This window comes from Luteimonas mephitis DSM 12574, from assembly GCF_000422305.1.
Lineage (GTDB): Bacteria > Pseudomonadota > Gammaproteobacteria > Xanthomonadales > Xanthomonadaceae > Luteimonas > Luteimonas mephitis.
Genome location: NZ_AULN01000013.1, coordinates 169452 through 397901 on the forward strand (window position 1 = coordinate 169452; position 228450 = coordinate 397901).

200 protein-coding genes, 2 tRNA genes, 6 pseudogenes and 1 riboswitch (2 of these 209 running past the window's edge) are annotated in these 228450 nt (G+C 70.3%); of the genes and pseudogenes, 102 read left to right on the forward strand and 106 right to left on the reverse strand.

From position 1 onward, the window contains the following. The 4 genes from H570_RS0103280 to H570_RS0103295 form a co-directional block, all read right to left on the reverse strand. Positions 1-59 carry the 5' portion of a M20 family metallopeptidase gene (locus H570_RS0103280; RefSeq protein WP_027079498.1) on the reverse strand. Its footprint begins 1273 nt before the window's first position, so 59 of the gene's 1332 nt are visible here — the first part of the coding sequence; the start codon lies at positions 57-59; its stop codon lies off the left edge, out of view. Between the two features lie 32 nt (positions 60-91). After that, entirely contained in the window at positions 92-487 is a 396-nt protein-coding gene (locus H570_RS0103285; protein WP_027079499.1) for an acyl-CoA thioesterase, read from the reverse strand. Between the two features lie 100 nt (positions 488-587). Then, complete coding sequence (locus tag H570_RS0103290) at positions 588-1607, reverse strand: ribonucleotide-diphosphate reductase subunit beta (RefSeq protein WP_027079500.1); 1020 nt, start codon at positions 1605-1607, stop codon at positions 588-590. A 162-nt stretch (positions 1608-1769) separates the two neighbouring features. Next, positions 1770-4106, reverse strand: a complete 2337-nt coding sequence (locus H570_RS0103295) for a ribonucleoside-diphosphate reductase subunit alpha (protein WP_425411545.1) — start codon at positions 4104-4106, stop codon at positions 1770-1772. A gap of 360 nt (positions 4107-4466) precedes the next feature. Beyond that, positions 4467-4754: riboswitch (cobalamin riboswitch) on the reverse strand. Between the two features lie 191 nt (positions 4755-4945). Between H570_RS0103295 and H570_RS0103300 the strand changes: the two genes are divergently transcribed. Then, positions 4946-6415, forward strand: a complete 1470-nt coding sequence (locus tag H570_RS0103300; RefSeq protein ID WP_027079502.1) for an RNB domain-containing ribonuclease — start codon at positions 4946-4948, stop codon at positions 6413-6415. A 113-nt stretch (positions 6416-6528) separates the two neighbouring features. Here H570_RS0103300 and zapE read toward each other — a convergent pair whose 3' ends face one another. The 4 genes from zapE to H570_RS0103320 all read right to left on the reverse strand — a co-directional run bounded on the left by zapE (position 6529) and on the right by H570_RS0103320 (position 9259). Then, on the reverse strand, positions 6529-7674 hold the full coding sequence (gene zapE, locus H570_RS0103305) for a cell division protein ZapE (RefSeq protein ID WP_051176064.1): 1146 nt from the start codon (positions 7672-7674) through the stop codon (positions 6529-6531). Positions 7675-7741: 67 nt separating this feature from the next. Further along, positions 7742-8407 (reverse strand): alpha/beta hydrolase, encoded by a 666-nt coding sequence (locus H570_RS0103310; RefSeq protein ID WP_027079504.1) that lies wholly within the window; start codon positions 8405-8407, stop codon positions 7742-7744. A gap of 199 nt (positions 8408-8606) precedes the next feature. Next, the gene (locus tag H570_RS0103315; RefSeq protein ID WP_027079505.1) at positions 8607-9125 is read right to left on the reverse strand and encodes a c-type cytochrome; all 519 of its coding nucleotides are present in this window, start codon (positions 9123-9125) and stop codon (positions 8607-8609) included. 57 nt (positions 9126-9182) lie between these two features. After that, positions 9183-9259 (reverse strand) — tRNA-Arg (locus H570_RS0103320). A gap of 57 nt (positions 9260-9316) precedes the next feature. On the opposite strand from H570_RS0103320, the gene ubiA reads away from it, so the two are divergent. Both ubiA and H570_RS0103330 read left to right on the forward strand, forming a co-directional pair. Continuing rightward, entirely contained in the window at positions 9317-10243 is a 927-nt protein-coding gene (gene ubiA, locus H570_RS0103325; RefSeq protein WP_027079506.1) for a 4-hydroxybenzoate octaprenyltransferase, read from the forward strand. Between the two features lie 137 nt (positions 10244-10380). After that, positions 10381-11799, forward strand: a complete 1419-nt coding sequence (locus H570_RS0103330; protein WP_027079507.1) for a short-chain fatty acid transporter — start codon at positions 10381-10383, stop codon at positions 11797-11799. A 58-nt stretch (positions 11800-11857) separates the two neighbouring features. Here H570_RS0103330 and H570_RS0103335 read toward each other — a convergent pair whose 3' ends face one another. From H570_RS0103335 to H570_RS0103345, 3 genes are all read right to left on the reverse strand, one after another. Then, positions 11858-13336: an aldehyde dehydrogenase family protein gene (locus H570_RS0103335; protein ID WP_027079508.1), complete on the reverse strand. Its 1479-nt coding sequence runs from the start codon at positions 13334-13336 to the stop codon at positions 11858-11860. A 160-nt stretch (positions 13337-13496) separates the two neighbouring features. Continuing rightward, complete coding sequence (locus H570_RS16195; protein WP_036135002.1) at positions 13497-13937, reverse strand: MarR family winged helix-turn-helix transcriptional regulator; 441 nt, start codon at positions 13935-13937, stop codon at positions 13497-13499. Between the two features lie 86 nt (positions 13938-14023). Continuing rightward, positions 14024-14770, reverse strand: a complete 747-nt coding sequence (locus H570_RS0103345) for a double zinc ribbon domain-containing protein (protein ID WP_425411539.1) — start codon at positions 14768-14770, stop codon at positions 14024-14026. 49 nt (positions 14771-14819) lie between these two features. On the opposite strand from H570_RS0103345, the gene bioB reads away from it, so the two are divergent. The 6 genes from bioB to bioC are packed head-to-tail and all read left to right on the forward strand — an operon-like array spanning position 14820 to position 20172. Then, positions 14820-15887: a biotin synthase BioB gene (bioB, locus tag H570_RS0103350; RefSeq protein ID WP_027079510.1), complete on the forward strand. Its 1068-nt coding sequence runs from the start codon at positions 14820-14822 to the stop codon at positions 15885-15887. Between the two features lie 42 nt (positions 15888-15929). Then, positions 15930-16286 carry a hypothetical protein gene (locus H570_RS0103355; RefSeq protein ID WP_027079511.1) on the forward strand — a complete coding sequence of 119 codons (357 nt, stop codon included), beginning with the start codon at positions 15930-15932 and terminating at the stop codon, positions 16284-16286. After that, the gene (gene bioF, locus H570_RS0103360) at positions 16279-17496 is read left to right on the forward strand and encodes an 8-amino-7-oxononanoate synthase (RefSeq protein WP_027079512.1); all 1218 of its coding nucleotides are present in this window, start codon (positions 16279-16281) and stop codon (positions 17494-17496) included. The genes H570_RS0103355 and bioF overlap by 8 nt, the downstream gene beginning before the upstream one ends. Then, positions 17493-18497 carry a multidrug resistance efflux transporter family protein gene (locus H570_RS0103365; protein ID WP_036135005.1) on the forward strand — a complete coding sequence of 335 codons (1005 nt, stop codon included), beginning with the start codon at positions 17493-17495 and terminating at the stop codon, positions 18495-18497. The genes bioF and H570_RS0103365 overlap by 4 nt, the downstream gene beginning before the upstream one ends. Before the next feature lie 11 nt (positions 18498-18508). Then, positions 18509-19291, forward strand: coding sequence for a pimeloyl-ACP methyl ester esterase BioH (bioH, locus tag H570_RS0103370; RefSeq protein WP_027079514.1), 783 nt, complete (start codon positions 18509-18511; stop codon positions 19289-19291). Further along, entirely contained in the window at positions 19288-20172 is an 885-nt protein-coding gene (gene bioC / locus H570_RS0103375; protein WP_027079515.1) for a malonyl-ACP O-methyltransferase BioC, read from the forward strand. The genes bioH and bioC overlap by 4 nt, the downstream gene beginning before the upstream one ends. Before the next feature lie 182 nt (positions 20173-20354). Here the strand turns inward: bioC and H570_RS18770 are convergent, their stop codons facing one another. Next, positions 20355-20837 (reverse strand): hypothetical protein, encoded by a 483-nt coding sequence (locus H570_RS18770; protein ID WP_169447727.1) that lies wholly within the window; start codon positions 20835-20837, stop codon positions 20355-20357. A gap of 302 nt (positions 20838-21139) precedes the next feature. Between H570_RS18770 and H570_RS18030 the strand changes: the two genes are divergently transcribed. Next, on the forward strand, positions 21140-21745 hold the full coding sequence (locus tag H570_RS18030; RefSeq protein ID WP_051176067.1) for a hypothetical protein: 606 nt from the start codon (positions 21140-21142) through the stop codon (positions 21743-21745). Between the two features lie 102 nt (positions 21746-21847). On the opposite strand, the gene H570_RS0103395 is transcribed toward H570_RS18030, so the two are convergent. Further along, positions 21848-22801, reverse strand: coding sequence for a pyridoxal-phosphate dependent enzyme (locus H570_RS0103395; RefSeq protein WP_027079518.1), 954 nt, complete (start codon positions 22799-22801; stop codon positions 21848-21850). Between the two features lie 117 nt (positions 22802-22918). On the opposite strand from H570_RS0103395, the gene H570_RS18035 reads away from it, so the two are divergent. Further along, the gene (locus H570_RS18035) at positions 22919-23578 is read left to right on the forward strand and encodes a flagellar biosynthesis protein FlhF (protein WP_051176069.1); all 660 of its coding nucleotides are present in this window, start codon (positions 22919-22921) and stop codon (positions 23576-23578) included. Between the two features lie 451 nt (positions 23579-24029). After that, entirely contained in the window at positions 24030-25931 is a 1902-nt protein-coding gene (gene mnmG, locus H570_RS0103405; protein WP_027079519.1) for a tRNA uridine-5-carboxymethylaminomethyl(34) synthesis enzyme MnmG, read from the forward strand. A gap of 201 nt (positions 25932-26132) precedes the next feature. Here the strand turns inward: mnmG and H570_RS0103410 are convergent, their stop codons facing one another. The 3 genes from H570_RS0103410 to H570_RS0103420 form a co-directional block, all read right to left on the reverse strand. Next, positions 26133-28520, reverse strand: a complete 2388-nt coding sequence (locus tag H570_RS0103410; protein WP_027079520.1) for a Tex family protein — start codon at positions 28518-28520, stop codon at positions 26133-26135. Positions 28521-28640: 120 nt separating this feature from the next. Next, positions 28641-29015, reverse strand: coding sequence for a putative signal transducing protein (locus H570_RS16210; RefSeq protein WP_051176071.1), 375 nt, complete (start codon positions 29013-29015; stop codon positions 28641-28643). Between the two features lie 90 nt (positions 29016-29105). Beyond that, complete coding sequence (locus H570_RS0103420; protein ID WP_027079521.1) at positions 29106-29582, reverse strand: XVIPCD domain-containing protein; 477 nt, start codon at positions 29580-29582, stop codon at positions 29106-29108. Positions 29583-29702: 120 nt separating this feature from the next. Between H570_RS0103420 and H570_RS16215 the strand changes: the two genes are divergently transcribed. Then, positions 29703-30023, forward strand: coding sequence for a hypothetical protein (locus H570_RS16215; RefSeq protein WP_051176074.1), 321 nt, complete (start codon positions 29703-29705; stop codon positions 30021-30023). Between the two features lie 104 nt (positions 30024-30127). Next, complete coding sequence (locus H570_RS16220) at positions 30128-31414, forward strand: sialidase family protein (RefSeq protein ID WP_051176075.1); 1287 nt, start codon at positions 30128-30130, stop codon at positions 31412-31414. 13 nt (positions 31415-31427) lie between these two features. On the opposite strand, the gene H570_RS0103435 is transcribed toward H570_RS16220, so the two are convergent. The 5 genes from H570_RS0103435 to glyQ all read right to left on the reverse strand — a co-directional run bounded on the left by H570_RS0103435 (position 31428) and on the right by glyQ (position 42018). Next, positions 31428-32135 (reverse strand): SIMPL domain-containing protein, encoded by a 708-nt coding sequence (locus H570_RS0103435; protein ID WP_027079522.1) that lies wholly within the window; start codon positions 32133-32135, stop codon positions 31428-31430. A gap of 196 nt (positions 32136-32331) precedes the next feature. Next, positions 32332-36600 (reverse strand): translocation/assembly module TamB domain-containing protein, encoded by a 4269-nt coding sequence (locus tag H570_RS0103440; RefSeq protein WP_051176078.1) that lies wholly within the window; start codon positions 36598-36600, stop codon positions 32332-32334. Positions 36601-36602: 2 nt separating this feature from the next. Further along, positions 36603-38399 carry an autotransporter assembly complex protein TamA gene (locus H570_RS0103445; protein ID WP_036135008.1) on the reverse strand — a complete coding sequence of 599 codons (1797 nt, stop codon included), beginning with the start codon at positions 38397-38399 and terminating at the stop codon, positions 36603-36605. 248 nt (positions 38400-38647) lie between these two features. Beyond that, the gene (gene glyS / locus H570_RS0103450) at positions 38648-40900 is read right to left on the reverse strand and encodes a glycine--tRNA ligase subunit beta (protein ID WP_027079525.1); all 2253 of its coding nucleotides are present in this window, start codon (positions 40898-40900) and stop codon (positions 38648-38650) included. A gap of 209 nt (positions 40901-41109) precedes the next feature. Continuing rightward, positions 41110-42018, reverse strand: coding sequence for a glycine--tRNA ligase subunit alpha (gene glyQ, locus H570_RS0103455; RefSeq protein WP_027079526.1), 909 nt, complete (start codon positions 42016-42018; stop codon positions 41110-41112). 104 nt (positions 42019-42122) lie between these two features. On the opposite strand from glyQ, the gene H570_RS0103460 reads away from it, so the two are divergent. Then, positions 42123-42863: a glutamine amidotransferase gene (locus H570_RS0103460; RefSeq protein ID WP_036135012.1), complete on the forward strand. Its 741-nt coding sequence runs from the start codon at positions 42123-42125 to the stop codon at positions 42861-42863. 214 nt (positions 42864-43077) lie between these two features. Then, positions 43078-43983: a hypothetical protein gene (locus tag H570_RS0103465; protein ID WP_156899816.1), complete on the forward strand. Its 906-nt coding sequence runs from the start codon at positions 43078-43080 to the stop codon at positions 43981-43983. Between the two features lie 178 nt (positions 43984-44161). Here H570_RS0103465 and H570_RS18040 read toward each other — a convergent pair whose 3' ends face one another. The 5 genes from H570_RS18040 to H570_RS16230 form a co-directional block, all read right to left on the reverse strand. Beyond that, positions 44162-44854 (reverse strand): RDD family protein, encoded by a 693-nt coding sequence (locus H570_RS18040; protein WP_051176081.1) that lies wholly within the window; start codon positions 44852-44854, stop codon positions 44162-44164. Continuing rightward, positions 44854-45621 (reverse strand): twin-arginine translocase subunit TatC, encoded by a 768-nt coding sequence (gene tatC, locus H570_RS0103475; protein WP_027079529.1) that lies wholly within the window; start codon positions 45619-45621, stop codon positions 44854-44856. The genes H570_RS18040 and tatC overlap by 1 nt, the downstream gene beginning before the upstream one ends. Continuing rightward, complete coding sequence (tatB, locus tag H570_RS0103480) at positions 45608-46063, reverse strand: Sec-independent protein translocase protein TatB (protein WP_027079530.1); 456 nt, start codon at positions 46061-46063, stop codon at positions 45608-45610. The genes tatC and tatB overlap by 14 nt, the downstream gene beginning before the upstream one ends. A gap of 21 nt (positions 46064-46084) precedes the next feature. After that, positions 46085-46312, reverse strand: coding sequence for a Sec-independent protein translocase subunit TatA (tatA, locus tag H570_RS0103485; RefSeq protein ID WP_027079531.1), 228 nt, complete (start codon positions 46310-46312; stop codon positions 46085-46087). An 82-nt stretch (positions 46313-46394) separates the two neighbouring features. Continuing rightward, positions 46395-47300 carry a lipid-binding SYLF domain-containing protein gene (locus H570_RS16230; protein WP_051176082.1) on the reverse strand — a complete coding sequence of 302 codons (906 nt, stop codon included), beginning with the start codon at positions 47298-47300 and terminating at the stop codon, positions 46395-46397. A gap of 202 nt (positions 47301-47502) precedes the next feature. Here H570_RS16230 and hemH point away from each other — a divergent pair, with 202 nt between their 5' ends. Both hemH and H570_RS0103500 read left to right on the forward strand, forming a co-directional pair. Then, positions 47503-48513 carry a ferrochelatase gene (hemH, locus tag H570_RS0103495; protein ID WP_084499782.1) on the forward strand — a complete coding sequence of 337 codons (1011 nt, stop codon included), beginning with the start codon at positions 47503-47505 and terminating at the stop codon, positions 48511-48513. Continuing rightward, positions 48504-49403 carry an alpha/beta fold hydrolase gene (locus tag H570_RS0103500; RefSeq protein ID WP_027079533.1) on the forward strand — a complete coding sequence of 300 codons (900 nt, stop codon included), beginning with the start codon at positions 48504-48506 and terminating at the stop codon, positions 49401-49403. Before hemH ends, H570_RS0103500 begins: the two co-directional genes overlap by 10 nt. 107 nt (positions 49404-49510) lie before the next feature. Here the strand turns inward: H570_RS0103500 and H570_RS0103505 are convergent, their stop codons facing one another. The 5 genes from H570_RS0103505 to ttcA form a co-directional block, all read right to left on the reverse strand. Beyond that, positions 49511-50011, reverse strand: coding sequence for a hypothetical protein (locus H570_RS0103505; RefSeq protein WP_027079534.1), 501 nt, complete (start codon positions 50009-50011; stop codon positions 49511-49513). Between the two features lie 60 nt (positions 50012-50071). Beyond that, complete coding sequence (locus tag H570_RS0103510) at positions 50072-50854, reverse strand: M48 family metallopeptidase (RefSeq protein ID WP_027079535.1); 783 nt, start codon at positions 50852-50854, stop codon at positions 50072-50074. Positions 50855-50988: 134 nt separating this feature from the next. Then, on the reverse strand, positions 50989-51333 hold the full coding sequence (locus tag H570_RS0103515) for a hypothetical protein (protein WP_027079536.1): 345 nt from the start codon (positions 51331-51333) through the stop codon (positions 50989-50991). 80 nt (positions 51334-51413) lie between these two features. Further along, positions 51414-52319: a recombination-associated protein RdgC gene (locus H570_RS0103520; RefSeq protein WP_027079537.1), complete on the reverse strand. Its 906-nt coding sequence runs from the start codon at positions 52317-52319 to the stop codon at positions 51414-51416. Between the two features lie 94 nt (positions 52320-52413). Next, positions 52414-53313, reverse strand: a complete 900-nt coding sequence (gene ttcA, locus H570_RS0103525) for a tRNA 2-thiocytidine(32) synthetase TtcA (protein ID WP_027079538.1) — start codon at positions 53311-53313, stop codon at positions 52414-52416. Between the two features lie 81 nt (positions 53314-53394). Between ttcA and H570_RS0103530 the strand changes: the two genes are divergently transcribed. Next, positions 53395-53601, forward strand: coding sequence for a YdcH family protein (locus H570_RS0103530; protein ID WP_027079539.1), 207 nt, complete (start codon positions 53395-53397; stop codon positions 53599-53601). A gap of 129 nt (positions 53602-53730) precedes the next feature. On the opposite strand, the gene plsB is transcribed toward H570_RS0103530, so the two are convergent. The 4 genes from plsB to H570_RS0103550 form a co-directional block, all read right to left on the reverse strand. Further along, on the reverse strand, positions 53731-56397 hold the full coding sequence (plsB, locus tag H570_RS16235; RefSeq protein WP_084499784.1) for a glycerol-3-phosphate 1-O-acyltransferase PlsB: 2667 nt from the start codon (positions 56395-56397) through the stop codon (positions 53731-53733). A 137-nt stretch (positions 56398-56534) separates the two neighbouring features. Next, positions 56535-57488 carry a hypothetical protein gene (locus tag H570_RS0103540; protein WP_027079540.1) on the reverse strand — a complete coding sequence of 318 codons (954 nt, stop codon included), beginning with the start codon at positions 57486-57488 and terminating at the stop codon, positions 56535-56537. Between the two features lie 237 nt (positions 57489-57725). Continuing rightward, complete coding sequence (locus H570_RS0103545) at positions 57726-58415, reverse strand: hypothetical protein (protein ID WP_027079541.1); 690 nt, start codon at positions 58413-58415, stop codon at positions 57726-57728. Between the two features lie 75 nt (positions 58416-58490). Then, complete coding sequence (locus H570_RS0103550; RefSeq protein ID WP_027079542.1) at positions 58491-58826, reverse strand: hypothetical protein; 336 nt, start codon at positions 58824-58826, stop codon at positions 58491-58493. A 245-nt stretch (positions 58827-59071) separates the two neighbouring features. Between H570_RS0103550 and sctU the strand changes: the two genes are divergently transcribed. After that, entirely contained in the window at positions 59072-60178 is a 1107-nt protein-coding gene (gene sctU / locus H570_RS16240; protein ID WP_051176083.1) for a type III secretion system export apparatus subunit SctU, read from the forward strand. Positions 60179-60196: 18 nt separating this feature from the next. Here sctU and sctT read toward each other — a convergent pair whose 3' ends face one another. From sctT to H570_RS16250, 7 genes and pseudogenes are all read right to left on the reverse strand, one after another. Next, on the reverse strand, positions 60197-60985 hold the full coding sequence (gene sctT, locus H570_RS16245; protein ID WP_051176084.1) for a type III secretion system export apparatus subunit SctT: 789 nt from the start codon (positions 60983-60985) through the stop codon (positions 60197-60199). Positions 60986-61003: 18 nt separating this feature from the next. Continuing rightward, complete coding sequence (gene sctS, locus H570_RS0103565) at positions 61004-61270, reverse strand: type III secretion system export apparatus subunit SctS (RefSeq protein ID WP_027079543.1); 267 nt, start codon at positions 61268-61270, stop codon at positions 61004-61006. Between the two features lie 10 nt (positions 61271-61280). Continuing rightward, a complete protein-coding gene (locus tag H570_RS19495) occupies positions 61281-61925 on the reverse strand; it encodes an EscR/YscR/HrcR family type III secretion system export apparatus protein (protein WP_417472298.1) in 645 nt (214 codons plus the stop codon). Between the two features lie 18 nt (positions 61926-61943). Next, positions 61944-62192: pseudogene (locus H570_RS19560) on the reverse strand (EscR/YscR/HrcR family type III secretion system export apparatus protein); the annotation flags it as partial. A gap of 122 nt (positions 62193-62314) precedes the next feature. After that, complete coding sequence (gene sctQ, locus H570_RS0103575) at positions 62315-63430, reverse strand: type III secretion system cytoplasmic ring protein SctQ (RefSeq protein WP_027079545.1); 1116 nt, start codon at positions 63428-63430, stop codon at positions 62315-62317. Continuing rightward, a complete protein-coding gene (locus H570_RS0103580; RefSeq protein ID WP_027079546.1) occupies positions 63423-64025 on the reverse strand; it encodes a response regulator transcription factor in 603 nt (200 codons plus the stop codon). The genes sctQ and H570_RS0103580 overlap by 8 nt, the downstream gene beginning before the upstream one ends. A 37-nt stretch (positions 64026-64062) precedes the next feature. Further along, complete coding sequence (locus H570_RS16250) at positions 64063-65193, reverse strand: sensor histidine kinase (RefSeq protein ID WP_051176085.1); 1131 nt, start codon at positions 65191-65193, stop codon at positions 64063-64065. A 114-nt stretch (positions 65194-65307) separates the two neighbouring features. Here H570_RS16250 and H570_RS16255 point away from each other — a divergent pair, with 114 nt between their 5' ends. From H570_RS16255 to H570_RS0103665, 16 genes are all read left to right on the forward strand, one after another. Next, a complete protein-coding gene (locus tag H570_RS16255) occupies positions 65308-65739 on the forward strand; it encodes a FliO/MopB family protein (RefSeq protein WP_036135016.1) in 432 nt (143 codons plus the stop codon). A gap of 312 nt (positions 65740-66051) precedes the next feature. Further along, positions 66052-68106 carry a type III secretion system export apparatus subunit SctV gene (gene sctV / locus H570_RS0103595; protein ID WP_211219069.1) on the forward strand — a complete coding sequence of 685 codons (2055 nt, stop codon included), beginning with the start codon at positions 66052-66054 and terminating at the stop codon, positions 68104-68106. Positions 68107-68149: 43 nt separating this feature from the next. Next, positions 68150-69469 (forward strand): FHA domain-containing protein, encoded by a 1320-nt coding sequence (locus H570_RS0103600; protein ID WP_027079548.1) that lies wholly within the window; start codon positions 68150-68152, stop codon positions 69467-69469. A gap of 81 nt (positions 69470-69550) precedes the next feature. Further along, positions 69551-69874, forward strand: a complete 324-nt coding sequence (locus H570_RS0103605) for a hypothetical protein (protein WP_211219070.1) — start codon at positions 69551-69553, stop codon at positions 69872-69874. 103 nt (positions 69875-69977) lie between these two features. Further along, positions 69978-70379, forward strand: a complete 402-nt coding sequence (locus H570_RS18045; protein WP_051176086.1) for a hypothetical protein — start codon at positions 69978-69980, stop codon at positions 70377-70379. 43 nt (positions 70380-70422) lie between these two features. Beyond that, positions 70423-71178 (forward strand): EscJ/YscJ/HrcJ family type III secretion inner membrane ring protein, encoded by a 756-nt coding sequence (locus H570_RS16265; RefSeq protein WP_169447728.1) that lies wholly within the window; start codon positions 70423-70425, stop codon positions 71176-71178. 13 nt (positions 71179-71191) lie between these two features. Beyond that, positions 71192-71839: a hypothetical protein gene (locus H570_RS0103620; protein ID WP_027079550.1), complete on the forward strand. Its 648-nt coding sequence runs from the start codon at positions 71192-71194 to the stop codon at positions 71837-71839. 15 nt (positions 71840-71854) lie between these two features. Then, positions 71855-72523 carry a FliH/SctL family protein gene (locus tag H570_RS0103625; RefSeq protein ID WP_084499701.1) on the forward strand — a complete coding sequence of 223 codons (669 nt, stop codon included), beginning with the start codon at positions 71855-71857 and terminating at the stop codon, positions 72521-72523. Beyond that, on the forward strand, positions 72520-73884 hold the full coding sequence (locus H570_RS0103630) for a FliI/YscN family ATPase (protein WP_245559529.1): 1365 nt from the start codon (positions 72520-72522) through the stop codon (positions 73882-73884). The genes H570_RS0103625 and H570_RS0103630 overlap by 4 nt, the downstream gene beginning before the upstream one ends. Continuing rightward, positions 73881-74372 carry a hypothetical protein gene (locus tag H570_RS0103635; RefSeq protein ID WP_027079553.1) on the forward strand — a complete coding sequence of 164 codons (492 nt, stop codon included), beginning with the start codon at positions 73881-73883 and terminating at the stop codon, positions 74370-74372. The genes H570_RS0103630 and H570_RS0103635 overlap by 4 nt, the downstream gene beginning before the upstream one ends. A 10-nt stretch (positions 74373-74382) precedes the next feature. Continuing rightward, positions 74383-75099, forward strand: coding sequence for a hypothetical protein (locus H570_RS0103640; protein ID WP_027079554.1), 717 nt, complete (start codon positions 74383-74385; stop codon positions 75097-75099). Positions 75100-75241: 142 nt separating this feature from the next. Continuing rightward, complete coding sequence (locus tag H570_RS18775) at positions 75242-75481, forward strand: hypothetical protein (protein WP_211219071.1); 240 nt, start codon at positions 75242-75244, stop codon at positions 75479-75481. Positions 75482-75484: 3 nt separating this feature from the next. Next, positions 75485-75769, forward strand: coding sequence for a hypothetical protein (locus H570_RS0103650; protein ID WP_027079555.1), 285 nt, complete (start codon positions 75485-75487; stop codon positions 75767-75769). 127 nt (positions 75770-75896) lie between these two features. Further along, positions 75897-76721, forward strand: coding sequence for a DUF6683 family protein (locus H570_RS0103655; protein ID WP_027079556.1), 825 nt, complete (start codon positions 75897-75899; stop codon positions 76719-76721). Between the two features lie 99 nt (positions 76722-76820). After that, positions 76821-77453, forward strand: a complete 633-nt coding sequence (locus tag H570_RS18780) for a hypothetical protein (protein ID WP_156899818.1) — start codon at positions 76821-76823, stop codon at positions 77451-77453. A gap of 56 nt (positions 77454-77509) precedes the next feature. Continuing rightward, on the forward strand, positions 77510-77860 hold the full coding sequence (locus H570_RS0103665) for a hypothetical protein (RefSeq protein ID WP_027079558.1): 351 nt from the start codon (positions 77510-77512) through the stop codon (positions 77858-77860). 723 nt (positions 77861-78583) lie between these two features. On the opposite strand, the gene H570_RS0103670 is transcribed toward H570_RS0103665, so the two are convergent. The 4 genes from H570_RS0103670 to H570_RS19500 all read right to left on the reverse strand — a co-directional run bounded on the left by H570_RS0103670 (position 78584) and on the right by H570_RS19500 (position 85170). Next, positions 78584-79819, reverse strand: coding sequence for a hypothetical protein (locus H570_RS0103670; RefSeq protein ID WP_211219072.1), 1236 nt, complete (start codon positions 79817-79819; stop codon positions 78584-78586). Positions 79820-80294: 475 nt separating this feature from the next. Continuing rightward, a complete protein-coding gene (locus tag H570_RS0103675) occupies positions 80295-81230 on the reverse strand; it encodes a 5'-nucleotidase, lipoprotein e(P4) family (protein ID WP_027079560.1) in 936 nt (311 codons plus the stop codon). Positions 81231-81336: 106 nt separating this feature from the next. Beyond that, complete coding sequence (locus tag H570_RS0103680; RefSeq protein WP_027079561.1) at positions 81337-83313, reverse strand: UvrD-helicase domain-containing protein; 1977 nt, start codon at positions 83311-83313, stop codon at positions 81337-81339. A 138-nt stretch (positions 83314-83451) separates the two neighbouring features. After that, the gene (locus tag H570_RS19500) at positions 83452-85170 is read right to left on the reverse strand and encodes a YadA-like family protein (protein WP_169447730.1); all 1719 of its coding nucleotides are present in this window, start codon (positions 85168-85170) and stop codon (positions 83452-83454) included. A 422-nt stretch (positions 85171-85592) separates the two neighbouring features. Here H570_RS19500 and H570_RS0103690 point away from each other — a divergent pair, with 422 nt between their 5' ends. After that, positions 85593-86228 (forward strand): thymidine kinase, encoded by a 636-nt coding sequence (locus tag H570_RS0103690; protein ID WP_027079562.1) that lies wholly within the window; start codon positions 85593-85595, stop codon positions 86226-86228. 209 nt (positions 86229-86437) lie between these two features. On the opposite strand, the gene H570_RS18050 is transcribed toward H570_RS0103690, so the two are convergent. From H570_RS18050 to mutM, 3 genes are all read right to left on the reverse strand, one after another. Next, on the reverse strand, positions 86438-89266 hold the full coding sequence (locus H570_RS18050; RefSeq protein ID WP_027079563.1) for a serine/threonine-protein kinase: 2829 nt from the start codon (positions 89264-89266) through the stop codon (positions 86438-86440). A 147-nt stretch (positions 89267-89413) separates the two neighbouring features. Further along, positions 89414-89977, reverse strand: coding sequence for an ECF-type sigma factor (locus tag H570_RS0103700; protein WP_027079564.1), 564 nt, complete (start codon positions 89975-89977; stop codon positions 89414-89416). 131 nt (positions 89978-90108) lie between these two features. Next, entirely contained in the window at positions 90109-90978 is an 870-nt protein-coding gene (mutM, locus tag H570_RS0103705; protein ID WP_027079565.1) for a bifunctional DNA-formamidopyrimidine glycosylase/DNA-(apurinic or apyrimidinic site) lyase, read from the reverse strand. Between the two features lie 348 nt (positions 90979-91326). Between mutM and H570_RS0103710 the strand changes: the two genes are divergently transcribed. From H570_RS0103710 to H570_RS0103730, 4 genes are all read left to right on the forward strand, one after another. Then, positions 91327-92535 carry a DesA family fatty acid desaturase gene (locus tag H570_RS0103710; RefSeq protein ID WP_027079566.1) on the forward strand — a complete coding sequence of 403 codons (1209 nt, stop codon included), beginning with the start codon at positions 91327-91329 and terminating at the stop codon, positions 92533-92535. A 259-nt stretch (positions 92536-92794) separates the two neighbouring features. After that, the gene (locus tag H570_RS0103715; protein ID WP_027079567.1) at positions 92795-93127 is read left to right on the forward strand and encodes an EF-hand domain-containing protein; all 333 of its coding nucleotides are present in this window, start codon (positions 92795-92797) and stop codon (positions 93125-93127) included. A 172-nt stretch (positions 93128-93299) separates the two neighbouring features. After that, positions 93300-93737, forward strand: a complete 438-nt coding sequence (locus tag H570_RS0103725) for a hypothetical protein (protein WP_027079569.1) — start codon at positions 93300-93302, stop codon at positions 93735-93737. Positions 93738-93911: 174 nt separating this feature from the next. Next, positions 93912-95981 carry a TonB-dependent copper receptor gene (locus tag H570_RS0103730; RefSeq protein WP_036135025.1) on the forward strand — a complete coding sequence of 690 codons (2070 nt, stop codon included), beginning with the start codon at positions 93912-93914 and terminating at the stop codon, positions 95979-95981. A gap of 52 nt (positions 95982-96033) precedes the next feature. Here H570_RS0103730 and H570_RS0103735 read toward each other — a convergent pair whose 3' ends face one another. From H570_RS0103735 to H570_RS0103750, 4 genes are all read right to left on the reverse strand, one after another. Then, on the reverse strand, positions 96034-98154 hold the full coding sequence (locus tag H570_RS0103735) for a prolyl oligopeptidase family serine peptidase (RefSeq protein ID WP_027079571.1): 2121 nt from the start codon (positions 98152-98154) through the stop codon (positions 96034-96036). Positions 98155-98265: 111 nt separating this feature from the next. Continuing rightward, positions 98266-100386, reverse strand: coding sequence for a M13 family metallopeptidase (locus H570_RS0103740; RefSeq protein ID WP_027079572.1), 2121 nt, complete (start codon positions 100384-100386; stop codon positions 98266-98268). A gap of 150 nt (positions 100387-100536) precedes the next feature. Then, complete coding sequence (locus tag H570_RS0103745; protein ID WP_051176088.1) at positions 100537-102201, reverse strand: MFS transporter; 1665 nt, start codon at positions 102199-102201, stop codon at positions 100537-100539. An 11-nt stretch (positions 102202-102212) separates the two neighbouring features. Next, positions 102213-103622: a DcaP family trimeric outer membrane transporter gene (locus tag H570_RS0103750; RefSeq protein WP_051176089.1), complete on the reverse strand. Its 1410-nt coding sequence runs from the start codon at positions 103620-103622 to the stop codon at positions 102213-102215. Positions 103623-103781: 159 nt separating this feature from the next. On the opposite strand from H570_RS0103750, the gene acs reads away from it, so the two are divergent. From acs to H570_RS0103775, 5 genes are all read left to right on the forward strand, one after another. Beyond that, entirely contained in the window at positions 103782-105737 is a 1956-nt protein-coding gene (acs, locus tag H570_RS0103755; RefSeq protein ID WP_027079575.1) for an acetate--CoA ligase, read from the forward strand. A 7-nt stretch (positions 105738-105744) separates the two neighbouring features. Next, on the forward strand, positions 105745-106416 hold the full coding sequence (locus H570_RS0103760) for a response regulator transcription factor (RefSeq protein WP_027079576.1): 672 nt from the start codon (positions 105745-105747) through the stop codon (positions 106414-106416). A 182-nt stretch (positions 106417-106598) separates the two neighbouring features. Continuing rightward, positions 106599-107507 (forward strand): right-handed parallel beta-helix repeat-containing protein, encoded by a 909-nt coding sequence (locus H570_RS0103765; RefSeq protein ID WP_027079577.1) that lies wholly within the window; start codon positions 106599-106601, stop codon positions 107505-107507. A gap of 547 nt (positions 107508-108054) precedes the next feature. Further along, positions 108055-108900 carry a right-handed parallel beta-helix repeat-containing protein gene (locus tag H570_RS0103770; protein WP_027079578.1) on the forward strand — a complete coding sequence of 282 codons (846 nt, stop codon included), beginning with the start codon at positions 108055-108057 and terminating at the stop codon, positions 108898-108900. A gap of 241 nt (positions 108901-109141) precedes the next feature. Next, entirely contained in the window at positions 109142-109984 is an 843-nt protein-coding gene (locus H570_RS0103775) for a right-handed parallel beta-helix repeat-containing protein (protein WP_027079579.1), read from the forward strand. A gap of 75 nt (positions 109985-110059) precedes the next feature. Here H570_RS0103775 and H570_RS16280 read toward each other — a convergent pair whose 3' ends face one another. The 4 genes from H570_RS16280 to H570_RS18055 form a co-directional block, all read right to left on the reverse strand. Continuing rightward, positions 110060-112186: a hypothetical protein gene (locus H570_RS16280; protein ID WP_156899820.1), complete on the reverse strand. Its 2127-nt coding sequence runs from the start codon at positions 112184-112186 to the stop codon at positions 110060-110062. Between the two features lie 202 nt (positions 112187-112388). Next, positions 112389-113072, reverse strand: a complete 684-nt coding sequence (locus tag H570_RS0103785; protein ID WP_027079580.1) for a right-handed parallel beta-helix repeat-containing protein — start codon at positions 113070-113072, stop codon at positions 112389-112391. A 63-nt stretch (positions 113073-113135) separates the two neighbouring features. Continuing rightward, positions 113136-113990 carry a right-handed parallel beta-helix repeat-containing protein gene (locus H570_RS0103790; protein ID WP_027079581.1) on the reverse strand — a complete coding sequence of 285 codons (855 nt, stop codon included), beginning with the start codon at positions 113988-113990 and terminating at the stop codon, positions 113136-113138. 473 nt (positions 113991-114463) lie between these two features. Further along, positions 114464-115519: a glycosyltransferase family 2 protein gene (locus H570_RS18055; RefSeq protein ID WP_084499709.1), complete on the reverse strand. Its 1056-nt coding sequence runs from the start codon at positions 115517-115519 to the stop codon at positions 114464-114466. Positions 115520-115975: 456 nt separating this feature from the next. On the opposite strand from H570_RS18055, the gene H570_RS0103805 reads away from it, so the two are divergent. The 6 genes from H570_RS0103805 to H570_RS0103830 are packed head-to-tail and all read left to right on the forward strand — an operon-like array spanning position 115976 to position 122723. Next, complete coding sequence (locus H570_RS0103805; RefSeq protein ID WP_027079582.1) at positions 115976-116461, forward strand: pyridoxamine 5'-phosphate oxidase family protein; 486 nt, start codon at positions 115976-115978, stop codon at positions 116459-116461. Positions 116462-116465: 4 nt separating this feature from the next. Continuing rightward, positions 116466-117467, forward strand: coding sequence for a ligase-associated DNA damage response exonuclease (locus tag H570_RS16290; protein WP_036135031.1), 1002 nt, complete (start codon positions 116466-116468; stop codon positions 117465-117467). Further along, positions 117467-119077, forward strand: coding sequence for an ATP-dependent DNA ligase (locus H570_RS0103815; RefSeq protein WP_027079583.1), 1611 nt, complete (start codon positions 117467-117469; stop codon positions 119075-119077). Before H570_RS16290 ends, H570_RS0103815 begins: the two co-directional genes overlap by 1 nt. Next, entirely contained in the window at positions 119074-121554 is a 2481-nt protein-coding gene (locus H570_RS16295; RefSeq protein WP_051176091.1) for a ligase-associated DNA damage response DEXH box helicase, read from the forward strand. The genes H570_RS0103815 and H570_RS16295 overlap by 4 nt, the downstream gene beginning before the upstream one ends. Beyond that, positions 121541-122185: a ligase-associated DNA damage response endonuclease PdeM gene (gene pdeM / locus H570_RS0103825; protein WP_027079584.1), complete on the forward strand. Its 645-nt coding sequence runs from the start codon at positions 121541-121543 to the stop codon at positions 122183-122185. The genes H570_RS16295 and pdeM overlap by 14 nt, the downstream gene beginning before the upstream one ends. 43 nt (positions 122186-122228) lie before the next feature. Continuing rightward, entirely contained in the window at positions 122229-122723 is a 495-nt protein-coding gene (locus H570_RS0103830) for a TspO/MBR family protein (RefSeq protein WP_036135033.1), read from the forward strand. Between the two features lie 18 nt (positions 122724-122741). On the opposite strand, the gene H570_RS0103835 is transcribed toward H570_RS0103830, so the two are convergent. The 11 genes from H570_RS0103835 to H570_RS0103885 all read right to left on the reverse strand — a co-directional run bounded on the left by H570_RS0103835 (position 122742) and on the right by H570_RS0103885 (position 135580). Next, positions 122742-124154 (reverse strand): cryptochrome/photolyase family protein, encoded by a 1413-nt coding sequence (locus H570_RS0103835; RefSeq protein WP_027079586.1) that lies wholly within the window; start codon positions 124152-124154, stop codon positions 122742-122744. A 161-nt stretch (positions 124155-124315) separates the two neighbouring features. After that, the gene (locus H570_RS0103840; protein ID WP_027079587.1) at positions 124316-127765 is read right to left on the reverse strand and encodes a hybrid sensor histidine kinase/response regulator; all 3450 of its coding nucleotides are present in this window, start codon (positions 127763-127765) and stop codon (positions 124316-124318) included. 494 nt (positions 127766-128259) lie between these two features. After that, the gene (rpmG, locus tag H570_RS0103845; RefSeq protein WP_027079588.1) at positions 128260-128424 is read right to left on the reverse strand and encodes a 50S ribosomal protein L33; all 165 of its coding nucleotides are present in this window, start codon (positions 128422-128424) and stop codon (positions 128260-128262) included. Positions 128425-128434: 10 nt separating this feature from the next. Continuing rightward, positions 128435-128671: a 50S ribosomal protein L28 gene (rpmB, locus tag H570_RS0103850; RefSeq protein ID WP_027079589.1), complete on the reverse strand. Its 237-nt coding sequence runs from the start codon at positions 128669-128671 to the stop codon at positions 128435-128437. Between the two features lie 407 nt (positions 128672-129078). Continuing rightward, positions 129079-130899 (reverse strand): DUF885 domain-containing protein, encoded by a 1821-nt coding sequence (locus tag H570_RS0103855; RefSeq protein ID WP_027079590.1) that lies wholly within the window; start codon positions 130897-130899, stop codon positions 129079-129081. A 99-nt stretch (positions 130900-130998) separates the two neighbouring features. Then, complete coding sequence (locus tag H570_RS0103860) at positions 130999-131346, reverse strand: lipid-A-disaccharide synthase N-terminal domain-containing protein (protein ID WP_027079591.1); 348 nt, start codon at positions 131344-131346, stop codon at positions 130999-131001. 156 nt (positions 131347-131502) lie between these two features. Next, the gene (locus tag H570_RS0103865; protein ID WP_027079592.1) at positions 131503-132243 is read right to left on the reverse strand and encodes a glycosyltransferase family 2 protein; all 741 of its coding nucleotides are present in this window, start codon (positions 132241-132243) and stop codon (positions 131503-131505) included. Positions 132244-132298: 55 nt separating this feature from the next. Continuing rightward, the gene (locus tag H570_RS0103870) at positions 132299-133207 is read right to left on the reverse strand and encodes a ParB/RepB/Spo0J family partition protein (RefSeq protein WP_027079593.1); all 909 of its coding nucleotides are present in this window, start codon (positions 133205-133207) and stop codon (positions 132299-132301) included. Next, positions 133204-134031 (reverse strand): ParA family protein, encoded by an 828-nt coding sequence (locus H570_RS16300; protein ID WP_051176092.1) that lies wholly within the window; start codon positions 134029-134031, stop codon positions 133204-133206. Before H570_RS16300 ends, H570_RS0103870 begins: the two co-directional genes overlap by 4 nt. A gap of 194 nt (positions 134032-134225) precedes the next feature. Then, positions 134226-134873, reverse strand: coding sequence for a 16S rRNA (guanine(527)-N(7))-methyltransferase RsmG (gene rsmG / locus H570_RS0103880; RefSeq protein WP_027079594.1), 648 nt, complete (start codon positions 134871-134873; stop codon positions 134226-134228). A gap of 107 nt (positions 134874-134980) precedes the next feature. Further along, on the reverse strand, positions 134981-135580 hold the full coding sequence (locus tag H570_RS0103885) for a 4'-phosphopantetheinyl transferase family protein (RefSeq protein WP_027079595.1): 600 nt from the start codon (positions 135578-135580) through the stop codon (positions 134981-134983). Between the two features lie 104 nt (positions 135581-135684). Here H570_RS0103885 and H570_RS0103890 point away from each other — a divergent pair, with 104 nt between their 5' ends. The 4 genes and pseudogenes from H570_RS0103890 to H570_RS19575 form a co-directional block, all read left to right on the forward strand. Further along, entirely contained in the window at positions 135685-137097 is a 1413-nt protein-coding gene (locus tag H570_RS0103890) for an AMP-binding protein (protein WP_036135037.1), read from the forward strand. 114 nt (positions 137098-137211) lie between these two features. After that, a pseudogene (locus H570_RS19565) lies at positions 137212-137338 on the forward strand (GlsB/YeaQ/YmgE family stress response membrane protein); the annotation flags it as partial. Next, positions 137311-137406 (forward strand): annotated as a pseudogene (locus H570_RS19570) (hypothetical protein); the annotation flags it as partial. The pseudogenes H570_RS19565 and H570_RS19570, both read left to right, overlap by 28 nt. Before the next feature lie 3 nt (positions 137407-137409). Beyond that, positions 137410-137481: pseudogene (locus H570_RS19575) on the forward strand (GlsB/YeaQ/YmgE family stress response membrane protein); the annotation flags it as partial. A 170-nt stretch (positions 137482-137651) separates the two neighbouring features. Here the strand turns inward: H570_RS19575 and H570_RS18785 are convergent. The 3 genes from H570_RS18785 to H570_RS0103905 form a co-directional block, all read right to left on the reverse strand. Continuing rightward, positions 137652-137942 carry a hypothetical protein gene (locus tag H570_RS18785; protein WP_156899822.1) on the reverse strand — a complete coding sequence of 97 codons (291 nt, stop codon included), beginning with the start codon at positions 137940-137942 and terminating at the stop codon, positions 137652-137654. 226 nt (positions 137943-138168) lie between these two features. Next, on the reverse strand, positions 138169-138942 hold the full coding sequence (gene xth, locus H570_RS0103900) for an exodeoxyribonuclease III (protein ID WP_027079598.1): 774 nt from the start codon (positions 138940-138942) through the stop codon (positions 138169-138171). 91 nt (positions 138943-139033) lie between these two features. Then, complete coding sequence (locus tag H570_RS0103905) at positions 139034-140452, reverse strand: coniferyl aldehyde dehydrogenase (protein ID WP_027079599.1); 1419 nt, start codon at positions 140450-140452, stop codon at positions 139034-139036. A 118-nt stretch (positions 140453-140570) separates the two neighbouring features. Here H570_RS0103905 and H570_RS0103910 point away from each other — a divergent pair, with 118 nt between their 5' ends. The 7 genes and pseudogenes from H570_RS0103910 (at position 140571) to H570_RS0103940 (ending at position 148433) form a co-directional block, all read left to right on the forward strand. Next, positions 140571-141116: a gamma carbonic anhydrase family protein gene (locus H570_RS0103910; protein ID WP_027079600.1), complete on the forward strand. Its 546-nt coding sequence runs from the start codon at positions 140571-140573 to the stop codon at positions 141114-141116. 225 nt (positions 141117-141341) lie between these two features. After that, positions 141342-142022: an RDD family protein gene (locus H570_RS0103915; RefSeq protein WP_027079601.1), complete on the forward strand. Its 681-nt coding sequence runs from the start codon at positions 141342-141344 to the stop codon at positions 142020-142022. 172 nt (positions 142023-142194) lie between these two features. Beyond that, positions 142195-143175 (forward strand): annotated as a pseudogene (locus H570_RS16305) (stage II sporulation protein M); the annotation flags it as partial. A 188-nt stretch (positions 143176-143363) separates the two neighbouring features. Then, positions 143364-144935 (forward strand): DUF4129 domain-containing protein, encoded by a 1572-nt coding sequence (locus H570_RS0103925; protein WP_027079602.1) that lies wholly within the window; start codon positions 143364-143366, stop codon positions 144933-144935. Next, entirely contained in the window at positions 144932-146116 is a 1185-nt protein-coding gene (locus H570_RS0103930; protein WP_027079603.1) for a DUF4350 domain-containing protein, read from the forward strand. Before H570_RS0103925 ends, H570_RS0103930 begins: the two co-directional genes overlap by 4 nt. Further along, the gene (locus H570_RS0103935) at positions 146113-147102 is read left to right on the forward strand and encodes an AAA family ATPase (protein WP_027079604.1); all 990 of its coding nucleotides are present in this window, start codon (positions 146113-146115) and stop codon (positions 147100-147102) included. Before H570_RS0103930 ends, H570_RS0103935 begins: the two co-directional genes overlap by 4 nt. Next, on the forward strand, positions 147099-148433 hold the full coding sequence (locus H570_RS0103940; protein ID WP_245559530.1) for a DUF58 domain-containing protein: 1335 nt from the start codon (positions 147099-147101) through the stop codon (positions 148431-148433). Before H570_RS0103935 ends, H570_RS0103940 begins: the two co-directional genes overlap by 4 nt. A gap of 101 nt (positions 148434-148534) precedes the next feature. Here the strand turns inward: H570_RS0103940 and aroE are convergent, their stop codons facing one another. Then, positions 148535-149380: a shikimate dehydrogenase gene (aroE, locus tag H570_RS0103945; protein ID WP_027079606.1), complete on the reverse strand. Its 846-nt coding sequence runs from the start codon at positions 149378-149380 to the stop codon at positions 148535-148537. A gap of 232 nt (positions 149381-149612) precedes the next feature. Between aroE and H570_RS0103950 the strand changes: the two genes are divergently transcribed. Then, entirely contained in the window at positions 149613-150512 is a 900-nt protein-coding gene (locus H570_RS0103950) for a TolB family protein (protein WP_027079607.1), read from the forward strand. A 202-nt stretch (positions 150513-150714) separates the two neighbouring features. Here the strand turns inward: H570_RS0103950 and hemB are convergent, their stop codons facing one another. The 4 genes from hemB to H570_RS0103970 form a co-directional block, all read right to left on the reverse strand. Beyond that, positions 150715-151707: a porphobilinogen synthase gene (gene hemB, locus H570_RS0103955; RefSeq protein ID WP_027079608.1), complete on the reverse strand. Its 993-nt coding sequence runs from the start codon at positions 151705-151707 to the stop codon at positions 150715-150717. 151 nt (positions 151708-151858) lie between these two features. Continuing rightward, complete coding sequence (locus H570_RS0103960; RefSeq protein ID WP_036135040.1) at positions 151859-152107, reverse strand: hypothetical protein; 249 nt, start codon at positions 152105-152107, stop codon at positions 151859-151861. 142 nt (positions 152108-152249) lie between these two features. Next, positions 152250-153248: a chorismate transformation FkbO/Hyg5 family protein gene (locus tag H570_RS0103965; RefSeq protein ID WP_036135042.1), complete on the reverse strand. Its 999-nt coding sequence runs from the start codon at positions 153246-153248 to the stop codon at positions 152250-152252. Between the two features lie 17 nt (positions 153249-153265). Further along, positions 153266-154639 (reverse strand): NAD(P)/FAD-dependent oxidoreductase, encoded by a 1374-nt coding sequence (locus H570_RS0103970; RefSeq protein ID WP_051176094.1) that lies wholly within the window; start codon positions 154637-154639, stop codon positions 153266-153268. A gap of 148 nt (positions 154640-154787) precedes the next feature. Between H570_RS0103970 and H570_RS0103975 the strand changes: the two genes are divergently transcribed. From H570_RS0103975 to H570_RS0104020, 10 genes are all read left to right on the forward strand, one after another. Beyond that, on the forward strand, positions 154788-155057 hold the full coding sequence (locus H570_RS0103975) for a phosphopantetheine-binding protein (RefSeq protein WP_027079612.1): 270 nt from the start codon (positions 154788-154790) through the stop codon (positions 155055-155057). A 124-nt stretch (positions 155058-155181) separates the two neighbouring features. After that, on the forward strand, positions 155182-155865 hold the full coding sequence (locus tag H570_RS0103980) for a COG4648 family protein (protein ID WP_036135196.1): 684 nt from the start codon (positions 155182-155184) through the stop codon (positions 155863-155865). A 154-nt stretch (positions 155866-156019) separates the two neighbouring features. Then, complete coding sequence (locus H570_RS0103985) at positions 156020-156790, forward strand: lysophospholipid acyltransferase family protein (protein ID WP_051176130.1); 771 nt, start codon at positions 156020-156022, stop codon at positions 156788-156790. Further along, positions 156787-157107, forward strand: a complete 321-nt coding sequence (locus H570_RS0103990; protein ID WP_027079764.1) for an ApeI family dehydratase — start codon at positions 156787-156789, stop codon at positions 157105-157107. The genes H570_RS0103985 and H570_RS0103990 overlap by 4 nt, the downstream gene beginning before the upstream one ends. Then, positions 157104-158126, forward strand: a complete 1023-nt coding sequence (locus tag H570_RS16310; RefSeq protein ID WP_051176095.1) for an LpxL/LpxP family acyltransferase — start codon at positions 157104-157106, stop codon at positions 158124-158126. The genes H570_RS0103990 and H570_RS16310 overlap by 4 nt, the downstream gene beginning before the upstream one ends. After that, positions 158014-158724, forward strand: a complete 711-nt coding sequence (locus H570_RS0104000) for a LolA-related protein (protein ID WP_342664537.1) — start codon at positions 158014-158016, stop codon at positions 158722-158724. Before H570_RS16310 ends, H570_RS0104000 begins: the two co-directional genes overlap by 113 nt. Positions 158725-158750: 26 nt before the next feature. Further along, a complete protein-coding gene (locus H570_RS0104005) occupies positions 158751-161177 on the forward strand; it encodes an MMPL family transporter (RefSeq protein WP_036135047.1) in 2427 nt (808 codons plus the stop codon). Then, on the forward strand, positions 161174-161596 hold the full coding sequence (locus tag H570_RS0104010; RefSeq protein ID WP_027079617.1) for a hotdog family protein: 423 nt from the start codon (positions 161174-161176) through the stop codon (positions 161594-161596). The genes H570_RS0104005 and H570_RS0104010 overlap by 4 nt, the downstream gene beginning before the upstream one ends. A 72-nt stretch (positions 161597-161668) precedes the next feature. Next, complete coding sequence (gene fabG, locus H570_RS0104015) at positions 161669-162409, forward strand: 3-oxoacyl-ACP reductase FabG (RefSeq protein ID WP_027079618.1); 741 nt, start codon at positions 161669-161671, stop codon at positions 162407-162409. 166 nt (positions 162410-162575) lie between these two features. Next, positions 162576-163064 (forward strand): hypothetical protein, encoded by a 489-nt coding sequence (locus H570_RS0104020; protein WP_027079619.1) that lies wholly within the window; start codon positions 162576-162578, stop codon positions 163062-163064. A 9-nt stretch (positions 163065-163073) separates the two neighbouring features. On the opposite strand, the gene H570_RS0104025 is transcribed toward H570_RS0104020, so the two are convergent. The 8 genes from H570_RS0104025 to H570_RS0104060 form a co-directional block, all read right to left on the reverse strand. Continuing rightward, positions 163074-164321, reverse strand: coding sequence for a cation:proton antiporter (locus H570_RS0104025; protein WP_027079620.1), 1248 nt, complete (start codon positions 164319-164321; stop codon positions 163074-163076). Between the two features lie 39 nt (positions 164322-164360). Then, a complete protein-coding gene (locus tag H570_RS0104030) occupies positions 164361-165980 on the reverse strand; it encodes an NAD(P)/FAD-dependent oxidoreductase (RefSeq protein WP_027079621.1) in 1620 nt (539 codons plus the stop codon). Then, positions 165977-166825, reverse strand: coding sequence for a glycosyltransferase family 2 protein (locus tag H570_RS0104035; RefSeq protein ID WP_051176096.1), 849 nt, complete (start codon positions 166823-166825; stop codon positions 165977-165979). Before H570_RS0104035 ends, H570_RS0104030 begins: the two co-directional genes overlap by 4 nt. After that, positions 166818-167597, reverse strand: coding sequence for a beta-ketoacyl synthase chain length factor (locus H570_RS0104040; RefSeq protein WP_027079623.1), 780 nt, complete (start codon positions 167595-167597; stop codon positions 166818-166820). Before H570_RS0104040 ends, H570_RS0104035 begins: the two co-directional genes overlap by 8 nt. Positions 167598-167600: 3 nt before the next feature. Then, positions 167601-168845: a beta-ketoacyl-[acyl-carrier-protein] synthase family protein gene (locus tag H570_RS0104045; protein ID WP_051176097.1), complete on the reverse strand. Its 1245-nt coding sequence runs from the start codon at positions 168843-168845 to the stop codon at positions 167601-167603. Between the two features lie 282 nt (positions 168846-169127). After that, entirely contained in the window at positions 169128-169778 is a 651-nt protein-coding gene (locus tag H570_RS0104050) for a hypothetical protein (protein ID WP_156899823.1), read from the reverse strand. 24 nt (positions 169779-169802) lie between these two features. Continuing rightward, complete coding sequence (gene pyrE / locus H570_RS0104055; protein ID WP_027079626.1) at positions 169803-170462, reverse strand: orotate phosphoribosyltransferase; 660 nt, start codon at positions 170460-170462, stop codon at positions 169803-169805. Positions 170463-170625: 163 nt separating this feature from the next. Further along, on the reverse strand, positions 170626-171117 hold the full coding sequence (locus H570_RS0104060) for a GNAT family N-acetyltransferase (protein WP_027079627.1): 492 nt from the start codon (positions 171115-171117) through the stop codon (positions 170626-170628). A gap of 176 nt (positions 171118-171293) precedes the next feature. Here H570_RS0104060 and H570_RS0104065 point away from each other — a divergent pair, with 176 nt between their 5' ends. The 3 genes from H570_RS0104065 (at position 171294) to H570_RS16315 (ending at position 173810) form a co-directional block, all read left to right on the forward strand. Further along, the gene (locus H570_RS0104065; protein WP_027079628.1) at positions 171294-172112 is read left to right on the forward strand and encodes an exodeoxyribonuclease III; all 819 of its coding nucleotides are present in this window, start codon (positions 171294-171296) and stop codon (positions 172110-172112) included. After that, on the forward strand, positions 172109-173422 hold the full coding sequence (locus H570_RS0104070; RefSeq protein ID WP_027079629.1) for an AmpG family muropeptide MFS transporter: 1314 nt from the start codon (positions 172109-172111) through the stop codon (positions 173420-173422). Before H570_RS0104065 ends, H570_RS0104070 begins: the two co-directional genes overlap by 4 nt. A 121-nt stretch (positions 173423-173543) precedes the next feature. Next, positions 173544-173810, forward strand: coding sequence for a hypothetical protein (locus H570_RS16315; RefSeq protein ID WP_051176098.1), 267 nt, complete (start codon positions 173544-173546; stop codon positions 173808-173810). A 117-nt stretch (positions 173811-173927) separates the two neighbouring features. Here the strand turns inward: H570_RS16315 and H570_RS0104080 are convergent, their stop codons facing one another. Together H570_RS0104080 and H570_RS0104085 are read right to left on the reverse strand one after the other, a co-directional pair. After that, the gene (locus tag H570_RS0104080) at positions 173928-175049 is read right to left on the reverse strand and encodes an anhydro-N-acetylmuramic acid kinase (protein WP_027079630.1); all 1122 of its coding nucleotides are present in this window, start codon (positions 175047-175049) and stop codon (positions 173928-173930) included. Positions 175050-175286: 237 nt separating this feature from the next. Then, positions 175287-176777 carry a M23 family metallopeptidase gene (locus H570_RS0104085; RefSeq protein WP_084499713.1) on the reverse strand — a complete coding sequence of 497 codons (1491 nt, stop codon included), beginning with the start codon at positions 176775-176777 and terminating at the stop codon, positions 175287-175289. A gap of 241 nt (positions 176778-177018) precedes the next feature. On the opposite strand from H570_RS0104085, the gene tyrS reads away from it, so the two are divergent. Continuing rightward, entirely contained in the window at positions 177019-178224 is a 1206-nt protein-coding gene (gene tyrS, locus H570_RS0104090; RefSeq protein ID WP_036135058.1) for a tyrosine--tRNA ligase, read from the forward strand. Positions 178225-178452: 228 nt separating this feature from the next. Then, positions 178453-178929, forward strand: coding sequence for an MgtC/SapB family protein (locus H570_RS0104095; protein WP_036135061.1), 477 nt, complete (start codon positions 178453-178455; stop codon positions 178927-178929). A gap of 2 nt (positions 178930-178931) precedes the next feature. On the opposite strand, the gene H570_RS0104100 is transcribed toward H570_RS0104095, so the two are convergent. The 5 genes from H570_RS0104100 to H570_RS0104120 form a co-directional block, all read right to left on the reverse strand. Continuing rightward, positions 178932-179408, reverse strand: a complete 477-nt coding sequence (locus H570_RS0104100) for an MAPEG family protein (protein ID WP_211219073.1) — start codon at positions 179406-179408, stop codon at positions 178932-178934. Between the two features lie 54 nt (positions 179409-179462). After that, on the reverse strand, positions 179463-181214 hold the full coding sequence (locus H570_RS18450; RefSeq protein ID WP_084499715.1) for a peptidoglycan-binding domain-containing protein: 1752 nt from the start codon (positions 181212-181214) through the stop codon (positions 179463-179465). Between the two features lie 51 nt (positions 181215-181265). Beyond that, complete coding sequence (locus H570_RS18065) at positions 181266-182441, reverse strand: XAC2610-related protein (protein ID WP_169447731.1); 1176 nt, start codon at positions 182439-182441, stop codon at positions 181266-181268. Positions 182442-182571: 130 nt separating this feature from the next. Then, complete coding sequence (locus H570_RS16330) at positions 182572-184335, reverse strand: M28 family metallopeptidase (RefSeq protein ID WP_051176100.1); 1764 nt, start codon at positions 184333-184335, stop codon at positions 182572-182574. A gap of 93 nt (positions 184336-184428) precedes the next feature. Further along, positions 184429-185130, reverse strand: coding sequence for a hypothetical protein (locus H570_RS0104120; protein ID WP_036135065.1), 702 nt, complete (start codon positions 185128-185130; stop codon positions 184429-184431). Between the two features lie 120 nt (positions 185131-185250). On the opposite strand from H570_RS0104120, the gene gpmI reads away from it, so the two are divergent. The 5 genes and pseudogenes from gpmI (at position 185251) to H570_RS16340 (ending at position 193081) form a co-directional block, all read left to right on the forward strand. Continuing rightward, the gene (gpmI, locus tag H570_RS0104125) at positions 185251-186801 is read left to right on the forward strand and encodes a 2,3-bisphosphoglycerate-independent phosphoglycerate mutase (RefSeq protein WP_027079636.1); all 1551 of its coding nucleotides are present in this window, start codon (positions 185251-185253) and stop codon (positions 186799-186801) included. Next, a complete protein-coding gene (locus tag H570_RS0104130; RefSeq protein WP_084499719.1) occupies positions 186801-188048 on the forward strand; it encodes a murein hydrolase activator EnvC family protein in 1248 nt (415 codons plus the stop codon). The genes gpmI and H570_RS0104130 overlap by 1 nt, the downstream gene beginning before the upstream one ends. A 166-nt stretch (positions 188049-188214) precedes the next feature. Next, positions 188215-189552, forward strand: a pseudogene (locus H570_RS16335) (S41 family peptidase); the annotation flags it as partial. Positions 189553-189938: 386 nt separating this feature from the next. Further along, a complete protein-coding gene (gene rsmB, locus H570_RS0104140) occupies positions 189939-191261 on the forward strand; it encodes a 16S rRNA (cytosine(967)-C(5))-methyltransferase RsmB (RefSeq protein ID WP_027079638.1) in 1323 nt (440 codons plus the stop codon). A 98-nt stretch (positions 191262-191359) separates the two neighbouring features. Further along, on the forward strand, positions 191360-193081 hold the full coding sequence (locus H570_RS16340; RefSeq protein WP_051176102.1) for an ArnT family glycosyltransferase: 1722 nt from the start codon (positions 191360-191362) through the stop codon (positions 193079-193081). A 170-nt stretch (positions 193082-193251) separates the two neighbouring features. Here the strand turns inward: H570_RS16340 and H570_RS0104150 are convergent, their stop codons facing one another. The 3 genes from H570_RS0104150 to H570_RS0104160 are packed head-to-tail and all read right to left on the reverse strand — an operon-like array spanning position 193252 to position 196906. Further along, a complete protein-coding gene (locus tag H570_RS0104150) occupies positions 193252-194124 on the reverse strand; it encodes a glycosyltransferase family 2 protein (RefSeq protein WP_027079639.1) in 873 nt (290 codons plus the stop codon). A gap of 45 nt (positions 194125-194169) precedes the next feature. Beyond that, positions 194170-196080, reverse strand: coding sequence for an asparagine synthase (glutamine-hydrolyzing) (gene asnB, locus H570_RS0104155; RefSeq protein WP_027079640.1), 1911 nt, complete (start codon positions 196078-196080; stop codon positions 194170-194172). Positions 196081-196090: 10 nt separating this feature from the next. Beyond that, entirely contained in the window at positions 196091-196906 is an 816-nt protein-coding gene (locus H570_RS0104160; protein WP_027079641.1) for a glycosyltransferase family 2 protein, read from the reverse strand. On the opposite strand from H570_RS0104160, the gene H570_RS0104165 reads away from it, so the two are divergent. Further along, on the forward strand, positions 196902-197966 hold the full coding sequence (locus H570_RS0104165) for a CDP-glycerol glycerophosphotransferase family protein (protein ID WP_027079642.1): 1065 nt from the start codon (positions 196902-196904) through the stop codon (positions 197964-197966). The genes H570_RS0104160 and H570_RS0104165 overlap by 5 nt on opposite strands. A 19-nt stretch (positions 197967-197985) precedes the next feature. Here the strand turns inward: H570_RS0104165 and H570_RS0104170 are convergent, their stop codons facing one another. The 3 genes from H570_RS0104170 to H570_RS0104180 all read right to left on the reverse strand — a co-directional run bounded on the left by H570_RS0104170 (position 197986) and on the right by H570_RS0104180 (position 200931). Beyond that, a complete protein-coding gene (locus tag H570_RS0104170; protein WP_051176103.1) occupies positions 197986-199434 on the reverse strand; it encodes a PH domain-containing protein in 1449 nt (482 codons plus the stop codon). A 61-nt stretch (positions 199435-199495) separates the two neighbouring features. Next, positions 199496-200014, reverse strand: a complete 519-nt coding sequence (locus H570_RS0104175) for a PH domain-containing protein (protein ID WP_027079644.1) — start codon at positions 200012-200014, stop codon at positions 199496-199498. Continuing rightward, positions 200011-200931 carry a lauroyl acyltransferase gene (locus H570_RS0104180; protein ID WP_036135069.1) on the reverse strand — a complete coding sequence of 307 codons (921 nt, stop codon included), beginning with the start codon at positions 200929-200931 and terminating at the stop codon, positions 200011-200013. Before H570_RS0104180 ends, H570_RS0104175 begins: the two co-directional genes overlap by 4 nt. Before the next feature lie 207 nt (positions 200932-201138). Here H570_RS0104180 and dtd point away from each other — a divergent pair, with 207 nt between their 5' ends. Then, on the forward strand, positions 201139-201579 hold the full coding sequence (gene dtd / locus H570_RS0104185) for a D-aminoacyl-tRNA deacylase (protein ID WP_027079646.1): 441 nt from the start codon (positions 201139-201141) through the stop codon (positions 201577-201579). 133 nt (positions 201580-201712) lie between these two features. Then, positions 201713-203587 (forward strand): RNA polymerase sigma factor RpoD, encoded by a 1875-nt coding sequence (rpoD, locus tag H570_RS0104190; RefSeq protein WP_027079647.1) that lies wholly within the window; start codon positions 201713-201715, stop codon positions 203585-203587. 169 nt (positions 203588-203756) lie between these two features. Here the strand turns inward: rpoD and H570_RS16345 are convergent, their stop codons facing one another. Beyond that, entirely contained in the window at positions 203757-203981 is a 225-nt protein-coding gene (locus H570_RS16345; protein WP_051176104.1) for a SnoaL-like domain-containing protein, read from the reverse strand. A 110-nt stretch (positions 203982-204091) separates the two neighbouring features. On the opposite strand from H570_RS16345, the gene H570_RS0104200 reads away from it, so the two are divergent. The 10 genes from H570_RS0104200 (at position 204092) to hemC (ending at position 214818) form a co-directional block, all read left to right on the forward strand. Continuing rightward, positions 204092-204164: transfer RNA gene (locus H570_RS0104200), tRNA-Ile, on the forward strand. A 66-nt stretch (positions 204165-204230) separates the two neighbouring features. Further along, positions 204231-204656, forward strand: a complete 426-nt coding sequence (locus tag H570_RS0104205) for a CopL family metal-binding regulatory protein (RefSeq protein WP_027079648.1) — start codon at positions 204231-204233, stop codon at positions 204654-204656. A gap of 134 nt (positions 204657-204790) precedes the next feature. Beyond that, entirely contained in the window at positions 204791-206635 is a 1845-nt protein-coding gene (locus H570_RS0104210) for a copper resistance system multicopper oxidase (protein WP_027079649.1), read from the forward strand. A 2-nt stretch (positions 206636-206637) separates the two neighbouring features. Then, positions 206638-207888 carry a copper resistance protein B gene (locus H570_RS0104215; RefSeq protein ID WP_036135072.1) on the forward strand — a complete coding sequence of 417 codons (1251 nt, stop codon included), beginning with the start codon at positions 206638-206640 and terminating at the stop codon, positions 207886-207888. A gap of 64 nt (positions 207889-207952) precedes the next feature. Then, positions 207953-208495: a DUF411 domain-containing protein gene (locus H570_RS16350; protein WP_027079651.1), complete on the forward strand. Its 543-nt coding sequence runs from the start codon at positions 207953-207955 to the stop codon at positions 208493-208495. Between the two features lie 149 nt (positions 208496-208644). Beyond that, on the forward strand, positions 208645-210174 hold the full coding sequence (locus tag H570_RS0104225) for an OpgD/OpgG family glucan biosynthesis protein (RefSeq protein WP_027079652.1): 1530 nt from the start codon (positions 208645-208647) through the stop codon (positions 210172-210174). Beyond that, positions 210171-212060 carry a glucans biosynthesis glucosyltransferase MdoH gene (gene mdoH / locus H570_RS0104230; RefSeq protein ID WP_027079653.1) on the forward strand — a complete coding sequence of 630 codons (1890 nt, stop codon included), beginning with the start codon at positions 210171-210173 and terminating at the stop codon, positions 212058-212060. Before H570_RS0104225 ends, mdoH begins: the two co-directional genes overlap by 4 nt. A 143-nt stretch (positions 212061-212203) precedes the next feature. Then, positions 212204-212869 carry an alpha/beta hydrolase gene (locus tag H570_RS0104235; protein ID WP_027079654.1) on the forward strand — a complete coding sequence of 222 codons (666 nt, stop codon included), beginning with the start codon at positions 212204-212206 and terminating at the stop codon, positions 212867-212869. A gap of 176 nt (positions 212870-213045) precedes the next feature. Then, complete coding sequence (locus H570_RS0104240) at positions 213046-213783, forward strand: LytR/AlgR family response regulator transcription factor (protein ID WP_027079655.1); 738 nt, start codon at positions 213046-213048, stop codon at positions 213781-213783. Between the two features lie 117 nt (positions 213784-213900). Further along, positions 213901-214818 (forward strand): hydroxymethylbilane synthase, encoded by a 918-nt coding sequence (gene hemC / locus H570_RS0104245; RefSeq protein WP_027079656.1) that lies wholly within the window; start codon positions 213901-213903, stop codon positions 214816-214818. A gap of 37 nt (positions 214819-214855) precedes the next feature. Here hemC and H570_RS0104250 read toward each other — a convergent pair whose 3' ends face one another. The 7 genes from H570_RS0104250 to H570_RS0104280 all read right to left on the reverse strand — a co-directional run bounded on the left by H570_RS0104250 (position 214856) and on the right by H570_RS0104280 (position 222571). Then, on the reverse strand, positions 214856-215632 hold the full coding sequence (locus tag H570_RS0104250) for a DUF481 domain-containing protein (RefSeq protein ID WP_027079657.1): 777 nt from the start codon (positions 215630-215632) through the stop codon (positions 214856-214858). Between the two features lie 86 nt (positions 215633-215718). Further along, entirely contained in the window at positions 215719-216402 is a 684-nt protein-coding gene (locus H570_RS0104255; RefSeq protein ID WP_027079658.1) for a DUF481 domain-containing protein, read from the reverse strand. 159 nt (positions 216403-216561) lie between these two features. Then, positions 216562-217512: a dimethyl sulfoxide reductase anchor subunit family protein gene (locus H570_RS0104260; protein ID WP_027079659.1), complete on the reverse strand. Its 951-nt coding sequence runs from the start codon at positions 217510-217512 to the stop codon at positions 216562-216564. Between the two features lie 97 nt (positions 217513-217609). After that, positions 217610-218386 (reverse strand): 4Fe-4S dicluster domain-containing protein, encoded by a 777-nt coding sequence (locus H570_RS0104265; RefSeq protein ID WP_027079660.1) that lies wholly within the window; start codon positions 218384-218386, stop codon positions 217610-217612. Beyond that, positions 218383-218610 (reverse strand): hypothetical protein, encoded by a 228-nt coding sequence (locus tag H570_RS0104270; protein ID WP_027079661.1) that lies wholly within the window; start codon positions 218608-218610, stop codon positions 218383-218385. Before H570_RS0104270 ends, H570_RS0104265 begins: the two co-directional genes overlap by 4 nt. Beyond that, a complete protein-coding gene (locus H570_RS0104275; RefSeq protein WP_084499727.1) occupies positions 218610-221816 on the reverse strand; it encodes a molybdopterin oxidoreductase family protein in 3207 nt (1068 codons plus the stop codon). Before H570_RS0104275 ends, H570_RS0104270 begins: the two co-directional genes overlap by 1 nt. A 77-nt stretch (positions 221817-221893) precedes the next feature. After that, complete coding sequence (locus H570_RS0104280) at positions 221894-222571, reverse strand: hypothetical protein (RefSeq protein WP_156899826.1); 678 nt, start codon at positions 222569-222571, stop codon at positions 221894-221896. A gap of 83 nt (positions 222572-222654) precedes the next feature. Here H570_RS0104280 and H570_RS0104285 point away from each other — a divergent pair, with 83 nt between their 5' ends. The 5 genes from H570_RS0104285 (at position 222655) to H570_RS0104305 (ending at position 228265) form a co-directional block, all read left to right on the forward strand. Then, positions 222655-223623 carry a helix-turn-helix transcriptional regulator gene (locus tag H570_RS0104285; RefSeq protein ID WP_027079664.1) on the forward strand — a complete coding sequence of 323 codons (969 nt, stop codon included), beginning with the start codon at positions 222655-222657 and terminating at the stop codon, positions 223621-223623. A 4-nt stretch (positions 223624-223627) separates the two neighbouring features. Next, a complete protein-coding gene (locus tag H570_RS0104290; protein ID WP_027079665.1) occupies positions 223628-224524 on the forward strand; it encodes a patatin-like phospholipase family protein in 897 nt (298 codons plus the stop codon). Positions 224525-224708: 184 nt separating this feature from the next. Further along, a complete protein-coding gene (locus H570_RS16355) occupies positions 224709-225044 on the forward strand; it encodes a hypothetical protein (protein WP_051176105.1) in 336 nt (111 codons plus the stop codon). A gap of 221 nt (positions 225045-225265) precedes the next feature. Then, positions 225266-227413, forward strand: coding sequence for a prolyl oligopeptidase family serine peptidase (locus H570_RS0104300; protein WP_027079666.1), 2148 nt, complete (start codon positions 225266-225268; stop codon positions 227411-227413). 318 nt (positions 227414-227731) lie between these two features. Beyond that, on the forward strand, positions 227732-228265 hold the full coding sequence (locus H570_RS0104305) for a DUF924 family protein (RefSeq protein WP_027079667.1): 534 nt from the start codon (positions 227732-227734) through the stop codon (positions 228263-228265). Positions 228266-228269: 4 nt separating this feature from the next. Here the strand turns inward: H570_RS0104305 and H570_RS0104310 are convergent, their stop codons facing one another. Continuing rightward, on the reverse strand, positions 228270-228450 hold the 3' portion of the coding sequence (locus H570_RS0104310) for a rhodanese-like domain-containing protein (RefSeq protein ID WP_027079668.1). The gene runs 146 nt beyond the window's last position; only the last 181 of its 327 coding nucleotides appear in the window; its start codon lies off the right edge, out of view — the gene reads right to left on this strand; its stop codon occupies positions 228270-228272.

A 228450-nucleotide genomic window follows, 5' to 3' on the forward strand; every position in this document is an offset into this window, starting at 1 on the left:
GACAGGGGGCCGGCGAGCAGGGCCAGCAGCAGGGGGCTGATGTGGTGGGCAAGGCGCATGACGGGATCCTTCGACGGGAATGGCGTCGATGCTACCCCGGGAGCGGCGGCAGCACGGTCGGTCGGCCGCGCGCATCGAGCGCGATCATCACGAAACGTCCGCGCGTGCACGGTTCGCGCTCGCCGCTGAGCAGGTCCTCGGCGACCAGTTCCACTTCCACCTGCATCGAACTGCGCCCGACCCCGACGACGCGCGCGATGGTCTCGACCAGCTGTCCCTGCCGGATCGGCAGCCGGAAATCGACCTGCTCCGAACGCGCCGTCACCACCGAGCGCCGCGCGTAGCGCGACGCGGCGATGAACGCGGCCTTGTCCATCCACGCCAGCGCCTGCCCGCCGAACAGCGTGCCGAGATGGTTGGTGTGGTCGGGGAAGACCATCTCGAGCAGGCGGGCTTCGGTGGGTGCGGTGGTCGCGTTGTCGGTCATGCAGCGCCTCCAGAAAGGCCCGCAGGAGCGCCCCATGGGCGCGATGGCGTGCACGGGAATGCATCGCGCCAATGGGGCGCTCCTGCGGGCTCGCGGATCATCAGAACGCGTGGTCGAAACCGACCTCGCCCTGCACGCCCACCTGGTACGCGGACACCCGGCGTTCGAAGAAATTGGCCAGTTCCTGCACGTCCTGCAGTTCCATGAACGGGAACGGGTTGCGCGCGTTGAAGTGCTTGGGCATGCCCAGCTGGGCCATGCGCTGGTCGGCGCAATACTCCAGGTACTGGCGCATGTCGCGGATCGACAGCCCGGCGACGCCGCCGCTCAGGGTGTCCTCGGCGAATCCGACTTCGCAGTCCACCGCCTCGGTCATCATCTCCACCACCTGCGCCTTGAAGGCGTCGTCGACCAGGTCGGGCTCCTCCTCGCGCGCGGTGCGGATCACCTCGAACGCGAACGCCATGTGGCAACTCTCGTCGCGGAACACCCAGTTGGTGCCGGACGCCAGCCCGTGCAGCAGGCCACGCGAGCGCAGGTAGTAGACGTAGGCGAAGGCACCGAAGAAGAACAGTCCCTCGATGCAGCCGGCAAAGCACACCAGGTTGAGCAGGAACTGGCGCCGCTGTTCGCGCGTCTCGATGCGTTTGAGGTCCTGCACGCTGTCGATCCACTTGAAGCAGAACTCGGCCTTGCGCCGGATCGACGGGATGTTCTCGGTGGCGGCGAACGCCCTGGCGCGCTCGTTGGGGTCCGGCAGGTAGGTGTCGAGCAGGGTCAGGTAGAACTGCACGTGCAGCGCTTCCTCGTACAGCTGCCGCGACAGGTACATCCGCGCCTCGGGCGCGTTGATGTGCTGGTAGAGGTTGAGCACCAGGTTGTTGGAAACGATCGAGTCGCCGGTGGCGAAGAACGCGATCAGGCGTTCGATCAGATGGCGCTCGGCCGGGCCGAGCCTGGTCTTCAGGTCGGTGGTGTCGAGCGAGAAGTCGACTTCCTCCACCGTCCAGGTGTTGCGGATGGCGTTGCGGTACATCTCGTAGAACTGCGGGTAGCGCATCGGGCGCAGGGTGAGTTCGAAGCCGGGGTCGAGCAGGAGCTGGCGGTTGTGGGTGGACATGGGTGGTTCTCGCTTTTGCTTCCTTCTCCCTCCGGGAGAAGGTGCCCGAAGGGCGGATGAGGGAAAGATGTTTCAGGTTGCAGCGTCGCGCCGGTTCTCGGGGCTCCCGCCCTCATCCGTCGCTGCGCGCCACCTTCTCCCGGAGGGAGAAGGAAAAGCGCGTCACTGGCACGCCTCGCAGCTTTCCGGATTTTCGAGCGAGCAGGCAATCGCCTCGGTCGGCGTGTATTCCGCTTTTGCGGCAGCACCCTCAGCACTGCCCACCGTCGCCTTCGCGATCCTCGTCGCCGGCCGCGAGCGCAGGTAGTAGGTGGTCTTGATGCCCTGCTTCCACGCATGCATGTACATCGACGACATCGCGCCGATGTTCGGGCTCTCCATGAACAGGTTGAGCGACGCCGACTGGTCGATGAACGCGCCGCGGCCGGCGGCCATGTCGATCAGCGAGCGCATCGGGATCTCCCACGCCGTGCGATAGATCGCGCGCAGCGGTGCGGGCAGCTGCGACAGGCCCTGCACCGAACCTTCCGCGTGCTTGATCGCGTCGCGCGTTTCCGGCGTCCACAGGCCGAGCTTCTTCAATTCATCGACGAGGTAGCGGTTGACCTGCAGGAAATCCCCGGACAGCGTCTCGCGCTTGAACAGGTTGGACACCTGCGGCTCGACGCATTCGTAGGAGCCGGCGATCGAGGCGATGGTCGCGGTCGGCGCGATCGCGATCAGCAGCGAGTTGCGCAGGCCGTTGGTCTTGATGCGTTCACGCAGGCCATCCCAGCGCTCGCGATCCTGCGGCACTAAGTCCCAGGCGTCGAACTGCAGCTCGCCGCTGGCCGCGCGCGTATCGGCGAATGCCGGGTGCCGGCCGCGTTCCTGCGCCAGTTCGCAGGAAGTCTCCAGCGCGAAGTAGTAGATGGTCTCGGCGATCCTGGCCGACAACGCGCGCGCGGCTTCTCCGTCGAACGGCAGCCGCAGCTTGAAGAACACGTCCTGCAGGCCCATCACGCCGAGCCCGATCGGGCGCCAGCGCAGGTTGCCGCGGCGCGCGGATTCGATCGGATAGAAGTTCAGGTCGATCACGCGGTCGAGCTGGCGCACAGCGAGGCGAACGGTTTCGGCGAGCTTGTCGAAATCGAACTCGTTGTCTTCGTCGAAATGGTGCGAGAGGTTGATCGAGCCGAGGTTGCACACCGCGGTCTCGTCGGCGGACGTGACCTCCAGGATCTCGGTGCACAGGTTTGACAGGTGGATAACGTTGCCGGCCCTGGCGGTCTGGTTGCTGGCGCGGTTGCACTTGTCCTTGAACGTCATCCAGCCGTTGCCGGTCTGCGCCAGCGTGCGCATCATCCGCAGGTACAGTTCGCGCGCCTTGATCGTCCTGACCGCCTTGCCCTGCGCCTCGGCCTGTTCGTAGGCGCGCTCGAAGGCGTCGCCGAACAGGTCGGTCAGCTCCGGCACCTTGCTCGGGTCGAACAGCGACCAGTCGGCATCGCTCTCGACGCGCCGCATGAACAGGTCGGGGATCCAGTTGGCGAGGTTGAGGTTGTGGGTGCGGCGTGCGTCATCGCCGGTGTTGTCGCGCAGTTCGAGGAATTCCTCGACATCCGCGTGCCACGGCTCCAGGTACACGCAGGCCGCGCCCTTGCGCTTGCCGCCCTGGTTGACCGCGGCCACCGAGGAATCCAGCGTCTTCAGCCACGGCACGATGCCGTTGGAATGGCCGTTGGTGGACCGGATCAGCGCGCCGCGCGAGCGCACCCGGGTGTAACTGACGCCGATGCCGCCGCTGAACTTCGACAGCTGGGCGATGTCGCCGTACTTCTGGTAGATCGACTCCAGCGAGTCCTGGGGTGAATCGAGCAGGAAGCACGACGACAGCTGCTCGTGGGTGGTGCCGGCGTTGAACAGCGTCGGCGAGCTTGGCAGGTAGTCGAGGCTGCCCATGCGCCGGTACAGCGCCAGCGCCTCGGGCACGTCCTCGCTCAGCGCGCAGGCGATGCGCAGGAAGAACTGCTGCGGTGTCTCGATCACCTTGCGCGTGTGCGGATGGCGCAGCAGATAGCGGTCGTACAGCGTGCGCAGGCCGAAGTAGTCGAAGCGCAGGTCGAGCGACACGTCGATGGCATCGTTGAGCTTGCGCGCATTGGCCTGCACGAAGCCGAGCAGGCGCTCGTTGATCAGGCCGACGTCAAACCCGCGCGCAACCGACTGCGAGAACGCGTGGATCTCCTGGCCGGAGACTTCCTTGGCGATGACGCCGGCGAGCAGGCGCGCGGCGAGACGGCTGTACTCGGGTTCCTCGGCGGTCAGCAGCGCGGCGGTGCGGATCGACAGCTCATCGAGTTCGCGCGTGCTCGCGCCGTCGTACAGGCCGGAGATGGTGCGCGTGGCCACCCGCATCGGGTCGACCGCGTGCAGCCCCTCCGCGCAGCGCTGCACCGCGCGCACGATCTTGTTGAGGTCGACCGGCTCGCTGCCGCCATTGCGCTTGCTGACGCGCATCGCGGTGGCGGTGGGGGGCGGGGTCAGCAGGAAGGACGCGTCCTCCTGTGTCGTATCCGCGGCGACCGTGGTGGCGACGGCGGTGTCGTTCTGGTTCATGGCATGGCTCCTCGCGATGGCGCACCGTCGCCTCTCCCGCGGAGGCGGCGAAGGAACGTGATCGCGCGGGGCGCACAAGCGCCACCACGCGACCGCGCCCGACCGTGTCGCTGCAACGCACGGGGCGTTGCAGCGGCGTGCGGCGTCTTCGCAGGGTGTGGGCGCGGTGTCGCAGCGACCGCGACCGTCGCGGAGGCGAGGCCGGGCTTGCGTCACCAGCCATCTCCCCCCGGAGATTCCGCGGCCGGCACCGCGCGGCGTGCATGCGCGCGGCTGTCGGCAGGTCTTCGGACTCGTGGACGCGGAATGGCGTCTGTAGGAGCGGCGGAAGCCGCGGGCTTTTCGATCCGGAAAAGCGTTCGCGGCTTCCGCCGCTCCTACAACAATCCATTCCATCTACTGGCCGTCGCTTCCCGGGATCGAATCCATCCCAGTGCTGTGTGACGGCGGTCGTTTCCACATACCGCTGCGGGGCAGTGCCGGATTCCAACCGGCTTCCCTTTTCATCCGATGGTGCGAGCCAACGGAACCGACGGGCACAACATAGTGTGGTCAGCGTGATCGGTCAACGCAAAATGATGTGGAGTCGGGAATCTGCTCGCCCGCCGCCCGATCGTTGCACGCGGGGCCGGGGACGACGGGTGCCAACGCCCCGCGAGGCCGCGCCGCCCGGGGACATGCGCTCCGCGCACGCCGACTAGAATCGGGGTCATGCCGGGAATGCCGAAGACGGAGCCACGATGACGACCACACGCCGCCTCCGCCTGCACGCGCGCAAGGACCCGGTGCTTGAGCGCGGCATGGCCGACATCCAGCGCGAACTCGGCCTGCCGGACGGGTTCCCGGCCGACGTCGAGCAGGCCGCCGCCACCGCGGCCGCCAACCCGCGGCTGCCCGGCGAGGACCGCAGCGACATCGCCTTCGTCACCATCGACCCGCCCGACGCGATGGACCTCGACCAGGCGATGTTCGTCGAGCGCCACGGCGACGGCTACCGGGTGCACTACGCGATTGCCGACGTGGCCGCGTTCGTCGGCGCCGGCGATCCGGTCGATCTGGAAGCCAATCGCCGCGGCGAGACGCTGTACGGCGCCGACGAGAAGATCCCGCTGCATCCCAAGGTCCTGTCCGAAGACGCTGCGTCGCTGCTGCCCGGCCAGCTGCGGCCGGCACTGCTGTGGACGATCGAGATCGATGCCGGCGGCGAGGGCATCGCGGTCGACGTGCGCCGCGCGCTGGTCAGGAGCCGCGCCAAGCTCGACTACGCCGGCGTGCAGGCCGATATCGACAGCGGCAAGGCCGACCCGATGTGGGCGGTACTGCGCGAGATCGGCGAGTTGCGCAAGCAGCGCGAGCAGCGTCGCGGCGGCGTCAGCCTGCCGCTGCCGGAACAGGAAGTGCGGGTCGAGCACGGCCGCTGGGCGCTCGAGTTCCGCGCCCGCCACCCGGTCGAGGACTGGAACGAACAGATCTCGCTGCTCACCGGCATGGGCGCCGCGCACCTGATGGTGCAGCACCGGGTCGGCCTGCTGCGCACGCTGCCCGAGGCGGACCCGCGCGCGATCGCGCGCCTGCACCGCACCGCGCGCGCGCTGGGCATCGACTGGCCGGCCTCTCGCGGCTATCCGGATTTCATCCGTTCGCTCGACCCCGCCAATCCGCGCCACGTGGCGATGATGACCGCCTGCACCACGGTGTTGCGCGGCGCCGGCTACGTCGCCTTCGACGGCGCCGTGCCCGAACACTCGCAGCACGCGGCGCTGGCCGCGCAGTACGCGCACGTGACCGCGCCGCTGCGACGGCTGGTGGACCGCTACGCCGGCGAGGTCTGCGTGGCCCTGTGCGCCGGCACGCCGGTGCCGCAATGGGTGCTCGATGCGCTGCCGGGGCTGCCGGCGACGATGCAGGAGTCCGCGCGCCGCGCCGGCCGCTACGAGAACGCGGTGCTCGACCTCGCCGAAGCGGCCGCGCTCGCGCCGCGCGTGGGCGAGGCCTTCGAAGGCACGATCGTCGAAGTCGAAAGCAAGGACCCGCGCAAGGGCGAAGTGATGCTGCGCGAGCCGGCGATCCTGGCGCGCGTCGAGGCCGCCAGCGAGTTGCCGTTGGGCGAACAGGTACAGGTGCGACTGGTCGAAGCCGATCCGGCCAGCCGCCGCATCCGCTTCGAGCTGTCAGAAGTGGCGGCGCCGGCGAAGCCGGCCGGTTTCTAGCCCGGACATTGGATGTGGGAGCGGCGGAAGCCGCGATAGCTCCACCGGAAAGGCATCGCGGCTCCCGCCGCTCCTACAACAGCAGGATCACGGGCGACAAATGCCGCTTCGCCTCAGTCACGGTGCTCGCGCCCCAGATATTCCTCGCTGCGCATCTCGATCAGGCGCGACGCGGTGCGCTCGAACGCGCCGACGAGGCGTTCGCCGGAATACAGCGCGGGCGGCGGGGCGTCCGCCGTGCAGACCAGGTTGACGTGGCGGTCGTAGAGCTCGTCGACCAGGGTCACGAAGCGGCGTGCGGCATCGTCGTCGTCCGCGCCCATCACTGGCACGTTGCCCAGCAGCACGGTGTGGAACTCGCGTGCGATCTCGATGTAGTCGCCGGCCGCGCGCGGGCCGTCGCACAGGGCGGCGAACTCGAACCAGGCCATGCCCTTGCAGCGTGCGCGGGTGTCGATCCTGCGGCCTTCGAGCTCGATGCTGCCGTCGCGGTGCGCGTCGTCGCCGCCGAGCGCGTGCCAGCGTGATTCCAGCCACGCCTCGGATCCGTCGTCCAGCGGCGCGCGGTAGACCGGCGAGCGGGTCAGTTCGCGCAGGCGGTAGTCGGTGTCGCTTTCCATGTGCACGACGTGGCAATGCTTTTCGATCAGCGCGATCGCGGGCTTGAAGCGCGCGCGCTGCAGGCCGTCCTTGTAGAGGTTGGCGGGCGCGGTGTTGGAACTGGTGACCAGCACCACGCCCTCGGCGAACAGGCGCTCGAGCAGGCGCCCGAGCAGCATCGCGTCGCCGATGTCGCTGACGAAGAACTCGTCCAGCACCAGCACCCGCAGCTGCGAACGCCATTCGCGCGCGATCACTGCCAGTGGGTCGCGCTGCCCGGCGTGCGCGCGCAGGCGCTCGTGCACGCTGCGCATGAAGCGATGGAAATGGGTGCGGCGCTTGCCGTTGCGGACATCGCCGCCGGGCTTGCTCTCCGGCAGCGGCAAACCGGCGTAGAACAGGTCGATCAGGAAGGTCTTGCCGCGGCCGACGCCGCCCCACAGGTACAGGCCCGCGACGGCATCCGCATCGTCCTTGCCGAACAGCCTGCCCAGCAGGCCCGCGCGCGCCGATGCCCGCTGCAGCGCGGCGTGGATGCGGTCGAGTTCACGCAGCACCTTGCGCTGTGCGGGGTCGTCGCTCCACTCGCCGCGGGCAACGCCGGCGGCGTAGCGCGACGACGGCGGGCTGCCGTCAGCCTTGATGTTGCTGTCGCTCATCGGAGCGACGTCCGCAGCGATGATCCGGGCGCGCGGCGGCGCCCGTTGGCCGGGTCGTGCGCAGGCGTCATGTCGCCGCGGGCAGGTAGGCTTTGACGCCGTTCTTGATCGCGCCGCGCAGGTCGATCAGCTTGCGGTGGAAGAAGTGGCTGGTGCCGGGCATGCGCACCAGTTCGGCCTGCGCCTTCGACTGCTCCAGCCAGTCGTAGACGGCCTGCGGATCGACGATCTCGTCGTTCTCGCCCTGGATCACCAGCCACGGCATGGTCGGCAGCTCGATGCTGTCGAACTCCCAGCGCCCCGCCGGCGGCGCGATGCTGATCAGCAGCCCGGGCTTGAGCGCCGCCGCCGCGCGCAGCGACACATAGGCGCCGAAGCTGAAGCCGGCCAGCCACAGCGCGTCGCCGGGCCGCTGTTCGCGGACCCAGGCGGCAACCGCGTGCAAGTCGTCGACCTCGCCCCGGCCCTCGTCGAACGTACCGGCCGAGTCGCCGGTGCCGCGGAAGTTGAAGCGCACGCTGGTCGCGCCGAGTTCGCGCAGCGCGCGCGCGGCCATCGTCACCACCTTGTTGTGCATGGTCCCGCCCTCGGTCGGCAGCGGATGGCAGACGATGGCGACCAGGGGCAGCGGCGCGGCCTCGTCCCCGGGCAGGTCGACGTGCAGCTCCAGCGCCCCCGCCGGACCGGCGAGGGTGACCGGGCCTGAAACGTCGGGGAAGGGAGGGTTGGCCATGCGCGGAATGATAGGCGCTGCGCCGCCGCGGCGCGCGGCGGTGGTCGCAGCCGGGGTGCGAGGGAGCGTGGAGTTCGGACCCTGATGCTTGGATTTCGTCGATGATCGGGACAGGATCGGCGAAATTGGCCTTTGGCCGGCGCCCGGATGCGATGACGCCGCCCGGAGGCGGCGTCATCGTGCTGCGTTGGGGCAGCGGTTACTTGAGGTTGCCCAGCATCCAGTCGACGGTGGCCTTGACCTGGTCGTCGCTCAGCGCGGGATTGCCGCCCTTGGGCGGCATGATTCCGCCGTCCGGGCCGGTATAGCCCTCGATCGCGTGCTTGTAGAGCGTCTCGGTGCCCTGCGTGATGCGTGCGGCCCAGTGCGCCTTGTCCATGGTCGGCGCGTTGCCGGCACCGGAGGTATGGCAGCCGGTGCACAGGTTGCCGAAGATCACCGAGCCGTCCATCGTGCCGTCGTAGGCGACCTGCGCGGCGGCGGCGGCACTGGCGGCGGCGGCCGCGGCAGCCTGCGAGGCCGCGCCGGTCGCGCCGGCATAGACGTCGCCGGCCGGCGCGATCCGCGCCTGCGTGGCACGCACGGCGGAAGGCGACACTTCCGGCGGGATGACGCCGTTGAGGTGATGGGCGAGCCAGAGCAGGGCCAGCGAGACCACCACCAGGAAGCCGATCACCATCGAGAAATGCTTGAGGAACTCGAGATCGTAGTTGCGCACGTTTCACCCTTGGCGGCCGCTATCGGAGGCCGTGCTTGTCGCACAAAGTATAGAGTCTGGCGCGCCTGGAGGGATTCGAACCCCCGACCAATGGCTTCGGAAGCCACTACTCTATCCGGCTGAGCTACAGGCGCCCGGTCGGCTATTGTCCACAATCGCGCCCTGCCGCGCGAGTCGCGTACGCTTTGGCCATGTCCTACGAACGTTTCCATCCGGCACCGGTGCCCCGCTGGCGCGAGCGGCTGGGCCAGTACTGGAAGCTGGTCCGCGGCGACCGACCGATCGGCTGGCTGCTGCTGCTGTGGCCCACCTGGTGGGGGCTGTGGGTGGCCGCGGAAGGCGTGCCGCCGTGGTGGACCCTGGTGGTGTTCTCGCTGGGGGTGTGGCTGACCCGCTCGGCCGGCTGCGTGATCAACGACTACGCCGACCGCTGGCTGGACCCGCAGGTCGAGCGCACGAAGGACCGCCCGCTGGCCACCGGTGCGCTGCGCGGGCGCGAGGCGCTGGTGCTGTTTGCGGTGCTGATGCTGGCGGCGTTCGCGCTGGTGCTGACGCTGAACCGGCTCACGATCCTGATGAGCTTCGTCGGCGTGGCGCTCGCCGCCAGCTATCCATACCTCAAGCGCTACACGTACCTGCCGCAGGTGTACCTGGGCATGGCGTTCGGCTGGGGGATCCCGATGGCCTTCGCCGCGGTGCAGGGCACGGTGCCGCCGGTGGCGTGGCTGCTGTACGGCGCCAACATCCTGTGGTCGACCGCCTACGACACCTGGTACGCGATGGTCGACCGCGACGACGACATCCGCATGGGCGCCAAGTCCACCGCGATCCTGTTCGGCGACGCGGACCTGGGGATCCAGGGCGTGCTGTACGCGCTGGTGTTCGCGGCGCTGGCGCTGGCCGGGCAGCAGGCGGGGCTGGGCGCCTGGTACTTCGGCGGACTCGGCGTGGCGGCGCTGCTGGTGGCGTGGGAGTTCGTGATCACCCGCGACCGCGACCGCGACGCCTGCTTTCGCGCGTTCCTGCACAACCACTGGGTGGGGCTGGCGGTGTTCGCCGGGATCGCGCTGGATTACTTCATGGCGACGGAGGCCGGTGCCCGGCTGTTGTCTTTGTAGGCGCGTTGCAGGAGCGGCGGGAGCCGCGATGCTTCACCGGTAAAGCCATCGCGGCTTCCGCCGCTCCTGCAAAAGTCGGGGGCCGGCTGGCCGCGGCGCGCGCGACAATGCGGCCTTCGCCACCGGGAGACGCCACCATGTCCGAACCGCAGGCCCAAGGCTGGCCCGTCCGCTTCGCGCTGCGCAGCGCGGCCTTCGCCGAGCGCTGGTTCCCCGATGCCTACGTGTTCGCGGTGGCCGGGGTGGTGCTGGTGGCGGCGTGCGCGATGGGCTTCGGCGCCAGCCCGGCCGAGACCGCCAACGCCTTCGGCGAAGGCTTCTGGAGCCTGATCCCCTTCACCATGCAGATGGCGTTCGTGGTGATCGGCGGCTACGTGGTGGCGACCGCGCCGGTGGTGGCGCGCTTCATCGACCTGCTGGCGCGGATGCCGAAGACCGGTCGCGGGGCGGTGGTGTACGTGGGCCTGGTGAGCATGCTGGCGTCGCTGCTGAGCTGGGGGTTTTCGCTGGTGTTCGGCGGCCTGCTGGTGCGCGCGCTGGCGCGGCGCGGCGACCTGCGGATGGATTACCGTGCTGCGGGCGCATCGGCCTACCTGGGCCTGGGTGCGGTGTGGGCGATGGGGCTGTCGTCCTCGGCCGCGCAGCTGCAGGCCAATCCGGCGAGCATGCCGCCGGGGCTGGTGGAGATCACCGGCGTGCTGCCGTTCTCGCAGACGATCTTCCTGTGGCAGTCGATCGCGCTGACCGCGATCCTGATCAGCGTGTCGCTGCTGGTGGCATGGATCACCGCGCCGGGCGGCGATGCGGCGCGCACCGCGCGCGAGTTCGTCGACGTGGACGAGGCAAAGGCGCCGTCGCTGCCGCCGCGCACGCGCCCGGGCGAGTGGCTCGAATACAGCCCGCTGCTGACCGTGCTGCTGTCGCTGCTGGCGTTCGGCTGGCTGTTCGGCGAGTTCGCGAGCAAGCCCGCCGTCACCGCGATCGCCAACCTCAATACCTACAACCTGCTGTTCCTGTCGCTGGGCCTGCTGCTGCACTGGCGCCCGCGCAGTTTCCTCGATGCGGTGTCGCGCGCGGTGCCGGCGACCACCGGGGTGCTGATCCAGTTCCCGCTGTACGGGGGCATCGCGCTGATCCTCACCCATGCCGCTGGCCGCGGCGGCGAGACGCTGGCGCACCGGCTGTCGGAAGTGTTCGTGCAGGTCGCCTCCACCGACACCTTCGCGCTGGTGATGGGCGCGTATTCGGCGGTGCTGGGCTTTTTCGTGCCCTCGGGCGGCGGCAAGTGGATCGTCGAGGCGCCATACGTGATGCAGGCGGCCAACGACCTGCAGTTCCACCTGGGCTGGGCGGTGCAGATCTACAACGCCGCCGAGGCGCTGCCCAACCTGATCAACCCGTTCTGGATGCTGCCGCTGCTGGGCGTGCTGGGCCTGCGCGCGCGCGACATCGTCGGCTTCACCTTCCTGCAGCTGCTGGTGCATATCCCGCTGGTGCTGGGCCTGTTATGGCTGCTGGGGTTGACGTTGCAGTACGTGCCGCCGGTGATGCCATGAGCATGGCGTGGAAGCGGCCTCGCCTCCGCGCGTTGCCGGCACGGGCCGGCGGTCGGTTTCAGTAGCCGAGCCTGACCGCCTTGACCTCGGTGAAGTGCTCCAGTCCGATGCGGCCGTTTTCCCGGCCATAGCCGGACTGCTTCACGCCGCCGAACGGCAGGGTCGCGCTGCCGCCACCGCCGTTGACGATGACCTGCCCGCTTTCCAGCAGGCCGACCAGCGCGTGCACCGTGCCGATGTCGCGGGCCCACAGCTTGGCCGAGAGACCGTAGCGCGAATCGTTGGCGAGCGCAGCGACGGCGGCCGGCGAGGCGTCGTCGTCGAACGGCGTCACCGTCAGCGCAGGCGCGAAGATCTCCTCCTGCGAAACCCGCATGTCCGCGGCCGCGTCGACCAGGATCGCCGGTTCGAAGAAGTAGCCGCTGCCCGGGCGCGCGTGGCCGCCGCGCAACAGGCGCGCCCCGGCGGCCACGCTGTGGCCGATGATGTCTTCGGCGCGCCGGCGTTGCGCGGCGGAGATCATCGGCCCCACCTGGCTGCCTTCCTCATAGCCCGGTCCGATGCGCAGGCCGTCCATCGCCGCCAGCATGCCCTGCAGCAGGGCCTCGTACGCGGAACGTTGCACGAACACCCGCGAGCCCGCCGCGCAGTACTGCCCGCACTTGAACGTGATCTCGCCGACGATCGCCCTGGCCGCCCGGTCCAGGTCGGCATCGGCGAACACCACCACCGGCGACTTGCCGCCCAGCTCCAGCACCACGCGCTTGAGGTTGCCGCGCGCGGAGGCGGCCATGATCGACTTGCCCACCGCGGTGGAGCCGGTGAAGCTGATGATGTCGACGCCTGCGTGGTCGGCCAGCGCCTGGCCGGCGCTGGCGCCCGCGCCGGTGACGATGTTCACGACGCCGTCCGGGATGCCGACCTGGCGGCACAGGTCGCCGATCAGCAGCGCCGACAGCGGCGCCAGTTCGGCCGGCTTGACCACGGCGGTGCAGCCGGTCGCCAATGCCGCGGCGAGTTTCTGCAGCACCATCAGGAAAGGCGCGTTCCAGGGCGTGATCAGGCCGGCGACGCCGATCGGCTCGCGCAGGAAATAGTCCATGCCCGGTTGCGTGGCCGGGCGCATGGGCACCTCGCCGGAGAGCTTGGTGGCCCAGCCCGCGCAGTCGCGCAGCGCACGCAGGCCCAGCGGCAGGTCGCCGTCGCGGACCGACGCGATGCAGTGGCCGGCATCGAGCGATTCCAGCAAGGCGAACGTCTCTCGCCGGGCCTCGATGGCATCGGCCAGCGCCTGCAGCAGGGCCGCGCGCTGCCAGGCCGGCATGCGCGGCCACGGGCCCTCGCGGAATGCGCGGCGCGCCGCGACCACGGCGAGGTCGATGTCGGCCCCGTCCCCGGCCGCGATGGCGGCGATCGGCTCGCCGGTCGCGGGATCGTCGACCGGCAGCGTCTTCCCGGATGCGCACGGTTGCCAGCGGCCGTCGATGAGGACCGCAGGCGGCCGATCCCGGAGCTGGCGGCGGAGGTGTTGGAGCATCGATGCGGCGTCGGTGCCGGCAGGATCCGTGTCGAGGGGTGTCGGGTTCGGCATGGGAGGAAGGTTCCTGGCGGGGTGGCTCGGCCCGGCGAGCCAAGATGACAATGTCAACTATTGTGGAATAAGTTGATATTGTCAACAAAGAGTCCGGGCGGCCCGGTCAATCCTGGTCGGCGGATTCCAGCGGCGAAAGCCGTCCGAGCAGCGCCTCCAGCTGCGAGCGTTCGTCGGGGCCGAGTCCGGCGACCAGTTCGCGCGCCGTGTCGGCGCGCAGCGACTCCGCGCGCGAATGGATGGCGGTGCCGGTTGCCGTCAGCGCCAGCGGCTGCGGACGCCGTCCGCCGCCGGCGGGGGGTGCAATGAAATCGCGCTCGCGCAGGACCTTGATGATGCGGGCGATCTGCGCCTTGTCGCGGCCGCTGGCGCGGACGATGTCGCTTTGCGTGCATCCCGGATGGCGGGCGACGAAACGCAGGGTGCGCGCTTCCATCGCCGCCAGGCCCACGCCGGCCTCGCGCAGCAGGCGCTGCATGCGGGCCGTGGTACGCCGTTCGATGGCGTTGATCAGGTTGAGGATCTCGATTCCGGGCTGGGCCGACATGTGCGTCCGTATTCCAGGCAGTCCCGGCGGATGGGAAGCGGTGTTGCCGGTGCGCCTATCGTACGTCCGCCTGCGATGGCGGCCGGTCACGGCACCCGCGCGCACACCCATGCATCGACCCGTGCCACGCCGGCGCGCCGCAACGCTTCGGCCGCCGCGTGCAGCGTGGCGCCGGTGGTCATGACGTCGTCGACCAGCGCGACGTGCGCGGGCAGCGGCGGGTCCCGTCGCGTGTCGAATGCGCGGCGCAGGTTGCGCCTGCGCCGCGTGGCGTCGAGTTCGGACTGCGGCGCGGTGGCGCGGATGCGTCGCAGCGCGTCGGGCAGCATCGGCAGGCGCAGGGCCCGGGCGAGCGGCTTCGCCAGCTCCAGCGCCTGATCGTAGCCACGCGAGCGCAGGCGGGCCTGGTGCAGCGGTACCGGGACCAGGGCCTGCGGACGCCCGGCATCGGTGAGGGCCTGCGCCATCAGCTGCGACAGCAGGCGCCCGGCCGCGAGGTCGTGGTGGAACTTGAAGCGCGGCAGCAGGCGGTCGAGCGGGGCGGCGTAGACGAAGGCGGCGTGGGTGGCCTGCACCGGTAGCGGTTTGCGCAGGCAGTCGCCGCAGGCCTGCGGCGCGTCGGCCGCGCCAGGCGTGGCGGGCAGCGGGATCGCGCAGCGGGCACAGGCGTGGCGGTTCCACGGCAGCGAGGCGAAGCAGGCGTCGCACAGGTCGCGCCCGGGCGGGGCGGCCTCGGCGCAGGCCAGGCAGCGCCCCGGCCACAGGCGGCCGAGCAGGCGTTGCCAGCGGCCGTCAACATCCGGGCGGGTCGTTTGGTTGACAGGCATCGACATGCTTTCCAGACTGCCAAGCTTGTCCCGCGCTGTCTGTCAGGAACCTGCCATGCCCACCGTCAGTGAACCCCGCGACCTCGCCGCGGCGACCGCCGAGCCGCGCCACGACTGGAGCCGCCGCGAGGTCGAGGCCCTGCTCGACCTGCCGTTCACCGAGCTGCTGTTCCGCGCCGCCAGCGTACACCGCGCGCATTTCGACCCGGCCGAGGTCCAGGTCAGCACCCTGCTGTCGGTGAAGACCGGCGGTTGTCCGGAGGACTGCGCGTACTGCCCGCAGGCGCAGCGCTACCACACCGGGGTCGAGGCGCAGAAGCTGATGAGCACCGACGATGTGCTGGCGAAGGCGAAACAGGCGAAGGACGCCGGTGCCTCGCGCTTCTGCATGGGCGCGGCGTGGCGCTCGCCCAAGGACCGCGACATCCCCAAGGTCGCCGAGATGATCCGCGAAGTGAAGGCGCTGGGGCTGGAAACCTGCGCCACGCTGGGCATGCTGACCGGCGAGCAGGCCAGCGCGCTCAAGGCCGCGGGCCTGGACTACTACAACCACAACATCGACACCGACCCCGAGTTCTACGGCGACATCATCCACACCCGCGAGATGCAGGACCGCTTCGACACGCTCGCACACGTGCGCGACGCGGGGCTGAAGACCTGCTGCGGCGGCATCGTCGGCATGGGCGAGTCGCGGCGCCAGCGCGCCGGCCTGCTGCAGGCGCTGGCCACGCTGCCGGCGCACCCGGACTCGGTGCCGATCAACCGCCTGGTGCAGGTGGAAGGCACGCCGCTGCACGGCACCGCGGAGCTGGATCCGTTCGAGTTCGTGCGCACGATCGCCGTCGCCCGCATCACCATGCCCAGGTCGATGGTGCGCCTCTCGGCCGGACGCGAGCAGATGAGCGACGAACTGCAGGCGCTGTGCTTCGCCGCCGGCGCCAACTCGATCTTTTACGGCGAGAAACTGCTGACCACCGGCAACCCGGATACCGAGCGCGACCTGGCCCTGTTCGAACGCCTGGGCCTGCGGCCGATGCAGGTGACCGTCGACGCCGGCGACCACGACCACGGCGGCACGGTGCACGCCGATATCGTCCAGTCCGCCTGTTCGTGCGCGGCCTAGCCCGCAACGAGAGGCCGGCAATCATGACCGGGAACGCCTGACATGCCATGGTACGGATGGGCCTACCTCGTGCTGCTGTGCCTGATCGGCGCCGGCGGATTCGTCGCCGGGCTGCGCAGCGGACACCCATTGCTGGCGCTCCTGCAGCTGGCAGCGGTCGCCGTGCTGGGCTGCGGCGTGGCGCTGTACTTCCGCGGCGAGGGCGCCGGCCTCGCCTACGGCGTTGCGCTGCTGTGCGCGCTCGGGGTGCTTGCGTGCAAGACGCTCGCCGACAGGCGGCTCGCCGAACGCGCGCGCATCACGCCGGCCGGTCGCCTGGGCATGGCACTGGGCCAGTTGATGTTGATGCCAGGCGCGGTGCTCGGCGCGCTGGCGTTCTGGGCGCAGCGCGGTGGCTGAGCGTCCCGAGCTGCACGCACGGATCGCGGCGCAGCGCGAGCAGCGTGCCGCGGCCGGGCGCACGCGCGTGCGACGCACGGTGACCCGGCGCGACGGCGTGCGCGTCGAGGTGGATGGCCGCTGGCTGCTGAACTTCTGCAGCAACGACTACCTCGGCCTGTCGCAGCAGTTCGCAGTGGTCAACGCGCTGCAGGACACCGCTGCCCGCGAGGGCGTCGGCAGCACCGCCTCGCACCTGGTCTGCGGCCACCACGCCGTGCACGACGAGCTGGAGCGCGAGCTGGCCCACTGGATCGGCGCGCCGCGCGCGCTGCTGCTGGGCAGCGGATTCCTCGCCAACCTGGCGGTGGTGCAGGCGCTGCTCGGCGATGACGACCTGTGCGTGCAGGACCGCCTCAACCACGCCAGCCTGGTCGATGCCGCGCGCCTGGCCGGCTGCCGCCTGCGCCGCTATCCGCACGCCGACGCCGACGGCGCGCTGCGCCAGCTGCGTGGCAATCCCGATGGCGCCGCGCTGCTCGCCACCGACGGCGTCTTCAGCATGGACGGCGACATCGCGCCGCTGCGCGAGCTGGCGCTGGCCGCGCAGGCGCAGCACGCGCTGCTGTACGTCGATGACGCGCACGGCGTTGGCGTGGTCGGTCCTGACGGCCGCGGCAGCGTGGCCGCCGCGCGCCTGTCCGGCGCCGCGCCGCTGCAGCTGGTGACGCTGGGCAAGGCGCTGGGCGGCTACGGCGCCGCGGTGCTGGGCGATGCCGACCTGATCGAACACCTCGCCGAAACCGCGCGCCCCTACGTCTACACCACCGCGCTGCCGCCGGCGCAGGCCGCCGCATCGCTCGCCGCGGTGAAGCTGGCGCGGCGCGAAGGCTGGCGCCGCGACAAGCTGCTGGCGCAGGTGGCGCAGTTCCGCCGCCTCGCCGCGCAGCGCGGCCTGGAACTGCTGCCATCGGACACGCCGATCCAGCCGCTGCTGTGCGTCAGCGACGCGCAGGCGCTGGCGATGGCGGCCGCGCTGGAGCAACAGGGGTTCTGGGTCGCCGCGATCCGCCCGCCGACGGTGCCGGAAGGCCGCGCGCGCCTGCGCGTCACGCTGTCGGCGCTGCACGCGCCGGAGGACATCGAGGCGCTGGTGGATGCGCTGGCCGTTGCGACGGAACGGGTCGCGGCCGCCGCCGACGTTGCGCAAGACGCGATTCCACAGCCATGAACGAGACCACCGCCGACACCCGCCGCGCGCTTGCCGCGGTCGTCATCGCGCTGGCCTCGGCGCTGTTCTTCACCCTGACCTACGTGCTCAACCGCGCCAGCGCCATCGATGGCGGGCACTGGGCGTGGACGGCATCGCTGCGCTACCTGATCACGCTGCCGCTGCTGCTGCCGCTGATGCCGTGGCAGGGCGGCGTGGCGCCGGCGTGGCGCGCGATCCGCGCGCATCCGTGGGTATGGCTGCGCTGCAGCGCGATCGGCTTCGTCGGCTTCTACGTGCTGCTTTGCTATGCGGCCGACAGCGGGCCGTCGTGGCTGGTCGCCGGCAGCTTCCAGTTCACCGTGATTGCCGGGATGCTGTGCGCGCCGCTGATCTATCGCGATGCGCGGCGCCGGATCCCGCGCGCGGCGCTGGCCATCGGCGCGGTGATCGTTGCCGGCGTGCTGCTGCTGCAGTTCGGCCACGCTGATGGCGCACTCGACCGTGCCGGCTGGATCGCACTGGCCTGCGTGCTTGGCGCGGCGGTGATGTATCCGCTCGGCAACCGCCTGCTGCTGCTGCACCTGGAGCGCACCGGCGAAGACCTCAACGCGACCCAGCGCGTGTTCGGCATGACCCTGGCCAGCCAGCCGCTGTGGATCGCGATTGCAGCCTTTGCCTGGCACGAGGCCGGCGTCCCGTCCGCGGGGCACGTCTGGCTGGCCGGCGGGGTTGCGCTGAGCGCCGGCGTGATCGCCACCATCCTCTTCTTCCAGGCCACCGGCATGGTCCGCGACAACCCGGCTGCGCTCGGCGCCGCCGAGGCGATGCAGGCGGCCGAGCTGCTGTTCGCCACGGTGCTGGGCGTGGTGTTCCTGCACGAAGCCTGGCCGCGCGGCATTGCCATCTGGGGCGCGGTGCTGGTGGTGCTGGGGATCGTCGCGTTCGCCGCGCTGGTGGCGCGCCGCAGCGCCGGCAGCCTGCCGCGCACGCGCGCGCTGCGGACGGATCGCGGGGCATGAAGGAGAACGACCTGTATATCGAGGAAACCGGCGAAGGCTCGCCGCTGGTGCTGCTGCACGGCTGGGCGATGCACGGTGGCGTGTTCGCACTGCTGGTCGAACGCCTGCGCGAACGCCACCGATTGTTCATCGTCGACCTGCCCGGCCACGGCCGCAGCCGCGACAGCGCCGTGCCGCTGGCGCCCGAAGCCTGCGCCGAAGCGATCGCCGCGCGGGTCCCGCGCGCGCCGTGGTGCGGCTGGTCGCTGGGCGGGCTGGTCGCGCTGCACGCGGCGGCGACGCGGCCCGACGCGGTGCGGGGCCTGGTGATGCTGTGCGCCAGCCCGCGCTTCGTGCGCGGCGACGGCACCGGCGATGATGGATGGAAGTACGGGATGTCGGCGGAGGTCTTCCGCGATTTCGCGACGGGTTTGCGCAGCGACTACCGCGCCACGCTCGACCGCTTCATCGCGCTGGAGGCGTTCGGCTCCGACGACGCGCGCGGCGAACTGCGTACCCTGCGCGCCGAAGTGTTCTCGCGCGGCGAGCCGGCCGCGCACGTGCTCGCCGACGGCCTGGAACTGCTGGAGACCGCCGACCTGCGCGACGAGCTGCCGAAGCTCGCGGTGCCCAGCCTGTGGATCGCCGGTCGCCGCGACCGCCTGGTCGACCCGCGCGCGATGCGCGCGGCCGCAGGCATGGCGCCGAATGCGAAGTTCGCGGTCGTCGAACACGGCGGGCACGCGCCGTTCCTCACCCATGCCGACGAAGTCGCCGCGCTGCTCGACGGTTTCATGCAGGGACTGCCGGCATGAGCAAGGTGTTCGATCCGCGCCAGGTGCGGCGTGCGTTCTCGCGCGCGTCGAGCAGCTACGACGCGGCCGCGGCGCTGCAGCATGAAGTCGAGTCGCGCCTGCTCGAGTCGCTCGACTACCTCGAGGACCGCGTGCCGGACACTATCCTCGACCTCGGCTGCGGCCCCGGTCACGCCGCCGCGGCGATGCGCAAGCGCTGGCCGCGGGCGCGCGTGGTCGCGATGGACATCGCGTTGCCGATGCTGCAGCAGGCGCGGCGGCGCAGCAGCTGGAACCCTTTGCACAAGCCCATCGACCGCATCAACGCCGACGCGCGCGCGCTGCCGCTGGCCGACGACAGCGTCGACGTGCTGTTCTGCAACCTGTGCATGCAGTGGGTCGATGACCTGCCGGCCGCGTTCGCCGGCTTCCGCCGCGTGCTCAAGCCCGGCGGCCTGCTGCTGGTCTCGACCTTCGGTCCCGACACCCTGCAGGAGCTGCGCGAGGCGTTCGCCGCCGCCGACAGCGCGCCGCACGTCAGCCCGTTCGCTTCGATCGCGCAGTTCGGCGATGCGCTGATGCACGCCGGCTTCCACGACCCGGTGCTCGACCGCGACGTGTTCGTGCACGGCCATGACGACCTGCCGGCGCTGATGCACGAGTTGCGCGCGATCGGCGCCACCAACGCGCTGGCGTCGCGCCGGCCCACGCTGACCGGCAAGGCGCGCTTTGCCGCCGCCGCGAGCGCATACGAACACGAGCGCCGCGACGGCCGCCTGCCCGTGACGTGGGAAGTGATCTACGCCCAGGCCTGGGGCCCGCAGCCGGGCGCGCCGATCCGCGAGGGCGGCTTCGACGTGACCTCGATCCCGGTGTCGAAGATCCCGATCCGGCGGCGATGAGGTCCGACGCGGTGGTTCCTGTTCTGCGTGCGATTCAGCGGCGGGATACTGAAAGCAACCAGAACAGGGGCCGACACTCAGCTTTGTCTGCGACAGGCCACGGGAAAATGCGTTGCCAGCAGGAGATGGCCGCCAAAGCGGCGGCCATCCCTGAAATATCCTGCGCGTTCACGGTTCACGGTTCACGGTTCACTGGTCGGGGGTGTACTGCGTTGGAACTCGTAATATGTCAAAACCCACCCGCCGCCTTGTCCATTGCTTACCCATGTGTAAGTCCATGTTTCGGTAATGCCGCCACCCGTATGCGCAATGGTGAGTGTCTCCCCATTGGTTCCGCTGGGTGGCAGCGGAACTGGCGGTTCGCCACCCACATTCGCTCGATCCGACGCGCTCCCCCGAACCGTCTTGATCGATACCAGGAACTCCCCCTTCAAATCAGAACTCTCGAACAAGCCCTGCTTTGAAGGTGCGTCGTGTGCCATCAGCCAATCAATGATTTGACGCCCCTCGCGCGAGGTCACGCCGTAGGTCGCTGTCGAAGTGGTGACAGTCTCTACATCGGATGTGCGGGCATGCGCCGAACCACTCCCTACAAGGCCCAGCGAGAGAGTGATGGCGATGATTGAGGGAATATTCTTCATGAAAACTCTTTGGTAGACAGTCAACTTCGCGATTCGACACAACACACTGGCTTGCAGAATGAAACCGAATGAATGTGCTTGCGAACGCTGAATCAACTTCCCCGCTTCTCTCCTCTCCTCCGCCGGCCTTGTACCTCGTACGCGGTGTACGGACCGTGATCTGCATTACGCGATATCAGCAAGAAGAAAATAGGCCAGGAACTAGCTGTTCGCCGACGATCCAATTGAAGTGCGAAGCCGTCTCCCCGCAAGGTCTCTGGTGCCAGTTGCTTCGATTCAGACACCACCGCCTACACTCGCCGCAACCGTCCTCATCGAAAGCCGCCATGTCCGTCCGGCTCCGCCTCGTCCCGCTCTTGCTTGCCGGCGCGCTGGCGGCTTCGCCCGCGCTCGCGCAGGACGAATACGTCGTCGACCTGTCGCAGATCGACCCGGCGGCGATCCTCGCCAGCGCTGGCGACGTGCTGATGCGCGCGCCGGACGCCGCGATCGACGATCTGTTCCAGGCCACGCATGCCGCTTCGCAGTCGCCGCGCGACGCAAAGATCCTGTGCACGCTGTTCGACCCGCACGCCGACCGCGGCTTCGAGGCGCTCGCCGCCACCGCCAACCGGCTCGGCGCCGACCGCCGCGAACGTTTCGCCATCGCCCTGGCCAACATCGCCGCCGCCGGCCTGCAGAACCCGCGGCAGCCTTACGACGCCATCGCGGCGAAGCAGACACTCAAGTCCGCCGGCGTGACCGCGATGCTGCTGCACGACGATTTCCTGCTCGGCATGACCGCCGAAGGCAACGACGCCGCCGCCCGCGACGCGCGCTGTCGCTCGTTCGGCTGGATGCTCGATGCGCTGCAGGCCGTTCCTGCCCAACAGCGTGTCGCGGCGACGCGACTGATGCTCAACGAAGGACTGGCGCAGCTGGGGCCGCGCTGAGCCGACGCACTCTGTTCTTGCAGGAGCGGCGGAAGCCGCGAGCGTCTTCCTCGCACGTCGCAGGTCGCGGTTTCCGCCGCTCCTGCAACGCGCGGGCCGGCCTCACCACGGCAGCGCGTCGAGGTCGACATTGCCGCCCGTGAGAACCACGCCCACGCGCTGGCCTGCGAAGCGTTCACGATGGCCCAGCACCATCGCCAGCGCGATCGCCGACGACGGCTCGACCAGCAGCTTCATGCGCTGCCACAGCAGCCGCATCGCCGCGATCGTGTCGCCATCGGTGACGGTGAGCACTTCGACGCCGTGTTCGCGCAGCAGCTCGAAATCCGGCGCGCCCAGGGTGCCGCGCAGGCCGTCGCAGATCGTGTCGGGAATGAAGTCGGTGACGCGTTCGCCGCGACGCAGCGATTCGAACGTGTCGGCCGCACCCGCGGGCTCGGCGCCGAACACGCGGCAACCGGGCGCCAGCGCGCGCGTGGCGATCGCGGTGCCCGAGGCCAGTCCGCCGCCGCCGACCGGGACCAAGATCGCGTCGAGCGTGCCGGTCGCATTGAGCAGTTCCATCGTTGCCGTGCCCTGGCCGGCGATCACGCGCGAATCGGTATAGGGATGCACCAGTTCGGCGCCGGTGTCGGCCTGGACTTGTGCGCACATGGCTTCGCGTGCGGCGATGGTCGGCGCGCAGCGGTGCAGGACCGCGCCGTAGCCTTCGATCGCGGCGAGCTTGGCCGCCACCGCGTTGTCCGGCACCACCACGTGGCAGGGGATGCCGCGCGTGCGCGCCGCCAGCGCCAGCGCGCCGCCGTGGTTGCCGGAAGAATGCGTGACCACGCCGCGCGCGGCGGTGGCCTCGTCCAGCGACCACACCGCGTTGCAGGCGCCGCGGAACTTGAATGCACCGGCGCGCTGCAGCGGTTCGGCCTTGAAGTGCAGCGTGCAGCCGGCGATGGCGTCCAGGCCGCGCGAATGCAGCACCGGCGTGACGTGCGCATGCGGCGCGATGCGCGCCGCTGCAGACAGGATGTCGTTGAAACCGGGCAGCGCGGCGTGATCCATGGGCACAGCGTACGATGGGCGAGGCTGTTCAGCTAACAGAACGCCGCTTGGCGAAAATTAAGCACGGATTCAAAGCCCGGGGCCGATGCTGGCCGCAGATAAACAGGGGAAGCCGCCATGTTCCGTCAAATTGCCATTCTCGCCGCCGCCGTCGCACTGGCCGGTTGCGCCACCGATTACAGCTATCGGGGCGGCGCCGGCGGGGATTACTACTACGGGCGGCCGACGGTCGATTACTACGATTACGGCTATGGCGCGCCCTATGGCAGTGCCTATGGCTATCCGGGCAGCTGGTATGGCGGCGTGGGCATCGGCTATGGCTACGGCTACGGTGGTTACGGTTATCCCTACAGCTACTACGGCGGCTACTACCCGCCGTACTGGTGGTACCGGCCGCATCGTCCGCACCGCCCCCACAAGCCGCCGCATGAGGATGTCCCGCCGCGCGTGACCGGCGGCCGCCTGCCGCCGAGCCGGGTGGTCGGCAGCCAGCCGCCACGCAGTCCGGCGCAGGTGATTCCGCGCAACGGCGAGCGGCCGATGCTGCCGCCGCGCCAGGAAGCGCCCTGGCGTGGCCGCGCCGACGCCGGCCCGCCGCCGATGTCGCGGCCGGCGCCGCGTGCGGAGCGCCCGCCGTCCAGCAGCCCTCAACCCGCGCCCAGCTATCGACCGGCTTCCACCCCGCCGCGTCCGGCCCCGCCGGTATCGCGTCCGTCCCGGCCAACTTCGACACCGAGTTTCCGGGAACGTGAACCCGATCGTAAACACGAGCGCTGATGCGCTTGCGTCCGGCGCAAACTGGACGCAAGCTAGGCGCGACTGACCGGTTGCGTCCTTTATTGACGTAATGCGGACTGACCAATGTCGACACCCGGCGGAGTAATCCGGATCCCCCCTGTTCCGCTCTCCGCCGGGCGTCGGCGCCTAGACAAGGCGCCACTGGCGCACCCTCCCCGGAAATGAAAAGGGGCCGAATGTCCCCCGACATTCGGCCCCGTTGCTACCCCGTCGTGCGCCTGGCCGGCCCTGTTCCGATTTCCAGCCTGCGCCCCCTCGCGCTTGCCACGTCGGGTGCAACGGGACAGTTTGCAGGAAGCGTGCCAACTGCTTCGGTGCGTCGCGATCGTCCGCCAGGGCCTAGAATGCCTCCCCTCCGTTTTGTGGCCGTGCGCACGGTTTCGCCGTCGCCTGCGGCATCGCTTCCTTTCCGCGCGGCGCCCGGCATCGCATGACCGATTCTTTCCATCGCTACGACGTCATCGTGATTGGCGGCGGCCACGCCGGCACCGAGGCCGCGCTCGCTTCCGCGCGCGCCGGTGCGCGCACGCTGCTGCTCACGCACAACATCGAGACCGTCGGCGCGATGAGCTGCAACCCGGCCATCGGCGGGATCGGCAAGGGCCACCTGGTGCGCGAGATCGATGCACTCGGCGGAGTGATGGCGAAAGCCGCCGACGCCGCCGGCATCCAGTGGCGCCGGCTCAACGCGTCTAAGGGGCCCGCGGTGCGCGCGACGCGCTGCCAGGCCGATCGCGGCCTGTATCGCACCTTCATCCGTCGCGCGGTGGAAGCGCAGCCGAACCTCACCATCTTCCAGTCCGCGGTCGACGACCTGCTGATCGAGTCCGACGGCAGCGGGCACGACCGCGTGCGCGGCGCGCTCACCAACACCGGCCTGCGCTTCGAGGCGCCGGCGGTGGTACTGACCGCCGGCACGTTCCTCGCCGGCAAGATCCATGTCGGCCAGACCCAGTACGCGGCCGGACGCATGGGCGATCCGCCGGCCACCACGCTCGCCGCGAAGCTGCGCGAGCGCCCGTTCGTGGTCGACCGCCTCAAGACCGGCACCCCGCCGCGCATCGACGGCCGCACGCTCGACTATTCGGTGATGGACGAACAGCCCGGCGACGACCCGCGCCCGGTGTTCTCGTTCATGGGTTCGCGCGCGGACCATCCGCGCCAGGTCTCCTGCTGGATCACCCATACCTCCGAACGCACCCACGAGATCATCCGCGGCGCGCTGGATCGCTCGCCGCTGTATTCCGGCCAGATCGAGGGCATCGGTCCGCGCTACTGCCCGTCGATCGAGGACAAGGTAGTGCGCTTCGCCGAGAAGGCCTCGCACCAGATCTTCGTCGAGCCCGAAGGGCTGGATGTCAGCGAGATCTATCCCAACGGGATTTCCACCTCGCTGCCGTTCGACGTGCAGCTGGCGCTGGTGCGGTCGATCCGCGGCTTCGAGTGCGCGCACATCACCCGCGCCGGCTACGCGATCGAGTACGACTTCTTCGACCCGCGCGGATTGAAGGCTTCGCTGGAAACCAAATCCGTGGCCGGGCTGTTCTTCGCCGGCCAGATCAACGGCACCACCGGCTACGAGGAGGCCGCGGCGCAGGGGCTGGTGGCCGGGCTCAACGCCGCGCGCTTCGTGCAGGAACGCGACGCCTGGTCGCCGCGTCGCGACCAGGCCTACATCGGCGTGCTGATCGACGACCTGATCACCCAGGGCACGATCGAGCCGTACCGCATGTTCACCTCGCGCGCCGAGTACCGGCTGCAGCTGCGCGAGGACAACGCCGACCTGCGCCTGACCGGCATCGGCCGCGAGCTGGGCCTGGTCGACGACGCGCGCTGGGACGCGTTTGCCCGCAAGCGCGATGCGGTGGCTGCCGAGACGCAGCGCCTTGGCGCGCTGTGGGCCTCGCCCAACAACGCCGCCGGCCGCGACGCGGTGGCCACGCTGGGCATCGAGCTCAGCCGCGAGAGCAGCGGGCTCGACCTGCTGCGCCGTCCGGAACTCGATTACGCAAGGCTGGTTTCGGTGCCGTCCTTCGCACCGGCAACAGGCGACCCGGCGGTGGCCGAGCAGGTCGAGATCGAGGCCAAGTATTCGGGCTACCTCGAGCGCCAGCGCGAGGAGATCGCGCGTGCGCAGCGCCACGAGGCCATGGCGATCCCCGGCGGGTTCGACTATGCGGCGGTGCGCGGGTTGTCGGCCGAGGTGCGGCAAAAGTTCGAACGCGTGCGGCCGCAGACCGTCGGCCAGGCCCAGCGCATTCCCGGCGTCACCCCGGCGGCGGTCTCGCTGCTGCTGGTGCACCTGTCGCGGGCGCACCGCGAGGTGGCGTAGGTCGGGGCTAAGTCCCGCGACACGTGGTGTCCGGAATCCGGCTGCACGAATGCAAACGCCGGTGCCGACTCCGGGCGTCGGGGGCGTAGCCCCGACCTGTGGTTCCGCGGGGAACGTTTGATTCGTTGCTGGAGCGCCGCATGGGCGCGATGGTTTTCCCTGTGGAGCATCGCGCGCATGGGGGGCTCCTGCAGAACGGCGTCAGTGTTTCAGGGCCTTGGCGAAGGCCGCGGCCAGCGCATTGTCAGGGGGCGGCGCCGCCGGTTTCGGCGGGCGTGCATCGCGGCGCACGCCGCGGTTGTCGGCGCTGCGTCCGCCTGCGTCGCGTCCGCGTGCATCACGCCCGCCCGCACCAGGCGCATTGGCATTGCGTCCGTCGCCCGGCCTGCCTTCGCCCGGCGCGTCGTCCAGCCGCCGCGTCAGCGCGATGCGCTTGCGCGCCACGTCGACCTCCAGCACCTTGACCTTGACGATGTCACCGGCCTTGACCACTTCGCGCGGGTCCTTGACGAAGCGGTCGGCGAGCGCCGAAATGTGCACCAGCCCGTCCTGGTGCACGCCGATGTCGACGAAGGCGCCGAACGCGGCGACGTTGCTCACCACGCCCTCCAGCACCATGCCGACGCGCAGGTCCTTGATGTCCTCGACGCCTTCGGCGAAACGCGCGGCCTTGAACTCGGGGCGCGGGTCGCGGCCGGGCTTCTCGAGCTCCTTCAGGATGTCGCGCACGGTCGGCACGCCGAAGCGTTCATCGGTGTAGCGCTCTGCCTTCAGCCCGCGCACGAACGCGCCGTCGCCGATGATCCGGGCAACGTCGCGGCCGCTTTCCGCCACGATCCGCTCGACCACCGGGTAGGCCTCCGGATGCACCGCGGAGGCGTCCAGCGGCTGGTCGCCGTCGGCGATGCGCAGGAAGCCGGCGCACTGTTCGAACGTCTTCTCGCCCAGCCGCGGCACCTTGAGCAGTTCGCTGCGGCGCTTGAACGGACCGTTGGCATCGCGGTGCACGACGATGTTCCCGGCCACCGTCGCCGACAGCCCCGACACGCGCGCCAGCAGCGCGGCCGACGCGGTGTTGACGTGCACGCCGACCGCGTTGACGCAGTCCTCCACGCGCGCGTCGAGTGCGCGCGCCAGCCGGTACTGGTCGACGTCGTGCTGGTACTGGCCGACGCCGATCGACTTGGGATCGATCTTCACCAGTTCGGCCAGCGGATCCTGCAGCCGGCGCGCGATCGACACCGCGCCGCGCAGCGAGACGTCGAGGTCGGGGAACTCGCTGGCCGCCAGCTCGGAGGCCGAGTACACCGACGCACCGGCCTCGCTGACCACGATCTTCTGCAGCCTGGATTCGGGATGGCGCGCGATCAGCTCGCCGGCGAGCCGGTCGGTTTCGCGGCTGGCGGTGCCGTTGCCGATCGCGACCAGCGCCACGTCGTGCGCCTTGCACAGCTTCGCCAGCGACTGCAGCGACTGGTCCCACTGCCTGCGCGGCTCGTGCGGGTAGATGGTGTCGGTGGCGACCAGCTTGCCGGTGGCATCGACCACCGCGACCTTCACCCCGGTGCGCAGGCCGGGGTCGAGTCCCAGCACCGCCTTTGGCCCGGCCGGCGCGGCCAGCAGCAGGTCCTTGAGGTTGTCGCCGAACACCGCGATCGCCTCGGCCTCGGCCTTCTCGCGCGCCTGGTTGAACAGGTCGAGCATCAGGTGCAGCTGCAGCTTCGCGCGCCAGGCCAGGCGGCAGGCGTTGCCGAGCCAGGCATCGGCGGCGTTGTTGTCGATGCGGATGCCGGCGTGCAGGGCAACGCGGCCCTCGGCGTAGGCATTGCCGGCCTCGACGTCGGCGCCGGGATCGAGTTCGAGCTGCAGGAACTCCTCGCGCCGGCCGCGGAACAGGGCGAGCAGGCGGTGCGACGGGATCTTCGCCAGCGGCTCGGCGTGGTCGAAGTAGTCGCGATACTTCGCGCCGGCCTCTTCCTTGCCGTCGGCGACGCGCGCGCGGATCACGCCGTTGGCCGACAGCCATTCACGCAACTCGCCGACCAGCGCGGCGTTCTCGCCCCAGCGTTCGATCAGGATCGCGCGCGCGCCTTCCAGCGCGGCCTTGGCATCGGCCACGCCGCGCTCGGCATCGACGAACGCCGCAGCAAACGTCTCCGGCACGCGGGACGGGTCGGCGAGCAGGCCGTCGGCCAGCGGTTCCAGCCCGGCCTCGCGCGCGATTTGCGCGCGCGTGCGGCGCCTGGGCTTGTAGGGCAGGTACAGGTCCTCGAGCCGCGACTTGCTGTCGGCCGCTTCGATGTCGGCGCGCAGCGCGTCGTCGAGCTTGCCCTGCTCGTCGATGCTGGCCAGGATCGCGGCGCGACGGTCCTCCAGTTCGCGCAGGTAGGCCAGCCGCGTTTCCAGGTTGCGCAGCTGGGTGTCGTCGAGGCCCTCGGTGACTTCCTTGCGGTAGCGCGCGATGAACGGCACCGTCGCGCCCTCGTCGAGCAGGCCCACGGCCGCTTCGACCTGTGCGGGCCGGGCGCCGATCTCGTCGGCGATGGTGGCGGCGATCTTGCGCGCGAGCGCGGGGGAAAGGGCCTGCATCGTGTCCGGGTTCCATGCGACATGCGTCGCGATGCCCGCATTGTCGCAACGCCGCGCCTGCGGCGACAGGTTGACAGCGCATCGACTTGCCGCTGCGCGATGCCCAGCGCGGAGCCAGCGTCAGAGCCGGCGCTGGGCGCGGTCGTCGCGTGCGCGCCGCCGCCACGGCAGCGGGATCGCGAACAGCATCAGCGCCAGCCACGCCAGTCGGCTGGACCAGCTTTCGCGGTCGGGCGCCTGCAGGGCGCGGGCTTCGTCGCTGTCGGCGTCGAGCGCGTACTCGCCGGCGTCGATGGCCTGCAACACCCGGCGCGCGCGCTCGGCGTCGCAGTCGGCCACGCGCAGCTTCACCCCGCCAACCGCCAGCCGCCACTCCCAGTTCGCCATCGCCAGGTGCTCGTCGCCCAGGTGCGCGTCGATGCCTTCCGACACCAGCCGTCCGCGCGCGAGGTGCGCCTCGATCGGATCGGTGTAGTGGGCGACGGTGGTGAACATCGTGCAGCGATGATGCGCCGCCACCGCCAATCGCGCCATGCCGGTCGAGGCGCGGAGCCGTCGGACCGGCCGTGCAGTGCGAACGCGGGATCAGGCCAGGTGCGGGCCGGCGACCCTGGCCTGCTGCGGCTGTTCGAGCGCCTGCGCCTGCTGCCGGGCCTGCCGCGCGTCGGTCTCCGCGACCCGCTGCGTGCTCTGCCGCAGCGACGTGGCCATCGCGCCGACGGTGTCGACGCTCACGCGCAGGTGGGACGGATCGTCGAGCCTGCCCTGCACGCCGAAGGTGCGGCTGGCGTCCGGACTCATCAGCACGTGGTCCACGCGCGACCCGCCCGCGGCATGGACCTCGGCGGCCAGCGAACCGGCCAGCTGCCGGCTGCGCAGGTCCGGCTGCCCGCCAACCTGTGCATCGTGGGTGAATACGCCGCGCTCGGCGCCCCGGTACAGCGGGAAGGCGGCGTGGTGCGGGTCGTCGATGAGCAACGAGGCGTGACCATCGCCGCGGGCGGGTGCCGCATGTACCGGTGGTTCGGGGCTGTGGCGCAGCGTGCGCAGGCGCTCCAGCACTTCGTGTCATCTGCCGGGTGCGGGCATCCAGGCTGGGCTGCACGACGTCTTCCATGGCGTGCCGCGTCACCGCTTCGTGCGCGACGTCGTGCCGACGTCAACTATGCGTTGCATGGGAACATGGCCGATCCGGTGATGGCGTGGTACGCCCGCCTCGGTGACTTCGAGGAGGCGTACTGGCTGTTGCAACACGGGGGTGATCCGACCGTGAAGACCACTCCGCCACCGGAATACACCGGCAGCGAGAACCTTGAAGGCTGGCCGATCCTGGAAGCGATCCATTACCTGCCGGTCCAGCCCAGGGGCGAGGAGTGGCAGCGCAAGTGCCAGGTCTGGCTGCGCGAGCATGGTATCGCGCGCCCGCCCATGCCGGAGTTCCTGCGCAAGGATCGCGCAACCTTCGGGCTGCCGACCGACGAGAAGGACATCCCGCTGCCATAGCTGGTTCGGCTGCTTTCGGAGTGTCGGTAACTTCCCGCCGCTGTCCGTTCGCATGGATGGCGCGGATGCGCCGCGCCCGTGCCGGCTGGAGTAGGCTTCGCACCATGAACAACGCCCTCGCCACGATCGTCGCATGCGCGTTGCTGGCCGGTTGCCAGCAGGTGCCGCGGCCTGAAACCACCACCGACGCCGCCGGCAACACCCTGACCCAGTGGCCGGTTCCTGCCGCTGCCGGGTCCGCGCAGCCGGACCTGTCGCTGGCACCCGACGGCCGGCTGCTGCTGAGCTGGATCAAGCCGTACGACAAGAGCCGGCACGCGCTGCAGTACACCACTTTCGATCGCCAGGGGCCGTGGCAGTGGACGCCGAAGACGATCGCGGTGGGCGCGTCGATGGTGGTCAACTGGGCCGATACGCCGCATGTGGCCGCCACCGCCGACGGCACGATCTGGGCGCACTGGCTGCAGAAGACGCGTGGCGAAGATGGCGGTGCGGCGTATGACGTCATCGTCACGCATTCGGTCGACGACGGCCTGACCTGGAGCGCGCCGGTGCGTGCGCACGACGACGGCAAGGCGGTCGAGCATGGCTTTGTCTCGTTCTGGCCCGCGGCCCGCGACCGGCTCGGGATGGCGTGGCTGGACGGACGCAATACCGGCGGCGCGCACGCGGCGCATGCCGCGCACGATGGTGGCAACGGCACGGCCGAAGGCGCGGGCATGATGTCGCTGCGCGCGGCGACCATCGACACCGCGTCGCGGATCGCCGATGCCGTGGAAGTCGATCCGTCGGTCTGCGACTGCTGCGGCACCGACGTGGCCGTGACCGCGCGCGGGCCGCTGCTGGTCTATCGCGACCGCACCGACAACGAGATCCGCGACATCCATGCCACGCGGCTGGAAGGCGACGCCTGGCGCGCGTCGCGTGTCGTGCATGCCGATGGCTGGAAGATCGCGGCCTGCCCGGTGAACGGCCCCGCGGTGGCCGCCGCCGGCGACAACGCAGTCGTGGCCTGGTACAGCGCCGCCGGCGATATGCCAAAGGTGCAGCTGGCTTACAGCGTCGACGCGGGTGACACGTTCGCCGCGCCGGTGCAGGTGGATGCGGGCGAAGCGGTGCAGGGCCGCGTGGACGTGGCGCTGGACGCGAAGCAGGCCTGGGTGGCGTGGCTGCGCGAAGACGCCGCTGGACAGTCGCTGTGGCTGGCCCGCTACGCGCCGGATCTGTCGCGCGAACTATCGCGCACGCAGGTCGCGAAATTGCAGGGGCGCGGGCGCGCCACCGGCTTCCCGAAGCTGGCCGTGCGCGACGGCGAGGCGTTCCTGGTCTGGACCGATGTGGCGGCCGGCGTGCCGCAGCTGCACGGGATGCGGATCGCACCGCCGCGCTGAGCGTGCGGTGGCGTCAGCGCAGCAGTTCGAACACCACGTTGACCGACTCGATGTATTCGACTTCGGGCTGCACGTAGCGGCCCGGGTCGATCCGCGAGCCGGTCACCTCGATGCGGTCGAGGGTGGTGGCGCCGTACTGGTTCTCGTAACGCGAATTGATGCTGCCGATGCTGTACACCGGGCCCAGCCGCGCGCCGAACGCCGTGGCCATCTCGCCTGCCTGGGCGCGCGCATCGGCGACCGCCTTCTTCCGGGCCTCTTCGCGCAGCGCGCCCTTGCGGCTGGATTCGAACGCGACGCTGCCAATGCCATGCGCGCCCGAGGCAAGCCCGTTGTCGAGGAACTCGTTGAGTCGATCGATGTCCTCCAGCAGCACGGTGACGCTGCGCGAGGCGACGAAGCCGTTGCTGGTGCGCTTGCCTTCGTCGTCGTAATCGACGTCTTCGGAGGCATCGAGGCTGGACGCGGCGATGTCGTCGTCGGCGACGCCGTAGGCGTGGAGGCCATCGAGCAGCCGGTTGACCGCGGCATCGACGGCCTGCTTGGCCGGCAACGGCCGTGGCGCGCGCTGCTCGAAGTCGAACTGTACGCGGGCGCTGTCCGGCTTCACGGAGACCTTGCCCTGGCCGGACGCGACGACGTGCGGGGCGTCCGGAAGCGGGGTGCCGGCGAAGGCGGTGGTGCAGCCCAGCAGCACGAGGGAAGCGAACAGGGTGCGCATGGAAGGACTCCGGGAATGGATTCGTCGCGGCGGCCGGATGGCTCCCAAGGGTTGCATGCATTGCCCGGCCATGTCACCTCAAGTGCGGCAGGGGAAGTGCCGGCCGGAAGGCGAAGATCCGTCGCTGCGCCCGGGATGTCGGTCGACCCGCGCGCCTGCGAATGCGCGCGGGCATCCGCAGCGCCCGGTCCGGCGGCTACTTCTCCTTGCGCCAGTTCACCGAGCCGCGGTTCTCCACGGAGCTGGATTCGACTTCGATGTCGAAGCCCTTGCGCAGCAGGTACTTGAGCGTGAGCACCTGGCCGGTGCCCAGCAGCGAGACGCCAAAGCCGACGTACAGCCGCGGCGAAAGCTGCTTGCCGACGCCCAGCACGCTGCCGCCGAGCGCGCGCGACTCCATCACCCCGGCGTCGTCGAGGCCGATCTTGCTGCCGATCTGCCCGGCCAGCAGGCTGCCGCCGGCATTGAGCGCGGTGGTGGCGGCGTTGAGCTGGTTGCTCTCGTCGCTCGACAGGTTGGCGGTGGAGCGGCCGAGCGCGAGGTAGGACAGCGCCTCGGAATCGTTGGTGGCCGGATCCGTCCACACCCTCGCCTGCGGTGAAGACGCGCGGCCGGTGACGTCGATGCCGGCGGTGATGTCCTGTGCTTCGATCCGGCGCTCGGCGCGGATGTCGAGGATCGGATCCGAGACGGGGCTGTTCGACCACACCAGGTGGCCGCGGGTGATCTGCAGCTTCTGCCCGTAGGCCGCGTACTTGCCGCCGACCTCGAGGTTGCCGGTCGCGGTCATCTCGCGCCCCGGCACCGCGCGCACGCGCATCTCGCCGCCGAGCGTGCCGTCGAGGCCGAAGCCCTTGAGCTTCACGTCCTCGCCCATGGCCAGGGCCAGGTCGAGGTCGAGCGGCGAGGCGCCGGTGCGTTCGGGGTCGACCGGATCGAGGACCACGACGTCGGACGAGGTGGACACGCCTTCGTCGAGGCGCTCCAGGTCGATCAGTGCGCTGGGCACGGTCACCTTGCCCGAGACGCTGAGCGGCTGGCGCGCGGCATAGCGCACGGTGATGTCGGGGCTGGCGATGGCGCGCAGGTCGCGGGTGTTGGACAGCAGCACCTCGTCGCCGTGCACGCGCAGCACCAGCGGCATGTCGTCGCCGCGCCAGCCCAGGCTGCCGTCCAGGCGCAGGATGCCGGCCCCGGTGACGCTGTCCGGCGGCGCGGAACGCACGCTGCCGGTGATGCGCGCGGTGCCGTCGGCCAGTGCGTCCAGGCGCACGTCGCCGCTGTCCAGCGCGATGCCCAGCGCCGGCAGTTCGGTGCTGAAGCCGGTGAGCCGGGCCTGCCCGCCCAGCGCCGGTTCGGCGCGCGTGCCGGCGAGGGTGACATGGCCGCTGAGCCTGCCGGCGGGCTCGACGATGTCCTGCGAGAACAGTTCCAGCCAGGTCAGCTCGTCGGTATCGACGTCGACTTCGCCGGAGAGCGGCGAGTTTGCGTCCCAGCCGGTGGCGACGCGCGCATTGATGCGGCCGTCGTCGTTGAGCGCGCTGGAGAGCATGGCGTTGATCCGCTGCGGGTTGAAGTCGGCGTCGAGGTTGAGGTTGCGGTAGCGGATGACGTCGTGGCGCGCGCGCTGGCTCATGCGCAGGCCGCCCTCGGTGGAGGACACGTTCACCCGGCCCTGCCAGGCGTTGCCGGCCGGGCGAAGCTGGCCGTCGAGCGCGATTTCGCCGCGCAGCACCCATGGCCGGCCTTCCTCGCGTTCGGGCAGGTAGGGCGTGGCCAGCGACAGCGGCAGCCCGTGGCCTTCGACGGCAAGACCGCGGCGCGGCCAGTCGGCGCTGGCGCACAGCGTGCCGCCGTCGCTGGCGGCGAAGCAGCTTTGCGACAGCGTCCAGTTGCGCCCTTGCTGCGCATAGCGCGCCGGCGACTGCAGGCGCCAGCTCGCGCCCTTTGCCGGCGCGAGCTGCAGCGAGGCCAGCATGCCCTGCCAGTTGGCGCCGGTCTTCCGTGCGCTGCCGGCCAGGTCCAGCGCGCCGATCGCGCCGCGTGCGCTGGCGTCGAGCTGCAGGTTCTCGACCGCGCCGGTCGCATCGATGCGCACGGCGTCGAGCGCGACGCCGGCATGGACGCCCTGCGCCGACAGCGCCAGCGCGCCGCTGCCGCGATGCCAGGGCAGGCGGCCCTTCGCGAGCAGCGACGCGGCGCCGTAGTCGCCGTACTTCAGGCCGGCGCCGGCGAGGTCGGCTTCAACATCGGGCGCGTTGCGCGGGCCGGCGAGGCGCAGGGTGCCGCGCAGCGTGCCGGCGGCATCGGGCAGCAGGTCGTCCAGGTGCAGCGGCGACAGCCGCGCGTCGATCGCGATCGCGTTGGCCACCCGGCCCTCGGCGTCGATGCGGCTGTTGCCCGCGCTCAGCGCGATTTCGCCCGAATAGACCGGCTGCACCGTGGAGCTGGCCAGCGCCTTGAACTCGGCGCGGGCGCGCCCCTTGAGCGCGCGGCCGCGCAGCTGGCCGCCGATGCGCGGGATGTCGACGGTGGCATCCACGCCGCCGTCCTCGCGCGCGCTGCCCTTGCTGGCGATGTCGGCATCGACCGCGCCGGTCCAGCCGTCGACGAAGAAGCCCGGATCGAAACCGTCGAGCGTCGCCCGTGCGTCCCAGTGCAGCCGCGGCGCGGTGCCGGCCTGGCCTTCGACGTCGATGCGGCCGCGGTCGAGCGCGAGATTCACGGTCCCGGAATACGTTTCGCCGCGCGCCGTGACGTCGGCCTTGCCGTCGAGCGCACGGCCGCGCAGGGTTCCGGTGAGCGAGGGCACCGACAGCGTGGCGTCGAAGCCGCCGGCATCGAGCGCGCGGCCCTGCGTAGCGATCTTGCCGTCGATGTCGCCATCCCAGCCGGCGGCGAAGTAGCCCGGATCGAAGCCGTCGAGGGTGGCGTCGAGCTTCCAGCTGGTCGCGGGGTTCCACGCGATCTCGCCGCGCGCGTCGAACGTCCCCGTCGGCGTTGTCGCACGCAGCGTCTTGAGCGTCATGCCGCCGTCGTGGCCGCGGCCATCGAGCGTCACCGCCGCGCGGTCGCCGTTGCGCGCGACGTCGGCCTTGCCCACCGCCGCCCACGCGGCGGTGGTGCCGGCCAGGCCGAGGTCGGCGTCGACCGCAATCAGCGGCGTGGCCCCGGTGCCGGCGACCGGATCGGCCGGCGCGCCGCCGAACCGCAGGCCGCGCGCGTTGACCGCGTAGCGGAACGTGGCCTGCGTGCCGTCGCTGAAATCGCCGCGCCCGCGCGCGGTGACGGTGCCATCGAAGATCTCCAGCTCCAGCGGTTCGAACGCCAGCACCTTGTTCTCCAGCATCAGCTTCGAGGGACGCACGGTGGCGCGCAGTTCGCCCTGTTCGAACCGGCCCTGCACGGTGGCGCTGCCGCCGATGCCGTCGGCGCGCAGCTGCAGCGACGTCGGCGTCGGGCTGGGCTCGCTGGCACCCGCGAGCAGCGCGGTGTCGAGCCGGTCGGCCTGCGCCCGCAGCTGCCAGACGGGCGTGTCCTTGCCGCGCAGCTGCAGCGTGGCGCGCACAGGGCCGGGCAGCGCGCCGCCGATGCCGACGTCCATGCGCTGCAGGTTGCCGCGCGCCACCAGGCCCACCCGCAATGGCGCGCGCTGGAGAGGCGACGCGCTGTTGCCCGTCACCGGGATCACCAAGGTGGCGGTGAGGTCGGTGCGGTAATCGTCGCGCGGCGCGTAGTCGCCATGCGCGGTGAAGCGGCCGCGGTCGCTGTCGACCACGACGTGTTCGAGGTGCAACTGCTGCTCGCGCGCGTCGAGGCCGCCGCGCACGCTGCGGATGTCGATCAGGTGTTCGCCTTCCTGCGAGATGCTCAAGCCGTCGATGCGGATCGCGTCGGCCTGCAGCCCCAGCGGCGGGGTGATGTCGGGCAGCACCTCGGGCCACGTCGGCAGTTCGAACGGCGAGTCGGTTTTCGGCAGGTCGAGCGTGGCGCCCTCGACGATCATCGTGTCCAGGCGCAGCAGCCTGCCGAGCAGTGGGCGGATGTCGGGGTCGATCACGATCCGGCGCGCGGTGAACGTCAGCGTGCCCGGCTTCGCGCATTGCCCATAGGGCACCGGCTCGCCGTCCTTTTGCGGGCAGGTCTTCTGCACGAAGCGCACGTCGTGCATCGTCAACGGTCCGCTGGCCGGTCCTTCGGCCCGGCTCCACGACAGGCTGGTGCCCGCGGGCAGCCTCGCCTTGACCTGCGCGAGCAGGAAGTCACGCCCGCCCAGCGTGGACAGCAGCCACCACGCCACAACCAGCACCAGCAGCGCCAGGCCCACGGCGGTGAACGCGCTGCGCCGCGCGAGCACCCTGGCACGCGCACGGCGGCGGGCACGCAGCTCGGCGATGCGCGCTTCGCGCTGCTCGGGGGTGAGGTCGGGGTCGATGCGGCGGCGGTGGCGGAAGCCCGGGGCCATGCTCAGAACTCCGCCCCGATGCTCAGGCCGATCGTGAACGGCGAGTCGGGATGGTCGAGGCCGTGTGCGATGTCGAAGCGCAGCGGCCCCACCGGCGATTTCCAGCGCACGCCGACGCCGACGCCGGTGTGCCAGTCGACGTCGGTGCCGTCGAACGCGCTGCCGCCGTCGACGAAGGTAGCAAAGCCCCAGCTGTCGTTGAAGTAATGCTCGAACTCGCCGCTGGCGGTGACCACGTTCTTGGCGCCGGTCGAGAACTTGCCGAGGCGCGGGCCGACCTCGCGCCATTCGTAGCCGCGGATGCTGCGGTCTCCGCCGGCGTAGAAGCGCAGGCTCGGCGGCATCGCGGTCAGCGCGTCGGTGAAGGTGTGGCCGATCTCGCCGCGCACGATCAGCCGGTTGCGTTCGCCCAGTCCCTTGAACCAGCTCGCGCGCGCATGCACCTGGAAGAAGTTCGCGTCCGAGCCCGCCCCTTCGAGGCCGCCGCGCAGCATCACCGAGCCGCCGATCCCGCGGCGCGGAAACAGCTTGTCGTCGACGTCGATGTACTCGGCCCGCAGCGCCGGAAACGCGAACGTCGCGAAGCGGTACTGGGTGGGTGTGTCCGGGTCGCCGTCGTCCTCGGCCACGTAGGCCCAGCGCTCACGCAGCACGTGCAGCGAGGCGACCAGGTTCAGGTTGCGGTTGTACTGGCCGCTGCGGCTGGCCACGAACTCGATCCGGCGCGAATCGATGTAATCGGTCTGTTCGTCGGCGAACTGCAGGCTGGCGGTGTACCAGCCGTCGAGCCAGGCGAACGCGGGGATCCGGTACTGCAGCGTGAGCGTCTTGCGCTTCTGCGCGTAATCCACCTGCGCCAGCGCCTTGTGCCCGCGCTGGTTGACGTAGCGCCGCTCCAGGCCGAAGCGCACGCCGGCGCCGCTCTCTGTGCCGTAGCTCACGCCGGCGGTGTAGACGTCGCGCTTGGCCGGCGTCAGCGCCACCTGCACCGGCACCTGCCCGTCGACCGCATCCTCGGGGCGCGGCTGGATGTCGATGCGGCTGAAGTAGTCCAGCGCGATCAGCGACTGGCGCAGCCGGTCCAGGCGGCCCTGGTGGTAGTACTCGCCTGCCTTCCAGTACACCAGCTTGTCCAGCAGCCGGTTGCTGACCACCGGTTTCGGCGACTGGGTGAAGGTGGTCACGCCCATGTCATAGCGCTCGCCGCTGGTCCACACCAGGTCGATGTCGGCCGCGTTCTGCGCGCGCGTCACCTCGACCCGGTGCGAGGCGAAGTCGGCGTCGAAGTAGCCGCGCTCGGCCAGGCGCCGGGTGATGCGGGTCTTGCTGGCCTCGTACAGCGCGTGGTTGAAGACCTCGCCGGTGTTGGGCCTGAACTTGCCCAGGTCCTGCTTCAGGTAGCGGTCGCGGCCGCCGGCGCCGAGGATCGCGATGTCGGCGTCGCGCACCCGCACCGGTTCACCGGGATCGATGGTGATCACCACGTCGGTAGCGCCGTTGCCGTTGCCATTGCCGCCATTGCTGCGGCTGCGTTCCACCGTGATCTGCGGCGAGTAGTAGCCGAACGGCTCCAGCGCCTCGCGCGCCTCGTCGTCGGCCTCGCGCACCAGGTAGCCCAGGCGCCTGCCGGCCACGTCCTTGCCGATCGCATCGACCAGCGACAGGGAGGTCCGCACGTTCTCGGTCATGGCCTCGTCGAGACCATGGATTTCGACCGAACGCACGGTCGCCGCGTCGACGGCGCCGCAGGCGAACAGGAGCAGGGCTGCGGCGGCGATGCGGGGGAGGGCCGGGGGCATGCGGGGAGAATAACCGGCATGCGTCAAAAGGCGATTAACGGGTAGATCACAAGACCAGGTGAATGTCATGTGCGAGCGGCTTCAGCCGCGAGCCGTTGTCCTGGCGCTTGCGGTGGCGAGGCGCTTGGGATGGCTTGGTGTTTGGAATGGCTTGGCATTTGTAGGAGCGGCGGAAGCCGCGATGCTTTGCCGGTAAAGCATCGCGGCTTCCGCCGCTCCTACAAGAGCAATGGCAACGCGGTCCAGGCTCAGCCCGACAGGTGCTCGATCGCGGCCACGCTGCCGAGGCGCTCGGACAGCCGCCGCAGCAGCGCGAGGCGGTTGTTGCGCAGCGCGATGTCGTCGGCGTTGACCATCACGCTGTCGAAGAAGGCGTCCACCTGCGGCCGCAGCCGCGCCAGGTGCGCGAGCGCGTCGACGTAGTCGCCATGGGCCAGCGCGTGGCCGGTCTCGGCATAGACCGCCTCGACGGCCTCGGCCAGTGCAGCCTCGGCCGGCTCCTTCAGCAGGGACGGATCGATCGTCGCAGGGATGCCGTCGCCGGCCTTCTTCAGGATGTTGTTGATGCGCTTGTTGGCCGCGGCCAGTGCCTCGGCCTCCGGCAGCTGCGCGAAGGTGCCGATGGCGTCGATGCGGCGGTCGAAGTCGTACAGCGAGGCCGGGCGCAGCTCGGCGACGGCGTTGAAGTGCTGCACCGGTACGCCCTTGTCGGCGTAGTAGCCGCGGAGGCGGTCGAGGATGAAGTCCTTCAAGTGCGGCACCTGATCCGTAACGCAGTTGACGACGCCAATTGTGAACTTCTCGTCGAACTGCTCTCCCAGAATCGACTCAAGTGCCGACATGAGTTCTTTCGATGAAATATCCAGACTTTCAAGAACTTCGACAGACCTTTCCAGTTCACTCGCAGAGGGAAGATCTGCGCTCAACACCTTGCTGTTGCATCTAATGGAGGCATCTGCGAGCAATCTATTCAAATCAAGATCGAACCCGCTTTCGATCACCGTCCGCGCCAGCCCCAGTGCATTGCGCCGCAGCGCGAACGGATCCTTGTTCCCGGTCGGCTTGAGCCCCGCGGCAAAACCGCCGGCCAGCGTGTCCAGCCGCTCCGCGATCGCCAGCACCTTGCCCAGCGGTGACAGGGCGATGTCGTCGGCCGAGTAGCGCGGCTGCCAGGCCTCGTCGAGGGCGTTGGCCAGCGCGTTGCGGTCCTCATGCGACAGGTCGTCGAGCGCGGGATCCTGCATCGCGTAGTAGCGGCCGGCGATGCCCTGCAGCTCGGGGAACTCGCCCACCATGCGCGACTGCAGGTCGGCTTTGGACAGCAGCGCCGCGCGCCTGGCCAGCGCGGGGTCGACGCCGACCTGCGGCGCGATGGCTTCGGCCAGTGCCGCCACGCGCGCGACCTTGTCGGCCACGGTGCCCAGTTTGGCCTGATAGGTGACGGTCTTGAGGCCGTCGTTCATCGACGCCAGCCCCTGCTTCATGTCCTCGACGAAGAAGAACTGCGCGTCGGCGAAGCGCGGGCGGATCACGCGCTCGTAGCCCTTGCGGATCTCGCTGTCGTCCTTCGGCGCGATGTTGGCCACGCCGATGAAATGCTCGGACAGCCGGCCGCCGTCGCCGAGCACCGGGAAGAACTTCTGGTTGGCTTCCATCGTCGCCACCAGCGCTTCTGGCGGCACCGCGAGGAACCCGGCCTCGAACGAGCACGCCACCGCCCTGGGCCATTCGACCAGGCAGTTCACTTCGGCGAGGTTGCCCGGCTCGATGCGGGCGCTGCCGCCGGCCTGTTCCGCCGCGGCCTCGACCTCGGCGACGATGCGCGCGCGGCGCTCGTCGGGATCGACCAGCACCTTCGCGCCGCGCAGTGCGTCGACGTAATCCTCCGGGCGCCCGATCCACACCGGCTTGTCGTGCATGAAGCGGTGGCCGCGGCTCATGCGGTCGGCGCGGATGCCGAACAGCTCGCCCTCGACCACGTCGTTGCCCAGCAGCAGTACCAGCCAGTGCAGCGGACGGGCGAAGGCGTGGTCGTGGTCGCCCCAGCGCATCGGCTTGGGGATCGGCATCGCCGCGACCGCCTCGCGCACGATTTCCGGCAGCAGTTCCCGCGTCGCCACGCCCGGCTTCACCGCGCGGTGCACGAAGCGCTCGCCCTTGGCGTCGCTGGTGCGCTCCAGCGCGGTCCACTCGACGCCGGCCTTGGCCGCGAAGCCCTGCAGCGCGCGGGTCGGCTGTCCGTCGGCGTCGAGCGCGATGTTGAGGTAGGGGCCGAGGACTTCCGACGCCTGCTCGGGCTGCTCGACGGCGACCGACGGCAGCAGCACCGCCAGCCGGCGCGGCGTATGCAGCGGCTTCGCGCCGCCGTGCTCCACGGCGATGCCGCGCTTGCCCAGCGCGTCGACCACGCCGTCGAACAGCGCCTGCGCCAGCCCGGGCAACGCCTTGACCGGCAGCTCTTCGGTGCCGAGTTCGATGAGCAGGGATGTGGTGTTGGACATCGAAAGCCTCTTGCCTTGAAGTCCTCCCCTTCAAGGGGGTGAGGACAAATGTTTGCGAGCCACTGGCTCGCATTTGTCCGAACGCCCGAGCGCTATGCGCGAGGGCCGGACGGATTCAGGCGGGGATGGGTTTCCGGCACGACGCGTCGCCGTCACGGAAACCCATCCCCACCCCAGCCCTCCCCTTGAAGGGGAGGGGGTTGTTGGTGTCACGCCGCCTGCGCGGCCTTCTTCAAACCCGGGAACCCGAGCTTCTCGCGCTGCGCCAGGTAGCTTTCGGCCACGGCCTGCGACAGGCGGCGCACGCGCAGGATGGTGCGCTGGCGCTCGGTGACGCTGATCGCGCGGCGCGCGTCGAGCAGGTTGAAGCTGTGCGACGCCTTCATCACCTGCTCGTAGGCGGGCAGCGGCAGGCCCTGTTCGACCAGGCGCAGCGCCTCCGTCTCGCAGGCGTCGAAGCGGTGGAACAGCTCGGCCACGTCGGCGTGCTCGAAGTTGTACGCGCTCTGCTCCACCTCGTTCTGGTGGTAGACGTCGCGATAGGTCACCGGCCGGCCGTCGGGGCCGAACGTCCAGACGATGTCGAACACGTCGTCGACGTTCTGCAGGTACATGCACAGCCGCTCGAGGCCGTAGGTGATCTCGCCCAGCACCGGCCGGCACTCCAGTCCGCCGGCCTGCTGGAAGTAGGTGAACTGGGTGACTTCCATCCCGTTCAACCACACTTCCCAGCCCAGGCCCCAGGCGCCGAGCGTCGGCGATTCCCAGTTGTCCTCGACCAGGCGCAGGTCGTGCACCAGCGGGTCGACCCCCAGCTCCTTGAGCGAGTCGAAGTACAGCTCGACGATGTTGTCGGGCGAGGGCTTCATCACCACCTGGTACTGGTAGTAGCGCTGCAGGCGGTTGGGGTTCTCGCCGTAGCGGCCGTCGGTGGGGCGGCGGCAGGGCTGCACGTACGCGGCGTTCCACGGCTCCGGGCCGAGCGAGCGCAGGAAGGTGGCCGGGTGGAAGGTGCCGGCGCCGACCTCGAGGTCGAGCGGCTGGATCAGCACGCAGCCGCGCTCGGCCCAGTAGGCGTTGAGCTTCTGGATCAGCTGCTGGAAGGTCGGTCCCTGCATCGCCACGGGTCGCAAGAGAAGGCCGGCCAGTATAGCGGGCGGGTTCCCCGGCACGTGCCCGGAGGCAGGCGACGGCGCCCGCGCGGACGGCGATAATCGCGGCCATGCATACGTCTGCCGACAAGCCTTTCCTGATCGTCGAAACCGGCCAGCCGGTGGCCTCGATGCGCCGCCACGGCGGTTTCCCGCACTGGATCCGCAGCGCCGCCGGGCTGGCGCGCGGCGAAACCGCGACGCTGGACGTCGAAGGTGGCGGCGCGCTGCCGTCGCATGCGGGGCTGGCCGGGGTGATCGTCACCGGCTCCGGGGCGATGGTCACCGAGCGCCGCGACTGGAGCGAGCGCAGCGCCGCATGGCTGGGCGATGCCGCGCGCGCCGGCGTGCCGGTGTTCGGCATCTGCTATGGCCACCAGTTGCTGGCGCACGCGCTGGGCGGTGAGGTGGGCGACAACCCGAACGGGCGCGAGATGGGCACGGTGGCGATCGACCTGCTGCCCGATGCGGCATCCGACCCGCTGTTCGCCGGGCTTCCGGCCAGCTTCCCGGCCCAGGCCACGCACCTGCAAAGCGTGCTGCGGGCGCCCGAGGGCGCCACCGTGCTGGCGTGTTCGGTGCACGATGCCTGCCACGCTTTCCGCTGGGGCGACACTGCCTGGGGCGTGCAGTTCCATCCGGAGTTCGGCACCGTGCACATGCGCGGTTACGTGCAGGCCCGCGCCGATGCGCTGGCCCGAGAAGGACGCTGTCCGAAGCGGCTGGCGAGCGAGGTGGCCGCCGCGCCGCATGCGCGCAGCGTGCTGCGGCGGTTCGTGCGCCATGCGCGCGGGGCCTTGCGGCAGCGCTGACCTCTCTCCGGTTGTCGTGTTGCCGCGGTCTTGCAGGAGCGGCTTCGGCCACTGAATTTTGCAGCGAATCCCCGACACCCCCTTTCAAAGGGCAGGGGCGACAAGCTTGCCGGCTTCCGTCCTTTGAAATCTCGTGGCTGAAGCCGCTCCCGCGATGCCGGTCGCGTACGATACCGGTCTGTTTTCCACACTTCGGCGCGAGGCGCCCAACGTCATGTCCACCCATGCAAGAAGCCCCGCTGCCGGCTGGTCCTGGCTGAAGCAGGCGGTCAACATCGGACGCAGCAATCCCGGGGCGGTATTCGGCGCGGTCGGCCTGCTGGCGCTGGTCGCGCTGGTACCGAGCGTCATCCAGTTTGGACTGCAGTCCGGGCTCGGGCTGGGGCCGACCGCGAGCCTGGGCGTCATGGCTGCCTGCACGCTGCTGATGGTGGTGGTGTATCCGCTGCTGATCGGCGGCCTGCTGCGGGTGATCGACGCCGCCGAACACGGCCGGCCGACCCGCGCCGCGGCGCTGTTCGAAACCTTCCAGGCCGGCCACGGCGCCGGCCGGCTGATCGGTTTCGGCGTGGTGATGTTCGTCGCCTATCTGGTGCTGTTCGTCGCCGTCGTGGCGCTGTTCGGGCAGGGCTTCTTCGACTGGTACATGGAGCTGCTCAGCGCCAGCACCCAGAACGACCCGGCGGCGCAGGCGAAGGTCATGCAGGACATCCCCGACGGCTTCGGCACGATGATGGCGCTGGGGACGCTGGCGGGATTGTTCTTCAGCGGCATCTACGCGATCGGCTTCGGCCAGGTGGCGCTGGCCGGCCGCACGGTCGGCAGCGCGCTGGCCGACGGTATCGCCGGCACGCTCAAGAACGTGCTGCCGATCGCGCTGTTGGCGGTGGCGGCGTTCGCCGGTTTCCTCGTGTTCGCGCTGGTGATGGTGCTGGTGATCGGCTTGCTGGCCACGATCGGCGGGCTGGTGCACCCGGTGCTGGCGGTGCTGCTGGCCGCACCGGTCTATTTCGGCGGGCTGCTGGTGATGTACGTGGTGATGTTCGGGGTCATGTACTTCATGTGGCGCGACGTGTGCGGCGAAGCGACGCCGCTGCCGCCGGGACAGGTCGAGCTCTGAGCAGGATGCGCGGCAACGCCGCGCGCGGTTCGTGTAGGAGCGGCTTCAGCCGCGAGCTCTTCGATGACGCTCGCGCTCCGTGGTGCAAGCGACCCTTCAATCCGCGAATTCGGATTCAGTGGCTCGCGGCTGAAGTCGCTCTTGCAGGGCAAGGCAGGGGTTTGCGCATGAGCGCGGTTCAGAGCCCCAGCGCGGCGTCGAGTCCCGCCTGCAGTGCGCGATGGGTGAAGCCGGTCAACGCAACCGTTGCGTAGACCAGCGCCAGCACTTGCAGGCCCAGCCACGCCCGCGCCCAGGCCGGCAGCGGCGTGCCGGCGGCGCAATCCTGGACCACGCGGGTGCCGGCGACCAGGTCGTGCAGCGCGCGGCCGTCCGGGCGCAGCAGCACCAGGGCGTGGCCGATGTTGAGGGTGAGCCACGACAGCGCGCCGGCGAAGTGGCGCAGCAGTGCGCGCGCGTACCGGATGCGCGTGCCGTCCACGCCGACCACGCGCAGGCCGAGCGCGCGCTGCCCGGGCGTTGCCTGCCGCGGCGCGGATTCGAACACCACGTGGTAGAGCGCGCCGAGCGCCGCAAAGCCCAGCAGCGGCGGCCACAGCAGCGCGAACAGTGCGTGCTGCAGGGCCTGCGTGGCCGCGCGCAGCGCGGGATCGGCGAGCCACTGCGTCGCCACCGTGGCCAGCGGCGTACCCGCCAGCACCGCATCGCCGAAGCCGTGGCCCGCGGTTTCGAGCAGGGCGCGATACTGGTCGCCCAGTTCGCCGACCGCGTGCCGCACGTGCGGCCAGGCCAGCAGCGCGACCGGCGCGCCGACCAGGACCGCATCCAGCGACCAGGCCGCGCAGCGGCGCCAGAACCCGGCTGCGACCATCAGCGCGTGCGGTCGTCCGCGGCGCCGTCGGCCGGGCCGGGCTTCGGCACCACCGCGTGCGCGGCGAGGATGCCGGCCTCGTAGAGCAGCATCATCGGGATCGCCAGCAGCAGCTGCGATACGACGTCCGGCGGGGTGATCACCGCGGCGACGATGAAGATGCCGACGATCGCGTAGCCGCGCCATTCCTTCAGCTGCGCCGGGGTCACCCAGCCCAGCAGCACCAGGATCACCAGCGCCACCGGCAGTTCGAAGCTGATCCCGAAGGCCAGGAAGATCACCAGCACGAACTCCAGGTACGCGTTGATGTCCGGGGTGATCGCGACGATGTCCGGCTTGAAGCGCAGCAGGAAGTTGAACACCATCGGCAGCACGAGGAAGTACGCGAACGCGCAGCCGGCGTAGAACAGCGTCACCGCCGATCCCAAAAGCGGCAACGCAAGCTTCTTCTCGCGCTTGTACAGCCCCGGTGCGATGAATGCCCAGGCCTGGTACAGCAGCCACGGCACGGCGGCGAACAGGGCGACGAAGCAGGTCAGCTTGATCGGGGCGAAGAAGGCGCCGGCCGGGTTCATCGCGATCATCTGCTGCCCGGCCGGCAGCCGCGAGACCAGCGGCGTGGCCAGCCACGTGTACAGCTGGCTGGTGAACGGCAGCAGCGCCACCAGCAGCACCAGCACGCCGACGATGCCGCGCAGCAGCCGCGAGCGCAGTTCGACCAGGTGGTCGAGCAGGCTGCCTTCGCCGCCGGCGTCAGGCGCGGTCATTGCGGGCCTCGCCGGTCGCGTCGTCGGAAGCGCTGTCCGGCTCCGGCGACGCGTCGCCGTGCGCATGGGCGGCTGCGCCGCGCCGGTCGGTGGGCGTCACTGCGGCTGGCGATTCGACGGCTTCAACGGCTTCGACGGTTTCCGCCGGCATCGCCCTGGTCGCGCCGCGCATGGCGTCGAACTCGCGCCGCGCTTCGGCGTCGGCCGCACGCACCGACGCGTCGATGTCGCGCACCTGGGTCTCGGTTTCGCGCAGGCTGCGCTTGAGTTCGTCGGCGGCCAGCTCGCGCTCCAGCTCGCTGCGCACCGAGTACCACTGCGCGCGCGCGCGCCGTACCCACAGGCCGGCGAAGCGCGCCGCCTTCGGCAGCCGTTCCGGGCCGAGCACCAGCAACGCAATGACGGCGATGACGAGGAGTTCGGAAAAGCCGATGTCGAACATGGCGGGCGCCGCGCTGCGGCGTCAGCGCTGGACGTGGTCGTCGTCGCGCTGCTTGTCCGTGGCGGTTTCGTCGGTGCGCGACTGGTTGCCGAGCTGCCCGGTGGGCTTGTCGTCGTCGCGCATGCCCTTCTTGAATTCCTTGACCGCGCTGCCAAGATCCTTGGCGCCGCTGGTCAGGCGCTTGGTGCCGAAAACGAGCAGCACGACCGCGAGCACGATCAGCCAGTGCCAGATGCTCAGACCGCCCATGGCTTGTCTCGCATGTACGTTGGAGGAGTGCGAAGGATAGCGCAGCGCGCCGCGAACGGCGGCGCCGCGCGTGCCGCCCGCATCAAGGCGTGGGCGGAAGCGGCTCGGTGGTCGCCGGGTTGCCCTCGACCGTTTCGAACGGCTGCGGCTGCGGTTCGCTCGGCAGCGGCTGGGTGGTGGTGGCCGCCGGCTGCGGCTGCGCGCTCGTCGCAGGTTGCGATGCGACCGGCTGCGATGCCGCGCCGGTGCCGCGCGCGGCGCGGGCCGCGGCGGTGGCTTCCTCGAGCTGGTCGCGGAAATCCACCACCGCCGTCGACGGCGCGTGCCTGGCGCGGCCTTCGAAGATCATCCGCGGCGTGGTGTCGAGCCCGTACACCGCCTCGTTGGCGGCGTCGTCGATCGACAGCACCGCGCCGTCGAGCGCGACCCCGGCGAACAGCCCGCGCGCGCGCGACCACGACCAGATCTCGGCCTTGAGCTGGCCGTCGGTGGCCAGCGCGGCGCTGCGCCCGACCGGGCCGGCGGCCACGCCGGCGTCGGCGCCGAGGGTGACCTTGCCGTTGACGATCGATTCGAGGCTGCGGTCGTTGCGGAACACCAGCACCACGTCGGCCGACTGCACGCCGGCCTGGAAGCCGATGCTGCCGCCGGTGAGCTTGACGAACACCGGGTTGGACCAGGTGCCGTCGGGATTCTTCACCGACATCAGGCCGTGGCCGCGGCGGCCGCCGAGCACCAGCCCGACCTTGAGCGTGTCGGGCACCACGACAATCGCGCGCGCTTCGTCGAGCAGCTTGTCCGGGATCGCCGATTCCGGGATCGCCTGGATGTCGGCCAGCACGCGCACCGCGTTGGCCGAGCGCGCGTCCTCCTGCGCCCCGGCGTGCGCCGCGGTGGCCATGCCCACGGCGAGCAGCGTCGCGATGGCGAGCGATGCCAGGCGCGGCGTGGCGGTGCGTTTCGACGAAAGCGGGTTCGACAGGGACATGGCGGGCTCCGGCGGAAATCATGGCGCGGCGCGCGGATCGCGCGACGCAGGCGCTTCAGGCTAGTGGCGGGGGGATGAATCCACTCTGAGGACCGTGCAGCCGCAGCGATGGTTCCGCGCGCGGCGTGCAGGCGCGGCGTCGATTTTCCCACCGGGCGGTGCCAACTGCCGGCCGGCCTGCCATCCTATGCAGATGCCAGCCATGCCAGCCCGCAGCGCCGACGACGGCGCCGATACACCCGCACCCGCATCCATGCAGGGCCTCCTCGTCGTGAATCTCGGCACGCCGCAAGCGCCGACGGCCGCCGCCGTGCGCCGCTACCTGGCCGAATTCCTCAGCGACCGGCGCGTGGTGCAGCTGCCGCGCCTGCTGTGGTGGCCGCTGCTGCACGGGCTGATCCTGCCGCTGCGCTCGCCGAAGGTGGCGAAGAAGTACGCAGAAGTCTGGATGGACGCCGGCTCGCCGCTGGCGGTGCATACGCAGCGTCTGGCGCTTGCGATCGGCGAACGCCTGCCGGCCGTGCGCGTCGCCCATGCGATGCGCTACGGCGGCCCGGAGATCGCCGCCGAAGTGCGCGCGCTGCAGGCGCAGGGTTGTGCGCGGGTGCTGGTGCTGCCGCTGTATCCGCAGTACTCGACCACCACCACCGCGTCGGTTGCCGACGCGCTCGCACGCGTCGAGAAGGAAGGGGCGGCGCCGGCGCTGCGCATGATCGACCAGTACGCCACCGACCCGGGCGTGATCGCCGCGCTTGCCGACAGCGTGCGCGCGCACTGGCAGGCGCACGGACGTGGCGAACGCCTGCTGCTCTCGTTCCACGGCATCCCGCAGCGGCTGGTCGACAACGGTGATCCGTATTCGGCGCAGTGCCACGCCACCGCCGCCGCGCTGGCGCAGGCGCTCGGGCTGGGCCACGGTGAGTGGCTGGTGACCTTCCAGTCCCGTTTCGGTCGCGAGCAGTGGCTGCAGCCGGCGACCGATGCCACCTTGCGCGCGCTGGCCGGCGCCGGCATCAAGCGCGTCGACGTGATGTGCCCCGGGTTTCCCGCCGACTGCCTGGAAACGCTGGAGGAAATCGCGCTGCAGAACGCGGAGATCTTCCGCGCCGCGGGCGGCGGCGGACTGTCCTACATCCCCTGCCTCAACGACGCGCCGGCGCATGCCGATGCGCTGGCGGCGCTGGTGCAGCGCGAGCTGGATGCATGGCGCTGACGCGCGGGTTCGAACTCGACATCCCGATCGGCCGCATCTCCGGCCTGCGCAGCGGGGAGCCCGGCGCGCCGCGGGTGCTGGCGCTGCATGGCTGGCTCGACAATGCCGCCAGCTTCGTGCCGCTGGCAGCGGAGTTCGAGCGAACAGGCTTGCATGGCATCGACCTGGTCGCGCCCGACCTGCCCGGCCACGGCCGCAGCGCGCACCTGCCGCCGGGCGCGGACTATTCGTTCGCCGGCGCCGTGCATTCGGTGCTCGACATCGCCGATGCGCTGGGCTGGGAGCGCTTTGCCCTGCTCGGACACTCGATGGGCGCCGGGATCGCCAGCCTGGTCGCGGCCGGCTGCCCGCACCGGGTCGAGCGGCTGCTGGCGATCGAGGCGCTGGGCGCGCTGCCCGAAGCGCCGGAGAACACCGCGCGCCGGCTGCGCGACGCAGTAGCCGCCACCCGCGCGCTGCCGGGCAAGCGGCTGCGCGTCTTCCCCGACATCGAGCCGGCGGTGCGCGCGCGGATGCACGCCAACGGCCTGGGCGAGGCGTCCGCGCGGCTGCTGGTCGAGCGTGGCATGCGCGCGGTGCAGGGCGATGGCGCAGCGGGCGGTTACGAGTGGAGCAGCGACCCGCGCCTGACCTTGCCGACGATGGTGCGGATGACCGAAGCGCAGGTGCGCAACCTGATTGCCGGGATCGAATGCCCGGCGCGCGTGATCTACGCCGATCCGCCGCAGCCCTACCTGCCCGAACCGCTGCGCAGCGAACATGCCGCGCTGCTTCCGCATGGCGAGCGGGTCATGCTGCCGGGCGGCCACCACCTGCACATGGAGGATCCGCGCGCGGTCGCGGCGGCGATCGGCGATTTCTTCCTGCGCCAGGCGCACCCGGACCCGTAGGCCGGGGCCACGCGCCCGGCGGTTGCTGGCGCATCGCGACGATTTGTCCCATGCATCGTGATGGCCGCGCCGGCGCGGGCCGGTGCAGTACAGGGAGGTGCGCGTCGTCAGTGCATGCCGCTGTGCAGCTGCACGTTCATGGTCACGCCGCCGCGACCATGGTCGTCGCTGAACGACAGCACGGCGGCACGGTTGTCCTTCTCGTAGTTCAGCAGCGCGCTGTCGCTCGCGTCGCGCATCGCCAGGGTCTGCTTCCAGCCGCGCTCGTCCATGCTGGCGCGGGCGTCGTCGAACAGGGTCGACACCTGTCCCGGCACCCGCAGGCTGACGACACGCAGTGCGCCGCGATCCATCAGGCTGTCGATGCGGTAGCCGGCGGGCAGGTAGATGTCGTCGGGGAAGTCGGCGGGCAGCGACAGCGTGCCGCCGTGCGCGATGCCCGGCCGGTCGTGGACGGGCACGCGCGACGCATCGTGCGCAGGCAGCTGGATCGGCGGATGTTCGCGCGCGGAATCGGCGAACGCTTCGCGCGACTGCCGGCAGCCTGACGCGGCGGCCAGTGACAGCAGGAGCATGGCCAGGATGGCGGCGGGCAGGTGGATCGACACGAGGTGGTTCGCTGTGGCCCGGTGACGGCCGGGGATACTGGTGAAACGCGATTGGCGTGGTCAGCAGGCCAGCAGGCGTCGCAGGCCGGCCTTGAGCCGACGGCCTTCGACGTGGAAATAACGGCGCTGCGCGCGCCAATCCGGGAATCGCGCTTCGACTTCGTGCCAGAACGCCGCCGAATGGTCGCGGTGGACCAGATGGCACAGCTCGTGCACCAGCACGTATTCGAACGCGGCCGGGCTGCCCAGCACCAGCGACAGGTCCAGCGACATCGCATCGTCCGGGGCCAGCGAGCCCCACTGCGACGACATCACCTTGAAGCGGATCCGCGACGGCGCGCGCGGCAGCGTCGGCAGGTAGCGCGGCAGCCAGCGGCCGAGGTCGGCGCGCGCCTGCGCTTCGTAGAAGTCGCGCAGCGCGCGCCGCAGCGCCGGCAGGCCGGCGCGCGCGGGCGCCTGCATGGCCAGCGCGTCACCGTCGAACTGCAGTCGCGTGAAACGCCCCGGATGCCAGCACAGCGGCAGCATCCGCCCGCGCAGCGGCAGTTGCGAGGTCGCGCCGGGCAGCAACGGTGCGATGCCGTCGTCGTCGTCGTGCAGCGCCAGCTGCTGCGCGAGCCAGTCGCGGTGTTCGCGCACGAAGCGTTCGCCGGACACCAGGCTGGCGCGCAACGGCAGGGTCAGGCGCGCGCCACGTTCGTCCACCGACAGCCGCAGCCGGCGCGCGCGCGGGTCGCGCACGCGCTGGATCTCGATGCAACGGCCGTCGTCGAGCGCGAACGCGAGCGTATCGCGCTCGACCGCACGCGGCTTCGGCGTCAGCAAACGGAACGGGGAGGTCATGCGTGCGGGGGAATGCGCGTAGGCGCCGGAACGAAATCGGTCACGCGTCAGGATGCGGCAAAACACCGCGGAAGAAAAGAAAAACGACGGCCCCGGGCAGGGCCGTCGCAATGGATCGAGCGTGCACCGGGCGCCTAGAGCGCGCGAGTGACCGGCATCATCACCGAACTGTGGAACGGAATATTGGACTTCAAGGTGCCGCTGCGGTACTGCCGGGGAAGCGGTTCGCCCGCCTGCGAATACCACTGCCGGTACAGGGACTGGCAGCGCGCGGACGCCACCAGCGGATCGGGACTGGCCGCAAGCGTGTCGTCCGAGCACTGGTCGATGAACTGCTTGCCCGCTTCGGTCAGCTTGTCCGGGAACTGCGTCGTGGCGCCGGCAGGCGTCGCCGGCTCCGCCGCGACCGCCAGCGCCGGAACCGCCAGCGCGGCGGCAATCGCCAGTGCGACTGCGAGTGCGGAAAGATCTCGTTTCATCGCGACAACCTCCTGTGCTGGCCCAGGGACTGGACGGTATCAGGGGATACGCACGGGCGCGCCGGAACGTCGCAAGCGCCTCACCCATCCGCCTTTGACAGCCTCAACGCGGGCTCCAGCAGTGCGAACAGGCGCTTGAGCTCGCCGGCCATCAGTGCGAAGCGCGCGTCGAGCTCGGCGCGGATGTCCTCGGTTTCGGTGCCTTCGAGCTGGTCGACGGCGCCGTCGAGGAACTTCAGCTTGCGGATGACGAGGTCCTCGCCGAGCACGAACGAAACGTGGTCGTCGAGCACCAGTGCCAGCTTCGTCACCTGCTTGCCCGATTCCAGGTGCTTGGCGATCTCGTCCGACTGCAGCTCCTGATTCTGGCACTTGACCACCGCGCCATGCTCGGCGGCGTCCTTGAGTTCGCATTCCTCGCCGAGGCTGAAACCGTCAGGCAACGGCTCGCCGGCGATCCAGCCGGTGAGCACCGCGCGTGGCGCGATCTCCGCGTTCAGTGGCAGGGCGGGGAAGCTGCCGAGCGCGTTGCGGATCTCCGACACGACGCCTTCGGCGCTCTTGCGCGAGGCGCTGTCGACGATGCACAGGCCGTGTTCGAGGTCGAGCATCGCGTCGGTGCGCGACGGCCGGACGAAGGCGCGCGGCAGCAGTTCGTGCACCAGGTCCTCCTTCAACCGCTTGCGCGCGCGGCCGCCGGGCTTGCGGCCTTCGCGCTGCTCCATCTCGGCCACCTTCTTCGCCAGCAGGTCGTTGACCACGGCCGCGGGGAGGAGCTTGTCCTCGCCGCCGACGGTGAGCCAGATCGCGTCGTCGATGCGGTGGCTCAGCGCCTCGGCGTCACGACCGAACGGCGAGACGAAGCCGCGCGACGACAGCTCCAGGCCGCCGACCGGCTTGAGCGGGAACTCGGCCAGGTGGGTGTCGAGGTCGGACAGGTCGAGGGTGGTGGGGAAGCGGAACAGGGTGAGGTTTCTGAAGAACATGGAGGGTCCGGGAAAGGGAGGCGGGAATCGGGTATCGAAAGAACAGTCCGCCATCCCGCCTGCGCGGAGATGGCGGCTGGAAGAACATCAGCGGTCAGGGTTCGTCGTGGTCTTGCGGCTCGCCCGCCAGCCAGGCTTGCGCGCCGGGCAGCGCGGCGCCGGCGCCGCGGCCGAGCGCGAGGAAATCGAACAGCTTCGGGTCGCTCAGCTGCGACGGCCGGATGTCGCCCAGCGCGCGCGCGATCTGGTCGACGCGGCCTGGCGATTCGCGTTCCCACTGCTCGAGCATGCGCGCGACCTGCTTGCGCTGCAGGTTCTCCTGCGAGCCGCACAGGTTGCACGGAATGATCGGGAAGGCCTTCGCCTTGGCGTAGGCGACGATGTCGTCCTCGCGCACGTAGGCCAGCGGGCGGATCACCACGTGCCTGCCGTCGTCGCTGAGCAGTTTCGGCGGCATGCCGCTGATCTTCGCGTGGAAGAACAGGTTGAGGAAGAACGTCGCGACCAGGTCGTCACGGTGGTGCCCGAGCGCGATCTTCGTGTAGCCGTTGTCTTCGGCGAACGTGTACAGCGCGCCGCGCCGCAGGCGCGAACACAGCGAGCACATCGTCTTGCCCTCGGGCACCACGCGCGTCACCACCGAATAGGTGTCCTGCTCGAGGATCCGGTACTCGACGCCGAGCGACTGCAGGTACTCCGGCAGCACGTGTTCCGGGAACCCGGGCTGCTTCTGGTCGAGGTTGACCGCGGTGATCGAGAACGACACGGGTGCCCTTTTCTGCAGCTGCAGCAGGATGTCGAGCAGGGTGTAGCTGTCCTTGCCGCCGGACAGGCAGACCATGACCTTGTCGCCATCGGTGATCATGCCGAAGTCGGCGATCGCGCGTCCCACCTGGTGTCGCAGGCGCCGGGCCAGCTTGTGCGGTTCGCGCTCGGCGTCGGGGCCGGCTGCCGCGCGGCGGACGGGTTCGGAGAGGGGCAGGATGGTGCTCATGGACCGACCATTCTAGCGGCCGCGCGCGGTGCCTGGCCCCGCGATGACTGCCGTGCCGGCGCGCGTGTAAGCTCGGCGGCGATGGAACCTGCCAACGACGCCGTCATCAGCCAGCAGCTGGTCGAGCTCAAGCTCGAACATCGCGACCTCGACTTCGCGATCGCCCGCCTGCAGGCCGACATCCAGGCCGACGAACTGGCGGTCAAGCGGATGAAGAAACGCAAGCTGCTGCTCAAGGACCAGATCGCGCGGCTCGAATCCGACCTGATCCCGGACGAGCCGGCGTAGCCTTTCCCTTCAATGGGGTGAGAACGATCCGCTTGCGCGGCGTCCATCGGCGCGCGAGGCCGATGGCTCGCAAGATCCGCGCTTCGCTAGCTTGAACGGGAAGGAGGAAAGGACGAAGCGGTCTTGCGGTCACGCCGTCGGCGGCGGAGCGGCCTCTTCCACCGCCTCTGCCCGCACCGCTTCGGGGCTCACCTTCTCGATGGTGTGGCGCAGCTCGCGCCCCAGGATCACCTTGGCGTCGCGTGCCCAGGTCACCAGGCGCTGGTCGAACACCAGCTTGCTGTTGCCGTCCAGCCACACCAGTTCCAGCTCGCGCAGTTTCTGGATGAAGCCGCGGAACAGCGTCTTGTCGAAGAACTCCGGCGCGGCCGGTGCGTACAGCAGGCTCAATCGCTGCGCGGCCAGCTGGCACAGGCTTTCCAGCTCGCCGGCGCCGAGCGTGCCGGGCCCGTTCTTGGCCAGCACCGAGATCGCGATGTAATAGCGCTCGAAGGCCTGCTGCAGCGGATGGCCGAGCGCGCGCAGGCGGAACACTTCGTCGGTCTGGCCGGCGTTGCGCGCGAGGATGCCGCCGTCGTCCTGGCTGACCTCTTCCAGCAGCCCCTCGCGGATGAACACCGCGATGGTCGCGTCGAGGCGTTCGGCAAAACTGTCCTGGTCCCAGGGCAGGAACAGCTCGCCCTGCAGGAACGGATACACGCTGCGGCCGATCTGCAGCAGGTTCGCGCGCGCCATGCGCCGGTTGTGCTGGAAGCAGCAGGCGATCCAGGATGACGCGGTGAACAGGTGCAGCACGTTGTTGCGGAAATAGCTCAGCAGCACCGCGGTTTCTTCATCGGCCACGCTGAGCACGTCGCCGAGCGGATGCGCGATGCGGCGCAGCACGCCGATCTCCTCGCCGTGGGCGATGATGTCCTCGGGCGAATGCGGGGTCACGGTGACCAGTTCGCTGTACGGCACGTCGTGCAGCAGCGTCTTCGACAGCGCGATCTGCGCGCGCAGGTCGCGCTCGCCCATCGCGTGCTTGGGCGTCGACAGCAGCGCGAGCGCCAGCAGGTTGATCGGATTGACGTCTGCGGCGCGGTTGATGTTGACCTGGATGCGCTGTGCCAGGCTGTCGACGGTCGACGACAGCCACGCGGGCTTGTCCTCTTCCGGCACCGGCTTGCCGTCCCACTCCGGCGCCTGTTCGGCGAGCACCGTGCCCAATGCGATCGGCTCGCCGTAGTTCACCACCACCTGGCCGTAGTTCTGCCGCAGCACCCTGGGGATGCCCCACAGCAGCGACCAGATCGATTCCTTTTCCTTGGGCTTGCCGGTCAGCTCGTCGAGGTAGCTGCTGCCTTCCATCAGCTTCTCGTAGCCGATGTAGACCGGCTGGAACAGCACCGGGCGCGACGGCTGGCGCAGGAACGCGCGCACCGTCATCGAGATCATCCCGCCCTTGGGCTGCAGCAGCCGACCGGTGCGCGAGCGTCCGCCCTCGATGAAGTACTCGATCGAGTAGCCGCCGGCGACCAGCTGCGCGACGTACTCGCTGAGCACCGCCGAGTACAGCATGCTGCCGCGGATCGAGCGGCGGATGAAGAATGCGCCGCCCTTGCGCAGCAGCGTGCCGATCACCGGCAGGTTGAGGTTGATGCCGGCGACGATGTGCGGCGGCACGATCCCGCGGTCGTACAGCAGGTACGACAGCAGCAGGTAGTCCATGTGGCTGCGGTGGCTGGGCACGTAGATGATCTCGTGCCCGGGCGCAACCGCCTTGAGGCGATCGAGGTGGTGCACCAGCACGCCGCGGTAGATGCGGTTCCAGACCGTGGTCAGCAGGAAGCTGGCCGAGCGCACCACCGGGTGCGAATAGTCGGCGGCGATCTCGTAGGCGAAGGCATGCGCCTTCTTCCAGGCCTCGGCGGGCGTGGACTTGTCGCGGCGCGCCTGGTCGGCGATCGCGTCCTTGACGGTTTCAGCCGACAGCACCTTGTCGATCAGCAGCCGGCGGGTGGACAGGTCCGGCCCGATCATCGCCTCGCGGATGCGGTTGAAGTGCGTGCGCAGCACGCGCGACAGCTTGCGCACCGTGCGCTCGGGCGGCAGCCCTTCGTCGATGCTGGCGCGCAAGTTCACTGGCGCGGCGAACCGCACCAGGGTGTTGCGGCCGTTGAGCAGGATCGCCAGCAGCCGGCGGAAGCGGCCGACCAGCGCCCAGTTTTCCGAGAACAGCACCGAGAACCAGCCGCTGGCGCGGTCCGGCGCCTGGCCGACGAAGATCGATACCGGCACCAGCTGCACGTCCAGCGCCGGATCCTTGCGATGCGCCTCGAGCAGCCGCGCCAGCGATTCGGAATGGGTCTTGGCCGGGGCCGGCTTGCCGGCCGAGGCCAGGTAGTTGAGCGTGCTGCCTGCGCTGCGCCGCGACAGCGCCACGTAGGCGCGTTTGCGGCCCAGCGGGTCGCCGGGCAGCGGCCGCAGCGGCGACGGCATGCCGTGCTCGCGGCAGGCGCGGTCGAGGATCAGCGCGTTCGACAGGCCGTAATCCTCGAGCACGTAGCACACCGGCCGCCGGTCGACGAACTGCTGCGGCGCCTGCGGCTCGATCCGCAGGGTGATCCACGGCCGCAGCAGGCGGCCGAGCACCTGCGCCCACAGCGGCCGGCGTTCGCGCAGCTGGACCACCGCCGGAGGCGGCTCATCGCCCAGCAGTGAAGGCTGCCGGCCCGGCGCGTCGTCGTCGATGTCGCCGGCGGGCTGCGCGGCCGCGAACGCGTCGTCGGCGCGGACCTCGTTGCCGGACGGCATCGGCCCGGCTGGGGCGTCGGTTGCCGGCGCGGGCGTGGCCTCCGGGCGCGCGGATTCGCCCTGCGGGGCGTCGTCGGCGCTGCCGGACGGCTTCGGGTCGGGGTCGAACAGGTTCGGCTGGGTGGGCATCGCCGGCATTATGCCGAAGGCGGTTGCCTTGCCGTCGCCGGGCGCGGCCTGGCCGGTGCAGGCGCGGCTGCCGGGGCCGCCGTGGCGCTGGCTGGCCGTTCCAGCGCCGCGCGGGCGTGGCGCAGTACGTCGCTCAGGTACCAGCGGCCGTCGTGGCGCTCGACCTGAACCACGGTGTCGATCGGCTCCCCGCCCAGCTGGTAGCGCATGCGCACCTTCGCGGTATCGCCGGTCTGCGACTGCAGGCTGGCGTCCAGCGCGGCGAGGCTGGCGTCCAGGTCCAGCCCATAGCTGGCCAGGGATTGCTTGACCGCCGCGGAAAACGGCGTCATCCGGCGCAGGCTGTCGTCCATGCCGAAGCGGGCGAAATCGGCCGCGGAGGCCAGCCCGGTCTGGCGCGCCGCAGCCACCAGGCGCGGCAGGGCGGCATGCGCGCGGCCGGGATCGGCCAGTGGCGCCGCCTGCGCCCAGCGACTCATCGCGGCGACGATCTGGGTGTAGTGGTCGCGCTCGGATTCGCTGAAATCGCCTTCGTTCTGGACGTACTGGACGCCGAACAGGCCCAGGGTCGCGGCGGTGGAGTCGATCTCGCGGTCGGCGTTCGCGAACTGGCGGTCGAAGACCTTGCGCCAGCGCGCTTCCGCATCCGGTTTTTCCAGCGCCGCCAGCATCCCGGGCAGGTGTTCGCCCAGCGGCAGTTCGTCCAGCGGCCAGCGGGTGCGGCCTTCGTGCCAGGCGGTCTCGAGCCGGGCATGGAGATCGGGCGGGACCGCATCGCGGGCGTAGGCGTCCAGCGCGTTGTCCCGGAGGTGGCGGGTGAGCAGGCGCACGGCCTGCGCCGGCTTGTCCGCGCCGGGCGCCGATGCGGCGGGCGCGGCGGGGGCTTCCGCCGCCGGGCGGCAGGCCGCCGCGAGGACGCAGAGGCAAGCCAGCAGCAGCGGGAGCCAGCAACGATGGCGCATGTGTCGGTCCCGGAGAGGGCAACCGGCATCTTGGCCGGGGGTCCCGGAGGCCGCAAGTTCAGCTTCCCCGGATGTGACCGGATGCGCGCTTGCGCGAATCGCAGCCGCGAGCTTCCAGTGCAGCTACGTAGGTCGGGGCTACGCCCCCGACGGCCCTGGCCGAAACACGCCGCTTCCGGCCGAACCACCGGCTGGCCGAATCAACCGAATCACCGGCCGTCGGGGCGTGGCCCCGGCCTACAGGTCGCGCACCACCCAGTGTGCGGGGGTGTCGGTCGCCTGCGCGTCGAGCGCGGCCTGGGCGACCTCGTCCGGCGAACGACCTGCCTTCCACGCCGCTGCGATCGCCGCCAGTCGCTCGCGGGTGGCACGGGTGTAGGCGCCCTCGAGTTCGTTTTGGGCGTCCGCGGCGAGCTTCTGCGGATACAGCGCGCGGGCATCGTCGCTGCGGTTGAGCAGGGCGATCATCCGCGACAGCGCGGTGCGGAACGTGGCGGCGCCCAGCGCGGTGCGCTGGGTGCGCTGCAGGTGCCAGACGGTGAGGTATTCCACCGGCCCCAGCAGCCGCTGCGGGGTGGCTCCGAAGAAGCGCCCGGAGAACGCGCTCGCGTCCAGCGGGCCGGTGCTGTCGGGCAGGCGCGCCGCGCCCCAGGAACTCAGCGCGCCGCCGGGCATGTCCATGCGCCGCAGCGCGGTGCCGAAGGTCTCGGCCAGCAGCCGCTGCGCGCGCGCGTCGTCGCTTTCCGCCACCACGCCCAACAGGCGCAGGAACAGCGGATAGCGGTCCTCGCCCAGCCGCCGCACCAGCCGCTTGAGCACGGTCAGGCGGTACTCGGGGTCGCTGTGCGCGGCCAGTGCGGACACCAGCCGGTCAGCGGCGGCGCGCAGCTCGGTCGGCGTGGGAACCGGATGGGAGTGGGCGTTCATGGCATCGCGCGGGGAATCGATGCGCGCCAGTCTAGGCGCGGCGCCCGGATCGGGCGAGCAGGTTCGCTGCGCGGGTCAGCCGATGGCCGAGAGGATGGCGTCGGCGGCGCTGTCGGCGGCGCTGGACAGTTCCATCGCGCCCAGCTGTGCTTCGAAGCCCTGGTCGCCGGCCAGCATGCGCAGCCCGTCGGGCACGCCATCCCAGGCGGCGGCGTTGAGCACGTCCTCGCCGGCGTCGGTGCCGGGCGTGCGGGCGTCGGGTGCGGTTCCGCGAAGCTGTTCGAGGCCCGTGGCCTGCCCCGCGCCGGTGCCCTGGTCGCGACCACGCAGTTCTTCCAGCGACACCTGTCCGTCGAGGCGGTCGAGGCCGACTCGGTTCAGGTGCGGATCGGAACTGCCGATGGTGCTCATGGGGAGGCGCTGGAACCTGCGGGGGCCGCATTGGCGGCGATGGCGGGAAGATAGCCCCGAAGCGCCTGTTCAGCCATCTGGGGGCAACCCTAGATGACAGTGTCATGACGGCCTGCGTTCAGCCGCAAACCCGGCCACGCCACGGGCGCGTGGCGCGCCGTCTCGGCGCCGACCGGGCGTCCGCGGGCGCCATGCTAGCCTGCCCTCGCACGCATCGCATCACACCGTTTGCAGCAGAGGCCGGCATGGCAGACAAGGACAAGGGCGCCGACAAGACCGAGAAGCCGACCCCGAAGAAGATCAAGGACGCGCGCAAGGAAGGCAACGTCGCCAAGAGCAAGGAGCTCACCAGCACGGTGCTGGTGCTCGGCTGGCTGGTCGGCGGCTGGCTGATGATGGGCTTCATGTACCGCAAGATGCGCGAGCTGTTCGATGCCAGCCTGGGCGCGGTGGGCCGGCCGTTCGACGTCAGCATGCAGGAAGTCGGCCGGATGGCGTTCGACACCCTGCTGTGGCTGTCGCTGCCGCTGCTCGCGCTGGCGCTGTTCCTCGGCGTGCTGGTGGAATTCCTGCAGGTCGGGCCGTTGGTCACGATCAAGAAGATCACCCCCAAGCTCGACAAGATGAACCCGGTCGAGGGCATCAAGAAGATGTTCTCGATGGACAACCTGGTCGAGCTGGTGAAGTCGGTCATCAAGAGCGCCGCGCTGATCTTCATCGGCGGCTTCGTGCTGTGGGGCATGCTGCCGGCGTTGCTGCGGCTGCCGTCGTCGCCGCCGGCGGCGATCGGTTCGGCCGTGTGGTACGCGCTGCTGCGCATCGGCATCTGGACGATCTTCGTGTTCTTCTTCGTCTCGGTCCTCGACGCTTGGTACCAGAAGTTCTCCTACACCAAGCAGCTGCGCATGAGCCGGCGCGACATCCGCCAGGAGGTCAAGGAGAACGAGGGCGACCCCTACATCAAGTCGCGCCGCCGGCAGTTGCACCAGGAGTGGTCGCAGCAGAACATGCTCAGTGCCGTCCGGGGATCGAACGTCGTCGTGACCAATCCAACCCACATCGCGATCGCGCTGCAGTACGAACACGGCGTCGACGACCTGCCGGTGGTGGTCGCCAAGGGCGAGGACGGCGTTGCCGCATTGATCAGGAAGACCGCCGAGGAAGCCGGCGTGCCGATCCTGCAGAACGTGCAGCTGGCGCGCGGCCTCAACGAGAAGGTCGAGCTGGACAACTACATCGGCAGCGAGTTCTTCGACGCCGTGGCCGAAGTCCTGCACTGGGCCGAGGGCATGCGCCGCGAGATCGGCGACGGGAGCGGAAGCGGAGGTGACGAGGGCGGGCCGCCCGCGTAGCCGCGCCGCAGCCCGCGGCTAGGGAGTGAACACCCGCTGCAGCACATCAAGGAACCCCCGGCTGTCGCCGAGGCGCTGGATGATGAACTCCATCAGCGAACCGAGCATCAGCAGGATGATCGCGGTGGCCAGCCAGGCCTTGATCGGCAGGGTCAGCGCGAACACGTTGAGCGACGGCGCGTAGCGGTTCACCAGGCCGAACGACAGGTCGATGATCAGCATGATCACCACCGCCGGTGCCGCCAGCAGCAGCGCGGCGGTCATCAGGTAGCTGAACTGTCCGACGAACAGGTGCATGCCGCTGATCTGGATCGCCGGGAAGAACGACATCACCGGCCACACCGAGTAGCTGGTCAGCAGCAGGTCGAGGAACACCAGGAACGCGCCGCTGGCCATGAACAGCCACGCTGCAAGCTGCGACAGGAACTGCCCGTGCAGGGACGTCTGGTGTCCCTGGATCGGGTCGAAGATCGACGCCATGCTCATGCCGATCTGGGTGTCGAGGATGTTGCCGGCCGCGCCGATCGCCCAGAACACGATGCCGAACACGAAGCCGATGGCGATGCCGATGAACAGCTCCTTGAGCACGATCGGCGCCATCACCGACATCTCCAGGCTGGTGTCCGGCAATCCCGCCAGCGCCACCGGCAGCGCCACGATCGCCAGGCTCACCAGAAAGCTGTTGCGCACCATCGCCGGCATGTTCTGCTGGGTCAGCAGCGGCAGCATGATGAAGGCCCCCGCGATGCGTGGCAGGGTCAGGCCCAGCGCGAGCAGCGGGTTGCCGAGGAATTGCTCGAACTGCATCGGCAGCGGCAGCCCGCGCTAGTGCCGGACCAGGCCGGGGAAGTCGACGAAGATCCGGTCGGCGAAGGTGTACAGCGTGCCGCCGATCAGCGCCGCGGTGATGAACAGCGTCACCACGATGGCAAGGAACTTCAGCGCGTAGGCGAACGTCTGCTCCTGCAGCTGGGTGGCCGCCTGCAGGAAGGCCACCAGCAGGCCCACCAGCGCCGCCGCGCCCACCGGCGGCCCGGACAGGATCAGGGTCAGCCACAGGGCCTGCTTGGTGAGTTCGATCACCTCGTTCATCGCGTCCTCCTCAGCTGCCGTAGGTCAGCACGAGGCCGTGCACCAGCTTGGCCCAGCCGTCGATCAGCACGAACAGCAGCAGCTTGAACGGCAGCGAGATGGTGGTGGGCGACAGCATCATCATGCCGAGCGCCAGCAGGATGTTGGCCACCACCATGTCGATGACCAGGAACGGCAGGAAGATCAGGAAGCCGATCTGGAACGCCGCGGTGAGCTCGCTGACGGTGAACGCAGGCACCACGACGAGGAAGTGGTCGGCGGTGATCTGGTCGCGCTGCGCCGGCGGCAGCAGCCGCTGCGCGCTGCGCAGGAAGAACGCGCGCTCGGCGTTGTTCGAGTGCTGCAGCAGGAACGCGCGCAGCGGCTCCTTGCCGGCGTTGGCCAGCCCGAGCATCCGCGCCACGCCCTTCTCGGGCAGCGGCTCGAGCGCGGCGGCTTCCCCGGCCGCGGCATTCTCGGCGGCGGTCGGGGTGGGCGGGGCCTCGTCGCGACCGTCGCGCACGTTGGCGAAGGACGGGCCGCGCTCGCCGGCACGTGCGGCCGCCGCCAGCGCCGCGGCCTCGCCGTCGGCCGCGGCGGGCGAGGTAGCCGGTGGCGGCGTGGTCGCCGCCGGCGTTGACGCGCGCGGTGCGGGCTTGGCGAGCAGCGAGGGCACCGGCGGCGGCTGGCCGTTCTTGCGCGCCTCGATCGCCGCCTGCGTGTCGAGGATCACCGGGTACATCACGTAGATCGACAGCACGATCGCCAGGCCGTTGATGACCACGTTCGGAGGCACCTGCTGCAGGCCCAGCGCGTTGCGCAGCAGGCTCAGCACCACCACGATCTTGGTGAATGACGTCACCATCACCGCCACGAACGGCGCCAGCGCGAGGCTGACGACGGTAAGCAGGACCAGTGCCGGGTCTAGGGTGTTGAAATCCATGCAAGCCCCTGTCTGTTGCGTTGTGTTGCCAGATTGCTAGTGCGCGCTGCCGACCCGCGCAGCGTACGCAGCCACGCATGCGAGCGGCTGCGTGCGGCGCACCCCGGTGCCGCCGCCGTGATTCATTCCCAGGCCAGCAGGCGCACGCCGAGGGTGTCGCCGACCGCCACAACCTCGCCGCGGCCGGTTTTGCGGCCGTTGGCGCGGATGGTGACGTTGGCGCCCTGCAACTGCGCCGGCAGCGCGAACACGTAGCCCGGCTGCAGCGCGGCCAGGTCGCCGATGCCGATCTCGACCCGGCCGATGTCGAAGGCCAGCTGCACCGGCAGGTTGCGCGCGATGGCATCTTCGCCACCGGTCTCGTTGTCCACGCCGTCGCCGGTGGCGCCGTTGGGGAATTCGTCGTTCATCGTGGAAGGCTCCAGGGGATAAAGTCGCGGTTGCGCGGCGGCGGCGATCCGCCAGCCGTCGGGTGCGGCCACCAGCGGCCACGCCAGTTGCGTCGTGCGCGCCTGCAGCGGCGGCAGGCTGCCGTTGCCGATCAGCACGACGTCGCCCGGCCGCAGGCCCTGCCAGTCGGCCAGCGGCAGACGCGGGCCGTCGAAGCCGACCAGGATCGGCACCGGCAGGTCGCGCAGCGCGTCGAGCCGCGGCAGCGGGTCGTCTTCGTAGACCGGTTCGGCGCGGGCCTGCAGGCGCGGCAACCAGTGCACCGGGAACCGGATCGCGCCGCCCAGTGGTTCCGCGTGCGCGTCCCGGTGCGGGTCGGTGGCGAATGCGAGCCACACCGCGTCGTCGTCGGCGCTGTCGCCGTCGGCCGCTTCCTGCGGCAGCAGCGAAGTGCCGAGCAGTTCGCTCAGGCGCATCAGCGCGCGTTCGTGGGCCAGGCTCCAGGCCAGCAGGCGCGCGCGGCCGTGATAGTCGCTCCAGTGCAGGCCGGTGGGTCCGGCCTGTCCCGCGTCGGTGGTGTCCAGCCGCAGCTGCAGCCGCGTGCCTTCGGCGTCGACGCAAAAGGTTTCGTCCGCCGCCGGTGCGACGCCCGGGGTGAAATGCAGCGCCGCGCCATCCCCCAGCGGCCAGTGCCGCGGCGCGGCGAACAGCCCGCGCAGCGCCTCGGCCTGCGCGGGCGCAACCTGCGGGATGCATTCGCGCAGGTCGCGGACGGGCGCGGCGCGCGGCGCGCGGGCCGCCGGCTTGCGCGCGCTTGTCTTGGGCTTGCTTGTTGCGCTGTCAGGCATGTCCCAGGGCTACCTTCATCAGTTCGGGCAGCGAGCGCACCCCGAGTTTGCTCATCATGTTGGCACGGTGCAGTTCGACGGTCTTGATGCTGATGCCGAGGATGTCGGCGATGATCTTGTTGGGCTTGCTGGCGATCACCAGGTCCAGCACCTGGCGCTCGCGCGGGCTCAGCCTGGCCAGCGATTCGCCCACCGCGCCGACCGCGCCGTGGTTGCGCGCGCTGGACAGCGCGGCACGGATCGCATCCACCAGCGCGTCCTCGCTGAAGGGTTTTTCGAGGAAGTTGGCCGCGCCCTTGCGCATCGCCTCCACCGCCAGCGGCACGTCGCCGTGCGCGGTGACGAACACCAGCGGCAGCACGATGCCGCGGCGATGCAGTTCGTCCTGCAGCTGCAGCCCGCTCATCTCCGGCATGCGCATGTCGGACACCAGGCACTCGGGCTCGGCGCCGTGGCGATCGCTGCCGTAAGCCTCGATGAACTCCGGCCCCGATGCGAACGGAATCGCCTCGAAGCCCGAGGTTTCCAGCAGCCACGCGGTGGAATCGCGGAACCCCGCGTTGTCGTCGACCAGGTACACCCGTGCCTCGCCCATGGATCAGCCTCCCCCGGACCGGTTGATGCCCATCACGTCAATGGGCCCTCTCCTCGTAATGCGGCAGGGTGAAGCCGAACACGCTGCCGCCGCCCTCGCGCGGTTCGAAGAAAAGCCGCCCCTTGTGGTACTCGATGATCGAACGGCAGATCGCCAGGCCGATCCCGAGTCCGTCGTTCTTGGTGGTGAAGAAGGGCGAGAACAGCTGGTCCTGCTCGGCCGAGCTGAGCCCGGTGCCGCGGTCGCAGACCCGGATCTCGACTTCGCCGTCGAGGTTCACCCGGCCTTCCACGCGCAGTTCGCGCTGGGCCACGGGAATGCCGCGCATGGCCTCGATCGCGTTCTTGACCAGGTTCAGCAGCACCTGCTCCACCATCACCCGGTCGGCGTACACCGGCGGCAGCGACGGGCTGAGCGCGGTGTCGATGCGCAGCTGCTGGCGCTCGGCCTCCAGCCGCAGCAGTTCGAGCACGGTCGCGGCCATCGCGTGTACGTCCTGGGCGTCGCGGCGCGGCTCGCGCGCGCGGACGAATTCGCGCACCCGCGAAATCACCGCCGCGGCGTGCTCGGCCTGGGTGCGCGCGGCCTGCAGCGCGCGCTCGACCTGCGCCGGCCCGCCGGCCTGGTCGACCAGGCGCAGCGAGCCGTTGAGGTAGTTGACGATCGCCGCCAGCGGCTGGTTGAGCTCGTGCGCCAGCGTCGCGGCCATCTCGCCCACCGACATCATCCGCGAGGTGAACAGCAGCTTCTCCTGCTGCGACTTGTGCGAGTCGAGCGCTTCGATGCGTTCGCTGATGTCGATCGCGGTCAGCAGCGCGAGCGCGCGGCCGTCGTGTTCGGCCTCGCCCCAGTGCAGCGCATACCAGCGGCCGCTGTGCGGTGCGCGCACCTCGGCCGGCTCGGCGTCGTCGAGCGCGCCGTCGCGCAGCAGCGCCAGCAGCCGGTCGCGCTGGCGGTGTTCGGGCAGCGCGGCGAATTCTTCGTCGAAGCGCCGGTTGGCCGCCACCAGCGCGCCGTCGTCGCGGGCGTAGGCCGCGCAGGCGAAGGGCACGGCTTCGAGCAGGGAGAGCGCACCGGGCGTGCCTGCGCCGGGTGCGGACGGGGCGGGCCCCGGCCGCCTGCCGGCTTCCGGCCCGGCCTTGGCCGCCTTGGCGCGCGCCGGACTCACGCGGCCCGCGCCGTCGTCATCGCCGCCGCGCGCGGGCCGCTGTTGCCCGGCGCGGCCCGGCTGCTACGGTAACCGGCGACCCGGCGGCACCTCCCGCCGCCTTTCCGGAATGCCATGACCTTCCATCGCCCGACACTCCTTTCCGCCTGCCTCGGCATCCTGCTGGCCTGCGCACCGCTGGCCGTCCTCGCCGCGCCGGACGCCGCGCAGCCCGCGGCGCCGGGCTCGATTGCCGGTGAAGTCCTGGGGATCCTGCTGCCGTTGGCCTTGGTCATCATTGCCCTGGTTGCCGTGCTGTACTTCGTCCGCCGCCGTTTTGGCCTCACCGGGCAGGACGCGCCGCTGACGATCCTGCAGATCCTGCCGGTGGGGTCCCGGGAGCGGATCGTGGTGGTGAAGTCCCGCTCCGGTCGTCTGTTCGCGGTCGGAGTGGGGGCTCAAACGGTGACATTGATCACGAATTTGGAACAATCGGACATTGAACCCGCCCCGATATCGCAGACCGCCGGCGAGCTCGACCCCCGTCATATAGCGTCCCCGCGTTAACTTGCCGTGAGCGCTGAATTACCGATTCATTACAAGGACTTGCATTCATCTGCCTGAATCCGGGAAGCCGGGATGACGCCGCTTTGAGCATCGCCATTACGCCTTGTGCAATTCCGGAAGGTATCGTAATTTGCCACAAAGTGACGCATGAGGTCAGGGGCAAATGCGGCAGGTCCGGATCATCTTTCATGAGCACCCCACGCCTGGCGGCAGGCCATACGGACTCGTCCGGTGTCCCGCCCGCGGCGTGGCACGGACATCGCCTCGCCTGCAGGCAAACGCGCTGCATGCGCCCACGAATGGTGGCGTGGCGTGCGCGCGCTGATCGGGTCGCTCCTCGCCGCGCCTGCCGGTAACGCACCGCGCCAGCGCGCCGGCTACAGCGACGTCGTGCTGGCGTTCGCCGCGGTCACCATCATCAGCGTGATGATCCTGCCGCTGCCGGTCATGGCGATCGACGCGCTGGTGGCGGTCAACATCTCGATCGGCTTCGGCCTGCTGCTGCTGGCGATCTACATCCCCACGCCGGTGGCGTTCTCCAGCTTCCCCAGCGTCCTGCTGCTGACCACGCTGTTCCGGCTCGCGCTGTCGATCGCGATCACCCGCTCGATCCTGCTCAACGCCGAGGGCGGCCACATCGTCGAGACCTTCGGCACGATGGTTGCCGGCGGCAACCTGGTGGTCGGCCTGGTGGTGTTCCTGATCATCACCGTGGTGCAGTTCATCGTCGTGGCCAAGGGCGCCGAGCGCGTCGCCGAGGTCGCCGCCCGCTTCACCCTCGACGCGATGCCCGGCAAGCAGCTGTCGATCGATTCCGACCTGCGCTCGGGCCTGATCGACAAGGACGAGGCGCGGCGCAAGCGCCGGCACCTTGAAGTGGAAAGCCAGCTGCACGGCTCGCTCGATGGCGCGATGAAGTTCGTCAAGGGCGACGCCATCGCCGGCATCGTCATCATCATCATCAACCTGCTCGGCGGCCTGGCGGTGGGCGTGCTGCAGCACGGCATGCCGCTGGGCGAGGCCACCCACACCTATTCCATCCTCACCATCGGCGACGGCCTGGTCTCGCAGATCCCGGCGATCCTGGCGACCATCGCCGCCGGCCTGGTGGTCACCCGCACCGCCGGCGAGGAAGACGACAAGCACTTGGGCGATGCGATCACCCGGCAGATCTCGGGGCAGCCGCGGGTGCTGCTGATCACCGGCCTGCTGGCGCTGCTGATGACCCTGGTGCCTGGCTTCCCGAAGATCGTGTTCGCCGTGCTCGGCGTCGCGATGCTGACGATGAGCGCGTGGCGTTACCGCCACCAGTTCGACGTGCTGCGGCGTGCATTCCGGGTGCAGGACCAGGAGATGGTCGAGTCGCGCAAGCCGGCCGATGCCGACGATTTGGCGCCGCCTGCACCGCTGCAATTGGAAATCGCGCCGTCTCTCGCGGCCCTGCTCGGCGACGAGGCCGAGACCCGCCGCCGCGTCGCCGGGCTTGCGCAGGGCATGCGCGAGGAATACGGCGTGCCGATCCCGGTGCCGCAGGTGCGCGTGACCAGCGCATTGGGCGAAGGCGAATACCGCCTCACCGCGCACGGCGCGCGCATCGCGTCCGGGCGCATGCGCGGCGACGCCCACTTCCGCCCCGCGCGCGCGGGCATGGAAGCGGCACCGAAGCTGCCCGGCTTCTTCCCCGCCCTCGACGGCGAATGGGCCGACGCGGCCAACGACGGCACGCCCAGGCCGATCGACGTGGTCAGCGACCACCTGCGCAGCTCGCTGAAGCGCCGCATGGGCGGTTTCATCGGTATCCAGGAAACCGCCAACCTGTTCGGCAAGATGCAGCGCGACTATCCAGACCTGGTCAAGGAGATGCTGCGCGTGGTCGCGCCGCAGCGCGTGGCCGACGTGCTGCGGCGGCTGGCCGAGGAAGGCGTGCCGGTGCGCAACCTGCGCGACGCGTTCGAGGCGATCACCGACGTCGGCGGCCGCGAGAAGGACGTGGTGCTGCTGACCGAGTACGTGCGGGTGGCATTGAAGCGCGAGATCGCCGACCGCTACGCCGACGCCGACCGCACCCTGCACGTGCTGCTGATCCATCCCGAGCTCGAGGACAAGCTGCGCCAGTCGGTGCGCGTGGCCGGCGGCGCCAGCCAGCTGGCGATCTCGCCGGAACTGGCCGCGCGGCTGGGCAACGAGGTGCGCGGCCAGCTCGCGCGCCAGCCCGAGGGCGTGCACCCGGTGCTGCTGTGCTCGCTCGACGTGCGCCGTCACCTGCGCAAGCTGATGGAAGTCGATTTCTTCGAACTGCCGGTGCTGTCGTACCAGGAACTCGCCCCGGACCTGCGCATCGTGCAGGCCGGCCAGATCAACGCATGACGCCGTAACAACGACTACGCAGAACTTCGCGAGGGGCCACGCCATGTCATCCAAGAAGCCCGAATCCACCGTCACCGCCGAAGTCGCCGCCGACGCGGACACCCCCGCACGGGCCAATGTCCTGCGGATCCTCTCGGGCCTGCATGCCGGCGCCAGCCGCGACCTCGCCGAACAGGAAATGATCCTGGTCGGCAGCGGCGACGACTGCGACATCGTCCTGGCCGACCAGGGCGTGGCGCGTCACCACGCGCTGATCAACCTGATCGGCGGCATGTCGTCGCTGCGCGCGCTGGATGCGCCGCTGCGCGTCGACGGCCAGCCGCTGCACCCGGGCGACCCGGTCGAACTGCGCGGCCTGCAGCGCATCCAGCTTGGTGGAGCGGCGATTGCCTTCGGCGAGGAAGACGACCCGGACTGGGCATCGCTGGCGCCCGACTTCGCCATCGACGACATCCGCACGCCGGCCACCGGCATGCGCAAGCTGCCGATCGTGGCGGCACTGGCCGTGCTGTCGCTGGCGTCGCTCGCGATCTTCGCCGCGGTGATGCCCAGGCACGAGGCGACGCCTGATCCGCGCAGCCAGCTCGGCGCGCTGATCACCGAATTCCAGATGCGCGACGGCCAGGTGGTCGAGGACGCCCACGGCCGGCCGGTGCTCAGGGGCACGGTCAAGAACGACAAGGAGCGCGAAAGCATCGAGGCGCGGGTCGCGCAGGCCGGCTTCGAGGCCGCGCTCGACCTGCGCTCGGCCGAGAAGATCGCCGCCGACGTCAGCGAAGTGCTGCGCTCGCAGAACATCAATGCCAAGACCCGCTACATGGGTAACGGCGTGGTCGAGGCCAGCGGCCGCTTCGAGGACATGGACGCCATGCGCGCCGCCGCCAGTTCGCGGGCGATGGACGACGTCCCGGGCGTGACCCGGGTGCTGGTCAAGAACTACGTCGAGCCCGACCAGGCCAAGCGCACCGCCAACGGGCCGACCGAGGGCGCCGTGAAGCCGGGTCCGACGCGGATCGTGTCGGTGGTGCGCGGCAAGACGCCGCACCTGGTCGCGGTCGACGGCACCGAGTATCCGGTCGGTGCCGAGGTGCCGGGCCGGGGCACGCTGGTCTCCATCGGCGAGTCGGCGCACGTGGTCACCGCCGACGGCGTGCTCCACAAGATCATCCCGCAGCCGGTGACGGCGGCGGAGATCGCGGCCGCGGCCGAGAAACAGGCCGCGGAGGACGCGACGGCCGCTGGCGTCCCGGCCGCGCAGCAGGATGCCGGCATGGAAGCCGCGGACGATACCGCCGACGTCGACCGCCGCGTCGCACGTGCGGCGGGCACCGGTTCAAGGAGCAGTACGCACGACAAGCAGTAGGCGTTTCACGCGACGTCATCGCGGCGTCGGGTTCCATCGACATCAAGGCGATCGATCGATCGCACCACAGGAGAGAAAGTCATGAACGACAATCCCATGAACCCGGTCACAAGCTTCATCGGTCGCGCAGGCGTCGGCAGCGCGTCGGTCGGGCGCGGCGGCGCATCGTCCACCGACGGTGGCAGCTGGTATGAAGCGATGTCCAAGGCCTGGGGCCAGACGCTCGACGGACAGGCCGCGAAGATCACCAACCTGTCGGACGTGATCGGATCCGGCGGCGATCAGCCCTCGAACATGGTCAAGCTGACCGCCGAGAGCCTGAAGATGCAGTTCATGTCCAACAACGCGGCGACCTCGCAGAACAGCGTCGGCCAGGCGCTCGAAACGCTGGGCAAGCGCCAGTAATGCCCGGCGTGCGTTGTCATTGCGTGCGTGGCGGCAGGCCGCCGCCGCGCGTGCATGCCGACACGCCGCCCCGCATCTCGCCAGGTCCACAGGAGACACGGAAATGATCGAAGCCATCCAGGTCGCGGCGGAAGCCGCGCAGGCCAATGCGGCCACATCGCCCGCGGCGCAACCGCAGGCGACCATGTTCGAAGTCAGCCAGTTCGCCGACGCCTACGCCAACGGCGGCACCGCCAGCAGCGCGCCGGCAACGGTCTCCGCGCCGGCGCCGCCCTCGGAGGGCATGCGTGCGCTCATGTCGACGTTCGAGAACCTCAACACCGGCGCCGACAAGATCAGCGCGATGTCGCACATGATCACCAGCAGCGGGGCAGATCCCACGCCCGGGCAGCTGTTGCAGGTGACGATGGAGGCGCACAAGTTCCTGTTCAAGGCGGAGCTGACGTCCAACGTCGCCAACCGCACCTCGGACGGCGTCCAGCAGTTGTTCAAGCAGCAGTCGTAAGGCGGGAGCAGGCATGAAGGCGTCGAACGCAATCAAGCGTCCCATGGTCGTGGCAACCCTGCTGGCGTGCCTCGCGCTGGCCGGCTGCAGCGGCACGGCGCTGTACAGCAACCTCGAGGAACAGCAGGCCAACCAGGTGATGGCGGAGTTGCTCGGCTCGGGTATCCAGGCCGACAAGTCGCTTTCGACCGACAAGAAGGGATGGGAGGTTCGGATCGCCAAGGGCGATATCCCGCGGGCCATGGCCATCCTGCATGCCAAGGGCCTGCCGCGCCGACAGTCGTTCACGATGGGCGACCTGTTCAAGAAGGACAGCTTCGCCACCTCGGCCACGCAGGAGAAGGCGCTGTACGTGTTCGGGCTGGAAGAGTCGATGCGGCAGAAGCTGCTCAAGATCGACGGCGTCGTCGACGCCGCGGTGTCGATCGCGCTGCCCGACCGCGACCCGCTGGGCGGCAACGAGGCGGACTCTTCGGCGTCGGTCTTCATCTACCAGGCGCCTGGCGCCGATCTGCGCGACCGCGAAACCGACCTGAAGGTTGGCGTGAAGGACAGCATCGAGGGCCTGGACGACGTCAACAAGGTCACGATCAAGTTCTTCACCGTCGGCACGCCGCTGGCCGGCAAGCAGGCCGCGCGCAGCCCGGCGGCGATGCCGGCGCTGTCGTCGATCAGCCCGCTGGTGATCGCGATCACCGTCGCGATCGCGGTGCTGCTGTCGCTGGCGATCGCCTTCGGCGGGCGCATCCGCGCGCGCCTGGCGCAGTCCAGGCAGCCGCCGCGCGTGTGGAACGGATGAGCCGGGCGGCGCGATGAGCCTGCTGGCGGTGATCGCCGAGATCCATCCCGACTGGTACCACCGGGCGGGCGCGGACGAGCACGAGTCCGCTTCGATTTCCCCCGAACTGCTGCAGCAGGCGCGCGACAGCGCGCTCGGCCGCAGGATGCTGGCGCGCTGGCTGATGCGCGAGGCCGGTGTCGGCGGCGAAGTGCTGGCGCCGCGCCCCGACGGCGCGATTGCCGCGGCGGTGCTGCGTTGGCCGCGTGCGCGCCTGGCGGCGCTGCTGCGCGACGTCGGCGTGCTGGCCTACGCGCCTGCGATTCGCGCCGAGGTCCGGCGCGAGCCGGTGCGCCAGTTGCGGCGCGCGCTCGGCAACAGCTACCTGCTGGCGCTGGACAAGCAGGTCTGGGACGGCGGGGTGCAGGCGTCGACCGCCGCGCAGCTGCGCGGGCGTCTTGGCGCCGCGCTGTCCGACGGCCGCGACGATGCCGCGCTGCATGCGCTGTTCGACCACCAGGGCCGCAGCGAACTGCACGCCTGGGCGGCGCCGCGCGACCCTGCGCTCGCCGAATGGATGGTGCTGCAATACCCGCGTGAATCGTCCGCCGAGGCGCACCTGCCGCAGCAGCAGCTGCAATTCCTGCACGACCACCACCTTGCCCGCGCGCGCGCGGCCTGACACCGGAACGAGGCCATGTCCGCAGAGCCAGCACGCACCGCTTCCAGGCCATCGGCCACGTCGGCCACGGTGTCGGTCTTCGAGCCGCGTCGCTTCGACCGCGCGCTGGCCGGCAATGTGGTGCCCGCGCGGCAGTGGCAGCGCATCGAGGAGCTCGACGCGCTGCTCGAGCAGGTCAACGCGCTGTACGTCGAGGCCGGCGCCGAAATCGAGCAGGCGCGCGAGAAGGGCTACGCGGACGGTTTCGCCGACGGCCTGGCGCGCGTGCAGCAGCAGATGACCGAACACCTCGCCGCGCTCAACGAGCGTCGCGCGCGGGTCCTGGCAGACGCCAGCAGCCGCGTCACCGAGCTGGCCTGCGCCATCGTCGCGCGCGTCGCCCCCGGCTTCGACGCCCGCGCCGTGGTGCCGCCGCTGGTGATGCAGGCGGTCGAGGCCGCGCAGGCCGAACAGTTCCTGATGATCCGCGTGCATCCGTCGGTGCGCGAGGAGGTCGCCGCCGGCCTCGGCGCGGTGCGGCAGGCGCATCCGGCGGTCGGGGTGATCGAGCTGGTCGAGGACATGAGCCTGGATCCGCTGAGCTGCGTGGTGGTGTCCGAGGCCGGTGAAGTGCGCGCCGGCGTCGCGCAGCAGATCGAGGCGATCCGCACCGCGCTTGCGGGCGTTGGCAGGCAGGACGGATGAACCTGCCGTTCACCACGCCGGCTGATGCGGTCCGGACCACGCCGGGGATGGATGATCCCCTGCTGGGTGCGCTGGCCAGGGTGCAGGCGATCGAGCGCGTCGGCCGCGTCGCCGAGGCCCATGGCACGCTGATCCGCGCCACCGGCCTGAAGGCGGCGATCGGCGAGCTGTGCGAACTACGCAACCCGCCAGGCGAGGGCGATCCGAAATTCCGCCTTGCGGCCGAGGTGGTCGGCGTGTCGAAGCAGATGACCCTGCTCACGCCGCTGGGCGCGCTCGACGGCGTGTCCGCCACCACCGCCGTGTACGCGACCGGGCGCCAGGCGGCGGTGCGTGCCGGCAACGGCCTGCTCGGCCGCATCCTCGATGCCCACGGCGAGCCGATCGACGGCAAGGGCCCGATCCGCGACACGGTCGAAGCGCCGATCTACGCCGCCTCGCCCAACCCGCTGACCCGCAGCCTGATCGAGCGTCCCTTCTCCACCGGCGTGCGCGCGATCGACGCCACGATGACCACCGGCGAAGGCCAGCGCGTTGGCATCTTCGCCGTCGCCGGCGGCGGCAAGAGCACGCTGCTGGGCATGCTCGCGCGTGGGGGCGACGCCGACGTCAACGTGATCGCGCTGGTCGGCGAGCGTGGCCGCGAGGTCAACGAGTTCATCCACGACAACCTCGGCGCCGAAGGCCTGGCCAAGTCGGTGATCGTGGTGGCCACCTCCGACCGCCCGGCGCTCGAGCGCAGCCGCGCGGCGTGGGTCGCCACCGCCATCGCCGAGCACTTCCGCGACAAGGGCAAGCGCGTGCTGCTGCTGCTCGATTCGGTGACGCGATTCGCGCGCGCACTGCGAGACGTGGGCCTGGCCGTCGGCGAACCGCCGGCGCGGCGCGGCTTCCCGCCTTCGGTGTTCAGCGCGCTGCCGCGGCTGTTCGAGCGCGCCGGCAACAACGACAAGGGCTCGATCACCGCCTTCTACACCGTGCTGGCCGAGGACGAGGATGGCGGCGACCCGATCGTCGAGGAAGTGCGCTCGATCCTCGACGGCCACATCGTGCTCTCGCGAAAACTGGCGGCGGCCTACCACTACCCGGCGATCGACGTGCTTACCAGCCTCAGCCGCGTGATGCCGCGCGTCACCGAGCCCGCGCACCAGCGCGCGGCGGGGCAGCTGCGCAAGTACCTGGCCAAGTACCAGGACATCGAACTGCTGCTGCAGCTGGGCGAGTACAAGCGCGGCACCGATCCGGATGCCGACATCGCGATCGAGAAGATCGGCCCGATGCGCCAGCTGCTGCAGCAGTCGGCCGGCGAACTGGTGCCGTTCGAACGTTCGGCAGACGCGGTGCGCAGGTTGTTCGGATGAAGCACTATCCCCTCCACACCCTGCTGCGCCTGCGCGAACACCGCACCGATGCGGCGCGGATGGTGGTGCTGGAGAAGCAGCGCGCAGTGCAGGCCTGCCGCGACGCCTGCACGCGGATCGGGCACGAGATAGAGCAACTGAACGACGAACGCAGTGGCCAGCGCGCGCGCCTGCTCGATGCGCCGCCACCCGGCGTGGACTGGTCCACCGTGCTGGCCCAGCGCGAAGCGCACATCGACTGGCTCGGCCTGCAGGTGGAGGCCGCGCGCCAGAGGCTGGTGCAGGCGCAAAAGGCTTTGCAGGCGGCCGAACACGAACTGGCACAGGCGCGCGACGCGTTCTTCCGTGCCAAGGCCCGCCAGGAAGCGCTCGAGAAGCGACGCGACCACTGGCGCGGCGAGCAGCGCGCACTCGAGGCCCGCCAGGAAGAAGACATCACCGCCGACATGCTGCTCGCGCGCCACCACGGCGCGCGGCCAACGCATTGAGAGGACGACCATGAGTATCGACCGCAGCGCGTCATCCACCCCGGCGACGACCCGGGACATCAGCCGCGACAAGCCTGACACCCGCCCCCGCGAGCCGGCGCCGCGCGACAAGGTCGACGACTTTCAGCGGCTCATGCAGGGCAAGCGCGAATCGCGCGACCCGCGCGGGCCCGGACAGCCCGGCGATGACGGCCAGCCGCTGCAGCAGGCCGGGCGGCGCGAAGGGCAGGAAGCGCCCCAATGGCAGCAGGACGAGGGAGCCATCGCGGGCAGGCAGGACGCCGCATCCGAACACTACGAGGACGATGCGCTGCGCCGCCAGCGCGACGATGCGGGCGGCCCCTCGCTGCAGCAGACCCTCGACCCGGCCGCGCTGTACCAGATGCAGATGGCGATGCGCGACGGCCTGCCGCAGGCCGCGGCGCCGCCGCCGCTGAACCCCAACGCGTTTGCGGACATGGTCGAGCGCCACCTCAAGCAGATGGCCGCCGACCGCGGTGCGGCCGACGGCGCCGGCGACGGGCGCGTGCTGCTGCGCATGGCCGACGCCACCCTGCCCGGCACCGACCTGCTGCTCAGCCGCACGCCGGAGGGCTGGATGCTGCGCGCCGACGTGCGCTCGCGCAGCAGCTTCGACGCGATCCGCGAGGCTGCGCCGGAACTGGCCCGCCGGTTCGCCGAACGCAACCTGGGCACGCTGAGCATCGATCCGCATTTCCATGGCTGAGCGCGCTCCCGGCTAGGGTCGACCCCAGATCGGGCACGTCCTAGCTTGGAGGCCTCCTGGCGCTCGCCGACACTGCGATTGCGTTCCGGGACGCCCGCTTCCGCCACATGGAGCCCGTATCCCGGCCAAACCAGAAGGGAGAATGACAATGTCTTTTGATCTTGGCGGAATTGCAAAACTGGCGGGACAGCTCATTGGCGGCGCGATCGGCGGCCCGTTGGGCTCGATGATCGGCGGCATGATCGGCGACATGCTCGGGCAGGCCATCAGCGGCCAGTCGGGCGACATCCTCGGTGATTCCGGGCTGGCAGAGGCCGCGCAGCAGCTGTTCCAGGGCAACTACGACGGTGCGCTGAACCTCGCGTTGAACGGCGGGGGCTGAGCCGTGAACCGCGGGTGGGTCGAAGACGTCGAGCGACTGCATCAGGAAGGCATCATCGACGGCGACGACCAGAACACGCTGATCCGCCACATGGAGGAGCATCGTCGTTCGCTGCAGGACGAGCTCAAGCTGATCGTGCCTGAATACAACGATCGCATTGCCCGGGATGGGCAGCCAAGCGCCGACGAGTGGCTCGCCGCCAAGGCGCGCGAACTCGGCGAACGCGATGGCGAAAGGACGCGGCGTGTCGTCGACACCCTGTCGGCGGTGAACACACCTGCGCCCTAGCGGCCCCGGAAGGGGCCGCCATGGGCTTGCACGAGGACATCACGCGTACTCCTGTATTGCTCTCCAGCATCCGTTTTCGCGAATCCAAGCCGCGGATGCTGCGGCAGCCCGGAATGATGTCATCGACATGAAAAAAGCGGCTTCAGCTGCCGTCCTGCTCCTCTCCATTGCGGGAGCTGCGCATGCCCAGGTCGATTACGTCGGCTCGTGGATCGGGGCAAATGATTTCAGAAGGCAGATCGAGCGATCGCAGGACAATCGCGACGTCGGCAAGCATCCGAAGCGGGAAGAAGCCGACGCGGTAGTTACGCCGGTGGCCGCGAGTGCGGAAGCCGAGTACCTCGACGCGATGCGCGAACTGCGGTACGAGCCGTCCGCAACGGTTACCAGGCATGTCAATGCAAGCATGGCGAGCGTGCTTGTCGGACGGCCGGCCGAGCAACCCTCCAGCACGACCCAGCTGCTGGAAGCCTGCTTCTTGCAGCATCCCGGTTTCCGGCGCCTGTTGGCCGCGCAGGTTGGCGGCACCAGGGACGTCGTGTTCGGGGCGCTGAATGCAGGCGTGTTGCAGCATCGCTTCCGGAAAAGGCTCGAAAGCCACGGGTATTCGGCGAACAACATTGCCGATGTCAGCAACGCTTTCCTGATCGATGCATGGGCCGTGGTGAACGGGCGGAAAGTCGATCAGGCAGTTGCGTTCAGAGGCTTGCGAGCAGAGCTTCGCCGTACGCTTTCAGGTGGACAGGCGCCGCCGCAACTTAGCGCTGAAACCCGCCAAGAAAACACCGAGGCGCTCGCCCTGCTGGCGATGCTGGTAGCGGCCGCCCGGCACAACGCGCGCGATCCGGAAAACCAGGCGAGCCTGAGGGCCGGGGTGGACGATATCGGCAGGCGCATGGGAATCGAGCTGCGCCAGGTAGCACTCACCGAGCACGGCTTTGTTGCGCGGTGATACCGGCACGGACAACAGCCGTCATGGCGACCTAGGGTCGGTCCTAGATGACTGGGAGCCTGGAAGCTCCTATGTTGCAGTCATCAGCAAGGATTGGACTTGGAAACCCACGAGGCATCCTGGGAATTGACCATGCAGAAGCCGCCGCGCCGCACTTCCACAGCAGCCAGCACCGCTACCTCGAACTGGGGATTGCGGGATCGCAGCGTGCTGGATGGCAGCGGTGAGGGTTCAGGCCAGCAAGCTTCCCCTGCTGCTGACGACACGCAAGCGCTGATCAACGACTTCGATGCTTCCTTGCAGGCAGATGCCGATCTCGACCAGGAAGGACGCGAGTTCCTGAGCCAGCAGTTCCGGACTGCGGTCCGGGAAGCGGCATCCAGCGGTGCAACCAGCAGGCCACTGGAGCGCTCCGACTGGCTGGAGACTCTCGAAGCACTGCGCGACATGGGTGTCGTGGACGAGGACGAGAGCAACACCCTGGTACGACAGCTCGACCAGGCGCTGCAGCCACTGCAAAGCCGCAACGTGCAAGTGGCGCTCGAGTTCAGCCGCCGCTGCAGCGAGCAGGACGAACAAGGCGCGCTGGAATGGCTGCGGGCCCAGACCGCCGAGGCGCCGAAGGCACAACAACCCTCGTCTCCTCCGTCGCCGCAGTTGAAGCACGCCGCTTCGGGCGACACGGTGACCCAGTCCCGCTCACGTCGTTTGCGTGGCCCGCCCGTCAGATAGCTCCGTCATTGCTGCACAAGAACGCGTCTCACCATTCTTATTTCGGAGATATCAAGATGAGCATCGAAGGTTTCCATTTCTCGTATGTGGGTGAAGTCAGGAACGAACAGACGAGCAAGACTGCCGCGGCAAAGGGCAGCTGGCTGGTGGCGCTTGCCACGATGCTGGGCAAGATGGCTGACAGGCTCGGCGACTCGATCGTCAAGCAGGCCGAGAAGATCGACCAGCAGATGAACAAGGAAGCCAAGGCCCGGAACGACGGCAAGTCCGTCGAGAACAGCAACCTGACCCAGTTGAACGCTGAAATGCAGGCCATGGCACAGCAGATGAAGATGTTGATGGACGCCATCAGCACCATCATCAAGACCATTGGCGAAGGCAACCAGAGCATCGCCCGCAAGCAGTAAGGCGCTTGCCACAAGGATGTCCCCGAAGGCCAGGCGCGCCAGCGCCTGGCCTTCGGCTTTCCAGGGATGCAACTTCGAGGTGCGCGGCGCGTGGCATCCCCCGCGACGGGTTGGGTTGGGGGACGGCTGTGCCGTGGTGCCCAGTCGCAGTGCGTTCGACATTGACGGATGAAGCGGGTCGGCGTGAGCCGTGGCTCATTCGTTGCCGGTCGCCGTCATACACGTACCCGGATCAGCAAAGGCGTTACGGCGGGCGATGACCGCTGGTGTGCCGGGGCCAGCCGTTCGGCAAGCCGGCGGAGGCGTCCTGTGCGGCTTCGGTGAAGGGAGGACGCCAGCCACGCCGCTGGCCGCCTGCAGTTTCTTCTACAAATCGATCGTTGCGGAGGTTGCCTGCGCGCTGGCTGTCATTTCCGCTGCTCCGTGGATCGACGTCGTCAGCATGGGTCCGGTTGCGCATGGAGCCCTGCCGCATGTTCGATCGGACAACTCTCTTTGGCCGGGCATGTTCTCTGGCGCCTGCAGGAGCCGTAGTCACCGCGCATTGCCTGGGCGCCATCCCTGGAAGCGCCACCATCGTTCCCGGCATGGGCTGGAGTGGCATCGGTCGAGGCAGGGCTGATCGAGCGACGCAGAGCTCTAGACACGCGTCGTGTCGTCGGCATGATCGTCGATCAGCCGTGGCGGGAGAACTGCGGCAGGCGCTGTATCGCGGCGGTGCCGTCAGCGGCGATGCCGCGACAGGCGGCGAGCCACCCACCAGGCGGCGGCGCCCGTTGCCAGCCCGAATGCGGAAAGCCAGCGGGTGTGGCTCTGGCCCACGAGATCATCGGCCATGTGGCCGGGGCCCATGAAAATGACAATGGCAGCGGCCAGGCAGCCGTAGGCGATGATCGCCAGCATCCAGAACAGCCACTGCATCGCACGTGCGATCTCGCGTTCGGATCCCGCCTCACCGGCATTCGTGTGCCCCAGCGCGCCCATGGCCCAGAGCAGGCGGGCCACGCCGCCCTTGGGCATGGATCCCAACCGGCTGCGCAGGCTGCGGCGCTGCGCGCCGTCGAGCGTGTGCCCGGCCGCGTTGAGCATGTTCTCGGCGCGCATTGCGGCGACCGCGTCGTTGGCGGGAAGGATGACGCCGCGCGCGTCCGCGGGCTGGTTGACCGGTGCCGTGGCCATCGTCAGTCCGGCCGCGGCCAGCGCGGCGGTGCTGCCGGAGGGCAGCGCGGGCGCGGCGGGCAAGGTCGGGGGAGTGGCGGTCGGGGGAGGAGGTGCGGTAGCCGGAGCGGTGGTTGCGGTGCGTCCAGCGGCCAGGGCGGCATCTGCCGGCCGGTTTGGCGCCAGCAGCGCGGCGTCCGAGGCTGCGCGCTGTTGCGCTGCCAGGGTGCTTGCCTGGGACAGCGTGGTGCCGGCTGTCATGCCGGCGGTGTTCGTGCTCGTCGCGGCGGTATTGGCAGCGGCATTGGCGAAGCCGGTGGCGGCACCTCCCTGGGCGGCGAAGGCACCCTGCGCACGACCGGCGGCATTGGCCGCGTTCATGCCCGATGGCATGGGGATTCCGTCGGCCCGCGCATGGGCCGAAGCTCCTGCGTTTGCGTGGGCCTGTGCGCTGGCAGCCTGGGAAGGATTGCCGGCGGTTGAATTCGCATTCGAGTGGGCGGGTGGTCCGGGAACGTGGCGATGCTCGGGCCGTCCATCGGAATCTCGCAGCACGCTCTGTACGCCGTTGGCCATCGAGAACAGGGTATTGCCGAGCTGGCGGGCGATGCCGGGGGCGACGTCCAACATGCCCGGCAAGCCGGGGCCGCCGGTACCCATCGAACCCGAGCCGCGAACGCCGCCCTGGTCGCCTTGATTGCCCTGGTTGCCTTGGTTGCCGCGGATCTCCCCGTTGCCGCGATTGCCTTCCTGCGCCGCGGGGTTGTTGCCACCGGTGCGTGGGCCATTGCCCTGCTGCACGCCGTCGTTGCCGTTTCCGTTGCCGTTGCCGTTGTTGCCGTGCGTCTTGCCCTTGTCGCCGTGGTTGCCCTTGTCGCCGTGCGTGCCGAGCGGTTCTGCAGGCTCACCCTTGCCCGAATTGCCGGGCGTGCCCGCGTGCACGAACGCCCCGTTGCCGCTCACTGGTCCGATCGTCATCGCAAGGCCCTCCAGGGGTCGGGCGCAGGCACCCGATTCCAGCGTATGGCAACGCTCCGGCGTCAATCACCTGTGGCCAACCCTAGGTTGACGACCGGTTTCATGGGAGACGCGTGCCGCCCGGCACGGAACGCGCATAAAAAAGGGGAAGGCACTGGGCCTTCCCCTGCAAATGTCCGGCTGGGCCGGAGGACTTTCGGTTGTGGCATGGCTCCGGCACCAAGGCCGGATGTGGACAGGCTAGCGTGACCAAAAACCTAATGCAACACCTGAAATAAATTCATTCAAGCCATTGATATCATTGGTCTGCGAAATCAAGGGCCTCGCGCTTGATCTGGCGACGCTCGGGCGTGGGCAGGGCCCAGTCGTTATTGAACAGGGCCGGCTCCCAGCCGCCGTAGGTCGGATTGGGCAGCATCCACCAGCGCTCGCCGAACCAGTCGCCGTATTCGTCGAGCAGCCCGGCGCGGTCCTGTGGGGTGTTGGCCACGACCTCGACGAAGTCGCCGAGCTGGTCGCCGAACTGCATCAGCACCCGATACTCGCGCCCGGCCAGGCGGCGGCGGCAGTTCTTCTCGCTGCCGCTCTGGTCGCAGCCCGGCACGACGGTGCCGAGGCCGAGGAAGACGTCGTCGCTGGCCACCGGCATCCCTACCGCCTCGAGGTTGGCGATGGTGGCGTCTTTCAGGTGCACGGCGCGGTTGGACAGATAGAGGATGGTCACGCCCTTTGCCGCGGCTGCCTTGGCGAACTCGACCACGCCCGGCACGGCCTTGGCCTTCTTCTCGGCCACCCACAGGTCCCAGGTCGGGTCGCTGTACTGGGCCTGGTCGCGGATCAGGCGCGCCTGGTAGGGCGAGTTGTCGAGCACGGTTTCGTCGACGTCCATGATCACCGCCGGTTTCAGGTGCGCGGTGTTGCCGGCGTTGTCGCGCTCGGTCGGTACAAGGGCGTCCCAGTGCCGTTCCTTCAATGCGAGGTCGAGCGTGTCGGCGGCAGCACGGTAGACGGTTTCGGCCGCGGCACGGTACTCGGCCGATGCCTGCACCCAGAGCACGGCGTTGAGATTGTCGTCGGCCAGCGTCGCGGCGTCCGCTGCCGGTTTTGCCTGCGCCGCGGCCGTGGCCTCCGGGATCGATGCGTCGCCCTGCGGCGCGGTGAACGAGGCGGGCTTGCAGGCCGCCAGCGACAGCGCGGCGGCAAGCAGCGAAACGGCGAACATCGAGTGGCGCATGGCGGTCCTGCGGGAGCGGGGAGGCCGCCGAGTCTAGCGAAGTCCGGCAACAGGCGATCGAGGGCTGGATCGCAGAGGTGCGCAGGGCATTGCGACGGACGCGCGCTCAGCCTTCCAGCATTGCCTTGATCGCCGCGAAGCCGACGCTGGCGCGTTCGGCCTTGCGCGCGGCGTCGGCGACCGGGTCGGCGCCATCACGCTGGAGTTCGGCGGCCGGGAGTTCGTCGAGGAAGCGGCTGGGCTGCAATCGCAGCTTCGAACCCCAGCGCTGCGCCTCGCGCGAATGCGACAGCCACAGCTGCTCCTTGGCGCGGGTGATACCGACGTAGAGCAGGCGGCGCTCCTCGTCCAGGCGGCCTTCGTCGAGGCTGGCCTCGTGCGGCAGGGTGCCGTCCTCGACGCCGACGATGAACACGTAGCGGAACTCGAGGCCCTTGGCGCCGTGCAGGCTCATCAGCCGCACCTGGTTGCCGGCGTCGTCCTTGTCGGCGCGGGTGAGCAGGGCGAGCGACGCGGCGAGTTCGCCCGCGCTGGTTCCCTTCGCGCCCTCGAACCAGTCGGCCAGCTCGTCGAGGTTGCCGCGGCGGATCGCGAACAGCTGCTCGGTCTTGCACTGCGCGCGCAGCGCGGCGAGCAGGCCGGAGCGTTCGTTCAACTTCCGCACCAGCTCGGCCGGCGGCAGGTGCGACGCATCGCCGCGCAGGCCACGGACGATGTCGGCGAATTCCGACAGCGCGTTCGCCGCGCGCGGCGGCAGCTGCTTGAGCAGGCTGATCGATTCGGCCGCGCGCGACAGCGGCAGGTGCGCGTGCTGCGCGAGCTCGGCCAGCTTCGCCAGCGAAGTCGCGCCGACGCCGCGCGCCGGCGACTGCACCGCGCGCAGGAACGCCGCGTCGTCCTCGGGATTGGCCAGCAGCCGCAGCCACGACAGCGCGTCCTTGACCTCGGCGCGTTCGAGGAACGCGGTGCCGCCGGACAGGTGGTAGGGCACGCGCAGCAGCTGCAGCGCCTTCTCCAGCGCGCGCGACTGGTGGTTGCCGCGGAAAAGGATGCAGAAGTCGCTCCACGGCGCGCCGCGGGCCTGGTTGATGAAGTGGATCTCGCCGGCGACGCGCTCGGCTTCGTGCGCGGAATCGCGGCACTCCCACACGCGGATGCGCTCGCCGTCGGCCTGCGCGCTCCACAGCGTCTTCGGATGCTCGTGCGGGTTGTTGGCGATCAGCGCGTTGGCCGCGCGCAGCACGCGGTTGCTGCAGCGGTAGTTCTGTTCGAGCTTGACCACCTTCAGCGCCGGGTAGTCCTGCGCCAGCTGCGACAGGTTCTCCGGGTTGGCGCCGCGCCAGGCGTAGATGCTCTGGTCGTCGTCGCCCACGCAGGTAAAGTTGCCCTTGGTCCCCGCCAGCGCCTTGAGCATCCGGTACTGGGCGTCGTTGGTGTCCTGGCACTCGTCGACCAGCAGGTAGCCGATGCGCTCGCGCCAGCCCAGCGCGACGTCTGCATCGTTCTCCAGCAGTTCCACCGGCAGCCGGATCAGGTCGTCGAAGTCCACGGCGTTGAACGCCGACAGCCGCGCCTGGTACTTCGCGTACAGCGCCGCAGCTTCGCGCTCGCGCGTCGATTGCGCGGCGTCCAGCGCCTGCTGCGGCGACAGCCCGGCGTTCTTCGCCCGCGAGATCAGCCCGTGCGCGGCCTGCACTGCGTCGGGCTTGGCGCCCGGCAGCAGGTCCTTGAGCTGGCTCGCGGTGTCGTCGGCGTCGAAGATCGAAAACCCGCGCCGCAGCCCGGCCCTGGCGTGTTCGATCTGCAGCAGCTTCAGCCCCAGCGCGTGGAAGGTGCAGATCGTCAGGCCGTCCGCGCCGTCGCCGCGGATCCGCTTGGCGACGCGTTCGCGCATTTCCTTCGCCGACTTGTTGGTGAAGGTGATCGCGGCGATGCGCTTGGCCGGATAGCGGCCGGTGGCAATCAGGTGCGCGATCTTCTCTACGATCACCCGGGTCTTGCCGCTGCCCGCGCCGGCGAGCACCAGCAGCGGGCCTTCGACGTGGGCGACCGCGGCGGATTGTTGGGGGTTGAGGCCGTGCATCGTGGAAGCGGTGGAGGCGGACGCGCATCTTACCCGGCGCCTGTTGCCGGGCCGGTGCCGCGAGGCGCGGTGCAGGCGCGGGAAGCGCGGAAGGCCGCCGCCGGACGGGCGGCGGCGGCCGTCATGCCGCTGCCGGCGCTACCAGCTGAAGCCGGCGCCGCCCATCAAGCTCGACTCGCCGCCGCCGAAGGACGCGCCGATCGAGACGCTGGCGCGATTGCCGATCGCGCGCTGGTAGCCCACCGCCAGCGCCGACTCGCCGTTCTGGCCGCCGACGCCCACGCCGATGCGGTTGGCCCCGGCCAGGCCGGCGGTGTTCATCGCCATGCCGGCGTAGGCGCCGCTCATCGCCGCGAGCTTGTCGATCCGGCGATCCTGTTCGCGGAAGCGCTGGTCGACGTCGTCGCGGAAAGTGTCGAGCTCGCTGTTGAATTTCGCGAACACGGCGTCGGTGTAGGTGTTGGCCGCGTCCAGCGTCCGCACCGCGACGGTATCGGTGTAGGTATTGGCCGAGGCGAGGGTGGCCGCGGCGCCGGCGTCGGCGTGTGCGTTGGCCGACGCGGCGGTGGCATCGAGCTGGCCCTTGTTGACCGCGTCGCCCGCGGCCACGCCGTCGGCCACGTTCGAGACCACGGTACCGCTGGCACCGCCGAGGGTGAGGCTGGCATTGCCGGCGTCGTCGTACTCCACCGCCAGCTCGCTGCCGGTGCCGGTGCCAGCAGGGCCTTCGGGTCCCTGCGGCCCGGAGGGACCTTCGGGGCCCTGCGGGCCATCCGGTCCCTGCGGGCCGGTCGGGCCTTCGGGTCCTTGCGGGCCATTCGGTCCCTGCGGCCCGGTGGGACCTTCGGGGCCTTGTGGACCCGCCGGTCCCTGCGGCCCGGCCGGAATCGCGTCGATGCTGTCCTGCAGTTCGCCCAGGCGGATGTCGACCGCGGCAAACGCAGCGCCCACGTCGCCATAGCTGGCGCCCTGGATGACGTAGCTGGGCGCGGTGAACACGCCACCGCTGAAGCCGGCGCCGCCGCCCAGCGCCGCGACGAAGTTGCCGAGCTGGCCTACGGTCGCCGCGTCGTGGTCGCCGATGCCGTCGGCGACGTTGACAAGCCGCCGCTGCAGGTCGCTGCCGTAGGTGCCGCCGTTGATCTCGTCCTCGTCCGTGGCCAGATGGCCGAAGGACACGGTGTCGGCTTCCGCGGCGACCGAGTCGCTGCCGAGGGCCACGGCGCGCTCGGCACCGGCCAGCACCCGGGTCTTGACGCCCAGCGCCACGCCTTCTTCGGCGTGGACCTGCGACGCGTTGCCGACGGCGACGGCGCGCGCTGCGGTGGCCTGGGTGAAACGGTAGGGATCGATATTGGTGGTCGAATCGCCGAGGAAACCACCCAGGGCCAGGCTGTTCTCGCCGGCAGCCTGGCTGAACACTCCGCTGGCGGTGCTGAACTGGCCCGTGGCGCTGCTGGCAACGCCCAGGGCGATCGCGCCCCACTCGCTGCTCTTCGCGTTTTCGCCCATGGCGAAGGACCAGTCGCCGGACGCATTTGCGCGGGTTCCGATCGCGATCGCGGCGCTGCCGGTGGCATGGGAGTCATAACCCAGAGCTACGCTTGCCCTGCCCGTGGCCTCCGCGTTCGTACCCAGTGCGGTGGCGACAAGGCCTGCGACCGTGCCCTTTCCGCAGGCGGTGGCCCTGTCGTCCTCGGTTCCGGTGTCGGCGCCACCGTTGTCCTGGGTGCCGGCGTCACTGTCGGCCACGATGCAGGTGATGCCGGCCATCGCCGGCAGGCTGGCGCCGGCGCCGCAGGCGAGCAGCAGCGACAGGGCGAGGGGGCGGATTCGGGGGATGCGCGGATCGTGCATGGTCATGCTCCTTGGCTTTGTGGTGGACAAGGAACACGACACGGCCGCCCTCCTTGCGCGTGATGCGCAACGACTCGGCAGGCGGCGGGGAGCCGAAGCTTTCTTGCAAAGATCGAGACGCGCGTGTGGTCGCGTCCGCGGGCCGGAGTCGGCGCGAAGCCGGCGGATCGGATGGACCGTCACCAGTGTTTGCGTCGAACCGGGCTGCCGTTCCTCCCCGAACCTGCCGATGCGTCGCTGCCCGCCAATATACGTTCGTCCGCATGCGCACTTTGGGTCGCGCGTCTCACATGCCGACGACAGCGGCTGCAACCGCGCGTGCCCGCGGTGCTCGCACCGACATCAAGGAGGTTCCCGGAAAGCGCACCCGGCGATGGCGCGCGAGAACGCTCGCCGATGGCGACAGCGCATAAACTGCGCCCATGGCCAAGCTCTACTTCTACTACTCGGCGATGAACGCCGGAAAGACCACCACGCTGCTGCAGAGCGCGCACAACTACCGCGAGCGCGGCATGCGGGTGGCGATCCTGACGCCGCGCCTGGACGACCGCGCCGGCAGCGGCAAGGTGGCCTCGCGCATCGGGCTGAGCGCCGACGCGGTCGGCTTCGACCCCGGCGACGACCTGCTGGCATGGGCGAATGCCGACATCGCCGCGCACGGTCGCATCGACTGCCTGCTGGTCGACGAGGCGCAGTTCCTGCGCAAGCCGCAGGTCTGGCAATTGAGCGAAGTGGTCGACCGGCTGCGCATCCCGGTGCTGTGCTACGGCCTGCGCACGGACTTCCGCGGCGAGCTGTTCGAGGGCAGCCAGTACCTGCTGGCCTGGGCCGACGAGATCAGCGAGATCAAGACCATCTGCCACAGCGGCAAGAAGGCGACAATGACCGTGCGCGTGGACGCCGACGGCTACGCGGTGCAGGACGGGCCGCAGGTCGAGATCGGCGGCAACGAGCGCTACATCTCCGTCAGCCGCGCAGAGTTCAAGAAGATCGTGCGCGGCGAGGGTCGGATCGAGCCGCTGCAGGAGCGGTTGCCGCTGGCGCCGCCGCGCGACTAGAAAGGTTTGAACTGCCTTGCGCTGATCGTCCGCTCCGGGCGGCCGGGGCTTTCACCAGGCGAATGCGTGGTCATCCACGGCGCTTGCATTCGAGACCTCGAAGTCGCCGGATCCCCGCCGCTGCGGGATGACGGCGTTCGCCCAGTTCTTCGCTGGCCGGCTTGATCCGTTTTCTCCTGCGCAGGCAATGGACATGCGCGCGCCGGAGGCTAGCGCGGGTCGTCGACGGCCGCCTCGCAGCCCGCGCGGATCGCATCGATCTCGCGCACCACGACGCCGCCCTCGGGCTGCGCCTGCTGCAGCGACAGGTGGAGTGCGGCAAGGTCCTGCAGCACGCGGCTGCGCTGCGGGCCGTGGCAGCTGCGTTCGGCCAGGTAGGCACGCGCGAGCCAGGCGATGCGGCGGCGCTCGATGTCCTTCACCGACAGGCTGGCCAGGCGTTCGAGTTCCCCCGTCGCGGCCTTGTCGCCGTCGCGCGCCTGCAGGCGCGCCAGCGACAGTTCGCTGCGCAACGCGTGCGGGTGCGAGGGGCCGTAGCCCTGGCCGGTCAGCGACACGGCCTGCTGCAGCTGGCGCTCGGCGGTCGCGCGGTCGCCGAGCCCGGCATTGGCCTCGCCAAGCAGGCGCAGGGTGTCGCCGATCAGCCCGGCGTGCTGGCCCGGCAGTGCCCGGCGCAGGCGCAGGGATTCCTGCAGTTGCAGCCGCGCTTCGGCGTCGCGGCCGACGCTGTGCAGGATCATCGCGCGATTGAACAGCTGGCTGGCGAGCAGCTGGGCGTGGCCGGGCTTGCGGCTGATGACGATGGCACGGTCGAGGTTGCGCAGCGCCGCGCCGGTGTCGCCGCGCTCCCAGTCGACGATGGCCAGGCTGTTGTAGTTGCGCGCGACTTCCTCGTGTTCCATCCCCAGCCGTGCCAGCAGCCACGCCTGCGCGCTGGCGAACTCGCTGGCCGCTTCGTTGTAGCGGCCCTCGTCGACGTGCAGCGCGGCGAGCTGGCGCCGGGCGTCGATGGTGGCGCGATGCTGCGGTCCCTGCAGGTCGAGCGACAGTGCGAGCGCGTTGCGGCATTCGGCCTCGGCGCCGCGGATGTCGCCCTGCGCGCGCTGCAGCGTGCACAGGCTGCCGAGGATGTCGATCGCGAGCGGGTGGCGGTCGCCGACCCCGGCGTGCAGCTGCGCCAATGCGCTGCGCAGGTCGGCCTGGGCCCCGGTGCTGTCGCCGGTCGCGGCGCGCAGGCGCGCCAGGTCGGCCAGGTTCTCGACCACGCCGGCTTCGTTGTGCAGCGGGTCGCGGCGCAGCGCCAGCGAGCGCTCGAACATCAGCCGCGCGGCGGTGTAGTCGCCGGCGTGGCGCTGGCAGCGGCCGAGCTGGGAATAGAACTCGGAGGCCTGCGCCGGCAGCTGGTGCTCCTCGCGCCGCGCCAGCGCCAGCCACGGCCGCATGCCGGCGATGCAGTCGGCGTACTGGGCGAGCATGCGCCGGGTGTGGCCCATGTCGGTGGCCGATTCCAGCCGCAGGCTCGGCGGCACGTCGTCGAGCGCATCGAGGATCGCCGCCTGCCGCCCGAGCAGCCTGAAGGCGTCTTCGTAGTCGCCCAGTCCCACGCGCAGCCGCGCGATCACGCCGAACAGCTCCGCGCGCGCCTCGGGCTGCCGCGCCAGTTCGCGGTCGCCGCGTTCGACGCCGGCGTCGAGCAGCTGGCGCACGTCCAGCGGCACGCCTTCGGGCGTGCTGCCGGCGTTCTCGAACAGGCCGACGACGAAGTCCTTCAGCGCCTGCGCACGCGCGCCTTCCTGCACGAACTGGCGCGATTGCCAGACCACGATGCCCAGCGCCGCGGCCAGCGTGATCGTCACCAGCGACGCGCTGACCAGCGCCCAGCGGTGGCGGCCGGCGTACTTGCGCAGCCGGTACGCCACGCTCTGCGGGCGCGCCAGCACCGGCTTGCCGTCGAGGTAGCGCTGCAGGTCCAGCGCCAGCGCCTCGACCGACGGATAGCGCTGCTCGGCGCGCTTGGCCAGCGCCTTGAGCACGATGTTGTCCAGGTCGCCCGCCACTTCCCGCGCGCGGCGGCGCGGCGTGGCCGGGCGGCCGGTCGTGCCGTCGTCAGTGCCGCGCAGCAGCGTCGACGACGGTTTGAGCGGATCCACGCCGAGGATCGCCTCCTCCCACTCCGCATCGGTCTGGCGCTTGAGCCGGTAAGGCTTCGCGCCGCTGAGCAGTTCGTACAGCACCACGCCCAGCGAGTACACGTCGGTCATCGTGGTGACCGGCTCGCCGCGGATCTGTTCCGGCGCCGCGTAGTGCAGGGTGAACGCGCGCAGCCCGGTGCGCGTGTTGTCCGGCGCCTGCTCGGCGGTGTCGAGCAGCTTGGCGATGCCGAAGTCGAGCAGGCGCACCTCGTCGAGCGGCGTGACCAGGATGTTGGACGGCTTCAGGTCGCGGTGCACGATCAGGTTGGCGTGGGCGTGGCTGACCGCTTCGCAGACCTGCATGAACAGGCGCAGGCAGGCGCGCACGTCCAGCGCGCGGGCCTTGCACCAGTCGGTGATCGGCTCGCCCTCGACGTAATCCAGCGCGAGGTAGGGCTGGTTGTCGGCGCTGATGCCGGCGTCGAGCAGGCGCGCGATGTGCGGGTGGCCGAGGCGGGCGAGGATCTGGCGCTCGCGGGTGAAGCGCAGGCGCAGGTTGGGGTCGGCCAGCCCCGGGCGCAGCAGTTTCAGCGCCACCCGGCGCTGGTACAGGCCGTCGGCGCGGCTGGCCAGCCAGACCTGGCCCATGCCGCCCTCGCCGAGCAGGCGCTCGAGCTTGTACGGGCCGATCAGCGCATCCGGGCGCGCGCCCGGCAGCGGCGCGATCAGCGGTTCGGACAGGAAGTCGTCGCCTTCGGCCTCCAGCGCCAGCAGTCCGGCCAGGTCGTCGGCCAGCTGCGGGTCCTCGGCGCGCAGCGAGGCCAGGCTGCGCTCGCGGGTCGCGGGGTCGAGTTCAAGCAGCGCGTCGAGGAGTGGCGACAGCCGCTGCCAGCGTTCGGCGTCCATCGGTCAGTCCGGCGGTGGGCGGCGCGCGGGCCGCCTGTCGTTCCGGGCCGGATGAGGCACCTGCTTCTGGTTGGGCCGTGGCACGGATGATTCCTCGCTGCGTTCGGAGTGCCGGGGGCGACGCGCGGGTCGCCGCACCGGCCGGCGTCAGGATTCCTTCAGCGACGCCAGCAGGAACAGCCGCGCCTTCTGCCAGTCGCGGCGGACGCTGCGCTCGGAGCGTTCGAGGAGCGCGGCGATCTCCAGCTCGGACAGGCCGGCGAAGTAGCGCAGCTCGACCACGCGCGCCAGGCGCTCGTCCACCGCCGCCAGCTGGGTCAGCGCGGTGTCCAGGCCGAGCATGTCCTCGTCCAGGCGCAGCCCGCCCTCGATGTCCTCGGGCAGGTCGGTGACGCGGTGCAGGTCGCCGCCGCGCTTCTGCGCCAGCCGCTGCCGCGCGTAGTCCACCACCACCGAGCGCATCGCCGATGCGGCGTAGGCGAAGAAGTGGGCGCGGTCGTCGAACTTGGCCTCGCGCCGGCCGATCAGCTTGAGGTAGGCCTCGTGCACCAAGGCGGTCGCGTCCAGGGTCTGGCCGTGCTGGCCGGCGAGCTGGCGACGCGCCATCGTGTGCAGCTCCTGGTAGAGCGTCGCGAGCACGCGGTCGAGCGCACCGCGGTCGCCGTCGCGCGCGGCGTCGAGCAAGGCGGTGATGTCGGCAGTCTGCGTCATCGATTTCCCCAAAAGGCGCGGCGCGACTATACCGCGCGCCCCCGCCGACCGCTTGCGTCCGCGCCGGCCGGGCCGATCGGCGCTACTGCCTGCAAGCGCCAGGCCGGGCGCGTGGACCGGAGTCGACGCGCCTAGCGCTGGCAGTGGCCGCACCAGACCGTGGCGCGCTGGCCGATCGCCGCCTGTTTCAGCGGCCGGCCGCAGTTCGGGCAGGGCGCGCCGCCGCGGCCATAGGCCGACAACTCCTGCTCGAAGTAGCCCGGCGCGCCGTCCGGGGCGATGAAGTCGCGCAGTGTGGTGCCGCCGCGGGCGATGGCATGGGCAAGGATGCGCTGCACCGCGCCGGCAAGCAGCCGGTAGCGCTCGCGCGAGACCCGGCCGGCGGCGCGCAGCGGCGAGATCCCGGCGGCGAACAGCGCTTCGGCGGCATAGATGTTGCCCACGCCGACCACCACGCGCTGGTCCATCAGGAAGGTCTTCACCGGTGCCTTGCGCCCGCGGCTGAGCGCGAACAGGTAGTCGCCGTTGAACATGGCCCGGCCTGATGTCGCGCCGTCCGGCCCGGGCCCATCGGCATCGGGCAGCGGTTCCGGGCCGAGGTCGCGCAGCAGCGGATGCACCTCGCCCCGCGGCTGCCACAGCAGGCAGCCGAAGCGGCGCGGATCGTTGAAGCGCAGGATCCGCCCCGGCCTGCGGCCCGCGGCGTCGAACGCGATGTCGACGTGGTCATGCGCGCGCGGCGGCGTGTCGGATGGCAGCACCCGCAGGCTGCCGGACATGCCCAGGTGCAGCAGCGCGCTGCCGGCATCGGTGTCGAACAGCAGGTACTTGGCGCGGCGACGCACCGCGGTGATGCGCTGGCCGGGCAGCAGGCCTGCCACCTCGGGCGGGATCGGCCAGCGCAGGTCCGGCCGGCGCAGCGTGACGGCGGTCACGCGCCGCCCTTCGACATGCGGCGCCAGGCCACGGCGCGTGGTTTCGACTTCGGGCAGCTCGGGCATGCGCGAAGTGTCGCAGACCGGCGTGGACCGCGGCGCCGGAAGGCCTGCGTGGCGGGCCGGACCAGCGCGAGGCCGGGCGCAGGATCGTCGACCGGGCGTCGCTGGTCCTGCCGGCTTCGCGCGCCCCTTGGCGGCAGCGGCACGGCCGGCCCCGCGCTGGCCACGGCGCGAAACCTGCCAGGCGCGCAGTGCCACCGTGTCCCGCGGCCGGCCCGCCATGAAAGTGAACGCGCAGGCGGGTGGCTTGCAAGCAGGTGAACGAGGCCAGCCATACGCGAACGCATGGATGGCAATGTGTTCCGGCAGCCCCCATCATGGCCGGGCACACACACCGAAGTCATTGCCACGATGCCCGCTTCAATCCTCGATTTCCTCGCCGGCGGCCTGCTCCAGTTCGGCTGGGGCGAAATGCTGTTGTACCTGCTGGTCGCCACCCAGCTCACCATCTTCGCGGTCACGCTGTACCTGCATCGCAGCCAGGCGCATCGCGGCGTCGATTTCCATCCGGCCATCGCGCATTTCTTCCGCTTCTGGACGTGGCTGACCACGTCGATGATCACCCGCGAATGGGTGGCGATCCATCGCAAGCACCACGCCAAGTGCGAGACCGAGGAAGACCCGCACAGCCCGATGCACAAGGGCATCAAGACGGTGTTCTGGCGCGGCGTCGAACTGTACCGCGAGGCGCGCGGCATGCGCGCGGACATCGAGCAGTACGGCAAGGGCGCGCCGGACGACTGGATCGAGCGCCACCTGTACACCCCGCACGCGACGATGGGCCCGACCGTGCTGCTGTTCATCAGCTTCGCGCTGTTCGGCTTCATGGGCGTGGCGGTGTGGGCGATCCAGATGGCGTGGATCCCGTTCTGGGCCGCGGGCGTGGTCAACGGCCTCGGCCACTGGTGGGGCTACCGCAACTTCGAGACTTCCGACACCGCGACCAACCTCACCCCGTGGGGCGTGTGGATCGGCGGCGAGGAGCTGCACAACAACCACCACGCGTTCCCGAGCTCGGCCAAGTTCGCGCTGCGCAAGTGGGAAGTCGACATCGGCTGGGGCGTGATCAAGGGCCTGGAGAAGCTGCGCTTGGCCCGGGTGCTGCGCGTGGCGCCGTCGCTGGACGTGCGGCCCAACATCAACGTGCCCGATGCCGACACCATGCGCGCGCTGCTGGCGCACCGCTTCCAGGCGATGACCGATTACCAGCGCAACGTGCTCAAGCCGGCGCTGCGCGAGGAGGCCCGGGCCGCCGGCGCCAAGCTGCGCTCGCTGCTGCCGCGGCAGCTGCGCAAGGGCATCGTCGACGACGGCCGCTGGCTCAAGCCCGACGCGCGCCAGCAGCTGCAGCAGTGGGTCGAGGCGCGTCCGCGCATCCGCACCCTGGTGGAACATCGTGCGCGGCTTGCCGCGGTGCTCGAGGCGCGCACCCACAACGCCGGCGAATCGCTGCGCAACCTGCAGGCCTGGTGCCAGGAAGCGGAGGCCAGCGGCATCCGCGCGCTGCAGGAGTACTCGGAGCGGCTGAAGGGTTATTCGCTGCAACCCGCGCGGGCGTAAGCCCCGCGCCGTGTGCGGCGCCTTGCGTGATCGACGATGGCGGGCCAATGGCCCGCCATTTTCATGCGCAGGACCCTCGTCGGAGCGGCGGAAGCCGCGAGCGCTTGCCCTCTCCCTTGCGAAGGCAGGGCGTTCCTCAGGTCGCGAGCCAGTGGCTTGCAAGCAGCCCTCCTCACGCCCCGCCTTCGCAGGGGAGGGAGCAAAGGCTCGCGGCTTCCGCCGCTCCTGCGGCGTGACGTACCCGGCCTACAATGTGCCGGTGAAACGACTCACCCTCCTTGTCTTGTCGTCGCTGGCGCCGCTCGCCGCGCACGGGCAGGTCAACGCCACCAGCGACTACCTGTCGCGCATGGACGGCGACGGAGACGGCCGCATCTCGCTGGCCGAATACCAGGACTGGATGAGCTACGCGTTCGACGCGATGGACCGCAACCGCGACGGGGTGCTCACGCCCGACGAACTGCCCGGCGGCAAGGGCAAGCCGGTGACGCGCGACGAATATCGGGCACGCATCGCCGCGACGTTCAACAAGCAGGACGTCAACCGCGACGGTAGCCTTGGCGCGCGCGAACTGGCCGCGCCGCCGCAGTAGGGGGCTCGCGGCGATCGTGCGCGGCGGCGTGATGGCGGCGCGCATCTGCGCAGGCGCAGGCCCGCGCGAACAGATGCCCGGTGGAACGCGATACCGGGTGATGCCGCGGAAGCGGCCCGGCTTGTGCCAGATCAAGAACGCCACCGCGACGGCGGCCTAGAATCCGCGCCAGATGCGCAATCCCCGCCTCCATGCCGCCATCGCCCGTGTCGCGCTCCTGGCCGCGCTGCTGCTGGCCGTGGTGCCCACGCTCGGGCGGCTCGCGCCGCGTGTGGCGGACGCGGGACTCGCGGCGCTGTGCACGGCTGAAGGCCTGCGTTATGTCGACGTCGCCGCGTTCACAGCCGCGACGCCCGTCGCCGGCCTGCACCACGCCGGTGCACTGGGCACGGCGCCGGAGCGTCCGCACGATCCCGGTGCACCGGACTGCGCCTACTGCCCGCTGCTGCTGTCGCTGCTCGCGGCCGGCTGCTGGCTGCTATGGCTGCGCGCGGCTTTGGCCGGCGCCGCGCCGGGATGGTGGCCGGCGGCGGCGTCGCACGGGTTCGTCCACCCCTGCGGCCTGGGTTCGCGCGGGCCGCCGCGCGCGGAAGCCTGCCTGCCCGCGTGAGGCCGTGCCCGCGCGCGCGACGATGCCAGCGAGCTGACTGAAACCCGCGCCGGACCGTCGCGTCCAGCCGGCGGCCGTGCGTCGCCCGCGTTCGACACGCCACCACGCCATCACGCCAACCGACCGCCGTGCGGCGCCGCCGCGCGCCCGTTGCCTATCTCGCCAGGAGTTTCCATGTCGATTCCATTTTCCGCGGCGCGTCGTACGCGCCCGGCCGCGGCCTTGGCCGTGCTGCTTGCCGTGCCCCTCGCGGCACCTGCCGCCGCGCCATCGGATGCGGACGCGGCCACCACCCTCGACCGCGTGGTCGTCACCGGTGTGCGTCCCCGTTCGGCGCTCACCTTCGAAACCGACCCGCGCCTGCCCCGCCAGCCGGTGCCGGCCAGCGACGGCGCCGACTACCTCAAGACCATTCCCGGCTTCACCGCGATCCGCAACGGCGGCAGCAACGGCGACCCGGTGCTGCGCGGCATGTTCGGCTCGCGCCTGAACCTGTTGAGCAACGATGGCAGCATGCCCGGCGCGTGCCCGGCGCGGATGGACAACCCGCTGTCGTACGTGTCGCCCGACACCTACGACCGCCTGGTCGTCACCAAGGGGCCGCAGACCGTGCTCTGGGGGCCGGGCGCGTCCGCCGGCACGGTGCGCTTCGAGCGCGACCGCGAGCGCTTCGACGCGCCCGGGCTGCAGCTGCGCGGCAGCCTGCTCGCCGGCTCGGCAGGGCGCAACGACCAGGTGTTCGACGCCACCGCCGGCAATCCGCTGGGCTACCTGCGCGCCAACGGCAACCGTTCCGAGGCCGACGACTATGCCGATGGCAGCGGCGCGCGCGTGCCGTCCGCGTGGCGCAAGTGGAATGCCGACGCCGCCGTCGGTTGGACGCCGGACGACGACACCGTGCTGGAGCTGGCCGCCGGCAGCGGCGACGGCCGCGCGCGCTACGCCGGCCGCGGCATGGACGGCGCGCAGTTCCGGCGCGACAGCGCCAGCGCGCACGTCACCCGCCGCAACGCGGGTGACGTCGACGTGCTGGAAGCGAGCCTGTACCGCAACCGCGCAGACCACGTGATGGACAACTACACCCTGCGCGACCCCAACCCCAACAGCCCGATGCCGATGCCGATGGCGTCCAACGTCGAGCGCACCACCATCGGCGGCCGCGTCGCGGCGACCTGGCGTGGCGGCATCGCGGACGTGACCGCGGGCGTCGACGCGCAGGACAGCCGCCATCGCACCCGCAGCGCGATGGGACGCGGCGCCTACCGGGACCGGCCGTGGTCGAGCGACGCACGGCTGGACAACGTCGGTGCCTTCGCCGAGCTCACGTGGAAGGCCGGCGAGCGGCAGCGCGTGGTCGCAGGTGCGCGCGTTGATCGCGCGCGCGCCGAAGACCAGCGTGTGACCACCGGCATGATGGGCATGGCCAATCCCACCGCAGGCCAGGTGCGCCACGAAACCCTGCCCGGCGGCTTCGTCCGCTACGAGCACGGTGCCGCAGGCGCGCCGCTGGGCTGGTACGCGGGGCTCGGCCACGCGCAGCGCATGCCGGACTACTGGGAGCTGTTCTCCGCAGACCGGGGACCGGCGGGGTCGGTCAACGCGTTCTCGTCGGTCGCGCCCGAGCGCACCACCCAGCTCGACGTCGGCCTGCAGTACCGCACGCGCCGCCTCGACGCATGGGTGTCGGCATACGCGGGGCGCCTCGACGACTACCTGCTGTTCCGCTACGACGCAGGCGGGATGATGGGGCCGATGTCGTCGGTGTCGAACGTCGACGCGCGCATCCACGGCGCCGAGGCCGGGGTCGAGTGGCGCCCGTCGCCGGCATGGACGGTCGGCGGCAGCCTGGCCTGGGCCTGGGGCGAGAACCGCGACAGCGGCCGTCCGCTGCCGCAGATGCCGCCGCTGGAAGGACGCTGGTCGCTGGCCTGGCGCGGCGAGCACTGGTCGTTCGGCAGCCTGCTGCGCGTGGCGGCGCGGCAGCAGCGCGTGTCGATCGGCGAGGGCAACGTTGTCGGCCGCGACCTTGGTCCCGCGCCCGGCTTCGCGGTGTTCTCCGTCAACGGCGGTTACCACTTCGGCCCGCGCGCGCAGCTCACGGCCGGGATCGACAACCTGTTCGACCGCGACTACGCCGAGCACCTCAACCTGTCGGGCAGCGCCGACTTCGGCTATCCGGCCGATCCGGTGCGCATCCACGAGCCGGGACGCACCGCGTGGCTGCGGCTGGACGTGTCTTACTGACACGGCCGGCGGCCACCACGACGCCGGCGCGGGGCCGGCGTCGCGTGGCCGGTCAATCCTCCAGCTGCGCGTCGAAGAACGCGAAGATGTCGGCGAACTCCAGCGCCGCCGCGTTGACGTTGGTGGCGAAATGGCCGAACTGGTCGTCGGTGCGGAACCACACCGGGGTCCGCGGCGCTGCCGCCAGCACCCGCGCGCCGAACTTGCCGCTGTTCCACGGCGCCACGCGCTGGTCCACCGCGCCGGTGACCAGCAGCAGCGGCGGATAGGCGGTGCCGTCGCGCACCCGCTGGTACGGGTCCATCGCCAGCAGCTGCTTCATGCCGGCTTCAGTGCGCGGATCGCCCATCTCGGCGATCTGGTTGGCGCCGTTCTTCGCCGCGAGCAGCCGCACCGGGTTGAAGATGCCCGACTGCACGACCATTGCGCCGAAGGCGTCCGGCTCGGTGGTGTACGCGCCGCCGGTGAGGATGCCGCCCATGCTGCCGCCGAAGCCGCCGGTGCGCGCCGGCGTGCTGTAGCCGCGCCTGGCCAGCTCCTTCGCGCAGGCGATGAAGTCCTCGACGCCGCGCTGCTTGTTCGGGCCGCTGCCGGCGATGCGCCAGGCGTCGCCGTTCTCGCCGCCGCCGCGCACGTGGCAATCGGCCAGCACGTTGCCCGCCTGCGTCCACTCCAGCAGCACCGGGAAGAAGAACGGCTGGCTGACCATGCCGTAGCCGCCGTAGCCATTGACGATCGCGCGCGCGCGCCCGTCCTTCGCCAGGTCGCGGCGATGCACCACGCTCAGGGGCACCCGGGTGCCATCGGCGCTGGTCGCCTCGATTTCCTCGCTGACCAGGTCCGGGAACGACATCGACGTGATCGTGCCCAGCCCGGTGTCGGCCAGCGTCCCGGCAGCCGGATCGAAGCGGTAGACCTTCGCCGGCGTGGTCCAGCCTTCGAGCGACAGCAGCGCGCCGGCCTGCAGCGGGTGCGTGCGCATCAGGTAGACGGCGCCGTCGAACGGCATCGCCACCGGCGTCCGTGCGCCGCTGGCGTAATCCAGGCGCTCGACGCGGTCGAGCCCGCCGTGCATGGACTTGAGGTAGAGCGCGTCGCTGGCGGCGGAGATTTCGGTCAGCACCGCGTCCGCGGGTTCGGGCACGACGACCTTCGCCGTGGCCGGGACGGCCTGCGGATCGCGCAGGTCCAGCGCCAGCACGCGCCGGCGGGAGGCGTCTTTCGCCGACAGCAGGTAGTACGTGTCGCCGTGAAGGCCTGCACCCTGCACGTTGTCCGCATCCGTCACCAGGCAGCGCCACGCGGCGTGCCCGGCCACGGCATCGGCCAGGCGTGCGACGCAGGCGCGGCCCGATGCGCGGGCGCCGCTGATGTCGAGCACCGCCCAGTCGCTGCCGGCTGACACGTGCACCGATGGAAAGTCGCTGGGCACGATGCGCAGCGCGTCGTCGGCGCCGGCACGCGCGACCAGGACGTCGGCCGATTGCGGTTGGCCGAGCAGGTGCAGGTAGGCCGCCATGCCCTGCAGCGGATCTTCGCCGTCGCCGGGATCGCGCATCCGCGTGTAGAAGAAACCGCTGGCGTCGGGCAGCCAGTTCGCCCTGAATTCGCTCCACACCGGCTTGCGGGTGTCGTCCAGGCGCTCGCCGCTGGCGACGTCGAACAGCGCGATCTCGCCGATCTCGTTGCCGCCGAAGCCGACGTTGACGGCGACCTTGCCGCCGTCCGGCGAGACGCTGAAGCCGCCGATGCTGGCGCCGCCCTCGACCGCATTGGGATCGTAGAGCGTGCGTTCGCCGCCGTCGCCGTGGCGCACCATCAGCACGTCTTCCGAGCCGGCCTGGGCACGCAGGAAGAACAGGCGGTCGCCGACCAGCTGGTGCCCGCGATGCGTGGTGCTTGCGCCGGCCGCCGCGGACAGCCGTTCGCGCCAGTGCGCAAGCGTGGGCAGCGCATCGAGCCTGGCCCGCGACGCCGCGCCCTGCGCTCCCAGCCAGGCGTTGAACTCGGCGTTGTCCTCGCCTTCCATCCAGCGATAGGGGTCGGGCAGGGACAGTCCGAAGTCGTGGTCGACGGTGTCGACCGTGCGTGCGGCCGGCGGGTCGCTGCCGGCGATGGCCGCGCCGCAGGCGGCCGCTAAGAAGACGCACAGGAATGGCTTCGCAAGCTGCATCGTCGTTCCTCCGGGGACGTGGGGTGCGCGGTGCTGCGGGAAGCGCACGCCGGAGGCAACGGAAGGGTGCGGGGACACCGGCCATCGGCCGGCGTCCCGCGCCCGCGCGGACTACCAGATCCTCACGCGATCCCCGGCGTCGAGGTAAAGCGCCTGGCCCTTTTCGACGTCGAAGGCGGCGTACCAGGGATCGATGTTGCGAACGGTGAGCGCGCGGTACGGCCCCGGGGCGTGCCCGTCGCCGATGACTCGCGCGCGCAGCGTGGGTTCGCGCATCTTCGTGCGCCAGGCCTGGCCGTAGGCGAGGAAGAAGCGCTGGTCGCCGGTCAGGCCGTCGATCACCGGCGCCTCCTTGCCACCCAGCGACGCGCGCCAGGCGCGGTAGGCGGCCTGCAGGCCGGAGACGTCGGCGATGTTCTCGCCCAGGGTCTGCTCGCCGTTGATGTGCAGGCCCGGCAGCGGTTCGTAGGCGTCGTACTGCTTCACCAGCCTGTCGGCGGCGGCCTTGAAATGCGCGCTGTCCTCCGGCGTCCACCAGTTGTGCAATTGGCCGTCGGCGCCGAACTCGGCGCCGGTGTTGTCGAAGCCGTGGCTGATCTCGTGCCCGATCACCGCGCCGATCGCGCCGTAGTTGGCGGCAGGGTCGGCTTTCGGGTCGAAGAACGGTGCCTCCAGGATCGCTGCGGGGAAGTTCATCGCGTTCTGCAGCGGCAGCTGGATCGCGTTCACCGTCTGCGGCGTCATCCACCATTCGCCCGGGTCGATGTCCTTGCCCAGCTTCGACAGCTGGTGGCGGTACTCGCGCTCCTCGGCGCGCAGCGCGTTGCCCAGCGGGTCGTCGCGGCGGATCTCCAGCGCCGAGTAGTCGCGCCAGGCGTCCGGGTAGCCCACGCTCACGCGCATGGTCGCGGCCTTGGCCTTGGCGATCTTCTTCGTTTCCGGGGTCATCCAGTCCAGCTGGTCGACGCCGTCGCGGAACGCTGCGAGGATGTTGTGCACCATCTGCTCGACCTGCGCCTTCGACGACGGCGGGAAATAGCGCTCGGCGTAGCGCTTGCCCACCGCGTCGCCCAGCGCCTTGCTGGTGGACGCCACCGCGCGCTTCCAGCGGTCCTGCTGCTGCGGCGTGCCCTGCAGGGTCTTGCCGTGGAAGCCGAAGTGCAGGTCGGCAAAGGCCTTGGGCAGCAGCGCCGCGCTGTGGTCGAGCGCGTGGAAGCGCAGGTAGTCCTTCCACACCGCCAGCGGCTCGCTGGCGACCAGCGCCGACAGCCCGCGGATCGCGTCGGGCTGCCAGGCGACGATCGTCTTCTCGCCGGACAGTCCGGCCGCGTCGAGGAAGGCCTTCCAGTCGATGCCCGGCGCCTTGTGCGCCAGCGACGCGACGTCCCACGGATTGTTGCCCTTGTGCACGTCCTGGCTGTCGACGACGCTGGCGTGGACCCTGGCGATCTTCATCTCCAGGTCGAAGATCGCCCTGGCCTTCGCTTCCGCATCGGCCGTGCCAGCCTGGCCGAGGACGGCGGCGATGTAGGCGCGGTAGGCCTTGCGGTTGTTCGCCATCGCCTCGGCGCCGGACAGGTAGTACTCGCGGTCGGGCATGCCCAGGCCGCCCTGCATCAGCGTGGCGACGTTGCGCGGCGGGCCTTCCAGCCCGCGCGCGACGAACACGCCCAACAGGTTGTCGGTATGGAAATGGGTGTAGTTGAGCGGGTCGGTGTCGGCGCGCACGCTGCCGCCGATGTACCGGGACAGCGCGGCGACCGAGTCGATGGCGCCCACCTCGTCCAGCACCGGCTGCAGCGGCGCCAGGCCGCGCTGCTCGATGCCCGCCTCGTCCATGTACGCGGCGTAGTAGTCGGCGATCCTGCGCGCGTCGCTGCCCGCGGCCGGGTCGGTCTTCTCCAGGCCCTGGATCAGCTCGGCGGTGCGCTTCTCGGCCAGTTCGAACACCGCGACGAACGCACCGGTGCTGGAACGGTCGTCGGGGATCTTGGTGTTCTTTTCCCACGTGCCGTTGGCGTAGGCGTTGAAGTCGTCGCCGGGCCGCACGGATTTGTCGATGCCGGCCAGGTCGATGCCGGAGACGGCCTCGGTCGCGCCGGCGTCGGGCGCGGCGGCCTGGTCGGCGTGCGCGGCGCCCGCGTCGGGCGTGGGCGCGCGCTGGCATCCGGCGAGCCCGCCGGCGAGGGCGACGGCGAGCGCCGCCAGGGCAAGGGGACGGGACGAACGCATGCGCAATCCTCGGGCAGGGGGAACGCGCCATCGTGCGCCCGCAACCGTTCGCCGCATGTGCAGGAAGTCATCGCTGCCGGCGTGCGCGTCACGCAAACGAAAGACGCCGGCCCTCGCGGGCCGGCGTCGTGGTTACCGGGTGGCGGTGGGCTACTGGGTGATGTCGCGATCCTTGGTTTCCGGCAGGAACAGCGTGCCGATCACCAGCGTCATCACCGCGATCACGATCGGGTACCACAGGCCCTGGTAGATGTTGCCCGAGGCCGCGACCAGCGCGAACGAGATCGTCGGCAGGAAGCCGCCGAACCAGCCGTTGCCGATGTGGTACGGCAGCGACATCGAGGTGTAGCGGATGCGCGTGGGGAACAGTTCCACCAGCCACGCCGCGATCGGGCCGTAGACCATCGTCACGTAGATCACCAGGATCGCCAGCAGCAGGACCACCATCGGCGTGTTGATCCGCGCCGGATCGGCCTTCTCCGGATAACCCGCCGCAGTCAGTGCCGCCTGCAGTTCGCCGTTGAAGCGTGCGCCGTCGGTCTTGAGCGCCTCGGCATCGTGGCCCTTGCCTTCGAACGCGGTGACCACGACGTCGCCGATCGCTACCGTCGCCACCGTGCCCGCCGGCGCATCGACGTTGGAGTATGGCGTGCCGCCCTTGGCCAGCGCGCTCTTGGCGATGTCGCACGAGGTGGTGAACTTGCTGGTGCCCACCGGGTTGAACTGGAACGTGCAGGTGCTCGGGTCGGCGGTCACCACCACCGGGCTGGTCTGCGCGGCCGCCTCGATCGCCGGGTTGGCGTAATGCGTGAGCGCCTTGAAGATCGGGAAGTAGGTCAGCGCCGCCAGCAGGCAGCCGGCCATGATGATCGGCTTGCGCCCGACCTTGTCCGACAGCCAGCCGAAGACGATGAAGAACGGCGTGCCGATGATCAGGCCGGCCGCGATCATCAGGTTGGCCGTCGATGCTTCCACCTTCAACGTCTGCGTCAGGAAGAACAGCGAGTAGAACTGGCCGGCGTACCACACCACCGCCTGGCCGGCGGTGGCGCCGAGCAGCGCCAGCAGCGCGATCCTGCCGTTCTTGCTGAAGAAGCTTTCGGTGATCGGCGCCTTCGAGGTCTTGCCTTCGGCCTTCATCTGCGCGAACACCGGCGACTCGCTCAGCTGCAGGCGGATCCACACCGAGATCGCCAGCAGCAGGAACGACACCAGGAACGGGATGCGCCAGCCCCAGGCCTCGAACTGCTCGCTGCCGAGGAAATAGCGGCAGCCCAGGATCACCAGCAGCGACAGGAACAGGCCCAGCGTCGCGGTGGTCTGGATGAAGCTGGTGTACAGGCCGCGCTTGCCCTGCGGCGCGTGCTCGGCGACGTAGGTGGCCGCGCCACCGTACTCGCCGCCCAGCGCCAGGCCCTGCAGCAGGCGCAGGGTGATCAGGATCACCGGCGCGGCGAACCCGATCGTGGTGTAGCTGGGCAGCACGCCGACGAGGAACGTCGACAGGCCCATGATCACGATGGTGATCAGGAAGGTGTACTTGCGTCCCACCAGGTCGCCGATGCGGCCGAACACCAGGGCGCCGAACGGGCGCACCGCGAAGCCGGCGGCGAACGCCAGCAGCGCGAAGATGAAGCCGCTGGTGGGATTCAGGCCGGTGAAGAACTGCTTGGCGATGATCGCGGCCAGCGATCCATACAGGTAGAAGTCGTACCACTCGAAGACAGTGCCGAGGCTGGAGGCGAAGATGACCTTCTTGTGACTCTTGGTGATCGGCCCGGGCATCGAGGCTGCGGTCGCGGTTGTGCTGGACATGGTGGCTCCCCTTAGAAGCTGTACTTGACGGTGGTCTGCAGGCGCTTGAGGTCACCCTCGCGGTCGTCTTCGAGCGAACGCTGGCCCCACATCAGTTCGGCGCCGACGTCGAGCTTGGGGATCGGCGAATAGATCAGGTTGGCGTGCAGCGACTGCGCGCGTTCGGTCACGCCGAAGCCGGTCAGCGACTTGTCGTTGTCGAAATGCGCCGCCGAATACATCAGGTTGCTGCGCAGCTTCGCGCTCCAGGCATGGCGCCAGGCGACGAAGCCGCCGTAGCCGTCGAGCGCGTGCAGTTCGCCGTTGGCGTCGAGCACGGTGTCGGTGCCCAGGCCGAAGGCCATGTAGCGGCCGATGCCGCTGCCGGCGTTGGCCATGTAGCGGATGTCGTCGCTGGCCCCGAGGTTGAACCTGCCCGACACGCTCACCGCGCCGCCGGTTTCGGTCTCCTCGCCGTACTTGAACTGGCGCAGCAGCGCGGCCACGGTGAAGTGGCCCCAGTCGCCCTTGGTGAGCCAGCGGCCGGTGAAGTCCGGTGCCACGCCGTCGCCGCTGTTGAAGCGCGAGGCGCCGAGGTAGGACGTGACCGTGGTCTGCGGGTTCTCGACCGAGAACGACCACGGGCCGCTGGTATAGCGCAGCTGCGCCTGGCGCACGAAGATCGTGCCGTCGGTGACGCCGACGAAATCCACCGCCTCGGGCAATGCCGCGGTGTCCTGGAAGTTCGACCAGGTCTGGCCGGCCAGCCAGTTGTTCCAGCTCACGTAGGCCTGGCGCAGCGTGATCGCGTAGGTGTTGGTCGAGGTCTCGTTGCCGGCGAATGAATTGTTGCCGCCGCCGAACATGTCGGCCTCGATGTAGGCCTTGAGCTTGTCGCCGCCGTCGGTGACGGTGTCGGCGCTGAACCAGAAGCGCGAGAACTGCGCGTGCACGTCGGTGTAGGGATCGCCGCCCTTGGCACTGTCGTCGCCGACCGGGATCGCGCTGGGCAGGTAGAACAGGCGGCCCGCGGAGCCGTCGGCGATGCGGCCGTCGCTGGTGTCGGTGGCCATCGCGTCGAGCTTGATGAAGCCGCCATACGTGAACGTGGTGCCGGGATTGGCGCTGGCATTGATCGCGGTGGCCTGGATCGGCTGCTTGCCGGCCGGCACCGCGGCGGGCGCCTGTGCCTGCGCGGTCTTCACCTCGCTGACCTGTGCCTGGGCATCGACCACTGCGGCCTGCGTCTGCTGTTGCTGTGCCACCAGCTGCTGGACCATCTGTTCGAGCTGCGCGACGCGCGCCTCGAGTTCCTTTTCCTTCGCCGTCTGCGCCAGCGCCACGCCGGGCAACAGCAGGGCGACGGTGACGGACAGCGCCAGCAATCGGCGATGCGTGATGGCGGCGGGGATGCGCCCGCCGGTGCTGCGGATTGCAGTCATGGATTCCCCTCCCAGGGCTTCGCGTTGGAGTGCGCCGGCAGGGTGCGCGACCGCCATCGGCGCGTCGATTCGCCATTGGTCGCCTAGACGAAGGTCTAACGCCGGCCCGCCCGCGATGGGGCACACTGGTGCGGTACCCGCGTCACCCTGGTGGAGGCCATGTCCGATATCCCCTCGATCTATCCCGTTCCCGACGCCTTCGCGGCCAGCGCCGCCATCCGCCACGACGACTACGAGCGCCTGTACGCCGAGTCGGTCCGCGATCCGGATGCCTTCTGGGGAAAAGTGGCCGAGCGCCTCGACTGGGACCGCAAGCCGACGAAGATCCGCGACGTCAGCTATGAGCTGAAGGACTTCCACATCCGCTGGTACGCCGATGGCGAGCTCAATGCCAGCGTCAATTGCCTCGACCGCCACCTGGCCACGCGCGGCGACAAGACCGCGCTGGCGTTCGAGCCCGACGACCCGAACGCGCCGGCGCAGAACGTGACTTACCGCGAACTGCACGCGCGCGTGTGCCGGCTCGGCAACGCGCTGCGCAACCTCGGCGTCGGCAAGGGCGACCGCGTCACCATCTACCTGCCGATGATCGTCGACGCCGCGGTGGCGATGCTGGCCTGCGCGCGCATCGGTGCGATCCACTCGGTGGTCTTCGGCGGCTTCTCGGCCAACTCGATCGCCGATCGCGTGCGTGACTGCCAGTCGAAGGTCGTCATCACCGCCGACGAGGGCCTGCGCGGCGGCAAGGCCGTGCCGCTCAAGGCGAACGTCGATGCCGCGTTGAAGATGCCGGGCACCCACACCGTCGAAACCGTGCTGGTGGTGCGCCACACCGGCGGCGCGGTCGACATGCAGATGCCGCGCGACCGCTGGTTCGACGCCGTCGTCGACAGCCAGCCCGACACCTGCGAGCCCGAGCGCATGAACGCGGAAGACCCGCTGTTCATCCTCTACACCTCCGGCAGTACCGGCAAGCCCAAGGGCGTGCTGCACACCACCGGTGGCTACCTCGTGTTCTGCGCCTACACCCACGAAGCGGTGTTCGACCTGAAGGAAGACGACGTCTACTGGTGCACCGCGGACGTGGGCTGGGTCACCGGCCACAGCTACATCGTCTACGGCCCGCTGGCCAACGGCGCCACCGCGGTGATGTTCGAAGGCGTGCCCAACCATCCGGACTTCTCGCGCTTCTGGCAGGCGATCGACAAGCACAAGGTGACGATCTTCTACACCGCGCCCACCGCGATCCGCGCGCTGATGCGCGAGGGGGACGGCCCGGTGAAGAAGACCTCGCGCGCCTCGCTGCGCCTGCTCGGCTCCGTCGGCGAGCCGATCAATCCCGAAGCCTGGCGCTGGTACTTCGACGTGGTCGGCGACGGCAAGCGCCCGATCGTCGACACCTGGTGGCAGACCGAGACCGGCGGCATCATGATCTCGCCGATCCCCGGCGCGATCGCCACCAAGCCCGGTTCGGCGACCAGGCCCTTCTTCGGCGTGCAGCCGGCGATCGTCGACGCCAACGGGCAAGTGCTCGAAGGCGAGGCCGAGGGCAACCTCGTGATGCTCGATTCGTGGCCGGGCCAGATGCGCACCGTCTACAACGACGACCAGCGCTTCATCGACACCTACTTCAAGACCTACCCCGGCATGTACTTCAGCGGCGACGGCTGCCGCCGCGACGCCGACGGCTATTACTGGATCACCGGCCGCGTCGACGACGTGATCAACGTCAGCGGCCACCGCATCGGCACCGCGGAAGTGGAAAGCGCGCTGGTGCTGCATCCAAAAGTGGCCGAGGCCGCGGTGGTCGGCTTCCCGCACGACATCAAGGGCCAGGGCATCTACGCCTACGTGACCCTGGTGGCCGGCGAGGAGGAAAGCGAGGAGTTGCGCAAGGAGCTGGTGAAGCAGGTGCGCAGCGAGATCGGCCCGACTGCCACGCCCGACTACATCCAGTGGGCGCCGGGCCTGCCGAAGACGCGCTCGGGCAAGATCATGCGCCGCATCCTGCGCAAGATCGCCGAGAACGCGCCGGACCAGCTCGGTGACACCAGCACCCTGGCCGACCCGTCGGTGGTCGATTCGCTGGTGAAGCAGCGCCGCGTGCCCGACTGACACACCGATGGCCTCGACCATCCTCGTCGCCGACGACCACCCGCTGTTCCGCGAAGCCCTGCGCGGCGCGGTGCAGCGCGTGCTGCCCGACGTACAGTTGCGCGAGGCCGAGGACGTCAATGAGCTGTATGCACTGGTCGACGCCGAGCCCGACGCCGACCTGCTGCTGCTCGACCTCAACATGCCCGGCGCACAGGGGTTTTCCGCGCTGGTGCACCTGCGCGCGCTGCACCCGCAACTGCCGATCGTGATGGTGTCCGCGCGCGAGGAACCGGCGGTGATGCGGCGCGCGCTCGACCACGGCGCGATGGGCTTCATCCCCAAGTCCGCCGACGCCGCCACGCTGGGCGAAGCGATCACCCGCGTCCTCGACGGCGACCGTTGGGCCCCCGCCGCCGCGCACGCCGCGCCCGCTGCTTCGGCCGACGAACATGACGCCGCCCAGCGCCTGCAGGGCCTCACCCCGCAGCAGTTCCGCGTGCTGCAGATGCTCGGCGAAGGCCTGCTCAACAAGCAGATCGGCTACGAACTCGGCGTGTCGGAGGCCACCATCAAGGCGCACATGACCGCGATCCTGCGCAAGCTCGGCGCCAGCAACCGCACCCAGGCGGTGCTGATCGCCGGCCGGCTGGCGCTGGAGCCGGGGGCGGTGAAGCCGCAGCCGGAAGAAGGCGAGTAGGAGCGGCGCGGCAATCAGTTTGCGGGGGACCGATTCCGCCCCCTTCCGACCATCCCCTTTGGCCCCTGGCGCCCTGATTCGACGGGCATGGATGATTTTTGGCCGGAACCGCGAGCATCCGGCGATTACCTGGCTGCAATGGGGCGATGACCTGCCATCCATGACCTGCCCGGAGAACTCCAATGACCGCTACCCGCCTTCTCGCCGCTCCGCTCCTGATCGCCTGTGTGCTGTTGATCCCCACCTATGCCAAGGCTGCGCAGAGCTACGACAACTGCACCAACTTCATCGATTCGGTCCCCGCCACGATCAGTTCCCAGGGTGTCTGGTGCCTGCGCAAGGATGTCTCCACCGGAGTCACCAGTGGCAATGCCATCAACATCCAGACCAACAACGTCACCATCGATTGCAATGATTTCAAGCTGGGCGGACTGTCGGCAGGCAGCGCGTCGCAGGCTTCCGGTATCCGGGCGGATGGCCGCCAGAACATCACGGTGCGCAACTGCAATGTTCGAGGCTTCTATTACGGCATTCTTCTGGTTGGTGGCGCCGGGCACCTGGTCGAGGGCAACCGCCTGGACAACAATCTGTCCATCGGCATCGCTGCATCGGACGCCAGCAACAGCATCGTCCGCGGCAATCGCGTGTACGACACCGGTGGTTCCCCCGATAACTCCACCCGCTCCGGGATCTACAGTTACGGTGGGGATGCGGTCGAGGTGGCCGACAACATCGTCGCTGGCGTGGCCGGTACCCCGGGGTACTACAACGCCGTGGTCGGGATCATCCGGGGCAACTATGTCAGCGGCTTGAACCGTACAAGCGCACAGATTACCGGCAACAGCATTTCCGGCCTGGCGCCTACGGGCACCGGCATGACGGCGCATGGCTTCACGAACACGAACTATGGCAACACAGCCGGCCGCATCCTGTTTGCCGGAAACAATCTCTACATGACGTCGACGGTTGCCAATTCAGTTGGAATCAAATGCACCTATGGCGGCGTGTCCATCCGCGACAACAACATCATCGGATTCCCTACCGGGTTCGACGGCACCTGCTGGGACGATGGCGGCAACGTCGTACACTGAATCAAGAACCAGGAACATCCCCGTGCAAGGCGGGCGACGACGCGCGTTGCGTGCTGGCACGCGCGGCGTGAGCTCCCGAATCCGCGACATTCCGGCATGTCGACGGATGCGTGCAATGTGCGAAATCTTCGCGGCCAACTGAAGCATTCGATCACCGGCGCAGGCCGCGGAGTTGCCTCAGCCCACCCGCATCCCTCGGGCCAGGATTGCCCCTGCGATCCCTTTGGCCATCCTTCCGAGGTGCGAGCTGCCCCTGGCACCATTTCCGATGCTGGTCGCCAGCCGGCAGATGCTGGAGCCGGGAGCGATCAAGCCGCAGCCTGAGGAAGGCGAACAGGAGCGGCCGGGCAATCGATCGTCCCTTGCGGACACGCGTTGGCGGACCCCGGCGTATGGATGCGGGAGACGCCAGTGCGGGCCACGTGCCCGGAGGCAATCGGTTTCCTGCGAGGCGGTGGCAGTCACCGGCCCCTTTCGGCGATATGACAGGAGGCCCAGGCCCTGTCGGCCGCGGCCTGCCTGCCACCATCCCGGGAAGACCATCGTCATGTCCAGTCTCTATCGCCTGCTTGCCGCAGCGCTCGTCCTAGGCAGCCTGTGCTTCGTGCCTGGCACCATCCGTGCCGCCGAGAGCTATGACAGCTGCACCGGCTTCATCGACTCGGTACCCGTCACCATCACCACGCAAGGTGTGTGGTGCTTTCGCAAGGACCTGAGCACCAACATCACCGACGGAAATGCCATTACCATTGCCACCAACAACGTCGCCATCGACTGCAACGACTTCAAGCTCGGCGGACTGGCGGCGGGCGACGGTTCCAAGGCCAGTGGAATCTACGCCAAAGATCGCAGGAACACCGTCGTGCGTCACTGCAACGTGCGTGGGTTCCATGTTGGCATCGATATCTTCAGTGGTGCAGGGCATTTGATCGAGGACAATCGTCTCGACAACAACTTGCTTGCCGGAATTCGCATATTGGGCGGCATCGGCAGCCTTGTGCAACGCAATCGGGTGTACGACACCGGCGGCGCTCCGGATGGCAGCCCCATCTACGGCATGAATGTTTCGGCGGATGTAATCGACAACGTAGTGGAAGGGGTGTTTGTAGTCGCGAAGAACGGCTATGTGTACGGCATTGTCCTGTATGCCCCTGGTGCCTTGGCACGCAACAACCATGTGAGCGGGTTGGTCGCCGCTGGTACCGGTAAGGCTGGCGGGATGTTCTCCGGTACCACGGGAATGACCCTCGACGGCAACCAGATCATCTCGACCGCAGCAATCACGGGGAGCGGCATCGCGGGCGCTTCCAGCGCCTGCCGAAACAATACCGTCTCCGGATTTTCGGTCGCGGCTTCCAATTGCCAGGACGGCGGCGGAAACGCGGGCATGTGATGCGCGGGATCATTGGCCCGCGGGATCCTGCGCGTGTCCAGTATTCGCAAGCATGGCGCTTGCGCGATTCCCACATCACCCCTCGAAGCATCGGAGAAGGCGTGCGCGTGCGCATTCGAACGGCGGGCGTGACGCCTTCGCCGACCGATGGCAGTCATCGGGTCCTTTCATCGATATGACGGAAAGCACAGGCAACCCTGGTCCTGGCTCGACTGCCACCACCCCCGAGGAGACCGCCCTCATGTTCGATTCCCACCGCCTGCTTGCCGCAGCGCTTGTCCTTGGCAGCCTGCTTCTCCTGCCGGGCATTGCCCACGCCGCACGGAGCTACGACAGTTGCACCGGCTTCGTCGACTCGGTGCCCGCCACCATCACCACACCGGGCGTATGGTGTCTGCGCAAGGACCTGGGCACCAGCGTGACCAGCGGCAACGCCGTCACCATTGCCGCGAACAATGTCACCCTCGATTGCAACGACTTCAAGCTGGGCGGGTTGGAGGCGGGCAAAAGATCCAGTACCCGTGGTATTCGTGCCGGCAATCGCCAGAACGTCGCCGTGCGTCACTGCAACGTGCGTGGTTTCCACGTTGGTATCGATATTTTTGGCGGAGCAGGGCACTTGGTCGAGGACAATCGACTCAACGGCAACCTGTATGTCGGCATTTCCGTGCACGGCGAGAACAGCCTCGTGCGGCGCAACCGGGTGTATGACACCGGCGGAGCCGTGGACAGCAGCTACTCCTACGGCATCCTCAGCAAGGCGAGTGTCATCGACAACACGGTGGATGGGGTTTTCGCAATGGCGGCGGATGCTTCTTCGCGCGGCATCGAGCTCTATGGCCGTGGCCGCATAGTCCGAAACAACCAGGTGCGCCGGCTGACCACGGCTGGTGCCGGCACTGCCGTCGGCATTAGTTCCGACAGCCCAACGATGGTCTGCGACGGCAACCAGGTGATCTCGAGCTATCCGATAAGCGGAACGGCCATCAACGGTTCCAGCGGCTTTTGCCGGAACAACACCGTGGCCGGGTTCTCCACCCTGATCACGAACTGCGACGACGCCGGCGGCAACGTGAACCTCTGAATCGAAGCGGGCCGGCTCTCATGCCCTCGTCCATCCCGGCTTGCCGGGAGAGTCACGGAAGCCCATGTTCCCCGCCTATCCTGCGTCGCGGATGGCCAGCTTCCCGGGCGTGTTGGCGCCGGTGTCGAGCATGAGGCCGAGCAGGTCCTGCCCGAGGCCGGCGGCGTGGAAATCGTTGGCCACCACCTGGAACACTTCGTCAGGCGTGCCCGCCAGGGCCAGGCTCTCGATGAGGTTGGTGCCGCCCATGTCCTGCGATTCCAGCGCTTCGAGGCGGTCGCTGCGGTAGCTGTCGGACTGCATGAAGTCGCGCGCGTTGCTGCGCAGTTGCATGAGGTCGGCCTCGGTGAATTCCAGCCTCGCGTGCTGGTCGCCGTCGAAGTTCGCCTGCCTCGCATTTGCGAGGTTGTCCGGGTCAATCCGGTAGCTGTCCTGCAGATACGACGCCGATGCCTGGTCGTAGTTGGCCAGCATCAGGCTGTACGCCAGGCTGCCCGGCACGCGTTGGCCGGAGGCGTCGGTGGACCAGCTCACCTGCGCGTGGTGGTCGTCGCCCATCCGCACGGAGTTGGTGTAGTCGGCGCTGCCGTCGGCCCAGGTGGTCTGGACCATGTTGAACTCGCTGCTGTTGATCTGCGTGCCCCAGCTGAAGCCGCCGAGTTCGACGCCGAAGCGCGCGTCGTGCTGGCCGTTGAGGATTTCGGTCGTCCCGGATTGCGGCACGCCCGGAGGCGACCACGACGGCACCTGGCCGGTGCTGATGAAAGCCTGGTAGGCGGCCTGGCCCTCGGCGGTGCGCAGATCGATGCGTGCCACCGACATTGAACGATCCTCGAGGCTCTTGTCGACGCTCACGCCCACCGACGCCATGCCGCGGTAGCCGAGGCCGGCGAACAGGTCGTTCTCGACGGTGTCGATGTCGCCGGCCACGACTTCGACGGTGTGTTCGTCGATGCGCTGCACGCCGAAGCCCTGGCCCTCGAGGTCACGCGACTCGCCGTTGAGGTGGAAGGCCTTGTAGTTGGCTTCGAACTGGCTGCCGGTGAGCGTCTGGCCGCGGATGAGCACGCCGGTGCCGATCGCCATCGCCATCGGGTCGAGCGGGTCGGGCGCGGCGGACAGGTCGCCGTCGGCGATGCGCGCGCCCTGTTCGGGCGTGACCACGGCTTCATAGGTGAGCCGCGTGCCGGCGAACTGGCTGTAACTTCCCGACACCGGGATCGGCAGGCCCTTGACCACGCTGCGCAGCAACGGCGAACCGTTGACCAGGTCCTGTGCGCCCTGCGGCAGCGCGCCGAGCTTGCCGGCCCATTCGTACATGCGGTTGAGCGGCGTCCGGCCCACCGCGACGGTGGCCGCGCCCTGGGCTTCGACCGACATCTCGAAGGTCTGGGTCTGGTTGAAGTCGATGCCGGTCTGCACGCCGGACATCTCGACTTCGCCGATGACGCGGATGTCGGCGCTTGCGCGCACCGGCGTGGGCAGCGTGGCTGCGCCGGCCACGGGCGTTTCGAAGCGCACCTGCTGGCCGGGATTGATCGCCAACGCGAAGACGCCGTCGGGCAGGGTGCCGAGGATGTCGTAGCCGGCCTGGATCTGTTCTGCAGTGGGGTTGGCCGGCAGCTCGACGCCAAGCACCGCCAGCGCGTCCGTCATCTGCCCCAGGTCGAGGCGCGCGGCATCGCGCGCCATGTCGCCGCCGGAGGCGAGATAGGCGGGTACGGTTTGCGGCGACGCTGCCGATTCATCGACGATGCGGCGCAGCTCCTGCACGTACGGATCATTGTTGTAGGCGCTGATCGCGTCGCGATGTTCCATTGCCGCGGTCGGGCCGTTGAGCCCGGCGTAATCCGACAGCTGCGGCGCCAGGCGGTCGAGTGCGGCCTGCGCCTGCGCGCCGCGGCGCTCGTTGAAGGCTTCAACGCGCGCGCCGTAGATCGAGCTGCGCGCGTCATCGGGCAGGCCGCGGGGCAGGTCGTTCGCGGTGGGCAGCGCGAGCGCGTGGATGGACTCGACGGCCTGGGCGGGGGTCGCGGCGTTGGCGAAGGTGACTGGTTCGGTTGCAGCGACGGTGGCCGCCGGCACCGGTTCCGCAGCCCCGGAGTCCGTCTGCGCCTGCTCGAAACTGCGGCGCACCGCCTGCTGGTCCTCCGGTGGGAGTGTCCGATAGGTTCGGTTGTCGATGCCGTAGATCTCGGACATGGCGGCGCCCTGGTTCGCGAATACGGACAAGGTAGCGACGGCGTGGTCGCCGTGGCATTCGGGTTGACCCTAGGTCGGCTGCGCGCGGGCATCGACGCAGGCAAGCGCGCACCGTTGCTCCGCTGTCAGCCTGCCGGGTGTTTCATGGCGAGGTGACTCGTTGCGATTACCCCCCCGCCGCCTTACCGATCTCACGCCGCGATCACGGCAGGGTCAGATTGTCGAGGCTGCGCGTGCAGTCGGCATAAGCGATGCTGAAATTGACCACGGTATTGCCGGTGCAGAAGGTGTTGGCGTTGCCCCCGTCAATCCCATCGCCCGCGGTCATCGCCGTGGCTGAAACATGGTTGTCGGCAACTCTGGCGCCGCTACTGTTTTCAGTAATCCCATACGCAGTGCCAGAGCCTGTCGCTACCAGTTCGTGCACCCGATTGCGCGTTACATAGCCACGGCCGCGTGCGTAAATTCCAATCACCATAGCATTCGCATAAGTTGAAAATACCCCGGCCACGGTGTTTTCGATCACGTCCGCATAGCCAACGATGCCCCAGCTGCGATAATCGTGAGGAGCACCACCGGTGTCGTAAACCCGGTTGCGCTGAACCCGATTGTTCTCGCCGGAAACGTTGATCCCCACGCGCAGGTTGTTGTCCAGGCGGTTGTCCTCGACCAGGTGGCCCGCGCCGCCATCGAGACTGATTCCGTAGTAGAACCCACGCACGATGCAGTGCCACACGGTGGCGTTCTGGCGGTTGTCTGCATAGATGCCATTGGCCAGCGAAGCATTCCCCGCTGCCAGCCCGCCGATCTTGAAATCATTGCAATCGATGGTTACGTTGTTGGCGTTGATGGTGATGGCGTGCAGGCTCCATCGCCTGCCAGCCATGGCGGCAACAGGGCAACAGAGGGGCGCGCCGGCATGCCGCCCTGCTCGACGCCCTGCACATGATCACGGCGCCGGCAGGTTGCCGAAGCTGTACTCACAGCTGTGATAAGCCGTCGTGAAGTTGACCACGGTGTTGCCGGTACAGAAGGTGTCGGCGCCGGCTCCGTCGATTCCCAGGCCCTTCGTCATCGTCGTCGCCGAAATCCGGTTGCCGGCAACAGTGAGGCCGGACCTTGTTACCACGATCCCAAACACAAAGCCCGAGCCTGTCAACGCCAGCCCCCGCACCTGGTTGCCACGGATCTCGCTGCCGGGAGCGGATGCGTAGATGCCCCAGACGGTATCTGTCGCAGTCGCGGTTGCAACTACCCCGGCCACGGTATTGTCGATGATGTCAGCAGCCGCCAGGATGCCGGTCATCGCACCAGATCCGCCATATCCGCTGGTGTCGTAGACCGCATTGCGGCGCACTCGATTGTTGTCGCCGGAAACACTGATTCCGGTGCGCAGGTTATTGTCCAGGCGGTTGTCTTCGACCAGGTGGCCCGCGCCGCCATTGAGACTGATCCCCCGGAGGAACCCGCGCACGTTGCAATGCCGCACGGTGACGTTCTGGCGGCTACTGGAGTAGATGCCATTGGCCTGCGAAGCATTTCCCGCGGCCAGCCCGCCGATCTTGAAATCGTTGCAGTCGATGGTGACGTTGTTGGCGCTGATGGTGATGGCATTGCCGCTGGTGTTGGCGGTACTGACATTCTTGCGCAGGCACCACACCCCGGCCGTGCTGATGGTGGCAGGCACCGAGTCGATGAAGCCGGTGCAGTTGTCGTAGCTTTGCGCGGCACGCGCGGTGCCGGGCAGGAGACAGAGACCGCCGAGGGCGCAGGCGGTGACGAGCAGGTAGCGGATGGTGTGCATGAGCGGTTTCCCCGATGGCGATGGCAGTCACGCCTCGGTCGGAATGACCGAGGTTTGCCGGTGCTATCGCCAGATCTCGCAAGATCCGGCCATGTGCCTTGCAGCGGAACGTGCGGGGAGGTCGGCGGAGATGGGTGGTCCGGCGATCACCGTGGCGAGATCGCGCTGGCGAGCCACGGACCGCGGTGCAGGCGCCGTCATCCGGATGCGCCTCGGCGGCAACACAACAGCAACACCGTGCCTGCCACCCTCACCCCGCCCGATGCCAGGCACATAATGACGGCGCCGGCAGGTTGCCGAGTCCTCAATGGCAGCCGGAACAAGCGGTTGTGAAGCTGATCACCGTATTGCCGGTGCAGCAAGGTGTGGGAGCCGGCTCCGGAAATGCCATGGTCTGTCGTCCCGGTCGTTGCCGAAACATGGTGGTCGGTGACCTTGGCACTCGCCTGCCTTGCGTAGAGCCCACCGTGGTTTCACGTCCGGCTCGGCTGCCTGCGGCGCGCCCTCAGCTTCCGGTGGAGATCCAGCAATCCGGTGGGCGCGAACGTCGCGAGCCAGAACAGCAGCGCCTCGGGCATCCCGTGTCGGGCCGGGGCGCCGAGCATGGCGCGTGCGGCGCGCAGGTTCCGGTGATGCAGCAGGTCGCGGCCGAAGGCGAGCTGGATGGTGCGGCGCTTGCGGCACACGCGCGCGGCGTCCATGCCGAGTTGTGCATGCAGGCGGTCGATGTTGTCGAGTTCACCACGCGCGCAGCGTTCGATCTGGCGGGTGATGCTGTTGGCGGCTGGGGTGTAATGGATCAGCGACGCGCTGTCGGCAGCGGCGGTCCAGCCCGCGGCCAGCAGGCGCAGCCAGAGGTTGTAGTCCTCGGCGCCGATCAGCGCGCGATCCTCTTCGAACCCGCCCACAGACGCGAAGGCCTCGCGGCGCACAACGGCGGCCGACGTGCGGACCCAGTTGAGCTGCCACAGGTCGTCGAAACCGGGCGTCGCAGGTGCGGGCCGGCCGTTCTTCGTGGGGCTGTCCAGAAGCAGTCCGGTTTCGGGCCCGGCTACAAGCCGGAGCTGGCGCGCCATCTTGTCTGCAAGCCAGGCGTCGTCGGCATCGAGGAATGCCAGCCAGCGCGACGATGCGAGGCGTGCAGCCGCGTTGCGCGCAGCGCCTGGCCCGCGATTGTCCTGTTCGACGAAGCGCACCGTAGGCGCGTGTCGCCGGGCGATGGCCTTGCTTGCAGCGGTGTCGGAGGAGCCATCGTCGACGACGATGATCTCGGCCGGCGGCACGCTCTGGGCCAGCGCGCTGAGCAGGGCGCGCTCAAGGGTGGTCGATGCGTTGAAGCACGGAACCAGCACGCTGTAGTCGTGTGTCGTTTCAGGGAGGGGATGCATTGGGGCGCTCTCGTTGGCACGCATGCAGGTGCGGTGTCTGGCCAGAGGTCTCCGCTGGTCAACGGATGAACGGGCGGGAAGCGGGCACGCGGCGCGAGCGCTCGTCGGGACGATGCACGGGAAGAGGGGCCGGCGGCGCATGCTGACGATGCCGCTTCGTCTGGGTAGTGCAGCGACGGGTGCGCGCGCGGCCCGTGTGCAGCCGGTCCGCGATCGTGCGGGGTTGCCGCGTTCAGTTCACGGATGAAGGGGTGGCAAGGTGGCGCTGCGCCGCCAGGACCGCCCGCAGCGACGCCGGCTGGATTGGCTTGGTCAGCACCCGGTAGCCGCGCGCGGGCGGCCTGCTCGAGGGCGTCGCTGCCATCGCCGGTGAGCAGGGCGCCATGGAGCCGCAGCCGGACGAACTCGAGCAGTCGCCGCCGTCAGGCAGCATGGATCCGCCGGCTGTACGAACGGCGCCGCGGTTCCGCATCGTCACGCCCGGCCGTGCGCGCGTGCACGACCGACACGGCGATCGTTGATGCAGCCACGCGGCCCTCACTTGCACGGTGCTACATCGGAGGCCCCCACAACGGCCTTGCAGGCCAGGAACGTGCCATGGGCGACCCCCGCGAACTTGAAGAAAAATTCTGGAAGGCGCTGGAAAGCGACCGCACCGTCATGCTGGGCCTGGACGGCCGGGAGCAGGGCCATTGCCGGCCGATGACCGCGCAGGCCGAGGACCGGCGCACGCCGATCTGGTTCTTCACCTCGCGCGACAACGCGCTGGTGCAGGCGCTGGCCGGCGGCAGCGGGCCGGCGATCGCGGGCTTCGCCTCCAAGGGCCACGATCTGTTCGCGAGCATCCGCGGCACGTTGCGCGAGGACACCGACCGCGCGGTCGTCGAGCGGCTGTGGAACCCGTTCGTTGCCGCCTGGTTCGAGGGCAAGGACGACCCGAAGCTGCGGCTGCTGCGCCTGGATGCCGCGGAGGCGGAGGTGTGGATCGACGCATCCAGCTTGCTGGCAGGCGTGAAGATGCTGCTCGGCATGGACCCGAAGGAGGACTACAAGGACAAGGTCGGCGACGTCGACCTGCGCTGACGCGATGCCGTCGCGCGCCGATGACCTGGTCATCGCCTCGCCGGAGGGCCTGTACTGCCCGGCGGGCGGCTTCCACATCGACCCGTCGCGCCCGGTGCCCGTGGCGGTCATCACCCACGGGCACGGCGACCACGCCCGCAGCGGAATGGGCACCTACCACGTGGCGCGGGAAGGCCTGCCGATCCTGCAGTGGCGGCTCGGCAAGCAGGATTACCGCGTCCATCCGGCCGGTGAACGATTCAGGATCGGCGGCGTGCAGGTGTCGTTGCATCCCGCGGGGCACGTGCTGGGTTCGACCCAGGTGCGGATCGAAGCCGGCGGCGAAACCTGGGTGGTGTCGGGCGACTACAAGCGCGACCCCGACCCGACCTGCCTGCCATTCGAAGTCGTGCACTGCGACGTGTTCGTCACCGAGTCGACGTTCGCGCTGCCGATCTACCGGTGGGCGCCGGCGAGCGACGTGGCGCGCGACATCGAGGCCTGGCGGGTGGAGTGCGAAGCACAGGGAGAGGCCGCGATCCTGTACTGCTACGCGCTGGGAAAGGCGCAGCGCGTGCTGGCCGAACTGGCGCCGATCAGCCCGCGCCCCGCACTGCTGCACGGCGCGATCGACGCCGGGGTCGCGGTATACCGCGATGCGGGCGTGGAAATGCTGCCCACGCAGCGGGTGAGCGAGCTTGCGCGCGATGCCGACGTGGCCGGCGCGCTGGTGCTGGCGCCGCCGTCGGCGGCAGGCAGTCCCTGGATCCGGCGCTTCCGCCGCGCGCAGCAGGGCTTTGCGTCGGGCTGGATGCGCATCCGCGGCAATCGGCGGCGCCGCAATCTCGATCGTGGCTTCGTGGTGTCCGACCACGCCGACTGGCCGTCGCTGCTGCGCACGGTCGAGCAGACCGGCGCGCGGCGCGTGGTGGCCATGCATGGCGACAGCGCCGCGCTGGTGCGGGTGCTGTGCAGCCGCGGCCTGGACGCGGCGACACTGGATGCCGGCTACGGCGAGGACGACTGATGCGCCGCTTTGCCGCGCTGTACGAACGGCTTGACCGCAGCACCGGGACCGGCGACAAGCGCCGTGCGCTGGTCGACTACTTCCGGCAGGCGCCGGCGGCCGATGCGGCCTGGGCGGCATGGCTGCTGTCGGGCGGCAAGGTCGGCGGCGCGCGCGCGCGCATTGCGTCCGGCGGCGAGCTGCGCGCATGGGCAGCGGCCGAATCCGGTTTGCCGGACTGGCTCGTGGAGGACTGCTACCACCAGGTGGGGGACCTGGCCGAAACCCTGGCCCTGCTGTTCGACGACCCGGCGCCTGCGCAACTCGCGCCGGACGCGGGACTCGCGCAGTGGATCGAAACGCGGCTGGCGCCGCTGGCCAATGCCGACGAGGCGCCGCGCCGCGCACTGGTGGTCGGGGCTTGGCGAAGCCTGCGCTTCGGCGAGCGGCTGGTCTTCAACAAGCTGCTGACCGGTGCGCTGCGCGTGGGCGTGTCGCAAGGCCTGGTGCAGCAGGCGTTGGCTGCGTTCTCCGGGGTGGAGATCGCCCTGCTCGCCCAGCGCATGCTCGGCACGTGGACGCCGGATGCCGCGTTCTTCGAAGCGCTCGTTTCGCCCGAACCACAGCCCGGCGACGGGCAGCTGCCGTATCCGTTCTTCCTCGCGTCTCCACTGGAAGCTTCGCCCGAATCGCTGGGCGACGTGCGCCAGTGGTGGCTGGAGTGGAAATGGGACGGCATTCGCCTGCAGGTGCTACGCCGGGCCGACGGCGTGGTGCTGTGGTCGCGCGGCGAGGAACGGATGGATGGGCGCTTCCCCGAGATCGAGGCCGCCGCCGCTGCGCTCCCGGCCGGCTGCGTGCTGGACGGGGAGCTGCTGGCCTGGCGACCCGGCGCCGCGGAGCCGCTGCCTTTCAGCGTCCTGCAGACCCGCATCCAGCGCCGCAGGCCCGGGCCGAAGACACTGGCCGACGCGCCGGTACGCGTGCTGGCCTATGACCTGCTGGAGGAGGACGGGCAGGACCTGCGCGCGCTGCCGCTGGCGCAGCGGCGTGCGCGCCTGGCGGCGCTGTTGGAAGGATGCGACACGGACCGGCTGGCGCTGTCGCCGCGCCTGGCCGCCGACGACTGGACCAGCGCGTCTTCGCTGCGCGACCAGGCGCGCGCGCTGGGCGTGGAGGGACTGATGCTCAAGGCTGCGCAGTCGCCCTACCGGCACGGGCGCAAGCGCGGCGACTGGTGGAAGTGGAAGGTCGATCCGCTCAACGTCGACGCGGTACTGCTTTACGCGCAGTCCGGCCACGGGCGTCGCAGCACGCTGTTCACCGACTACACGTTCGGGCTCTGGGACGGCGGCGCGCTGGTGCCGGTGGCGAAGGCGTATTCCGGCCTGGACGACGCCAGCATCCTGCGCCTGGACCGCTGGATCCGCGCGCACACCCGCGAGCGCTTCGGCCCGGTGCGCGCGGTCGAGCCGGTGCAGGTGTTCGAGCTGGGGTTCGAAGGCGTGAACCGCTCGGCCCGCCACAAGACGGGGGTCGCGGTCCGGTTCCCGCGCATCCTGCGCTGGCGAGAGGACAAGTCCGCGGCCGAGGCGGACGCGGTCGACCGCCTGCGGGCGCTGGCGCGGTGACGCCCGGTCCCCGCCCGCGCGCCGGGCCGCAGGCGCCGCTGCTGGCGTGGTTCGACCAGCGCGGGTGGCGCGCCGCCCCGTTCCAGCGCGAAGCCTGGCGGCGCTACCTGGCTGGCGACAGCGGCCTGCTGGTCACGCCGACCGGCAGCGGCAAGACCCTCGCGGCGCTGGGTGGACCTTTGCTCGAAGCGCTGCGGCTGGGCGACGCGCCGCCGCGCAAGCGGCGCGGCGTGCCGCTGCCGCCCCGCCTGCGCGTGCTGTGGATCACGCCGTTGCGCGCGCTGGCCGCCGATACGGTGCGCGCGATGTCCGAGCCGATCGCCGGTCTCGGCGTGCCGTGGACGGTGGCGATGCGCACCGCCGACGCCAGCGCCGGCGACCGGCGGCTGGCGCAGGCCGGCCATGCCGACGTGCTGGTGACGACGCCCGAATCGTTCGCGCTGTCGCTGTCCTACCCGGACTCGCCCACGCGGCTTGCCGGCGTGCGCGCGGTGGTGGTGGACGAGTGGCACGAACTGCTCGGCAACAAGCGCGGCGTGCTGCTGCAGCTGGGCCTGGCGCGGCTGCGCGCCATCGCCCCGGGCGCGCGCATCTGGGGCCTGTCGGCGACCCTGGGCAACCTGGCGCAGGCGCGCGACGTGCTGCTGCCGCACGCACCGTCGGCGCCGATCATCGCCGCGCCGCGCCGACGCCCCACGCTGGAGACATTGCTGCCCGCTGCGGGCGAGCGATTCCCGTGGGCCGGTCACCTCGGCCTGTCGCAGCTCGCGCGTGTGACCGCGGTACTGCAGCGTGCCCGCAGCAGCTTGTTGTTCACCAACACCCGCGCGCAGGCGGAGCTGTGGCACAAGGCCCTGCAGTCGGTGTGGCTGGATGCGCCGGAAACGCTGGCGCTGCACCACGGCTCGCTCGACGCCGGCCTGCGCGCGGCCGCCGAGGCGGGTTTGCGCGACGGCAGCGTGCGCTGCGTGGTCGCCACCTCCAGCCTGGACCTGGGCGTGGATTTCCCGGCCGTCGACCAGGTGCTGCAGGTCGGCAGCCCCAAAGGGGTGGCGCGCCTGCTGCAGCGCGCCGGCCGCGCGCGCCACCGCCCGGGCGAAACGGGGCACGTGGTGTGCGTGCCCACGCATGCGCTGGAGCTGGCCGAATACGCCGCTGCGCGCGTGGCCCTGGCGCACGACCGGATCGAAGACCGGCCGCCGCCGCGGCTGTCGCTGGACGTGCTGGCGCAGCACTGCGTGACCCTGGCGCTGGGCGGTGGATTCGAGCCGGAGGCGCTGCTGGCCGAGGTGCGCGACACCGATGCGTTCCGCGGCCTGGACGAAAGCGCCTGGCAGGCAGTGCTCGACTTCATCGTGCGCGGCGGCGGCGCGCTGGAGCATTACCCCGACTACCACCGCGTGGTGCGCGACGACGACGGCGTCTACCGCGTGCATGACCGCCGGGTGGCGTTCCGGCACAGGCTGTCGATCGGCACCATCGGCAGCGACGGCAGCGTGCAGGTGCGGTTCGCCAAGGGCGGGCACCTGGGCAGCGTCGAAGAGGCCTTCGTCGCCCGGCTCAAGCCGCGCGACCGTTTCCAGTTCGCCGGTCGCACGCTCGAGCTGATGCAGCTCAAGGACATGACCGCGTATGTGCGCCTGGCAACAGGCGGCGAAGGCCTCGTGCCGCGCTGGCAGGGCGGGCGGATGCCCCTGTCCACGGCGCTGGCGGCCGAGGTGGAGGCGATCCTGGCGAAGCCCGCGGGCAGTCCCGAGATGCGCGCGCTGGCTCCGCTGCTGGCCTTGCAGGCCGGGCTGTCCGCGCTGCCTGCCCCGGACCGCTTGCTGGCCGAGGCGCTGCGCACGCGCCAGGGCTGGCATCTGTTCCTGTATCCCTTCGCCGGACGCGCGGTGCACGAGGGCCTGGCTGCGCTGCTGGCATTGCGCTGGGCGCGCAGCGCGCCGAACAGCTTCACGTGGGCGGTCAACGACTACGGACTGGCGCTGACGGCGCAGGCCGAGACCTGGCCCGCGCCCGGACAGCTCGAACGGCTGCTTGCGCCGGAGCATCTGCTGGATGACCTCGAGGCCAGCCTCAACCTTGCCGAATTGGCGCGCCGCCAGTTCCGCGACGTGGCGCGCGTGGCCGGCCTGCTGCCGCCTTCGCTGCCCGGCCGGGCGGCGCGGTCGCTGCGCCAGCTGCAGGCCTCGAGTGGCCTGCTGTTCGACGTGCTGTCGCGCCACGATCCGGGCCATGTGCTGCTCGCCCAGGCCCGGCGCGAAGTGCTGGAGCAGCAGCTTGAGGTGCGCGCGCTCGACGCCACGCTGCGCGCGTGCGGCCAGCGCAGGATCGTGCTGCGTCGGCCGCGCGGGCTCACCCCGCTGTCGTTCCCGCTGTGGGCCGAGGCGCTGCGCGGGCAGCTGAGCACGGAGGACTGGCGCACGCGCGTGCAGCGTGCCGCCGTGCGACTGGAAGCGGACCATGGACGCGCTTGACGTTCACGTCGAAGGCGAGCGGCTGCGCCTGCTGGCGGGTCGCGCGCTGTTCTGGCCGGCGCGTTCGCGGCTGATGCTGGCGGACCTGCACCTGGGCAAGGGCGACATCCTGCGTGCCGCGGGCATTCCGGTGCCCAGCGGCGGCACCCGGGCCGACCTTGCGCGACTGGATGCGTTGTTGGCCGCCACCGGCGCCCGCGAGCTGTGGATCCTCGGCGACTTCCTGCACGGCCGGCGTGGCGCGCGCGTGGATGCGGCGTGGCGCGCATGGCGCCACGCGCACGCGGACTGCGCGGTGGCAGTCATCGCCGGCAACCACGACCGCGCGCTGGACGCCGCCGCGGCGGGCGTGGACGCGCTGGCCGACGCGACGGTCGACGGTCCGTTCGTCTTCCGCCACGCGCCGGCCGCCGGCGGGCCCGGACGATTCGTGGTATGCGGGCACGTGCACCCGGTGGTGCGCCTGCCCGGCCTGCCCGGGCGCCATCCCGCGTTCTGGCGACGATCCGGGGTGCTGGTGTTGCCGGCGTTCTCCGCTTTCACCGGTGGCCACCTCCTGCCACCGCGCGAATGCTGGGTCGCCTGCACCGGCGGCATGCTGGTCGACCACCGCCCCTCGACGTGCGCATGACGAGCAGCCGGATATGAAGTCAACACCTGTCCCGGAGAACGACATGGCCCCGATGCGACGTAACGACTGGCTGGCCCTGGGAGGCTGGCTGCTGCTGACCTTCGCCGCCGCCGCGCTCGGCAGCGCGGCTTCCATCCGCGCCGCCGACTTCTACGCCACCCTGGCGCAGCCGCACTGGGCACCGCCGGCGACGGTGTTCGGCCCGGTGTGGGGCGTGCTGTACCTGCTCATGGCGCTGGCCGCCTGGCTGGCGTGGCGCCACGGCGGCGGCTGGCGCGGCGCGCGTGCCGCACTCGGGCTGTTCGTGTTCCAACTGGTGGCGAACACGCTGTGGAGCTGGCTGTTCTTCGCCTGGCACCTGGGCGCGCTGGCCTTCATCGACATCATCCTGTTGTGGGCGCTGCTGGCGTGCACGCTCGTCGCGTTCTGGCGCATCCGCGCGCTGGCGGGCCTGCTGTTGCTGCCATACCTGGCCTGGGTGAGCTTTGCCGCCGCGCTGTGCTTCAGCGTCTGGCGGCTCAACCCGCAGGCGCTGTGATTCCTTGCCGCGCGGCCGTCAGTTGCCGCGCAGTGCCGAGAACGCCTCCAGCGCCGACGCGCGGCCGGAGGCCAGGTCGATCACCGGCGCCATCGGATAGTCGTGCACGCGCCCGGCCAGCCCTGCGGGCGCTTCCCACGGCGCGGCGCGGTACTTCGCCGGCAGGCCGGCCAGCTGCGGCAGCCAGCGCGCGATGTAGGCGCCGTCCGGATCGAACCTGCGCGCCTGCAGCACCGGGTTGAACACGCGGAAATAGGGCGCGGCGTCGACGCCGGTGCCCGCCACCCATTGCCAGCCCAGCGTGTTGTTGGCCAGGTCCGCGTCCACCAGCGTGTCCCAGAACCAGCGCGCACCGTGCTGCCAGTGGACGCGCAGGTGCTTGGACAGGAAACTGGCGGCGATCATGCGCACCCGGTTGTGCATCCAGCCGGTCGCCCAGAGCTGGCGCATGCCGGCGTCGACCAGCGGTACGCCGGTGCGGCCGCGTCGCCATGCTTCGAGCAGGCCCGGGTCGGCATCGGCCCATTCGAACCGGTCGAAGCGCGGGTTGAAGTTGGACTCCGGCGTGTCCGGGAAATGGTGCAACACGTGGTGGGCGAACTCGCGCCAGCCCAGCTCGCGGATGAAGGCCTCGCCGGCCGCGCCGGCCCCGGCGGCGCGCACCGCCTCCACGATGCGCCACGGGCTGATCTCGCCGAAGTGCAGATGCGGGGACAGGCGCGAGGTCATCGGGAGGTCGGGCCGGTCGCGGCCGTCGGCGTATCGCGCCAGCGCCGCGTCGACGAACGCGCGCAGCGCGCGCTCGGCACCCGCCTCGCCCGGCGTCCACTCGTTCCAGAACGGCGCGTCCCAGCGCGGGGCCGGCGCCAGCCCGAGCGCTTCCAGACTGGTTTCGCCCGGCAGCGCCGCGATGCCAGGCAGCCGCTCGGGCGCGGGGCGCGTGCGCGGCGGGTTCCAGTGCGCCAGTGCCGCCTTCCAGAACGGCGTGAACACGCGGAACGGATCGCCCGCCTGCGTTCCCAACTGCCACGGCTCGAACAGCAGGCTGCCGTTGAACGCGTCGGCACGCAGGCCGTCGGCACGCAGCGCGCGCCGCACTTCTGCGTCCCGCGCGGCGCGTGTCGGTTCGTGGCTGCGGTGCCAGAAGATGGCCGCCGCGCCCGCGTGTGCCGCGATCGCGCGCAGCGTCGGCAGGCTGCCGCCGCGGAACACGTGCAGCCGCGTCCCCCGTTTGCGCAGGTCAGCGTCCAGTGCGCGCAGCGCCCGCAGCCGCCACGCGTCGGATGCCGCGCCGGGTCGCCAGCGGCCGTCTTCCTGCGGCGCATGGATATAGACGGGCACCGGAGCCAAACCCGCCTGCAGCGCGGCGTGCAGCGCCGCGTGGTCGCGCAGGCGCAGGTCGTCGCTGAACCAGATGAGGGCGGTTGCCATGGAAAAGACGTCGGTGCGCACGCGGCGCGAGGCCCATCATCGTGGCGTCGCGCGCCGCGGCCGTCCAGCGGCGCAGCCGTCGTCCAGCTTCGCGCCGCAGTGTGGGCGCCGAAGTGCGCGAAACCGACGTGACGAGCGCGGTGCGTTGGTTCGATGCGTCCTCAGGCCCGCGTGGCCTGATTGCGTTGCGCCGCGAGGAACGCCCGCAGCGACGCCGGCTTGATCGGCTTGGTCAGCACCCGGTAGCCGCGTGCGCGGGCGGCCTGCTTGAGGGTGTCGCTGCCGTCGGCGGTGACCAGGGCGCCGGGCAGGTGCGGGTGGCCTTCGCGCAGTGCGTCGAGCGTGTCGAGGCCGTCGAGCCGGTCGTGCAGGTGGTAGTCGACCAGCAGCACGTCGGGCTTGTCGGCCATTTTCGCCAGCGCTTCGTCGACGGTGGCCGCGCGCAGCACCTCGACCTGCCAGCGGCCGAGCAGCGCGGCCATGCCGGCGAGGATGTCGGAGTCGTTGTCCACGCACAGCACGCGCATGCCCGACAGCGAATCGGGCAGGCCGCCGCGCGACTGTTCCAGCGCCGCCACCGGGCCGTGCGCGCGCGGCACGAAGATCGAGAACATGCTGCCGCGCCCGGGGGTGGAACGCACGTGCATCGGCTGGTCGAGGATGTGCGAGATGCGCTGGCAGATCGACAGCCCCAGGCCGAGGCCCTGCTCGCCCCAGTTGGTCGGCTGCTCGTAGCGCATGAACTCTTCGAAGATCTGCCCGAGGTGGTGGTCGGGGATGCCCGGCCCGGTATCCCACACCTGCAGTTCGACGCGGTCGCCGCGCGCGCGCGTGGCCAGCACGATGCGGCCCTCGCGGGTGTAGCGCAGCGCGTTGGCGAGGAAGTTCTGCAGCACGCGGCGCAGCAGGCGGCGGTCGCTGCGTACCGGCGTGGGCCGCAGGTGCAGGCGCAGGTCGATGCCGCGCGCGGCGGCCATCGGCGCGTACTGCGCGGCCAGCTCGCGCAGCAGTTCGCCGGCGTCGAAGTCGGTCGGTTCCGGCTGCAGCGCGCCGGCGTCCAGGCGCGAGACGTCGAGCAGGCCGTCGAGCAGTTCTTCCGCGGCACGCAGCGAGGTGTCGACGCGTTCGGCCAGGTGGCGCTGCTCGGCGGGTTCCTCGGCTTCCCGCAATGCGGAAGTGAACAGGCGCGCGGCGTTGAGCGGCTGCAGCACGTCGTGGCTCAGCGCGGCGAGGAAGCGGGTGCGCGACTGCTGCGCGTCGGTCGCTTCGCGGGTACGGGCGGCAACGCGCTGCTCCAGCGTTTCGTTGACCTCGCGCAGCGCGGACTCGACGCGCTTGTAGTCGGTGACGTCGCTGTAGCTGGTCACGTAACCGCCGCCGGGCAGCGGCTGGCCGCGCATCTCGATCACCTGGCCGGATGCGCGAACGCGCTCGAACACGTGCGGCGAGCCGGCGCGCATGTAGCCGATGCGCTTGTCGACCTGCGCCTGCACGTCGTCGTCGACCGCTTCGCTGCGGCCCAGTTCGCCGCGCTCGGCGTTGTAGCGGATCAGGTCGGCGGCCGGCCGGCCGACGTAGAGCATGCCGTCGGGGTATTCGAACATCTCCTGGTAGCGCCGGTTCCACGACACCAGGCGCATGTCGTGGTCGACCACGCTCACGCCCTGGCCGAGGTTCTCCAGCGTGCTCGACAGGATCTCGCGGTTGAAGCGCATCTCCTGCCCGGCTTCGTCGAGCACCGCGACCACTTCGGCCACGTCCATGCCCGAGCCCTTGAGCGCGCGCGTGAGCACCAGGCGCGCGCTTGACGAACCGATCGCGGCGGCGAGCATGCGTTCGGTGAACTGCACCCAGTGGCGATCGGCTGGTGCATGAGGTGCGAGCGCGTCGCCGCGCGCTTCGGCCTGCTCGGCGAATGCGCGCCGCGCCGGCTGTTCGCCGACGATGCGCGCGGCCAGCGCCAGCAGGTCGGCGACCTGCACGCCGCTGTGCGAAGCACCGGGCACCAGCGCAGGACGCGTTGCATAGGGATCGAGAAACGGCGCGTTGCGCAGGCGTTCGTCAAAGCCCGGTCGCCAGCGCGCCGACACCAGGAACAGCGCGCCGATGTTGAGCAGGAGCGACCAGAACGTGCCGTGGGTCAGCGAATCCCAGCCGACCAGCCCGAACAGCTGGCGCGGCCGCAACCAGCCGATGTTGAACGGGCCGTGGTCGATCCAGCCGCGGTCGAACCAGCCGGCATCGGTCAGCGCCGGCAGCAGCAGCGTGTACAGCCACGCCGCGAAGCCGAGCAGCAGGCCGGCCTCCACGCCCTGGCGGCTGGCACCGCGCCAGTACAGGCCGCCGATCAGCGCTGGCGCAAACTGCGCCACCGCCGCGAACGACATCAGGCCATATGCCGCCAGCGTGGTGTCGCTGCCGCTGACGCGGTAGTAGCCGTAGGCCATCGCGGCGAAGCACACGATCGCGATGCGGCGGATCCACAGCACGGTCGATGCGACGTTGCCGCCGTGGCGCTGCGCCCAGCCGCGCCGCAGCAGCGGCGGCATGACCAGGTCGTTGCTGACCATCGTCGCCAGCGCGACGCTGGCCACGATCACCATGCCGGTGGCCGCGGAGAAGCCGCCGATGTAGGCGGCCAGCGCCAGCCAGTCGCGGCCTTCCGCCAGCGGCAGCGCCAGCACGATGCTGTCCGGTGCAACGTCGGGGTCGCCGTTGAACAGCGCGACGCCGGCGCTGGCGATCGGCAGCACCATCAGCGAGATCACCGCGAGGTAGGTGCCGAACATCCAGCGCGCGCGGCGGATGTCGGCCACTTCCACGCACTCGACCACGGCGACGTGGAACTGCCGCGGCAGGCAGATGATGGCGGCAAAGGCGAGCAGGGTCTGGCCGATGAAGCCGACCGGACGGTGCTCGACCAGCAGCGAACGAGTGGCTTCGACCAGGTGCAGGTCGCGGCTGGAGAACCAGCTGATCGCGAAGATCCCGACCGCGACCAGCGCCACCAGCTTGACCATCGATTCGAGCGCGATCGCCAGCATCATGCCCGGCCGATGCTCGCTGGCGTCGACCTGGCGGGTGCCGTAGAGGATCGCGAACACCGCCATCAGCGCCGCCACGTACAGGGCCGGGTCGCCGAGCGCCGAATGCGACACCGCGCGCCCGCCGAGCACGCCCAGGCTCACCGCGACCGCCTTGTACTGCAGCGCCAGGTACGGCACCGCCGCGATCAGCGCGATCACCGACACCATCGCCGCCAGCCGCTGCGAGCGGCCGTAGCGCGCGGCGATGAAGTCGGCGATCGAGACCGTGCCCTGCGTCTGCGCGACCAGAGCCAGGCGCTCGAGGATGCGCCAGCCGAACAGCAGCATCAGCAGCGGGCCGAGGTAGATCGGGAAGTAGCCGATGCCGGTCCGCGCCGCGGTGCCGACCGCGCCGTAGAACGTCCACGACGAGCAGTACACCGCCAGCGACAGGCTGTAGACCAGCGGCCGTAGCCAGGTGTTGCCCTGCGAATACTGCGGGTGGCGGTCGCCCCACCACGCCACCACGAACAGCAGCGCGGCGTAGGCCACGGAAACCAGCAGCAGGATCCAGCCAGGCAGCATGCGGTGCCCTCGACGGCGACAGGGCGAGTGTAGCCGGGAGCCCGGCGTGCGCGATCGTGTCCGGCACTTTTGTAGGAGCGGCTTCAGCCGCGAGCTCTTGATCTTCGCAGCGCCTGGAGAGCTCGCCGCTGAGGCCGCTCCTACGAAAGACTGGAGCGGGCGCAGGCAAAAGAAAACGCGCCTTGCGGCGAGTGTTCTCCAAAGCTCAAAGGCGCTGGATTCCGACTGGAGTATTGGGGATGACGCATCGGCACAGGCGAACGTGCGACGTGTGGGCAAACAGAAATCCGCCATGGGGCGGGCTTCTTCGGAGCTCGGGTCGCTGGTCCCCGGCTAAAGCACTCGGGGATGACGATTCGCTGGCGCCATCGCTGCGCGTTGGCTGGTCGGCGAAAAGCAAAGGCCCGCCTTGCGGCGGGCCCTGGATCCCCGATTGAAGCGCTCGGGGATGACGATTTGCCGGCGCCAACGCTATCGCGTTGGCTGGAAGATCGTCACTTGATCTTGCCTTCCTTGTAGATCACGTGCTTTCGCACGACGGGGTCGTACTTCTTGACCTCCATCTTGCCGGGCGTGTTCTTCTTGTTCTTGTCGGTGGTGTAGAAGTGGCCGGTGTTGGCCGAGGAGATCAGACGGATCTTGTCGCGCTTGGTAGCCATGGTGTCCTCCTCAGACCTTTTCGCCGCGGGCGCGGAGGTCGGCCAGAACGACGTCGATGCCGTTCTTGTCGATGGTGCGCATGGCGGCTGCGGAAACGCGCAGTTTCACCCAACGGTTCTCACTGGCGACCCAGAAGCGGCGCTCGTGCAGGTTGGGGAGGAAACGACGACGGGTTTTGTTGTTGGCGTGCGAGACGTTGTTGCCGCTCATCACGCGCTTGCCGGTGACCTGACAAGTCCGGGACATGACGCACCTCGAAGTAAGTTGTTGTCGCCCATGGCCTGGGAGACGGCGGCCCCGGCGCACCCCGGATGGGAAGGCGCCACGCAAGACGGGTTGGATCCTCGCTGCCGGCGGCGGGCCGGAATCGCGCTTCCGGGCCCACCCGGTCACAGGCCTGGAAGGGCCGACCGGACGCAGTGAGCCGCGCATTATGCCGGCAGGCGGCGCCCCGGGCAAGGATTTGCGGGTGCCGGGCACCTCAATTCACTGCCCGGGGGAGCGGCGACAGCCCCGCGCTTTCCGCGCTGCCGGCCGGCGCCACCGCCTGCGCCGCGCCGGAGCGGGCCTGCCCAATCCCGTCCCGCAGCCGGCCCCGGGGCCGTGCCTCGGCGCCGCGCGCGAGCCGGCGAGCACGGCCCGTTCGCCGCGGGTCAGCGGCTGGCGCCCGCGGCGGCGGCGGGCACCCCGGACGCCACGATCCCGGCTTCGGCGATATACGCCCGCACCTGGCTTTCCAGCACCGGCAGCGGCACCGAGCCCTGCGCCAGCACCACGTCGTGGAACCGCTTCAGGTCGAAGCGCGGCCCGAGCGCCTGTTCGGCCTCCTTGCGCAGTCGCGAGATGGCCAGCTCGCCGAGCTTGTAGCTCAGCGCCTGCGCCGGCCACGAGATGTAGCGGTCGACCTCGGTGGTGACCTCGTGCTCGGACAGCGCGGTGCGGTCGCGCAGGTAGGCCAGCGCCTGGTCGCGGGTCCAGCCCTTGTGGTGCACGCCGGTGTCGATGACCAGCCGGCAGGCGCGCCACATGGCGTAGGTCAGGCGGCCGAAGTCCTCGTAGGGCGTCTGGTAGATGCCCATGTCCACGCCGAGGTCCTCGCTGTACAGGCCCCAGCCCTCGCCGTAGGCGGAGATGTAGTTCTTGCGCCGGAACGCCGGCTGCGCGTCCTGTTCGCGGGCCAGCGAGCCCTGCAGCGAGTGGCCGGGCGCCGATTCGTGCAGGGTCAGCGCCGGCAGGTTGTACAGCGGGCGCGAGGGCAGGTCGTAGGTGTTGACCCAGTAGGTGTCGGCGCCGCCGCGGCCTGCGGTCCAGAACGGCGCGATGTCGTCCGGCACCGGCACGATGGTGAAGCGCCCGCGCGGCAGGGTGCCGATGATCTTGCCGATCTCGCCATCCACGCGCTTGCTGATCCATGCGGCGCGGCGCAGCAGTTCTTCCGGCGTCCTGGCGTAGAACTGCGGATCGGTGCGCAGGAAGTGCAGGAACGCGGCGAACGTGTCCTTGCCGGCCGGCGCCTTGAAGCCGACCTCGCGGATGATCGCGTCCATCTCGGCCTGGATCCGGGCCACCTCGCGCAGGCCGACCTGGTGGATTTCCTCCGGCGTCAGGTCCAGCGTGGTGTATTCGCGGATCTGCTGCCGGTACCAGGCCTCGCCGCCGGGCATGGCCTCGGCGGCGAGCGTGTCGCGCGCGTTGGGCACGTATTCCTCGCGGAAGAACGTGAGCAGCTTGCCGAAGGCCGGGATCAGCCGTTCGCCGATCGCCTTGCGCGCGTCGGCGCGCAGCTGTTCCTGCTCCGCTTCCGGGATCGACGCAGGCATCTTCTCGAACGGCTTCCAGAACGCCGACTGTTCGGGGTCGTCGAGTTCGGCGACGTTGGCGATCGACACGTCACGCCCGGCCAGTACCGCCTTCGGCACGCTGAAGCCGCGCGCAAGGCCCGCGCGCATGTTTTCGACCTGCTGGTCGAAGTAGCGCGGCACGTCGGCCAGGCGGCCGATGTAGTTGCGGTAGGCGCGCGCGTCGCGCATCGGCCGGCGCGCCATGAACGCCAGGTTCGACCAGAACGAGCTGTCGGAATTGAACGGCATCTCGTAGTCGCGGAAGCGGACGCTGGCGGCGAGGTTTTCGACCTGTGGCCTGTAGACGGCAAAGTTGATCCGTTCGGCGGGCGACAGCGTGGCCGGGTCGACGCCCTGCAGCTTTTCCAGCACGCCGTCCCACATCGCCAGGCGGCGCTGCTGCGCGGCGGCGCCGACGTCGGGCAGGCGCGGCAGGTCGGCGCCGCCTTCATCGTCCTCGTCGCCGGCGATGCCGAACTCGCGCTCGCGCCAGGCCCATTCGGCTTCGTAGATGGCGCGGAACGCCGCGTCGGCGGCGGACGCTGCGGAGGAGGCAGGCGTGGTGGCGGTGTCCGCGGCGAGTGCGGACGCGGTGAGCGGCGCGGCCAGCGCGATTGCGAGCACGCAGGACAGTCGAATTTGGTTCAAGGCAGGAACCCCCGGGAAATATCTCCCCATCCTATCCGCGCCCCGGATTTCGTGCCCATGGCGAAAGTCCGTTGCGCGGCCGGCTCAGTGGCTGGCGCGGTCGCGGTTCCAGCCGCGGTGGCGGATGTCCAGGTACAGGCTGTAGGCCGCGGTGAAGGCGGGGAACAGGTTCTGCACCACGCCGACCGAGTCCTGCTTCTGCGAGAACACGAAATAGCTCAGCGTCATCACGCTGCCGACCAGGCTCATGTACCAGAACAGGCGCGGGATCACCGGCTTGCGGTGCCTGCGCGACGCGAGGAACTGCACCACCCAGCGGCCGCCGAACATCAGTGCGCCGGTCAGCCCGATCAGCTTCCATGGCGACATGTGCAGGCCGGTCCATGCGAGCCACTCGATCGGGCTGTTCATGAAATCGGTGGCGGGGATCATCGACGGTACTCCGGGGCGTGCCTTGGGGTGTCATCCCGGTTCCCGTGGAGGCAGGGTCGATCCGGGCGTGGAAAAGATCCCCTGCTGCGCCGGGGATGACAAGCCGGGTCCGGGACGAGGCCCGTGCCCCGCGCAGCCGCCGCGCGGCGCAGGCGCTCAGTCGGCTTCCTCGACGGCGGTGACCTTGCTGCGGCGGATCAGCCATGCCACGCCGCGCAGGTCGCCGATGCCCACCAGCGCGCGGTTGAGGTTGTTGTACTTCGATACGCCGGTGGTGCGGTGGCGATGGTTCACCGGCACGCTGGTGGTTTGCCAGCCGGCGCGCTGCATCAGCGCCGGCAGGTAGCGGTGCATGTGGTCGAAATACGGCAGGTCGAGGAAGGCGGCGCGTTCGAACAGTTTGATCCCGCAGCCGGTGTCGGGGGTGTCGTCGCGCAGCATCCGCGAGCGGATCGCGTTGGCCCACTTCGATGCCCAGCGCTTGCTGCCCGAGTCCTGGCGGTTGACGCGCCAGCCGGCGAACAGCTTGACCTCGGCCGGCGACAGCGCGCGCTGCGCGAGCAGCCCGGGAATGTCGGCCGGATCGTTCTGGCCGTCGCCGTCGAGGGTCGCGATCCACGCCCCGCGCGCGGCCTTCACGCCGTTGCGGATCGCGGTGCTCTGGCCGCTCTGAACGGCGTGGCGCAGCACCCGCAGCTCGGGCGTTGCGGCCCTCAGGCGCTGCAGCGCGTCGAAGGTGCCGTCGCGCGAATGATCGTCGACGTAGACGATTTCGAAGTCGCCGCCGTCATCCGCCGCGCGTCCGCGCAGCGCGGCCAGTATCTCGGCGACCAGCGGCGCGACGTTGTCCTGCTCGTTGAACACCGGGACGACGATGGACAGCTGCGGTGTGCTCATGGATGGTGGCGGACGGGAGCGATGGGAGCCGGACGGCGCGCGTGCAGGTTCGTGCTCAGGCCTTGGCGCGCAGCCGTTCGAGCACGCCGTCGAGCGTGTCCAGGTCGCTGTAGTGGATCACCAGCCGGCCCTTGCCGCCGCGACCGTGGACCACGCTGACCCGGGTGCCGAGCGATTCGGACAGCTCGGTTTCGAGCGAGGCGATGTCGGCCTGCGGGCGCGCCTTGCCGCCGCCGGCCTTCTTCGCGGCCACGGGCAGCTTGCCGGCCGCGAACTGCTGCGCGCGGTGCTCCACCTCGCGCACCGACCAGCCGTTCTCGGCCGCGTCCGAGGCCAGCTTGCTGGCCAGTTCCGGCGACAGCGTCAGCAGCGCGCGGGCGTGGCCCATCTCCAGTCGCCGCGCTTCGAGCAGCGCGCGGATCGCCGGCGGCAGCTCCAGCAGCCGCAGCAGGTTGGACACCGCCGCGCGCGAGCGCCCGACCGCGCCCGCGGCCTGCGCGTGGGTGAGGTCGAATTCGTCGATCAGCCGCTGCAGCGCCTGCGCTTCCTCCAGCGGGTTGAGGTCCTCGCGCTGGATGTTCTCGATCAGCGCCATCGCCACCACGGTGCGGTCGTCGGCGCGGCGCACCACCGCCGGGATCTCGGCCAGCCCGGCCAGGCGCGAGGCGCGCCAGCGGCGTTCGCCGGCGATGATCTCGAAGGTGCGGTCGGGCAGCTCGCGCACCACGATCGGCTGGATCACGCCCTGGGCGCGGATCGACTCGGCCAGTTCGTCGAGCTTGTCCTGGTCCCACTGCTTGCGCGGCTGGTACTTGCCCGGCGCGATCGCATCGACCGGCAGCGCGCGCAGGGTGTCGCCCGGGGTGGCTTCCAGCGCCGGGGCCTCGGCCGCGGCCTTGGGGCCCAGCAGGGCTTCCAGGCCCCGGCCGAGGCCGCGCTTCTTGGCGGGCGCCTTGGCGCTCATGCCGGGTTCTCCATCGGTGCGGGTTCCTGTTGCCTGCTGGTTTCGCGCTGGCCTTTCTCGCGTTCGCGCTGGCGCCGCAGCAGCTCGCCGGCCAGGCCCAGATAGGCGACCGAGCCGCGGCTGCCGCGGTCGTAGCCGACGATGCTCTGGCCGTGGCTGGGCGCCTCGGCCAGGCGCACGTTGCGCGGCACGATGGTGCGGAAGACCTTGTCGCCGAAATGGTTGGTGAGTTCGAGCGAGACCGCGTTGGCCAGGTTGTTGCGCACGTCGAACATGGTCCGCAGCACGCCCTCGATCTCCAGCCCCGGGTTGAGCCGCGCCTTGAGCGCGTCGATGGTCTGCAGCAGCGCGGTCAGCCCTTCGAGCGCGTAGTACTCGCACTGCATCGGCACCAGCACCGAGTCGGCGGCGGTCAGCGCGTTCAAGGTGAGCAGCGACAGCGCGGGCGGGCAGTCGATGATGATGAAGTCGTAGTCCGGGCGCAGCGGGTCGAGCGCGCGCTTGAGGCGCTGCTCGCGGCCCTCCTCGTCCATCAGCTCGATCTCGGCCGCGGTCAGGTCGGTGTTGCCCGGCATCAGGTCCAGCCCTTCGGGCGTGCGCACGATCGCGTCGCGCGCGTGCACTTCCTCCAGCAGCACGTCGCAGGTCGAGGCCTGCACTTCGCGCTTGTCCACGCCGCTGCCCATGGTGGCGTTGCCCTGCGCATCCAGGTCGACCAGCAGCACGCGCTTGGGCGTGCGCGACAGCGCCGCGGCAAGGTTCACCGCCGTCGTCGTCTTTCCGACGCCGCCTTTCTGGTTGGCGATGGCGATGATGCGGGCCATGGGGTCCGGAGCCTCGGTGCGTAGGGTGCGGACGCGGGCGCGGGCCAGCGATCCGGGCCGATGATTATGCATCACCCCAGCCGCCTGCCCCGGGGACGGGGCCATGGCTGGCGGCCGGCGCGTGGCCGTCCGCCCCCGGCCTGGCGGCGCACGGCACGCGCGGCGGTCGATGCCGGCGGCGCGCGCGGCTGTCTTCAGTGCGGTGCCCGGCCGACCACGACCAGGTGCCGCTCCGCGGCCAGCCCCGGCACGACCAGCGGATGCACGGCCTGCACCTGCCAGCCGGGCGGCAGCGCGGCGATCTCGTCGTCCGGCACCACGCCTTTCATGGCCAGCAGCCGTCCGCCCGGGCGCAGCAGGTGTGCGCCGGCGGCGAGCAGGTCGGCCAGGGCCGCCATCGCGCGCGCGGTGATGGCGTCGAACGCGCCCGGCTGCGCCAGCGCTTCGGCGCGCGATTCGGCCACCCGCACGTTGCCCAGCGCCAGCGTGCGCGCCGCCTCGCGCAGGAAGCGCGCCTTCTTGCCGTTGGACTCGACCAGGGTGACCTGCAGCGCCGGCACCGCGATCGCCAGCGGGATGCCCGGCAGGCCGGCGCCGCTGCCGAGGTCGGCCAGGTTGCCCAGGTCGCGCACGAAGGGTTGCATCGCCAGCGAATCGAGCAGGTGCAGCGACACCATCGCGCGCGGGTCGCGGATCGCGGTGAGGTTGTAGGTGCGGTTCCAGCGGTCGAGCAGGGCGAGGTAGGCCAGCAGCGGCACGGCCAGCGCGGCGTCGAGGCCGAGTGCGGCGAGGCCGGCGTCGAGTTCGGCGCGCAGGGCGGGATCGGAGGCAGCAGCATTCATCGGCACATTGTAGGAGCGGCCCACGGCCGCGAGCTCTTGCCGTTGCTCTCTTCCGCAGAGGCAGGCGAGGGCTCGACGAAGCAAGAGCTCGCGGCCATGGGCCGCTCCTACGGGGGCTGCGGGAGCGTTCGCCAGGCGAGGCTGGCCAGATAGCCCGGCATCGGCGTGAACGCGTGCAGCGTCCAGTCCGGTGGTGCGCCCAGTTCCGGATCGCAGGCCACCAGCGCCCAGTCGCCGCCGCGCAGGGCGAACTCGAGCCGGTGCAGGCCGAACGCCAGCCCACGGCCGTGCGCCTTGAGCACCGCTTCCTTGGCACACCACAGGCGCACGAACGCCGCTTCCTGCGCCGCAGCCGGCAGCGCCGCCAGCGCCTGGGTTTCGGCGCGGACGAAGAAGCGTTCGGCCAGCGCCAGCGCGCGCGGGCGCGGGCGCAGCAGTTCGAGGTCGGCGCCCACCTGCACGCCGTGGCCCAGCGCCACCAGCAGCCTTTCGCCGCTGTGGCTCCAGCTCACGTCGGCGTCGGCGGCCGGCGGATCGAATCTCGGGCGCCCATGCATGTCGCGCCGCAGCGGCAGCGCGTCGGCAGGCAGGCCCAGCGCTTCGACCAGCCATGGCCGCACCAGCGCCTCGGCCGGCGTGCCGTGGCGATACGGGCCCCAGGCGCAGCGCAGCGGACCGATGGCGCGCTCGTCGGACAGGCTGAACATGAATCGCGGCTTGGCGTCTGGCACGCCGCTCAGCGTAAGCTAATCGACGGGGATCTACGGATAGGGACACAGGGCGGCGATCGTCGCCCGGCCAGAACCACGCAATGTCGGCAGTCATCGAAAGCCAGCCAGGGCCGTCCGCGACGGCACCCGCTTCCGCACAGCCACTCGCCCGCGGCGAGGGCGCGCGCGCGGTCGCATTCGACGCGGCGGGCGCGGTTTCGCTCGATACCTTTTTCTCGCACGTGCGCGGCCTGGCGCGGCAGCTGCCCGAGGCGGGCCATGCGATCAACCTGTGCGAGGACCGCTACCGCTTCCTGGTCGCGTTCTGCGCGGTCGCGCTGCGTGGCCAGACCACGCTGCTGCCGCCGTCGCGCACGCGCGCCGCGATCGACGAGGTGCGCGCGCAGCACCCGCAAAGCTACTGCCTGGGCGATGGCGACCATTGCGGCTGCCCGCACGCCTCGCTCGCGCCGCTGCCGCACTACGTGCGCATGCCCGACGCGTTGCCGCAGTGCGACGGCGAGCGCCCGCGGATCGACGACGATGCGCTGGTCGCGATCGGCTTCACCTCCGGCAGCACCGGCGCGCCAAAGCCGAATGCCAAGACCTGGCGCAGCTTCCGGACCAGCACCGCGCAGAACCTGGCCGCGCTGTCGGGCCTGTGGCCCGACGACGCCATCGCGCAGGCCGTGGCCACGGTGCCGCCGCAGCACATGTACGGCATGGAGATGTCGGTGTTGTTGCCGCTGCTGGGCAACGTGGCCGTGCACAACGCGCGTCCGTTCTTCCCACAGGACGTCGTCGAAGCGCTGGCCCAGGCCCGCGCGCCGCGGCTGCTGGTGACCACGCCGGTGCACCTGCGCGCGCTGGTCGAGGCACGGGTGTCACTGCCGCCGATGGCCGCGATCGTCACCGCGACCGCGCCGCTGCCGCAGCCGCTGGCCGCCGCGGCCGAAGCGCGTTTCGGCTGCGAGGTGCGCGAGCTGTTCGGCTCCACCGAGACCTGCGTGATCGCGCGCCGCCGCACCGCGCTGGAGGACGCGTGGACGCCGCTGCCCGGCGTGCGCGTCGCACCGCAGCCCGATGGCACCCTCGTGTACGCCGCGCACCTGCCGCAGCCGGTGGTGCTGGCCGACCTGGTGGAACTTCTCGACAGCGGCCGCGAAGCCGCAGGCCGCTTCGTGCTGCGCGGCCGCCAGGGCGACCTGCTCGAGATCGCCGGCAAGCGCGCCTCGCTCGGCGACCTGACGCGGCGCTTGCTGGCCATCGCCGGGGTGCGCGATGGCGTGGTGTTCCAGCTCGACGACGCCGACGGCATCGGCGTGCATCGCATCGCCGCGCTGGTGGTCGCCCCGGCGCTGACCGAGTCCGACATCCTGCGGGCACTGCGCCGCAGCATCGATCCAGTGTTCCTGCCGCGCCGCCTGCGCTGCGTCGAGGCCCTGCCCCGCAACGAGACCGGCAAGCTGCCGCGCGCCGCGCTGCTGCGGTTGCTGCACGGCAACAACGGCTGACCCCTCCTCGCCCGACCTCCGCGACGCGGTCGTCACGCGGCCGCCGACAGACTCCATGCTGCCTCCTGCGAGGAGGCGTCGGGTCTCTCGCCAAAAAACTGAAGGAGTCGCAGCATGAGTTTCATCATCTGGTTGATCGTGGGTGGGATCATCGGCTGGCTTGCAAGCATGATCATGAAGACCGACGCGCAGCAGGGAGTGATCCTGAACATCGTGGTCGGCATCGTCGGTTCGTTCCTGGGCGGCTTCTTCATCGCGCCCCTGCTGGGCACGGGAACGGTCAACAGCGGTGATTTCAGCATCATGGGGCTGCTCGCCTCGCTGATCGGCGCAATCATCCTGCTGGCGATCGTCAATCTGTTCAGGCGTGGTCGCGTGCGCTGAGCATGCGTTCGCGCGTTAGCAAAGGCCCGGCGATGCCGGGCCTTTGTTTTTGGATCCGCCGCCGCCGTTGCTTCCTTGCTTTTAATGATCACGCCGGACTATCGATATCCGCCGACCCGGAGGGGGGCGCACAAGGATGTGCGCCGTTTTTCTACGAGGCAGGATGCCGATTAGAAAAATCCCCGCGTCGACGAATCGCCGGGTGAGCTCTGTACGAGGAAGCGTTTTTCTTTGCTTCGTTTCTTTTGACGCTTATCAAAAGAAATGAAGTCGCCGAAGGCGAAAGCTTCTGATTTTCGCCGTTTGCTTTCGCCGTTGGTTTCGATCTCAGAAACCGTAGAAGAAGCAAGGATCAAGGGCGTTTCGCCCGCTTCGCGGGCGAGTTCATTTCTTTGATAAGCGTCAAAGAAACGAACCAAAGAAAACGCTTTTCCCGTACACACCTCCCGCAGCAGCGTCACGTTGCGCGGGGATTTTTCTAATCGGCATCCTGCCTCATAGAAAAACGCCGCACGTCCTGTGCGGCGCCCTCCGGGTCTACGAATACTGGTGGCGCGGTGTGATCTTCAGAAGCAATATCACCGCAACCGCAACCGCAACCGCAACAACAACAACAACGTATGTCGTTGCTGGCGGGTTGTCGGCGGGTGCCTTCGATTCGCCGTGTGACGCGACGTGCCGGCTTGCTCACGCGCCCAGCGTGACCCACGCCGGCGCGTGGTCGCTCGGGCGTTCCCAGGTCCTCGGCTCGCGGTCGATGCCCGCTTCGATCGCGTGCGGGCGCAGGGCGTCAGACACCAGGGTCAGGTCGATGCGAAGGCCGAGGTCGCGGCGGAAGCCGGCCTGGCGATAGTCCCACCAGCTGAAGATGCCGGCCGCGTCGTGGTGCAGGCGGAAGCCGTCGTGCAGGCCCAGCGCCTGCAGCCGCTGCAGCGCGGCGCGCTCGTCGGTGGAGGTGAGGATGTGGGTGTCGTTCCAGACCGCCGGGTCGTGCACGTCGCGGTCGTCCGGGGCGATGTTGAAGTCGCCGAGGACCACCATCCGCGGGTGCGCCTTGATCTCTTCGGCCAGCCAGTCGTGCACGGCATCGAGCCAGCGCAGCTTGTAGGCGTACTTGTCGGTGCCGACGTCCTGGCCGTTGACCACGTACAGGTTGACCACGCGCACGCCGTCGACGGTGGCGGCGATCACCCGCTTCTGTTCGTCGTCGAAGCCGGGAATGCCGGCCTGCACGTCGTCGATCGCGCGGTCGCGCGCAAGGATCGCCACGCCGTTGTAGGTCTTCTGGCCGGAGAACACGCTGCGGTAGCCGAGGCCGGCGAGCGCAGCGTCGGGGAACTTGTCGTCGGACAGCTTGGTTTCCTGGATGCCGACCACATCGGGCTGCGCGTCGCGCAGCCACTGTTCGAGGTGCGGCAGGCGCACGTTGAGCGAGTTGACGTTCCAGCTGGCGATTTTCATGTGCGTGCCCTGTAGGAGCGCCCCATGGGCGCGATCAGCCTTCATCGGCAAAACGTCGCGCCCATGGGGCGCTCCTGCAGGATACGGGGTCTCATCCGGCGAGGAATTGCACCATGCGCTCGACGAATCCCCGATACGGCGGCTTGAGCAGGTCGCTCGCCGCCTTCCGCGGCTGCCACAGCACCGGCATCGCGTGGGTCATCGCGTCGAAGCCGGCGCGGCCGTGGTACTGGCCCATGCCGCTGGCGCCGACGCCGCCGAACGGCAGGTTGCCGGCGGCGAAATGCAGCAGGGTGTCGTTGACGGTGACGCCGCCGGCAAGCAGGCGGCCGAGGATCCTTTCCACCGTCGCGCGGTCGCGGCTGAAGGGATACAGCGCCAGCGGCCGGTCGCCGGCCTCGACCCAGTCGAGCGCTTCGTCGAGGTTCCGATAGCTGCGGATCGGCAGGATCGGGCCGAAGATCTCCTCGCGCATCACGCTGGCGTCGTCGCCCGGTTCCAGCACCAGTGTGGGCGCGATCATGCGTTCGGCTTCCGCGCGCACGGGGTCGAGCGCGATCAGCTCGATCACCTCCAGCCCGCGCGCGCGCGCGTCGTCGAGGTAGCCGCGCAGGCGTCGGTACTGGCCTTCGTTGATGATGCGGGTGAGGTCGTCGGCTTGCTTCAGGTCGCCGTAGCGCGAACGCGCCTGTTCGCGCAGCGCGGCGACCAGCGCGTCGCGGCTGGCATGGTCGACCAGCACGTAGTCGGGCGCGATGCAGGTCTGGCCGGCGTTGAGCCACTTGCCGGTCGCCAGCCGCGCGGCGGCCTGCGCGGGCGGGAAATCCGCGGCCACGATCGCCGGCGACTTGCCGCCCAGCTCCAGCGTCAGCGGGGTGAGGTTGGGCGCCGCGGCCGCCATCACCTTGCGGCCCACGGCGGTGGAACCGGTGAACACGAGGTGGTCGAACGGCAGCGCCGAGAACTGCGCGCCCAGCGTGGCGTCGCCGAGCGCGACCGCGACGCGATCGGCGGGGAACACCTGCGCCAGCAGGTCGCGCAGCCAGGCGCTGGTGCGCGGGGTGTGCTCGGACGGCTTGAGGTAGACGTGGTTGCCGGCGGCGATCGCGGTGGCCAGCGGGATCAGCGCCAGGTTGATCGGATAGTTCCACGGCGACATCACCCCGACCACGCCCAGCGGTTCGGGCCGCAGCTGCGCGCGCGCCGGCCACAGCCGCCAGCCGCTGCCGACCCGGCGCGGCTTCATCCAGCTGCGCAGCTTGCCGCGCAGGTGGTCGAGTTCGGCGGTCACCGGCATCGATTCGCCGAGCAGGGTTTCGTGCGCGGAGCGATGGCCGAAGTCGGCGCCGACCGCGTCGAGCATGGCGCCGCGGCCGGCCTTGAAGGCGTCGCGCAGGCGGGCCAGGTCGTCGAGGCGCTGGCGCGCATCGGGGCGGTTGTTCCGCCAGGCATCGCGCAGGCGGTCAAGAGTGGGGCGCAGTTCGGAAGCGGGGCTGTCGAGGGTGTCCATTGCAGGACTATACGTCGCCGCATGGGCATTTGTAGGAGCGCCCCGAGGGCGCGATCACTTCACCGGGAACTCCCCGTCGCGCCTGTGGGCGCTCCCGCCAGGCGGCTAGAATCCGGGCATGAACAGCCTCCGCCCCTATCGCGACGTCTTCCCCGGCCTCGGCGCGCGCGTCTACATCGACCCGGATGCCAGCGTCATCGGCGACGTGGTGCTCGGCGACGACGTGTCGGTGTGGCCGCAGGTGGTGATCCGCGGCGACGTCAACTTCGTCCGCATCGGCGCGCGGACCAACGTGCAGGACGGCACCGTGATCCACGTCAGCCACGATGGCCCGCACGCGAAGCTCGGGGGATTTGCCACCGTGATCGGGCAGGACGTGACGATCGGGCACAAGGCGATCCTGCACGCCTGCGAGGTCGAGGACGCGGTGCTCATCGGCATGGGCGCGATCGTGCTCGACGGCGCGCTGGTGAAAAAGCACGCCTTCGTCGGCGCCGGTGCGCTGGTGCCGCCCGGCCGCACCGTGGGCGAGGCCGAGCTGTGGGTCGGCAACCCGGCGCGCAAGCTGCGGATGCTCAGCGACGCCGAGATCGAGGGGCTGCACTACAGCGCGCAGCATTACGTGCGGCTGAAGGACGAGTACATCGCCGCAGGCGTGCCGTAGATCGAGCCGTTGCAGGAGCGGCCCATGGCCGCGAGATTTTGCAGACTCCCGGGCTGGATCAAAAGCTCGCGGCCATGGGCCGCTCCTGCAGAAGGCAGATCCTGGCGCGACGCGTTTGCGCCGACGTCATGAGTCGGTAGAGTAGCGACGGGGATCGGCTTCGGATGCGGACGGCATGGATGACCTGATGGCGGCGCGCGTGCGCGGCGGGGCGACCGCAGGCTGATGCTCGATACCTTCCGCGAAGTCCACACGCCCGAGGGCGTCGCGCTGCGGCTGCCCGCCGCCGGCCCGGTGCCGCGCGCGCTGGCGTGGCTGATCGACCTGGGCATCCGGATCGGCGTGCTGAGCGTGTCGAGCGCGCTGCTGGGCATCCTCGGCAAGGCCGGCATCGGCCTGTACATGGTCCTCGTGTTCGTGATGCTGTGGCTGTACCCGGTGGTGTTCGAGGCCATGTTCGACGGCCAGACGCCCGGCAAGCGGGCGATGGAGCTGCGCGTGGTCTCCGCCGACGGCGCGCCGGTCGGCTGGCTGGCATCCTTCATCCGCAACCTGCTGCGCACGGTCGATGCGCTGCCGGTCGGTTACGGCTTCGGCCTGGTGGCGAGCCTGTCCGATCCGTTCGGGCGCCGCCTGGGCGACATGGTGGCCGGCACCCTGGTGGTGCACGCGCCGCGCTTGCGCACGCCACCCGCGCCGCCGGTGGTGGGCGTGCAGGCGCCGCTGCATCCGCTGCGGCCGGAGGAGCAGGTGGCGGTCATTGCCTTCGCCGAACGCGCCGCGCAGCTCACGCCCGAACGGCAGGAGGAGCTGGCCGACATCGCCGAGCCGGCCACCGGCGCGCGCGGCGAAACCGGGGTGATGCGGCTGCTGGGCATTTCCAACTGGCTGCTGGGGCGGCGGTGATGGTGAAGCCGGGATTCGGGATTCGGGATCGGGGATTCGGAACGGCGCATACGCGGCGCGCCGTTGCCGCACCCGCACGCACGCACGCGGTCCCGGGCCTTTCGAGGGCAGGCAACGGACCCGGCCTCCCGCTTTTCCGAATCCCCGATCCCGAATCCCGAATCCCCGCCCCATGAAACAGGCGCACTTCGTCGCGCGCCACGAGCGCGAGTGGGATGCCTTCGCGCAGTGGCTCGACGCGCGCGCCGGCAGCCCGCGCAGCGCCCGCGCGGCGCGCGGCTGGCAGGGCCTGCGCGACGAGGACATGCCGGCGCGCTACCGGCGCCTGTGCCAGCAGCTCGCCCTCGCCCGGCGCCGCAACTACAGCCCGGTGGTGACGGCGCGCCTGCAGGAGCTGATGCAGCGCGGCCACAACGCGCTGTATCGTCCGGCGCCGCCGCGCTGGCGGCGGGCGCTGGAATTCCTGCTGGCCGATTTCCCGCGCCTGGTGCGCGCGCAGCGCGGCTGCCTGTGGGTATCGGCGCTGCTGTTCGCGGGGTCCACGGTGGCGATGTACTTCGCGGTGCGCTGGCGGCCGGAGCTGATCCACAGCCTGTTCGATCCGCAGCAACTGGCGCAGTTCGAGTCGATGTACGACCCGGCCGCGCCGGGCGCGAAGCTCGGCCGCGACAGCGGCAGCGACCTGGCGATGTTCGGCTACTACATTGCCAACAACATCGGCATCGGCTTCCGCACCTTCGCCAGCGGCCTGCTGGCGGGCGTGGGTTCGCTGCTGGTGCTGGTGTCCAACGGCGTGATCTTCGGCGCGGTCGCCGGGCACCTGCAGGGCATCGGCCACGGCGGGCCGTTCTGGCGCTTCGTGGTCGGGCATTCGGCGCCGGAACTGTCGGCGATCGTGGTCGCCGGCGCGGCCGGGCTGCGACTGGGACTCGACCTGCTCGCGCCGGGCCGGCGCAGCCGCCTCGATGCACTGGTCGAAGGCGGCAAGGTCGGCGGCAAGCTGTGCCTGGGGGTGTTCGCGATGCTGCTGTTCGCGGCGTTCGTGGAAGCCTTCTGGTCGTCGATCGGGTCGATCCCCGGACCGGTGAAGTTCGCCGTCGGCGGCATGCTGTGGGCGCTGGTGCTCGGTTGGCTCGCGTTCGCCGGGCGAGGCGAGCCCGCTCGCGCAGCACTGCTGCGCGGCTCGCCGAGCGACCGGCCATGGGTGAGGTCAGGGCGCTTGCGAGGCACTGCCTCGCGCCCTGACCGAACGCCTCGCGCGCTGCGCGAGGCCGGGCTGGCCGGGCCGGTGGCTCCGGAGCCGACGCAGTCGCGCCATGGACGGCAGCGGGGACGCACGCCATGAAGCTCGAATCGCTGCGCGTCGAACTGCGCCCGCGCTCGCCGTGGGAAGCGGTCGAACTGGGCACCGCGCTGGTGCGTCGCAATGCCGCGGCGATCTGGATCCCGTGGCTGCTGGTGGTTGTGCCGGTGTTCGTCGCGGTCAACCTCGGCGCGCTGGCCGCGGGCCGCATCTGGATCGCGTGGCTGGCGATGTGGTGGCTCAAGCCGCTGTTCGACCGCATCCCGCTGTTCGTGCTCTCGCGCGCGGTGTTCGGCGAAACGCCGACCACGCGGCAGACGCTGGCCGCGCAGCGCGGCTGGGGCTGGCGCGCGATGCGCGGCCACCTGCTGTGGCGCCGCATCAGCCTGACCCGCGCGCTGATGCTGCCGGTCGACCTGCTCGAAGGCGCCGACGGCGGCCGCCTGCGCGAGCGCCGCAGGGTGCTGGGCAGCGGCGTGGGCGGGCAGGCGATGCTGCTGACGCTGGTCTGCGTTCTGTTCGTGGTGGCGCTGTCGCTGTCGATGCTGTCGCTGGCGCTGCTGTTCGTGCCGTGGGAGTTCCTGTCCGAATCGGTGCGCGCGGCCTGGTCGCTGCTGACCGTGCAGCCGCCGCCGTGGGCGCAGTTCACGCTGCATGCGGTGGCGTGGATCGCGACCAGCGCGATCGAGCCGTTCTACGTCGGCGCCGGCTTTGGCCTGTACCTCAACCGGCGCACCCGGATCGAGGCCTGGGACGTGGAAATCGCGCTGCGCCGCATGCGCACGCGGCTGGCGACGACGGCGTCAGCGCTGCTGCTCGTCGCCGGCATGTCGTCGCTGCTCCCGCTGCCGTCGCAGGCCGCCGCGCCGCAGGCGCACGCCGCGCAGGACGAAGCCCCCGCGCGGCAGCGCCCGCGTGCGGAAGATGCGGCCGCGCGCAGCGGCGCGGAGGCGGCGCGCATCGGCGAGATATTCGGCGATGCGTACGTCGACGATCCCGGTTTCGACAAGGCGGTCGAGCAGGCCTATCGCGATCCGCTGCTGCGGCCCAAGCGCACGCAGTCGCACTGGCAGGCGCGCAAGCGCGAGCGCCAGGCGCCGCCGTCGATGCTGCCGTTCCCCGCGCTGGCGAAGGTCGTTGCCTTCATCGGCGAGTTCGGGCTGTGGCTGCTGCTGCTCGCGCTGCTCGCGGTGCTGGCCGCCACCGCGAAGCGCTGGCTGCCGTGGCTGCGCGGCGGCGTGCTGGTCCGGGAGCCACCCGCGCCGGTCGAAGTGGCCGACACCACGCTGCCCGACGTGCTGCCCGAGGACATCGCCGCGGCGGCGCGCCGGCTGTGGCGCGAAGGCCGGCCGCGGCGCGCGCTGGCCCTGCTGTACCGCGCCAGCGTCGAGGCGATGGCCGCGCGCGCGGCGGTGACGCTGGTGCCCGGCGCGACCGAGTCCGAATGCCTGCGCGCATCAAGGCGCATGCCCGAACCGCAGGACCGCGATGCGTTCGCGCGCGTTGTCCGCGTCTGGCAGTACGCGGCCTATGCGCAGCGGCTGCCGGACGAAGGCGAGTTCGACCGCCTGCTCGACACGCTCGCGCAGCGCTTCGGGTGGGCGCGATGAAGGTGTCCGGGCGCAACGTCGTGCTGGTGGTGCTGGGCCTGCTGGTCGCCGCCGCGGCAACGGCGTGGTGGACGTACAACTACGAGTACGTCGAGACCGAAGTCACCCTGCGGCCGCGCGGCGAGGCCAGCTACAACCCGCTGTACGCGCTCAAGCTCGCCCTGCAGGCCGACGGCGTGCAGGCGACGTCGCGCCAGCGCCTGCAGCTGGACGACGTGCCGCCCGGCGCGCAGGACACGGTGCTGGTGCTCAACGACCCGCGCACGCTGTCGGTCGAGGACGTGAACGACCTGCTGGACTGGGTGGAGGACGGCGGCCACCTCCTGGTGCGCACGCCGCCGCTGGAGCGAGGCGAGGCCACCCGCGCGGGCGAACTGTTCGAGGCGCTGCAGCTGCGGCCGGTGGCGTCCTTCGGCTGCATGCGCATCGCGCAGCCGCAGGGCGGCCGCGATCGCAGCGACAAAGGCAAGCACGACCACGACCGCGACGACGATGGCGAACCGGCGGAACACGCCGTTGCGTTCTGCGGCGGCACCCGTTTCCGCATGCTCGGCGTCGAACCGCTGCAGTCGTGGGGCGACCTCGACAACGGCTACGCCTACGCGCGCCTGGCGCACGGCGAGGGTACGGTGGACGTGGTGGCGGACTTCAACTTCCTCACCAACGCTTCGCTGGAACGTCCCGCGTCCAGCACGTTGGCGCGGCAACTGCTGCAGCCGGGCTGGAAGCGCGGCACCGTGCACCTGGTGTACGCGGCCAACATGCCGTCGCTGTGGCGACTGCTGCTCGAAACCGCGTGGATGGCGTGGCTGCCCGCGCTGCTGGCGCTGGCCGCGTGGCTGTGGCTGCGCACGCAGCGCTTCGGTCCGCGGCTGCCATCGCCGGAGCCGGCGCGGCGCGCGCTGCTCGAACACGTGCAGGCCAGCGGCGAGCACCTGTGGCGCTACGGTCGCGCGTCGGCGCTGTATGCCGCGGTGCGCGAGGTGTTCATGGCCCGCCTGCGCCGCCGCGACCCGCTGGCCGCCGCGCTCGACGGGCGTGCGCAGGCAGAGGCCATCGCGCTGCGCACCGGCGTCACGATCGCCGATGTCGAACACGCCCTGCAGACGCCGCGTCCCAACGACGGCGCCGACTTCCGCCACCGCATCGCAAGACTCCTCCAGTTGAGGCAACAGCTATGACCGATCCGCAAACGCTTCCCGCCCCGATCACCGGCGACGACCTCGCCGCCCGCGTCAGCGCGGTGCGCGACGAAGTGTCGAAGGCCTTCATCGGCCAGGCCGACGTGCTCGACCAGATCCTGGTCGCGCTGCTTGCCGGCGGCCACGTGCTGGTCGAGGGCGTTCCCGGCCTTGGCAAGACGCTGCTGGTGCGCGCGCTGGCCCGCGCGCTGGGCTGCGACTTCGCACGCGTGCAGTTCACCCCCGACCTGATGCCCAGCGACGTCAGCGGCCACGCCGTGTACGACCCGAAGACCGAGGGCTTCGTGGTCCGCCGCGGCCCGGTGTTCACCAACCTGCTGCTCGCCGACGAGATCAACCGCGCGCCGGCCAAGACCCAGTCGGCGCTGCTGGAAGTGATGCAGGAGCGGCAGGTCACGATCGAAGGCTCGAGCTTCGCGCTGGCGCCGCCGTTCATGGCGCTGGCCACGCAGAACCCGGTCGAGCAGGAGGGCACCTATCCGCTGCCCGAAGCGCAGCTCGACCGCTTTCTGCTGAAGGTGCTGATCGACTACCCATCGCAGGCCGACGAGGCGCGCATGGTCATCGCCGTCAGCCAGGGCCGCACCGCCGCCGACTTCGACCTGTCGCAGGTCGCGCAGGTGCTGTCGGCCGATGACATCGTGGCGATGCAGCTGGGCACCGCGCAGGTCACGCTCGACGACGCGGTGGTGCAGTACGCGGTGCGGATCGCCGCGGCCACGCGCAAGTGGCCGGGCATCGCGCTGGGCGCCGGCCCGCGCGGCAGCCTGGCGCTGGTGCGCGCCGCGCGCGCGCAGGCGGTGCTGATGGGCCGCGACTTCGTCACCCCCGACGACATCCGCGACATCGCCAAGCCGGCGCTGCGCCATCGCATCGCACTGGCGCCGGAGCTGCAGATCGAAGGCCAGGATCCCGACCAGGTGCTGCACGCGCTGCTGGCCAAGGTGGAGGCGCCGCGGCAGTGAGCGACGCCGTCGCCAGCCGCAGCGCGCTGCCGCGACCGGGCCCGGCGCTGGTCGCCGTGCTCGCGCTGTGGGGCGTGGTCGGCGTCGCGGCGAGCTTCGGCGTGCTGCCTGCCCGCGCATGGCAACTCGCGGGCGCGGCGATTGCCGTGGCCGCGCTGCTCGACCTGCTGCGCCTGCGCCGCCGTGCCACCCCGGAAGTCGTGCGCGAGCTGCCCGAGGCGCTGCCGGTGGGGATCGAACGCGAAGTCACGCTGCACCTCGAATCCGGCCCGCGCCGGCAGCGCCTGGACGTGTTCGACCTGCATCCGGGCGGCTGGGAATCGACCGGCCTGCCGCGCTCGCTGCGGCTGCCGCCCGGCACGGTGTCGAGCTTCGGCTACCGGCTGCGGCCCACGGCGCGCGGCGACTTCCGCTTCGAGGGCGTGCAGCTGCGCCTGCTGTCGCCGTGGCGGCTGTGGCGGCAGTCGCGCGTGGCGGGCTTGCCGCAAACGGTGCGCGTGTTCCCCAACTTCGCGCCGCTGGCGCGCTTCGCGCTGCTGTCGGCCGAGCAGGCCTCGCGGATGGTCGGCGCGCACCTCAAGCGCCGCCGCGGCGAGGGCACCGACTTCCACCAGATGCGCGAATACCGCATCGGCGACAGCCTGCGCCAGATCGACTGGAAGGCCACCGCGCGCGCGCGCAAGCTGATCTCGCGCGAATACCAGGACGAGAAGAACCAGCAGCTGATCGTGGTGCTCGACACCGGCCGCCGGATGCTCGCGCGCGACGGCGCGCTGGCGCATTTCGACCACGCGCTGGACGCATCGCTGGTGGTGTCGTATCTCGCATTGCGGCAGGGCGATGCGGTCGGCCTGTTCGCCACCGGCGGCGAGCAGCGCTGGGTCGCGCCGCAGCGCAGCCTGGGCGCGATCGACACCCTGCTGCGCGCCAGCTACGACCTGCAGCCGCAGCCGGTCGCGACCGATTACCTGGCCGCCGCCACCGGCCTGTCGCTGCGCCAGCGCCGTCGCGGCCTGCTGATGCTGGTGACCAACCTGCGCGACGAAGACAGTGAAGACCTGCTGGCGGCGGTGCGGATGCTGCAGCGCCGCCACCTGGTGGTGGTGGCTTCCCTGCGCGAACGCGCCATCGACGGAGCACTGGACGCCGATGTCGACGAGCTGCCGGATGCCCTGCGCGCCGCCGCCGCCGCGCGCTACCTCGCGCAGCGCGCCGCGGTGCACGACGCCCTGCGCCACCAGCGCGTGATGGTGCTGGACGTGACGTGCGAACAGTTGCCGGCGGCGCTGGTGGAAAAGTACCTGGCGATCAAGCGCGACGGGATGCTGTAACCGCAGTCGGTGCTCTTGCAGGAGCGGCCCATGGCCGCGAACTCTTGATTCGTCGCGCCAAGAAGAAGCTCGCGGCCATGGGCCGCTCCTACGGGAGCTGGCTAATCCCCGGTTACCAGCAGTACGTCGCGCTCGCGCAGCGCCGCGTAGGCCTCGTCGGTGTGCGGACGCACGCCGTGCCAGAGCTTGAACGCTTCCGCGGCCTGCTCGACCAGCATGCCGACGCCGTCGATGGCGTGGTGGGCGCCGGCGGCGCGGGCCCAGGCCAGGAACGGGATCGCGACTTCGCCATAGCTCAGGTCCACGCAGGCGGTGCGCGCGCCGACCAGCGAGGTGGGCAGGGTCGGCAGGCCGCCGCTGCGCGCGGCCGAGGTGGCGTTGACCACCAGGTCGAACTCGCCCAGCGCCGGGAGGTCTTCGAAGTAGCGCGAATGCACGCGTTTTGGCTGGCCCAGCGTGTCCACCAGCGCATCGGCGCGGTCGCTGCTGCGGTTGACGATGAACATCTCGCCGATGCCCGCATCGATCAGCGCCGGCGCGACGCCGCGTGCGGCGCCGCCGGCGCCCAGCAGCAGGGTGCGGCGCTGGCGCAGGTCCAGGCCGTGGCGGCCGGTGAGGTCGCGCACCAGGCCGATGCCGTCGGTGTTGTCGCCGAGCCAGCGGTCGCCCTCCCGGACCAGCGTGTTGACCGCGCCGGCGCGGCGCGCGCGGTCGCTGGCGTCCGCACACAGGGTCAATGCGAGTTCCTTCAATGGCAGGGTCACGCTGGCGCCGGTGCCGCCGCCCGCGACAAAAGCATCGAGCGCAGTGGCGAAAGTTTCCGGTGTCGCGTCGATCGCCTCGAAGTGGATCACGATCCCGGTCTGGTGGCCGAAGCGCGTGTGGATGCGCGGCGACAGCGAGTGCGTGATCGGGTGGCCGAAGACGGCATGGTGGGATTCGGTCATGACAGCCCCTGTGCGTCGAGGAAACGTGATCAAGAAGCGGGCGCGGCGGCGTGTTTCCCGTTCGCCGCAGCGGCCACGGGCAGTGTACTCCGCCGGCTTGTGGAGTCCTTGCGATGGTATGCAAAGTCCATGCGCATCGGCGCGGAGGGTGTGCGGGCCGCGCATCCGCCAACCGATCCCGCGCGGCCCGCTAGACTGCCGCCGATCCGGACGGAGCGCAGCGATGATGCAGATGGAAACGGACGTGGCGAGGGTGCTGGCGATGGCGATGTCCGCGGCCGTGTTGTCGGGCTGCGGCGCGGCGGGCGCGGCGCTGCAGGAGTTCGGCATCGAAGGCATGGGCGTGGTGTCGACGCCGCACGCCGAGGTGCGCGGCAGCGTCAGCCCCGACGGGCAGCGCATCGTCTGGGGCAGCACCGACCGCGCGGGCGGCGCCGGCGGCTGGGACCTGTGGCAGGCCACGCTGCGCGACGGGCGCTGGCAGAACCCGCGGCCGCTGCCGGTCAATTCGCCGGGCAACGACTTCGACCCGGCCTTCAGTGCCGATGGCCGCTGGCTGTACTTCTTCTCCAACCGCGCCGGCGGCTTCGGCGGTGACGACCTGTATCGCGCCGCGGTGCTCGCCGATGGCGGTTTCGGCGAGGTCGAAAACCTCGGCGCCGGCGTCAATGGCAAGGGCGACGAATGGGCGCCGAGCGCCGCTGGCACGCGGCTGCTGTTCGCCAGCGATTCGTTCGGCGGCGCCGGCCGGCATGACCTGTTCGTCGCGCGCTGGGATGGCAAGGCGTTCGTCGATCCGCAGCCGGTGCCCGGGATCAACACCGCGGCCGACGAGTTCGACGCCGCGTGGCTGGGAGACGGCAGGGCGATCGTGTTCGCACGCTCGGACGACGTCGCGCGCGCGCCGGTCCGGCTGATGCTCGCGCAGTGCGACGGCAGCGCGTACGCCGAAGCGCAGCCGCTGGCGCTGTCGTTCAATGCCGCCGACGGCAGCACGCTGGGCCCGGTGCTGGACCTGTCGAAGCCCACCGAGCTGCTGGTCAGCGGCTCGGCGAAGGCGCCGAAGGCGGGCAAGACGGACATCTACCGCATGCGCGCCCCGGCGGTGACCGGCAAGGACGGCTGCCTGTAGGAGCGCCCCACGGGCGCGATGCGTTTTGCCGGCAGGACATCGCGCCCATGGGGCGCTCCTGCAAGAGATGCTGCGCAACGTGCGCGCGTTCGAAAGGGACGCAACTGCCTTCCATGGCGCGACTGCAGCGGCTTCGGATAACCCGGCCCGGCCGTCCGTGGCCGGGCGTTCCGGAGCGCAGCGAACGCCTTGAGTGCGTCCGCTAAGCGCGCTCCTTCACCCAGCGCGCCGCGTCGAGCGCGAAGTACGTCAGCACGCCGTCGGCCCCGGCGCGCTTGAAGCCGAGCAGCGCCTCGAGCACGCACTTGCGCTCGTCGAGCCAGCCGTTGGCGAACGCGGCCTTGAGCATCGCGTACTCGCCGCTGACCTGGTAGGCGTAGGTCGGCACGCCGAACTCGTCCTTCACCCGCCGCACCACGTCCAGGTACGGCATGCCGGGCTTGACCATCACCATGTCGGCGCCTTCCTCGAGGTCCAGCGCGACCTCGCGCAGCGCCTCGTCGGAGTTGCCCGGGTCCATCTGGTAGGTGCGCTTGTCGGCCTTGCCCAGCGCCGACGCCGAGCCGACCGCGTCGCGGAACGGGCCGTAGAAGCTGCTGGCGTACTTGGCCGCGTAGGCGAGGATGCGGGTGTGGATGAAACCGTCCTGCTCAAGCGCGGCGCGGATCGCGCCGATGCGGCCGTCCATCATGTCGCTGGGCGCGACCACGTCGGCGCCGGCGCGTGCGTGCGACAGCGCCTGCTGCACCAGCGCATCGACGGTGGTGTCGTTGATGACGTAGCCGGCGTCGTCGACGATGCCGTCCTGCCCGTGCGAGGTGTAGGGGTCGAGCGCGACGTCGGTGATCACGCCAAGCTCCGGGAATCGCGACTTCAGCGCACGCACGGCGCGCTGGCACAGGCCATCGTCGTCCCACGCGGCGACGGCATCGAGCGACTTGGCTTCGGGCGCGGTGACCGGGAACAGCGCCAGCGCGGGGATGCGCAGCTCGCTTGCGGTCTCCGCGACCCTCAGCAGCTCGTCGATCGACAGGCGCTCGACGCCCGGCATCGATGGCACCGCGGCGCGACCGGCCGGTTCATGCACGAAGACCGGGTAGATCAGGTCGTCGGCGGTGAGGACGGACTCGCGCATCAGCCGGCGCGAGAAATCATCGCGGCGCATGCGCCGCGGACGGACGTAGGGATAGGTCATGCGGGCATTTTACCCCCGCCGTGACGCGGGGTCGCCGCGCGGTCCGTCGCGGCAGCGGCTGCAGCCGCGGGCTTTGTCACAGACTGCGGCAGATCCGGAGTTCGCGGCCGGAGCCGCTCCCGCGCGCTCCCGGTTCAGCAGGCCGGTGCTGTCAGAGCACTCCGCCGCCCAGCATCAGCCTTGCCACCGCGACCACGATCACCAGCCCGTTGAGCACCAGTCCGGTCTTGGCCCGGCCGCGGCTGCCGGGCGCCGTGAACAGCACGCCGATGGCGGCGATGATCGCGCCGACCGCGGCGAACGGGATCAGGAACCAGTTGCCCCACCCGAGCAGCGGAATGAGAGCGACGATCATCCAGATCATCGCGACGATGCCCCAGAGCAGGCTGATCAGTCCCATGGGTGGGTCCTCGTGGAAGGGGTGGGGGTTCAGGGTTCGGGATTGGGGATTGGGGATTCGGAAAGGCAGTCCCGCGACTCTCAAGGTAGGGCGGCTACCCGCTTTTTCCAATCCCGAATCCCGAATCCCGAATCCCGGCCCTTCACCCGTGCACCCCGTCGATCTCCACCGCCAGCTCGCGGCGGCAGATCGCGGCGTGCAGCAGCAAGCGCGGGACGCGGTCGCCGAGGCGGCGGTCGAGGGCTTCGGCGACCGCGGCCATGTCGCCGTGGTCGCGCACGTAGACCTTGAGTCGCGAGCCGGCGCCGAAATTCGCCGGCAGGTCCGACCGGCGCGCGCGCGCGGCATCGATCAGGGCGTCGAAGTTGTTGAAGGTTTCGTCGAGCTGGGCCAGCAGCTCGCCGACGTGCGCGGTGGCGTGTCCGACCACGCTGGCGGTGCCCGACAGCAGCAGCGGCATCGCGCTGCCCGGCGGCGGCAGCATCGCGCGGGCGAAGCTCGGCTGCTGCCGGCCGTACTGGCGCGGGTAGCGGTAGGCGCTGACCTGGCGCGGATTCTCCACCGGCGTGCCGGGCGCGCGCGCGGCCAGCCAGTACACCTGGACCACGCGGGCGTCGTCGCAGCGGCCGATCGCGGTGGCCGCGGGCAGGTCGAGGGCGTCGAAGTCGCCCAGCCCGCGTGCGCGGCCGACGCAGAATTCGCGGTAGCGTTCGGCGTCGCCCTCGCCGAGGGTGATCGCGTCGAGGTAGTTCCAGATGCGCAGCAGGTGCGGGGTGTCGCTGCCACGGACGAATCCGGTCATCCGTGCGTAGGCGTGCTCGGCGGCGGCAGTGATCGCGGACTCGCCGGCGGCCTCGAACCGCGCCTCGTCGACCTCGATCACGCCGAACAGCAGCTGCCCGTCGCTCGACCAGCGGATGTCGCCGTCGCGGCCGTGGACCACCGGCGCATTGCCGTGCCAGACCTCGAACGGCGCCACGCCGTGGGGCATCAGGGGCACGCGCAGGTAGCGCGGATCGTCCAGCTGCGGCGCATCGCCGAAGCCGAGCACGGCGAGGATGTCGTGCCCGGCCAGCAGTGGCGCCGGCGACGCGGCGTGCACGTATTCGACCTGCAGCCGCGGCGTCGGGTCGCCGGGCATGGATTGCAGCGGCCGGCTCACGAGTTGCCCGCCTGCAGGGTGTCGCCGTCGAAGCCGGCGCGCGCCTGCCGCCGGCGGTGCCACCAGTTGCGCAGCGCGCGCGGCGCCATGCCCAGCGCGGCGGCGGCGTACAGCACCCGGAACATGCGCAGGCGGCGGCGCACGCGCGGGCTGTCGAACACGTCGCCGGCCAGCATCGCCACCACCGCCTGTTCGATCTGCAGGTAGTTCTGCGGATTGGCGAACAGGTACTTCATCGTCGGCGAGGTGAAGCGGTAGATGAACCACTTGAACTCGTCGAGGCCGTCGACGAGCCGGCGCTCGGTGTCGCGCTGCAGCCTGGCCTCGCGCGCCGGTTCGCGCAGCGCGCCGTCGACCACCTCGGCGCCCTGCTCGGCGCCGTACATGCCCAGGTACACGCCGGAGGAGAACATCGGGTCGACGAAGTTCCAGGCGTCGCCCACCAGCAGCCAGCCCGGCCCCGCCATGCGCGTGCATTCGTAGGCGTAGTTGCCGGTGACGTGCACCGGCGCCACGCGCCGCGCGCCGCGCATGCGCCGGGCCACTTCGGGAATCGTGTCCAGGGTGCGCAGCAGGAAGCCCTCGCTGTCGCCCTTGCGGGTCTTGAGGTATTCCGGGTAGCACACCGCACCGACGCTCATGTCGCCGTCGGCCAGCGGGATCAGCCACGCCCAGCCGTGGTCGTGGCGGTAGATGCTGACGTTGCCGGCATCGCGGCCGGGGCGGCGCTCGACGCCGCGGTAGTGGCTGAACACCGCCGCCGACTGGTGGCGCGGGTTCTTGCGCTTGAGCTTGAGCTTGCCGCCGAGGAAGGCGTCGCGGCCGCTGGCGTCGACCAGGTAGCGCGGGCGGAACGCCAGCGCGTTGCCGTCGGCGCCGCGCGCGTGCACGAGCGCCGGGCGGCCGCCGGCATCGAATTCGACGCGCTCGACCGCCACCTGCTCGCGCGCGTCCACGCCGTTCTCGCGCGCGTGCTCGAACAACACCTGGTCGAACTGCTCGCGCTTGACGTGGTACGCATGCGGGAACTTGGCGTCCAGCGCCTTGGCGAAGTCGAAGGTGTTGTAGCCGCCCTCGTCGCGCGGGAAGTCGGCGCCGAGCTTGAGCATGCCGATCGCGTCGACCTTCTCCAGCGCGCCAAGCCGCTGCAGGATCGGCATGTTCATCGGCAGCAGCGATTCGCCGATGTGGAAGCGCGGGTGCCGGTCCTTCTCCAGCATCGTCACCCGCCAGCCCTTGCGCGCCAGCAGCGTGGCGATGGTGCTGCCGGCCGGGCCGCCGCCGATCACCAGCACGTCGGTATCCACCGGCACCGGCGGTGCCGCCGGGTTGTCGACGCCGGGTCCTGGCTGGGTGGGAATCGTGGTCATCCTGAATGCGTTGTTGTCGGGCGGGATGGCCGCTCATGATAACGGCTGGCCTCCGCGGCGGTTGCGCGCAGGGACGCGATGCTGGATCGTTGCAGCCCCTGAAGCTGCGGGATCCGCCCGCCGCAACGCCGAGTCGAACGGAAGCCTGATGTCCCCGCAAACCCAAGCCGAACGTGAACTTGCCGACCTGCTGGTCGAAAGCCTGAACCTGGAAGACGTCGAACCCGGGTCGATCGACCCCGAGGCGCCGCTGTTCAATTCCGGCCTGGGGCTGGATTCGATCGATGCGCTTGAACTGGCGCTGGCGATCAGCAAGCGCTACGGCTTCCAGCTGCGCTCGGACAACGACGAGAACCGCAACATCTTCGCCTCGCTGCGCGCGCTGTCGGCGCACGTCGAACAGAACAAGGCGGCTTGATCGCGCGCGCCGCCCGGCGACATCCCGCGGACACGCATCCCCGCCGCAACCGCGCGGCAACCGCGGCGCACGGGCACCGGGTTCGCCGCCACGCCTGCTTCCCCTTATCGGTGACCGCGCAGTGATCCTCGTCTTCCAGGCGCTGCTGGCGCTGGCCTACACCGTGCTGGCGCACCTTTCCAATGCGCTCGACCGCCCCGGGCTGGCCGCGATCGCGCTGGCGCTGCTGGCATTGATGCTGCTGCTGGCGCCGATGCTGCAGCGGCGCTGGTGGGCCTGGCTGGCGCTGCCGCTGCTGTGGCTGGAAGTGCTGGTGCTGTACTGCGACGGGCTGGTGCGCGCGCCGATGGTGCTGGTGCCGGTGGCGTTCGTGGCGCTGGTCGCGTGGTGGTTCGGGCGCAGCCTGCGCCACGGGCGCGTGGCGCTGATCACCCGCATCGTGGCGCGGATGGACGACGTCGCGCCGGAACGGATGGCGCCCGACCTGCTGCGCTACACCCGCGGCCTGACCGCGGCCTGGGCGTGGCTGCTGGCGGCGCTGGCGCTGGTGAACCTGGTGCTGGCGCTGGTCGCGGTACCCGACGGCCTGCTGGCCACGCTGGGCCTGCATTCGCCGCTGCCGGTCACGCGCACGCAGTGGTCGTGGTTCGCCAACATCTGCAACTACGGCATCGTCGGCGGCTTCTTCGTCATCGAATACCAGTTCCGCAAGCGCCGCTTTCCCGGCCGCTACGACAGCTTCCTGGGCTTCGTGCGCAAGCTGGCCGCGCTGGGGCCGGCGTTCTGGCGCGATTTCCTGAAGCCCTGACGACAGGGATCCGGCATCCGGAATGGCGGCGGCGCCGACGCTGTCGCGCTCTTTCCAATCCCCAATCCCCAATCCCGGATCCCCAATCCCGGATCTCCAATTCCGGCTCTTCGGTATCCTTCGCATCGTGCAACAGCAAGACGACATCATGGACATGCCATCGTCGCCGCCCCGGCGAATCGATCGTAACCTCGCCTGGACGGCGTTCAACGCGCTGCAGTTCGCCTTCACGCTGGCGTGGACGGCGGCCTGGATCGGCGTCGCGCTGGCGCTGCATGCGGTCCTGCGCGACCGCCACTGGCCGCTGCGCATGGCCTCGCGCTGCTGGGCGCCGGGGCTGTTGCGGGGCGCCGGCGCGCGCCTGCGGGTGAGCGGGCTGGAACGCGTGGACTGGTCGCGCAACCACGTCTTCGTCGCCAACCACCAGTCGACCATCGACATCTGCGCGCTGTTCCGCGCCATCCCGGTGCCGCTGCACTTCCTGCTCAAGCAGGAGATGACCCGGGTGCCGCTCGTGGGCCGGTACGCGAAGGCGATGGGCATGGTGTTCATCGATCGCAGCGATCGCCGCGCAGCGGTCGCGTTCCTGCGCCAGTCGACCGAACTGGTGCGCGCTGGCGGCAACCTGTGCATCTTCCCCGAGGGCACGCGCAGCCGCAGCGGCGCCGTGGCCGCGTTCAAGGGCGGCGCGTTCCAGGCCGCGATCGACGCGGGGGTGGGCGTGGTGCCGGTGGCGATCGAGGGCTCGGGCGCGGTGCTGTATCCGGAAGGCTTCTTCCACGTGCGCCCGGGCGTGATCCACGTGCGCTTCGGCGCGCCGCTGCCGACCCGTACCGCCGAAGGGCCGGTCGATCGCCAGGCGCTGGCCGACGACGCGCGCGCGGCGGTGCTGGCGATGCTGGATAGCGGTGCGGCCCGCGCATGAATCGCTTCACGATTGCCCACGACCACCCGGCGCTGGCCGGGCATTTCCCCGGCCGCCCGATCGTGCCGGGCGTGGTGGTCCTCGACCGCGTGCTCGATGCGGTCGAAGCCGCGCACGGCCCGCTGCCCGCGCTGCGGCTGCCGCAGGTGAAGTTCGTGCGGCCGCTGCTGCCCGGCGAGCCGGCGCAGGTGGTGATCGAAGCCGCGGCGCCCGTGGAAACCGGCGCGCCTGCATCGCGCTGGCGTTTCCGGGTCGAACGCGACGGCGAGCTGGTCGCCAGCGGCGAGATCGCGGCGGCAGGGGCATCGGCGGCATGAACGCCGGCGGGGACGGCGGCTGGAAGCAGCGGCGCGAGGGCGGCGGCTGGTTCGCGATCTGGCTGATCCGCGGCATCGGCCGGCACGGCGGGCGCGCGCTGGCGCGGCTGTTCCTGTATCCGATCACCGGCTACTTCCTGCTGCGCCGCAGCGCCGAGCGCCGCGACTCGCGCGCCAACCTGAGCCGCATCCTCGGCCGCCCGGCGACGCTGGGCGACGTCGCGCGCCACATCCATACCTTCGCCGCCACCATCCTCGACCGGGTGTTCCTGCTGGGCGGGCAGATCGAACGCTTCGACGTCACGGTGCACGGCGTCGACGTGCTGCACGCGCAGCTCGACCGCGGCCAGGGCGTGCTGCTGTTCGGCTCGCACCTGGGCAGCTTCGAGGTATTGCGGGTGATCGCGCGCAAGCGGCCGGATTACCGCATTCGCGTGGTGCTCGACAAGGCGCACAACCCGGCGATGACGCAGCTGCTCGACGCGCTCAGCCCGGAGATCGCCGCCGGCGTCATCGATGCCAGCCAGGACGGCCCGAGCCTGATGCTGGCGATCAAGCAGGCCGCCGAAGAAGGCGCGCTGATCGCACTGCTGGTCGACCGTACCCAGCCGGGCGCGGCCACCCAGACGGTGCAGTTCTTCGGCGCGCCGGCGCGGTTCCCGGTGGCGCCGTGGATGATCGCCGCAGTGCTCAAGCTGCCGCTGTCGCTGGCCTTCGGCCTGTATCGTGGCGGCAACCGCTACGACCTGGTGTTCGAGACGTTCGAGGACCGTGGCCTCGACCTGCCGCGGGGCCAGCGCGCCACGCGCATGGCCGCGCTCATCCAGCGTTATGCCGCCAGGCTGGAGCATTACGCGCGGCTGGCGCCCTACAACTGGTTCAACTTCTATGATTTCTGGAATCCCGATGAGCAACCGCAATCCACGCTGGAAGTGGCTGCCGAACCTGCTGCCGACCCTACTGTCGGCGCTGGCGCTGGGCGCCGCCACGATGGCCTCGGCGGCACCGCAGGCGGCTGACCCCGGCGCCGCGATCGACAGCGACTGGGTGCTGCGGATCCTCGCGCGCCCGGCGCCGATGCGCACCAACTTCGTCGAGATCCGCAGCTCGCGCCTGCTCAAGGAACCGCTGCGCCTGTCGGGCGAATACCAGCGCCCCGACGAGCACACGCTGGTGCGCCAGGTGCGCGTGCCGTACGTCGAAACCACCACGATCACCACCGATGCCGCCGGCGCCAGCCAGGCCACGGTGGCGCGTGAAGGCAAGTCGCCGCGCACCTTCGCGCTGTCGCGCGTGCCGGAACTGGCGCGGCTGCAGGCCAGCTTCGGCGCGCTGCTGGCGGGCAACCGGGCCGCACTCGCAAGCCATTACGACATCCACGCCGAGGGCACGCGGCGCAAGTGGGAGATGCGGCTGGTGCCGAAGGCCGCGCCGCTGTCGGACAAGCTGCGCGACATCACGCTGTACGGGCGCGGCATCGAGCTGCGCTGCATCGAGACGCGACCGGTCGAGGGCGACGTCCAGCGCACGCTGCTGGCCGGCGCGGCGCGCGTGGCGCACGAGACCACCAGCGCGGCAGCCGTGATGGCGCTGTGCCGCGGCGAGCCGACGCCGTAACCGCGCGCGCCGCACGGACGCCTGCCATGGACGCGCGCCTGCGATTCACGTTCGCACTGCTGTGGCTGGCGCTGCTGCTGCTGGCCGGCTGGTGGATCAGCGCGCACCTGCAGCTGACCGGCGACCTGCGCAAGTTCATGCCCGCGCCGGAAACCCCGGAGCAGAAGCTGCTGATCGACGAACTCGGCGAAGGGCCCGGATCACGCCTGCTGCTGGTGGCGCTGTCCGGCGCCGACGCGCCGACGCTCGCCGCGCAGTCGAAGGCGCTGCACGCCGCGCTTGCGGCCGACGACCAGTTCGCGCTGGTCGCCAACGGCGACGCCGACCTCGACGCGATCCCCGAGCGCCTGCGCCCGTACCGTTACCTGCTCTCGCCCACGCTCGACGCGCAGCCGCTCGATGCCGCCTACCTGGCCGGACAGCTCGACGAGCGCGTGCAGGACCTCGGCTCGCCCGCCGGCGCGCTGGTCGAGCCGCTGGTCGGCAGCGACCCGACCCTGGAAACGCTGAAGGTGGCCGAGGCGCTGCAGCCGGCGAACGCGCCGCAGCGGGTGCAGGGCGTGTGGTTCGACCGCGCCGGCAAGCGCGCGCTGCTGGTGGTGCAGACGCGCGCCGCCGGGTTCGACCCAACCGGCCAGCAGCGCGCGGTGGATGCGATCAACGCGGCGTATGCAAAGGCGCGCGGCAACGGCGCGGGCGCGATGGTGCTCAGCGGTCCCGGCGCGTTCTCGGTCGAGATCGGCGGCCGCACCGAGGCCGAGGCGCAGTGGATCGGCACCTTCGACACGATCGGCCTGGTCGTGCTGCTGATCGTCGCCTACCGCAGCTGGAAGATCCCGGTGCTCGGCGTGCTGCCGCTGGCCAGCGCCGGCCTCGCCGGGCTGGGCGCGGTGGCGCTGCTGTTCGACGGCGTGCACGGCATCACCGTCGCGTTCGGCTTCACCCTGATCGGCGTGGTGCAGGACTATCCGATCCATCTGTTCAGCCACCAGCGCCCGGGTGTCACGCCGCTGCAGAATGCGCGCGCGCTGTGGCCGACGCTGGCGACCGGCGTGGTTTCCACCTGCATCGCCTATTTCACCTTCCTGTTCTCCGGCGTCGACGGCCTGCAGCAGCTGGCGGTGTTCACGGTTGCGGGCCTGCTCGTCGCCGCGCTGTCGACGCGCCTGCTGCTGCCGCGACTGATCGACCCGACGCCGCGCGACTTCGCCGACTCGCGCCTGCTCGCGCGCATGTGGGCATGGACGCGGCACCTGCCGCGGCCGCGCTGGTCGCTGCTGGCGTTCGCGCTGGCGGCGCTTGCCGCCACCGCGCTGGCGCCCGGCGCGTTCTGGCAGAACGACCTGTCGAAGCTCACCCCGGTGCCGGCCGACGCGCTGGCACGCGACGCCGACCTGCGCGCCGAACTCGGCGCTCCCGATGTGCGCTATGTGCTGACGCTGCAGGGCCGCGACGACGAAGCGGTGCTGGAAGCGTCCGAACGCCTGCGCCCGGCGCTCGACCAGCTGGTGCGCGACGGCGCGCTGGCCGGCTACGACATGGCGGCGCGCTACCTGCCCAGCGCCGCGGTGCAACGCGCGCGCCAGCAGTCGCTGCCCGATGCCGCGACGCTGCGCGCCGCGCTCGACGCGGCGCTGGCCGACAGCCCGTTCCGCGCTGATGTGTTCGGCGAGTTCGTCGACGACGTGGCGAAGGCGAAGGCGCTGCCGCCGCTGTTGCCGGCCCAGCTGGCCGGCACGCCGCTGGAAACCGCCGTCGGCGGCCTGCTGCTGGGCGGCAGCGGCCACGCCACCGCGCTGGTGTCGCTGGCCGGGCTGGAGGATCCGGCCGAGGTCGCGCGCGTGGCGCGGCTTAACGGCGCCGCGCTGCTGGACATGAAAGCCGCGTCCGAATCGCTGGTGGTGGCCTATCGCGGCCGCGTGCTGGCCGCGCTTGCGGTGGCATCGCTGCTGCTCGCGCTGACGGTGTGGATCGCGATGCGGCTATCGGTGCTCGCGCAGCGACGCGTGGCGCATGCCACGGGTGCGCCGCTGCCGCCGCGAGCCGGCGTCTCCGGCGAAACCGCGCGCCGCACCGCGCGCGTGCTGCTGCCGATGGCGCTGACCACGCTGCTGATCCTCGCGGTGCTGCGCCTGTGCGGCGTCGAGCTGACCCTGTTCCACCTGGTCGCGCTGATCCTGGCCGCCGGGCTCGGCCTGGACTACGCGCTGTTCTTCGACCACGCCGGCGACGACTACGCCGACCAGCTGCGCACGCTGCACGCGCTGATCGTGTGCAGCCTGATGACGCTGCTGGTGTTCTTCCTGCTGGCCCTGTCGTCGATCCCGGTGTTGCGCGCGATCGGCAGCACGGTCGCGCTGGGCGTGTTCGGCAACTTCGTGCTGGCGCTGCTGATCTCGCGCCAGCCGGCGACGCCGAACGACCCCGACGCGGCCGGGGTGAGCGATCCATGATCAGCCGCGACGAGATCCTCGCCCTCATCCCGCACCAGGGCACCATGTGCCTGTGGGACGAAGTGGTCGAGTGGGATGCACGATCGATCCGCCTGCGTGCGGACAACCATCGCGATGGTGCCCATCCACTGCGCTCGGGCAACCGCCTGCGCGCGATCCATCTGTGCGAGTACGGTGCCCAGGCGATGGCCGTGCACGGCGGCCTGCGCGCGCGCGCGTCCGGCGGAACGGCGAAGCCCGGCCTGCTGGTCGCGCTGCGCGGCGTGCAGCTGCACGTCGCGCGCATCGACGACTTGCCCGGTGCCCTCGAATGCGAAGCAGAAGTGCTGGTCGAGGCCGAGTCCAGCCAGCAGTACGGCTTCCGCATCCACCATGCCGGCACGCTGCTGGCCGAGGGCCGCGCCGCGGTCATGCTGTAGGCCGGCGCGACGGCCCAGCCTGGGTCGTGGTGGTGATCGCATGCGACAGCGTTCCCCGCGATAATCGCGCGCATGGACAAACAACCGGACTCCCTGCGTCGCGCCCTGGTCACCGGCGGCAGCGGCGACCTCGGCGGCGCGATCTGCCGCCAGCTGGCCGCCGACGGCTTCCACGTCATCGTCCACGCCAACGGCAACCTCGCCCGCGCCGAAGCGGTGGTCGCGGGAATCATCGCCGCCGGCGGCAGTGCCGAGGCGGTCGCGTTCGATGTCGCCGATGGCGAAGCCGCGGGCGCGGCGATCGCGGGGCTGCTCGCAACCGGGCCGGTGCAGGTGGTGGTCAACAACGCCGGCATCCACGACGACGCGCCCATGGCGGGCATGTCCGAAGCGCAGTGGAAGCGGGTGATCGATGTCTCGCTGCACGGCTTCTTCCACGTCACCCAGCCGCTGCTGCTGCCGATGGCGCGCACGCGCTGGGGCCGCATCGTCAGCGTGTCGTCGGTCGCGGCGGTGCTCGGCAACCGAGGCCAGGCCAACTACGCCGCGGCCAAATCCGCGCTGCATGGCGCATCGAGGTCGCTGGCGCGCGAGATGGCGTCGCGCGGCATCACCGTCAACGTGGTCGCGCCGGGCGTGGTCGCCGGACGCATGGCCGAGGCGGCCTTCCCGCCCGAGGTGGTGAAGCAGGTGGTGCCGGCCGGGCGCGCGGGGACGCCCGACGAAATCGCCGCGGTGGTGCGCTTCCTGTGTTCGGATGCGGCGGGCTACGTCACCGGACAGGTCATCGGCGTGAACGGCGGGATGGCCTGAGCCGGAAGCCGCGACCGCCGGCCAGGTGGCAATCGTCGTTGCCGGGCCCGCGCGCGCCAAATCTGCGCGCCGCGGGTCGGCCCTGGACGCCTGGCTGCCTTCATGCGACGGACGGCTGCAATCGCGTAGCATCGGTCGCACCGAGAGGCCCCGAACGGAACCCGCCATGCGCAATGTCCTGACCCTGTTGCTGTGCCTCGCGCTGTCGGCCTGCGCCAGTTCCGCGCTGGTCACCGGCACGCCGCGCGCGCCGATCGACCCGTCACAGGTCCGGGTGTACTTCCAGGCGCCGCCGGGCGGTTTCGAGGAAATCGCCCTGCTGGAAAGCAACAGCGGCGCGTTCACCTACGGCGAGCAGAACAAGATGAATTCGGTGGTCGCCAAGCTGCGCAAGGAAGCGGCGAAGCTGGGCGCCAACGGCGTGCTGTTCCGTGGCACGGCCGACGGCTACGGCGGTGGCGGCATGAGCGTGGGTGCCGGCGGCGGCCGCGTCGGCGGCAGCAGTTTCAGCGGCGGCGGCGTCGGCATCAATATCAGCCCGCGGCAGAAGTACGCGCGCGGCATCGCAATCTACGTGCCCAACCCGGCCGCGGTGGACGAGACGCCGCCTCCGCCCGCGCCGGCATCGGCTCCCGAGCCGCAGCCGCAGCGCTGAGCCGCGACTTCAATCCGCTTCGGCGGTCGCGGCAGGCATCGGCGCTTTGCGTCCCGCGCACAGCGCCAGCATCGGCCCGACCATCACCGTGGTCAGGATCGCCATCACCAGCAGCATGGTGAACAGCTCCGGGCCGATCAGGCCCGCGTCGAGCCCGACCTTCATCACGATCAGTTCCATCAGCGCGCGCGCGTTCATCAGCGAACCCACCGCGAAACTGTCGCGCCAGCCGTAACCGGCCATGCGCGCGCCGGCCGCGCCGCCGATGACCTTGCCGGCCACCGCCGCGACCAGGATCAGCGCCATCGCGCCCAGGCCCGCGCCGACGAACGCATCGCCGGTGGTGCCCAGGCCGGCAAGGGCGAAGAAGATCGGCATCAGCACCACGATCGCCATGTACTCGACGCGTTCGATCAGCGACTTCAGCAAACGGTCGTCGCGCGGCAGGCAGGCGCCGAAGAGGAACGCCCCGAACACCGCGTGCAGGCCGAGCCATTCGGTCGTCGCGGCGCAGGCGAACGCGCCGATCAGGATCGTCGCCAGCACCATCAGCGACGGCTGGCCGTCGGGTGCATGGCGGCGCAGCAGCCAGCCGTACAGCGGTCTGAGCGCGCCGAACACCACCGCGCCCATCGCCACCAGGCCCAGCGTGGTCTTGAGGAAGCCCGCGTAACCGTCCCCGGAGCCGATCAGCGCGACCACCAGCGCCAGCATGATCCACGCCAGCACGTCTGCGATCGCAGCGCCGCCGAGCGAGAGCCGGCCCAGCGGCGTGTGGGTCATGCCGCGCTCCTTGAGGATGCGCGCGAGGATCGGGAACGCGGTGATCGACATTGCCGAAGCCATGAACAGTGCGAACGGCCAGAAGCCGACGCCCGCCGGCGCCAGCGGATGCAGCAGCGGCGACACCGCGATCCCCAGCGCCATCGGCACCAGCACGCTGGACACGCCGACCCAGCCGGCGGCCTTGAACTGCGCGCGCACGCCGTCGGGTGCGCGCAGTTCGGCGCCGACGATGAACATGAACAGCACCAGCCCGAGCATCGACAGCGACGACAGCCCCGAAAGCGATTCGGGCGCAAACACGACCGCGTGGAATTCCGGGAACCAGGCACCGAACACGATCGGCCCCAGCACCAGTCCCGCGGCCATTTCGCCGATCACCGGCGGCTGGCCCACGTAGCGCAGCAGCAGGCCGCAGCCGCGCGCGACCGCGAGGATGATGACCAGCTGCAGGAGCAGGGGGCTGTGGTGCACGGCGAATCTTTCCGTTGGTCCGCTGGAAAGCGGGTCAGGTCAGGCGGCGCTGGCGTACCACGGTGCGGACAGCGACGACGGCGCATCCGTGCCCGCGCACAGCGCGTCGAGCCCGTGGTCGCCGATGCCGGGATGTTCGGCGCGCGCGCGGGCGAGGATCTCGGTCGCCAGCCAGTCCATGCGCGCGACGTTGCCGGTGATGCGCGCGGCGAATGCGTCGTCGTCGAGCTGGTCGGCCAGCGCCCGGTTGAGTTCGTGGAACCAGTCGATGTGGTACTGGTCGAGCACCCGCGCGTCCAGCGGCAGCGGACGCCCCGCATTGCGCTCGCCCCATTCGCGCAGCAGCGCCTGCATCGCCGCGTTGAGCGCGCTTGCGCGCTCGAACTGCGCGCGCAGGCGGCCGAACATGGCGATGTCGACGATGCGGCCGGAGTAGAACATCGGCGCCAGCAGCGCCCAGTAGAACGTGTAGTCCCAGATGATCTTGACCGGCATCACCCGGGCGTCGCCGAACAGCGCGTACTGGTCCTGGAACAGGGTCATGGTGTTCTCGTAGAACGAGAAGTACAGCTGCTGGTAGATCTCCGCGTGCGAGGTCCAGCTGCGGCCGGCCCGTTCGCGCGCCACCAGGTCGCAGATGAAGGTGTTGGAGATGGCGATGAAGTCGCTGCCCGGCGAGTAGAACGGGTCGAGGAACAGGCCCGATTCGCCGGTCAGTGCCCAGCGGTTGCCGAACACCTGCCGGCAGCCGTGCGAGAAATGCCGCAGGAAGCGGAAATCGCACAGCGCGTGCCCCGGCTGTTCCAGCGACGCGGCCACGCGCGGCTGGTGCTCGCGCAGCCAGGCCATCGCCTTGTCGTGCGTGTTCATCATCTCCAGCGGATGCGCCCTGGCGTCGCACACGATGCCCAGCGAATGCGTGCCCGACGCCAGCGGGATCAGCCAGAACCAGTAGCCCGGCCCGCACATGTGGTTGGTCGAGCGCCAGCGGTCGGGCGGCGTGCAGCGGCCCAGCCACTGCGGGTCGTCGGACCAGTCGTTGGGATCGATCCGGCCCTCCACGCGCCACCACGCCGCGTTGGCATCGTGGTCGTTGTCCTGGGCCAGGCCGAGCTTGCGCTTGAGCAGGCCGGCGCGGCCGCTGGCATCGACCACCCAGCGCGAGGACAGCGTGGCCGCGGCGCTGCCTTGTTCGAACGTGACCTGGTGTGCGTCGTCGCCTTCGCCCAGCGCGATCCCGCGCACGGTGGCACCGTCGCGGAAGTCGATGCCCAGGCTGCGCGCGCGCTGGCCGAGGAAGTTCTCGAAGCGGCCGCGGTCGATCTGCCACGACGGCGTCGGCAGCAGCTTGCTCACCCCCAGCTCGGTGCAGCGCTCGATGTCCATCCGGCCTTCGGAGAAGAAGAACCGGAAGCCGAACTTGCGCACGTGCGCGCGGTCGAGGTGGTCGCGCAGGCCGAGCACGTGGGCGAAGTAGTGCGCGCCGATCTCCACCGTCGACTCGCCGACCTTGAACGCCGCCTCGCGCACCGGATGCGCGTTGCGCTCGAGCACGGCCACGCGCAGGCCGGGATCCTGCCGCCGCAGCTGGATTGCCAGCGTCAGCCCGGCGAGGCCGCCGCCGAGGATGGTGATGTCGATATCGGTGTGCGTGCTCATCCTGCGCGTTCCACTCCTGTGCTGGCCGGCAATGCGGCGAATTGCCCGTCGGGGTCGTCGATCACCGGCGGCCGCGCGCGGCAGCGGCGGTACTCGGCGACCACGTCGCCATGCGCCCACACCTGCCGGACCACGTGCGAGGTGATGTTCCACAGGTCGCGGAACAGGCGGAAATGGCTCTTGCGGAACTGCACCGGGCCGTCGGCGCTGGCGTAGCGGGTCTCGATCGGCACCGCGACCACGCGCGCGCCCGCCCGGCGCGCGGCGGAGATCAGCATCTGTGCCTCGAACACGAACCCTTCGCCCGGCACCTGGTCAAGCGCGTACACCGCGCGCGGGTACAGGCGCTGGCCGCTCTGGCTGTCGACCACGCGGAAGCCGCAGCCCCAGGCGATGCCCCAGTCGCCGAAGTCGTTGCCGATGCGCCGGTACACCGGCTGCGCGGCGCGCTTGCGCAGGCGCGCGCCGACGATCACGCAGCCGGGGTGGCGGTTGGCCGCATCGACCAGCCGCGGGATGTCCGCGCCGGCGTGCTGGCCGTCGCCGTCCATCGTCGCCACCGCCTGCGCGCCGATGCGCCGCGCCTGCGCGAACCCGCTGCGCAGCGCCGCGCCCTTGCCCAGGCGCCGCGGGTGGCGCAGGACGGTCGCGCCAAGGCCGGCGATGCAGTCGGCGGTGCCGTCGTCGGAGCCGTCATCGACGACGATGACGTGATCGCAGTGCGCGAGTGCGTCGCGCACGACGTCGTGGATCCGTAGTGCCTCGTTGAGCGCCGGGATGACCACGGCGACGTTGCCGCGATGCAGGCGCACGGCCGCCCTCGCGGCGGTCAGGGGCTCAGCCATGCGCGATTTCCACGCGCAGCATCCGGCCCGGGCCGGCGTCGAGCACGACGACGTCGCCGTCGCCGGCCAGCGCTTCGAACAACGGCAGCATCGGCGCCATCGCGTTGCCGGCGGCGTGGCGCGACAGCGCGCCGGTCGCCGGCGGCGGCGTGCCATCGACCAGGGTCGCGCGCAGGCGCAGGTTGCCAGGCGCGCGCGACAGCACCAGCGCCCCGCCCAGCAGGCCGCGGCTGTGCGATGTCGATTCCAGCGGTCCCACGGCGGCGCCGTCGTAACCCACCAGCAGGGCCGTTTCCGCGCCGTCGGCCAGCTGCGCCAGCGCTTCCACCAGGCCCTCTGCAAAGGTCGCGCCGAAGGCGCTGAGCGCGGTGCTGGCGTGCATGCAGCCGCTGCCGATGGTCCAGTAGCCGGCGGCGGCGTTGTGCACCGAGTTGTGGAACTTCGTTGGCGATACCGTCAGCGGATCGCTGGCGAGGGTGGCGCACATGTAATCGGTGATCGCCAGGTCGCCGTGGGTGGAGGCGAACACCGACGGCAGCGAGGCGGGATCGCGCCCGGCGGCGGTGCAGGCGGCCAGCGCGACCTCGAGCGCCACCGCGACCGTTTCCGGCGCGCGCCGGCGCTCGTTCGGCGCCAGCAGCCGTGGCGACGGCTTGCGCGGTGCGTCGGCCACCAGCGCGCCGCCGGCGACGAAATCGCGCGCCGCCTGCCAGGAAGGCAGGCCATCGGTCCAGAAGCCGATGCCTTCGATCGTGACCGTGCGACCCGGCATCCGTCAGGCCGTCCCGAACACGAGCGAGCAGTTGTTGCCGCCGAAGCCGAAGGAATTGTTCATCGCATAGCGCAGGCTGCCCGATCGTGCGTTGTCGAAATGTATCTGCGCCCCGCAGGCCGGGTCGCGCGCGTCGCTGTTGAGGGTGCCCGGCAGCAGGCCCTCCTCCAGCGCGATCAGCGCGAACACCGATTCGACGATCCCGGCCGCCCCCAGCGTGTGCCCGGTCCATCCCTTGGTCGAACCGGCGTGCAGCGTGTCCGGGAACAGCGCGGCCACCGCGCGCGCCTCGACCGCATCGTTGGCGGGGGTCGCGGTACCGTGGAGGTTCAGGTAGCCAACGTCGCCGGCCTCGATGCCGGCGCGCGCCAGCGCCGCCTGCATCGCCAGCCGCGCGCCGAGGCCCTCGGGATGCGGCGTGGACATGTGGTGGGCGTCGCTGGATTCGCCGTAGCCGCACAGGCGCAGCCCGGGCTGGCCGGGTTCGGCGCGCTCGATGATGGCGTAACCGCCGGCTTCGCCAAGCGACAGTCCGTCGCGCGCGGCGTCGAACGGCCGGCACGGCGCCGCCGAAACCAGCCCGAGCGAGTTGAAGCCGAACAGCACGCTGCCGCACAGCGTGTCGACGCCGCCCACCAGCGCCGCGTCGACGATGCCGGCATTGATCAGCCGCGCCGCCTGTGCGAACACCTTGGCGCTCGATGAACAGGCCGTGGCGACGGTGATGCAGGGGCCGCGCAGGCCGGTCAGCTGCTGGACGAAGTGGCCCAGCGAATGCGGCGTATGCACGATCGGCTCGTCGAGGCCGGGCGGGAACCGCCGGTCGCCATCGACGAGGCGCGCGTAGGCCTCCTCGGTGGCGCCGATGCTGGATGTCGATGTACCGAGCACCAGCGCCACGCGTTTGGCGCCGCGGTGCGCGCGCAGCGCGTCGACCCGCTCGGCCATCGCATCGTGCTGCAGCGCCAGCCATGCCAGCCGGTTGTTGCGGCAGTCCCAGCGCGCGAGCGTCGCCGGCAGCACCACGTCTTCGAGCCCGTCCACGCGGCCGATCCAGGTGTCGAGCCGCTGGTCGCCGGCCACGCCATCGCCGAAATCATTGCGGCGCAGGCCGCCGCGGCGTCCACGCAGGGCGCTGGCCTGGGCATCGCGCCCGCGGCCGAGCGCGGTGGTGGCGGTATGGGCCGTGATCGCCAACACCGGCGGAGTTGGCGACGGTTGCACTTGCGGCACGCGCGGGACGTCCATTCGGGAAAGCCCGGAAGTATAGCGAGCGGCCCGCGCGCGATTCGTGGAGGTTTGTCCGGGTGGGCAAGTGCGGTTCAAGGCGGCCGGGACGGCACTGCGGATTTTCACGGATGAACACGGACGACGCGGAGAGATCGAATGCCTCGACGCGCCCGGAGTCGAGCGGAATGCCCAGGCACCCGCCATCAGGCTTCCAGGCGCCATTCGCGTTCATTCGTGCAAACGATGGCAAGACGCCCTGTGCAGCGCGCACCGGCGGAACCGTGGTCCCGGTGGTCTGGATCAGCCCTGCGTCGCGGCGGTTTCCGGCGATTTCAGCGCGCGGTAACGGGCCAGCGCCTGCTCCAGGTCGCTGCCCAGCGACTGCCGGTCCTGCAACTGCTGCTCGAGGATGGCCTGCTGGCGCAGCAGGTCGCCGTGCTGGCGCAGGATGTTGCCGGTCAGGGCCTTGTTCACCGGTTTGGACTGCAGCTCCAGGTCGGCGGCCTGGCGCAGCAGGCTCAGCAGGCTCTGGCGCAGGTTGGCCAGGCCCAGGCGCGAGGTCTTGAGTGATTCCTCGACCAGGGTGATGCGCTCGCCGTAGGCGCGGCGCAGGTCGTCCTCGGTGGCGTAGGACTCCACCATCGCAAGATCCCTGCGCTTGGTGGCGGCCTCGGCTTCGGCATCGAGCGCGGCCTGCCTGTGGGCATCGGCCGCGGCGGCGCGCTCGTCGTCGGTGAGCGCGCGCTCGACCGAACGCACCGTGATGCCGGTGCGGGCGCTGATCTCGGTGCGCGCGGCGTCGGCGGCGTCGGGCGGCAGCGCGTCGCCGCAGACCTTGTGGCCACCCTCGTCCCAGCAATAGATCTTCTTGGCCGGCGCCTTGTCCTGCGCGGCCGCCGTGGCGGCAACCAGCATCAAGGCGCACGCCAGTCCAGTGATCGTTGTCTTCATCGTTCCGTCCCCCCGGCCGGTCGATCAGCCCGTGCGACTGCCGTGGCGCGCGCGGTAGGCGAGCAGGCGGTCGCGTTCGGCCGCCAGTGTCGCGCTTTCGCCGGCAAACGCCAACAGGTCCGACAGCGTGGCGATGGCGACCACCGGGATGCCCTGCGCCTGCGCGACGGCCTGCGCCGCCGAGCGGTCGTCGTCTTCGGCCACGCGCTCCTGGCGGTCGAGCGCGATCGCGATCGCCGCAGGCGTCCCGCCGCCTTCGGCGATGATCGCCAGCGCCTCGCGGATCGCGGTGCCGGCGGTGATCACGTCGTCGACCACCAGCACCCGGCGCCCGGCCAGCGGCGCACCGACCAGGCGGCCGCCCTCGCCGTGGTCCTTGGCCTCCTTGCGGTTGAATGCCAACGGCAGGTCGCGGCCGCGGCGCGCGTACTCGCAGGCCAGCGCCGTGGCCAGCGGGATGCCCTTGTAGGCGGGGCCGAACAGCAGGTCGAAGTCGACGCCCGCGGCGTCGATCGCGTCCGCGTAGCAGCCGGCCAGCGCGGCCAGCGCGGCGCCGGAGTCGAAATGCCCGGCGTTGAAGAAGTACGGGCTGCTGCGCCCGGACTTGAGCGTGAACTGCCCGAAGCGCAGCGCGTCGGCGTCGAGGGCGAGCTGGAGGAAGCGCTGGCGGTGGTCGGCGGGCATTCGGGCGGGCGTAGCGGGCGTGGCGACCGCACCATGATGCCAGCCGCCGCGCTGCTCTTGTAGGAGCGGCTTCAGCCGCGAGCGTTCGAAGCGTTGCTGGCGATTCGCGGAAGAGTTCGCGGCTGAAGCCCGTCCTGCGGTGGAACCGGGCGGCGCGCCCGCCTCACAGCCGCCGCACCATCAGGTGCTGCGGTCCGGCGCTGCCGCCCAGGCACAGCTCGCCGGTGTCGACGAAGCCGGCCTTGCGATAGGCGTTGATGGCCGCGACGTTGCGGCAGTCCACGTTCAGCGCCAGCAGGTGGCGGTCGGGATGGCGCGCCTGCAGGTCTTCGCAACAGGCCTGCACCGCGCGCGTGCCGAGGCCGCGACCCTGCCAGCCGGCGTCGAGGAAGAATGCGCGCAGGCCGATGCCCGCCTCGCCGATCGAGCGGCGCGCGACGATGGTGGGCGCGAAGTCCAGGCGGTAGAAGCCGACCGGCGTGGCGCCGACCACGATCGCCATCGCTTCGCTGTTCGGATCGCGCATGGCGTCGTCGAGGTTGAAGCCGGTGTCGCCGACGAAAGTTTGCTGTCCGGGCGCCACGCGCAGCGCGCGCAGCGCTTCGACGAGTTCCGGCTTGACCGGAGTGACGCGAAGGTCGGGCTTGGCGAACATGCCGGCATGGTAGCGGGTACAGGGCGACGGCCACCGGCCTGCGTGGATGGCTTGGGTTAACCTTGCGCGGCGACCGAATGCCGGACGTCGTTCCCGCCGAAGCAGGAAGACCAGCGGCGTTGCCCCTGCATTTTTCCAATCCCCAATCCCCAATCCCCAATCCCGGCTCTCCCCCCATGCGCATCATCAGTTTCAACGCCAACGGCCTGCGTTCCGCGGCCAGCAAGGGTTTCTTCGACTGGTTCGCCGCGCAGGATGCCGACGTGCTGTGCGTGCAGGAAACCAAGGCCCAGGAGCACCAGCTCGCCGGGGCGGACGGCCTGCATGCGGATTTCCTGCCCAGCGGCTACAACGCCTGGTTCCGCGACGCCAGCACCAAGAAGGGCTACAGCGGCGTGGCGATCTACGCCAAACGCGAACCCGACGAGGTGCGCACCGCGCTGGGGCGCGAGTCGTTCGACGAGGAAGGCCGCTACATCGAGGCGCGCTTCGGCAACCTCAGCGTGGTGTCGTTCTACATCCCGTCCGGCTCGTCGGGTGAATTGCGCCAGGGCTTCAAGTTCGAGGCGATGGAGTGGCTGAAGCCCATCCTCGACCAGTGGCTGGCCAGCGGCCGCGACTACGTGCTGTGCGGTGACTGGAACATCGTGCGCAGTGCGCTGGACATCCGCAACTGGAAGTCGAACCAGAAGAACTCCGGCTGCCTGCCGCCCGAGCGCGCCTGGCTCAACGCCATGATCGGCGAGGACGGCGGCAGCGACGGCACGCCGGGCCGCGCGGACGGCTGGGTCGACGCCTACCGCGCGCTGCATCCGGAAGGCCAGGACTACACCTGGTGGAGCAATCGCGGCGCCGCGCGCGTCAACAACGTCGGCTGGCGCATCGACTACCAGCTGGCCACGCCGTCGCTGCGTGACCGTTTGCGGGCCTGCTCGATCCTGCGCGAGCCGCGCTTCTCCGACCACGCGCCGTTCACGGTGGATTACGCCGGATGAGTGCCACCAGCAAAGGCGCGGTGTCGTACAAGGGCTGGTCCGGAATTCGTCGCGCATTCACCACGCCGTCGGCGTTCACGCTGCTGGTGCTCGGGTTTGGCTCCGGCTTGCCGTTCCTGCTGCTGGCGTCGATGACGCTGTCCACGCGGCTGCGCGACGTGGGCCTGGACTTGGGCAGCATCGGCCTGATCAGCCTGGCCAGCTTCTTCTACCTGCTCAAGTTCCTGTGGGCGCCGCTGATCGACCGCTACGCGTTCCCGCTGACCGCGTTCCTCGGCCGCCGCCGCTCCTGGCTGCTGGTGTCGCAGCTGCTGGTGGGCGCGAGCCTGGCGGCGCTGGCGATGACGCGGCCGGACCTGGGCGTCGGCGCGCTGGTGGCGTGGGTGCTGCTGGGTTCGTTCGCCGGCGCGACCCAGGACTCGGTGGTCGACGCCTATCGCATCGAGGTGGCCCCCGCTTCGGCGCAGGCGGCGCTGGCCGCGACCTACACCCTTGGCTACCGCTTCGGCCTGATCGTCGGCGGCGCCGGCGCGCTGTACATCGCCGAGTTCCAGGGCTGGCGGCCGTCGTACCTGTGGATGGCGGCGCTGATGCTGATCCCGGTGGCCGCCACCCTGCTGTGCAAGGAGCCGGAAGCGCGCGCGGCCACGGTCGAGCGCCGGATCGATTTCCTCGGCGCGTTCTGGCAGCCGTTCGCCAGCTACTTCCGCAACAACGGCGTCGTGCTGGGCCTGGCGCTGCTGGTGTTCGTGGGCCTGTTCAAGTTCCCCGACCAGGTGATCGGGGTGATGGCCGGGCCGTTCTACCTGGACTCCGGCTTCAGCAAGGCCGACATCGCCACCGTGTCCAAGCTGTTCGGCATCTGGATGGGCATTGGCGGCGCATTCCTCGGCGGCATCGCGGTCGCCGCCTTCGGGGTGCGGCGGATGCTGCTGGTGGCGGCGCTTGGCGTCGCCCTGTCGAACCTTGCCTACCTGCTGATGGCGCACAACCCGGGCGAGCTGTGGGCGTTCTACGCGGCGATCAGCGCCGACAACCTGTTCCTCGGTTTTGCCGGGGTGGTGCTGATCGCATTCATGTCGGCGCTCACCGATCGCAACTTCACCGCGACCCAGTTCGCGCTGCTGGTGTCGCTGGCCAACCTGCCGGGCAAGTTTGCCGGCGGCGTGTCCGGATATTTCGTGGAGGCGACCTCCTACGCCACCTTCTTCACCCTGAGCGCGTTCACCGTCGTGCCGACCCTGCTGCTGCTGGCGTGGCTGTGGCGCCGGCTCCGGGTCGACGATGCAGGGGGCGGCGACGCGGCCTGAGTGCCGCGTTCGCCCGGCCCGTCGGGCACGCCTTCGGGCGCTTGCCTGCAACGCCCTTGCGCGGTATCAAGGAGCCGCGCCGCCGGACGGCGCACCTGCGCAGGAAGCCATGGGACCACGCATGACCGAAATCGTCCTCCACGACGTCGACCAGGTGCTCGTCGATCGCATCAGGCGGGTCGCCGACGCGCGCGGCTGGACCATGCCGCGAACCTTGCTGCACCTGCTCGAACAGGGCCTGCATGTGTATGAGGGCGACGGCCGGGTGCATTTCGACAATTCCGAGAACGAGGTGCTGCAAGCCGCGCTCGCCGCGCTCGAGGGCATCCCCGACGACGCCGGTTTCGCGATGATCGGCAAGCTGCCCGGCGACGGATCCGGCGCGTAGCTCGCGGCTTGCGCCGTTGACGCCTGAGATCAGTCGCGCGATATCGATCCGTGCCCAGCGCCCCGTGGGCGCGATCCGGTTTCGTCGGGAATGCCTGATCGCGCCCATGGGGCGCTCCTACGGCGGGTAGATTCCGCCCAGCACACGCGGCCCCCGCGCTCCGCTCACCGAGGGCAGGTTGCCCGGCAGGCCGCGCAGCGCCTGCCGGGCCAACCAGGCGAATCCCATCGCCTCCACCGCATCGGGATCCAGGCCGTGCGCCGCGCTCGACTCCACCTCGCAACCGGGCAATGCGCCGGCCAGCGCGGCCATCAGCGCGCGGTTGTGCACGCCGCCGCCGCAGGCGACCAGGCGCGTGGTGTTCGGCTGGATGGCGCGCAGCGCGTCGGCGATGGTGCACACGGTCAGCGCCAGCAGCGTGGCTTGCACGTCCTGCGGCGTTTCGTCGCCGCGCAGCCGCGACTCGACCCAGCCCAGGTGGAACTGGTCGCGACCGGTGGACTTGGGCGGCGGCAGCGCGAACCACGGCTCCGCGCACAGGCGCGCGAGCAGCGCGTCATCGACCCGCCCCTGCGCGGCGAACGCGCCGTCGCGGTCGAAGGCCTCGCCGCGGTGGCGCAGGCACCAGGCATCCATCAGTCCGTTGGCCGGGCCGGTGTCGAAGCCGCGCACGTCGCCGGTGCGCGGTAGCAGGGTGAGGTTGGCGATGCCGCCGAGGTTGAGCACCGCGCGGTCCTCGCCGTCGTCGCGCAGCAGGGCGGCATGCAATGCGGGCAGCAGCGGCGCGCCGTGGCCGCCGGCAGCGACATCGCGGCGACGGAAATCGGCGACCGTACGGATGCCGGTGCGTTCGGCGATCGTGCTCGGGTCGCCCAGCTGCAGGGTGTACGGAGACTCGCCGTCGGGGCGGTGGCGCAGGGTCTGGCCGTGCGAGCCGATCGCGGCAACATCGGCGGCCGCGATGCCGCTGTCGGCCAGCGCCTGCAGCGCCGCATCGGCGAAGGCGCGGCCGATGCGCACGTCGAGTTCGGCGATCGCGTCGAGCGAAACCTGCGCCGACTGCTGGCCGAGCGCAACGAGCTGCGCGCGCAGCGCAGGCTGCCAGGGATAGGTGCGGCCGAAGACCAGGCGCGCCTTTGATGCGGGCGTGCCGGCGGGATCGTCGAAGTCCACCAGCGCGGCATCGATGCCGTCGGCGCTGGTGCCGGAGATCAGGCCAAGATAGAGGGAGGCAGGCATGGCTGCATTGTAGGAGCGCCCCATGGGCGCGATGGGTGTTCCCGGGTCGAATGGGCGGATCCGCTGCCCTGCGTGACGCGACAGCACGGCTCCGGTTTGCCCGATCGGCCAGCCCGAACTCGCGCAGCGCGTTCAGCCGAGGCGCGAAGCGATGCCTTGCAAGCGCCTTGCATCCACCCGTGGTCGTGCGCTCACGAGTGCGGCCAACGCCGATGACGTGTCGGCCAGGCGCGCCGCTTACCCTTTCTTGGAACCGGGCTTCGCCGCGCTCGCCACGCGCTTGTCCTTCGACGGCTCGCCCACGTCGGCGTAGATGATGTCTTCGACCTTGCGGATGCGCGCCAGCGCCGGGCCGGTCTGGGTGCGGAACTCGGCCAGCTGCGCGCCGCGCAGCGGCTCGGGCGGCGGCATCGTCACCGCCATCGGGTTGCGGTGCACGCCATTGATGCGGAATTCGTAGTGCAGGTGCGGGCCGGTGGCCAGGCCGGTGCTGCCGACGCGTCCGATCACCGTGCCCTGCGAAACGCTCTGGCCTGGCTTGATCTTGCCGAACGCCGACAGGTGCCCGTACAGCGTGGTGTAGCCGCGGCCGTGGTCGAGGATCACCGCGCGGCCGTAGCCGCCCTTCCAGCCGACGAAGGTCACGCGCGCGTTGCCTGCCGCCATGACCGGGGTGCCGGTGGGCGCGGCGAAGTCCACGCCCTGGTGCGCGCGGGTGCGGCCAAGGATCGGGTGCTTGCGCGCGCTGGTGAATTTCGAGCTGATGCGGGTGTACTGCACCGGCATGCGGATGAAGGCCTTCTTCAGCGGCCGGCCATCGGCGCTGAAGTACTCGTCCTTGCCGCCGCGTTCGAAGCGAAAGCCGCTGTGCATGTCGCCGTGGGCGGTGAACGTCGCGGCCAGGATCGGGCCGCTCTTGATCATCTCGCCCTCGCGCCAGGTCTGTTCGACTACGACGGAGAAGCGGTCGCTTGCGGCGACGTCGGAGTTGAAGTCGATGTCGTACTTGAAGATCTCGTCGGTGAGCGTGCGGATGTTGTTGCCCGACAGCCCCAGCTTGCGCGCCGAGTGGAACAGCGAGCGCCCGACCTTGCCGCTGATCACCGCGGTGCGGACCTCGACCGGGCGCTCGATCACCTTCTCGGTGACCTTGTCGCCGTCGACGTGCAGCTCGATCCTGTGGGTGTCGTCGCGGTCGTAGCGGAATGCGCGCAGCGCCGTCGGCTTGCCGGCTGCCACCGGCTGCAGCTCGAACGCCAGCTCGGTGCCGGGCCGGAGCCGGCGCAGGGTGTCCTTGGCGCCGGGCTGGGACAGGACGCGCTGCAGGTCGGATTGCGACAGCGCCATGCGTTCGAACACATGGCTGAGGGTTTCGCCCTTGGCGACGCTGACCAGCTGCCAGTTGGGGCCGGCGGCGACCGGCTGCTGCTTCGCGGCGCGCGGCAGCGGCGGCAGCAGCAGCGACAGGGTGGTGCTGGGCGTGAGGGAGGCGGACTGCTCCGCGCTCGACGACATCGCGTTGGAGAAGCCCGGGACCAGCGCCATGACCAGCGTGCCGAGCATCGCGAACAGGCTGGCGTGGGCCCAGTGGCGGCGGGTCCAGCGGCCGTTGAAGCCGGCCGGCAGTGCGGCGGCGAATTCCGTCCCGTTCAGGGCCGCGGCGCGGAGGTTCCGGATCCGGATCAGGCGCCCGCGACCGGGGTCCTGGGGGGAGGTGGGTTCGGTCATCAAAGGGCAATCCTGGCCCACGTGAAGGGCCCGTCAGGGCGTTACCATAGTCACGCGAAAAGTGTGCGTCAAACGTTTGAGCGGGCAGGGAATTCCCGAAAACGCCCCTTAACTGCGTGTTAACTTTGCTTTACAAACGCCATCACGGCGATTGTCACTTCCTGCCCGCCACCGTCACCCCGAGCCGCCCGTGCCCCACGCCACCGACCTGCCCCCCGCCCTCGCCGCACAGACGCCTGCGATGGAGATCATTGCCCGCGGCGCCGACGAGATCCTCAAGCGCGAGGAGCTCGAGGCGCGTCTCGGCGCGTCCATGAAGGCGGGGGGGCGCCCGCTGCGGATCAAGGCCGGTTTCGACCCGACCGCGCCCGACCTGCACATCGGCCACACCGTGCTGCTCAACAAGATGCGGCAGTTCCAGGACCTCGGCCACCAGGTGATCTTCCTGATCGGCGACTTCACCGGAATGATCGGCGACCCGACCGGCAAGAACGTGACGCGCAAGCCGCTCACGCGCGAGGACGTGCTGGCGAACGCGAAGACCTACGCCGACCAGGTGTTCAAGGTGCTCGATCGCGAACGCACCGAAGTGCGCTTCAACAGCGAGTGGTTCGGCAAGATGACCGCCGCCGACATGATCAGGCTGGCCGCGCAGCACACCGTCGCGCGGATGCTCGAGCGCGACGATTTCGCCAAGCGCCATGCGGCGCAGCAGCCGATCGCGATCCACGAGTTCCTGTATCCGCTGGTGCAGGGCTACGACTCGGTGGCGCTCGAGGCCGACGTCGAACTCGGCGGCACCGACCAGAAGTTCAACCTGCTGATGGGCCGCGGCCTGCAGGAAAGCCATGGCCAGCCGCCGCAGGTCGTGCTGACGATGCCGCTGCTCGAGGGCCTGGACGGCGTCAACAAGATGTCCAAGTCGCTGGGCAACTACATCGGCATCGACGAGCCGGCGATCGACATCGTCAACAAGACGATGAAGATCGGCGACGCGCTGATGTGGCGCTGGATCGAGCTGCTGAGCTTCGAAATCGGCATCGACGAGGCGAAGCGGCTGCAGGCCGACGTCGCCACCGGCGCGCTCAATCCGCGCGATGTGAAGCTGCGGCTGGCACGCGAACTGGCCACGCGCTTCCACGATGCCACGGCCGCCGAAACCGCGATCGCCGGCTGGCATGTCGCGGTGACCGGGCAGGGCGACGCCGCGCTGCTTCCGCTGCAGGACGTGGCGATCCCGGCCGAAGGCATCCGCATCGCCGCGCTGCTCACCGCCGCCGGAATCACGCCCAGCAACTCCGAGGCCAACCGCAAGCTGAAAGAGCGCGCGGTGAAGGTCGACGGCCACGTGGTCGAGGACGCCGGCAGCACCTTCGCGCCCGGCTTCGAGGGCGTGCTGCAGGTGGGCAAGCGCAACTTCGCGCGGGTGCGGCTGGTCGCGGCGTAGGTTTGGCGGGAGCGGCCGTGGCCGCGATGTCCTTGCGCGAATCGCGGCCATGGCCGTTTTCGCCGGGATGACCGTAAGCGGCAAGGGGCGGGCGTCATCCGGGGAGCGGCGAGGAACCGCCTGTCCGGACGCACGAGGCGTACCGTCTGCCGCACTCGGGCTGAAGGACGGATGTCTCCGTGGCCCCGGTCCACGCGCCGACGACACCTGTTGCCACAGACTGCGGCGATGATCGGGATCTTCGACGACGCGCCGGCGCAGCTGGCCACCCTCGCGACCACCGCCTACGCCATGCTGCTGGGCGGGGTGATCGGGTTCGAACGCGAACTCAAGGACCGGCCTGCCGGCTTTCGCACCCACATGCTGGTGGCAGGCGCCGCCGCGCTACTGGTGGGGCTGGGCGACCTGCTGGCCGTGCGCTACGCCGACGAGTCCTACCGCGCGATGGTGCGGGTCGATCCGCTGCGCCTGGTCGAGGCGGTGGTCGCCGCCGTCGGCTTCCTTGGCGCCGGCGCGATCTTCCGCCGCAGCGGCGGCAACGCCATCGCCGGTTTGACCACGGCCGCTTCGCTGCTGATGGTGGCGGCGATCGGCATCGCGGTGGGCCTGCATGCGCACCTGCTCGCGTTCGGCGCAACCGCGCTCACGCTGCTGGTGCTGCTGGTGCTGGCGCGGATCGAACGCCGCGCGCGCCGCGACGGCTGAACTCAGGCGGCCATTCGCAGTGCCGCCGATCCCATCAGCCAAAGCACGCAGGCAAATCCGCCCACCCAGCTCAGGCTGCGCAGCATGTGCACGTTGGTGATGTAGAAGACGCCGTGCAACACCCGGAACGCGACGAAGGCGAGCGCGAGCGTCCTCACCAGCCCCGGTTCGACGCCGGCCGCCTGTGCCATGAGCACGCCGGCGGCGAACGGCGCGAACGCCTCGAAGGCGTTGAGGTGTGCGGCATTGGCACGGTGCAGCCGCGCATCGTCCTGCTTTGCCAGCCAGCGGCGCGGGTCGCTGTTGTCGTAGCGCGGGCCGCGCTTGGCGAAGACGACCCAGAGGTAGGGGAGCAGCGCGGCGGCCAGGATGCACCAGTAGGCGACGGACATGGCGGAACCTTCGTTTCGGGGAAGATGCCCGAAGCTTGGCCCGGCTTCGCCGCGCGGTAAAGCGCCTTGCGCCAGGATTTCTTGCAAGAGCGGCTTCAGCAGCGAGCTTCTGCTTCTTTCGCGACACGTGGGAAAGTGCGGTCAAGCGCGCCTGGCGCCCGCACTGCGCGCCTGGATTTCCTGTTCCTGCAGGTTTTGCTCCGGCGCCTGCTCGATCGACCGGTTCTTGTCCAGCGCCATGAGCTTGCGAAACGACGCATCGACCTCGGTGGCCGACGCCAGGTTGGTCGGCATGTGCGCGCGCCGGTGGGCGGGATCGCCGAGCGCGCCCTGCACCACGAACACGTTCCGGCCCGCCTGCACCTCGCCGCTGCGGATGCTGAGCAGCACTTGGTCCACGCGATCGAGTCCGCTGCGGGCGGCCAGTTCGACCAGGCTGGCCTTCATGCAGGCGCTGCGTTCATCCGGTGTCCGGCCCAGTTGCCGGTCGATTGCGTCCACGCCGGAGGCGCAGTCCTGGTAGAGCGCGTGGCGGGGGTGGGCGGGGTGAGACGGATCCATGCCGCGCGCATCGCCAGTCCCCGGCGCGACGCGATGTCTCGCCGCCGGCCCGGCACCGTGGGCGGCATCGTCGCGTTGCCGACCCGAGTCGTCAGTCCGCTGCCGCATTGCCGGCGCCGCTTGCGCGCGCGGGGCCTGTTCAAGCTGGTACTCGCTGCGCGTATAGGGTGGCGGCATCGGCGGCCAGCTTTCGGCGCGGTCGAACTCGGTGGTGGGGGCGAAGCCGCGTGCGGTGGCAAGTTCGTTCAGTCGCTGCCGAGTAGCTGAATCCATTACACCAGTTTCTTCAATGCGTGACTCACGCTGGAACTGGCGGACGGCGTTTTCGAGTTGTTGATCGTAGACACGATCAGTATTCCAGCTTCTCTGTGCATGCGGGATATAGCCAAGTTTCTCCAGTTGCAGACGCGTTTCGAAGATCGGTTCACCTTTCTCGCCGGGATCAAGCGAATTGTCGCCCAGTGCGCCGTACAGGTCCGTCATGGTTCGGCGCTTGAAATCCGGATCTGCCTGCAGGGTGTCGGCCCTGAGTTGGGCGAACAGGCTTGCTTCGACCCGTCCCGTGGGCGACTCGATACCCCGGCTGCGCTCGTAACGTTGCACCGCCTGTTCCGTTCCCGGGCCGAAATCGCCGTCCACAGTGATGGGCCTGTTCCTGCCGTCCTGCATGCCAAGCGCAGCGAGGTACTGCTGCATCTCGAACACGTCCTGGCTGGCATCGCCCCTGGCGAGCAGCATGGCGGGCGCCGGTCCGGCCTGCGCGGGTAGGGGGTCGATGCCGTCGCGCTGGATCCTCCGGACCAGGGCCGGAACTTCGGTTTCCCAGTGCCGTGCCAAGGCGGCGATCGGAGCCACCGTCCTGGTGTCGCGAGGATTGATGATTGAACGGGCGCCCTCGTAGTCGGCTTGTCGCGCGTTGATGTGGCGCTCCAACGACTGCCCGGGTACGAAACTGCCGTCGCGCATCCCGATGACGAGGATCCGCGTGGCGATCTCCGGCTCCGCGGCACGCTGCGGCGTGACGACCAGGGTACTGTCAAGCCCCAGCCTGGCGTCCATGTCGCGATAGTTCTCATAGTGCGTGATGTGTGCGTAGCCGCGCCCGTAATACGCCTCGCCTCCGTGGTAGGCCAGACGCACGGCCTGCTTCCTGCCCCAATCTTCTTCCGGCGACTGGAAGTTCTTCGACTCGTGCTGCGCGGTCGCCAGCACATAGGCGATCTGGCGGGTGTCGGTGATGTTGTTGTCCAGGCAGGCCTGGACGATCAGGTCAATGGAGTGTTCCCGGGTAATGCCGAACCCGGTCGTGTGCTTGCCGTAACCATCGCTCATGGAAATTCCCTTTCGTTGAACCGGCGCGTCCTCCGCCGGGTGACCATGCTGCTAGTCGCAAGTGCTGTAGTCGTTGTGCGAAATCTCGACCGGAATCGTTCCGCGGATCGCGACGACCTTCTCACCGCGCAGGCACGGCCCGCTGCGGTACCACAGGTCCAACTGGTTGAGGCGGATCCTGGACAGGGTGAAGCCCCGGGTGGCCTCGGTCAGGGCGGGTATTTCCACGAATGCCTTCCGGGCCGGATCGAACAGGAAATAGGTGTACGAAGGATCGCCGTAGCTGCCGTAGGGATCGGTCCACAGCATCAGGTCCTCGTCGCCGTCGCTGTTGAGGTCGTAGATGATGAAGGTGGGCAGCATGCTGCCGAAGCCCCCGGACATGTCGCCGCGGTAGGCGGTGACGTCGAAACCGCGGATCTGATCGGCCGCATCAAGGAAGAAGAGCTGCGGCGGCGCCAGCACCTGTTCGCCCCAGGGCGCAGTGATTGCGAGCGTCTTGACTTGGCAATAGAGCTTTGTCTGTCCCTTGCAGTTTTCGACCTGGGTGCGGATGCTGATGTCGCCAACCTGCAGCTCCAGCTTTCCATCCGAATCCGGCAGTCCGAAATCGCCGAATGTCGGGATCTCCCGCTCTCCTGTGTCGTCGGACTTGCGCGGGTTCAGCCAATCATGGATGCGCTTGGCGACGAAGCGAGGGTCTTTCAGTTGCCGCCACCGGATGATCGTCGCGGCGGTCAGGCATTGCTTGGTGTCCAGACGCTGGGCGGGTGTAGGGTCTGCAGGCATCTTGCAGCCGTCGTCGCCATAGATCTGGCGAATCCAGCGAAGCTCGATCTCACGCAGGGCGTTCTGGTCCCGGCCCGACAGCGTGGCGAGCTTCTCGCGGTAGATGCGATTGAGTTCACCATCCTGGTAGGCGAACTCCTCGTCGATGCATTCCTCCTGCTCCCCCAGGCTTCCGGCTGCGGAATCCATGCATGCCTGGTACGACGGCCGGAGCGACTCGTGGTTGTATCGCAGCAGTTCTTCGCCGGTGGGCGGGACCGCTTTGCGTACGGGATCCTGTGCCGTCGATGCCGTTGACGCGACGACGAGCAGCAGCGCGACGAACGCGGGCGCGACCCGGAACCGTGTCGCCGCTTGCCACCGATAGTGTGTCGCGTGCGATGCGCGCCCGGATTCCGAATCAATCGGTGTGCTACGAAGCGTGCTGTCCATTGCCATGCATCCGTCCGTTCCTGACGAAGGCTGATCGTAGCAGGCCGCAATGCGACACCGAGTCCGACGATGTGATGCGCGGCACGGAAACGGCGCCAAAATGGCGCCGTTTCCGCAGGAATCCATCGCGCCGGTTTCAGTCCCCGGCCGCTTGCGTTTCCTGTTTCCCGCCGACGTGCGATTGGTCATTATTGCCCGCCATCATCTTGTCGCGCGCGGCGCGGAACGCGTTGCCTTCGTACCAGTTCGGCCACTGGTCGCCGTCGACCAGCACGCGGCCGACGCCGTAGAGGGCCTGCAGGTCCTCGACCACGCCGTCGAGCTTCCAGCTGTCGGAGTACTCGTCGCCGGGCTTGTGGTAGCGGTTGGCGTTGTAATCCTTCGCCGCCGCCTCGCCCGCGGCGCGGCCGCCTTCGACCAGGTCCTCGCCGCTCTCGGTGTACAGCGCCGGCACGCCGGCCTTGGCGAAGTTGAAATGGTCGGATCGGAAGTAGAAGCCGCTTTCCGGCGTGCTCTCCTCTTCCAGCGTGCGGCCCTGCCGGTCGGTCTGCGCCTTGAGCAGGTCTTCCAGCTCCGAGTTGCCCTTGCCCACCACCACCAGGTCGCGCGACTTGCCGTACACGCCCATCGCGTCGATGTTGATCACGCCGACGGTCTTGTCCAGCGGGAACGCCGGGTGCGCGACGTAGTACTGCGAGCCGAGCAGGCCGGATTCCTCCAGCGTGACCGCGACGAACACCAGCGAGCGCTTCGGCGCCGGGGTGGTCCGCGCGAACTTCTGCGCGACCTCGATGATCCCGGCCACGCCGGTCGCGTTGTCGACCGCGCCGTTGTAGATGTTGTCGCCTTCCTCGCCGTCATGCTTGCCCAGGTGGTCCCAGTGCGCCATGTAGACCACCGCCTCGTCGGGCCGCTCGGTGCCGGGCAGCACGCCGATCACGTTGCGCGACGACTTTTCGGAGATCGTGCTCTTGAGGTCGAACGACACCGTCGCCTTCATCGGCACCGCCTTGAAGCCGCGCTTGTTGGCGGCCTTGTACATCTCGTCGAGGTCGAGGCCGGCGTCGGCGAACAGCGCCTTGGCCGCTTCACCGGTGATCCAGCCCTGCGCCGGCAGGCGCGGCGCCGGGTCGTCGGCCGCGCGCAGGTCGTACTGCGCACCGGACCACGAGCCGCGCACCACGTCCCAGCCGTAGGATGCGCCGGCGGTGTCGTGGATGATCAGCGCCGCCTTCGCGCCCTTGCGCGCGGCTTCCTCGAACTTGTAGACCCAGCGCCCGTAGTAGGTCATGCGCTTGCCTTCGAACAGGCTGGCGTCATTGGCGTGGAAGCCCGGGTCGTTGACCAGGATCACCACCGTCTTGCCCTTGACGTCGACGCCGGCGTAATCGTTCCAGCCCTGCTCCGGCGCGTCCACGCCGTAGCCGACGAACACCAGCGGGCTGTCCTGCACCTTGACTTCCTTCTCGCCGGAGCGGGTGCCGATCACCATGTCGTCGCCGAACTCCAGCGTCTCGGCCTTGCCGCCGACGTCGAACTTGAGCGCGGTCGATTCGTCGGCGGTGGTCTCGGTCATCGGCACGTCCTGGAACCAGGCGCCGTGGTTCCCGGGCTGCAGGCCGATGCGCTCGAACTGCGCCTTGATGTACTCGACCGACTTTTCGCCGCCCGGCGTGCCGGGGCCGCGCCCCTCGAACTCGTCCGAGGCCAGGGTCTTGACCAGTTCGGCGAAGTCGCCGGCGTTGATGTCGTCGCTGAAGGTGTGCGCCGCGGCCTGCGCGTCGGCCGCCGGCGCGGTGGCCGGTGCGGGCGTCGAGGCGTCGGTCGCGGCCGGCTCGCGGTTGCATGCGACCAGCGCGGTGCCGGCGAGCAGGCAGAACAGGAGGTGTCGGGCTTGCATCCGTGTGATCCTGTGGAGGGGAAACCGCGGATTCTAGGCGCAAGCGGCCGATGCTGCCGGATCCGCCCAGCGCGCGCCTGCGCGGCCGTGGGCTCAGTCGCGCGGCGCGCTCGGGGTGTCGAACGCGACCGGCGTGGCGCCGGAGACCTTGCCGATGCGCGCGCTGCTGTGCACGTACAGGGTGACCTCGCGTTCGAATACCAGGTCGCCGTCGACCACCGCGTTGGGACCGATCACGATCCGCGGCTTGCGGTTGCCGCCGAACTTGATCGGCATCCAGTTGCTGGTCGGCTTGGTGACCTTGATCCCGCCGTGGACGTGCGAATCGATGCCGACGGTGATGTCGCCGTTGACCGTCGCGATGCCGCCGCCCAGTTCGGTGGCGACGATGCCGATCGCGCCGTTGACGGTTTCGATGCCCTTGCCGACGTTGCCGCCGCGGTCGACGAAGATGCCGCCGTTGACGGTCTGGATGCCGCCGCTGATGCGCGCCTGCTTGCCGACGCGGATGCTGCCGTTGACCGTTCCGAGATCCTCCGCCTCGATGTTGTCGCCGGCCTTCACGCTGCCGTTCACGGTCTGCGCGTCCTTGGCGTGCGAGCCGTCCTCCAGGCGGATGCTGCCGTTGACGGTTTCGAGATCGCCGTAGACCTGGCCGGATTCGGCGGTGATGCTGCCGTTCACCTTGTCGATGTCGACGCCCTGCGCGACCGCGTCCCCTGACGCGAGCGCGGTGCCGGTGGCCAGCAACAGCGACAGGGCGAGGGCGAGGGGAAGGCGGGTTGTGGCGGGCATGGCGGACTCCGGTGCGCGACAGGGCGGGATGGGACGACTTGCGGGCATTCTGCCGACAGGGCTTAGCCTGCGCGTGCTTCGCTACAATCGCATCTGTCCTTAGTCACTGGCCCTCCCGACGTGCCCGAAGCCTCCAGCGCCCCCCGTCCCAAGCCGGTCGTCCTGCTGATCCTCGATGGCTGGGGACACCGCGACGATCCTGCCGACAACGCGCTGGCGCAGGCGCAACTGCCCAACTGGCGTCGCCTGTGGAGCGGCAGCCCGCACACGCTGGTCCATACCGAGGGCCGCCACGTCGGCCTGCCGGACGGGCAGATGGGCAACTCCGAAGTCGGCCACATGAACCTCGGCGCCGGCCGCATCGTCTACCAGGACCTGACCCGCATCGACGCGGCGATCGAGGACGGCAGCTTCTTCGACAACGCCGGACTGCGTGGCGCCTGCGACGCGGTGAAGGCCGATGGCGGCACCCTGCACGTGATGGGCCTGCTCTCGCCCGGCGGCGTGCACAGCCATGAATCGCAGGTCTTCGCGATGCTGGAGCTGGCACGGCGCGCCGGCGTGCCCAAGGTCGCGGTGCACGCCTTCCTCGACGGTCGCGACACCCCGCCGCGCTCGGCCGCCGCGAGCCTGGCCGCGCTGCAGGCATGCTGCGACAAGCTTGGCAACGCGCGCATCGCGACCGTCAGCGGCCGCTACTACGCAATGGACCGCGACAAGCGCTGGGAGCGCGTGCGGCTGGCCTGGGACGCGATCGTCGAGGCGAAGTCGGAACATCGCGCGGCCAGCGCGGCCGCGGCGCTCGAAGCGGCGTATGCGCGCGGCGAGAACGACGAGTTCGTGCTGCCCACCGTGATCGACGGCGCCGCGCCGATCGCCGATGGCGACGCGGTGGTGTTCATGAACTTCCGCGCCGACCGCGCGCGCGAGCTGAGCGCGGCGTTCGTGTCACCCGGCTTCGATGGCTTCGACGCGCGCCGGCCGGAGCTTGCGCGCTATGTCTGCCTGACCGAGTACGACGCAAAGCTGCCGGCGACGGTGGCCTTCCCGCCCGATGACCTGCGCGACACCCTGGGCGAACTGGCGGCGCACAGCGGCCTGAAGCAGCTGCGCATCGCCGAGACCGAAAAATACGCGCACGTCACCTTCTTCTTCAGCGGCGGTCGCGAGGACCTGTTCGACGGCGAGGAGCGCATCCTGGTGCCCAGCCCCAAGGTTGCCACCTACGACCTGCAGCCGGAGATGAGCTGCCCGGAGCTGACCGCGAAGCTGGTCGAGGCGATCGGTTCGGGGCGCTTCGACCTGATCGTGTGCAACATCGCCAATCCCGACATGGTCGGCCACAGCGGCGACCTGCAGGCCGCGATCCAGGCCGCGCAGGCGGTCGACCTCGCGCTGGGCGCGATCGAGGCCGCGGTGCGCGACGCACGCGGCGCGCTGGTGGTCACCGCCGACCATGGCAACCTGGAAATGATGCGCGACCCGGTCACCGGCCAGCCGCATACCGCGCACACGGTAGGTCCGGTGCCGTTGGTGTACGTCGGCGAACGCGGCGACGTGGCGTTGCGCGCAGGTGGCTCGCTGCGCGACGTCGCCCCGACCGTGCTCGACCTGCTTGGCCTGCCGAAGCCGGATGCGATGACCGGCCGCAGCCTGTTCGCGCCCGGCTGATGCGCGTCGCGCGCCGCCCCGGGTGGCTGACGGCGGCCGTGCTCGCCAGCGTGCTGGCGGGGGTGGTCGTGCCGGCGCAGGCGCAGAGCAGCCGCGAAACGCAGCGCAAGCTCGAGAAGGTCAACAAGGAGCTCAAGGCGGTTGCCGCCGAACGCCGCCAGATCGAAGGCAAGCGCGGCGATGCCAGTCGCCAGCTGCGCCAGGTCGACGAGAAGGTCGGGGCCTCGACCCGCAGCCTGCGCGAGACCGAGGCCGAACTCGCGCGGCAGCAGGCGGCGCTGGCGGAACTGCGCGGCAAGCGCGATGTCCTGCAGGTGTCGCTGGCCGCGCAGCGCAGCGAACTGGGCCAGCTGCTGCGGGCCGCCTACGCCATCGGCGACGACGCCCCGCTCAAGCTGATGCTGTCGCAGGACCAGGTCGCCGAGGCCGGCCGCGCGCTGGCCTACCACCGCTACCTGCAGCGCGATCGCACCGAACGCATCGGCGCGCTGACCGTCGAGCTGGCCGAGCTGGAGCGCGTCGAACACGAGATCACCCGGCGCCAGGCCGCGCTGGATGCGGCCAAGGCCACGCAGCGGGCGCAGTTGGCCGAACTCGAACGCGACCGCCGCGAACGCAGCGCCACCGTCGCCCAGCTCGACAAGCGCTACCAGGACCGGCGCGACCGCGAAAAGGCCCTGGGTCGCGATGCCAAGTCGCTGCAAACCCTGCTGGAGCGGCTGCGCGTCGCCGCGGCCAAGGCTGCCGCGCAGCGCCGCGCCGCCGAGGCGGCAGCGGCTGCACGCGCGAAGGAAGACGGCGGAGCGAAGCCGGGGCACAAGGCGCCGCCACCGCCGATCGAAGTAGCCACGACCGCACCGATCAAGGTCGGCGGACTCGGCTGGCCGGTGTCCGGCACCCTGGTGGCCGGCTATGGCGCGGCCATGCCCGACGGCCACAAGAGTTCGGGCGTGCTGATCGGCGCGCCCGCCGGCACCACCGTCAAGGCGGTCGCCGACGGCACCGTGGTGTTTTCCGAATGGATGACCGGCTATGGCCTGATCCTGATCATCGACCACGGCAACGGCTACATGAGCCTGTATGCCTACAACGATGCGCTGCTCAAGGACGCCGGTGCGCAGGTCAGGCGCGGCGACCCGGTCGCGAGCGTCGGCAACTCCGGCGGCCAGGGCCGGCCCGCGCTGTACTTCGAGCTGCGCCGCAACGGCGACCCGGTCAACCCGAACAGCTGGCTGCAGAAACGCTAGGCAAGGCCGGCGCAGTACAGGATCGTCGTTCCGGTTGCAGCGGGAATCCCGGGCTGTTCAGGCCTTCCTTAACGGAACGTCCGCCGCACCCCGCATAATCGCAGAACCCGCGCCCGGCCTGGTGGTCCAACGCGCGTCCACGCCACGATCTTCCGCGGAGCCCTGCATGCGTCGTTCCCTTTCGATCCTCGCCATTGCCCTGTTGCTGGCCCGGCCCGCATTCGCACAGGAGCGGCCGGCGGATGCATCGGGCGGGGAACCTTCCGCGGACGCCGTCGCTCCCGGCGACGATGCCGAAGCGGCCGAGAGCGCGGCCAGCGCGGTGCCGCTCGACGAGATCAGGCGCTACGTGCTGGTTTACAACGCGATCAAGGAAGCCTACGTCGAACCCGTCGACGACAAGGAGCTGATGGGGTCGGCGATCCGCGGCCTGCTGCTCGACCTCGACCCGCACAGCGCCTACCTCGACAAGGACGACGCCGAAGCCTTCGACGAAGACACCAATGGCGCCTACGACGGCATCGGCGTGGAGGTGCAGCAGTTGCCCGACGGCAAGGTCAAGGTGATCGCGCCAATAGACGACACGCCGGCCGCGCGCGCCGGGATCAAGGCCGGCGACACCATCATCGCCGTCGACGGCAAGACCCTGACCCCGGCCAGCGCCGCCGGCCAGGGGCCGCTGCGCGGCGAACCGGGCAGCACGCTCAGGCTCACCATCGTGCGCGAGGGCGAAGCCAAACCGCTGCAGATCAGCGTCACCCGCGGCACCATCAAGGTCGCCAGCGTGCGCGGACGGATGCTGGAACCGGGCTACGCCTACATCCGCATCAGCGCATTCCAGGCCGATACCGCCGCCGACTTCGAGTCGACGCTCAAGCGCCTGCAAGCCGGCAGCGGCGACCGGCTGTGCGGGCTGGTGCTGGACCTGCGCAGCAACCCCGGCGGGCTGTTGACCACGGCGGTGCAGATCGCGGACGACCTGCTCGACAAGGGCGGCATCGTCAGCACCCGCGGACGCACCCCGATCAGCGACGCGAAGTTCTCCGCCACTCCCGGCGACCTGATGCACGGCGCGCCGGTCGTGGTGCTGGTCGACGCGGGTTCGGCCAGCGCCTCGGAAGTGCTCGCCGGCGCGTTGCACGACAACAAGCGTGCGCGCGTGGTCGGCAGCCGCACCTTCGGCAAGGGCTCGGTGCAGACCCTGCTGCCGCTGGACAACGGCGACTCGGTGAAGCTCACCACCGCGCGCTACTACACGCCCAGCGGCAAGTCGATCCAGGCGCGCGGCATCGAGCCGGACGTGGTGCTCAGGCCCGAAGGCAAGGACGGCGCCGCCACGCGCGCCGACTATGCCGAAGCGCTGCTGCCCGGCCACCTGCACGGCGACGAGGAAGTCGCCGGCAGCAACGCCGGCGACGTGCTCGACGGCGACGCGCCGATCGCGGCGGCACTGGCCGAACTCAAGAAGCCGACGGCCGCCGCCGGTGCCGGAGCAGCTGCGCGCGATTGATCCGGCGCGCATCGCGGCTGCAGCCCCCGATTGCCGTTCCCGGACAGGCGCCTTGAAACTGGGCCGTCAGCCGTCAGCCGTCAGCTTTTGCTTCTCCTGAACCCTGAATCCCCACGCCCGTCGGCAGACCCGGAGGGCGCCGCACAGGATGTGCGCCGCCCTCCGGGTCTGCCGACGACACGGGCGGTTTCGATCCCGTGAAGCAGGGCCGGAACGCCTTTTCGTAGGAGCGGCTTCAGCCGCGAGCCTTTCGCAAGCCGCCGCCGTCTGCCTGCCCCGGGGAGCTCGCGGCTGAAGCCGCTCCTGCACGAAAGAGACGCCGCAGCAACAAACAGGCGCCGCGGGACCACAAGACCCGCCGACTGGCGGAGAATGCGCGGATGAATGACGACAAGGGCGCGCGACCGCGCGCGATCGCAGCGCAGGTGCTCGATGCGGTGCTGCATCGCGGGCGTTCGCTGAAAGCCGAACTGGCGCAGGCGCTGCCGGCGCTGGCCGACGTGCGCGACCGCGCGCTGGTGGAGGCGATCTGCTTCGCCGCGCTGCGCCAGCAGGCGCGGGCGGACGCGGCGCTGCGGGCGTGGGTGCCGCGGCCCCTGGGCAAGCGCGATGGCGAACTGCGCGCGCTGCTGCACGCCGGCTTCGCCCAGCTCGATCCGCTCGGGCTGCCGCCGCATGCGGCGGTGGACGCGACGGTGGGCGCCGCGCGCGTGCTCGGCCGCGCGCACCAGCGCGGGATGGTCAATGCACTGCTGCGGCGCGCGCAGCGCGAGGGATTGCCCGCCGCACCGGCCGACGCCGCGTGGCCGGCGTGGCTGCGCGAACGCCTGCGCGCGGATTGGCCTGACGATTACGACGCGATCGTCGCGGCCAGCGCGGCACCGGCGCCGATGTGGCTGCGGGTCAATCGCCTGCATGGCAGCCGCGACGACTACGCGGCGCGGCTGCGCGAAGCCGGGATCGCGGCGACGGCCGACGATGCGCTGGCCGATGCGCTGCGGCTCGACGAACCGGTTGCGGTCGCCGCGCTGCCCGGGTTCGACCGCGGCGATGTTTCGGTGCAGGACGGCTCCGCGCAGGCGGTGGCCGACGCGCTGGCACCGGATGCACCGGCTTCGGGGCGGCGCGTGCTCGATGCCTGTGCGGCACCAGGCGGCAAGGCCGCGCACCTGCTCGAACGCGACCCGTCGCTGCAGCTGACCGCGCTCGACGTCGATCCCAAACGCCTCGAACGCGTGCGCGACACCCTGGCGCGCCTCGGCGTCGGCGCAGGCGCCACGCTGCGCGCGGCCGATGCGGCGGCGCTTGCCGCGGATGCGCCGGGGGCGTGGTGGGACGGCGTGCCGTTCGATGCGGTGCTGCTCGACGCACCGTGTTCGGCCACCGGCATCGTGCGCCGCCAGCCGGACGTGCTGCTGCACCGTCGCGCCGCCGATCTTGGCGCGCTGTCCGCGCTGCAGGCGCGCCTGCTCGACGCCGCGTGGCGGGTCCTCGCGCCCGGCGGCACGCTGCTCTACGCGACCTGCTCGGTCCTGCGCGCCGAGAACGCCGCGCAGGTCGACGCCTTCCTCGCGCGCACCGCGGACGCCGTGGCCGAACCGCTGGACGACCGCTTCGGCCGCGTGTCTGGCGCCGGCCGACAGCGCCTGCCGGGCGAGCGTGGCATGGACGGCTTCTTCTACGCGCGCCTGCGCAAGCGCTGAGCGCCGAGCGTCGCCTGCCGACCGCTGAGCGCGGATCGCCGAGCGCCACCGCCGCCGGCGACGGAAATCCGACACCGCGCGTGCTTATCATCCGCGCCATGCTGAAAACTTCACAGTCGCGTGAACTCTGGCTGCTGGCTTGCGTGGCGCTGCTGGTGATCGGCACCGGCATCGGCCTGCGCGCGCCGTGGCCGGCCGACGAGCCGCGCTTCGTGCTGGTCGCCCAGCAGATGTGGACGTCGGGCGACTGGTGGTTCCCGCATCGCGGCCAGGAGCTGTATTCGGACAAGCCGCCGCTGTTCTTCTGGCTGCTCGGCGCCAGCTACGCGCTGGTGCGCGACTGGACCGTGGCCTTCCTGCTGCCGTCGCTGCTGGCCGCGCTGGGCACGCTGTGGCTGACGTACGACCTTGGCAAGCGGCTGTGGGGGCACCGGGCAGGCTTGTGGGCCGCCGCGGCGGTGCTGTGCGCGTTCCAGTTCGTCTACCAGGCCAAGCGCGCGCAGATTGATCCGACGGTAGTGTTCTTCATCACCCTCGGGTTCTACGGCCTCGGCCGGCACCTGCTGCTCGGGCCGCACTGGCGCTGGTTCTGGGCCGGGTGTTTCGCCGCGGGACTGGGGGTGATCAGCAAGGGCGTGGGCTTCCTGGCGCTGCTCGCGCTGCTGCCCTACGCGTGGATGCGCTGGCGCGGCTGGTCGGGCTTGAGCACGCCGGCCCCGCGCGGCGCCGGGCGCTGGCTGCTGGGCGCGGCTGCGTTCCTGGCCGCGATCGGGCTGTGGCTGGGACCGATGCTGTGGATGGCGCTGGCGGGCGGCGACCCGGCGCATCGCGCCTACGTCGACGACCTGCTGTTCCGCCAGACCGCCACCCGCTACGCCGAGCCGTGGCACCACAGCCAGCCGCCCTGGTACTTCGTCCGGGTGGTGGCGGTGTCGTGGCTGCCGTTCTCGCTGCTGCTGCCGTGGCTGTTCAAGCCGTGGCGCGAGGCGTGGCGGGCGCGCGACGCGCGGGTGTGGTGGCCGTTGGCGACCTGCGTGCTGGTGGTGCTGTTCTTCAGCCTGAGCAGCGGCAAGCGCGACATGTACATCCTGCCGGCGCTGCCAATGCTGGCGCTGGCGGCCGCGCCGTTTTTGCCGGAGATGCTCGAGCGCCGCGGCGTGCGCCGTGCGCTGTTCGCGCTGTCGCTGGGCCTGGGGCTGGGCTTGCTGGCTGCCGGCGCGGCGGCGCTCGTGGCGGAGCCGGGATTCGAACTGAAGCTGGAAGCCGGGCGCGGCATGGGCGGCGGCCAGGACGGCCTGTGGTGGGCGCTGGCGGCGATGGGCAGCGCGATCACCGCCGCCGCGCTGTGGCTGCAGCCGCGGCGCGCGGTGGCGCTGACCGCAATCATGATCGCGGTGCTGTGGTGCGGCTGGGGGCTGGCTATCGCGCCGCAGCTCGATGGCGAAAGTTCGTCGCGCGACCTGATGCGCGAGGTGCGCGCACTGGTCGGGCCGGACGTCGAAGTCGGGCTGGTGGCGTGGCGCGAACAGAACCTGCTGCAGGCGCGCGGGCCGACGGTGGAGTTCGGCTTCAGGCGCACGCCGGTGCAGCAGTGGAACGCGGCCGTGGCCTGGGCATCGCAGGCACCGCAGGCGCGGCGGCTGTTCGTGCGCGAGGTGCCGGAGCTGGCCGACTGCCTGCGGCGCGCGCGCGCGCAGCCGGTGGGCACCGCCAACCGGCGGACCTGGCGGCTGGTGTCTACGCCGGACATCCCGGGCGACTGTCGCGTGCTGCCCGAAACCGCGGGCGTCGCCGGCGAGCCGGATCCCGACGACGCCTGATCAGCAGGCATTTCGCGTCCGCCGTGATTCCGCGCGCTGCGGCCGGCCTCCGCCTTTGCCAGCCGCGCCGCGCCACGCCACGAACGCGCGCTGGACGCCCGTCGCGTCCAGCGAGCACCTGAATGGATGCCGTGATCCCCGCCCGCGCGGCAACGACGGGCGCGGACAGCCTATGCGGCTCTTTCCCGGTTCCGGTGGGCCGGTCGCAGGTCGGGCAGCGGATGCGCGGCGAACTCCGCCAGGTGCCGGTCAAGCCCGGCCGCGCTGCGGACCCGGTCGCTGGCGACGGTCTCGGCCAGCAGTCGTTCGTTCGGGCTCTCGCCCGCTTCGTGGCGTTCGCGGTGGTAGAGGTGCGTGGCCAGTCCGGCAAAGCGCAGCGACCGCCGCTGCAGGCCGGCGTGGAAGGCGCGCAGCGCCAGGTCGCTGTCCTCGCGGCCCCAGCCCTCGAAGCGCTCGTCGAAACCGTTGATCGCCACCAGGTCGGCGCGCCACCAGCCCTGGTTGCAGGTCTTGATCGCGCGGCGGCTCTGGCTGCGCGAAGCGCGCAGCGACAGCGCTGCCAGCGGTGGAACGCGAAGCGTGTGGCGCCGGCGTGCCAGCCCGCGGTCGAAGAAGCCCAGCGCCTGCTTGTCGCCTTCCAGCAGCCGCTGGCAGCCGCAGGGGTCGGTGAGCACCCGCATTCCCTGCACGAAGCTGCCCGGCATCGCCGCGCGCTGGTGGTCGGCGACGAACATCGGATGGGCCAGCATGTCGCCGTCGAGCAGCAGCACGTAGTCGCCGCTGGTCGCGGCGATCGCCCGGTTGCGCGCCAGGGCCACGCGAAAGCCGCGGTCCTCGATCCAGCTGTGGCGCAGGGGCACGGGGTAGTCGCGGGCGGCTTCATGGATCACGGCGCGCGTTTCCGCGCCCGAGCCGTCGTCGGCCACGATCACTTCGTGCGGCAGGACATGCTGGCGCGCCAGCGCAGCCAGCGCCAGTCGCAGCGCGCGGGGCCAGTTGTAGGTGGTGATGACGACGCTGCAGCGGTCGGGGTGCGGGGACATCTGGGGGAGGAATGTGGCCAGCCCGGCAAAAATAACGCGCTGGCGTCACGTGTCCAGTGTCTGTCGCCAGGCCTGGAACATCAGCACACCCCACAGATGGGTATGCCACTTGCGCTGGCCGGCCTGGAATTCGCGCCACAGCGCGCGAACGGGTGCCGGATCGAAATGCCCCTCCTCGTGCAGCCGGCGTTCATCGAGCTGGGCTTCGGCCCAGTCGCGCAGCGGGCCGCGCAGCCAGTCGCCCACCGGGGCACCGAAGCCCGACTTCGGCCGGTGCACCAGCGCCTCGGGCAGGTAGCGGCCGAGCAGGCGCTTGGGCAGGTGTTTGAGGGTGCCGCCCTGCCATTTCATGGCCAGCGGCAGCGACCAGGCGAACTCGGCAACCCGCCAGTCCAGCAGCGGCGCGCGCGCCTCCAGCGACGCCGCCATGCTCGCGCGGTCGACCTTGGCGAGGATGTCCTCGGGCAGGTAGCAGGCAAAGTCCAGCGCCATCAGCGCGTCGGCCGCGGTGCCGTTGCGCGGCAGCGCCGAGGGGCTGTCGTAGGCGGTGGACAGCCGATGCGCGCCGATGACGACGGCCTCGGGATCGCGCCAGCGCTGCACGCGCTGGCGGGCGGCGCCCTGCAGGCCATCGGCGGCAAGCGCGGCACGCAGCGCGGCCAGCCCGCCCAGCCGCGCGGCCTCGCCGCGATCATGGCCGAGCGTCCTGCGCAGCGGTGCGGGCACGCGCGCCATGTTCCGGTGGTTGCGCAGCGCGCGCGCGTAGCGGCCGTAGCCGAAGAACAGTTCGTCGCCGCCGTCCCCCGACAGCGCCACGGTGACGTGGCGGCGGGTCATCCGGCACAGCAGGGCCATCGGCAGCTGCGAGGAATCGGCGAAGGGCTCGTCGAACACCCGCGGCATCGCCGGCACGAGGTCGAGCGCGGCGTGGCCGTCCACGTGCAGCTCGGTGTGCTCGGTGCCCAGGTGGCGGGCGACCGCGGCGGCGTGGGCGCTTTCGTCGTGCACGGCGTTGTCGAAGCCGATCGAGAAGCTGCGCACCGGCCGCGGCGACTGCGCCTGCATCAGCGCGGTGACCAGCGAGGAATCGGTGCCGCCCGAGAGGAAGGCGCCCAGCGGCACGTCGGCTTCCATGCGCAGCGCGGTGGCATCGCGCAGCAGCGCGTCGAGCGCGTCGAGTGCGGCGGCCTCGTCGCCGTCGAATCCGCGCGCGATCATTGCCTCCTGCCGCTCGCGCGCGTTCCACCAGGCCTGCTGGTCGCGCGCCGGATCATGGCCCGCCGCGCCGCCGGCCAGACGCCGCGCGTCGACGCGCAGCAACCTGCCGGCGGCGAGCTTGTGCACGCCGCGCAGGATCGCGTGCGGCGCCGGGATGTAGTCGAAGCGCAGCAGCAGGGCCAGCGCGTCCGGGTCGACCGCGGCCGACAGCGCCGGGTGCGCGCGCAGCGCCGCCAGCTCGCTGCCGAATACGAAGCTGCCGTCGCCGCTCCAGCCGTAGTACAGCGGCTTCTTGCCGACGCGGTCGCGCGCCAGCCACAGCGCACGCGCGCGTGTGTCCCAGGCGGCGAAGGCGAACATGCCGTTGGCGCGGGACAGCGCTTCATCCACGCCCCACTGCGCGATCGCCGCCACCAGCACCTCGGTGTCGGAGTGGCCGCGGAAGCCGTGGCCGAGCGCCGCCAGTTCGGCGCGCAGCGCGGCGTGGTTGTAGATCTCGCCGTTGTAGGCCAGCTGCCAGCGGCCGTCGGCCGAGGCCATGGGTTGGTGGCCGAGCGGGCTCAGGTCCAGGATCGACAGGCGCCGGTGTGACAGCACCAGCCCGGCGTCGGCGTCGACCCAGGTGCCGGCGTCGTCGGGTCCGCGGTGGGCGATGGCGGCGCCCATCGCGGTGCCCAGCGCATGGAGGACGCTGGCGTCGTCGGGGTGGGGCGCCCAGGCGCCTGCAATTCCGCACATGCCGGCGGCTTCAGTCGTTCGAAGCGGCGGGCGGTGCCGGCGTCGCCAGCGGCTGCCCGTTCTGCAGCAGCCAAAGCATGATGGTTTTCTGGCGCACGTAGTTGGCGCGCACGTAGGCGTAGACCAGGCCGTGCCAGCCATCGCGGAAACCGCCGCGCAGCAGGTAGCCGCGCCAGAAGCGCCACGCCGGCGACACCACCAGCTTGCCCAGCGACGCGCGCTTGCCGCGGGCGAAATCGTGCTCGGCCATCATCCGCGCATAGCGCTGGGTCTTGGCCAGCTGCTGTTCGAACGAGCGATAGGGGAAGTGGACGAGGTCGCCGGCCAGCGTGCGCACGGGGCCGTCGACGCTGGCCGCTTCGTGGACTTCGCGGCTGCCGCGCCAGCCGCCGCGGCGGCGGTCGAACAGCCGCAGCACGCGATCGGGGTAGGCGTTGCCGTGGCGCAGGAAGCGGCCGAAGTAGTGGTCCAGGCGGGCGAAGCGATAGCCCGCGGCATCGTCGAAGCCGGCCCGGCGGGCGGCCTCGATCGACCCGCGCAGCGTATCGCCGACGCGCTCGTCTGCGTCCACGCACAGCACCCAGTCGTGGCGCGCCTGTTCGACCGCGAACGCCTTCTGGCTGCGGAAGCCGTCGAAGCGGCGCTGCAGCACGCGCGCACCCGCCGCGCGGGCGATGTCGGCGGTGCCGTCGGTGGAAAACGAATCGACCACCACGATCTCGTCGCAGAACGACAGCGACGCCAGGCAGTCGCCGATCCGGTCGGCCTCGTTGAACGCGATAATGCAGGCCGAGATCGCGGGCCTGGGGCGAGAGGATGCGTTGATGGCGGATTACCTGTTGTTCGCGACCGAGCGCTACGCGCTGCCCATCCTGCAGCCGCTGGCCGATGCGCTGCAAGACGCCGGCCACGCGGTGCACGCCTGGCTGGTCGACGGCGCCGCGGGCGCGTCGCTGCCAGCGCCGGTGCGCAGGATCGATACCGCGCGCGCGGCCGTGGCGCTGCGCCCGCGCGCGGTGTTCAGCGCGGCCAACTGGGTGCCGTCGTTCGTCGCCGGGGCCAAGGTGCAGCTGTTCCACGGCTTCAACGTCGAGAAGCGCGAGGACGCGCGCGGCCACTTCCGCGTGCGCGGGCTGTTCGACCTGTACTGCACCCAGGGGCCGGCGACGACCGCCCCGTTCCAGGCCCTGGCCGACCGGGCGGGGCACTTCAAGGTGGTCGAGACCGGCTGGCCGAAGCTCGATCCGCTGTTCGCGCCGGACGATCCGCTGGCCGAGCGGCTGCGCGCGGCGGCCGGCGGGCGCGGCGTGGTGATGTTCGCCTCCACCTTCACCGAGCGCCTCAGCGCCGCCCCGCACCTGTACGACGCAATTGCCGCGCAGGTCGCCGCGGGCGAACGCTACTGGCTGCTGACCCTGCATCCCAAGTGCGCGCCGGAATGGGTCGCGCGCTACCGCGCGCTGGCCGGCGACAACGCGTGCTTCGTCGAAACCGAACAGCTGGTCAGCGCCGAGCGCGCCGCCGACGTGCTGCTGGCCGACACGACATCGGTCGTCAGCGAGTTCGTGGTCCAGCGCAAGCCGGTGGTCACGTTCCGCAACCGCGCGCCGAAGCCGCACATGCTCGATTTCGACGACCCGGCGGCGCTGCCGGCCATGCTGGCGCGCGGCTTCGCGCCGACGCAGGACCTGCTCGCCGCCTTGGCCGCGTATGCCGAGCGCATCCATCCGTATCGCGACGGCCAGTCCTCGCAGCGGGTGATTGCCGCCACCGACGCCCTGCTCGCGGGGACGCTCGGGCCGCTGCGCCGACGCCCGGCCGGCGCGTGGTTGCGAAGCCTGCAGATTCGCCGGGAACTGGGTTACTGGGGCCCGGCGGCGCGCTGAAGCCGGGATCCGGCGCCGGCTACCAGCGCAGCGGCCGCCGCGCGACTTCGCGGCCCAGCCGCGCGCGCAGTGCCTGCGCCTGCGCCAGCGGCAGGTAGCGCAGGCGCAGCGGGCCGGACGCCGCGCCCGCGGTGTCCAGCCACAGCGTCGCCATGCCCAGGGACCGGTCGAGCGGCGACTGCCGCAGTTCCAGCGCCTGCAGCTTGTCGAGTTCGGCGAAGCGCCAGCGCCGCGACCACCAGCCGCTGCGCGCGGCGACCAGCCGGTCGTCGATCGCGTAGCCGGCGCGGCGCGCGTGCTGGCGGGCGACGAACACCGCCCACGGCAGCCACGCCAGCGCGGCCAGCCCCCACGCGCCGAGGCGCCAGCACAGCGCCGCGGCCAGCACCAGCGCGACCACCGCGCCCGGCAGCGACAGCCGCCACCACGCGCGCGGATGCAGCGGCTGCCAGCGTTCCGGCGGCCAGGCCGCGCCGGGCAGCAGGTTGCGGACCAGCGCGTCGCACGCGGCGGCGGTGGCGATCGGTGCCAGTTCGCGCAGGCCGCGACGCTGGTTGCCGTTCTCGGCCACGGCCGAATCGATGTCCAGCGTGCGGCGGCCGAACCAGCGGTGCAGCACGCTCTCGCGCAGCGTCCACGACTGGATCCGCCGCCGCGGCGCGCTGGTGCGCAGGCGGGTCAGCAGCCCGCGTTCGACGGTCAGGCGGCGGCCGTGTTCCTCCAGCCGGAAGCCCCAGTACTGCAGCAGCGCCAGCGCCACCGAGAACACCCGCAGCAGCACCGCGAAACCGAGCAACGCCGCGAGGATCGCGAGCGCGTATTGGCCGTAGCTGAAGTGGAGGTTGCCGAAGAACGCTTCCAGGCCGTGGCTCCAGCGGTCGGACACGTCGTCGGGCAGCTGCGGGTTGAGCTGCGAGAACGCCACCGCCGCGCCGCCGACGACGATCATGCCGCGATTGGAAATCAGGCCCAGGCGCAGCACCTCCGCCGGCGGCAGCGCGAGCAGCACCCGGCCTTCGGCCTTGTCGTCGGGCGCGGTGGCTTCGGCGACGGCCGGCGCGGGCGCCGCGGCCCCGCGTCGGCGCACCAGCGCCTCCAGCGCGATCGCATCATCGAGCTGCAGCACCCGCATCTGCGCCTCGGGCTTGTCGCCGCCGGCCGACTCCAGCCGCACCTCGGCCACGCCGAACAGCCGGTGTAGCAGCGACTGGTGGATGGCGACGTTGTGGATGCGCGAGAACGGCACCTGGCGCCGGCTGCGCTCGAGCAGGCCGCTGTCGATGACCACGCTGTCGGCGGTGATGCGGTAGCGGAACGTCAGGTAGCGCCACAGCGCCACCACCACGAACCCGCCTACCGCGATCAGCGACCACAGCTGGTTGCGGTCGCCGCGGCCGAGGAACACCAGCACCAGCAGCGGCACGACGAACTGCTTGAGCTGCTGCAGCAGCACGAACAGCCACGACATCGGGTGCAGCCGTCGCACCTCGCCGCTTGGTCCGCCCGCCGGCGCCCGCGGCGGACCGGGCTCAGTCGCCGGCGTCGTCATCGTCGTCGGTCTGGCGTGCGAGGTGGTCGCGCAGGCGTTCGGCGTCGGCGGCGTCGAGCCCGGACACCGACACCTCGCTGTGGCGCGTGCCGGCGGTGTGGATGACCAGCGTCGCCAGCCGGAAGTGCCGCTCCAGCGGCCCGCGGCGGATGTCCAGGTGCTGCACGCGCGAGCCGGGTACGCGTGTGTCGGAGAACCACAGGCGCCCGCGGCGCAGGCCGAAGCCGTCGCCGTCGAGCAGCCAGCGCGTGTGGCGGTAGCGGCGCCAGCCCAGCCACGCGCCGAACGCCGCTGCCGGCAGGACGCATGCCGGCAGCAGCCACGACAGCCAGGACGGCCGCGCGCTGAGGCAGAGCACCACCACGGCCACCGTCGCCGCGAGCGCGAAGCCGAGCGCAGTGGTGCCGACGAACAGCGTTCGCGCGCGCGCCGGCAGGGCCTGCCAGTCGTCCGGCGCCGGCGCCGGCGTGGCGTCCGCGGTCGGATTCGGTTCGCTCATCGCCGCCGCTCCAGGTCGCGATACGGATTGGCCTGCCCGCTGCCGGGCGGGCGCAGCGTGTAGCGCTTGTACGTCCACTGGTACTGCGCCGGGTCGCGGCGCGCGATCCGCTCGACCGCGGCGTTGAGCGCGGCGGCGGCCTCGGCCGGGTCCGGGCTGGCGATCGCCGCCGGTGCCGGCTCGAAGTGCAGCGCGAATTCCGGGCCCGAGCCGATGCGTTCGCAGTAGCCGAACAGCACCGTCGCGCCACTGCGTTCGGCCAGCCGGCCGAGCAGCGTCATGGTCAGCGCCTGCACGCCGAAGAACGGCGCGAACTCGCCGTCGCCGGCCTTGGGCTGCTGGTCGGGCAGGATGCCGGTGACGCCGCCGGCCTTGAGCAGCTTGAACAACTGGCGGACGCCTGCGCCCTCGGCGCGCACCTGGGTGACGCGGTCGCCGGTGTCGGCGCGCACGCGGCGCAGGAACGCCTCGCCCACGGCCGACTCGGGCGCGCGGTACAGGATCGCCAGCGGCGTGCGCGCGGCCAGCCACTGGTTGAGCAGTTCCCAGTTGCCGTAGTGCGGCGCCGCGACGATCACCCCGCGGCCGGAGGTGATCGCCGCGTCGAGCAGTTCCACCCCATCATGCGTGCGCAGCAACGCCAGGTTGTGCGCATGCGGCCGGGTCCAGAACCGCAGCGTCTCCAGGGCCTGGCGCGCGGTGGTGCGCAGCACGTCGCGCTGCAGCTCGGCGCGTTGCGGTGGCGGCAGGTCCGGACAGGCGAGCTCGAGGTTGCGCGCGGCAACCACGCTTTCGCGCGCGCCCGAGCGCAGCCAGCCCCAGGCCAGCGCGTCGCCCAGCCTGCGCAACCACGGCCACGGCAGGCGGCCGAGCGCGGCGGCGAGGGCGTACAGCAGCCAGGCAGCGAATCGGGTCATGCGGGGAGTGTAGCGGGGCGCAAACGGTGCTCCGGGTACGGGGAGGAGGCCAAGACCGCCCAAGCGCCCATCGCCGCCTTCGCGGGAATGACCCGCAAACGCTACGCTGCTCCCCAATCCCCAATCCCCAATCCCCAATCCCCAATCCCCAATCCCCAATCCCCAATCCCCAATCCCCAATCCCCAATCCCCATTCCGCCCCTGCCCATGCTCGCCCTCATCCAGCGCGTCACCTCCGCCAGCGTCACCGTCGACGGCACCACGGTCGGCGCCATCGGGCCCGGGCTGCTGGCGCTGGTCGGCATCGAACCCGGCGACGATGAACCACAGGTGGCACGGATGACCACGCGCCTGCTCGGCTACCGCGTCTTCGCCGACGATCAGGGACGCATGAACCGCTCGCTGGCCGACAGCGGCGGCGGTTTGCTGCTGGTCAGCCAGTTCACGCTGGCTGCCGACACCCGCTCCGGCATGCGGCCCGGGTTCAGTACCGCCGCCGACCCGGGCGAGGCTGAACGGATCTTCGGCCGGCTGCTTGAAAGCTGCAGGAAAAATCACCCGCCAGGGGTGGAAACCGGGCGTTTCGGTGCCCATATGGTGGTCAGCCTGGTCAATGATGGCCCGGTCACCTTCCTGCTCAAGGCGTAGGCCGTCCCGGACCCGATCCGCGGCGGACCCGGCCCCCGGCAGGGTCATTCCCGGCAGTCCGCGTCGCCAGGCCCCCTGGCCACCCGGTATAATGCAGGGTTCTCTTCACTGAATTTCTCCGGTGGCGCCCCACATGGCCAACGAACGTCAGGCCCCGCAGTCCGACATCAAGCAGCTGATCAGCAAGGGCCTGGAACAGGGCTACCTGACCTATGCCGAAGTCAACGACCACCTCCCCGACGACCTCGTCGATCCGGAGCAGATCGAAGACATCATCGGCATGATCAACGGCATGGGCATCGAGGTGCACGAAGTTGCGCCGGATGCCGACACGCTGCTGCTCGGCGACAACAACACCGGCAACCGCGAGGTCGACGATACCGCGGCCGAAGAAGCGGCGGCCACGCTGACCGCGCTCGACGCCGAGGGCGGTCGCACCACCGACCCGGTGCGCATGTACATGCGCGAGATGGGCACGGTCGAACTGCTGACCCGCGAAGGCGAGATCGCGATCGCCAAGCGCATCGAGGAAGGCCTCAACCAGATGCTGCTGTCGCTGGCCAGCTTCCCGTGGTCGGTGCAGCTGCTGCTGGAGGACTGGGAGCTGCACAAGGCCGGCAAGAAGCGCCTGGCCGAGATCGTGGTCGGCTTCAACGACGGCCTCGATGAAGAGCCCGAGCCGCCTGCGCCTGCGCCCGTGGCCAACGGCAAGGACAAGGACGACGACAGCGACGGCGACGAGGACAGCGACGAGGACGAGACCGAGGCCGAGGCCGAGGAAGCCGGTCCGACCGGTCCGGATCCGGTCGAGGTCGCGCGCCGCATGGACGAGTTGGCCGCGCTGTACGCCAAGTTCCAGAAGGTCTACGCCAAGAGCGGCGCCAGCGCCAAGCAGGCCGCCAAGCTGCGCGAGGAAATGGCCAACCTGTTCGTCAGCTTCAAGCTGCCGCTGCCGCTGGTGGACGTGCTGGTGCGCAAGCTGCGCGAAGTGCTGGGCGAGATCAAGGACCACGAGCGCCGCATCCTCGAACTGGCCACGCGCAAGGCCAAGATGCCGCGCAAGGATTTCATCCGCTCGTGGGAAGGCAACCAGACCAACCTCGAGTGGGTCGACGACGTGCTCAAGCGCAAGCAGAAGTGGTCGAGCGGCCTGCGCGAGGTGAAGGACCAGATCATCGCCCACCAGGAAGCCACCATCGCCATCGAGAAAATGATGCGCGTGGACCTGGTCGACATCAAGGACATCAGCCGCACGATGGCCTACGGCGAAGCCAAGGCGCGCAAGGCCAAGAAGGAAATGGTCGAAGCCAACCTGCGCCTGGTGATCTCGATCGCGAAGAAGTACACCAACCGCGGCCTGCAGTTCCTCGACCTGATCCAGGAAGGCAACATCGGCCTGATGAAGGCAGTGGACAAGTTCGAGCACCGCCGCGGCTTCAAGTTCTCGACCTACGCGACGTGGTGGATCCGCCAGGCGATCACCCGCTCGATCGCCGACCAGGCGCGCACCATCCGCATCCCGGTGCACATGATCGAGACGATCAACAAGTTGAACCGCATCTCCCGCCAGATGCTCCAGCAGTTCGGCCGCGAAGCGACGCCGGAAGAGCTGGCGAAAGAGATGGACATGCCCGAGGACAAGATCCGCAAGGTCATGAAGATCGCCAAGGAACCGATCTCGATGGAGACCCCGATCGGCGACGACGAGGACTCGCACCTGGGCGACTTCATCGAGGACACCAACGTGATGTCCCCGATCGACACCACCACCGACATCAACCTGTCGGAAACCGTGCGCGACGTGCTCGCCGGCCTGACCCCGCGCGAGGCCAAGGTGCTGCGCATGCGCTTCGGCATCGACATGAACACCGACCACACGCTGGAAGAAGTGGGCAAGCAGTTCGACGTCACCCGCGAGCGCATCCGCCAGATCGAAGCCAAGGCGCTGCGCAAGCTGCGCCATCCGAGCCGGTCGGAGCAGCTGCGCAGCTTCCTCGACATCGAGTGACGCGGTTGTTTGTCGCTGCAATGGAAAACCCCGCACTCGCGGGGTTTTTCTTGTGCCGTTCCACTTTTGCAGGAGCGCCCCATGGCCGCGCGCTCTTCCATTCCACGCAACCTTGATTGCCCCACGAAAGAGCTCGCGGCCATGGGCCGCTCCTACGGGACCATGGAAATCAGGTGCTGTAGAAGAACTGCTCGTGCACGATCCTGCCGTCCCACACCCTGCAGGCGCTGATCTCCTGCATCGGCACGCGGCCCGTCGACCTGCAGGCCGCATCGAGGCTCGAGGCAATGCTGAGCCAGTCGCCGGCAACGACTCGATCGCTCATCGTGCCCCCAGGGATGGCCTCGATGTCCTCGGCCCGCTTGCGCGCCTTTTCGCGGATCGCGTCCAGCACCTTGACGTTGCCCGGTGCGCCACCGCGCTGCCGACAGCCCGCTGCCGGTCGGACCGGGGAACAAGCCGCATGACTGCAGCCATGGCGCTCCTCTAAACTGCGCGCCGTACGGGCCTATAGCTCAATGGTTAGAGCGCGGGACTCATAATCCCTCGGTTCCAGGTTCGAGTCCTGGTGGGCCCAGAACCTCATCACCACCCTGGACACCGCGGCGACGAATTCCGGGTGCAGGCAAGGTAAAGTTGCGGCATGGCTGTCTGGTCGATCGTGTTGCGGTTGCTGCTCGCTGCGGGGCTGATCCTGAACGGGTCGGGTTACGCGGTGGCGGCCGTGCACATGCAGGTGGGGCACATGGCGTTGGCCGACGCCGGCGGGCATGCCGATGCCGGCGTGGACGCATCGCGCGTTGAACACCATCCGACCACGATGCCAGCACCCGAAACCGGCTGCGAGGAAATGGGCAGCCATACGACGAGGATGGCATCCGGAGACTCGCCTCCGGGTTGCTGCCAGTCCGACGCCTGCGGCTGCCTGTGCGTCAATCCGGCCTGCGTGGCGATGCCCGCGCTTGCGATCATGGCGACAATTCCGGGCGGCACCGACATGCCGCAGGCCATGGACCTCGGCCGGCCGGCGCCGGCCTTGCAGGGCGTGATCCGGCCTCCCATCGGCTGATGGCCCCGGGCGCGCATCGCGCCCTTCCCGCCTGTCCGTTGCCTGCCGCGATTGCGCGGCGGCATCCCCGCACGGTCCTGCGCGATGCAGCCTTCCGGCTGGCGCCAGGCCCCGACGCTTCCATGGAGTGCTCCATGTCATCCGATTTTTCCGGCGCCGGATCCGGCGCCTTGTCCCGGCCTTCCCGGCGTCGTTTCGTGCAGGGCCTTGCCGCAGGCGGCGTCGTCGCTGGCCTGGGCCTTTGGCCGAAGGCCTCCTGGTCGGCGGCCGCGCCCGGCCGGCCCGTGGTGCTCACCGGCACCCGGTTCGACCTTGCCATCGGCGAGACCCCGGTCAACTTCACCGGCCGCGTGCGTCCGGCGGTCACCGTCAACGGTTCGCTGCCTGCGCCGATCCTGCGCTGGCGCGAGGGCGACACCGTGACCCTGCGCGTGGCCAACCATTTGCCGCATGGCTCGATCCACGGCCATGACACGTCCATCCACTGGCACGGCATCCTGCTGCCGGCCAGCATGGACGGCGTGCCGGGCCTGAGCTTCGACGGCATTGCGCGCGGCGATGCCTACCAGTACCGCTTCCACGTTGGCCAGGGCGGCACCTACTGGTACCACAGCCATTCCGGATTCCAGGAACAGGCGGGACTGTACGGCGCGATCATCATCGATCCGCTTGCACCCGAACCGTTCTCGTACCAGCGCGATTACGTGGTGCTGCTGTCGGACTGGACCGACCTCGACCCGGCCGCGCTGTTCTCGCGGCTCAAGAAGATGTCGGACTACGACAACACCTACAAGCGCACCGTCGGCGACTTCCTGCGCGATGCCAGGACGAAGGGGCTGGCCGCGACGGTCGACGACCGCAGGCTGTGGGGCGAGATGCGGATGACGCCGACCGACCTGTCCGACGTCAACGCCAACACCTACACCTACCTGATGAACGGCACCACGGCGTCGGGCAACTGGACCGGCCTGTTCCGCCACGGCGAGAAAGTGCGGCTGCGCTTCATCAACGGTTCCGCGATGACCCACTTCGACGTGCGCATCCCCGGCCTGAAGATGACGGTGGTGGCCGCCGACGGCCAGTACGTGCACCCGGTCAGCGTCGACGAATTCCGGATCGCGACCGCGGAAACCTTCGACGTGATCGTCGAGCCCAGCGGCCAGGACGTGTTCACCATCTTCGCCCGGGACATGGGACGCACCGGTTACGTCAGCGGCAGCCTCGCGGTGCGCGAAGGCCTGCGCGCACCGGTGCCGGAACTCGGTCCGCGCCCCTTGCTGACCATGGACGACATGGGCCATGGCGGCATGAACCACGGCGGGATGGATCATTCCGGTGGGCACGGCGCAGCGACAACCACGCACGATGCGGGCGCGGGCATGGATCATCCCGGGCACGACATGGCCGCGATGGCCGGCGGCTCGATGGCCGGCATGGATCACGGCGGCGGCGCGATGCAGGCCCACCCGGCCAGCGAAGCCGGCAACCCGCTGATCGACATGCAGACCATGGCGCCGCTGCCGAAGCTGGACGACCCGGGCATCGGCCTGCGCGACAACGGACGCAGGGTGCTGATGTATGCCGACCTGAAAAGCACGTTCGCCGATCCCGATGGCCGCGACCCGGGCCGCGAAGTCGAACTGCACCTGACCGGGCACATGGAGAAGTTCGCCTGGTCGTTCAACGGCCGGAAGTTTTCGGACGCCGAGCCGCTTCGCCTGACCTACGGCGAGCGGATGCGCATCGTGCTGGTCAACGACACGATGATGACGCACCCGATCCACCTGCACGGCATGTGGAGCGACCTGGAGGACGAGCACGGGAACTTCCACGTGCGCAAGCACACCATCGACATGCCGCCGGGCAGCAGGCGCAGCTATCGGGTCCGTGCCGATGCGCTGGGCCGCTGGGCCTACCACTGCCATCTCCTCTACCACATGGAAGCAGGAATGATGCGCGAAGTGCGGGTGGAGGGATGAGCATGCATGCTTCCACCGCCAGGGCGTCTGCTGCGCGCCTGCACGGCGGGCTGCTGGCCACTGCAACCGCGCTGGCCCTGCTGCCGTGCGCGGCGCTGGCGCAGCAGCACGATCACGCCGGCGCGCACGCGGCGGAGACCGCGACGCATTCGCATGCCCGCGAACCGGCCGCTGCGGCGCTACCGGCCAGCGCGCGTGCGGAGCAGGCAGCCGGACAGGTGTCCACACCCGAAGCGGCCGCGCAGATGGACCATGCGGCGATGGGCCGCCGCGTGCCGGCCACGCCGGTGGATCACTCCGGCATGGACCACGCGGCCCACGCACCCGCAGATGCGGAAGCGGTGTCGGCAAACGATGGCGCGGCGGAGGATCACGCCGCAATGGATCACGCCACGATGGATCACGCCGCAATGGGCCACGCCGCGCCTTCGGCGCCGGCCGTGCCCGCGCAACCGCAATCGACGGAGCATCCAGGGATGGACCACGCCGGCATGGATCACTCGGGCATGGACCACGGTGCGCGTGCGGCCGCGCCCACCGCACCGATCGAGCCGATCCCGACGCCGACCGATGCGGATCGTGCGGCGGCGTTCCCGCCCGTGCAGGGGCATCGCATGCACGACAACGGCATCCACAGCTACGTGCTGCTCGACCAGCTCGAAGCCTGGGATGCCGACCCGGGCACGGGTTTTGGATGGGCCGGCCAGTCGTGGATCGGCACCGATCTCGATCGCGTCTGGCTGCGCAGCGAGGGCGAGCGTGTCGATGGGCACACCGAAGCTGCCAGCGTGGAAGTGCTGTATGGCCGCAGCGTCGCCCGCTGGTGGGACGTGGTCGCGGGCATCCGCCACGACGTCCAGCCCGGGGGTTCGCAGGACTTCGCCGCGATCGGGCTGATCGGGTTGGCGCCGTACAAGTTCGAGGTTGCGGCAACCGCCTACATTGGGCAGTCGGGGCAGACGGCGGCCACGGTCGAAGTGGAGTACGAGACCTTGCTGACCAACCGCCTGATCCTGCAGTCGACGCTCGAAGCAACCGTTCACGGCCGGGACGATGCGCGTCGCGGCATCGGCTCGGGGCTTGGCACGGTCGAGGCCGGCCTGCGCCTGCGCTACGAGTTCACCCGCAGGTTCGCGCCGTACATCGGGGTCGTCCACGAACGCGCCTTCGGCGGCACTGCGGACCTGCGCCGTGGCGACGGCGAGCGCGTCGACGACACGCGGGTCGTGGCCGGCCTGCGGCTCTGGTTCTGACGGCGGGCTTCTTCCCCATCCATTGGCCGCCGCAACCGAAGGCGGCATGAGGAGTTTCCAGATGATTCAACGATCAATCGCACTGCTGGCCGTGATTCTCGTCGCCGGCACCATGGCCGCCTGCGCGCGCACGCCCGAAGCCGCGCCGACCATTCCAGGTAACACGGCATCTGCAGCGGCGGATGCCGTGGCGGCCGTCGCGCCGGATGTTGCCGCGACCGGATCGCTGCCCGTGGTGGTCGTCCACAAGAGCGAGAGCTGCGGGTGCTGCGGCCTGTGGGTCGAGCACATGCAGCAGGCCGGATTCCCGGTGCAGGTGCGCAACCTCGACAACGTCAATCCGGTCAAGGAGCGCGTCGGCGTGCCGTTCGGCAAGGGTTCGTGCCACACGGCGGAGGTCGGCGGGTACTTCGTCGAAGGGCATGTGCCGGCGGCGGACATCAAGCGCCTGCTGCTCGAACAGCCTGCGGCCAGGGGACTGGTGGTGCCGGGCATGCCGGCCGGATCGCCGGGCATGGAGATGCCCGACGGGCGCGTGCAGCCCTACGTCGTGGAGCTGGTCCGCGAAGACGGCGGCACCGAACCGTTCGCGCACCACGGGCAGTAGCTCGCATGCAGGTCGCGCGCCGTCCTCTTCGGACAAGGATGGCGGTCACGAAAAAGTGCCGCTGCGTCGCGCTGGCACGCGCGTTTACCTCCCGCTGATCCGCGCTTTCGTATAGTGCGCGCCCGCGCATTCGCGCATGAGGGCATCGGGTGCAACGTCGCGAAGTCATCCTTGCAGGACTGTCGCTCCCCCTGCTGTCGCTGGGCGGGACGCTGGAAACGTTTGCAGCACGTCGCGCACCGGTCGCCGCCGTGGCCGGGAGATTCGATGCCGGCACCGTCGCCGGACTTGCCCGCGCGCTTGCCGCACGCACCTACCGCGCGCCGGACAACGCACTGCCGCCGGCGCTGGCGAAGATCGGCTACGACCAGTACCGCGACTTCCGCTATCGCGCCGCGCGCGCGCTGTGGCGCGATGACGGGTTGCCGTTCCAGGCGCAGTTCTTCCATCGCGGTTTCCTGTTCAAGGACCGCGTTGACGTCTACACCGTGCACGACGGCCAGGCGACGCCGTTCGCGTTCTCCACCGACCTGTTCGACTACGCGCCACAGTCGGTGCCGGAGATCGGCGACGTCGGTTTCGCCGGCTTCCGCCTGCACGCGCCAATCAACCGTCCCGATCATTACGACGAACTGTGCAGCTTCCTGGGCGCCAGCTACTTTCGCGCGGTGGCCAGGGGCCTGAACTACGGCCTGTCGGCGCGCGGGCTGGCGCTGGGCACCGGCGAGCCGGCGGCGGAGGAATTCCCGCGCTTCACCACCTTCTGGCTGGAGCGCCCTGCGCCGGGCGCGCAGTCGATCGTGGTGCACGCGCTGCTCGACAGCCCGAGCGCGGCGGGCGCGTTCCGCTTCGCGATCGATCCGGGCGACGACACCGTGTTCGACGTCGACATGCGGCTGTATCCGCGCGTCGACCTCGTCCATGCCGGCATCGCGCCGCTGACCAGCATGTTCGAGTTCGATCCCAGCGATCGCATCGGTATCGACGACTACCGCCCCGCGGTACACGACTCCGATGGCCTGGCGATGCTCAACGGGCAGGGTGAACAGGCCTGGCGGCAGCTGCAGAATCCTGCGTCGCTGCAGCACAGCGGCTTCCAGGACATCGATCCGCGCGGTTTCGGGCTGATGCAGCGCAAGCGACGTTACGAAGACTTCCAGGACGCCGAGGCGCACTACGAGAAACGTCCGAGCGCGTGGGTCGAGCCGGTCGGCGACTGGGGCGAGGGCGAGGTACACCTCGTTGAAATCCCGACCGCCGACGAATACCACGACAACATCGTCGCGTTCTGGCGGCCGAAGCAGCCGATCGCCGCCGGCAAGGAGCATCGCTGGCGCTACCGCCTGCACTGGTGCGGCGAACACGCGTGGAAGCCGGAGCTGGCCACCGTGGCCGCGACCCGCATCGGCGCCGCGCACGACGGCGCGCGGCTGGTGGTGGTCGACCTTGCCGGCGGGCGTTTGTCGCAACTGGCCGATGGCGCGAAGCCGCGCGTCGACGTGGCCGCGTCGCAAGGCAAGCTGCGCAATCCGGTCGCGTACCGCAACGCCGATACCGGCACCTGGCGCATGAGCTTCGAACTCGAGCCGGGCAGCGCAGGCGTGAGCGAACTGCGCGCGCGCCTGGTCGACGCGCAGGGGCCGCTGTCGGAAACCTGGCTGTACCGGTGGATGGCGTGAGCGCCATCGAAGCGACGGGAAGCGTCGCACCGGCGCTGCCACCCGACGCACCGCTGGAGATGCCGGTGCAGTCGCTGCGCGAGGGCCGGCTGCGCGGGCGCCGCTTCCCGACCACGCCCGGCGGGATGGTCTGGCGCCGCGCCGCGGTGATCGGGGCCGCGGTGCTGCTCACGTTCGTGGCGACCTACCAGATCTGGTGGCTGCTGCGCGGCGACGGCACCGACGTGCTGGAGACGGCGCTGCTGGTGCTGTTCGTGTTCCTGTTCGCGTGGATCGTGCAGGCGTTCGTCGGCGCGCTCGCGGGCTTCGTGCTGATCGTCTCGAAGCGGCGCGCGCGACTGGGGCTGTCGGCGAGCAAGCCGATGCCCGCGCTGTCCTCGCGTACCGCGCTGCTGATGCCCACCTACAACGAAGACCCCGAGCGGCTGATGGCGGGGCTGCAGGCGATCCACGAATCGCTGGCCGCGACCGGGCAGCTGCAGCACTTCGACTTCTTCGTGCTCAGCGACACGCGCAAGCCGGACATCCAGCGCGCCGAGCGGATCGCACTGGACGCGCTGTGCCAGCGGCTGGGCGCCGATGCGCGGGTGTTCTACCGCCTGCGCGACGACAACCACGAGCGCAAGGCCGGCAACATCTCCGACTGGGTGCGTCGCTGGGGCGGCGCGTACCCGCGTTTCCTGATCCTCGATGCCGACAGCCTGATGACCGGCGACACCATCGTGCGCCTGGCCGGCGCGATGGAAGCCAACGACGACGTTGCCCTGATCCAGACCCTGCCGGTGATCGTCAACGGCAGCACCCTGTTCGCGCGCATGCAGCAGTTCGCCGGGCGCGTGTACGGCCCGGTGATCGCCTATGGCGTGGCGTGGTGGCACGGCGCCGAGAGCAACTACTGGGGCCACAACGCGATGATCCGCACGCGCGCGTTCGCCGACTGCGCGGGCCTGCCGGAGCTGCGCGGGGTGAAGCCGTTTGCCGGCACCGTGCTCAGCCACGATTTCGTCGAGGCCGCGCTGCTGCGCCGTGGCGGCTGGGCGCTGCACATGGTGCCCAGCCTGGGCGGCAGCTTTGAAGAAGGCCCGCCGTCGCTGACCGACATGCTGGTGCGCGACCGCCGCTGGTGCCAGGGCAACCTGCAGCACGGCGCGGTGCTCACGGGCAAGGGCCTGCACTGGGTCAGCCGCTGGCACATGCTGATCGGCATCGGCCATTACTTCACCGCGCCGATGTGGGCGATGCTGATGCTGATTGGCCTGGCGATCCCGCTGCACCACGCCGGGCTGTCGTGGGACACCGTCGCGCTGACCGATTTCTCGCCGGCGACGTACTGGCGCGAACGCGACCCGGACCGCTTCCTGTGGATATTCGTGTTCACCATGGGGATGCTGCTGGCGCCGAAGTTCATGGGCTTTGTCGCCACCATCAGCGACCGCGACATGCGCCGCGGCTGCGGTGGCGCGTGGCGTGCATTCGTGGGCATGGGGCTGGAAACCCTGCTGGCCGCGCTGATGGCGCCGGTGACGATGTACGTGCAGTCGCGCGGCGTCGCCGAGGTGCTGGCAGGCAAGGATTCGGGCTGGGAGTCGCAGCGTCGCGACGACGGCAGCCTGCCGTTCTCCAGCCTGCTGCGCAGCTACGGCGGGTTGACGTTCCTCGGCGTGCTGGCGGCGGTGATGGCATGGAGCATCTCGCCGGCCCTGGCGGCGTGGATGTCGCCGGTGATCCTCGGCCTGGTGCTGTCGATCCCGATCGTGATGCTGACCTCGGCGCGCGCGCCGGGGCAGTGGCTGCGCCGGCGCAGGATCTTCTGCACGCCCGAAGAGCTCTCGCCGCCAAACGTGCTGGTGCGTGCCAGCGAGCTGCGCGCGAAACAGGTTGCGTAGGAGCGCCCCATGGACGCGATGGCTTTGCCGGCAGGGCTTCATCGCGCCCATGGGGCGCTCCTGCAGGCATCGGCTGCCGGGCCGCGAATCCGCCATCCACCGGCGTGGGCATAATGTCCGCGCCTCCCACGCACGGACCCAACATGCTTGACACCATCGAACGCGAAACCGGACCGGCCCCGCGCCACAGCGTGGTATGGCTGCACGGCCTGGGCGCGGACGGCAGCGACTTCGTGCCGATCCTGCCGGAACTGGTGCGCCCGGCGTGGCCGCCGATCCGCTTCGTGTTCCCGCACGCGCCGGTGCGGCCGGTGACGATCAACAACGGCGTGCCGATGCGCGCCTGGTACGACATCCGCGAGGCGGACCTGGCCAATCGCGCCGACGAGGCCGGCGTGGCGGCGTCGGTGGAGCAGGTGGAGGCGCTGATCGCGCGCGAGGTCGAACGCGGCGTGCCGGCGTCGCGGATCTTCCTCGCCGGCTTCTCGCAGGGCGGGGCGATCACGCTCGCCGCCGGCCTGCGCCGCAGCGAACCGCTGGCCGGGCTGATTGCGCTGTCGACCTACATCCCCGCCGCGCACAAGGCCGCGGCGGTGCTGGCCGACGGCGCCAACGCGCAGCCGGTGTTCATGGGCCACGGCACCCAGGACCCGGTGGTGCCGCTGCGCGCCGGCGAGCAGGGCGCTGCGCTGCTGCGCGAGCTGGGATTCAGCGTCGACTGGCACGCCTACCCGATGCCGCATTCGGTGTGCCTGGAGGAAATCCGCGACCTCGGCGACTGGCTGTCGCGCCGGCTGGCGAGTGCATGATCTTGTAGGAGCGGCTTCAGCCGCGAGCTTTTGATGAACACCGACGCAAAAGCTCGCGGCTGAAGCCGCTCCTACAGCGGCCCGGGGCGGGGATTATCCCCGCATGGCCCCGCCGCGGCGCGACCGTTACTATCGGGGCGAACCTGCCCCACTGCCGCCCCGAGGACGCCACGGCCATGAAGGTGGTCATCGCCGACGACGAACCGCTGGCCCGCGAGCGACTGCGCATGCTGCTGGCCGACCACCCCGATCTTGAACTGGTCGCGGAGGCCGGCGATGGCCGCGAAGCGCTGCATGCCTGCGCCGAACACGATGCCGACCTGGTGCTGCTGGACATCGCCATGCCCGGCATCGACGGGCTGGAGGCCGCGCGCCACCTGGCCGCGTTCGAGCCGCGCCCGGCGGTAGTGTTCTGCACGGCCTATGACGAACACGCGCTGTCGGCGTTCGAGGCCGCGGCGGTCGACTACCTGGTCAAGCCGGTGCGCGCCGAACGCCTGCACGCGGCGCTGGAACGCGCGCGCACGTTCATCGTCGGCCGCGACCACAGCGCCGCCGTTGGTCGCGACGGCAAGGGTCGCCAGCGCACGCATCTGTGCGCACGCCTGCGTGGCAGCCTGCGCCTGATCCCGATCGAGGACATCCACTACCTGCAGGCCGAGGAGAAGTACGTGGTCGTGCACCACGCCCGCGGCGAGGACCTGATCGAGGAATCGCTGAGGTCGCTGGAGGAGGAGTTCGGCGAACGCTTCCTGCGCATCCACCGCAACTGCCTGATCGCGCGCCACGAACTGGTGGAGCTGCGGCGCGAATCCGACGGCCGCGTGCACGCGATCCTGCGCCACGGCAGCCAGCCGCTCGAAGTCAGCCGTCGCTGCGTGGCCGGGCTCAAGGATGTGGTGAAGCAGCTGTAGGTCGCGGCGACGCCCCCGACGACCCTTGGTCTCCTGCATTCCCGGGCGCCGGGCACCTGACGGATGGTTCCGGCATGCGGCTGCCCACGGGCCGGGCGCCAGCGGCGATAATGGCGCATGGCCACGATCCGCATCGCCACCCGCAAGAGCCCGCTCGCCCTCTGGCAGAGCGAGCACGCCGCCGACCTGCTGCGCGCGGCGCATCCGGGGCTGGCCGTGGAGCTGGTGCCGATGACCACCCGCGGCGACGAGGTGCTCGACCGCTCGCTGGCGGCGATCGGCGGCAAGGGCCTGTTCCTCAAGGAACTGGAGCTGGCGATGCTGCGCGGCGACGCAGACTGCGCGGTGCATTCGCTCAAGGACGTGCCGATGGAACTCGAAGGGCCGTTCGCGCTGTCGGCGATCCTTGCGCGCGCCGACCACGCCGACGCCTTCGTCAGCAACCGCCACGACAACCTCGATGCCTTGCCCGAAGGCGCGCGCGTCGGTACTTCGTCGCTGCGCCGCCAGGCGCAGCTGCGCGCGCGGCGCCCGGACCTGCAGCTGCTCGACCTGCGCGGCAACGTCAACACCCGCCTGGCGAAGCTCGATGCCGGCGATTACGACGCCATCGTGCTCGCCTGCGCCGGCCTGCAGCGGCTCGGCTTCGGCACGCGCATCCGCGCGCGGCTCGATGCGCCCGACTGGCTGCCGGCGCCGGCACAGGGCGCGATCGCGATCGAATGCCGCGACGACGACGCGAAGACCCGCGCGCTGTGCGCGGTGCTCGACGATGCGCCCACGCGCACCTGCGTCGAGGCCGAGCGCGCCATGAACCGGGCGCTGCACGGCAGTTGCCACGTGCCGGTGGCCGCGCTGGCGCGGCTGGACGGCGCGCAGCTCCTGCTGCAGGGGCTGGTCGGCTGCGCGGATGACGGCCGCGCCGTGCGCGCGCAGCACGCGGGCGATGCGACCCGGGCCGAAGCGATCGGCGCCACCGTTGCGCGCGCTCTGCTGGATGCGGGCGCGGGGGCATTCCTGCCGCCGCGCGAGTGACCCGCGGCCGTCGCGGCTTCGCGGCGCCGCGAAGCCGTTACTGGATCTTGTAGACCAGGTTGATCGTGGTGAGGGTGTCGGTCTTCTTCATCCCCGGCTCGACGTCGCTGTTGCGACGCGCCTGCAGCCCGGCCTTCAGCGCGAATCTTTCGTTCATCGCCACCGCGATGCCGAGGTCGTTCTGCATGAAGGTGTTGTCGCTGCCCGTCTCCACCAGCAAGGTGTCGTAAAGCACGGTATTGCCGGTCAGCTGGTGCTTGAACTCGAGCTGGCCGCGGCCGACCACGCCATCTTCGACCAGCCCGGTTTCGGAATCGCGCGCGCGGCGGAAGCCGGGGCCGATCTCTGTGCTCAGGCGGGTGCCTTCGCTGTCGATGAACTTGTGGCCGTACCCGAGCGATGCAACCGCCTGGTAGTCGTACGGCGAGAAGTCGTCGTTCTCGTAGCGCGCCGCGCCGACGATGTAGTTGCGCGGATCGAACTTGTGCGCGCTCGATGCGCCGAGCTCGTAGCGGTTGGCGCTCAGCTCGTAGCGCTTTTCGTCCACGCCGTCGCCGTCGAAATCACCGGTCACCTCGCCCTTGGAGCGCAGCGCCGAAGCGTGGAAGTCGTGCTTCCAGCGCGCGTCCTCCTTGCCCAGGGCGAGCTTGGCATTGACGCTTTCCGAGCGCGCATTGCCGCGTGCCAGCGCCAGGCCGAGTTCGCCGGTGCCGGTCCAGGCGCCGGCATCGGTGTCGGCGGCAGGGGCGTCCTGCGCATGGATCGTGAATGGCGCGGCGGCCAGCAGCAGGGACAGGATGGACTTGCGAAGCATTGCGGCTCCTTGTGTCGGGAGGTGGGAGCGCTGCAGGCGCGCGGCCCACGCGTGGTGGCCGGCGGCGTGCAGCGTGGCAGTTGCACTCAGAACGCGTAGTGCAGGTTCAGCGATCCATGGGCGTCGGTGCTGCCACGGCCGCCGTCGCCGGCGCTGTCGTGGTTGACCTCCAGGCGCGACTGCAGCGTCCAGCGCGGCTGCAGCATGATGTCGACGCCGAGCGTCTGCCGCACGAAGGTGTTGTGGCGGCCGGTTTCCACCCGGATCTGCTGGTTGAGCTCGGCCCACTGGCCGAAGCGCTGCGACACGCGCAGCCCGCCGGTGGCGATCATGCCGATCGAAGCGGTGCCGTAGTCGGCGTAGGGCTGCAGGCGGTAGCCGGTGCCCAGCTCGAGTTGCACCTGGGTGCCGGGGCGGCGGATCGCTTCCATCCCGAACGTGGTGTCGACCTTCACGTGGCTGGCTTCGGCGTCGACCCATTCGCGCTGCGTGGCCGGCGCGTGCAGCGCGGCGTAGCGCCGGGTCGCCAGCGGCGACGTCCGCACCGGGCGCAGGCGCGGCACCGTGCCGGGTACCCTGGGCTTCCATAGCGTGGTGTAGGGCGTGGCCGCCAGCCATTCGGCGTCCGGACAGACCAGTCGGTAGCACGGCGCGCGCAGCGAGACGTGCCCCGCCGCAACGGCAAGCACCGCCGGCTCGCCCGGCGATTCGGGCAAGGGCTGCTGGAACACGGGCAGGCCGGCAAGCGCCAGCCACCAGACCGCGGGCATGGCAAGGCTCGATGGAAGCGATTACATGGGATTATGCCGGCCCCACGATGACAATCCAGCGCCTGAAGCGTGAACGCGGCCACGCATTCAGGAAGTCGACGGGTTCCCCGGCCCACGACGCCGGCTTCGGCGTATCCGCAGGCACTGCCTGCTAGATGCTCAGTAGTACAGCGTGACCACGTGCCGGGCCTGGGCGAAGAACAGCCAGCGTTCGACGAACGCGCCGGCCAGCATCAGCGCGGCTGCGGCCGCCAGCGCAAGGGCCGGGCTGCCGGCTGCCAGAAGCAGGTAGCCCAGCAACGGCCCACCGACGACCAGCGCGCTGGCTCCGATGCGCAGCCAGCGCGCATGGGTGCGCGCGACCTGGAACGCCATCTCGCGGGTGACGTAGTTGGCTTCCGTATGCGGGCGCTCGAATACCGTGGCCTCGCGCCCGGGCAGGCCGATCGCCGTGGCGCGGCTGCCGGGCAGCCCGTCGCGGTCGGTCTCGTACCAGTACAGCCACTTCAGTGCGACCAGCAGGCAGGCGACCACTGCCAAGGTCAGCAGCATCGTCTCGGGGCCTTGGTCGCCGAGCATCAGCAGCATCAACGCAAACAGTAGCGCCAGGCCCGTCAGCAGTGCGAACAGCAGGTACACCGGCACAACCAGCGGATGGCGCCATGCCGGGATCGGCTTGAGCGAGGCGTAGATCATCGCGGTGCAGGCCACGGTGGCCAGTGCGAACAGCGCCAGCATGATGCCCGCGATCGCCAGCAACGGCGTGGCGGTCGGACCGGGCATGCCTCGCCACAGCAGGGCGCCGACGAGCAAGGCGGGAAGCACGGTTGCAATGGCCATCACGGCTTCACGCGACAGCCACGACGTGCGCCACTGCGAGAACGCGCGCCAGGATCGGAGCGGCTTGCCGAGGTGGCCGAGCGAGAGCAGCAGGCCGGCCGTCGACAGCACCAACCCCAACGCCAGCGCGGCGAGTTGCACGCCGGTCAGCGCGGGCAGGACCTGGCCCCGCAAGTTGAGCAGCGCGACCGACACGCCCAGCCAGACCAGCAGCCCGTAGCCGGCGCCGGACAGAGTGGTGAACAAGATGACGGACAGGGCAGGGTGCATGGTGGTCGGTCGAGTTTCCGGCTTCAGGTGGACGTGCAGGTTGCAGCGCGTGTTCGATGTCCCACGTTTGCCGGGGCAGCCGTCAAAGCTGCGCAACCTAACGCTTCAGCAAGCGCCCCAGCCAATGTAACGGCGATGCCGCGGTTGTGACCGTGCCTTGCGCCACGCTTTCATCGGCACCGGTGCCATGGCGCCGCGGCCGCGGCGGCAGGTAGCGGTTGACCGGGTTGTAGCCCAGCTCCGGCATCAGCGCCACGCCGCCGCGTTCGGCGACCAGCTTCGAGACCTTCGATTCCGGGTCGCCAAGATCGCCGAAGTGGCGCGCCTTGGTCGGGCAGGCCTGCACGCAGGCCGGCTGGCGTTCGCTTTCGTCGAGGTTTTCGTTGTAGATGCGGTCCACGCACAGCGTGCATTTCTTCATCACGCCTTCGACCGGCGAATATTCGCGCGCGCCGTACGGGCAAGCCCATGAACACAGCTTGCAGCCGATGCACTTGTCCTCGTCGACCAGCACGATGCCGTCCTCGGCGCGTTTGTAGCTGGCGCCGGTGGGGCACACGGTCACGCAGGCCGGCGTCTCGCAGTGCAGGCACGAGCGCGGGAAGTGCAGCGTCATCGCCGGCTGCGCGGCCTCGGCGGCGATGCTGCCCTGCGACGCGCAGGCAGGCGTGGGCGCGATCTCGTAGCTGTGCACGCGGTTGAACCACACCCCGGACGGATCCTTGCCGTAGGGGTTCTCGTCGGTCAGCGGCCCGGCGATGCCGCCGGCGTTCCACTCCTTGCAGCTGGTCGCGCAGGCGTGGCAGCCGACGCAGGTGTCCAGGTCAATCACCAGGCCGAGCTTGACCTTCGACGGCGTCGGCAGCGCGGTCATGGCAGTTCCCGGTGGCGCAGCTTGCCCGAGCCGTAGCCGACCAGCAGCAGCGAGAACAGGAAACCCAATGCCGCCCGCCAGCGTGGCGACGGCGGCGGCACCATGCTGTCCATGCCCATCTGCGGGAACGCGGACGGGTCGATGAAGGCCCAGGTGCTGATGGCCAGGCCGCAGATGCCGGCCAGCAGGCAGGCCCAGCGGATGATTCGCGAGATCGCCCGCATCACCCGCGCCTCCTTGCGCGCAGTGCGGCGCCGTAGCGCAGCGGTGCTTCATCGGCTTCGGCGAAACCCAGTGGCGCGAACTGCGGCTGCGCTTGCGCGGGGGCATCCACGGCGACCCTGTCGATGCGCACGCGCAGGTCGAACCACGCCGCCTGCCCGGTGACCGGGTCGGCATTGGCGTAGTCGCCGCGCGGGGTGATGTCGGAGATCAGGTGGTTCATCAGGAAGCCCTTCTCGCCTTCCGGTGCGTTCTTCGCCAGTCGCCACGCGCCGCGGCGCTTGCCGATCGCGTTCCACGTCCACACCGTGTCGGGCTGCACGTTGCCGGCGAACTTCGCCTGCACGGTGATGCTGCCGTGGTGCGAGGTGACGCTGATCCAGTCCTCGTCGGCGATGCCGTGCTTCGCGCCGGTGTCGGGATGCAGGTACAGGTAGTTGCGTGCGGTGATCTGCCGCAGCCACGCGTTCTGCGAGCCCCACGCGTGGTACATGAACATCGGGCGCTGGGTGACGGCGTGGAGGGGGAAGGAGTTGTTTCCTTCTCCCGGCGGGAGAAGGTGGCGCGAAGCGCCGGATGAGGGCACGTTGGTTCCGTTGCGACGAAGGTTCGCTGCGATCGGATCGTGCGCTCCCTCACCCCAGCCCTCTCCCGGGGGGAGAGGGGGCGTTGGTGCCGTGCGGGAGCCGCTGTGATCGCCTTCGTCGCGACCAGGTCGATGCGAGGCTCCGGTCTGCGCGGATTCGAAGGGCTCGTACCAGATCGGCAGCGGATCGAAGTACGTGGCGACGCGTTCGCGATGCTCTTCGGGCGGCTGGTGCTCGCCGTGGGCCTGCGCCGCGAGGCGAAACTTCTGCAGCGGTTCCGAATACAGCTGCAGCACGATCGGCGCGGTGGAGCCGACGAAACCGAGCTTCTGCGCCCACTCGAGATAGCCGCGGTTGGCCATCTTGAAGTAGCGGGCATGCTCCGGGATCTCCTCGCGCCAGAAGCCGCCGTTGTCGATGTAGCGCTGCAACTGGTCCGGATTCGGCGCGCCCTTGCCGTGCTGCGTGCCGTCCTCGCCGCGCCAGCCGGCAAGCAGGCCGACGCCGGGCGCGCGTTCGTGGCGGACGATGTAGTCGGCGTAATCGCGGTACGTCGGCGAGCCATCTGCATGCACCATGCCGGGCAGCCCGAGGCGCGCGCCGAGGTCGAGCAGCACCGACTGGAAGCCGCGCACGTCGCGCGGCTGGCCGTCGCTGCCGGCCTGCGTGGCCGGATCGAACATCGGATGCCGGATCGCGTCGGCGGCGCCGTCGGCGTCGGAGATCGGCCGGTCGAGCAGGCTGATCGCGTCGAAGCGTTCGAGATAGGTGGTATCGGGCAACACCAGGTCGGCGTAGGCCACCATCTCCGAGGCGAACGCGTCGGAATAGATGATGTGCGGGATGCGGTAGTTGCCGCTTTCGTCCTTGTCGGTCAGCCACTGCATGGTCTGGCCGGTGTTCATGCTCGAGTTCCAGCTCATGTTGGCCATGAACATCAGCAGCGTGTCGATCGGGTACGGATCGCCGGCGTGCGCGTTGCGGATCACCGTGTGCATCATCCCGTGCGCGGACAGCGGGTAGGCCCACGAGAACGCGTGGTCGATGCGCCGCGGCTGCCCGTGTTCGTCGACCAGCAGGTCTTCCGGGCCGTGCACGAAACCCAGCGGGCCGGCGTCGAGCGTGCCGTCGGGCTTGCGCGCCTTGCCGGGCCGGTTCGGCAGCGGAATGGGCTTGGGGTACGGCGGCTGGTAGCGGAACGAGCCCGGCGCGTCGACCGCGCCCAGCAACAGCTGCAGCAGGTGCAGCGCACGACAGGTGTGGAAGCCGTTGCTGTGCGCGCTGATGCCGCGCATTGCGTGCATCGACACCGGGCGGCCGACCATCTCGGTGTGTTCGCGCCCCCACGCATCGGTCCAGGCGATGGGCAACCGGAGGTTGCTGTCGAACGCGGCCTGCGCGAGTTCGCGCGCGATCCGGCGGATCGTGTCGGCGGGGACGCCGCAATGTCCGCTCACCGCGTCCGGCGCGTACTGCGGGTCGAGGTAGCGCTCGACGATCAGCTGGAAGACCGGCACGGCCCTGCGGCCATCGGCCAGCGTGTATTCGCCGACCACCGCGGGCGAAATGTCGATCGCATCGGCGCGCGCCTGTGCTCCCTTCCCTGCCTCGGCAGGGGGAGGAGCAACGGCCCAGCACAACACGTTGCCCTCGGCATCGCGCGCAAACAGCCCGTCGTCCGCGCCGCCTGGATTGCGCACCACCAGCCAGTGCGCGTTGGCATAGCGCACCAGGTAGTCGAGGTCGATGCGGTCCATCCGCAGCAGCTCGTGGATCAGCGCGAACGCGAACAGGCCGTCGGTGCCGGGGCGGATGCCGATCCACTCGTCGGCGATCGCGCCGTAGCCGCTGCGCACCGGGTTCACCGCGACGATCTTGGCGCCGCGCGCCTTCAGCTTGCCCAGGCCCAGCTTGATTGGGTTCGAGTCGTGGTCCTCGGCCACGCCCCACAGCATCAGGTACTGCGTGTGGTCCCAGTCGGGCTCGCCGAACTCCCAGAAGCTGCCGCCCAATGTGTACAGGCCGCCGGCGGCCATGTTGACCGAGCAGAAGCCGCCGTGCGCGGCGTAGTTGATCGTGCCGAACTGCTGCGCCCACCAGCCGGTCAGCGCCTGCGACTGGTCGCGGCCGGTGAAGAACGCGAGCTCGTCGGGATTGCGGTCGCGGATCGGCGCCAGCCAGCCGGTCGCGACCTGCAGCGCTTCTTCCCACTCGATCTCGCGGAACTCGCCGCGGCCGCGTTCGCCCACGCGCAGCAGCGGTTTCTCCAGCCGCGCCGGCGAGTAGTGCTGCATGATCCCGGCCGCGCCCTTGGCGCACAGCACGCCCTGGTTGACCGGGTGCGCGGGGTTGCCCTGGATGTAGCGGATCGTCTTTCCCTGCTGCCCGTCGTCGGCCAGCCAGACCTTGATGCCGCAGCGGCAGGCGCACATGTAGCAGGTCGTGGTCTTGACCTCGTCGCCCGGCGAAGGCGACAGGTCCAGTACTGGCTCGTTGGGCGGGCGCATGGCCGCATTGTGCACGCGCGGCGCGTGCCAGTCACAAAACCACGGCAGCAGGTGCACGGCCAGCATCGCGGTGCTGGCGACGACGCGTTCGCCATCCAGCTTGCCTGCCTGCATCCGCTGCCCCGCGCCCGGAAAGACGCGGAGTCTGTCCGGGCGCCAGTTGAAGCCCGGCTATCCGCAGCGGGGACTGCCTACTTCGGTGCGGCGATGACGATCGACGGGTCGTTGAAGCGCGAGTAGCGCATCCAGGTATCGGTGCCCTGGCCCTTGGCGCTGGCCGGCACCTGCATCTGGATTGGAAAGCCGTCGCTGCCGACCCACAGGAACACCTCGGCAGGCTGTGGCTTGGTGTGCTTGATGAGGTACTTGCGCGCCGGCTTGCTGCCGACGCTGTCGCTGCCCAGGGCCTGGACGGTCATGCCGGTGGTGTTCTGTTCGAGCATGGCCGGGTCGCGCCACTTGTCCAGGGTGCCGGCGGGAAGCGGCACGCTCATCGTCCGGCCCGCGACGCTCATGTGCATGGTGTTGCCGATGATCACCTGCGAACCCAGGTCCTGCATGGTCATGCGGAAGCGGTCCGGGGCCGCGAACTCCAGCTGGTTGACCATCTTGCCGCGCGCGCCGGCCTGCATCTCCATGGTGACCTGGTATGACGTCGCCGCCAGCAGCTTGCGCATTGCGGCCCGGACCTCCTCCTCCGGGTTCGAGAGCGGATTGAGCGCAGCGGCCGCAGTGGCGACCCGGGATGCCACCGAAGCCGAAGCGGTGGCGGGCGAATCCTGGGCCGCGGGGGTGCGGGCCTGGCAGGCCCAAAGCGCGGGCCCGGCGAGCAGGACCGAAAGGGCGGCAAGCGGGAGGGGTCTGGACATGTGCAACTCCATGCAGAAGGCGTATTCCACAGGCAAACGGCAAGAGCGCAGCGAAACAGGCCAGCGCGCGCCATAATCGGCCCATGGACCGATACGAACGCATCCTCTCGCTGCACCGCATCCTCAAGACCGCGCGCTACCCGGTGACGGTGCCCAGGCTTCGCGACGAACTCGAATGCTCGCGCGCCACGGTCTATCGCGACCTGGCTTTCCTGCGCGACGGGCTGATGGCGCCGGTGGTCGGCGACGGCGAGGCGGGATTCCGCTACGACGCCGACGAAGGCGACCGCTTCGAACTGCCCGGCCTGTGGCTCAACTCCGACGAGCTCTACGCGCTGCTCGCCGCGCAACAGCTGCTCGCGCGCAGCGGCGGCGGGGTGCTGTCGTCGGCGCTGGCGCCGTTGCAGGGCCGGATCGAGAAGCTGCTGTCCGAGCACAGCACCGGCAACCCGTGGCCGATGGAGCGCGTGCGGGTGATCCCGCACCGCACCCGGCGCATGGACGAGCACGCGTTCCGCACCGTGTGTTCGGCGGTGCTGTCGCGCAAGCAGCTGTCGTTCGAATACCGCGCGCGCTCCACCGACGAGAAGACCAGGCGCAAGGTGTCGCCGCAGCGCATCACCCATTACCGCGACAACTGGTACCTCGACGCCTGGGACGAGGAGAAGGAGGCGCTGCGCAGCTTCTCGGTGGATCGCATCGGCGCTGCGCGGCAGCTCGATGCCGCTGCGCGCGACGTCGACGAAGCCTTGCTCAACGAACACCTGGCCGGCAGCTACGGCATCTTCTCCGGCCCGCCCAAGGGCGTGGCGACGATCGTGTTCAGCGCCAAGGCCGCGCGCTGGGTGGCCGACGAGCACTGGCATTCGCAGCAGCAGGGGCGCTATCTCGCCGACGGCCGCTACGAGCTGAAGGTGCCGTACAGCGCGCCGCGCGAATTGCTGATGGACGTGCTGCACTACGGCAGCGACGCGGAGATCGTCGAGCCCGAGTCGCTGCGCGCGCAGGCGCGCACGCTGCTCACCCTGGCGCTGGGCAACTACGAGCGCTGAGCCGATGGCCGCGGCCGCGCCGGAAAGCACGGACTCCACCGCGCGGGGCGAGCCGATCGCGCTGGCGCTCGGCGCCGGCGGCGCGCGCGGGCTGGCGCAGATCGGCGTGATCGAAGCGCTGGAGGCGCGCGGGCTGCGGATCGTCTCGGTGGCCGGTTCATCCAGCGGCGCGCTGGTCGGTGGCGTCTACGCGGCAGGCAAGCTGCGCGAGTTCCGCGAGGGTTTCGAGCGCCTGTCGCGCGGCGAGTTCCTGCGCCTGCTCGACCCGGTGCTCGGGCGCCCGGGCGTGATCGCCGGCACGCGCCTGGTCGATGCGATGCGCGCGGTGGTCGGTGATCCGCGCATCGAGGAACTGCCGGTCCCGTTCACCGCGGCGGCGGTCGACATGGAGCGCCAGCGCGTGGTGTGGCTGCGCAGCGGCCCGCTGTGGGATGCGCTGCGCGCGTCGTTCGCGATCCCGGGGCTGTTCACGCCGCAGGTCGTGCATGGCCGCGAACTGGTCGACGGCGGCCTGCTCGCGCCGCTGCCGATCACCGCCACCCGGCTGTCAGATGCGCACCGGCTGGTGGCGGTGGACATGCACAGCCGCCCGCGCCAGCCGCCCGGCGATCCGGCCGACGGCCGCCGCGCGCGAGCCGCGCACCACTCGCGGCTGGGACGCTGGCTCGACCGCCACCTGGGCAACCCGCCGGCCGAAGTGGGCCTGCTGGACACCATGTCGCGCGCGCTCGACACCATGCAGGCCCAGATCGCGCGCGTGCAGCTGGCGCTGGACCCGCCGGAGCTGATCATCGAGATCCCGCGCGACGTGTGCCAGTTCTACGAATTCTGGCGCGCAAAGGAACTGGTCGGCATCGGCCGCGAAGCAGCGGAGAAAGCGCTGGACTTGGCCGGATACTGAGCCCGCGAATCCCTGGTCTTTTGTAGGAGCGGCGGAAGCCGCGAAGCCTTGCCGGTGGAAGCATCGCGGCTTCCGCCGCTCCTGCCGGAGCACGCTGCCGGAACGTTCGTGCTCGCGGCGAGACGGTCGCAGCCTGTGAGATGCCCGCGCGCGACGCTGCACCCCCGATTCGAGGAGCGCCTCCATGACGAATGCCAGCCTGACGTTCTCCCGCGATACCACCGCCGCGGCACCGCCGCTCGCCACGTGGCTGCTGGGCGCGCTGTTCCTCGGCGTCATCGCCGTGCTCTCGCTGCCGGCCGCGCGCGCCGACAGCGCCGTGCTTGGGTGGATGCCGCTGTGGCTGCTGGGCATGCCGCTGGCCAGCCTGGCCGCGCTGGCGGTTTCCCGTTCTTCCCTGCGCCTGCCGCGCCGCCGCATGCCGGACTCGTCACCGGCGATGCGGCGGCGCCGGCCGGGCACCGTGCAGGCGCGGCGCCGCGCCGCGCCGATGCGCACGCGCCTGCCGCGCGCAGCGTGACGCGCGCCATCTCGCTCATCCCTGCCTTGTGTGCGGCCTGCAGGAGCGCCCCATGGGCGCGATGCATAGCGCCGGAATGCCGCCGGGAGAAGCGATCGCGCCCACGGGGCGCTCCCACGGGGCGTGGCGGCTTCGATCCACTGGCTTTCGGCACGTCGGCCGTCGCGCGCGCCTGTGCTAGCGTTGGCCGTTTCAACGCCACTGAATCCTCGGGGATCCGAATGCCCAAGTTGTCGCATGTTTGCCTTGCCGCGGGACTCGCGGCCGCCGCCGGCCTGGCCGGCACGCCTGTCCTGGCCGCCCAGGCCGACGAGAACACACCGAAGGAGGACGCCATGCCGGCCGCCGCCGATCCGAACCAGTGGCTGGAAGACGTCACCGGCGACAGGCAGCTGGCCTGGGTGCGCGAGCACAATGCGAAGACCGAGGCCGAACTCGCCGGCGCGCCGGGCTTCGACAAGCTCGAGTCCGACATCCTCGCCGTGCTCGATTCCGACGCCAAGATCCCCTACGTCAGCAAGCGCGGCGAGTACTACTACAACTTCTGGCAGGACGCGCAGCACGAGCGCGGCCTGTGGCGCCGCACCACGCTGGAGGAATACCGCAAGGACGAGCCGAAGTGGGAAACCCTGCTCGACCTCGACGCGCTGAACAAGGCCGAGAACGAAAACTGGGTCTGGCACGGCGCCGACTGCCTGCGCCCGGACTACACCCGCTGCCTGGTCGCGCTGTCGCGCGGCGGCGCGGACGCCGACGTCACCCGCGAGTTCGACCTGTCGACGAAGCAGTGGGTGAAGGACGGCTTCTTCCGCAAGGAGGCCAAGGGCAGCCTGGGCTGGATCGATCGCGACACGGTGTATGTCTCCACCGATTTCGGCCCCGGCTCGATGACCGACTCGGGCTACCCGCGCATCGTCAAGGAATGGAAGCGCGGCACGCCGATCGAGTCGGCGACGGTGGTGTACGAAGGCACCGCCAAGGACATGTCGATTTCCGCCGGCCACGACGACACGCCCGGCTTCGAGCGCGACTTCGTGCAGCGTTCGATCGCGTTCTACAACGACGAGCTGTACCTGCGCGGCAAGGACGGCACGCTGGCCAAGGTCGATGCGCCCAACTCGGCCAACAAGTCGGTGCAGCGCGAATGGCTCGGGCTGGAGCTGCGCGAGCCGTGGGAAGTCGGCGGCAAGACCTACAAGGCCGGTTCCTACATCGTCACCCGCTTCGACGACTTCATGGCCGGCAAGCGCGACTTCGAGGTGCTGTTCGAGCCCACCGACACCACCTCGCTGGCCGGCGCGACGCTGACCAGGACCCAGCTGGTGCTCAACGTGCTCGACGACGTCAAGAACAGGCTGTTCCTGTTCAGGCACGGCGACAAGGGTTGGACCTCGACGCCGCTGGACATCGGCGCCACCGAGCTGGGTACCACCAGCGTCGGCGCGGTCGATGCCGACGAGAGCGATGCGGTCTGGATTACCACCACCAACTACCTGACCCCGACCACGCTGATGCTGGCCGAGAACCCGGGCCAGGCCGCGCCGGAAACGCTCAAGACCATGCCGGTGTTCTTCGACGGTTCGAAGGACGTGGTCGAGCAGCACTTCGCCACCAGCAAGGACGGTACCCGCGTGCCGTACTTCATGGTGCGGCCGAAGGCCCTGAAGTTCGACGGCAGCGCGCCGACGTTGCTGTATGGCTACGGCGGCTTCGAGATTGCGTTGACGCCGGGCTACTCGGGCACGGTCGGCAAGGGCTGGCTGGAACGCGGCGGCGTGTATGTCGTGGCCAACATCCGCGGCGGCGGCGAGTACGGCCCGCGCTGGCACCAGGCCGCGCTGAAGGCCAATCGCCACAAGGCCTACGAGGACTTCGCCGCGGTGGCGCAGGACCTGGCCGCACGCAAGGTCACCTCGCCGCGGCACCTGGCCGCGCAGGGCGGCAGCAACGGCGGCCTGCTCGCCGGCAACATGCTCACGCAGTATCCGGAGCTGTTCGGCGCGATCGTGATCCAGGTGCCGCTGCTGGACATGAAGCGCTACAGCCACCTGCTGGCCGGCGCGTCGTGGATGGCCGAATACGGCGATCCGGACACCGCCGACTGGGAGTACATCAAGACCTTCTCGCCGTACCAGATGTTCGACCCGGCGAAGGATTACCCGGCGACGTTCATCTGGACCACCACCCGCGACGACCGCGTGCATCCCGGCCACGCCCGCAAGATGGCCGCGAAGATGCTCGCCGCCGGCAAGGACGTGCGCTACTACGAGAACACCGAAGGCGGCCACGGCGCCGGCGCCACCAACAAACAGTCGGCGCACGTGTGGGCGCTGAACTACACGTTCCTGTGGAACGAGCTGGCGAAGTAGCGGCAGCTGGCGTTTCTTGCATGCCGGTGCCGCAGCGGCTGCGGTGCCGGCGCGCAGTCCCCCGACATCCGGGGGGACTGCCCCTCTTCCGCTTGCGGGAGTGGAAGGCGCGGAGCGCAGCGCGGGGGTTCCGCTTCCGGCTTCGACCCGGGCATTCCCGCGCACTTGAATCTCGCCGGGTGTCGGCGGCGCAGCGCCACCTGCGCAGTGGCGGCCCCAGCCCTTGCTGGTGCCGCTTCAGCCGTGGGCTTTCCGGTGGCGCCCCGCCGGAGACCATCGCCATGACCGCAACGAAGACGAAATGACGGAGTCAGTCCCATGATCGAACCCGCACGCGTGATCGACTTCTGGCGCGAGGCCGGCCCCGGCAAGTGGTTCGCGCGCGACGATGGCTTCGACGCGCGTTTTCGCGACGGCTTCCTCGAAGCGCACTGGGCCGCGTCGCGGCGCGAGCTGGAACACTGGATGGACGGGGCCGACGGCGCGCTGGCGCTGTTGCTGCTGCTCGACCAGTTCCCGCGCAACTGCTTCCGCAGCAGCGGCCACGCGTATGCCACCGACCCGCTGGCGCGGCATTACGCGGCGCGTGCGGTCGCAGCCGGTTTCGACGCGCAGGTCGAGCCGGCGCTGCGCGTGTTCGTCTACCTGCCGTTCGAACATTCCGAGGACATGGCCGACCAGCAGCGCAGCGTCGAGCTGGCGCGCGGCCTGCCGGAGGAGTACCTGAAGTACGCGATCGCGCACCTGGACGTGATCGCGCGCTTCGGCCGCTTCCCGCACCGCAATCGCGAACTGGGCCGGGTGAACACGCCGGACGAGCAGGTCTGGCTCGACGCCGGCGGCGGCTTCTGACCGCTCAGTAACGCGGTACCGACGGGTCCACGTCCTGGGCCCAGGCATCGATGCCGCCCACGATGTTGAACACCTCGGTGAAACCACGCGCGCCGAAGTGCCCGGCGGCCTGCGCGCTGCGCCCGCCGTGGTGGCACAGGAAGCCCAGCGGCAGGTCGCTCGGCAGCGCAAGCAGTTCTTCCAGG

Coding starts and splice junctions, on each gene's coding strand:
- H570_RS0103285 (WP_027079499.1), bottom strand. CDS start 487: ATGACCGACAACGCGACCACCGCACCCACCGAAGCCCGCCTGCTCGAG.
- H570_RS0103290 (WP_027079500.1), bottom strand. CDS start 1,607: ATGTCCACCCACAACCGCCAGCTCCTGCTCGACCCCGGCTTCGAACTC.
- H570_RS0103295 (WP_425411545.1), bottom strand. CDS start 4,106: ATGCGCGTCAGCAAGCGCAATGGCGGCAGCGAGCCGGTCGACCTCAAC.
- H570_RS0103300 (WP_027079502.1), top strand. CDS start 4,946: ATGACGACCACACGCCGCCTCCGCCTGCACGCGCGCAAGGACCCGGTG.
- zapE (WP_051176064.1), bottom strand. CDS start 7,674: ATGAGCGACAGCAACATCAAGGCTGACGGCAGCCCGCCGTCGTCGCGC.
- H570_RS0103310 (WP_027079504.1), bottom strand. CDS start 8,407: ATGGCCAACCCTCCCTTCCCCGACGTTTCAGGCCCGGTCACCCTCGCC.
- ubiA (WP_027079506.1), top strand. CDS start 9,317: ATGTCCTACGAACGTTTCCATCCGGCACCGGTGCCCCGCTGGCGCGAG.
- H570_RS0103330 (WP_027079507.1), top strand. CDS start 10,381: ATGTCCGAACCGCAGGCCCAAGGCTGGCCCGTCCGCTTCGCGCTGCGC.
- H570_RS0103335 (WP_027079508.1), bottom strand. CDS start 13,336: ATGCTCCAACACCTCCGCCGCCAGCTCCGGGATCGGCCGCCTGCGGTC.
- H570_RS16195 (WP_036135002.1), bottom strand. CDS start 13,937: ATGTCGGCCCAGCCCGGAATCGAGATCCTCAACCTGATCAACGCCATC.
- H570_RS0103345 (WP_425411539.1), bottom strand. CDS start 14,770: ATGTCGATGCCTGTCAACCAAACGACCCGCCCGGATGTTGACGGCCGC.
- bioB (WP_027079510.1), top strand. CDS start 14,820: ATGCCCACCGTCAGTGAACCCCGCGACCTCGCCGCGGCGACCGCCGAG.
- H570_RS0103355 (WP_027079511.1), top strand. CDS start 15,930: ATGCCATGGTACGGATGGGCCTACCTCGTGCTGCTGTGCCTGATCGGC.
- H570_RS0103365 (WP_036135005.1), top strand. CDS start 17,493: ATGAACGAGACCACCGCCGACACCCGCCGCGCGCTTGCCGCGGTCGTC.
- bioC (WP_027079515.1), top strand. CDS start 19,288: ATGAGCAAGGTGTTCGATCCGCGCCAGGTGCGGCGTGCGTTCTCGCGC.
- H570_RS18030 (WP_051176067.1), top strand. CDS start 21,140: ATGTCCGTCCGGCTCCGCCTCGTCCCGCTCTTGCTTGCCGGCGCGCTG.
- H570_RS0103395 (WP_027079518.1), bottom strand. CDS start 22,801: ATGGATCACGCCGCGCTGCCCGGTTTCAACGACATCCTGTCTGCAGCG.
- H570_RS18035 (WP_051176069.1), top strand. CDS start 22,919: ATGTTCCGTCAAATTGCCATTCTCGCCGCCGCCGTCGCACTGGCCGGT.
- mnmG (WP_027079519.1), top strand. CDS start 24,030: ATGACCGATTCTTTCCATCGCTACGACGTCATCGTGATTGGCGGCGGC.
- H570_RS0103410 (WP_027079520.1), bottom strand. CDS start 28,520: ATGCAGGCCCTTTCCCCCGCGCTCGCGCGCAAGATCGCCGCCACCATC.
- H570_RS16210 (WP_051176071.1), bottom strand. CDS start 29,015: ATGTTCACCACCGTCGCCCACTACACCGATCCGATCGAGGCGCACCTC.
- H570_RS16215 (WP_051176074.1), top strand. CDS start 29,703: ATGGCCGATCCGGTGATGGCGTGGTACGCCCGCCTCGGTGACTTCGAG.
- H570_RS16220 (WP_051176075.1), top strand. CDS start 30,128: ATGAACAACGCCCTCGCCACGATCGTCGCATGCGCGTTGCTGGCCGGT.
- H570_RS0103435 (WP_027079522.1), bottom strand. CDS start 32,135: ATGCGCACCCTGTTCGCTTCCCTCGTGCTGCTGGGCTGCACCACCGCC.
- H570_RS0103440 (WP_051176078.1), bottom strand. CDS start 36,600: ATGGCCCCGGGCTTCCGCCACCGCCGCCGCATCGACCCCGACCTCACC.
- H570_RS0103445 (WP_036135008.1), bottom strand. CDS start 38,399: ATGCCCCCGGCCCTCCCCCGCATCGCCGCCGCAGCCCTGCTCCTGTTC.
- glyS (WP_027079525.1), bottom strand. CDS start 40,900: ATGTCCAACACCACATCCCTGCTCATCGAACTCGGCACCGAAGAGCTG.
- glyQ (WP_027079526.1), bottom strand. CDS start 42,018: ATGCAGGGACCGACCTTCCAGCAGCTGATCCAGAAGCTCAACGCCTAC.
- H570_RS0103460 (WP_036135012.1), top strand. CDS start 42,123: ATGCATACGTCTGCCGACAAGCCTTTCCTGATCGTCGAAACCGGCCAG.
- H570_RS0103465 (WP_156899816.1), top strand. CDS start 43,078: ATGTCCACCCATGCAAGAAGCCCCGCTGCCGGCTGGTCCTGGCTGAAG.
- H570_RS18040 (WP_051176081.1), bottom strand. CDS start 44,854: ATGGTCGCAGCCGGGTTCTGGCGCCGCTGCGCGGCCTGGTCGCTGGAT.
- tatC (WP_027079529.1), bottom strand. CDS start 45,621: ATGACCGCGCCTGACGCCGGCGGCGAAGGCAGCCTGCTCGACCACCTG.
- tatB (WP_027079530.1), bottom strand. CDS start 46,063: ATGTTCGACATCGGCTTTTCCGAACTCCTCGTCATCGCCGTCATTGCG.
- tatA (WP_027079531.1), bottom strand. CDS start 46,312: ATGGGCGGTCTGAGCATCTGGCACTGGCTGATCGTGCTCGCGGTCGTG.
- H570_RS16230 (WP_051176082.1), bottom strand. CDS start 47,300: ATGTCCCTGTCGAACCCGCTTTCGTCGAAACGCACCGCCACGCCGCGC.
- hemH (WP_084499782.1), top strand. CDS start 47,503: ATGCCAGCCCGCAGCGCCGACGACGGCGCCGATACACCCGCACCCGCA.
- H570_RS0103500 (WP_027079533.1), top strand. CDS start 48,504: ATGGCGCTGACGCGCGGGTTCGAACTCGACATCCCGATCGGCCGCATC.
- H570_RS0103510 (WP_027079535.1), bottom strand. CDS start 50,854: ATGACCTCCCCGTTCCGTTTGCTGACGCCGAAGCCGCGTGCGGTCGAG.
- H570_RS0103515 (WP_027079536.1), bottom strand. CDS start 51,333: ATGAAACGAGATCTTTCCGCACTCGCAGTCGCACTGGCGATTGCCGCC.
- H570_RS0103520 (WP_027079537.1), bottom strand. CDS start 52,319: ATGTTCTTCAGAAACCTCACCCTGTTCCGCTTCCCCACCACCCTCGAC.
- ttcA (WP_027079538.1), bottom strand. CDS start 53,313: ATGAGCACCATCCTGCCCCTCTCCGAACCCGTCCGCCGCGCGGCAGCC.
- H570_RS0103530 (WP_027079539.1), top strand. CDS start 53,395: ATGGAACCTGCCAACGACGCCGTCATCAGCCAGCAGCTGGTCGAGCTC.
- plsB (WP_084499784.1), bottom strand. CDS start 56,397: ATGCCGTCCGGCAACGAGGTCCGCGCCGACGACGCGTTCGCGGCCGCG.
- H570_RS0103540 (WP_027079540.1), bottom strand. CDS start 57,488: ATGCGCCATCGTTGCTGGCTCCCGCTGCTGCTGGCTTGCCTCTGCGTC.
- H570_RS0103545 (WP_027079541.1), bottom strand. CDS start 58,415: ATGAACGCCCACTCCCATCCGGTTCCCACGCCGACCGAGCTGCGCGCC.
- H570_RS0103550 (WP_027079542.1), bottom strand. CDS start 58,826: ATGAGCACCATCGGCAGTTCCGATCCGCACCTGAACCGAGTCGGCCTC.
- sctU (WP_051176083.1), top strand. CDS start 59,072: ATGGCAGACAAGGACAAGGGCGCCGACAAGACCGAGAAGCCGACCCCG.
- sctT (WP_051176084.1), bottom strand. CDS start 60,985: ATGCAGTTCGAGCAATTCCTCGGCAACCCGCTGCTCGCGCTGGGCCTG.
- sctS (WP_027079543.1), bottom strand. CDS start 61,270: ATGAACGAGGTGATCGAACTCACCAAGCAGGCCCTGTGGCTGACCCTG.
- sctQ (WP_027079545.1), bottom strand. CDS start 63,430: ATGCCTGACAGCGCAACAAGCAAGCCCAAGACAAGCGCGCGCAAGCCG.
- H570_RS0103580 (WP_027079546.1), bottom strand. CDS start 64,025: ATGGGCGAGGCACGGGTGTACCTGGTCGACGACAACGCGGGGTTCCGC.
- H570_RS16255 (WP_036135016.1), top strand. CDS start 65,308: ATGACCTTCCATCGCCCGACACTCCTTTCCGCCTGCCTCGGCATCCTG.
- H570_RS0103600 (WP_027079548.1), top strand. CDS start 68,150: ATGTCATCCAAGAAGCCCGAATCCACCGTCACCGCCGAAGTCGCCGCC.
- H570_RS0103605 (WP_211219070.1), top strand. CDS start 69,551: ATGAACGACAATCCCATGAACCCGGTCACAAGCTTCATCGGTCGCGCA.
- H570_RS18045 (WP_051176086.1), top strand. CDS start 69,978: ATGATCGAAGCCATCCAGGTCGCGGCGGAAGCCGCGCAGGCCAATGCG.
- H570_RS16265 (WP_169447728.1), top strand. CDS start 70,423: ATGGTCGTGGCAACCCTGCTGGCGTGCCTCGCGCTGGCCGGCTGCAGC.
- H570_RS0103620 (WP_027079550.1), top strand. CDS start 71,192: ATGAGCCTGCTGGCGGTGATCGCCGAGATCCATCCCGACTGGTACCAC.
- H570_RS0103625 (WP_084499701.1), top strand. CDS start 71,855: ATGTCCGCAGAGCCAGCACGCACCGCTTCCAGGCCATCGGCCACGTCG.
- H570_RS0103630 (WP_245559529.1), top strand. CDS start 72,520: ATGAACCTGCCGTTCACCACGCCGGCTGATGCGGTCCGGACCACGCCG.
- H570_RS0103635 (WP_027079553.1), top strand. CDS start 73,881: ATGAAGCACTATCCCCTCCACACCCTGCTGCGCCTGCGCGAACACCGC.
- H570_RS0103640 (WP_027079554.1), top strand. CDS start 74,383: ATGAGTATCGACCGCAGCGCGTCATCCACCCCGGCGACGACCCGGGAC.
- H570_RS18775 (WP_211219071.1), top strand. CDS start 75,242: ATGACAATGTCTTTTGATCTTGGCGGAATTGCAAAACTGGCGGGACAG.
- H570_RS0103655 (WP_027079556.1), top strand. CDS start 75,897: ATGAAAAAAGCGGCTTCAGCTGCCGTCCTGCTCCTCTCCATTGCGGGA.
- H570_RS0103665 (WP_027079558.1), top strand. CDS start 77,510: ATGAGCATCGAAGGTTTCCATTTCTCGTATGTGGGTGAAGTCAGGAAC.
- H570_RS0103675 (WP_027079560.1), bottom strand. CDS start 81,230: ATGCGCCACTCGATGTTCGCCGTTTCGCTGCTTGCCGCCGCGCTGTCG.
- H570_RS0103680 (WP_027079561.1), bottom strand. CDS start 83,313: ATGCACGGCCTCAACCCCCAACAATCCGCCGCGGTCGCCCACGTCGAA.
- H570_RS19500 (WP_169447730.1), bottom strand. CDS start 85,170: ATGCACGATCCGCGCATCCCCCGAATCCGCCCCCTCGCCCTGTCGCTG.
- H570_RS0103690 (WP_027079562.1), top strand. CDS start 85,593: ATGGCCAAGCTCTACTTCTACTACTCGGCGATGAACGCCGGAAAGACC.
- H570_RS18050 (WP_027079563.1), bottom strand. CDS start 89,266: ATGGACGCCGAACGCTGGCAGCGGCTGTCGCCACTCCTCGACGCGCTG.
- H570_RS0103700 (WP_027079564.1), bottom strand. CDS start 89,977: ATGACGCAGACTGCCGACATCACCGCCTTGCTCGACGCCGCGCGCGAC.
- mutM (WP_027079565.1), bottom strand. CDS start 90,978: ATGCCCGAGCTGCCCGAAGTCGAAACCACGCGCCGTGGCCTGGCGCCG.
- H570_RS0103710 (WP_027079566.1), top strand. CDS start 91,327: ATGCCCGCTTCAATCCTCGATTTCCTCGCCGGCGGCCTGCTCCAGTTC.
- H570_RS0103725 (WP_027079569.1), top strand. CDS start 93,300: ATGCGCAATCCCCGCCTCCATGCCGCCATCGCCCGTGTCGCGCTCCTG.
- H570_RS0103730 (WP_036135025.1), top strand. CDS start 93,912: ATGTCGATTCCATTTTCCGCGGCGCGTCGTACGCGCCCGGCCGCGGCC.
- H570_RS0103735 (WP_027079571.1), bottom strand. CDS start 98,154: ATGCAGCTTGCGAAGCCATTCCTGTGCGTCTTCTTAGCGGCCGCCTGC.
- H570_RS0103740 (WP_027079572.1), bottom strand. CDS start 100,386: ATGCGTTCGTCCCGTCCCCTTGCCCTGGCGGCGCTCGCCGTCGCCCTC.
- H570_RS0103745 (WP_051176088.1), bottom strand. CDS start 102,201: ATGTCCAGCACAACCGCGACCGCAGCCTCGATGCCCGGGCCGATCACC.
- H570_RS0103750 (WP_051176089.1), bottom strand. CDS start 103,622: ATGACTGCAATCCGCAGCACCGGCGGGCGCATCCCCGCCGCCATCACG.
- acs (WP_027079575.1), top strand. CDS start 103,782: ATGTCCGATATCCCCTCGATCTATCCCGTTCCCGACGCCTTCGCGGCC.
- H570_RS0103760 (WP_027079576.1), top strand. CDS start 105,745: ATGGCCTCGACCATCCTCGTCGCCGACGACCACCCGCTGTTCCGCGAA.
- H570_RS0103765 (WP_027079577.1), top strand. CDS start 106,599: ATGACCGCTACCCGCCTTCTCGCCGCTCCGCTCCTGATCGCCTGTGTG.
- H570_RS0103770 (WP_027079578.1), top strand. CDS start 108,055: ATGTCCAGTCTCTATCGCCTGCTTGCCGCAGCGCTCGTCCTAGGCAGC.
- H570_RS0103775 (WP_027079579.1), top strand. CDS start 109,142: ATGTTCGATTCCCACCGCCTGCTTGCCGCAGCGCTTGTCCTTGGCAGC.
- H570_RS16280 (WP_156899820.1), bottom strand. CDS start 112,186: ATGTCCGAGATCTACGGCATCGACAACCGAACCTATCGGACACTCCCA.
- H570_RS0103785 (WP_027079580.1), bottom strand. CDS start 113,072: ATGGCTGGCAGGCGATGGAGCCTGCACGCCATCACCATCAACGCCAAC.
- H570_RS0103790 (WP_027079581.1), bottom strand. CDS start 113,990: ATGCACACCATCCGCTACCTGCTCGTCACCGCCTGCGCCCTCGGCGGT.
- H570_RS18055 (WP_084499709.1), bottom strand. CDS start 115,519: ATGCGCCGCCGGCCCCTCTTCCCGTGCATCGTCCCGACGAGCGCTCGC.
- H570_RS0103805 (WP_027079582.1), top strand. CDS start 115,976: ATGGGCGACCCCCGCGAACTTGAAGAAAAATTCTGGAAGGCGCTGGAA.
- H570_RS16290 (WP_036135031.1), top strand. CDS start 116,466: ATGCCGTCGCGCGCCGATGACCTGGTCATCGCCTCGCCGGAGGGCCTG.
- H570_RS0103815 (WP_027079583.1), top strand. CDS start 117,467: ATGCGCCGCTTTGCCGCGCTGTACGAACGGCTTGACCGCAGCACCGGG.
- pdeM (WP_027079584.1), top strand. CDS start 121,541: ATGGACGCGCTTGACGTTCACGTCGAAGGCGAGCGGCTGCGCCTGCTG.
- H570_RS0103830 (WP_036135033.1), top strand. CDS start 122,229: ATGGCCCCGATGCGACGTAACGACTGGCTGGCCCTGGGAGGCTGGCTG.
- H570_RS0103835 (WP_027079586.1), bottom strand. CDS start 124,154: ATGGCAACCGCCCTCATCTGGTTCAGCGACGACCTGCGCCTGCGCGAC.
- H570_RS0103840 (WP_027079587.1), bottom strand. CDS start 127,765: ATGCTGCCTGGCTGGATCCTGCTGCTGGTTTCCGTGGCCTACGCCGCG.
- rpmG (WP_027079588.1), bottom strand. CDS start 128,424: ATGGCTACCAAGCGCGACAAGATCCGTCTGATCTCCTCGGCCAACACC.
- rpmB (WP_027079589.1), bottom strand. CDS start 128,671: ATGTCCCGGACTTGTCAGGTCACCGGCAAGCGCGTGATGAGCGGCAAC.
- H570_RS0103860 (WP_027079591.1), bottom strand. CDS start 131,346: ATGATCCCCGCCACCGATTTCATGAACAGCCCGATCGAGTGGCTCGCA.
- H570_RS0103865 (WP_027079592.1), bottom strand. CDS start 132,243: ATGAGCACACCGCAGCTGTCCATCGTCGTCCCGGTGTTCAACGAGCAG.
- H570_RS0103870 (WP_027079593.1), bottom strand. CDS start 133,207: ATGAGCGCCAAGGCGCCCGCCAAGAAGCGCGGCCTCGGCCGGGGCCTG.
- H570_RS16300 (WP_051176092.1), bottom strand. CDS start 134,031: ATGGCCCGCATCATCGCCATCGCCAACCAGAAAGGCGGCGTCGGAAAG.
- rsmG (WP_027079594.1), bottom strand. CDS start 134,873: ATGAATGCTGCTGCCTCCGATCCCGCCCTGCGCGCCGAACTCGACGCC.
- H570_RS0103885 (WP_027079595.1), bottom strand. CDS start 135,580: ATGTTCAGCCTGTCCGACGAGCGCGCCATCGGTCCGCTGCGCTGCGCC.
- H570_RS0103890 (WP_036135037.1), top strand. CDS start 135,685: ATGTCGGCAGTCATCGAAAGCCAGCCAGGGCCGTCCGCGACGGCACCC.
- xth (WP_027079598.1), bottom strand. CDS start 138,942: ATGAAAATCGCCAGCTGGAACGTCAACTCGCTCAACGTGCGCCTGCCG.
- H570_RS0103905 (WP_027079599.1), bottom strand. CDS start 140,452: ATGGACACCCTCGACAGCCCCGCTTCCGAACTGCGCCCCACTCTTGAC.
- H570_RS0103910 (WP_027079600.1), top strand. CDS start 140,571: ATGAACAGCCTCCGCCCCTATCGCGACGTCTTCCCCGGCCTCGGCGCG.
- H570_RS0103915 (WP_027079601.1), top strand. CDS start 141,342: ATGCTCGATACCTTCCGCGAAGTCCACACGCCCGAGGGCGTCGCGCTG.
- H570_RS0103925 (WP_027079602.1), top strand. CDS start 143,364: ATGAAGCTCGAATCGCTGCGCGTCGAACTGCGCCCGCGCTCGCCGTGG.
- H570_RS0103930 (WP_027079603.1), top strand. CDS start 144,932: ATGAAGGTGTCCGGGCGCAACGTCGTGCTGGTGGTGCTGGGCCTGCTG.
- H570_RS0103935 (WP_027079604.1), top strand. CDS start 146,113: ATGACCGATCCGCAAACGCTTCCCGCCCCGATCACCGGCGACGACCTC.
- aroE (WP_027079606.1), bottom strand. CDS start 149,380: ATGACCGAATCCCACCATGCCGTCTTCGGCCACCCGATCACGCACTCG.
- H570_RS0103950 (WP_027079607.1), top strand. CDS start 149,613: ATGGAAACGGACGTGGCGAGGGTGCTGGCGATGGCGATGTCCGCGGCC.
- hemB (WP_027079608.1), bottom strand. CDS start 151,707: ATGACCTATCCCTACGTCCGTCCGCGGCGCATGCGCCGCGATGATTTC.
- H570_RS0103960 (WP_036135040.1), bottom strand. CDS start 152,107: ATGGGACTGATCAGCCTGCTCTGGGGCATCGTCGCGATGATCTGGATG.
- H570_RS0103965 (WP_036135042.1), bottom strand. CDS start 153,248: ATGCCCGGCGACCCGACGCCGCGGCTGCAGGTCGAATACGTGCACGCC.
- H570_RS0103970 (WP_051176094.1), bottom strand. CDS start 154,639: ATGACCACGATTCCCACCCAGCCAGGACCCGGCGTCGACAACCCGGCG.
- H570_RS0103975 (WP_027079612.1), top strand. CDS start 154,788: ATGTCCCCGCAAACCCAAGCCGAACGTGAACTTGCCGACCTGCTGGTC.
- H570_RS0103985 (WP_051176130.1), top strand. CDS start 156,020: ATGCCATCGTCGCCGCCCCGGCGAATCGATCGTAACCTCGCCTGGACG.
- H570_RS0103990 (WP_027079764.1), top strand. CDS start 156,787: ATGAATCGCTTCACGATTGCCCACGACCACCCGGCGCTGGCCGGGCAT.
- H570_RS16310 (WP_051176095.1), top strand. CDS start 157,104: ATGAACGCCGGCGGGGACGGCGGCTGGAAGCAGCGGCGCGAGGGCGGC.
- H570_RS0104000 (WP_342664537.1), top strand. CDS start 158,014: ATGAGCAACCGCAATCCACGCTGGAAGTGGCTGCCGAACCTGCTGCCG.
- H570_RS0104005 (WP_036135047.1), top strand. CDS start 158,751: ATGGACGCGCGCCTGCGATTCACGTTCGCACTGCTGTGGCTGGCGCTG.
- H570_RS0104010 (WP_027079617.1), top strand. CDS start 161,174: ATGATCAGCCGCGACGAGATCCTCGCCCTCATCCCGCACCAGGGCACC.
- fabG (WP_027079618.1), top strand. CDS start 161,669: ATGGACAAACAACCGGACTCCCTGCGTCGCGCCCTGGTCACCGGCGGC.
- H570_RS0104020 (WP_027079619.1), top strand. CDS start 162,576: ATGCGCAATGTCCTGACCCTGTTGCTGTGCCTCGCGCTGTCGGCCTGC.
- H570_RS0104030 (WP_027079621.1), bottom strand. CDS start 165,980: ATGAGCACGCACACCGATATCGACATCACCATCCTCGGCGGCGGCCTC.
- H570_RS0104035 (WP_051176096.1), bottom strand. CDS start 166,825: ATGGCTGAGCCCCTGACCGCCGCGAGGGCGGCCGTGCGCCTGCATCGC.
- H570_RS0104040 (WP_027079623.1), bottom strand. CDS start 167,597: ATGCCGGGTCGCACGGTCACGATCGAAGGCATCGGCTTCTGGACCGAT.
- H570_RS0104045 (WP_051176097.1), bottom strand. CDS start 168,845: ATGGACGTCCCGCGCGTGCCGCAAGTGCAACCGTCGCCAACTCCGCCG.
- H570_RS0104050 (WP_156899823.1), bottom strand. CDS start 169,778: ATGAAGACAACGATCACTGGACTGGCGTGCGCCTTGATGCTGGTTGCC.
- pyrE (WP_027079626.1), bottom strand. CDS start 170,462: ATGCCCGCCGACCACCGCCAGCGCTTCCTCCAGCTCGCCCTCGACGCC.
- H570_RS0104060 (WP_027079627.1), bottom strand. CDS start 171,117: ATGTTCGCCAAGCCCGACCTTCGCGTCACTCCGGTCAAGCCGGAACTC.
- H570_RS0104065 (WP_027079628.1), top strand. CDS start 171,294: ATGCGCATCATCAGTTTCAACGCCAACGGCCTGCGTTCCGCGGCCAGC.
- H570_RS0104070 (WP_027079629.1), top strand. CDS start 172,109: ATGAGTGCCACCAGCAAAGGCGCGGTGTCGTACAAGGGCTGGTCCGGA.
- H570_RS16315 (WP_051176098.1), top strand. CDS start 173,544: ATGACCGAAATCGTCCTCCACGACGTCGACCAGGTGCTCGTCGATCGC.
- H570_RS0104080 (WP_027079630.1), bottom strand. CDS start 175,049: ATGCCTGCCTCCCTCTATCTTGGCCTGATCTCCGGCACCAGCGCCGAC.
- H570_RS0104085 (WP_084499713.1), bottom strand. CDS start 176,777: ATGACCGAACCCACCTCCCCCCAGGACCCCGGTCGCGGGCGCCTGATC.
- tyrS (WP_036135058.1), top strand. CDS start 177,019: ATGGAGATCATTGCCCGCGGCGCCGACGAGATCCTCAAGCGCGAGGAG.
- H570_RS0104095 (WP_036135061.1), top strand. CDS start 178,453: ATGATCGGGATCTTCGACGACGCGCCGGCGCAGCTGGCCACCCTCGCG.
- H570_RS18450 (WP_084499715.1), bottom strand. CDS start 181,214: ATGAGCGATGGTTACGGCAAGCACACGACCGGGTTCGGCATTACCCGG.
- H570_RS18065 (WP_169447731.1), bottom strand. CDS start 182,441: ATGGCAATGGACAGCACGCTTCGTAGCACACCGATTGATTCGGAATCC.
- H570_RS16330 (WP_051176100.1), bottom strand. CDS start 184,335: ATGCAAGCCCGACACCTCCTGTTCTGCCTGCTCGCCGGCACCGCGCTG.
- H570_RS0104120 (WP_036135065.1), bottom strand. CDS start 185,130: ATGCCCGCCACAACCCGCCTTCCCCTCGCCCTCGCCCTGTCGCTGTTG.
- H570_RS0104130 (WP_084499719.1), top strand. CDS start 186,801: ATGCGCGTCGCGCGCCGCCCCGGGTGGCTGACGGCGGCCGTGCTCGCC.
- rsmB (WP_027079638.1), top strand. CDS start 189,939: ATGAATGACGACAAGGGCGCGCGACCGCGCGCGATCGCAGCGCAGGTG.
- H570_RS16340 (WP_051176102.1), top strand. CDS start 191,360: ATGCTGAAAACTTCACAGTCGCGTGAACTCTGGCTGCTGGCTTGCGTG.
- H570_RS0104150 (WP_027079639.1), bottom strand. CDS start 194,124: ATGTCCCCGCACCCCGACCGCTGCAGCGTCGTCATCACCACCTACAAC.
- asnB (WP_027079640.1), bottom strand. CDS start 196,080: ATGTGCGGAATTGCAGGCGCCTGGGCGCCCCACCCCGACGACGCCAGC.
- H570_RS0104170 (WP_051176103.1), bottom strand. CDS start 199,434: ATGTCGTGGCTGTTCGTGCTGCTGCAGCAGCTCAAGCAGTTCGTCGTG.
- H570_RS0104175 (WP_027079644.1), bottom strand. CDS start 200,014: ATGAGCGAACCGAATCCGACCGCGGACGCCACGCCGGCGCCGGCGCCG.
- H570_RS0104180 (WP_036135069.1), bottom strand. CDS start 200,931: ATGACCCGATTCGCTGCCTGGCTGCTGTACGCCCTCGCCGCCGCGCTC.
- dtd (WP_027079646.1), top strand. CDS start 201,139: ATGCTCGCCCTCATCCAGCGCGTCACCTCCGCCAGCGTCACCGTCGAC.
- rpoD (WP_027079647.1), top strand. CDS start 201,713: ATGGCCAACGAACGTCAGGCCCCGCAGTCCGACATCAAGCAGCTGATC.
- H570_RS0104205 (WP_027079648.1), top strand. CDS start 204,231: ATGGCTGTCTGGTCGATCGTGTTGCGGTTGCTGCTCGCTGCGGGGCTG.
- H570_RS0104210 (WP_027079649.1), top strand. CDS start 204,791: ATGTCATCCGATTTTTCCGGCGCCGGATCCGGCGCCTTGTCCCGGCCT.
- H570_RS0104215 (WP_036135072.1), top strand. CDS start 206,638: ATGCATGCTTCCACCGCCAGGGCGTCTGCTGCGCGCCTGCACGGCGGG.
- H570_RS0104235 (WP_027079654.1), top strand. CDS start 212,204: ATGCTTGACACCATCGAACGCGAAACCGGACCGGCCCCGCGCCACAGC.
- H570_RS0104240 (WP_027079655.1), top strand. CDS start 213,046: ATGAAGGTGGTCATCGCCGACGACGAACCGCTGGCCCGCGAGCGACTG.
- hemC (WP_027079656.1), top strand. CDS start 213,901: ATGGCCACGATCCGCATCGCCACCCGCAAGAGCCCGCTCGCCCTCTGG.
- H570_RS0104250 (WP_027079657.1), bottom strand. CDS start 215,632: ATGCTTCGCAAGTCCATCCTGTCCCTGCTGCTGGCCGCCGCGCCATTC.
- H570_RS0104255 (WP_027079658.1), bottom strand. CDS start 216,402: ATGCCCGCGGTCTGGTGGCTGGCGCTTGCCGGCCTGCCCGTGTTCCAG.
- H570_RS0104260 (WP_027079659.1), bottom strand. CDS start 217,512: ATGCACCCTGCCCTGTCCGTCATCTTGTTCACCACTCTGTCCGGCGCC.
- H570_RS0104265 (WP_027079660.1), bottom strand. CDS start 218,386: ATGACCGCGCTGCCGACGCCGTCGAAGGTCAAGCTCGGCCTGGTGATT.
- H570_RS0104270 (WP_027079661.1), bottom strand. CDS start 218,610: ATGCGGGCGATCTCGCGAATCATCCGCTGGGCCTGCCTGCTGGCCGGC.
- H570_RS0104275 (WP_084499727.1), bottom strand. CDS start 221,816: ATGCAGGCAGGCAAGCTGGATGGCGAACGCGTCGTCGCCAGCACCGCG.
- H570_RS0104280 (WP_156899826.1), bottom strand. CDS start 222,571: ATGTCCAGACCCCTCCCGCTTGCCGCCCTTTCGGTCCTGCTCGCCGGG.
- H570_RS0104285 (WP_027079664.1), top strand. CDS start 222,655: ATGGACCGATACGAACGCATCCTCTCGCTGCACCGCATCCTCAAGACC.
- H570_RS0104290 (WP_027079665.1), top strand. CDS start 223,628: ATGGCCGCGGCCGCGCCGGAAAGCACGGACTCCACCGCGCGGGGCGAG.
- H570_RS16355 (WP_051176105.1), top strand. CDS start 224,709: ATGACGAATGCCAGCCTGACGTTCTCCCGCGATACCACCGCCGCGGCA.
- H570_RS0104300 (WP_027079666.1), top strand. CDS start 225,266: ATGCCCAAGTTGTCGCATGTTTGCCTTGCCGCGGGACTCGCGGCCGCC.
- H570_RS0104305 (WP_027079667.1), top strand. CDS start 227,732: ATGATCGAACCCGCACGCGTGATCGACTTCTGGCGCGAGGCCGGCCCC.